Genomic DNA, 228,176 nt, shown 5'->3' on the forward strand with positions numbered 1-228,176 from the left:
TCTATTAGTTTTCCCTGTAAATTCCCTGTTTACAGGGAATTTTGGGCCGAGACTAGCTAGCTACAAACTGCCTGCACAGCCATGATTTTCCCTTAAATCACGCACTGAATATTTGGTCGCCTATTACCGCGTGTTTTCAGCAGGTTATCATCCGGCTATTCCAGCTGAGACCCGAGTTTACGCGCAACAATGGTCGATTTCGGGCCGCAGTCTCAGTTCGCGATTCCGGCGGTACGAGTTTGGTGACTTTGGGAGTGTCTGTAGATCAGAGCACAGCGAACTGCTTATGCTGATCCGACCAGATCGCCGGAAAGCCCGACTTGATCAGGTAATCCGTGGTCAGGCCATCAGGTTGTTCGCCCGCAGCGATGGCATCCAGAATATCAGGCGCCAGCATTGCCAGATCGACGACATCTTGCACCCGGCGTTCTCCGCAAGCTGGGCTCACTCCGCGCCAACCCCAAACTGACATATCTGTGTTTCGGTCGGGGCAATTTGGTTACAGCAAGTTAAACCCTATCTTGGTAGAAAAATGTTGCCACACGTATGGATCGGTGAAATAGCCAGGATGTCCGCCTGCCGGGACCAAGAGGTTCCTCTTTGACTTGCTAACCGGCGCCGGTTCAAGCCCGTTAAGTTCGTCGAGCTTCTCAATATAGGTACCAACAAAGTCATCAGTTCGCCCGATATTGTACCAGTTTATCGGCTTAGCTGCATTGTCGAAGTCACCCGGTTCAATATGAAAACCTCTTGGAAAATACTTGCGATAAAGATGCGTGACCGGTGAACCCATTGTGACCAAAGTAACCACGCAGTCTTTGAACGGATTCTCTTTCTTGGCAAGTAACCGTTTGAGCGCGCGTGTTGCCACCACTGTTCCCTGCGAATGGCAGATTATAGTAACGCGTTTGGGCTTGACTCGACCCATCATGAACTCACAGACACGCTCAAACCGACCTTCTATCTGCTTGCGGGCAGGAAAATTCAGCAGATCATTCTCGGCATCAAACGACGAATCCAATGCCTTGTTGTTCGCGTAAACTACAATGTCCCGAAACACACCCAATCCGCCCGCGACCAGATCGCGCATTTGGTAAACCACCAACGCCAAACCCAACAAAAATACCGGCACAAATGGCAATAAAACTTCGCCGATGACACCATCGCTGATCCAACTGAGATTCCCATCAAAAATCCGAAGCACCAGCATGGTTGCAAACGCCAGAGTTGAAGCCGCAAATACGCCTTGAAAGAGCCCGTTCAACAGCACCCGTCCGACCGACGGTTCGGCGGTTGTGGCCTCGAACAAAACATCCCTGTTCAGCGCACGCTTAACCACAACGTAAATTCCAAAAACAAGCAAAATCAATAGGAAAGCCACCCCAATTGCCATAGTAGGAGTTATCGTATCGACGATTGCCACGAAGGCTTCGGGTAATACCCTATCTGGACCGTAACTGTGGCTTGCGACTGTGATTGTCTCAGGTAGGCCTTCTTCAATGCCTATAAGGTGCCCTGTGTCGAGCGTCTTGGCGCGGAGGTTGTCGGTTGCATGCTGAATGGCCACCCAAAAGGACGAGGCCGCAATCATCCAAAGCAACAATAACGCGGAACAGATTGGGGCATATATTCTGCGTTGCTGAGAGGGCGCAGAGTCCTGTAAATCGCCCTGTAAATCGCCGCAGTCACACGCCCAAGCTACGTAAACAAATAGGCACAGCAACACCGATAGAGCCCAAAGGACTGAAAGTAACAACATCAGACAGCCAATGAAAAAAAGCAACTGGTCTGCTTCGCCGCTAAATTTGTCAGAAGTAATAAGACTGCAAAATGTGCTGTTCTCCGTCGAGCAAATAGAACTAGCCAAAGTAGCCTCGGGCAGAAATGGAACGAAGAACAAGATCAACAAACCCCATGTGCCCGTCCCAACGCTAAATTGACGCCATAGGCTTAGTTCCCATCGCGTATGACCAATTACACGACCAAAAAGTATCGTCAGCATGCCTGTGGCGGCAACGACGGCTTCTGCTGCTGGCAGGATGAACAACCCAATCAACCCAAGCACCATCAGCACGACTGTACAGCGCCCGAACCATTTCCATAAGGGGTCTTCCGCCATTCGCCGATTGCAAATAAATCCGAGCGCCAGGGCCACGACCGCAAACCCGGCAATTGCCAGCGCGAGACCTACCTGAACCCAAGATCCCATGAAGCCTTCTGCCTGGATCTTGTTGAAATCGACCAGCGAGCCTTCAAGCAGAAGCACCAGAACGCCCATCAACAACGCCGCGTTGAGCGCAACGACCCCGCCGATCAGCGCCCACAGAAACCATGCAACGAAACGATAACCGCCGCGAGCTCCGGTATTGGCTGCGTTGTCGAGCGCTAAGTAACCGATCGACATCAAGACCTTGATCAGATCAAAGATTGTTGCAAAAGCACCCTTTGGCTCGGGTGAAATATCGGCCCAGTAGACCTCGGCCATGACCGTTTTTACTTCGCTTGTTTGGGTGCCCTGCTCGCGTATGCGTTTGACGTGCATCGGAAATTTCTTTTGCATCCCTTCACGCCGAGGGTCTTTGCCTTTTGGGCGATCATGAATTGGGGTTTGCACCTTTTGCTTTTTGCCGCCCGGATAGGTGCGTTCTTCCATGACCGACAAACCATCATATTCTGCAAAGTGCGTTTCAAACAGGTTCACGATAGTTTCGTCAGCAATCGCCGGCGGCTTACCATTCCGATTATGCTCTTCCAGAGCACCGCTCAGCACATCGCCGACTGTATCGCCCGGCAGTTGGTTTCCAATCCCATGCACGCAAAAAACCAAATGGTCTGGTGAGGTCTTTTTAGTCGACATGCTTCACCTACTGCCAATTAACTAAATAATTATTCAAATTCTAAACAAAGCAGGCAAATAACTCTACACAAATGTGAAATTAATATTATCTCATTCCAAAAAAATTACGCCAACGCCAAAGCAATTATCATCATTCCAGCCGACTGCAGCCTTCCTCGGTTATCCGATTGCACCCATAATGAAGGCAAACATTCCAAGCATGGTTAGTTTTTTCAATGGAGAAAAACGTGACATCAAGAGACCTAAATCCTTCACCTTGGCCGCAGTAACCCTCACAAGTAGCAAAGTCAGAAACACGTTAGAAAAAAGCAACCAGCTCTCGAAGCCTTTTCGTTTCGACAACTCTTGGCATTGGCCACTTAATACGTTGGGCTGGCGGAATTGCTCCAACCAAACAGAATATTTTGCAGTTCGTGTTCTAAAACCGTCTGCCAGTCTGTCAAATATCCGCACATGGTCCGCCTCTCACACGTTCGACCTTTACGACAACGGAGCGCGCAAAGAGCTCTTCGAGCGGTAGCCGGTCGTCGCCTTGTGAGGCGGATGGCGTAATGAAGTTGGACCGGGTTTTCGCATGTTCTTCATGTGTCGAGAAACGATCGAATTCCAAGCGCCGATCAAACCAGTCCTCGGGTTCTCCTGCTAACATGTCTGAGATTTGGGCAAGGCTCAGGGTGTCTGTTGGGCTGTTGCTGCTCATGATATGAATTCGGTTCTGGACTTCCTTGTCGGAAATCGCATCGATCAGCTTGAGCAGGGTGACTGCCCGGCGGCCTTCGGCCAAAGCCAGGTTCAACTGTTCTTTGGAATGCGTCGGGTTCTTGTCTTTCCAGGTGCGGCTGGCCAGCCCAATGATGTCCAAAGTCAGTTCGGCATCGTCACCGCCCAAGTTATGATCGCCATTGTTTTTCAGGCATTGGCCCAGATGCTTGGCGATGCGGCTGAAATAGGTGTCTTCCTTTTCTGACCCCAGCGCCGGATCTTTGAAATTCGATTTTCGCGCACCAAAGACAAAGGCCATTTTCAGGGGATTATCATCATAAGCTGTGATGTCTTTCGGTTCCGTGAATTTCACTTCATCGGTGAAGAAGGGCAAAATCAGTGTGTCCGGCCAGCCCTTCCCGGCGGGTGCGCCATTGGGCAGGAGAAGGTTGGTTATCCAAGTGCTGGATTGAACCTCTGAGGATGGTGTATTTTTTTGCAGCTCATGCAGGATGGGCAGGACAACCGCTGCCGGGCTGTTTCCCAGCGGTATTTCTTGTTCGATAAGCTGCGCCAGTTTCTCGTTTGACGCTGCAATCCTGGCCACCAGGTCAGTTAGCGCCTCGAGCTCGTCCTGATCGAGCAAGTCCACCTGTAACGGGTTCGGGAATTTAGTCGACGGAGTGAGCGAGCCTGTCCTTGGCCATGTCAGGCGCATGGTATCCGCTATCGACAGTTTTTCGGCAATCACAAGCTTTTCCGCCAGGGACTGTTGAATGCGGCCAAAGGCAGCAATGAAACGAGGGCCATCGAACTCGATTGGGTCGGTCACGGCCAACAACTCTTCCATCTCGTCGCGCGCTTCTGCAATCTCAGGATCCGTATCGGGGGACCATACGGCAGTTGGTGCTCCGCTCAGATTTTCAGCAATTTTCTGAAGGCCCGAGAAAATCTCTTGGCGCACTTCCTCTTCACCCAGCGCATCAAGAACCTTGCCCGCGTGATGGATACGCAAGGTATTGTGATTGGGATCTGTTGCCGTGCAATTCAGCAAGCCATGATCGTCATCCGCGTGGTTAGTGGGGATAACACGGATCACCAGATCCCGAGGCACAACTTGAGCACCTATTTCAGGGAATATCTGCTGTGCCACCACTTGGACGAAGTTTTGTATTCCCTGAGCTACAGTTTTGTCAGTTTCTATATTTTTTTCACGGATGAAGAAGTCGTCTGTCGTGGTGAAAACCAACCTACCGGTCGCCAGCACGCACGGCGGGGACTCAGGGAAGCGAGCCACAAAAACCCGTTGCGATGAACCTCCCAAATTGTCCGCGATCACCAAGACTAGCAGAGCAATGGGAATAACCAGCGCCCAAGCATTGTGCCTGACGACTCTCTCGTTGTTTCTCAGTTCGTTGATTTTAAAGTTAAAATCAGTGGAGTTTGAGTGTCCGGTTGCCGCCGCGCCATACGGGACGGAAAGGAATTTTGTAGCTTCGTCAGCTAAGCGCAAATCCTGTATCCGCTGCTGAATAGGTCCCAATTCGGCTATAGTCTCCGTGGGCTGTGTTTGTGAACTCACTACAGTCTTCGACCCGGCGCTGGCGTCCTTCGGGTTGTTCGGGTCGCTTGAGGTGGTTGGGTTGATCAGGCGTTGGATCTGATGCCAGGTATGGTCGCGCAGTGCTTCCATCTTGTTTCTGCGCGCTGTAAATCCTATCCAAATCGAGGCGACCCAGGTCACCACAAAACTGATGACTAGGATTCCGACCGATTGGTCGTGCAACAGTTCGGTTGTATTGTGGCCCAGAATGATCTTGACCAGAAGCGTAACGCACACTGCCCAGATGAGGGGGTACGGTCTGATAAGCGGATTCCGCTCGATATCCCGCGAAACAAATCGCGATTGCTGTTCAGCCGCATCTCTGTTTCGAGCGCTGCAAAAGTCGCTTTGCAGGTTTTTGAGATTGCCCTTGCTTTGCTTGAGAAAATCACCAAGCCGCTCGCAAAAGGATGCACCGTTTTTGCACAGATCTTCGATCTCTTGTAGGTCGACGTTGTCGCTCTCGTTATTGTCGTCGCCCTCACCAATGTCCGCTTCGGTCTGTATCTGCTCAGCATACCAAGAAAATTCTTGTCTCACCGCAACGACGAGGCTCTGACAGTCCTGCAATTGTTTCTTAGCGCATTGTACCTTTTTTTGCTCTTCCGAAAGTGTCTTTATGTCCGTTTCGGCTTTCCGACTGATCCTGTCATAGTTTCCACGCAGACGATTCACGTAGGTTTGACCGTCCATTTCTTCGGCAACCCGCTTTGCCGTCAGATGGTCAAGCAGCGATTGCATTTCTTCTTCTAATGATTTGCAATTCAGACGAAAGAACAGATCGGCATCTTTGCTCTCTGCCTCTTGAGGCGCTCTTGCCAGACTTCGAACCTGGTCGAGCAAATCATCCGCCTCTTGCAGTGGGAGTTTGGATTTGTTTTCAACGAGAAACGGCGCGCCATCGCCCGGAAAGATGCCGAGGATGATTTTTTCGGACAGGTCGTTCAGCGCGTTTAGCAGGTTCTGGATTTTACCTGTGGCTTTCTGATAGGCAGCCTCGCGGCGTTGTTCCTGCGCATTCAGGCGCGCCTCGGCTTCGTCCAGTTTTTTTTGCGCTGTCGCTCTTTCGAGCTCTGCCTCGCTGATCGTTGCGCTAAGGTCGGTGATGATCCGTCGGCAATCTTTTAATTCGGCCTGAGCCTTATCCAGTCGTTCGGCAAGCGCATCGCGTTCGGTTTCAGCCGCGGATTCCAACTTCTCCCTTTGTTCATTGACGATTTCTTCGAACTGTTGTGCGTCACGTTGTATCCGTGCGCGTTCGTCAGAACTGGCCTGGATGTTCTGTCGCAAGCCTTCGATCTTCGTGCGATGCTCATTAACCTCATCGTTGGTGTTCTTGTATGTTTCATAGTCATGATCAAAATCGTCGACCTCCGGCAGCAGATCTTCGAGAATTTTCTGAACAGCCTTTGCTTGGTGTTTTGTCTGTTGCTCAGGGCTGCCTGCATCGGAATTAGCAACCTGCAAATTGATAATCTTTTCCAGAGTTTTAATAATTCTATCAAATGCTTCACGTAACATATCGAACTCCCCTCTTCCGTTCTTTTACTCCGTCTTGTTCAGGTCTTTCAGAAACTGTCGGGCGCGCTTAAGACCGGCCAAATAAAGATATGTCTTCTCTGGGCCCGACATAACAAAGTTCAACCAATTGGCCTCGCCCGGATCAATGGGCGCGATTTCCACCGGGTATTTACGTTGCTTCAGGTTAAGGTCGCCTTTGTTCTCTTTTCGCTCATCAAACTGATCCTGCAGAGCCGTGTTTTGAAGCCAGATTTCACGGTCCCGCTGTAGTCGGACAGCCGTTGCGCAAGCGATAACATCACCGGCCAGATCAGATAGCTTTCTGCGCTGCGAAACCGTTTGTTTCTCGCCGCTGCTGATCAATGGCACTACGACGGTCGGAACGTCCGGCATCAGTTTGCGAAACGAGTCGCTCGGAAGATTAGAGGTCAATCCACCATCCAGAAAAACGAACTTCTCCAGTTCTGCGAACCTGCGAATCTGAGCTTCCGAAAACAAACCATGAAGTTTAGCTTTTGCGAATGCAGGCCAGGTCTTTCTATCGGGACGCATAACCACCGGTTCGAAAAACGCTGGAATTGACATTGACGTTCGCACCAACCGCGCGGGCGAAGTTTTGCTGTACTCGTCGCTTAGCAAGTTTAGGTCTTGTGGAAATTGCATCTTCAGACCGACTGGCATCGCCGTCGCAACCAATTGAAGCAATTCAATCCCGGGGTGTTCTATTTCGGAACCCACGGCGTTGAGAATTGGACCGTCATCGAACCGACCAGGAAATCTGGCTTCTGCCTCGCGCTGACCCTCAGGGTCCTTTCCAGTGCGTAGTTCCTCAAGGTCGTTCCAAATCTCGTCGAGGGATTGGTACAAATCCTCGATAGATTTGAAGCCGAGATCGTCCAAAACGGACTCCATCCAATTCTCAAACGCTTGCCCTGGGTTCAGACCTCGACGGTCGCGAAGCCTGCGTATGGCGGCGAGCAAACCGTACCAACTGCGGAATTGGTAAATCTTAGGTTGATTGAGCGCTTGCTTGATAAGCTTGCGGATCGGTAGCGGGCCGTCGATGAATTGATCCAATGGGACTGTTTCGGTAAGATTTGCAAGCCTTTCGGCCGTTGGGCGGGTCAGATCGTCGCCGCGTATCGCAGCAATACCCATGGCGATGATCGATCCTGCCGAGGTCCCGGCCAATCCGGCAAAGCGCACCCCCGCAGCCTCTAACCCGGCGACAAACCCGGCATGTGCCAGACCAAGTGTTCCTCCGCCCTGTAAGATCAGATTGCAAAGTCGATAAGATTCTTGGACGTCCGGTGAGGGCTCAGAAAAGATTGAACGAATATTGTGGCCACCAATTTCGGTCTCGTTCTTAGTTGCTCGAAGCCAAAAGAAGCGATCGATACCAAGCAATTTACTGTGGCCGTTCGCCCCTGCTCCGGCCAGAGCTTGCAATTCAAATTCTGACTTGATTTCGATTAGAAGTCTACGGACTTCAGGTTCCATAAGAAGTTGCATATTAACTCATATAAAATAGATCTTCATTGTTGGCCTTCAATTAGTACGATCACATTTTTCCTTTTTTTCATCAAAGTCTTGGCGAAAATAAGTCACCCGGTGAATCTGTATAACTTTCTCTTTCAAACGACATTCAAAACCGAAGATGTTAAAATATAGCTGCCGTGGATTTTCAAGGTATTCCTTGCCTCACAGAAACATCTATTTACGATCGAAACTGATGCCCCTCCCATTGCAAGTGATTGGTGTGACCGCAGTTAGCCGCCATTACTCAAACCAAAAGCGAGGCCACAAATGCGACCAACGCTGGCAGCAGTCGCATTATCAGGATAGTATTCCCACGAGCTCCCGAAACACCAACAGCAGCTGTAATCGAAATTAGAAACAGGATTATACTTTGAGTATAAGTTTGATACGGAGCCGGTAGCCAGAAACTCAAACAAAGCCCCACAGCTATCGATGCATTATAAGACGAAATACTACGTCCCAAAAATGCCGTAGCCTTAATCTCCTCTTCAGAAAAATTTGTGAGCTTCTTGCAAATATCTGGCCAACGGAACCATTGTACATACGCAAAGAAAAAATGCCCTCCAATGACAATTGCTATTGCGATCCAATAAACGTAAATCATATCATCCTCTTAGGTTTATTAAGCTTCTTCGAGGCATCATCTGTCGAAAGAAAACTTGCCCCAAATCGCATCATCGCACGAACGAACTGAGTTCTATTTGAGCAATTTGACTTAAGAAGAATGGATTTGGTTTGTGCGTTTACTGTCGCTACAGAACGACCACGGCGGTCCGCTATTTCGGGATTGGTCAAACCTTGCCCTATTGCGTCGACCAGTGATGTTTCCGCTGATGTCAAACCAAATGCCTGCTGCACCAGGCGTGTATTGCACGAAACAGGGAGCCCCGTATCGGTACTACAGAGTATAAAACCGTCAAATACCTTGGTTCCGATTTCGCCAGATTTGTGGAGTGGTGAAAGCTCGATGCAAAGGGGTTCCAACAAGTGGCTAACGATACTCTCCTTACGTGGTCGAGCGCCGAACTTGCCGTGCTGATCTAGATCGGACATCAGGCTTTCCAAAAACTTTTGCCCAAGACGATCCGTGATGTTCAACTTTCCGTCCGGGCTAATTCGGAATGTGCGATAAGTTTCCTGTTGTCGCTGAAACTCCTGATTTCGCGCCACAATCATACCTCTACCATCAAGAACACAAATGCCTATGTTCAAGCAGTCGATGGCTGAAAGTACACCTTGGTAACGTGCCTGCAGTTGCCGCATAGGAAAACTGAGGTCGAGAGCTTTTGCGATGTGGGGCAGGAGTTGGGCCAAGTATCTCCTCTCTACTTCGTCTAGAGGCTCCCTGTTGGCGTTTAATTGAACCGAAAACAGGGATATCCATGGATTGTCTTTATTCAATATTCCAGCCGCGCGATGGAATATTCCAAGACGCATTAGTTTTTGAACGTGTTCTTGGCTTTTTAGTTCCTTAACCGACGGCGCAAGAAGAGTGTCGTCAAGAAGTTCAATCTCGTCGTGATTTCGGGTTTGTTCCCGTAAAATTTCCTGATCTTTGGCTTCAAGATGTTGGCACTTTACAAGATAGGTGTTCAGTGCAGCACCTGTATAAAAGCCAGAGTGAAACGGTGCGGTCAGAGACAAATCTCCATCGTCTTGAGACCATTCAAATATTATGCTTCCCTGCGCTCCTACGCGATCCACCAGCTGGTCAAGGACGCTCGTCCAAGTCAATGGGTCAGCAATTGTATCATAAATTTCAAGCGTAAGATTTCGAATTTCTTGGGTCACAATAAGTTTCCATTTTTTCAAATATCACAGACCATCTTAACCTCAAAAACGAATTTCAGCATAGCCCATTTGGGTGATGCCCTTTGTTTGATCGGGCGTAGAATCAGTTCTACAAAAAAGCATCTAACCCTGCAAAATTACATCAAGTATGCTAGAGTGTACACTTACAGATGTGCAAAATTTCAAGGATTATACAGCAGTATTTCGGGCTGGAAGTCTGTGGCGGATGGTTTCCGCCAATATTTTTTGAGGAAGGAATTAAGTTATGGGAAATTCAAGAAAGCGAGAAAACGACATCTCAAATCTGCATCCTGCAATTAGGGAAAACGTCCTAGCCATACAGGCTCAACTAAAGAAAGAGAATATTCCATTCGAGGTTTTCGAAGCATTTCGCACCCCAGAGCGCCAAGCAGACCTTTATGCGCAAGGCAGAACGAAGCCAGGCACCAAGGTGACCTGGGTTGGACCGTGGCATTCGATACATCAATACGGGCTCGCCGTCGATTTCGTCCTAAAAGAGAACGGTAAATGGAGTTGGGATACCACTGGTCACAAGGAGGCTTGGTGGGACCGGATGCATGTGCTCGCAAAAGAAAATGGAATGACGCCGATCTACAACTCAAAAGGCAAGCTCATCGAGAAACCACACATTCAGATTCAAGGAGTAAGATCTCGCGATCTGTACAAAGGTGTTTACCCGGTTAGCGGAGACGAAGCCTGGGCGGATCGCCTCAACGAACTGATCGACAATTGGCGTGGACACCTGCCCTCCCCGCCCCGGCCTTCGATCATTCTGGGCGCACCCGCAATCGACACGGATTTGATGGCATCCATGGAGGCTGAGTCACCGGCACCGATTCATTTTTCGACAAATTTGGCCGAAAGAGATCTCCGTTTCCAAAAGCTCCACGAATTCATCAAAGACGCAGAAGGCGGATTCGTAAATAATCAGCACGACAAAGGTGGTGCCACAAACTTTGGCATTACTAAGAGCACTCTGGCGGAGTGGCGCGAAACAAACGTAACGGAAGAAGACGTTGCCGCTATGGGTCAGAAAGAGGCCGAGGATATCCTCTATACAAATTACTACATCAAATGTAAGTGCGATAAATTGCACGATCGCGTTGCAATGGTCGTCTACAACATGGCGGTTCACTCAGGGTCAAAGGTGGCTCAAAGAACTGTGCAACGGGCCTTCAATGAGCTTGGCATGAAGGTCGACGGCACTACGCTGGAAGAAGACGGTATAATCGGTCGGATCACGTTGAGCGCGATCAATCAGACCGATCCGTCCGTGCTTTCCGAGAAATACCTTGAGCTATACGAACAACGCCTGCGCGGTCTCGAGGATTTTGTCATCTTTGGGGCCGGTTGGATAAATCGTGTCAACAAGCTGCGTGTCTTTTTGAATACTTTGCCGGAGGGAGAGGGCAAACGTCCTATCAAAATTATGAAAGTTAAAGAAAGAGACTTGGACATTGACGCTGACGACATCCTGAGAATTGCACTGATGGCTTTGACAGGTGGGAAATCCGTGGCCGTTAAGGCATTGGCCATAGGCATTCTGAAAAAGAGACTCGAGAAAAAAGTCGACGATGGTGATGACAAATTCAATTTACTTAATGCGATTTTAGACGAAAAAATCAACGCCTCGTCGGATGAAAAAGCAACTGCTCAGCCTATTGCAGCTCTCGAAGAACTGACCCCCGTCAACAATGCTCTTGGACCGATGATTGGCAAGTTGCTGGACGGTAAAAAGTCTATTATCGGCATCGTCGGCCTGGTCGCCACTGCCGTGCTTCCGCAACTCGGCTTAAGTTCCTCTCAACCGCAACTGCAACAACTGCTTGCCGATGGCGACAAGTCCACCATGTTTACTCTGTTTTCGCTGTTAACAAGTTGGGGCTTTCTCGGTAAAATTGACAAAAAATTTAGAGATTTAAAGCAGAGCATGTGACCGATAGTACCGGTTTGATCTTGTGTTGGCCACAAGCTCGCCGGAAACAATTCAACATGATCTGGGCCTGAAGTATCGATCCTGGGCTTCTGATGGCTTTCCGGTCAACATTTGACGAAACCATTTCAACACTTCGTTTTGTTGAAACATTTTATTCTGTAGTGCATTTGGATTGCTTGAAACTGCACCAAATTAGCCTTCTCCCCAAAATTGGTTCAAGCCCCAAATAACTCTAAGGTTCACCGATTTAACATAATGGCGCTTACGCGTAGATCAGCTTTGCTTAACTGGTTTCAAATTCCACTCTCTATCTGCTCGAACGAGGCTCGAAACCTGCGACAGGTAGTTGTAGTTTCACTAATAATCTTGGTTTGAGCTGAGTATCAATTTTTTCACCGCAAGCTGAGGATATCGGCAAGTACTTCGACAAATCAGGGGGCGAAAATGGCGGGAGCGAGAAGGCTGACAAGGGCAGAACTCCTAGAAATTGTGTGGAGTCGACCTTTGAAAGATATGCCCGAAGTCGTTGGAGTGTCTTCAACTTCAGTCAGGAATGCTTGCAGGAAGTTCGATATCCCCATTCCCGACAGAGGGCACTGGAACAAAGTCAAAGCCGGAAAATCCGTCAAACGTGTTTCACTGCCCGAACGCGCCCCAGGAATGTCTGACGAAGTGATAATTGGCGGATCAGGCTATGATCGGTACTACGGTTCTAAAGTCGACCTGGAGGCTCCGCTTCCTATACCACCGTCCTTCAACACCCCAATTGAAGACGTCCGGGCTAGGATAGCTAAGAAAATTGGGCGAGTCGCAGTACCGCACGGCAAACACGCATGGCACCATGTTTTGCAACGTCTGTTTTCCGCAGACGATAAAAGACGGGCAAAAATTGCCGAAAGCAAGTGGGCTTACTCCTGGGACAAACCGCTTTTCGACAACCCCTTCGAGCAACGCAGGCTAAGGATCTTGAATGCACTTTTCCTGGGCGTCGCAAAATGCGGCGGCAAACCGAGCATTCAGGGAAAAGAGGCCATCGAAATCTCGATTTCCATTCATCAACAGCATGTACCGTTTAAGCTTCTCGCGACGGCGGATTTGAGGCGGAGCAACTACCATCGGAACCCCGACGACCACAGGCCAGGTAAAGAACCACTAACTCTGATCGTTCCAAACCACTTTCGTGGGCAAGATGTCCGGTTATCTTGGGCGGATAAGCCGGACGCCAAACTTGAAACGCGTCTTACCGAGATTGCAATCGAGCTGGTAGTATTGGCCGAGACCTTTCACCGGGAGCATGCCGAGCGCCAGCATGAGTGGTTGATTGAACGTAAACAAGACCATGAGCGAAGAAAGAAAGAAGCCGAAGCGGCAAGGCTTGAAGCGCTCCGTGTCAGGGACGAAAAATTCGAGAAAGCGAAACGCAGCATGCTACTTGGCCATGCCCGCGACCTCGAAGATGCGAGGATATTGCGCCAGTTGGTCCAGGACGTACTGAAGTTAAGGGGCCACGAAACTAATGATCACACAACTGCTTGGGCAGAATTCGTAAGCGAAGAGGCCGATCGGATTGATCCAATTTCGAACGCTAGGTACCTTGAAATCATGGAGCTAAAGCCTGAGGATTTCACTGAAGACAGCGGCTGAATATGCCCTCTGGGAATCGGGACGATCCCCGGATCATTCTTCTTCCTACTCCCGTCCTCCACCAGTTGAAATTGAGGTGAAATCTGATCTGTGTTCCCTGATGTATCTCTGGGGTTCACTGATGCTTCGTCTGTTTTCCCTGTTGTCCCATCTAGGGAATTCACCCACAAGGCACTGACCTGCTTATATATTTTGAATCCTCAGACATAAAATAGCGCCAAAACGGTGCGTATTCCCTGTAAATTTCCCTGTTTTCAGGGAAATCGGAGTGAGACTGGCTAGCTGGAAACTGTCCGCACAGCCATGATTTTCCGAAAGTACAGCAAAAAAACGGGAAATCCTCCCGTTCCACCTGATGTGTATCCAAGTCTCCCGACAATGGGACGAAAGATCGGTTGCACACTTCCTGTCCCAAAATCGAATATCGTAGCCCACGGTGCAGGCGCGTCGGGTCTTTTCTCTAGCCTCGCGGTCGCTCCTTCTAGTTCATGAAGCGCCTTGTCTATTTGCGTTGATCTGTTGAACGCCTACGGCAGGAAACTGGAACTGAGATCATCGGAACGCTTAGGCGAACTGGCTTGCGGAACAACGATCTGTATTCGAGGAGGTGCGCATTTTTCGGGCGGACGGTATGGTGTATCTTCGCGCGATCCAAAAAGGCTTGGGCATCGGGATCGGCTGGCGTCCGATACTCAATGAGTTTCTTGCGAATGAAACACTGGCTCTTGCCTGCAGCTACGAACACCCAACATCGCGTGGTTATTTTTGCTCGATCACGCCGGAAGGTTCAAGAAAGCCCGGCACCGCGCGGTTCCTGGATTGGATAGGCACAACATAACCTGAACCATGTGACGGCCGAGCGAGCCGCTTCCGATTGGATTTTTTGCTTATTCCATTCTGGCAAAGCAGATTTTGGCAAAATACGAGCGCCTTGCTTCCGGAGTTTGAATTCCAGACTCGCATGTTTACCGGATCATTGATCAACAGGTGACGGCGCGATTTCGTCCAATGCGGACAGAATATCCTCGGCATGGGCCGGATCAGCAAACAAAGTCCGAAACAAAGCCGCAAGGGGGTAGTCAGGCCAGGCTTCCTGCAAAAGCAGGATTGTTGCACCGGCTTGTTCGTGTTCTCCCAACCTTTGATATCCGGCGGCCAGATACCCAATCGAAATTGCGCTTACCGGGTCGCCCAGTCTTATCGCTTCGTTGAACTGGTTCACTGAATACTGAAAATCCCCCAAATGGAAACTCGCAGAGGCCAGGACGCTTCGATATGGGAACCTTCGATTGTTCGGGTCGCTTTCTTGCGCGCGCTTGGCAGAGGCAATTGCGCGTTCGAACGCGCCGCCAAACAACGCAAACAAAGCGTCAAAATTTGTGACATGGATGTCGTCCGGCGCGAGGCTGATCGCCCGCGCGGATTGGTTGAGTGCCGCATCAAAATCGCGATTGGCGAATGAGACCAAAGCAAGCGCAGAGTGGCTCCACCCCTCATCAGGGGCCAGTTCCACAGCCTTGATCGCGCGCACCCTTGCGAGGTTCAGCAGGTCGCGTTTTTCCTCACCGGGCGGAGCGGTGATTGCCAGAATTCCCATGGCTTGGGCCGAGCCTGCGAAACCGCCGAAATATGTCTCATCCAAAGCGATAGCCCGGTCAAACATACCACGTACTGCGTGCAGCCGTTCACGATCAAGAACCGGAAACATCAACGGGCGCGCCTCGGCGGCCAGGTTAACCGCCTGCAACTTTGTGGGGTTGGTGGAAAACAACGCTTCTCTGACCGCTTGCTGTTTCAAGGTGTCATCGGACTGAACAGAGGTGAATTGCGGCATGTCTGCAGCCTTGGAGAAAAAGACGACTGCCCCAACCCCCAGCGCCGCCAGAACGACCATTCCGGGCAGCAGGTATCTCGGCAACGGCCGCTTCCGTTTCTTTCCTCGCCCAGGCTCCAGCAACTCGAACCGGGGCACATACCCACCGGGATCGACATGAATACGTAGGCGCTGTTCTTTCCCGGAGTTCGAGTAGTAACTGGCCAGCCGTCGGCGCATTCGGCCCGCGTCGACACGTACGACCGCCATCGGGTCGCCACCTGCGTCCAGCGATCTGCCATAGACGTCCTCGGCAATTGATTTGGCGCGAATGTCCTCGGCTTGCCCCGTCAATAGCTTTTCGACGACGTAGCTTAGAAAAGACTGCAAACGCTCTGCCCCGTCAAATTCGGGGCTTTCCAGAATCGATGCCAAAGCCTGCCGGATTTCTACATCCGAAAGAGTCGACCCAACCGGATCAGGACCCGGATCTGTCTGCAATTTCGTCAACGACATCGCCTTGGAAGCCTTCAGGTAACCTATAAGCCCCTGAAAAATAACATGTTACGTCGTAACATACGTTAAGATACCTGAATATGTAAATGAATTTCAGCGATATTGGATGGGAAAGGAGGGGGAGCGCGCCTCGTCGCTGGGGCAGAACTTGGGAACATGCGATTTGAGGATCACTATGGACACACTGTCGATGTTGTTTCCGGACCGGGCGAATGAAATCGGACGCCTTCGAAGCGCGGACACTGTGTTCGCCCAAATCTGCGTTGATTATGAAAGCCTGGCTGCCCTGTTACCCTGCGATGCCAGTGATCCGACCTACTCTGATTTAATCGATAGCCTTCGGGGGCTTGAGGACGAAATTCACCTTTACCTCGCGTCCAGATCAAAACCTCCCGAAGGCTAACCAGAACACGGCAAAGGCGATCCAAATGCTGGCAAATCTCTTATTCTACGCGGGTCTCATCGTATCGTTGACGATAGGGTTCATGTATTTCCGCGACCTCGGCGACATCAGCCAGATGGTGTTGAAGGTGAAGCGGAACAACATGATCCGATTTATCCGCAACGAAAACGCCTATCTGGCCGCCGGTATCGGAGCATTGATCCTTATGCTTATTGGCCATTTAATGGGCGGTGGCCCCGGATGGTTGTTTTTCCTGGGCATGCCGGCCGTGACCGTGCTGATCATCTTCCTGTTCGTCTTCCCCTGGGTTTGGGTCCACATCGGCCTGCGCAATCAGCAAAACAGCGCGCAGTATTTCCCGATCTCAGAAGCGCGCGATTACATCAATCCATCGGCAAGCGTTCTGGTGATCGAGAACAATGGCCACGCACGCGCGCATTCCGACGCGCAGTTGATGCGCCCGCATCTGGCCGGGAATGCGAAAGGGCTGGGTGGAGACGACATCGTGATGACCTATTGCGCGATGGCCAATCTGGGTCTGGCCTACAAGCCCTTAGTCGATGGCAAAAGACTGGACCTGGAAGTGCTGGCCCAGCACGGCAACAACCTGATCCTGCGCGACAACACCAGTGGCGAACCGATCCAACAGATCTACGGCCATTTCGACAGCGATGCCTCAGGGCAGTCCGCGATGCAGCCCTGGCCAACCTTCCGGATGAGCTTTCGTGGATTTCAGAAAGCCTACCCGGACGGAGAGGTTTTTCTGAACAAACCGTCATCGAACCCATTTCTAAGGCTGTTCGATATGTTCACAGAAACCGTGTTCTCGTCGGGCATCGCAAAGCAGCATCAGGAATCCGCGCCGGTCATGGACAACATGAGCCACAGCGACGACCGCCTTCCAAACAAGACATACGTTTGGGGCGTGACGGTTGGTGACGATGCCGTGTGCTGGACCGATGATTTCATTGCCGAACATCACGGGCTGATCAACGCCACGGTGGGCGGTCGCGAGGTCGTCGTGTCCTATGACCCGACCTATGAAAGCGTTGGCGTCTGGTACAATGACAGCGGCACGCCAGTGACAGAGATCGATTTCTTCGGAAATGCAAATTGCGGCAGGCTGAACCGGGTCGAAACCCTGCGATCCGGGATGTTCTGGCACGTCTGGGTCGAGTTTTTCCCCGGCACCGACATCAACCGCACAACCGCAGGGCACACCGAGCCCACTCGCCCGCAGTCCGCTGTCGACTCCGCAACCGAACAAACACCGGAGCAGAACCAATGAGGAGCACCGAAATGAAAAAACGGATTGGCCTTTCGGCACTCATCTGTCTCGCTGCAAACGTCGCAACAGCGCAGAACGCACCCATTGTCCACGACGCCGAGTACTACATCCTCGAAGCGCAAAACGCGGAACAATGGGCGGCGGATAATGCCGAGGTCGATCAGCTGCTGGAGGACTTCCGGGCCACAAACGAAGGTAAGCCGCCGAACATCCTAAACATATTGATTGACGATATTGGTTTCGGCGATCTGGGCATTCCCGAACTCAACGCTGTGCGCGGGTATTCCACCCCGAACATCAACGATTTTTCGGATCAGGCGATGCGTATGGTGCGCATGTATACCGAGCCTTCGTGCACACCCACCCGGGTTGCGATGATGACCGGACGGCTGCCGGTGCGGATGGGAATGGGCGACACCACCGTCGACATCGCAGGGTTCGGCCTGCCCGCTGAAGAGGTGACACTGGCCGAGGTCCTGTCAGGTGCGGGGTATGCGACAGCGCATGTCGGCAAATGGCATATGGGCGATATCCCCGAAGCCTGGCCGCATAATCAGGGGTTCGACTGGGCCGGTTTCCCGGTGCACCAGCAGGGGCAGCTTACGATCTTCAATGATGACGCAATCCGGGAACAGGTCTCTGTCGGGATATCGGATTTCGATGATCGCTTTGTTCTGGACAACTTCTTTCGCCCCGACCCGGCGGCCATGGTGACCGGGCTAGAGGCCGAAAAAGGAGGAACCGCGCGCGAAGTTCATATGACCGCGGGTGAACGCTGGACAGCAGAAAAATACGACGACATGAACCAGCGCTATCAGGATCAGACCCTGGAACAACTGCGCAAGCTTGCGGGCGGTGATCAGCCCTTTTTCCTGCAATACTGGCCTCTGATCCCGCTCGATAATACACGCGCAGGCCGCAGCGGGCCGCAATCGCCAAATGGCGGGCTTTATGTCGACAAGATGCAACTGCTTGATGAGTGGCTGGGCGACATCTTTGCCGAATTAGAGGCACTTGGCATCGCCCAAAACACCATCGTCCTCGTCATGGGCGACAACGGTCACTTCACCAAATACGCCCCTCAGTCCGGGTTCACGCCGATGGTTTTCTCGGGCGGCAAAGGCGATGTGTCCGAAGGCGGTATCCGGGTCGACAGCTTCATCCGCTGGCCCGGCATGATCGAGGCAGACGGGATTGTCGGGGATATCGTCCATGTCTCTGATCTGTACACAACACTGGCTCGGTTTGCGGGGGCGGATGCAGGTATCCCCAGGGACCGGTTGGTAGATGGCGTCGATCAATCTGCGCTGTTGCTTTTGGGGGAAACAAAGGGCCGGCGGGATCACCTGATCGTCTATTCGGTCAAAACGCCCAAGGCGATCATCAAGGATCAGTTAAAGCTGCGTATTCCAGGATCCGGTGAAAGCGCAATCCTTGCTGACTTCTTCGATGTTTACCGGGACACGCATGAAAAATACCCGGTCTCTACCGAGGTTGGCGCCTGGGGCGGGCAGGAGTTTGTACGCATTCTCGGACGGCATCTGAAGCGCAAGGAAATGTACCCGGACACCGAACCCGCACGCGGCGTTCCATATGAAGGCATCGACAACCTGCGTCCCGAAACCCAGGCCGCTGTTGAGGCCTTTCTGCTCAAACAATCCTCGGTCAGCAAATGACCAGAGGCGCTGCATTCGTGACGAACGGACTGTCCGCCTGGCCGCGGAGTAGACTAAGGAGATTGAGACATGACCATCAGATCAGCCGCCTGCACCGCAAGCACAATTGCTCTGCCCTGTCTGCTTGCTTTTGGCGCATCTGCACAATCTCTGCCCGCGCCCGGCCAGAATGACAAAGGGTGGCGACATACCCTGGGCTTCTATCTGTTTACGCCACTCAGGACCTCTGGAACGTCAACGGTTGCTGGTGTTTCCGCCGATATTGACCTTGATCTCGGCGATGTGCTGAGCGTTCTGGATTTCGCGGCCGCCGGGCGGTACGAGGCGTGGAACGGCGATCTGGGGATTGTAGTCGACGCCAATTATGTGGGCATCGAAGAGGATGCAACACTTCCCGGCCCACGCGCGACAGCCGTGAACGTGGATGTCAGGCAGAAGTGGTTCGCGATCCTCGGCGCATATCGCATAGCGGACGGAACCTATGGAGCGAACAACCAACGCTACACCGTCGATCTGCAAGGCGGCCTCCGCTATAACTCGATCCGGCAAGAGATCGATTTCACCACAACCGGGCCAGCAAACCCACCCACCCTTGGCGGAGACCAGGACTGGATCGAACCAGTCATAGGGGCCCGCGGCATGTGGCGCCTCAACGAGCGCTGGACGACCATCGCCTCACTAGATCTTGGCGGCTTCGGGGCCGGAGGCAACGACCTTCAGGTCGGGGCCAATATCGGATTTGACTATCAGCCTTGGGAGAATACGGCGATTACGTTTGGCTATCGTTTTTTCAGTGTCGATTACAGCGATACACTCGACACTGGCGACTTTGCCTATGACGTCACACAGCACGGGCCCTATTTCGGGGTTAAGATTTTTCTGAACTAGGCTCTGGACCCAGTGCTTTCAGAGTTTCGGCATGTTTCCCGGTCAAATGTCGAGTGAGGTGTTACCCCGCTCTCATCATATTTCGACAGTGCCGATAGAACTGCATTAGCTCCCAATCCTGCACTGGTGCGCAATATTCTTCTCGAGGTGTTTCCGCTGCTTTCGACAGAAGAAAATCCTCATCGATTTTCAAGGTATCTCGGGCCCATTCGATGTCGTCTGATGCCGCTTCTCTGCATCTGTCTAGTGTCTTACGTTGAAGGGAAAACTTTCTCCCTCCAAACTCACTACAGTAGCTTTGCACGAGCGGTCGATACTTGCTGTAATTGCGACCAGCCCTTTGCCGACAAAGCGGGATTACCCTAGACGCAACTTTAGCTTCAAACAGACTAATAGACGTGTTTCTATTAATTACAGGGATTTCGGCTCCAATAATATCACATTTGCTTAGAAAGTCAGCAACAATGCATCCGCTTTTCAACGCTGACTTGTCAAAAGCACTTATGTGAACGTTTTTTTCGCCAAATAGATCAATGAATTTTTCAAAATTCTCCCGGTACTTTGGGTAGATTTCGATTTCAGAAACCTCATCGATTGTCTGCACCCCTTGTTTAATAATTTGCTGGGAAAAACTATTTGCCCAACTTTCTACACTGCGAGCGTACCCGATTACGCGCACCCTTGATACTCCGAGTTCGCTAAAAAATAGTTTGGCGGCTGCCAACTCCTCATAAGAAAGAGCGCAAAAATCCTCAGCAGAAAGAATAAGCGGGACCATTTGCTCACGCGCCGTGTTCAATTCGTTTTTGATGTGTTCTTTCGCACTCTGCGCCTTCATGAACCGATAGGGGATACCAGAACCAAATTTCAAACTTTTATGGTATGGAACACATGCCGGGTCGGCAAAGGCAGAAGCGACCAAAAAAGAGTGGTTTGGCCGAGAAAATTCGCAATATCGAACGCCACTTAACAGCTTCGCTCGCTCAGCCCCCTGCAGGGAGTTTTGAATAGTAGAAGAGGCCGTTTTGTGCTGCCCTATGTGGAGAATGACTTCAGGCTGGTGGTTGAGCCATCGGAAGAGTCTCCGAAACCTGCTCCCATGCTTCGTTAAGTTGGCAGAAGTCATATTCCCTTATTCTCCGAGTGTTCTGTCGGTTGGTCACACAGTTGCTTTACGCCGTTGCGGAATCAAGCTGGTTTTGTCGAGGAGAGCTGTTTGCTATCGCATAGAAGCCTGAAGCCGGGCGCGACACCTGCGTTTATTCTTCCGTTGGTTTTCTTTTTGTGCTTGGCGCCGCGCACCATCTTCTGATCTGGTCTGCTTGCGAACAACTAAATTTGATCGTTCATAGATGGTTGGGACCATTTCAAAACCGCCACCCGAAGGGAGAAACCCACAGGTGAGCAGGAGAAGGATTTAGACCGGCCCTTGAGGAAGCACGGTGGTTAAAAAACTTTAAGCAAGACTGAATAAAGATAGCATCCTACCGCTTTGAAATGGTGCCCGGGGGCGGAATCGAACCACCGACACGAGGATTTTCAATCCACTGCTCTACCCCTGAGCTACCCGGGCACGGGAACGGTGTTTGCCGTTGGGTGGAGGCGTTCTATGACTTGCGTTCAGCAGTGTCCAGAGGCTTTTTTACATTTTTTCAATGTGGCCGCTGAAGGGCTTCGGGCGGGTCGGAAATGTCGGCCTCGATGTCCTCTTCGCGTTGCGATGGAACCGCGTATGAGCCGTTGAGCCATTTGGCCAGATCAATATCCGCGCAACGCTTCGAGCAGAAAGGGCGGAAGCGGTTCACTGTCTCTTCACCACAGATCGGGCAGCTCATTTCCACACCTCTTTCAAAGGGATACGACCCCTTTTGCGCTGCAGTTCGAAGTGGCCCAGAGGGGTCCAGCCTGCCAGCGTTGTTTCGACGGGGTCGTGCCGGAAGGCGGTGCGCAAGGCTTGTTCGAAGCCGCGGCGGTCCTTCTTGGGCATCGGGGCCAGATCCAGCGTGATCTGTCCGCCTAGGCCCCGCACACGCAAGGCGCGGGCCAATTGTTTCGCACAGGCGAAGTTGGCCTTGGTTCCGGCCGCCAAGGACGTGTCAGAGCCGGTGTTTACGTCCACTGCCACCAGTGCCCGCGTGGGTTCGATGTACAAGAACCCTCCTCCGGTCAAAGGCTCTTTGATACTGCGCGCGGTTTCGAGCGCGTCCAGCACGCCGTGGGTTTCAAACCCGCCGGTCTGAGTGAAAACTTCTGCCGGGTCGGTCCAATCGCGCCATGCAAGCAGATGTGGACCATCCCCTTCGCACAGGGTTTCCGGCTCTGTTCCTGGATCGTTCACCACCCGTTCGGACTGTGCGAGCATGGCACTGATGTCTTCGGCAATCTCGTCAGCATCGGCCCCGGCGCAACAGGAACGCAGGATCAGCCCGTAAGGACTGTCGCCCATCATCTCATGCGCAATTTCAAGCAGCCGGTCCCGCTCATCCTCGTCCCTGATACTGCGCGAGATGTTCAGGCCGGGCGCATCGGGTGTGACAATGGCGTATCGGCTTTTGAACAGAACACGGTCTGTGACGGGCAGCGCCTTGCCGTCTTCTGCGTAGCCCGTGACCTGAACCAGCACCAAGGCACCCGGGGCCAGACCCTTCACCTGCCGCAGAAACGCCGGGCCGTCCGGGGTTGTCAGGAACATGCCCCCCTGCCCCTTGACCGGGCGATCCGCGCGGGCGCGGTAGATCGTACCGGGGGTTGGAGCGTCGCCAGCGATCAGAAAGTCGTCCAGCTTGCCATCCACCATCAAGGCCGCAGCTTCGCGGCCTTCTATGTGATCCAGAACAATGGTGCGGCCCTTCATGGCGTTCCTCGATGTAATGGGTAACCGATCGCTTGCAGCAGCCCCGATGTTTCGGCCAAAGGCAGACCAACGATGCCGGTGAATGAACCGGAAATCCAGGGGATGAAAGCACCTGCCGGACCTTGGATAGCATAGGCTCCAGCCTTGCCTTGCCAGTCCCCTGTTTCAAGGTAGGCGTTGACCTCAGTATCGGACAGACGCTTTACCCGAACTTGCGAAACCACGTCCTTTTGCAGAACACGGTCACCACGGCGTATGGCAACCGAGGTGATGACGCGGTGACGCCGACCGGACAGGGCAAAAAGAAATGCCGCCGCCTCACCTGCATCTTCAGGCTTTCCCAGAATGCGGCGACCCAAAGCAACCGTGGTATCCGCGCACAAAACGATATCCTCGGCATCGGCCTGCACGGCCTGCACTTTTCCGCGCGCGATACGGCTGCAATAGGGAACCGGCAGTTCCCCTTTCAGCGGCGTTTCGTCGATATTCGGGGGTCTGACAGCATCGGGCTGCACGCCAAGCTGAGCCAGCAGGTCCAGCCGCCTTGGGCTGCCCGATCCTAAGATAAACGCCATTGCGGCAGGCGTTACTTGAAGCGGTAGTTGATCCGACCCTTGGTCAGATCATAGGGGGTCATCTCGACCTGAACCTTGTCGCCGGCCAGAACACGGATGCGGTTCTTGCGCATCTTGCCTGCCGTATGTGCGATGATCTCATGGCCGTTTTCCAGCTCGACCCGAAACGTCGCATTAGGCAGGAGTTCCTTCACGACACCGGGAAATTCGAGCGTATCTTCCTTGGCCATGTTGTCTCCATCGTTACGTTGCACCCGCAGAATCTGCGGGGATGTGCGCTTAAATGAGCCTATTTCGGCCTTATTTCAAGGCCAGAATCATCAAAGCTGAGAGATTGTGGCCGATTCGACTCGGGGGAATTGTTCGTCCCAATGGGTTCGGTTCAGAACATGACCATCGGCGCGGACAGTGGCAATCGCGGTCAGATCAATGTCGGCATAGGTCCAGCCGGGCTGGTTCAGGGCACCCTCGGCCAGAACGCCGGTTTGCGGAAATCCCTTGTCGGGCGGGCCAAAGATGCCCCCGGTGCCGGTGTTCATATCAACCGCCTCGGACCAGTCATTGCTGCCGACGAGCGAGGACATCACCGTCACACACTGGTTTTCCAACGCCCGCGACATCGCACCAATCCGAACCCGCCAATAGCCCGAAAGCGCCTCGGTGCAGGACGGAACGAGGACGATATCCGCGTCGCTCAGCGCGCGGCCCAACAGGGGAAATTCACTGTCATAACAGATCAGAACGCCGATCTTGCCCAGCGCCGTATCGAACAGTTTGAGCGGACCGCCAGGGGCGATGTCCCAATCTTCACGCTCGAACCGGGTCATGATTTGCTTGTCCTGATGATCCTGCCGACCGTCCGGCGCATATAGCTCGGCGCGATTCACAGGACGGCCCGGCCCGGTAATCACCGGTGCCGAGGCCCCCAGAATGTACGCACTGTGCTCAGCTGCAAGGCGCTGTTGCAGGGCCTGCGCATCCCCCATCCGATCGGACACCGCCCGGATCGAGCGTTCCAGATCGCCTGCCACCTCGGGCCCGTCCAGTGTCGACAACTCCATCGCACCATATTCGGGGAAGACCAGCAGCTCGGCCCCCTGCCCTACGGCGTCCGAGACCCAGCGGTCCAGCTTGTCCTCATACTGCGCCCAACTGTCGAGCCAGTCGAGATTGTAGGCGGCGGCGGCGACTTTCATTTCAGCGATCCCAGCGTATCGGTCCGCGGGCGAGACTAATCGTCTATGTCCGAGTTTGTATAGTGAGCATGGGCGCGGAAACGCAAAAACCGTCGATTTGCCATTCAACTTTTGGCCGGTGTCAGGTCAATCGGTCCGTTGGCCGCCCGAAGCCAGGCCCCAACTCTCTTCGTACTGCCCCAAAATCCGCGACATATTCAGCAAGGAATCAAACAGTCTGGCGTACACGTCCCGTGACATCATCGGCTTACTGTCATCCAGCACATTCACAAGGTCCACGATGGTTGAGGCGAAACGTTCATAGACCACAGCATCTGCCGCTGTTGGGTCCAATGTCCAAATATCGTGCTCGTCATAATAGCGGGCTGGCTTGGGTTCGTTCTCAATCATTCTGTGACCTCGTTAATTCAAGGCCAACTTGAGGGGAAAACCCGCGCCGACAAGTCTGCTGGCAAGAAGTCACAAGATGTTGGCGGGAAAAAAGGTCCAAGCAACAGCCACTTGGACGATCCGGTCGGCTCCGATTGTCCTAAGGTGTCCCACCTATCAAGAAATGCCTAAAGATTTCTGATCCAGAACTGCAACGGCTTCAGCGTCTCACCGTCTTCCCCAATATCCTTCCACGAAAACTGCGCTATCACACCCGACAGGGGCTCATAGCCACGGGCGCGCCAGAATACGTCCAGCGGGCGGTAGTTCTCGGGTCTCAACGGGTGATCCGTCGGGCGCTGCACACCGCAAAAGGCGCATTTGGTAAAGCCCAAGGCGCGCGCATGAGCTTCACGCAAGTCAAAGAACTTATGCCCGACACCCTGCCCGCGATAGTCAGGCAACAGGACGGATTCCGCACAATAGAAGATCTGCGACAGGTCCAGACCCGTGCCATCGAACGCCACTGCGAAATCGTCAGCGTGATCCATCAACGGCGCGCCTGTTGACGCACCAACCAAACGATCCCCTTCAAACGCTCCCACGACGATGGCCTTGTCGCTATCGCGGTAGGATTGCAGATACGTCCGCTCGTACTCCAGATCGCCGTCGTACAAATACGGCCAGGCCCGAAACACCTCGATCCGCAGGCGCGCCACGTCGTCCAGAGCAGCCTCAAGCGCCGCTCCGGTCAGGGCGCGGACCGCGGTGACCTCAGCCATTCGAGACCTGCTTGGTCCAATCCGCAAGGTTGTAGAAAGTGGTGACGCGAGTGATTTTGCCGTCTTTCAGATCGAAGAACGACCCGGCCGGCAAGCGATAGGTCTGACCATGGGCATCCGGCAACCCTTCGTCGGTTTCCAGATAGGTGCCGTTGACGATGAACTCGGCTGCCGCACGGGTGCCGCCTTCGGCCTCGAACACTACGATGTCGGTCAGGTTCTCGCTATAGCAGCGGTTCATATGGGCGCAGAAAGCCGCGAATTTCTCTTTGCCGACGCGAATCTGGCCTTCGTTCACGTGATGGGCCACGTCATCGGACAAACAGGCCAGCATGCCGTCTAGATCCCCGGCGTTGAAGGCATCGAAATAGGTTTGAACGGTCTGTTTCATGGGTCACTCCGTTGGTTCGCCCCAGCGGTCTTTCAGATGCTTGATGATCTGATCGCGGGTCTGTCGGTAGTGGTGTAGCTTTGTTTCGCGCGTCTCACCCATCCCGGTAGGGTCCATTATTGGCCAATAATCGACATCCAGATGAAAAATCCGGGTCAGCTCCAGCGCTTTGCGCTGACTGGCGGGGGACAGGGCGACGATCAGGTCGAAGGAACTGAGGTCATCGCCCCATTCCTCCATCTCGTCGAATGAGCGTGAACGATGGCGGGACAGCTCAACATCGATCTCGTGGCAGACCGAGATGCAGAACCCGTCAATCTCAAGATCATTATGCACGCCGGCAGACTGCACATAGGTGCCGGTGCCGTAGAACTTTTTCATGATGCCCTCGGCCATCGGAGACCGAACCGAGTTGTGGTCGCAACAGAACAGGATCGACTGCGGCAGAGGCGTCACCCGTTAGCCTCCGAAATGCAGCACGCAGATCAGCGTGAACAGGCGTCGGGCGGTGTCAGTGTCCACATCGGCCTTGCCCTCAAGCCGCTCCTGCAACACCCGACTGCCTTCGTTGTGGATGCCGCGCCGGGCCATGTCGATGGTCTCGATCTGGCTGGGCGGCAGGGTTTTGACCGCGTTGAAATAGCTTTCGCAAATCTGGAAATAGTCTTTGACCACCTGACGGAACGGGCCAAGCGACAGGTGGAACTCAGCCGCTTTTTCCGCAGCTTCGGTGGCAATGTCGAAAACCAGCCGCTTGTCGCGGATCGACAGTTGCAGATGATACGGCCCGTCCGGCACCTGACGCCCGTCCCGCGCTGGCAGGGCAAAGCTGTTGTCTTCCAACAGATCATAGATGGCGACCTTACGCTCCTGCTCGATCTCGGGGGTCGGCGGGGGCAGGTTACGGTCGTCCAGTTCGATATGCGAAATGCGGGTCATCTTAACGGTCACAATCCTTCACGTCTGTTCAGACCTATAACAACGCATTTCATTGGGCAACGCACAGAAGCGCCATATTCCACAGGTCTTTGCGTCACATCAGCCGTTCAGCCGATTCAGACGCGCCGTCACCGACAATCCATGTGCCTCAAGGCTTTCGGATTGCGCAAGTTGCTCGGCTGCCGGACCGATGGCACGCAACGCTTCGGGTGTTATCTGGCTCAGCGTCGTGCGTTTGAGGAAATCCATAACGCTGAGGCCGGACGAAAACCGCGCAGACCGTGCCGTGGGCAGCACGTGGTTGGGGCCGCCCACATAATCGCCAATGGCTTCGGGCGTGTATTGACCCAGAAAGATCGCGCCCGCGTGGATGGTCTTTTCACTCAGCACCACCGGGTCTGCGACACACAGCTCAAGATGTTCAGGGGCAATACGGTTGGACAGCGCAGCGGCTTCCTCAAGATCACACACGGTGATGATCGCGCCAAAATCGCGCCAGCTTGCCCCGGCAATCTCGCGCCGCTGCAGGGTTTCCAGCCGCTTTTCAACGGCCCGCGCCACGGCCTGTCCGAATGCGGCATCATCCGTGATCAGGATCGACTGCGCGCTTTCGTCATGTTCGGCCTGGCTGAGCAGGTCCAGCGCGATCCAGTCCGGGTCATTGTCCTTGTCGGCAATGACCAGAATCTCGGACGGGCCCGCGATCATGTCGATGCCCACTTTGCCGAAAACCCGCCGCTTGGCAGCCGCGACAAAGGCATTGCCCGGACCTGTGATCTTGTCGACCGGCGCAATGGTCTGCGTGCCATGGGCCAGCGCGGCAACAGCCTGCGCGCCGCCGATGCGATAGATCTCGTCCACGCCTGCCAGTTGCGCCGCCAGCAGAACCAATGGATTTACCTGACCGCCCGGCGTCGGCACCACGATGGCCAGCCGTTCCACGCCCGCCACCTTTGCCGGTATGGCGTTCATCAGCACGGATGAGGGGTAAGAGGCCAACCCGCCCGGCACATAAAGCCCCGCCGCCGAAACCGCCGACCAGCGCCAGCCCAGCGTAGCCCCAGCAGCATCCGTCCATTGCTGATCCTGAGGCATCTGTTTTTCGTGATAGTCACGGATACGCGCAGCCGCCAGTTCCAATGCCGCACGGTCGGCCTCTGATACCTGTGCAACCGCTTCCGTCACCTCTTCGGCCGAAAACGCCAGCGTGTCAGGCGTCAGTTCCAGCCGGTCGAATTTGGCGGTCAGCTCGATCACTGCTGCATCGCCGCGTGCCCGGACATCCTCGATGATCCCGGCTACAACTGCATCAACATCCGGGCTGTCCTCGCGCTTGGCGGACAGCAGGGTTTGAAAAGCGGCTTCAAACTCGGGCGATGTGGTATCAAGGAATACGGGCATGATCGGGCACTCCGGAGCGTTTCACGGGGACATATCGCCGGGACCCGCAGGTCTCAACCCTTCTTGGCGGGGTGCAGCGATTTGCGCATGGGAAACTGGGTCATCCCGCGCCAGTCTTCCGGCTCGCCCGCCTGCACCCACCCGTATCTCAGGTAGAAGGCGCGCGCGGTATGCGTGGCATCCAAGGACGCTTGTTCACATTCCTGATCTGCAAGTTCTTGCTCCAGCCGCGCCAAAAGCGCCCGACCGATCCCACGACGGACATAAGACGGATCGACGTATAGCAGAGAAATCTTGGACCCCAGCCGCACGCCGCCGACGGCTGCAATCTGCCCGGCCAGTTCTGCGACCCAGACTTCGGACCCGGATTGAATCCATCCCCGAATGGTCTGCGGATCCTTGTTGGCCGTCCACAGGGACAGAAGATGCGGGTCTTTCCCATGATCCGCAGCACAAAGATGGGTGATCGACCGGATCAACACCTGGCTCATCTGGAACACGTCGAACACGGTGGCGCGGCGCAGCACCACCCCCTCGACAGGGTTGGTGAACGCCTGCGATATGCCGCGTTTATTCCGGATGGTTCGGTGCCTGACCGGACGGGGCCTGATAGGGCCGCGTCACGTCTTTGAGCGTTGCTTCAATGGCCTCAACCGTCAGTCGGATCGCTCCATCTCCGGCGAGCGTCAGCATGATCTGGCCCGCGCCATCTTCACCGGGCTCAAAATCGACCGACAGAAGCGACATGACCATATCCGTGTCGCTGCGATCGACACCCTGACTGGCCACCGACAGCACGGAATCAAAAACCAACACCGATTGCACCCGCTCGAACGGGCGGTCACGGCGCGTGGCTGCGTCCTTGTCCTCCCAGCGGAACCGGTTGAGCAGCAGGCCAAACCGGCGCTGCGAGGGATGCCATGTCATCTCTGTCACCGGAAACACGGCGTCCTGCGCGAGGGTTGAGATTACCTGCAGGTCATCCGCATCCTCGGCCCCCAGATTCAGCGGGGCCTCGCGCCCGTCTTCAAAGCTTGCGTCTGTCATTGGCCCTTGATCCGTTCGATTTTGGCACCCACACCTTCCAGCTTGCGCACCACATGTTCATATCCCCGATCCAGATGATAGACCCGGCTGACCGTAGTCTCACCTTCCGCCGCCAGCCCCGCAAGGATCAGCGAGACCGAGGCGCGCAGGTCGGTCGCCATTACCGGCGCACCTTTCAGACGTTCGACACCCGTCACCGTGGCGGTGCCGCCATGTACCTCGATATTCGCACCCATGCGCACGAGTTCGGGCGCATGCATAAAGCGGTTCTCGAAGATACGCTCTTCCAGTACCGAAGTCCCCTCGGCCGTGCACATCAGCGCCATCATCTGCGCCTGCAGATCGGTCGGGAAACCGGGGAAGGGCTCGGTCACCACGTCCACGGCGCGCACCGGTCCGTTTTTGCGGGTGACTTTCAGGCCTTTCTCGGTCTCTGTCACGCTGACGCCCGCTGCATCCAGCTTGGCCGCAAACGACTCGACGAGAGACAAACGCCCTCCAAGCAACTCCACCTCACCGCCGCAAATCGCCGGGGCCAGCATATAGGTGCCCAGCTCGATCCGGTCGGTCACAACCTGATGCGTTGCACCGTGCAGCCGCTCGACCCCCTGAATTTCGATGGTCGAAGTGCCCTCGCCGGAAATCTGCGCCCCCATCTTGCGCAAGCAGTCGACCAGATCGACAATCTCGGGCTCGCGCGCAGCGTTTTTCAGAACCGTAGTGCCCTTGGCCAGCGTCGCGGCCATGACGATGTTCTCGGTCGCACCCACCGAGGCAAAGCGCATCTCGTGCATCGCACCTTTCAATCCGCCCGGTGCCTTGGCGTGCAAATAGCCGTCTTTCAGCTCAATCTCGGCGCCCAGCGCCTCAAGCCCTTCGACATGCAGGTCCATCGGCCGCGCGCCAATCGCACACCCGCCCGGCAGCGACACAACCGCCTGTCCGAACCGCGCCAGCAACGGTCCCAGCACCAGATTCGAGGCGCGCATCTTGCGCACGATGTCATAATCAGCTGTCTGGCTGGTCAGGCTGTGGCTGGACATCGCGATCACCTGTCCATCCTGCAATGACGACACCTCGGCCCCCAACGACTGCAACAAGGCTGTCATGGTCTTGATGTCACTCAGCCGCGGCGCATTGGTCAGCGTCAGCGGTTCTTCGCTCAACAGCGTTGCAGGCATCAGCGTCAGACACGCGTTCTTGGCCCCCGCAATCGGTATCTGACCGTTTAGCGGCCCGTTGCCCGTCACCAGAATCGAATCCATTTGCTCTTATCCCTCGTCCTTACCGGCCTTGTTGTCGGATGCCGCCCGCGCCCTGGCCTGCGCCTTGCGCCGCGCCATGTTCGCCTTAAGCGCAGCCTTCAAACGCTCTTCCCGCGCATCCCCGGATTTGCCGTGTTTTTTAGGTGTATCTTTGTCTGCCATGGTCTTTCTCTACAGGAGGCGAAAAAAACCGTCCAGACACCCTTGCGCCCCGTTTCGTTTGAGTCTAATCACCCGCCCACAGCGCTGCTGTAGCTCAGAGGTAGAGCACTCCCTTGGTAAGGGAGAGGTCGAGAGTTCAATTCTCTCCAGCAGCACCATGATTCTCCTATATACATCAGAAACTTACGCCAAACCAACGGCTTACGTCGCCAGACTCCTACACAGGAGTCCTACACAGTGACCCTGACAATGCCCTCACCGACCAAAGACAAGTATAGCGGAATTTTCTACCTTCGGGTGCGCGTTCCGGCTGATTTGACACGACTCACCGGGAAAGCCGAGGTGACAAAATCGCTCCGCACCCGAGAACCAGCAGAAGCGAAAGAGCGGTTTGCGGTCGAGTATGCCAAACTTCAAAAGCGATGGGCATCCCTTCGAGCAAGACCAGAACCACTTCCGCTAAAGAACATCGTGGCCCTGTCTGGTCGTGTCTACTTCCGCTTAATGGAAACACTCGAACTAGAACCGGGTGAGCCGGAGGTTTGGCAGCGCCTATTGTCTCTGAGCGAACAAGCCGAAGCCGCCGAGAACGGTTTCGAAAGATGGTATGGAGAAGCAGCCAACGAGGTGCTTGCAGAACAGGGCATTGCATTAGACGCCACATCCCGCACGCGCCTTTTGCGTGAAATTCACAAGGCGTGGATACAGGCAGCCAACCAGCAAATGAAACGAGCGGAAGGCGATTTTGCCCCCGACCCGCAAGCCAATCGCTTCCCCAAATGGGAACACGCAGGTGCCCCTCAAAAGGCGACCCAAGGACCAACGCTGACAAGCCTGTTTGAACGATGGAAGAAAGATCATCTGAGCAATGGCAAAGCCCCAGCAACAGTTGATGACTTTGCCCAAAAGAAAGACGCACTAGTCGCGTATCTAGGGCATGAGGAAGTTAACAAGATCAAGCCTAAAGACATTGCCGATTGGTGCGACTACCTTCGGGACGAAAAAGGGCTGAAACCAAAGACAATCGGTCCAAAATACCTCGCGGCAATCAAAGCTATTCTGCGCTTGGCTCGCTCCAAGTTCCTGATTGAAGTTGACCCCTCTGAAGGCGTGTCTGTGAAAGTTCCGAAGCCAATATCGGCGCGCTCCAAAGGTTTCACCGATGACGAGGCAAAGCGAATACTGCAACGTTCAATCGAAGCTCTAAAGGAAGACACACGAGCGACCAGAAAGAACAAGCTTGCCTGTCGCTGGATACCTTGGATTTGCGCATACACGGGAGCAAGGGCGGGTGAAATCGCCCAGCTGCGCCAGCAGGACTTGAATACTACAGGTTCAATTCAATGGCTCTTGATCACGCCAGATGCAGGGAGTGTCAAAGCGGGTCGCTACAGGACCGTGCCATTGCATCCTCACCTTTTGGAGATTGGCCTAGTGGATTTCATAAAGAGCGCCGGTTCAGGTTACCTTTTCCACGATGGCGGGGAGACCCCAGAAGACGCTTTCAGGTTGTCCCAGAATGCGCGCGACAAGGTCGGCGATTGGGTCAGGAACAAAGTCGGCATCTCAGACCCAAGGATACAACCGAGTCACGCTTGGCGGCATCGGTTCAAGACACAGGCGCGGAATGCAGATGTGGATATTGCGTATCAAAACGCCATTTGCGGTCACGCAACAGGCAGTGTAGGCGACGACTACGGGGATTATCCCGTTGAAACGCTATACCGCGAAATCTGTAAGATACCTCGTATTGAGCTCGACTAGACGCTTAGAGCGACCTACCAGCAACCAAGGCATATTTTGGTCAAAATCGGCAGGCAAAACTCAAGCGAAGCTGGAAGGTCGCTTTAATCCGACCCACAAAAACCATTGAGAAATTTAACGGAGACAATTTTGTGAAGAATTACATTGTCGCAGGACTGTTGTGCCTTGTATTGGCCTTGGCCATCGGAGTTCGGCCAGTGCAAAAGACGGTAAATGAAGCGCTGATCCTCTAGTTCGGGACTTGTGCGATAGCCACGCAAACCTGAGAGTTTGTCAAGTTCTCTGAGATTTTAGCCTAGCCCGCGCCACCATTTGGATCGAAGATCACTACGAAATCCGCAACAATCTTACGCCACTCGAGTTCTTCTTTTTCTCGTCTTCGAGACTGATGACAATCGACCGCTTCACAGCCTCAATTCGGCCCAAGTAGGTCTGGCGATCCAGAGCAACAACACCAACGATTAGGATAGAACAAACAGTCTACAAGAGTTGTGGTTCAATGGTGAAAGTGGATGTATTCCAACAGTGGAACCAAGCAATTTAACGCTTGCAATTGACACCAGTCGCATTCATTTTCTGGTAGTCAAAATACCATTCTTGAATTTTATACTTTGAAAGACTTCAAATAGCATTGGGAGTTGAGAAATGGCATTGGCATCATTGCTTTACGAGTTGCTTGTAGCGGGATCGACTCTGCTAGCAAAAAGCGCTGCGGGAGAATTTGCGAAAAGTGCTGGCAAGGCTGCGTTTGAAAAACTATGCGACAAGCTTTCGTCCGAGCACAATGTTAAAACCCTAGGTCTTCTTGCGGAAGCACCAGAAAAACCGGGATATCAAGCTGCCATAAAGGGCGATCTCTCCGCTCCGGAAATCAGCAACGATGTGCAAGTCTTGGAATTGGCTGAAGAACTTCGTGAAGCAATCGAATCTCTTCCAGAACATACCACCGCCGCTTATGCGATTGACGCCGACACAATTCGTGCGGGTGGTAGTCAGATCTTTAGTGCCATTCAAGGCATTCGGGCTGGGCGCATCGAAGCCGATGAAGATCAAATCTTTGAGGATGTATCAAGCCCGGGAAAGCGACAAGCGACGGACTAAACGCCGAGCCTCCGTCGCATGACATCGGCGTAGCCATTGCAGGCCGAGACCAGCATTTCCACAAGCACAACGACGTGAGAATTGATGTCGAACTCGTCTTGACGTTGGCCGAGGCCAAAGGCTACGTCCCGCCAGAGGAAGTCGACGCTCTCCGAGCAAGTGTCGCCCGCACCGAGCATGATTTATATCTCATGCGGCTTGAACACCCTGATTGGAAGTCAGATATCGACGGAGCAATCGCAGCATTCAACTCGAGCGACCTTGATGGTGCACGTTCTGCCTTCCAGCGCATCGACAATTTGATCTCAAGCCGCCGAAAGGAACTTCAGACTGAAGAGGCGCGATTAAAACATGCTCAAGCAACACTTCTTTATTCCTTTGAAATATCCAAGTCGGCGCCACTGCTTCTTGAGGCTGCGAAGTTGGCCGAAACCCGGTTCGACTATTGGCTAGAGAGCGGGCGTGCTCAGATGACGTTGGGGGACTCTAAACAGTCCATTTATTGCCTAACCGAGGCCTTCAAACTTGCCCGTGATAGCGACGAAGAGGAACAACTGGCTCAGGTTTTATTTGAAGTTGGTGTCTTTGCTATGCAAGGAGGGATGATAGATGGTGCGCAAAAACTATTTGAAATCGCATTTTCCTTTGCAAATGACATCATCAAGGAAAACGGTTCAGCTGGTTTGGCAAAGGGCGGAGTCATAGCGGCGGCGTGTGGAGAGCGGTTGGGAGATATAGCATTCGCTCGCGGAGATTACGAAAAAGCACAAGAATATTATGAAGCCGAACTAACCCTTACTCGAAGATTTTATGAAATAGTTCCAGACGAAATCCAGTTGTTGAACAATTACGTCAGTGCTCAACGCAAGTTAGCAGGCCTGAACAATGCGCAAGGAGAAAGCGCAAAAGCAGAGAATCTTTTGAACAAAGCTGAAAGCCTTGTCAGAGCAAAGTCTAGTGAAATGGGTGAAAACTTGGATTGGAAAAGCCTACACTGCGCCACTTTGCTTGAGCTAGGCCTGACACAAAACCTTATGGAAAAGAACCAACTAGCGCAGGAGACCTTTTCCGAATCTGCGGTTTATGCGCGGGACTTACTGAACCAAGATAAAAATAACGTTTCCTGGATAATGATGGGTGCTGGTGCTTTCGAAGGGTTAGCCGACACTTTCTTGAACGACGAACACTTTTCTGAAGCTAAGGGGTTCTATCAGCAAGCCGGTGGTCTCTATCGTGTGCTTCTTAACTTGAACGCTCGGCAGCGGGAGCCGATTCTTAAATTATCAATGCTATTTATCAAACTTGCAGTTGCAGACGAAGAAAACGAATTGGAGCATGTGACAAATGCTATGAAGATTCTCGAGCTCGCAAAGAAAGACGAAATCCTCGTGCCAAACGATGAAAGTGTATTAGAATTTGTTCAGGAACAATATCGGGCGGTCTCTGAAAGCTCCGATGGGTCTGTCTAGGTAAGTCACTCTTTGAGCAAGATAGCTTGCTGTTTACAATCTATATCTCTGTGAACGGATCGACGGCCGACCGAGGAAGAAGAAGCCTTTGAAGATGGTCGATTGGGAATGCCCCGCCATTGCATCGCTAATGCCATGTAAATTGAGAGTCGAAAAAACTTGCAATTAGCCGAAACGGCTTACTTGCATACTGAAGGAGAGAAACCCGCGTTCTTAACCTTCAACAAAGACCTTTTGACTATAGTTAGCGGATACTCTTCGCCACCAAAGGTCTTCCCCTAATTCCGCGCCGAATGGCCTTACACATTGTCTGTAGACGTCTTATCCACACCGGCTTTGGTCACTACTAGTATCTGCAGTGGCACCTTGGGCACGAGTAGTGGAACGCGCAAACGGGAAGATATTGCAAATGCAAAGGCCTACGGGACAAATTCTGGATGCCCAACTAGGGGAGGTGAACGGGGCGCGTTTAGTAGCGATCAAATTGACCGTGAGACGGCATTTGCGAAGACAACGGTTTTTATTCTGCTTCTCCCACGCCTGTTGCTTTAGCGTTTTGTGCCTTTTTCCACGCTTCCTGTGTTGTCTGCGAACCCACAACTTCCACGAAGTCGTCCGGGGTCTGTGTCGCAAATTGCTTCACGGCATCGCGACCCTTCGCGAAGTAAAGTGTGGTGCCCGTTATAGGTTCGATGCCGGTGTGAACATTGTCTCCCTTGGATTGTGCCCAGAATCCGAGGTGTTCGGCCGCCTTGCGAAGATGCATATGCGACCAAGGGAAATCGTCACCAAAAACAGCCTCAATAGCTGCGCGCATTTCTTGGACGGCATCATAAGGACGTTTAGGATTGCGGGGATCGACGTCCGCAGGCGTCGACAACTGAACGTTGCCGACAAGTTTGTAGGCAGGCGAACCCTCCTCCTGAACAAGCGTTCCGGTGTCAATTAGGTTTAGCTCTGTTGCTGCGCTGGCTGGCAAGTAGAAAGTCATCTCCTTTTCAGTATCAGCGCCACTATTTCGAGGGTCCGCAACGACAACCTGATCGAAACCAATGTCGCGCCCCCGGCTAAGATATGAAAAGATCTCGCTTCTCGTCTTTTCGTCTCGGGAGATTAGGAGTTGCGAAAATTCTTCGCCAGTAATCGGTGCAGTTTGACCTCTTCTACGGGTGTAGACGGTCCCTTTTCTCAGGAAGGGATCGCTTCCTTGACCACCTGCAATATCGCGAATTGCTATTGAAGGTGGCTTCTGAAGTGCCTCGACTATCAAAACACCTAGAAGCCGATCATGTATATCGATGGTGCAAAACTCTGTGATCGGCATCGGCGAGATCGCTTGCGCGATTTGCTCGGACTGTTGACCCTCATCCAATATGTTGCCCCCAATACCCACTAACAATCTGGGATTGTCGGAAACGCCAAATATGATGCAACCACCTGTTTTGTTCGCAAAAGCGGCGATGGTTTTCAGCGATTTCCTAAATGTCGGCAGCGCCATGTCGCGCTTAAACTCAAGGTCCGTGCTTTCTCGGGCAGTCACACGATACTCACCATCATCCTTTGGAACTAGAGTAAGTCTCGCGATCAACTCTTCCACGTTCATCAAAAAAACTTCCCTGCAAATTGATGCTTATAGGATTGCGCAACTCACCACTGGGTTGCAAGCAGCTGAGGAGCTTCGGTCCAAATTTTCACTGGAACAAAAGCAGTTTGAACGCAAAAATCTGGCGACCTGAGATAGAAAAAAAGCCTGTGACTTCCCCCCATGGAGGCACCTCTCGCGCTGAACTAACTCCAATAGCGAAACATTTTTCACTTATGAAATAAAAGCAATGGGTTGACGCCATCTTGGCGTGCGCCCGTGATGCCGCCACATGGTATCTCTGCTTGCGTCGTAAATCCCCAAAAGGACAACATATGATCATCTTCGATATCTGCTTTGGTCGCTTCTCTATTGTCGCTCAAAGAGAGACTGAATGGCACACCTTTAGTGTTGGCTGTGATGGTCTTGGAGAGGTTACTTCTGATCTACTCAATTGCAGCCCAATTCAAAAAAACGATAAGAAGGCAAATAAATACTGTTCACAGGGTATGCTCTAGCGAACAGGTCGTGGGACGCTTGCTGTGGTGTTCACTAGGGTTGACTTTACATTATGAACACCTCATGTCTGTGAACAGAATCCAAATGAACAGGCAGCCCATGACCAAAACATTCCTCTATGTCCGCGTCTCCACCACTGAACAGACCAGCGAACACCAGTTAAAGCAGGCGCAGGACGCTGGCTTTCACATCCTCGCCGAAGATGTAATCACAGACCATGGAACCTCTGGGGTCAGCACGAGGCTGGCCGACAGGGAAGGCGGAAAAGAACTCCTTCACAAGTTGCGCGATGGGGACACTTTGGTTGTTCGCTGGCTAGACCGATTGGGAAGAAACTACCGGGATGTTACCGATACTCTCAGGGAGTTGCTGCGTCGCGGTGTGACCATCAAAACTGTGATCAACCGACAGACGTTTGAAGCGCACCCCAAGAGCGCCACAGACGAAGCTGTGAGAGACGCCCTTATCGGTTTCATGGCGGCACAGGCCGAAGCTCAGGCACAAGCAACCAAGGAAGCTCAGGCTGCGGGTATCGCTCATCACAAAGCTACTTCGCCTGAAAAATTCAGGGGGCGAAAGCCCACGTTCAATCGCGAACAGTTTGAAGAGGTGACGGCACTCGCTGAAGCTGGTCAGGGCCACTCAGCGATTGCGAAGGCAACGGGTCTCAACCGGAACGCCGTCATTCGCATTGCCGCAGACCCTCAGAAAGCAAAATCCATGCTCATCAAATGGGACATGTGGGCTCGGCCACAAGACGCTGCCTAACGCGAAACGTCAGAACCCACATACTAGTCCTAAAAGAGCGGTCCTGAGCGGTCAGCCGGTCAACACGCGGAGATTTTATCCCTGCTTTGGCTAAGCGATGAAGGCCCGCCCCTTTAGCGAAAAGAAAGATGCTCAGTCTTGGTGTCGCTTTCGCGGGACCGTATCGGTTGCCCTTTGGTTGCCACGTCGGGCTTGTGAGAGTGCATGCCTGACCGGGGGTGCTATCGGTGCTTTTCGCATTTTGTAGCAAATCAAGCCGACTGCGCCCCCACGGCTGACACACCCAAAAAAACCTGAAACCCAACGCGCATGTAGAAAGGTAACTATCATGCTCGAACAAACACGCCTTCTCCCAAGAGAAATCTGCTTTGACGACAACCTGAACATTCGTTCCACCGGGATCGACGAGACCCACGTCCGCACCCTTAGGAACCTCTATCGTAATGGCGTTATGGTGGACCCTATCACCGTTCGTAAGGCACCCTCTGAAGCACCGACCGCATATGTGATGGTAGATGGCATGCACCGGCTGGCCGCCTTCGAGGAAGCGTTCCCCGGCACCAATGAGGGCATCCTTTGCGTTGTCATTGAAGGAGACCAAAAGGACGCCTTCATGGCCGCCTTGATGGCAAACCGAAAGGTCTCGAGAAGTCTGACCGCCATGGAGCGTGTGAACGCGGCTTGGAAGATTGTAAGAGAGTTCTCCGAGGTGTCCAAGAAAGACACCGTGGAAGCGACTGGGGTCTCCCGCACAACCGTTGGCACGATGAGATCGAGATGGCGAGAACTCCAAGAAGCGGGCACCACGCACATCTCAGGAAACTGGATAACCGACAAAGGAACCTCCAACTGGGAACCCGAGGACATATCCGAGGAAGAGTTCCGGCAGAGAGCCACAGTCATGAAGCGAAAGCTCCGGCAGGCCGCAGGCAAATCACAACGGCACAACTTCCGACTGTTCTCAACGGCACTCATTGAAGCCTTCACCGCAAGCGATCTGGCTGAAGCAATCAAATGCGTCGCTGATTGGGAAGATGCCATGGAGAACGACGACTTCTGACGAAGACGAACAGACGTTCTACACTCGGCACCCGACGACCTTCAATGAGCCGTCGAGGCACCCTCAATGAACCCCAAGGTGAGCCTGCAAGGGAGCGTGAATGGGCCTCAGGGTGGTCACGTTATATGGTCAATTTGACCACCCACGACGATTTTCGCTCCCTGTCGGCCCATCCGGCAAGGTTTTTCTATGCCCGAAAGGAAAAGCATGACCAAAACTTACACGCGTCCAACTGGCTCAGATGCCACCACAGTCGGCGAGCGCAATCGAACCCGATGGACGAGATACCTACGCAACCGGTTGAAAGATTTGGTTCATCCCATGGCATTCAACAGCGCTGAGGAAAACTCGGTTGTCGATGCGCTACATCAGCAAAGGGCATCTTCGGCCAAATTCCCTTGGCAAGACCGACCAACATGGACGAACGCCCGCATCCGCATAGACCAGATGGCAACGCTTGAACTGCTTCAGAAGCGACACCTCACGGCCACCGGGAAGGAAATCTCAAAGGCTGAGGTCTTGGCAGCTCTTATGGCCTGTGGAATCGAAACGATCATCAAACACGAGGAATTCAGCGGCACGACCAATTGAACCTAAGTCTCTTGGCCAATGGTGAAAGTAAGACTCAATAACTGGCGCGGCGATACTCTCTCGTTCGGTTGCCGCGCTTAGGCGCAATCCGTCAGCGGAGCCTGAGGGTCAATCCTCTTTATTTGCCTTGGTCACCTTTCCTTCAGCCCCAGCCATCGCGCGACAGTATTCAATAAAGAAGCTCCGAACCGGCATTGTTAAGACCGGAACGAATCCTTCTTCAAGGTTGTCCTCCGCTAGTTCTCTGATGGCCGCTCTCGCACTATCAAGGAAAGAATCAATCTCGCTATTCTTTATGTCGGCGGCTTGAGCCCAATCAAATTGAGTTCGTTTGGAGTTAACGTGAGCAACCACGTTATTGCGATATTTTGCGATTTTGCCTCTTAATGCAAAACAGGTTTCACAGTTTCTAATTACGTTTGAAGAGACGTTAAGTTCAGGGTCTTCAACTGCACTATGCAGCGAATAGGTCTTTTTGTTGGTATCAACGAGCGCGTAGCAAGATGTCATGAGACTCACGCTTAATAGGTTTCTCATATTGCAAAAGCCTAGGTAAGCTGGGTGCTGGCGATGCTTCTCTGGAACACCTGAAAAACGCTCATGACCAAGGAGATGTATCTGCCACGACGAGCGCGCATTGCTAGCGACTTCGTCGAGCAGAAGTATCTTTTCTTCAGCAGTCAACATAAGGGAGCCACGAAAACCTAATTCAGATGAGGTATGAACTATCGGGACTACTATTCAGAATGTAGCCGTCGACTCCAGTTCAGAATTTTTTGCAAGAAGACAGCCCTAAGTGACACTGGCTACACCATCGTCCCCAGCAAATCTCGGCAGTGAGGCAGCGCTATCGTTTGGCTGGACAGATAGCTCCCCCACAACGCTGCTACACAGAGATTGCGTCAGGGAAATTTTTATGTAATAAAATCAATACACTGAAGCACTTCGGACTGAGTTCAATTCTCTCCAGCAGCACCATCCCGCTTTTAGTGTTGTGCATTCCTAGCGAAGCCATGATTTCGCTGGCGGCAATGGTCGCTTCGGGCAATCCTTAGGCAAACCTACAGAATATGACCCTAGAACCGGGCGGTAAACTTGTCCTCAGGGTCCAGTTTTTGCACGAATAGCGATCATGTGGCCCTATCAGAAGATCCGCCATCTATTCAGTCGTTTGTCTCAAAACGGTATCATTTCTACCCCAATATGTTAGCGTTTTTGTATTCATTTCATTGAGGAGCACGCCATGCGTTTTGCGACTTTCAACATTGAGAACCTCGACGACGGCACATCAGAAAACAGCACCGCCGCCTTTAATGATCGCGTCAAAATCCTGCAGCCGATGCTGGAAAGACTGCGGGCAGATGTCATCTGTTTTCAGGAAGTTCACGGGCAGGATATGGACAGCGGCCCGCGGCAGCTTCGGGCGCTTGACACGTTGCTGACGGGCACCAGGTACGAGCAATTTACACTCTCTTCTACCACGCTGAAAAACAAACCCGATGTCGAAAGATACCGCAATCTGGTTGTTGCGTCTTCGCCCGACATGACCGTTGAAGAGGTTCGGGAGGTTCAGAACACGCTGGTAAATCCGCCGTCCTATTCGCGGGTCACGGCAACCGGCAATCCGGGTCCTTTGGACGTCAAATGGGAACGTCCGTCCCTTTATGTGCGGTTGAGGAAAGGTCAGGAGGATCCGATCCACATTCTGAACGTCCACTTCAAGTCGAAGATCCCCACTCCGATTCCGGGACAGGGGCCAACAAATTACAAATGGGCCAGCGCGGCGGGTTGGGCCGAAGGGTACTTCATTTCATCCATGAAACGGGTCGGTGCAGCACTGGAGGCGCGTTTGTTTGTCGACGGTATCTTCGAGAACGAGCCGAACGCCAAAATCCTGATCTGCGGCGATTTCAATGCCGAGCCCAACGACGTGCCGATCATGGCCATTCGCGGTACGACCGAGGACACTGGAAACCCCGCGTTGAATGACCGGGTCATGCACCCTGTCGCACTATCCGTTGCGCAAAGCCGCCGCTTTACCCTGTATCACCACGGAAAGCCCAACCTGCTGGACCATATGCTTGTGTCGCGCCGAATGATGGCAAGTTTTGTGAATGCCGAGATTCATAACGAACTTATCCACGACGAAAGCATCGCCTTCGCAACCGACAGCAAATTCCCAGAATCCGACCACGCACCCATGGTCGCCGAGTTTGACGAAAGCTCTTTCGGGATGTGGGCGGGTGATTGATGAAGGGCCGTTTTTGGCGAACTTAGCCGCGATCATCAGCGCCCGATTTCGCGTTTCATATCCAGCATCTGACCTCATCAAGGTTCAAATGTTAATCATTGTGGCAGAAACTAACGCACAAGTGACATGATCTCGCAATAGTTATGCCAATATCGATATATATCGACACCTAAGCCCACCGAACGGTTGACTAGTCAGATTTTTTAACGAGGGGGTATCTCGGCGGGTTCAGGGGGTGAGCACGCGATTGTCCGATTTTCGGATGATTGCTGTGCTCCCCCCGCCTTGCCGTTCTTAGTCTATCTTGTTTCTTTGCGAATGCGGCGTCACACCAAAGCTTGACCGGTACACGCGTGAGAAATGGCCGGGATTTTCAAAGCCACAGGCAATGGCGACCTCGGTGATTGAGGCTTCGGTTTGCAACAACAGCTTCTGTGCCCGCTCCAAACGCATCTCCATCAGGTATTTCTTGGGCGAGGTGTTGAGGTATTTGCCGAACAAACGCTCTAACTGGCGCGTCGAAATACCCAAGGTCTCGGCAATGTCGGATGGCGAGACCGGCGTTTCGATACTGCCCTGCATGATCTGGATTGCCTTGGCCAGATGTGCATTGCGCATCCCGTTGCGCGACTGAAGCGAGACGCGCTGTTTTGCGGTGGCGTTTCGGACGGCGTTATAGACCATCTGATCGGCCACCTCGATGGCCAGTTCCTCTCCGTGGTCGCGTTCGATCAGGTGCAGCATCAGGTCCGCCGTCGCCGTGCCGCCCGAGGCGGTGATGTGCTTTTCGTCAGCCACAAATACGCTGCGCACCAGGTTCACTTCGGGAAACGCCTCCATGAACGCGTCGTGATATTCCCAGTGAATTGCGGCCTGCATCCCGTCCAGAAAACCGGCCTCGGCCAGCAGCCACGCCCCGGAACACAACGCCCCAATTGGCGTCCCCCGCGCCCGTTCGCGCCTAAGAGTGGACAGCAACGGTCGCGTGACGTGATTGCGCATGTGAATGCCCGACAACACGAATAATTGGTCCGTTTTGGTCAGGTCATCCAAACCGCCATGCACCAAAGTCACCAGCTCGTTCGAGCACACCGCACGTTCGCCATCTTCGGACAGCAGGGTCCACTCATATAGCTTTTCATCGCTGACCAGATTGGCAATCCGCAACGGCTCGACCGCGCAGGAAAAGGCGAGGTGCGAAAACTCCTCGACCAGGATGAAGGTGATGTGCCGCGTTTGGCGCATGGTGTTTCCAGTTCAATTGGGCAGTTCGCGCCCGAGTCTTTCAGGAAGTGTCATGCTGCACGATTTTTTTCTGTATACAAGTTGTATTTTTTTCGAATACAGGTGGTGCACGGCGGCCGGATTTGTGATTCGTCCGCGCCAAGCCAGAGGGCCCTGATGAAAGACGATGCCAAGTCCCGCAAAACCGAACTGACCGAGCATCTGAAGGTCGCGATTCTGACGCTGCGCCTGCAACCCGGCACCGATCTGGATGAGGCGCATCTGTCCGATGCATTTGGCCTGTCCCGGACGCCGCTGCGCGAAGTGTTCAGGCAGTTGGCAGGCGAGGGCTATCTGGATCTGCGCGCCAATCGCAGTGCGCGGGTGTCCGAGATGTCTTACACCACATTGCGCGACTTCTTTCTGGCAGCCCCAATGATCTACGGCGCAATCCTGCGGCTAGCGGCGCAAAACGCCACGCACGCGCAGATGGACGCTTTGAAAGACGCCCAACACGCCTTTAAGGCAGCATTGCGGTCGGGGTCTGCCGAGGATCGCGCACTGGCCAACAACCGCTTTCATGACGTGACCGGAGAGATGTCAGGCAATGTCTACTTGCTGCCGTCGTTTAACCGGTTGCTGATCGATCACGCCCGGATCGGGATGACCTTTTACCGGCCTCAGACGGCCAAAATGTCCGAAAACCTGTCAGAAGCCAGCCGTCAGCACGACGCCATCATCGCCGCCATCGAGGCGGGCGATGAGGCGGCTGCTGCGCAGCTGGCTGAGGATCACTGGAACCTGTCACGCGATCAGATCGAGCTGTTCGTTATGCCCGACGCGCTGGATGTCCCGATGGGCGTCCCACTTTCGAAACCTGCATGAGGACGGAATGAACCCGATTTTCAGATTTGAGGGAATCTATACCCCGGTGGTCACGCCCTATCACGACGATGGACGCGTGAATTGGGACGCTCTGGCGCAGGTGATCGAATACCTGATTGAGAATGGCGTGCACGGCCTGATCTCGGGCGGGTCGACCGGTGAGAACTATGCGCAGACTGTCGAGGAACGGCTGGAACTGGCGCGGTTCACGCATGAGCAGTTGAAGGGCCGTCTGCCGTTGGTCGTAGGAACCGGGGCAATGCTGACACCGGATTCGATTGCCCTGGCCTCGGGCGCGCGTGAGATCGGTGCCGATGCCATCCTGCTGGCCAGCCCGCCCTATTCAGTGCCAACCGATCGCGAAAACGCACTGAACGCGCTGGCCATCGACAAAGCCGCTGACTTGCCTGTCATGCTGTATAACTACCCACACCGCACCGGCACGATGATGGGTGAGGAATTCCTCGACCGCGTGGGTCGCAGTCGCAACTTCTGCGGCATCAAGGAAAGCTCGGGGGATATCAACCGGGTGCATCTGCTGGCGCGCGACTATCCGCATATCCAGCTGGGCTGCGGCATGGACGATCAGGCGCTGGAGTTCTTTGCCTGGGGCGCACCGTTCTGGGTCTGCGGCGGGTCGAACTTCCTGCCTGCAGAGCATGTGGCCCTGTATCAGGCCTGCGTGATCGAGGGCAATTTCGCCAAGGGTCGCCGGATCATGTCCGCCATGATGCCGCTGATGCGGGTGCTGGAACAGGGCGGCAAATTCATCCAGACCATCAAACACGGTGTGACCATGAACGGGATCGACGCGGGCGCGATGCGGCCTCCGTTGAAAGGTCTGAACAAGGACGACAAGCGCGCGCTAGAACAGGTGACGCGCGTATTGAAAAAGACAATCGCAGATATCGTGGCGGAGGGCTAAGGCATGGGATTGCTTACTAAGGACGAATACAAATCCATCGCTGCCAATCTGGAACTGCCGACCGGAGCCTTCATTGATGGCGCATTCCGCCCGGCGATCTCGGGTGAGACATTCGGGACGGTGAACCCCGCCACCGGCGAAAAACTGGCCGAAATCGCCGCCTGCGGTGCGGCGGATGTGGATTTTGCTGTCGAAAAGGCGCGTGAGGCATTTGACGATGGCCGCTGGTCGAAACTGCATCCATCCGAGCGCAAGGACGTGCTGATCCGGCTGTGCAAGCTGATGACACGCAACGCGCGCGAACTGGCGGTGATGGAGAGCATCGACAGCGGCAAGACCATCTATGACTGCGAAACCGTGGACGTGCCCGAGACGATTCACTGCCTGAAATGGCACGCCGAGGCGATTGACAAGATTTACGATCAGGTCTCACCCGCCAGCGACGATCACATCGCCATGGTGGTGCGCGAACCCATCGGCGTTGTCGGGCTGGTGCTACCGTGGAACTTCCCCCTGCTGATGCTGGCGTGGAAGATCGGGCCTGCTCTGGCAGCAGGCTGTTCGGTCGTTGTCAAACCGGCAGCGGAAACCACGCTGACTGCTTTGCGTCTGGCCGAACTGGCGATGGAGGCCGGTCTGCCGCGCGGCGTGCTGAATATCGTGCCCGGTGGCGGGGCCGACGTCGGAGAACCGATTGGGCGGCATCCGGATATCGACATGGTGTCCTTCACCGGATCGACCGTCACCGGAAAGCGGTTCCTGACCTACTCTGCTGAAAGCAACGCCAAAGAGGTGGTGCTTGAGATGGGCGGAAAGAACCCCGCCATCGTGATGGAGGACGCCGAAAACCTGGATCGTGTGGCCGCGCATGTGGTGAACGGCGCGTTCTGGAATATGGGCGAGAACTGCTCGGCCTCGTCCCGCCTGATCGTGCATAAGGACGTGAAAGAGGAACTGCTGGAGCGCATCGCGCATCACGCCAAACAGTGGAATATCGGCGACCCGCTTGACCCGGAAACCCGTATGGGCGCGCTGGTCAGCGAAGGGCACTACAACAAAGTGTGCGGCTATCTGGATCAGGCCGAAAACGTGGTCATTGGAGGAAAAGCTGAGAGGGGCTTTGTCGAAGCCACTGTGGTCGAAGTGCCCGGCAATGACGCCACTCTGGCGCGCGAGGAAATCTTCGGCCCCGTTCTGTCGGTGATCGAAGTGTCGGGCTTTGATGAGGCCATCAAGCTTGCCAACGACACCGACTATGGCCTCTGCGCCTCGATCTTCACCGCCAACGCAAAGCGCGCCATTCGCGGCGCGCGGGCGATCCGGGCGGGTACCGTCACAGTCAACAGTTTTGGTGAGGGCGACATCACCACCCCGTTTGGCGGCTACAAGCAATCGGGTTTTGGTGGTCGCGACAACTCGGTCCATGCCCATGACCAGTACACTCAGTTGAAAACCATCTGGATCGATCTGGCCGATGACGCGGACGAGGCCGTGGATTGACACGGTTCAAGGCCAAAAGACTGCCCCGGCAGACCGGCCCGGCGGGATGGAATGCCATCCTGCCATCCCAGACGCCCCTGCCGGTGCTGGAACAGGACCAAAACGCCGACATCACCATTGTCGGTGGCGGGTTTGCCGGGCTCAGCACGGCGCGACGGCTGCACCAACTGGATCCGTCCCTGAAAATCGTTCTGCTGGAGGCGGCCCAATTCGCTGACAGCTCGGCAGGGCGGAACTCGGGGTTCATGATCGACCTGCCGCATGATCTGGCCTCGGACAATTACGCGGGCGAAGGGTTAGAGGCGGATCGCGCCGCCATCGCGCTGAACCGCAAGGCCATCGGTTTTGCGACCGAAGTGGCCGATGAGTGCGACCTGCCGCAGGAGATGTTCGACCCGTGCGGCAAGTACAACGCCGCCGCCACCAAGGCGGGTGACGCGCATAATCACGAATTTGCCGAGCATCTGACCAAACTGGGCGAGCCGCATACGCTTTATGATCAACAGCAGATGCAAGAGATTACGGGCAGCCCGCATTATACCTCGGGTCTTTATGCACCGGGAACGGTGATGATCCAGCCAGCAGCCTATATCCGGGCGCTGTCGGCCCGACTGGCGGAACAGATCGACGTGTTCGAGAACTCTCCGGTCACCGGTTTTGAAAAGCAAGGTGCAGGTTGGGTGGTCAACACCCCCAAGGCCAGGGTCAGCACCGGGCGGATCATTCTGGCCAATAACGGCCATCTTGAAAGCTTTGGGTTCTACCAGCGGCAGTTGATGCATATCTGCCTCTACGCCTCGATCACGGCCCCGCTGACCGAGGCGCAGATCAATACGCTAGGCGGGCAGTCGCGCTGGTCGGCAACGCCGGCCGATCCGATGGGCACCTCGGTCCGGCGCGTGTCGGGCAGCTATGGGGATCGCATCCTGATCCGCACCTGTTCCAGCTTTCACCCGAGCATCGAAACCAGCCCGATGCGGTTGCGCAACGCGGGCTGGGTGCATGACCGGAAGTTCACGGAACGCTTCCCGCATTTGCCTGATGTGAGGATGGAGCATCGCTGGGCCGGAATGCTCTGCCTCAGCCGCAATGGATCAGCCGCCTTTGGACAACTGGAGGACGGCATCTTTTCTGCCTGCTGCCAGAACGGCCTCGGCATCGCCCGCGGGACATTGCAAGGAATGGGCATTGCCGAGCTTGTGCTGCAGGGCGGTTCAGAAATCGCGGATCACTTTCTGGCGCAGCCGGACCTACCGCGCCTGCCGCCCGAGCCCTTCGCCTCGCTCGGGGCAAACAGCTATCTGATCTGGAAGGAATGGCGCTCGGGCAAGGAATAGCGCCGAAGGTCTCAGGGCAGGCTGAGCTTTGCCATTCGCCCACCATCAACGGTGTATATCTGCCCGGTGATGAATGCCGCATCCTCCGAGGCCAGAAACGCGACTAGCGCCGCAACTTCCTCGGGCCGTCCGGTCCGGGCGACAGGGTGGATATTTGCAATATCTCGGCGAAACGCATCGGGATCGGGCATCGCGTTGACGAAATCCTCGTTCAGGTCGGTGTCGATCCACCCCGGCGCGACCGCGTTGCAGCGGACGCCTTCGGCCCCGTGATCCACAGCAACAGCGCGGGTCAGGCTATGCAAACCGGCCTTGGACGCGCAATAGGCCGCGTGACCGGGATTGCTGCCCAAACCTTCGATCGATCCGGTATTTACGATGCAACCCCGCGTTTTGCGCAGATGCGGCAGCGCGGCTTTTATCATCAGGAAGGGCGCTGTCAGATTGACGGTCAGAGTGCGCTGCCAGTCCTCAAGGCTCATATCCTCGACCGAGGATTCCTGCATCATACCTGCGTTGTTGACCAGAACATCCAGACGCCCGGCCTTGGCGATAACGGCATCCACCACCCGCCGGGGACTATCCGGATCGGTAAAGTCCGCCGTGATCCATTCAAGCTCCGGGTCTGCCCCACGCTGCGCCGTAAACACGCGCGCGCCTTCGTGCCGCAGCCGTTCGGCAATGGCCCGACCAATCCCGCTGCGCCCGCCGGTGACAAGCGCGGTTTTGCCTTCAAATCGCGTCATGAGACCGGCTTGCCTCCGTTCACTTCAACCAATGTGCCGCAAACATAACGCGACGCGTCCGAGACAAGGAACATAATGACATCTGCGACATCCTCAGGCTCGGCTATGCGGCCCAGCGGTACGGTCTGGCCCAGCTCGGCCACGGCGGTGTCGGGGTCAAATCCCCGCTTTTCAAAGCCCGAGCGCAACATCGGCGTGTTCACCTCATTCGGGCAAACGGCATTGATGCGGATGCCCTGATGCGCATGATCCATCCCCATGCACTGCGTTAGCGACGCGATGGCCGCCTTGGTCATGCAATAGACCGCGTGGTTCGGCCCCGGACGCAGCCCCCAGCAAGAGGCTGTGTTGACGATGGCTCCACCGCCGCAATCGGCCATGATCGGAATCGCGGCCCGACAAATGCGAAACGGGGCTTCGACATTCACGCCCAATGACAAGGACCAATCGTCATCCGAGGTCTCGGTGACAGACCCGCGCGTAATAACGCCCGCATTGTTGAGAACGATATCCAGACCACCCAAAGCCGAAGCTGCCGCCTTGGGCAAAGCGTCCGCGTAATCGGGGTTCAGAAGATCACCTGGCAAATGCGCCTCGGCCTCGATCCCGTCCACATTGCGATCTGCCACGGCGACACGCGCACCGGCATCGCGCAAACGCTGCACCAGTGCGGTACCGATCCCACCTGCCGCGCCTGTCACAAGGGCTGCTTTTCCGTTCAAATCCATTCTGTCACCCAATCTAAAATGACGCGGCAGGCGCGCCGAACAGGCTTTCGTCAGGCATAACACCCAAGCCCGGCCCGGTTGGCAGGTCGATATGCCCGCCGTTGATCTGAATGCCGTTTTTTGGATCGTAATGCCCATCAATATAAGGCGCTGCGAGCCAGACGCCCTCCAACAAGTCCGGGCGCACAGTTGCCGCGATATGCGTGCAGGCGGCAGCGATGATATCCCCGCCCCAACTGTCATCGCAGGTATGCGGCAGGTTGCGCGCCGCGCAAATGTCACGGAAGGCGCGCATGGGGTGCAAACCGCCGACCCGAGTGAGTTTCATTCCGAACCCGTCCACCAGACCGGTTCCCGCAGCAGTGATAACGGTGTTCAGGCTGGTGCTGTTTTCGTCCATGTAGATCGGATGCTGAACCTGTGGCCGGATTTTCTGTAGATCCTCAATGGTGTTGCAGGGTTGTTCCATGATGAACGGGATCTCGGGGCATTCGCGACTGACCCGCAGCGCATCGCGGGTGGTCCAGCCCCGATTGCCATCGACCGCCAGCCTCATGCCCGAGCCCCGGATCACCTCCCACACTTTGCGGATCGTCTCGATATCCAGCTCGACCGGGCGCCCACCAACCTTGATCTGCAGGCGAGGATAGCCTTCGGCCAGCTTCTCACCCGCCAGCCGCGCGATGTCGTCCGGTGCCCCGACCCCGGTCGCGTAGTAGGAGGGCAATCTGCGGCTCACTGCGCCACCCAACAAATCAGCAACCGAAACGCCCAGCGCTTTGCCCAACAGATCATGCGCCGCAATATCCACCGCCGCCTTGGCGTAGTTATGCCCGTTCAACACCACATCCATCCGGCGATGCAGCGGCACCGGCAGCACCTCGGCCCCGATCAGGCCCGGTGCCATTGTGGCCAATGCGGCGCGGGCACCGGCGGCATGGGCTTCGGCATAGGTCGGACCGACCGGGCAGGTTTCCCCCCACCCCACCAGACCATTCTCGGCCACAAGTTTCACAAGGGTCGTGTCCAGCGCCCAAACTTCGGCATTTGCCATCGTGTAGGGGCCGTTTTTGACCGGCAGTTCGTGGCTGTAGATGTGAATTTCGGCGATCTTCATTTTGGCCTTCGGATCATGAACAAAAAAGGGCCCGCCTGTGCAGGGGCGGGCCAGTACGGGGAGTGTTCTTTAGTAGGTCTGGTTCAACTCATCGGCGGCCGGGATCTCTCGTTCCCGGCGGGCGATGTAGTCCAGCAGCTCTTCGTTCTTGGCGATGTCGAGCGTGGGTTCCTGATACTCGGCCAGCAGTTTGCGGGCGTGGGTCAACGCGCGTTCGGTTATTTCGACCTCACCTTCGGCCACCCATTGTTCGATCGAGTTGTTATCGAACATCTCTGGCATGAAGAACGCGGTTTGGAAATTGTCCTGCGTGTGGGGGTGGCCCAGATAATGCCCGCCAGGCCCGACCTCGGGGACGGCAGAGAGTGCTTCGTCGAAATCGCCCCATTTGGGCCCCTCGGCCATGCGGTAGGCCATCGCGCATTGCTCGGCATCGACAATGAACTTGGCAACCGAACAATGCATTCCGGCCTCGTTCCACCCGGCACTGTGCCAGATGTAGTTCGCCCCGGCATGCATCACCGCACTCAGCGTCGTCGCCGATTCATACCCTGCCTGTGCGTCAAAGGTTTTGGCCCCGCCCAATGTGTTCGAGGTGCGCCAAGGTACATCGTAATACCGCGCCATTTGACCGATCATGAAGTTCATGAGGCTGATCTCGGGCGTACCCGCCATCGGTGCGCCGGATTTCATCGACACTGTCGACAGGTAATGGCCATAGATCGCCGGAGCCCCTTTGCGGATGACCTGCGTATAGGCCAGCGCGCTCAGCGCCTCGGCGTTTAGCTGTGCGACCGTGGCGGGAACAGATGCAGGCGTATTGGCCCCACCCAAAACGAACGGAGAACACAAGACAGGCTGATTGCGGCGGCAAAAGGCCCGCATCGCGCCCAGCATCGTCTCGTCCCAGACCAGCGGTGAGTTTCCATTGCAATTGCCAGTGGTGACCGGGTGATCCTCAAGGAAATCCTCGCCAAACAGGATCGCGCACATCTCCATCACGTCTTCGGCGTTCTTGGGCGAGGTGGTCATGCCCATGAACGTCTTGTCCGAGTGTTTCATCGACGAATAGGTTATGCGCAGATGCCGCTGGCTGATCGGATGGTCATACGGTTCCACGATATGATGCGCCGAGGAATGCAGCGCGGGCATCATGTGGCTGAGTTTGTGAAACATCGCCAGATCGTCCAGCGTGGGGTTCCTGCGCACATCGTCCAGATCGCGCAGGAAGGGCGCGCCGGTCATCGGCACAAAGATCGAGTGTTTACCACCCAAACGTACATTCTTGTTAGGGTCGCGGGCGTGGTATGTGAAGTCAGACGGGATCGTCGCGATCAACTCGCGCACAAGGCCCCGATCCAGATAGACCAACTCACCTTCAACCTTGGCCCCTGCCCTCTTCCAGTCCTCCAGGGCAATCGGGTCACGGAACTGAACGCCGACGTTTTCAAGGATGTCCTTCGAGGCATTGTCGATGCGTTCAACTTGGTTGCCGTCCATAACCTCGCATAGCGGAATGCCCCGGGTCAGACCGGGCAACATGTCAAAATTCGGTGCGGTACGCAGTGCGCGGCGGGCCGAGCGCCCACCGGCGCGCGTTGTCGTACGGATGTTCACTTGGCAATCCTCCATCTTGCGTTTCACTATGGGGGATTCGCCGCGCTGTCACCTCTCTGATTGCGATATGTGCTTGCAGGAAGCGACACGAAAAACGCCGCCCCGTTCGGGCGGCGTTTGTTGTTTTCAAGGGATCGCAAACGGCGCTATTCAGCCGCCTGCGTAGACGAGGCCGCGTGCTTGTCGCGCTGCCCGTCGCGGAACAGGGCCTTGCCCAGCGCGACGCACATCAAGCCCATGACCATCGTGAAGGGCAACGCCCCGATGATCATCGCGTTGCGCAGTGCGTCCATCGGGTTGTTGTCCCCGGCTGCAAGGATCAGCGCGCCAATCACAGCGGTCAGGATAACGCCCCAGATGATGCGATGCTTGACGCCGGTTTCCTGACTGCCGCCCGACATGATGGTGTTCATCACCAGAATGCCCGAGTCCGCTGAGGTCACGAGGAAAGTCATGATCAGGATCACGCACATGACGTTCAGCATGGACAGCAGCCCACCGTCGATCATGTAAGACAGGGTCACGAACAGTTTGTTGGTGTTCGATGCCCCGATGATCGCACCTTCTGCGGCACCTGCCAGTTCCAGATCAATCGCCGTACCACCCAGAACCGTCATCCAGGCAAAGCAGACCAGTGCAGGTGCAAAGACACAGCCCAGAATGAACTCGCGCACCGAACGACCCTTGGAGATACGCGCAAGGAACAGGCCCACGAAGGGCGAGAACGCGATCCACCAGGCCCAGTAGAACGTGGTCCAACCGGCTTGCCATCCGAACTGACGGCCCTGCTCACCAGCAGCGTATGCAGCGGTCAGAGTGGCCTCGTCCAACTCGGCTGCGGCGCCTTCAAGGCCGCCTTTGAAGCCGTCAAAGCTGCCCCAGGCGTTGGTTGCGCCGCCGAACAAGTCGTTGGCGTGGGCCTGCGCCTCGGCAGGCAAGGCCGCTGCGAAAGATTCCGCAGACAACGGGCCATAGGCGCTGAAGCTGAGCGACAGGAAGTTCAGGATGTAATCGACCATCGCCGAACCATAGGTCGTCATGGCAAAGACGAACGACCCGAACACGACGAACGTTCCCAGCAGGATGATCGAAAGCACCAGATTGAGGTTCGACAGGTACTTAACCCCGCGCCCGACGCCCGAAACAGCCGAGATGATCGACAGGCACATGATGACCAGCAGACCTGCAATCAGACCCACTTTGCTGGGGGTTGGCACGTCTCCGCCCAGATCCATGACCCACTGCATGCCGGTGATGGCGTAGACCCCATCGATGAACTGGCTGACACCGTAGCCGATGGTCACCGAGACACCGAGGATCGTAGCCACGACGCCCAGCACATCAACCACATGACCCAGGAAGCCGTTCATCAGCCGACCGAACAAAGGCGTCAGCGCCGAGCGAATGGTAAGGGGCATGTTGCGCGTATAGGCGTAATAGGCCAGCGACAGGCCGGTCACCACGTAGATCGCCCAGGCGTGGAAGCCGTAGTGCAGATAGGTGAACCGGTAGGCCGATTGCAGCGCCTCGGGGCTGTTGCCTTCGACCGAGCCGGACACGACAACAGGGTTCGACCCCCACAGGCCCAGCGGTTCGGCGGTGGCAAACACCATCAGGCCAACGCCCAGACCGGCGCCGAACATCATCGAAAACCACGAGAAATTCGAGAATTCGGGCTTTTCACCCGGCGTGCCCATGATTCGCTTTCCGGTCGAGGGGATGATCGCGACAATCGCCAGAAAGAAAAAGAACAGGCCAACAATAATCACGTAAAAGCCATTGAAGCTTTCAAGCAGCCGACCGTTCCAGCTGCCCAATGTGCTGTTTGCGTTTGCCGGAAACACCAGCGCCCACAGCACCAAGGCCACCATGATGCCCTTGCTGATCAGCGCGATAGGCACGCTGTAATTTTCATAGAAACCGGCATCTGCCGTTTCTATCTCTAGATCCGTGAATGGTTCAGGTACCGACATAATTCTCCTCCGTGCTGTCGATCCGATTATCCGGAGAGCTTTTGCAAGCGCAGTGCCCTCTCATCTTGTTTTCTTCGTTAGTGCGCGTTTCGCGTCCGCATTCCTGTGATTGCGCGGGTGTCCTCGGTGGGCGCCGGTTTTGCGTCTTTTGCCGGGCTTTTCGCTTTTGGTCCTTTGCCTTGGTCAGCCAGCCTGACGGGCGCGGACATCTCGGGCCGGGCCCAAAACGCGTTGCTGACAACGTGTGGGACATGACATTTCTTAGGTCGGCTGTTTAAAGCGCCCTTCGCCACAGCGGCTCACTAAAACCGACCCGTTCGGGGGGGATTGACGACTCCAAATTCGCAAACATCAGAATTTGGCGCATTCTCAATGCATCAAATGCTGGCGTTCAACGATAAAAATTTTCATAGTCGCACGAGCAAGACTAACCCGAAGCCAGCCAGGTCCCTATGTCCCGTCGCCACTACAAACTGCCGCCCCTGACAACCCTGTCGGCTTTTGAGGCGGCCGCCCGCCATCTCAGCTTCAAAAACGCCGCCGAAGAGCTTTCGGTGACACCCGGCGCGGTCAGCCATCAGATCAAGGCGTTGGAGGCCTATCTGGAGGCACCGCTGTTTCAGCGCAAACACCGCAGCGTCGCCCTGACGGATGACGGCAAGGCCCTGTACGAGGCGCTGTCATCATCCTTCGGGCGCATCTCGAAATCACTTTCGACCATCCGGGATCGGTCATATGGCGGTAAGGTCACGGTCGGATCGACCACCTCAGTCGCGGCCTTGTGGCTGTCGCCATCTGTGATCCGGTTCTGGCGTGACATGCCCGAAGTAAGCATCGACCAGATCTCGCAGGATCGCCCGTTCAAGGATCGATCCGATCTGGACTTTTTTATCCGCTACGGGCGCGATGGTGATCCCAACTTGGATCACACGCCGCTGTTTCGGGATCACCTGATGCCGGTCGGCAGCCCCGAACTTGCCGAACAGTTGGCGGGCACCGGGCTAAGAACCCTTGCGCAACAGCGGCTGATACATCTTGATTCCGAAGACAACACTTGGACAACCTGGCCCGACTGGTTTCGTCAACTCGGCCATACAGACCGGATCACAATGGAAACGCGGGTCAACAGCTATTCGGTCGCATTGCAGATGGCCCGCAAGGGGGCGGGTCTGGCCCTGGGGTGGAAACGCTTGATTCAACCGATGCTGCAATCCGGCAAACTGGTGCCGATCGGATCACATTTTCTGGAAGCGCCGAACCAGTTTTACCTTGTCGGACGCCCGGATGAGGAATTGTCCGACGACGCCCGAGCCCTGAAAAATTGGATCATCGATGAGGTGCGCGATGGTTCGGTTTAGTTCAACTCATCCATTGATGAGCTTTTCTGATATTGATGTCCCCCCAACCTGTCCGCCAATAGGAAACTGAAAGGCAATTCCCAACCGCAGGAGAGTTCGATGAACAAGCACAGCCCGCTCTCGTCGGTTCTGACCGATGTGAACACAGCCAATGGTCTGCCGAATGAACATTACGTCGATCCGGCCATGTTCGCGGAAGAACGGAAATCTGTCCTGTACGCGAATTGGTCAGGCATCGGGTTCGGCAAGGACGTGCCTGAAATCGGTGATGCCAAGCCGGTCGATTTTCTGGGAATGCCGCTGCTTATCGTCCGGGATCGCGATGGCGAGGTTGGCGTGTTTCAAAACACCTGCCGCCACCGGGGCATGATCCTTGTGGACGCGCCAAAGAAAATCGGCGGGGCCATCCGCTGCCCCTATCACAGCTGGTGCTACAGCCTGAAGGGTGAGCTGCGTGCGACCCCTCATGTCGGCGGCCCCGGCCAGAACAAGCACGAAGACGTCAAGAACGAAGACCTCGGGCTGGTCCGTATCCGCTCGCATGTCTGGCGCGATGTGATCTTTGTGAATGTCGACGGCAATGCGCCCTCTTTCGAAGACGCCCACGGCGAGCTGCTGGAACGTTGGAAAGAGTTCGAAACCCCGCTGTTTCACGGCGGCGACGAATCCTCCTTCAAGCTGGAGGTGAAAACCAACTGGAAGCTGGCGGTCGAGAATTACTGCGAAAGCTATCACCTGCCCTGGGTGCATCCCGGCCTGAACAGCTATTCCCGGCTGGAGGACCACTACAATATCGAAAAGCGCGGGCATTACTCGGGTCAGGGCACGCTGGTCTACCGGCAACTGACAGATCAAGACGGTGCGACCCTGCCGGATTTCGAAGGCCTTAGCGACAAATGGGATGAGGGCGCGGAATATGTGGCGCTGTATCCCAACGTGCTGTTGGGCGTTCAGCGCGATCACAGCTTTGCCATCGTGCTGGAACCGGTGGATCAGGAAAACACCGTCGAGCATATCGAGCTCTACTATGCCAAAAGCGAGGCTGAGACACCCCAGCATGACGGTCTGCGGGCATCAAACGCGCAGCTTTGGAAAACCGTGTTCGAAGAGGATGTCTTTGTCGTCGAAGGGATGCAAAAGGGGCGTCACGGTATGCTGTTCGACGGTGGCCGCTTTTCACCCGCGATGGACGGCCCCACGCATAATTTCCACCATTGGGTCGCGACACAGATTGAAAATGGACGGTCAGAATAGGCCGTTGGGCATGGACAGGGCCGCGCTTGACGATTTGCTTCTTGCCGCGCACGCCGGCAACGATCACGCGGGCCTTGTCCGATACTACACCATGGCCGCAGATGAACGCGAGGAGGCAGGCGACATTGACGCCGCCTGTTTCTACCTGACCCACGCCTTTGTCTTTGCGCTGGAACACGGCGCACCCGAGGCGGATGAGCTGAACCTGCGACTGGTGCAACACGGGCGGGCCGATCGGCTGAACCTGTGACACGCACACGTGCCAATTGTTCACAGCGCAAGCACCCACTGATTTACTTTTATTCCCGATAACTTGCTTCTCAAAACCACACCCCTTCCTATCTTTGGGTTATCTCCATATGGTTGTGCCGGGAGGCAAGGTTTTGACGCAAAAGACACAGATGCTGATCGTCGGCGCGGGGTTCGCCGGGTTGACCATGGCGCTGGAGGCCCGAAAACGCGGCATTCGCGACATCATCATTCTTGAAAAGGCCGATGACATCGGCGGCACCTGGCGCGAGAACACCTATCCCGGTGTTGCCTGCGATGTGCCCTCGCACCTGTATTCCATGGCAACGCATCCGAATCCGGACTGGAGCCAGTCTTATGCGGGCGGTGCGGAAATACAGGCTTACCTGCAGAACGTCGCGCGGGATGAAGGACTGTACGATCTGTGCCAGTTCAACCAACGCCTGAAATTCGCCAGATGGGACGGGGATCACTGGCATGTCGAAAGCGAAAGCGGCCAGACCTGGACGGCACGGTTTCTGGTGTCCGCAATCGGCGCGCTGCATATTCCAAGCATTCCGGCCATTCCCGGCGCCGACAGCTTCCCCGGTCCCAGCTTCCATTCGGCGGAATGGGACCACGACATTGACATGACCGGCGCGAGCGTAGCTGTTGTCGGAACCGGGGCATCGGCCATTCAGTTTGTGCCCGAAATCGCAAAGACCGCGAAACAGGTGACGGTCTTCCAACGCAGCGCGCCCTATGTCCTGCCGCGCCCGGACGGTCCAATTGCGCCCTGGGTCCGGCGGCTGTACCGGCGCGTCCCCTTGCTGGCCCGGATCAGACGCGGGTTGATTTTCGCCTTTTTCGAGTTTCGCCACCGCGTGTTCCGGGGCGAAAAGCTCATGGTGGCGTATGCGATGAACATGTGGCGCAAATCGCTGCACGGTGCCATATCCGATCCGGCCGAGCGCGAGAAACTGACCCCGGACTATCAGATCGGTTGCAAGCGCATCCTCAGTTCCAACGACTGGTACCCCACCCTGACACGTGACAATGTTCACGTTATCCCGTCGGGCGTGGCATCCATCGACGGCGACAAGATACTTGCGACCGATGGGTCCGAGACGCAGGCCGACATTCTGGTCTGGGGCACCGGCTTTCACGTCACCGACATTGCCGAACGTCTGGACATTACCGGCCTGGACGGGTTGACGCTGAGGCAGGCGTGGTCGGACGGGATGCAGGCCAATCTGGGCACCGCCGTCGCGGGTTTCCCGAATTTCTTCATTCTGCTCGGGCCACATACCGGGCTTGGCCACAACTCGGTCGTGCTGATGATCGAAGCGCAGGTCAGCCATATTGGCGAAGTGCTGAGCGCGATGGCGGATCAAGGGCTGGACGCCATCACGCCGCATGCCGAGAAACAAGAGGCGTTCACCAAAGAAATGCAGGACCGCCACGCAGACGGTGTCTGGAAATCCGGCGGTTGCACGTCCTGGTATCTGGATGCCAAGGGGCGCAACACGACGCTGTGGCCCGGAACCGTCGCAGAATTCCAAAAGCGTATGGCCCGGTCAGGAATGGAACACTACGGGCCCGCGCCTGACGCGGCAGGAGATTGATGAGATGACAATTGTGCTGATCCTAATCGCCCTTTTAGCGGCCGTCCTGCTGGTCATGCACCTCTGGACCCGGCATCTGACCAACGAGGGGTTCAAAACTGTTCCGCAGTTGGGGCAGATCGTTCCTGTCACCGGGGGCAGCATTCACTATGTTGAAAAAGGCAACCCCGAGGCGCAGACCATTGTCATGATCCATGGACTGGCGGGGCAGTTGCAGCATTTCACCTATGCTTTGGTCGACGCGCTGGCCGATGAATATCACGTCATCGCCCTGGATCGCCCCGGATGTGGCTACTCGACCCGCGAAGCGCCCGAGGTCGGGCGGCTGCCGGAACAGGCCCGGATGATCAACGAATTTCTTGAAGTCAAAGGCATATCCGACGCGGTGCTGGTGGGGCATTCCCTGGGCGGCGCGCTGTCACTGGCCATCGCGCTGGATTACCCGAACCGGGTGGCAGCCCTTGCCCTGCTGGCACCCCTGACCCACAAGATGCCCGCACCGCCAGTGATCTTCAAATCGCTGGAAATCCGTTCGGAATGGATACGCAATCTGGTGGGCAACACGCTGGCGGTTCCGATTGCCGCCAAAACGGCCCCCCATTCCCTGCATTTCGCCTTTGACCCGGAACCGGTGCCGGACGATTTTCTAAGCCGCGCAGGCGGCGCATTGGGGTTAAGACCGTCAGCCTTCGTCACCGCCTCGCAGGATCTTGTCGGCGTGGATGACAGCATCGCAGCCCAAAGCGCCCGCTACCCCGAACTGCGAACCCCGGGCGGCGTGTTCTACGGCGCGCAGGACACGATCCTGTCTCCGGCGCTGCACGGACCTCCGATGACGGAGTTTGGGTTGTTCTACGAAGAGGTTGACGGTTTGGGCCACATGACGCCGATCACGGTTCCGGACCAGTGCGCAGATTTCATCCGCAGGGTCATTCAATCCGCTGCGGACACATCGAATTCCGGCAGGGACGAAAACTCGCAAACGATCTGAAAGAATCCGCTGTGATCCGGTCTTTTCCCCCTTGACCCTCCCCAGCGGCTCCCTTAAATCGCCTCTCACTCATGGCGGAGTAGCTCAGTTGGTTAGAGCAGCGGAATCATAATCCGCGTGTCGGGGGTTCAAGTCCCTCCTCCGCTACCAAAATTCCCGACAACAGATGGTTTGAATGTCCCCTTGGCGGGCTCATTGGGCGTTGAGCGCTGGGATTGTTGCTAAAGCCCCGACAGGTCCACCAGTGGCGTGGCGCGGGTGACGTCGAATGTGTGTAGCCCATCAGACCGCTCGACACTGACCTGAAACTTCTGAGTTGCTTCGAACCGATCAAAATAGGCGAATTCGATTGTGTTCAGCGCCTCGATGCTCTGACATTGGATCACGTAATCGGCCTGAAACTCGGACAATTCGGGGGTCTCGGATGGGCTTGTTTCGGTTCCGATCGCCTGAGTTGGCTCGCCTTGCGTATCAGATGTCAGGGCCACATTGGCCGAAGCAGTAAAACACCCGGCTTCTTTCGGAAGTACGAACAACTCCAATGGTTTAGACAGGTCCGAAATTGCCACCGCAACCATGGCGCGGTCCTCATCCGAGGCGGCAGGCCGCTCGAACTCGACAATATCCGCGCTGGGAACTGCCAGAGACAGTGCAAACTCGGCACCCGAAAATTGAATGGCTAACCGTCCGGTCCCACGTTCAGGCTGGCTTTCCAGCTGCGTTGCCTGGGCCGTGACAGCCGCCGGCAAAAGGGACAATGCCAAAACCGCGCATTTCATTAACCAAGTACCACCAAAATAGAATCACACCGATCAGTTTAGCCCGAATCCCCTGTTGCGCAACGCAAGCCCGGCGTTCAGGCCTCGCCAGATATGGGGAATAAGCGGGTGATTGCTACCTTGCCCGGCTTTATTTCCGACTATAAAACTCAGGTTGACAAATCTGACTTATTCACTCAGTTATTGATGCATAACTCCATGTGGCCACTCGCCCACTTAGCCGTTTCTGACAGGAAAGACTGAAACCTCATGACCAGATTATTGACCGCTGCCAGCGCTTTGACACTTTGTGCCGCAACCACCGCTTTGGCCGGTGATGCGCCCGCAAAAGCCGATGTTCTGAACACCTATGCCGACATCGCCGAAGCCAAATATGACGACAGCCTGATCGCGGCAAAATCGCTGCAAGCAGCCGTTAACGCTTTGATCACCGATCCGTCGGATGCCACGCTGAACGCCGCCCGTGCGGCCTGGCTGGCGGCGCGTGTTCCCTATCAGCAGACCGAGGTCTATCGCTTTGGGAATGCCATCGTCGATGACTGGGAAGGCAAGGTGAACGCATGGCCGCTGGACGAGGGGCTGATCGACTATGTTGACGCCTCTTACGGTGGGCCCAGCGACGAAAACGAGTTCGCCGTTCTGAACGTCATCGCCAACCCCAGCTTTGATCTGTCGGGTAGCACTGTTGACGCGTCCCGGATCACGCCGGAGCTGCTGGCCGACACGCTGCACGAGGCCGATGGGGTCGAGGCAAACGTCGCCACCGGCTACCACGCCATCGAGTTCCTTTTGTGGGGTCAGGACCTGAACGGCCACGGCCCGGGCGCGGGCAACCGTCCGGCCACCGACTATGCGCAGGGCGATGACTGCACCAACGGCAACTGCGACCGCCGCGCGCAATATCTGAGCGCTGCCACCGATCTGCTGGTCGGCGATCTGGAATGGATGGCGGCACAGTGGGCCGAAGGTGGAGCAGCCCGCGCCGCTCTGACCCAGAACGAAGACGCTGGCATCAGTGCAATCCTGACCGGCATGGGTTCGCTGTCATATGGGGAAACCGCAGGTGAACGCATGCGATTGGGCGTGATGTTGAACGATCCCGAAGAAGAGCATTCGTGCTTTGCCGACAACACCCATAACGACCACTACTATAACGGAGTTGGCATCCAGAACGTCTATCTGGGCAGCTATACCCGTATCGACGGTACTCCGGTTAACGGCGCGTCGCTGTCGGAACTGGTGATCGCAAGCGACCCTGCGCTGGACGCGGAAATGAAAACCAAGCTGGCAAACACGATGCTGGCGCTTGGCGTGATGAAATCGACCGCCGAGGCCGGATTTGCCTATGACCAGATGCTGGAACGCGGCAATGCCGGTGGCGAGGCGCTGATCACGGGCGGCGTCAACGGCCTGATCGACCAGACCAAGACCATCGAACGCATCGTCACAGCGCTTGAGCTTGAAAACATCGAGTTCGAAGGTTCGGACAGCCTGGACAACCCCGACGCGGTTTTCCACTAAACGGCCCCCTCGGTCGGAAACGGGGTGACACCTCGGTTCCGACCGGTCTGGTTACGAAGACGTATGAAAGCGCGCTGGACCTGAAACAAATAACTTACTATTTAAGTAGGAAATCTAAAGAACCTCGATTCGCCATGATCGTATGCCACTGCACCAACATCTCTGACCACGACATCCGCGCCGCGATTGACTGGATGCGCGCGGCGGATTCGCGGGCCATCATCACTCCGGGTAAAATCTACCACGCCCTGGGAAAGTCGGCGGATTGCGGCGGGTGCATGCCGCTTTTCCTAGACACAATGCGTTCAAGCGATAATCTGGAAGTCCCCATGCAACTCTGCGCGTTACGCAGCGGAGTATCACAGGAGAAAGCTGATGAAGGGCGATCCCAAGGTTATAGAATATCTCAACAAATCCCTGCGGCATGAACTGACCGCGGTCAGCCAGTATTGGCTACACTACAGGCTTCAGGAAGATTGGGGCCTTGGCCATATGGCCAAGAAAAGCCGCGAAGAAAGCATCGAGGAGATGGGGCACGCGGACAAGCTGATTGAACGCATCATTTTTCTGGAAGGTCACCCGAACCTGCAAAAGCTGGACCCGCTGCGGATTGGGCAGAACCCTAAGGAAACGTTGGAGTGTGATCTGGCCGCCGAACTGGACGCTCGCGCCCTTTATGCCGAAGCGCGCGACTATTGTAGGGAAGCCGGGGACTACGTCTCTATGACGCTGTTCGAAGGATTGATCGCAGATGAGGAAGGCCATATCGACTTCCTGGAAACGCAGCTCGACCTGTACGAAAGGATCGGCGAAGCCAATTATGCGCAACTCAACGCATCGAAAATGGACGAAGGCGAATAGTCTTTTTGCCCTGTCAGTGGCCGCCCTGGCGGCCACCCCGGCCCTGCCTGCTGAAACCCAAAACCTTCCCCTGCAGGACCTTCACCTGAACATCACCCCCCGCACCGATGACGAACGCGCCCGCGTTGAGGCGGTCACTGCACCGCCGCAGGACTTCAGCGTGCCGCAGCGGTTCGAAGACCTGCCCGCCGGGGCCGCAACGGTTCGCGTGCGCAACGATGCGGATGCGTTTTCCCAACCCTCGGGCAACCTAAGCTTTGAGCAAGAGCTTGATTTCAAGGTCGGCAACGGGCTGTTCAAGAAAATCTGGGTGTCGTCGCCGTCATCGACGCTGGCATCTGACGGGTTGGGTCCGCTTTACAACGCGCGGTCCTGCCAGCGGTGTCACATCAAGGACGGGCGCGGGCACACGCCGAACGGGCCGGATGACAATGCGGTGTCTATGTTCCTGCGAGTCTCCATACCGGGCGGCCCAAACGACGGCTTTCCCGAGATCGAGGATTATATCGCGACCCTGCCAGAGCCGACATATGGTGGCCAGATGCAAGACTTCGCGCTGGCCGGACACCCGGCGGAATACCAGTTGGACATCACTTACGAAGAGGTCCCGGTCGCGCTGTCGGACGGCGAAATCGTGTCGTTGCGCCGCCCGACCTATCGGGCCGCCGATCTGGGCTATGGTCCGTTGCACCCGGATGCGATGCTCAGCCCCCGCGTCGCGCCGCAGATGATCGGCCTTGGTTTGCTGGAGGCGATCCCGGTCGCTGATCTTCTGGCCAAAGCCGACCCCGAAGATTCGGATGGCGATGGGATCTCGGGCCGGGCGAACATCGTCTGGTCGGCAGAATACGATGTCCCCATGATGGGCCGGTTTGGGCACAAGGCGGGCATGCCAACGATCATGGAGCAGTCAGCGGCGGCCTTTGCCGGGGATATCGGCATCTCAAGCCCACTGTTCCCGGCCCCGCACGGGGATTGTACCGACGCGCAGATCACCTGCACGGACGCGCCGCATGGCGATGATGACACGCGCGGGTTTGAGATCGATCAGATCGGCATGGATCTTGTGGCCTTCTACAGCCGCAATCTGGGCGTGCCCGGCCGCCGCGACGTAGATAACCCTGAGGTTCTGCGCGGCAAAGAGGTGTTCTACACCACGGGCTGCACCGCATGCCACACGCCGTCCCATGTGACACACCGCATGGACGACCGGCCCGAACAGAGTTTTCAGTTGATCTGGCCCTATACCGACCTGCTGCTGCACGACATGGGCGAAGGTCTGGCCGACAACCGCCCCGAAGCCCGCGCAACCGGTCGCGAATGGCGCACGCCTCCGCTGTGGGGCGTTGGCCTGACCGAACGAGTCTCGGGCCACACGCAATTCCTGCATGACGGGCGCGCCCGCAATCTGCTGGAGGCGATCCTGTGGCACGGGGGCGAGGCGCAGGCGGCGCGCCATGCCGTCGTCTCAATGCCCAAGGCCGACCGGGACGCCCTGATCCGTTTCCTTGAGAGCCTTTGACATGCGCATACTGCCCCTCATCGCCGCATCACTGATGCTACCGGTTAGCGCTTTGGCACAGGATCGTTCCGCAATCCTGCTGGATGCGACCCAGTCGCATATCCTGCCCCGGTTCGCCGAACTGGCGGATACCGCCGACGCGCTGGCCGAGACTGCACAGCAGGACTGCGAACCAACCTCACCCGCCCTGCGCGCGGCCTATGGCGCGTCTTTCGACAGCTGGATTTCCCTCAGCCATTTACGCTTTGGACCGACCGAGGTGGATGACCGTGCTTTTGCCATGGCCTTCTGGCCCGACACCAAAGGGTTTACCTCCAAGGCCCTGTCGCAGCATATCACCGCCGAAGACGCGGCCGTTGAAAGCGTTGAGGTCTACGCCGAAACCTCGGTGGCTGGGCGTGGGTTCTTTGCTTTGGAGCGGATGCTGTTTGACCCTGCGTTTGCCGATCAGGGCAGTGCTGCTTACCGCTGCGCCCTGATTCAGGTGATCACAGCGGATATTGACGCCAATGCCCGCGCGATGGCCGATGACTGGCAGACCTACGCCCCCAGCCTGACCCAACCCGGCGTCAACAGTCGCTATGGGACGCAGGATGAGGCACTGCAGGAGTTGTTCAAAGCGCTCTCGACCGGTCTTGAGTTCACCGCAGCAACACGGCTGGGGCGACCGCTCGGAACATTCGACCGCCCGCGCCCCAAACGAGCCGAGGCGCGACGCTCTGAACGATCCTTGCGGCATGTGGAACTGTCGCTGATCGCGCTGCGCGATTTGGCGGCGCGGTTGTCCTCTGATCACCCCGAGGTCGCCGCGGATCTGGACGCCGCCTTCGCCCGCGCGATAGACACTGCACAATCGATTGATGACCCGGCATTGGCCGGCGTGGCGGACCCTGCGGCGCGGTTTCGGATCGAAGCCCTGCAACAATCCATCACCGACATCCGCGCCATCGCCTCAACCGAACTTGGCCCGACACTTGGGATCAGCGCAGGCTTCAACTCATTGGACGGGGACTGAGCCTTGACCAGTCGCAGGCGTTTTCTTGCCGGGTTGGCGGCGGCGAGCATCACCCCGATCCGGGGATGGGCATCCGTTGGCGCGCCAGACTATCTGGCTGCAGGGCTGTTCCCCGACGGTTCATTCCGTCTGGCGGGGTTGACCGCCGAAGGAGATATCCTGTTCGCCCTGCCCCTGCCCGCGCGCGGCCACGCCGCCGCCGCACGTCCGAACAAAGCGCAGGCTGTCGCCTTCGCGCGCCGCCCCGGAACCTTCGCCGTTGTGATCGATTGCGCCAACGGCACGGAACTGGCCCGGCTTGAAGCCCCGGAGGGGCGACATTTCTACGGGCATGGCACGTTTTCGGCCGATGGCATGCACTTCTTTGCCACCGAAAACGACTATGAAGCCGGTACCGGAAAAGTTAGCATCTGGGACGCGGACAGTTTTGAACGTCTGGGTGAGTTCTCGTCTGGCGGCGTTGGCCCCCATGACATGCGACTGATGCCAGACGGGCAGTCGCTGGTGATCGCCAATGGCGGGATCGAAACCCATCCGGACACCGGACGCACCAAACTGAACCTGCCGGTGATGCGCCCGAATCTGAGTTACCTCGATCTGTCCGGAACACTGCTGGAACAGGTGGAACTGCCGCGCGCCATGCACAAGAACTCGATCCGGCATCTGGCCGTACGCGATGACGGGCTTGTCGGTTTTGCGATGCAATGGCAGGGCAGTGCGTCCGAGCATCCTCCGCTGGTGGGTCTGCACCGCCGGGGTGAAGCTGCGACGCTGCTATCGGCCCCCGAAGCGGATCAAAGCCGGTTACAGGGATATGCAGGCAGTATAGCGTTTTCAGCCGATGGGACGGCCATCGCCATCACCTGCCCGCGCGGCAACGCTTTGCACCGGTTCGATGTGCAGACCGCAACCTTCCTAGACGCCTTCGCCTTGAACGATGTCTGCGGTCTTGGGTCTGGTCCGAACGGTTTGGTCTTCACTACAGGAACCGGCCTTGTCGGCACGCTGGACGGGCCGCGGACACAGATCCTGACCCGGTCTGATTGCCAATGGGACAACCATCTGATCCCGATCCGCAGTTTCGCATAAAATTCGGCAATCCCCGTCACATAGTTTACACTTGGAAGAATCAAACTGCTGCCGTATTGGCGGGCGCGAAACCGGCACCCTACGTTAAGGACTGACTTGATTGAAACACACGCCCGACGCACCGCATTCCATCTACGGGGTTGAGAAATGGGGCAAGGGCCTCATCGAGGTGACGGAGGCGGGCGAGATCGGTCTGCGCAATCCGATGGCCCCCGAGGCCGAGGCGATCAGCCTGCCCGGCATCCTGACCGATCTGGACGACCGCGGCATCAAGGCCCCGATGCTGCTGCGCGTGACATCCTATCTGGAACACGAGATCGCGCATCTGAACGAAAGCTTCCGCGATGCGATTGCCCGCACCGGCTACCAAGGGGCGTATCGCGGCGTGTTCCCGATCAAGGTGAACCAGCAGGCGCAGGTGGTCGACCGGATCGTCGAATTCGGCAAGACATACGACTACGGGCTCGAGGCCGGGTCGAAACCCGAACTGGTGATTGCCCTGGCGCATCGGCTGTCGCGCGACGCGCTGATCGTCTGCAACGGCGTCAAGGATGCCGAGTTCATCCAGCTTGCCATCCTCAGCCGCAAGATCGGCTTCAATACGGTGATCGTGCTGGAAAGCCCGAAAGAGGCCGATACCGTGATCGAGGTCTATAACGAGTTGGGCATCGAACCGCTGCTGGGCGCGCGGGTGAAATTGACCAACCAGATCAGCGGCAAATGGGGGGAAAGCTCGGGCGACCGATCCGCCTTTGGCATGAACACCGACCAGTTGGTGGCCACCGTGGACAAGCTGAAAGAGGCCGGGCTGCTGCATTGCCTGAAACTGCAGCACTCGCATCTGGGCTCTCAGGTGCAGGACGTCAACGACGTGCGCCGCGCCGTCGGCGAAGCCTGCCGCTATTACACCGAACTGACCCGCGAGGGCGTGCCGCTGACCCATCTGGACCTCGGCGGCGGCATGGGCGTGGACTATACAGGCGAGAAAAAGGCCGCCGAAAACTCGATCAACTACACGGTCGAGGAATATTGCGCCAACGTCGTCGAAACCGTTGCCTATGCGCTGGACGAGGCCGAGGTGCCCCACCCCACGCTGGTCACCGAAAGCGGCCGCGCGGTGGTTGCGACATCCTCGATGCTGGTGTTCAACGTGCTGGAAAGCACGCTTTATGACGCCCCCAACGGCCCCGAGGTTGAACCCGACGACCATCACATGGTCTCGGACCTTGCCGCCGTGCATGGCTACCTGTCCAGCGACCGGCTGCAGGAATGCTGGAATGACGCCAATTTCTATCGCAATGAACTGCGCGCGCTGTTCAGACGCGGCTATGTCGACCTGCGCCAGATGGCCCGCGCCGAACGCATCTATCTGTCGCTGATGGCCCGCCTCAAGGCGCTGGCGGCAAGCGACGAGCTGGACACGGATGTAGACGACCAGCTTGAGAAAGTGGCCGATATCTACCACTGCAACTTCTCGCTGTTTCAATCCCTGCCTGACGTCTGGGCCATCGATCAGCTGCACCCGATCGTGCCACTGCAAGGGCTGAACGACACCCCCGACCGCCGCGCGGTCCTGTCCGACATCACCTGCGACAGCGACGGCAAGATCGACCGTTTCATTCTGGCCGACGGTGTCTCGCCCAGCCTGCCGGTGCATTCCCTGCCCGAGGATGGCGAATATTGTATGGGCGTCTTCTTTGTCGGCGCCTATCAGGAAACACTGGGCGATCTGCACAACCTGTTCGGCGACACCAATGTCGTCACCATCGACCTGCGCGCCGATGGCGGTTTCGACCTGCTGCACGAACAAGAGGGCGACACCATCAGTCAAGTCCTGTCCTATGTCGAGTTCGACCCGCAGGACTGCGTCGCCGCCTTCCGCAAAATGGTGGACGAGGCGATCTCGACCGGTACTCTGATGGCCAAAGACCGCAAAACCCTGATGGCCGCCTACCGCGACAGCATCAACGGCTACACCTATTACGAATAACCCGAGAGGAGAGGACACCATGGGCAAAACACTGGTTGTCGGCGCAGGCGGCGTATCCCACGCTGCCGTGCACAAGATGGCGATGAATTCGGACATCTTCACCGAAATCACTCTGGTCAGCCGGACGAAATCGAAATGCGACGCCATCGCCGCAGCCGTCAAGGATCGCGTCGGCGTGGAGATCAAAACCGCCGAGCTCGACGCCTACAAGGTCGAGGACACGGTCAAGCTGATCAAGGAAACCGGCGCGGAAATCCTCGTGAACCTCGCCCTGCCCTATCAGGATCTGGTGCTGATGGACGCGTGTCTTGAGGCAGGTATCCACTACCTCGACACAGCGAACTACGAGCCCGAGGATGAGGCCAAGTTTGAATACCACTGGCAATGGGCCTATCAGGAACGGTTCAAAGAGGCTGGCCTGACCGCCATCCTCGGTTCGGGCTTCGATCCGGGCGTGACCTCGGTCTTTGCCAAATGGCTGAAGAAACACAAGCTGGACACCATCCGCCAGATCGACGTTCTGGACGCCAATGGCGGCAGCAACGATCAGGAGTTTGCCACCAATTTCAACCCCGAGATCAACCTGCGCGAAGTGCTGGCCGAAGTGCGCCACTGGGAAAATGGCGAGTGGAAACACTCCCCCGCCATGACCCACAAGGTCGAATTCGACTTCCCCGCCATCGGCCCCAAGAATATGTACCTGATGTATCACGAGGAACTGGAATCGCTCAGCACCCACTTCCCCGAGATCGAGCGCGCCCGCTTCTGGATGACCTTCGGCGACGCCTATATCACCCATGCCAAGGTGCTGGAAAATGTCGGCATGACCCGCATCGACCCGGTAATGCATGACGGCAAGGAAATCATCCCGATCCAGTTCCTGAAAACCCTGCTGCCCGATCCCGGCGATCTGGGCGCGGAAACCAAGGGCAAGGCCTGCATCGGCGACATCGCCACAGGTCAGGCCAAGGACGGCTCGGGCGAGAATACCTACTACATCTACAACATCTGCGACCACGAAGAATGCTATGCCGAGGTCGGCAGTCAGGCCGTCAGCTACACCACCGGCGTCCCCGCAATGATCGGTGCCGCTCAGGTGCTGAAAGGCAACTGGCGCGAACCCGGCGTGTGGAACATGGAACAGCTGGACCCGGACAACTTCATGGACATGCTGAACGAACACGGTCTGCCCTGGCAGGTCCACGAGCTTGACGGCCCGGTCGAATTTTAACTTCACCTTTTCCTAAATACTCCGGGGGGTCCGGGGGGCTGGCCCCCCGGCCTCTCCAATTCAGGAGACGCCGGTTATGTCCGACATGATGACCACACAAGCCGGAGACGCCGGCGCCTTCCGCAATTTCGACCTCGCCCGCGTCCCCACGCCCTGCTTCGTGGTCGATGAAAGGGCGGTCGAACGCAACCTGACCATCCTCGCCGATATCGGCGCACGGTCCGGCGCGCATGTCCTCAGCGCGCTCAAGGCGTTTTCGATGTTCTCGCTGGCCCCGCTGGTGCGTCAGCATCTCGGCGGCACCTGCGCCAGCGGCATATTCGAGGCACGTCTGGGCCGCGAAGAATATGGCGGTGAGGTCGCCACCTTCTGCGCCGGGTACAAAGACGCCGACATGGATGAAATCCTGTCGCTGTCCGACCACATCATCTTCAACAGCCCGGCCCAGAAGGACCGCTTTCTCACCAAAGCCCAAGCCGCCAATGTGCAGGTGGGCCTGCGCATCAACCCGGAACATTCCGAAGGCGAGATCCCCAAATACGACCCCTGCGCCCCCTGCTCGCGCCTTGGGACGCCGGTCAGCCAAATGACCTCTGAGACGCTGCAAGGAGTCGACGGCCTGCATATGCACACCCTCTGCGAACAGGGCTTCGAGCCGTTACAGCGCACATGGGCCGCCGTCGAACCCAAACTCGCCCCGTTCATGGACCAGCTCAAATGGCTGAACTTCGGTGGCGGCCATCATATTACCCGCGATGACTATGACCGCGACGGGCTGGTCGCTTTCATCAAGGCGATCCGGGCAAAACACAACATCGACTTCTATCTCGAACCCGGTGAGGCCGTCGCGCTGGACGCGGGCATACTGGTAGGTGAAATCCTCGACCTGCCCACCAATGGCATGAACCTTGCAATCACCGATATTTCGGCCACATGCCATATGCCCGACGTGATCGAAGCCCCCTATCGCCCCGCCCTGATGGACGAGGCCGAGGCTGGCCATACCTACCGCCTCGGGGGTCCGTCCTGTCTGGCGGGCGACGTGATCGGCGATTACACATGGGACAAACCGCTGGAGATCGGCCAGCGTTTCGCCTTCCTCGATCAGGCGCATTACTCGATGGTCAAAACAAACACCTTCAACGGTGTTCCCCTGCCGACCATCGCCCTATGGAACAGCGAAACGGATGCGCTGAAGATCATCAAACAGTTCGGCTATGACGACTTTAAGGACCGCCTCTCATGAGCATTTTCCTCGACAGTGAACTGACCGCATCCGAGCGCAGCGAAGACGCCCGTTTCCGCGTGATCCCGGTGCCGCTGGAACGCACCGTTTCATACGGCTCGGGCACCGCCAAAGGCCCCGAAGCGATCATCGAGGCCAGCAGCGAGCTGGAACGCATCACCGGCCACGCCGAACCCTGCGTCGAGGGCATCTTTAGCGAAGAGCCCGTCGATTGCGACGCCGCCCTGTCCGAAATCATGGAACGCATCGCCCAGCGCACCGAATCCGCCATTCGTGCAGGCAAAGTGCCGGTGACGCTGGGCGGCGAGCATTCGCTCAGCTACGGCGCGGTGATGGGGGTGGCGCGGGCGCTGAACCAGCCCATCGGCATCGTCCAGATCGACGCCCATGCCGACCTGCGCAACGCCTATCAGGGTGAAAAACATTCCCACGCCTCGGTCATGCATCTATTGGCCGAAGAAGGCATCCGGCTAGCCCAGTTCGGCGTGCGCGCCTTTTCCACCGAAGAGGCGCAAAGCCGCCTGAAAAACCACGTCTTCCACGTGGATGCCGAGGAACTGGTCACCGGCAATATCCATGCCGTGGACCTGCCCGAGGATTTCCCCGAACTGGTCTATGTCAGCTTTGACGTGGATGGGCTGGACCCGTCACAGATGCCCGCAACGGGTACGCCCGTTCCCGGTGGCCTGGGCTATTATCAGGCGCTGCGGCTGGTCGAGCACGCCTTGAAGGGGCGCAAATGCGTGGGCTTCGACGTGGTCGAACTGGCCCCGGACGGCAATGCCGCCTGGGACTTTACCGCCGCACAGATCGTCTATCGCCTGATGGCGGCCTGTTAACCCTCGGCCGTTTCGTTCAGTTCCATGTGCCCTTCGCCCTTGTTCAGGACACGGCGCAGCATGGGTTCAAAGAATTCCAGCGGTTTGGTCGGATAGTCCGGGTCGAACGCTTTCTGATCGTATTCATGGCAGAAATGGCGGCAGTCCTCCCAATAGGGGCTGTCGCGATACCTGTCGCGCGCGTTGCGGTCGCCGCCAAGGTGATGGTTGTAATAGTACCCTTGGAACACGCAATGATGTTTGAGAATCCAATAGGTTTTCTCGCTGACATAGGGCTTCATCATCGCCGCTGACAGCTCTCCGTGGTTGTACGGCGACAGAATATCGCCCGTGTCATGGATCAGCGCGGCAACCACCAGTTCTTCATCCGCCCCATCCTCATAAGCGCGTGTCGCGGCTTGCAGGCTGTGCTGATAACGGTTCACCGGATAGGGCGTCCAGTCCTCGTCCAGCGACCGGATTGCATCCAGGATCCGATCCGGCAGGGCCGCATTATACGCCTCTTCATACTCCATCACGGCGTCCCAGTCGGCTTTGGTCGCCTCTTCGAAACTGGTCCAGGTGGGTTTGTGGCTTTTGTCCAGCATGACATGTCCTTTGGCTTGCGTGTTGGCATCAGAATACTGCACGCTGACCATCCAAAAAAATGAATTGATTTTATCGGATTGATCAAAAAATACTTTCTATATGCAAACCAAAGCTCTGGAAACTTTTCTATGTGTGGCAGAGACCGGCGGATTTCACGCTGCCGCCCGCAAGCTGAACGTCACACAAACCGCCGTCAGCGCCCGGATACGCGCGCTTGAAGAGGCGGCGGGCAAACCCCTGTTCTCGCGCGGGGCCGGAGGGACGGCTTTGACCGAGTATGGCCGTCAGTTCAAACCCTATGCCGAGCAGATGTTGTCCCTGTGGTCCTTTGCAGCCAATGATCTGCCCGATCAGGTTCACAACCGGCTGGCGCTGCGCCTTGGTGCCCAACTCAGCGTGTGGGACCCGTTGCTGGTGGATTTGGCCGTGCGCTTCGAACAGCGGTTCGGGCAATTGCTGCTGACCTTGAACTATGACCACGACCTGAACATGGTCGATGCGGTTGCAACCCATGTTCTGGATGCCGCCCTGACCCACGAAAGACCCGTGGACCGGCGCGTGATCTGTCACGAACTTCCGCCAGAACGCCTGTGTCTGGTTGAAAGCAAGACGAACACGGAATCCGATCAGGTTTTCGTCAACATAGAACTGGGCGAGGCCTATCAGGATCACGTCAGATCCACCGCGCGCCGCGCATCCGGGCAGACGATATTTCTGGGCAATTGCCTGATGGCCCTGCGCTATCTTCTACAGCGCGGCGGCTATGGATATTTCCCCGACTATGTCATCACGCAGCATTTGAACTCGGGCGAGTTATTGCGCGTGACGGGCGCGCGCGATTTGATGCTGCCGGTGTATCTGGTGGTGCGCGCGGACAATGAAGAGGTCGAGAACATCCTGCAATGCCTGTCTGACCTCCGCCAGTGATCTCAGGCTGGCGAGGGCAATGGCGTCCCGTCCCGTGCCCGCTTGCGCAACAAAGGCCTGCCCGCGATCAGCAGGAACAGCGCCGACACGATCACTCCGATAACAGCGGGAACGTAAAGCAGACCCCACAGCCTTGGATCATCGATGACAACTGGTGACACGAAACCTCGAACCCCTTCGAGCAGGACCAGGATAGTAAAGGCGCCCAGAATCTGGGGCCAAAGGCCAAAGCGGGAAAAGCTGCCCAGCATCAGGGTCGAATACCCTGCCAGCGACACCGCTATGCAAATGGCAATCCATGAGAATCGCTGGTGCAACTCTTCGACCAGATGGCCCCGGCTGTGCCGTTCGGCCTCTTCCACCGACTTCATGTCATAAATCAGCTCGGCGGTTGAAATCGCCTCGAGGCTGCGGCGAGTCATGCCACCGGATCGCGTAAGGTCCGAGATGTCGTAGGACGCATCCTGAAACAGAGTCGATGACAGGGTCCGACCCTCTTGGTTCAGGCGCAGTGCGACCCCGTCCACCATGACCAGATGGATGCCCGCGCTGTTGTTGACCAGATAGGCGGTCGCGCTGGAATAGCTGACCGCATTGTCCGGATCGCGCCGGTCCGAGACAAAAACCTCTTTCAGCGTGCCGTCAAGATCGATGCGCCCGATATAGACGGTCACATTCTCGGCCGGATGCAGGAACTCGCCTTCGTTCAGCAACTGAGCGGTCACGTCGCCTGCAACCTCGGCTTGTCTGATCTCAAGCTGTTCGACCGAGGCCGGGCGCAGAAACACACTGATCACCGCCATCATCAAGCCTGTGATCAAGCCGAACAGAACCACCGCCCGCGCCAGCCGCCAGGGGCTGGACCCGGTCGCCAGCATCACCGTCAGCTCGCTTTCCCGGCTCAGACGGTTGGTGACGTACACCGCCGCCGCAAACACCGCCATTGGCATCACGGTGCGGATCAGAGTTGGCAAGGTCAGCGCAGTGAATTCCAGAAACACCATGGCCGACTGCCCGCCGCTGATCACGCTGTCAAACAGGCTGACAGACCGGGTAATCCAGAAGACCCCGACAAGGACCAGAGTGAAAAAGCCGAACAGAATCAGCAATTGCCGCAGGAAATATCCATCGAAACGCGACATGGGCCCTCTTTCCGGTTTCTGTTCTGCCGGGACATTAGGCCATTCATCCGCCAGAGGAAACCGGGTTCCGCGCGATGAACGCCCGCGCCCAAGATACCTGTTTAGGGGAAGTGACAGCGGCAGGCAGCCAATCTGCACGCTTCGGGCTTACCAATAGACTTGTAACATGTAGCAGTAGCCAAGTGGCCGATCTGAGGCTAGCCAACGGCGGCAGCCCTCACTGGCTTGGCTTTCCAACTGTGACGCTGTTTAAACAAAGTTGAATTCTTGGTCAGGTATCTGATTGTCGGCAATGCCATGAAAACGCGGTTCGGTCGCGCGATTGGTGGCAAAATAAGAAGCAGGGCCAAATTTCCACGTGGGAACAAGGTTCAACACATAGCAGAGGGCGACGTGGCAAATCAGGAAGAAGCTAATAAGAAGATAGTCTATTTGCACGTGGGGCACGCCAAAACAGGCACGTCCGCACTTCAGACGTTTTTTGCCCGACACACTGAAGAGCTATCTCAAGCGGGAATCTACTATCCACCTCTGGTCGATTTGACCGATGCTATCAAGGGAAAGGCCACAGGCGGCAACGGTACGCCCCTGGGTTCCGTCCTGGCAAAAGACATCGAAGAAACAAGTATCTTCAAAAGAAAAGAGGCTGTTCGAGAAACGGTAGGCGACTTTGTCGCTCGAAATTTGGCGGTGTTTCAAAGGAATGAGCCGCATGTCCTGATCTCAAGCGAATTCCTGCAGGCTTTTGACAGCAAGCGTTTGAAAGAATTTGCGTTGGAGTTGCAAAACTTGGGCTTTGCAACTCACATCGTGTTTTTTGCCAGAAACTACAGTGAGCTATTATTTTCAAGCTGGCAGCAAGGCATCAAACGCGGTCGATTTACCGGTGACTTTCGTCAGTTTATTGAAGCCGCAGAAGACACTATGGGCGCAACTATGGAAGAGATTTTAGCCGCCCAAAGATTGGGTTTGACCTTTGATGTCTTTAACTACGACGATGCCAAACGCGACATATGCAGCTTCTTCTTGGAAAAGGTTCTGAACCTACCACCTGGGAACTGGCCAACAGTGAGCCCTCTCAGGGTCAATCGATCGTTAACTGAACGCGAAAGTCAGTTTCTTCGAATGATAAACGGCGTATTTGATCATGCAACTTATCCGCTGATTGCGGATCGTCTGATCGAGGCTTCCCCGGAACTCGAATTTAGTCATGGTCCATCACCGGATGACATTGCTATCGTCAATCAGAAATTTGCAAAACAAACGGCACTTATTAATCAACAAATCAAGGGAAGCCCACTCACCGAGCCAACGGCAGAACAGGACAACCAAGAAGACGAAACTCAAACCCTAATGCGAATTATGGCCGTCTTCTTTAGATACGTTGAAAATGAAAAAAGACGTGATTTCCGGGGATTGAACCCAGCTGGCACCAAGCATGCAAGGTTGAGTCGCAAGGAGTTGGAAGAGCGCCTTGAGGTAGAAACAAGAAAGACAAATTTGTTGGAGACAAAGCTTGCCAACCTTCGGCGACATCCATTGAAAAAGTTGTACCACAGAGTCGTCAAACGGCTTTAGAGCGACTTTCTGCAACTCTACTCAGCGAAACCAGTGCCTTACGTGGTTGCAGGTGCTGTTCGCGAAGGTTAGGCCCCCGGCACATCTTGCCCCACCCTTCCCTCAATGCAGGAAAGCAACTCGCCCCATCCGGTGGCAGGCTGCTCGTGGCCTGCGTCCCAACAGCAAGGTTTAGGCAAGGGCTCACCCAGCCTCTCTAGCCTTCGTGTATTTCCTATGTGAATTGGTTCCTTTGTCGGAATGCGGACTCGAGTTAAGATTATTTCAAATATGGCGCGCCTGAACGATACCCAGATATTTCAAGCCCTGGCGCCCACCTCAAATTTCATAGTCCGTTCAATGGAGTAACCCATGCCTAAACTTGATCCTCAAACGCAAAAGAAGGTCAACGCATTCTGAAAAAAGAAAAAGCCGGCAGCCGTGAAACACAGCGCGAAAAAAGCGAAGAAACGTGCCGAAACGGCCCTAGCAAAAGCGAAATGGTCCGTGAAACAAGCGCCAGCACCCGAGAAAAAAGCCTATGCCGAAGTAGAGCAAGCGGTCGTGGAAATGTGCGCTGAAGAAGGGCTGGAGGAAGTGCAAAAAGCAATGTCCGACGCAAAAGTGGAAAAGGCAAAAAAGGAAGTAAAGGCGCGGATCAAACAGAGGGTGGGTCAAATTTAGAAGGCCAAACAGCGTGTCAAAAAAGCCTTGGCCAAACTGCCACCGAAACCGGCGCAGGCCGTCGAAAAAGAACTGGAATCCACTTTCAAGTCCACGCTGAAATTCTGGAAAGACCTTGAGGCTGACGCCAAGAAAGAAGGTCTGGCCGATTAATTTGCTCGGCATTTCGCCGCACCGGCCCTAAATTCGCTCGTCAGGCGCGTTAAGGCAGTTTCCTGTTTGCCGACCTATGGCCTATGTACTACGCCCACCGGGGTATCAGTATTTGCGACCCCAATTGCTGTCGCTGGGTTGGCAAAGTTTGCAACCCCTCTTTCGCTCTAATCAACAGGGACTAACAGCGAGAGCCCAGGATGTTACGCTGACCTACAGACCAAATGGTGATGGCAGTTTCTTTGTCCTTACCGTTGTTGTGGCCCAGCTCTTTCAGCAATGACGTGTACAAACCCCGCATTTTGCTGGGTCCTGCTCGCTGGCCGCAAAGGTTCTCCCTGAAACCTGGCCGACCACCTAATAAGGTGGAAACGATGCCGGGCTTGATTTGAACCCTGCTTCACACGCTCTTTCAAACGCACAAAAAACGCGCCGAGGTCAGTGACGAGCGCGGTGATACAGTTACGTGATTGGTTTGGAAATGGCAGGGGCAGCAGGGTTCGAACCCGCGACCTACGGTTTTGGAGACCGTCGCTCTACCAACTGAGCTATACCCCTATGGTGAGGCCCCAAATAGGCCAGCCGCGCGGCGGACTCAAGAGGCTTTTTTACAATCTCTCATACTTCGCAATCTGACAAACAAGTTGCGCGGGCCGTGCAGTTGGGTAAGACAAGGTCTGGTCAGCAAAAGGAACCCGGTGTGAGCCTCCGCAAGAAGATCGCAGACAGCGAAGCCGTACTGAACTGGACCGCGCGGCGGATTGCCAGCTATATCCGGATGGTCAACCGCAACACGCGCTGGCAGCGCATCGGGTATGAGGAGCTGGACCAGCTGGCCGAACAGGGTGAGCCGGTCATTGTCGTCCTCTGGCACCAGCGGCTGGCCCAATCCCCTTATTTCTTTCCGCTGGATAAAGGGCGCATCTGTTCAATTACGTCCTCGGCGCGGGCAGGCAGCATGGTAGGTCGGGTGCAGAAGCTGTTCGGCATGGACACGATCGCCATGACCAGCAAAAATTCCAACAATATTGCCGTGTCGCGCGAAGTGATCGGAAAGGTGAAGCAGGGCATTTCCATCGGAATCGCCGCGGACGGTCCGCGAGGGCCGGACCGGGTTCTGTCGACCGTGCCTCTGGTATGGGCGCGCACCTCGGGCAAGCGCGTGTTCGGCATCACTTTTTCCGCCAAACACGGGCGCGAGGCGGGAACCTGGGACCGGTTACTGATGCCGCGCCCGTGGCGCAACGAAGGCGTGTTTCTGTGCCGTGAGTGGACGGAAACCGTACCGCGCAAGGCCAGCGAAGACACCCTTGAGACCCTTCGCCTCAGCCTTGAGGCGCATATGAACGACATCACAGCCGAGGCTGACCGTATGGTCGGGCGCGCGCCGTGGACGCCAAAGGGCTAGCCGCCCCGCAACCTCTGCATCAGATAGACTTCGCTGCCTTCCGGGATGGGTTCGGTCAGGCCGGTGGCAATGACGCGCCCGTCGATGGCGATGGACACCCCCGCGTCGATGGGGGCCTGCAATTGCGGGTAGGCGCGCACCAGGGCGCTCAACAGCTCTCCGGTGGTGGTGGCCTCGACCGTCACCACTTGCCTGCCCCCGGTCAGTGACCGGAGGCTAGACCAGAGGTGGACGTCAATCATTGTCCTTCAACGCAGCCAGAATGCGCGGCGGTGACATGGGCAGTTGTTTCATCCGAACCCCTGCCGCGTTCGACACCGCATTGGCGATGGCAGCGAGGGGCGGCACGATGCCTGTCTCGCCGACCCCACGCACACCAAACGGATGGCCGGGGTTCGGAACCTCGACGATCACTGTGTCAATCATCGGCAGGTCGCTGGCGACCGGGATGCGGTAGTCGAGGAAGACCGAGTTTTGCAACCGTCCATCCTCGCCATAGATGTATTCCTCGTTCAGCGCCCAGCCGATGCCTTGTGCAGCCCCGCCCTGATACTGGCCTTCGACATATGCCGGGTGGATCGCCTTGCCTGCGTCCTGAATGACCGTGTAGCGGGTGATCGAGGTTTTGCCGGTTTCCGGATCGACCTCGGCATCGACGATATGGGTGCCGAAGGACACGCCCGCGCCTTCGGGGGTGGCCTCGAAATGCCCCGAGATCGGACCGCCGGTGCGACCCATGTTCGCCGTGATATCGGCCAGCGGTAAGGGATCGAAATCGCCCGCATTGGGCCCGGAAGGAACCGCGCTGCCGTTTTCCCATTTCACCGCGTCCACAGGGATGCCCCATTTGGCCGCCGCGCGTTCGCACAGCTTTTCAACCGCATGTTTCGCCGCCTTGATGGTCGCCAGACCGCTGGCATAGGTCACGCGGCTTCCGTGCGAGACGTCGTTATAACCCAGCGTTGCCGTGTCGGCGATGGTGACGCGGATGTTCTCGTACGGAATGCCCAACACTTCGGCCGCCATCAACGCCATGGACGCGCGCGAGCCGCCGATATCGGGCGTTCCGACCATCAACTGGGCCGAGCCGTCCTCGGACAGCGCCAGCGATACCGAGGTTTCGCCGCCGTGGTTGAACCAGAACCCGCAGGAAATCCCACGCCCCTGCCCCGGTTTCAGTGGGGCCGCGTAATGGGGGTGCGCCTTGGCGGCTTCCAGAGTTTCAACCAGGCCGATGCGTTCGAAGGTTGGGCCGTAGCTGGCCCTTGTGCCCTCATGCGCGGCGTTTTTAAGGCGCACCTCAACCGGGTCAAGGCCCAGCTTGTTGCACAGCTCATCGATCACCGATTCGACGGCGAAAGCGCCCATCGGCGCGCCCGGCGCGCGATAGGCAGCCTGCTTCGGGCGGTTGGCCATGACGTCGTAACCGATCTGCCTGACGTTGGTCAGGTTGTAAGGCGCAAAGGCGCACATGGCCGTCATGTCGCCCGGCGCACCGGGGAAGGCCCCGCCTTGCAGGCGGAACACGCCCTGCGCCGCCGAAATCGTGCCGTCCTTCTTCATCCCGATCTTCACATCCATCGACGCGGACGAGGTCGGACCGGTGGCCCGGAACACCTCGGAGCGTGACATAACGATTTTCACCGGACGGTTCGCCTTGCGGCTCAGCGCCAGTGCGACGGGCTCGATGAAAACGGTGGTCTTGCCGCCGAACCCTCCGCCGATTTCCGACGCGGTTACGCGCAATTGCGAGGTCTCTATGCCCAACAACGCGGCGCAAGTTTTCTGTGCGATCCAGTGGCCTTGGGTGGTGCACCACAGCTCACCCTTGCCGTCATTGCCCAACATACCCAGACAGGCATGCGGTTCGATATAGCCCTGATGGGTCGCCTCGGTCACAAAGCTGTCTTCGATGACCAGATCAGCCTCGGCAAAGCCAGCCTCGACATCGCCATGGCCGCTTTCGTGATAGCGGACAACGTTCGGATGCATGCCTTGCGGCACCGAGTAATCCGCAGCCCCTTCGCGGATCACCGGCGCGTCCGCTGCCATCGCTTTGTCTACATCGGTGACATGGGGCAGAACTTCGTATTCAACCTCGATCAGCTTGAGCGCATCGCGGGCCGCCAAAGCCGAACTTGCGGCGACTGCCGCCACGGCATGACCGTCATACAGCGCCTTTTCACCGGCCATGACGTTTTCCAGCACGTTCCAGAACTCGCCCGCCAGACCGGGGGCAAAGGGCACGTCGGCGAAATCGGCGCGTGTCACGACGGCTTTGACGTCCTTGTGCGCCTCGGCTTTCGAGGTGTCGATCTTCACGATCCGCGCATGGGCATGGGGCGAGCGCAGAACCGCGCCGTGCAACATGCCGGGGGCCGACATATCCGCGCCGAACTTGGCACGGCCCGTGACCTTGTCCAAACCATCGGGGCGGTTCGGGCGGGTGCCAACAAAGGTGAAATCAGATTTGCGATCGTCCAGAGCCATTATGACGCCTCCCGCAGGTCTGCTGCCGTTTCCATCACGGCGCGAATGATCTTGTCGTACCCGGTGCAGCGGCAGAGGTTGCCTGCCAGCCAATACCGCGCCTCTTCCTCGGTCGGGTCCGGGTTCTTTTCCAGCAGCGATTTGGCCGCCACCAGAATGCCGGGCGTGCAGATGCCGCATTGCAGGGCAGCGTGCTCGATGAACTTCTGCTGCAATGGATGCAGTACGTCACCGTCTGCAATCCCCTCGACGGTTTCGATCTGTTTGCCGTCCGCTTCGACCCCCAGCACAAGGCAGGAACAGACCAGACGACCGTCAACGGTCACCGAACAGGCCCCGCAGTCTCCGGTGCCGCAGCCCTCTTTCGCGCCGGTCAGGTTCAGTTTGTCGCGCAGACAGTCCAGCAGTGTTTCGCGCGGGTCGCACAGGTATTCGACCGTGTCCCCATTCACGGATGTGGATACGTGGAGCTTGCTCATACATTTTCTCCCTTCGCACGGGCATAGGCGATTTTCGCGGCGCGCTTGGCCAGAACGCCTGCGACCTCGGTGCGGAATTCAATTGTGCCGCGCTTGTCGTCAATCGGGTTGCAGGCGGCAGAGGCCGCAGCGGCCAGCGCGTCCAGCGCTGCATCGTCCAGCGTGCTGCCAATGATCGCCGTGGCGCAGTCTTCCACCAGCAGAACAGTCGGTGCCACAGCACCCAAAGACACACGCGCTTCGGTGATGGTATCGCCGTCCAGACGCAGACTGACACCGACGCCGACAACCGCAATATCCATCTCGGTCCGCGGAATGAACCGCAGATAGGCGTCGCCTGCGTTGTCACCACGGGCAGGGATGTTAACCGCTGAAACCAACTCTCCCTTCGCCAGCGAGGTTTTGCCCGGTCCGGTCGGAATATCCTCAACCGCGACCTCTCGGGTGCCATCCGGTCCGGTGACCGTGACCGTCACACCCGCAGCCACCATGGCAGGCACCGAGTCCGCCGCAGGCGACCCGTTGCACAGATTGCCGGTCAGCGTCGCGCGCCCCTGAACCTGAGTCGAGCCGATCAAATCCATCGCCTCGACCACGCCGGGCCAGTCGCGGCCGAGTTCGGCATGCTCGCTCATTTCCGCGCCGGTGGTTGCCACGCCCAGCGTCCAACTGCCATCCGCGTTGCGGGTGATGTCATGCACACCGTTGATTTTCTTGACATCGATCAGCGTGTCGGGCGTCACCAGCTCGGCGCGCAACTGCACCAAAACATCGGTGCCGCCTGCCAGAAATCGTGTTATGCCCGTTGCGTTTGCCGCCAGGGCCGATGCTTCGGCAAAGCTGGCAGGACTGTGATAATCCATGAATTTACCTCGCGCCTGTTTGTCAGGGTTCACTGGGGATCGGGGCGACGTTAGAGGAGCCTAATGCCCGCGTCTATGGCTGGAATGGTAAATTTTCGCGGTCCCATTTTGCACGGTCGGGGGAACAGCAAACGCTTGGTCCGCCGAGCGTGCTATGGGCGCTTAGACCTGTGACAGCAACCAACGCCGCATCGCGTCGACCAGTTTGGGCTGGCGCGGCTTCCTCGGGGTCACGATGTAAAACCCCGGATCACCGCTTAGCACCTGTTCGAAGGGTTTGACCAACTGGCCTAAGGTCAGTTCGGACCCGACAAGCGCCGCATCTGCCAGGGCAAACCCCTGCCCCGCCACAGCCGCGTCAATTGCAAGGCTGGTGTGGTTGAACGTCATCATGCGCGGCCTTCCGTCCACCCCGGCATGTTCCAGAAACAGCGGCCAAAGACCATGTGAATCGCTAAGCAACGTCTGCCCCATCAAATCCCGCACATCAGACACGCGCCCGGCCAGATCTGGCGCGCAGACGACAATAAGCTCGGTCGAAAACAAGGGCTCGGCCCGCAGATCGGATGTCAGATGCGATTGACCGTGGCGCACAGCGATGTCGGCACCGTCTTTTTCAAATTCGGCAAGATGTTCCTGCGCATCGATCTGAACCTGAATTTCCGGGTGCTTCGCCGTGAAATCCGACAGCCTGGGCACCAGCCATTTCGACGCAAAACTGGGTGTCACGGATATCGTGATCCGACGCTGGTCTGCCGCCTCTTCCACCGCGTTTTCGATCAGGCGAAACGCGCGTTTTAGAGGCGCGCTGAGTTTGCGGCCCTCTTCCGTCAGGTGCAGACCGCGCGGCATCCGATCGAACAGGGCAATGCCCAAGCGCGCCTCAAGCCCTCGAACCTGCTGCGCCACAGCCCCTTGCGTAACGCCCAGTTCTTCCGCCGCAAGGCGAAAATTCAGATGTCGGGCCGCAGCTTCAAAAGCACGCAAAGCGTTCAGAGGTGGAAGGGCTGGCATATCCGCACACAGTAGATTTTCTACAGGCTTAGAGCAGAAGAACTGATTGGTCAAACGCAGCGCCGCGGCTCATTCTCAGGAAAGATGCAAATTGGAGCGCGAAAATGACAGAAAAAGTTGCCCTGATAATGGCCGGTGGCAGCGGGATGGGCGCCGACGCGGCCCGTCGGCTGGCCGCTGACGGGTTCAAAACCGGTATCCTGTCCTCATCCGGAAAAGGTGAGGCATTGGCCCGGGAACTGGGTGGCGTCGGGATAACCGGGTCCAACCAATCCACCGACGATCTGCAACGGCTGGTGGATGCGGCCATGTCCCATTGGGGACGGATCGACGTTCTGGTCAATTCAGCCGGGCATGGCCCAAAAGGCGCGGTGCTGGATCTGTCGGATGACGACTGGCATCTGGGGATGGAGGTGTATTTTCTAAACGCCGTCCGCCCGACCCGGCTGGTGACCCCGATCATGCAGGCCCAAGGCGGTGGATCAATCATCAATATCTCAACCTTCGCCGCATTCGAACCGGACCCGGCCTTTCCGACCTCGGGCGTGTTTCGCTCTGGCCTCGCGGCTTTCACCAAGCTCTATTCCGACAAATACGCGGCGGACAACATCCGCATGAACAACGTGCTGCCCGGCTTCATCGACAGTCTGCCCGAGAAACAGGACTTCCGCGACAGGATTCCGATGGGCCGCTATGGGCGCAGTCAGGATGAGATCGCGCCGGTGATTTCTCTGCTGGCTTCTGAAGGGGGCGGATACATCACCGGACAAAACATCCGGGTCGATGGTGGTATCACCCGTTCGGTCTGACCTGTCAGAGCCGCGCCTTTATCAGATGCGTCAGCGCCGCGCCGGTTTCGAAATAGGCCCGGCGCAGGCCCGTCCAGCTTTCACGGTGCTCGGATACGACTGGCACCGGCAGGCATGAGAAATCCCCTGTCAAAAGGCTTTCAGCCATCAACCGCCCGAACACAGTGCCGGGCCCGATGCCGCGCCCGGAAAACCCATGGGCGGACAGGGCGTTTGGGCCAAGCTGGGTGATCTTGGGAATATGATCCGATGTCATGGCTATCCGCCCGTGCCAGCCCTTAATCAATGGTTGATCCGATAGGTGCGGAAAAAGTTCGGCCAGTTTGCGCTTGACCCAAGCAACATGAGCCGCCCGGCCAGCATGGCTTAGATCCCCCATCCCGCCAATGATCATGCGTCCGTCCTGATCCAGCCGGAACGATGTCATGATCAGGCCGGTATCCCAGCATCCTTCGCCCTGCGGCAGAATGCTGTTGCGCAGATTGTGGGACAAAGGCGCGGTCGCATGTTGAAAGTAGTAGACCGGCACATAGGCGGGCGCGGTGTCCTCAATACCTTGGTGATAGGCGTTTGTGGCTTGAATGACCGCCCTTGCGCGCACCGATCCGCCGGGGGTTTCCAGAACCCAAACCTCACCTTCCCGGCGCAGGTTGCGAACCGGACTGTTGGTGTAGATCTGCGTGCCGAACTCACGCGCCACTCGCGCCATACCCTGCACATAGGACAGTGGCTGGATAGTACCAGCCCGAGGATCAAACAGCGCCCCATGAAACGCCTCGCTACCGGTTCTTTGCGCTGCGGTCCGGGCCGACAACAGCTCGACCGGAGCGCCCGCCGTGCTAAGCTGCGCGTGGCGGGTTTGCAGATCGCGCAACCCGGCAGGTGAGTGCGCGCAGTGAAGTGTTCCGTTCCGCACCGGCTCGCAATCGATCTGGTGCTTTTCGATCAGGGCAAAGACCTCGGACGGAGCTTGGGACAGAAGGTCAATCAGGCGGTCACCAGTTGCCTGACCCAAGTGCTTGCGAATGTCGTCGGGGGGCAACCATAGGCCCGCATTGACCAACCCGACATTCCGCCCCGAGCCGCCATGGCCGATGTCCTGCGCCTCCAACAGACAGACCGACGCGCCGGATTTCGCAGCGTGCAGCGCAGCGGAACAGCCGGTGTACCCGCCCCCGATTACGGCCAGGTCCACCGTCACATGGGCCGAGAGCATCTCGGCGTTCAGGTCTTCACGGCATGTCTCGCGCCACAGAGAGTGTTCGGGGTTGGTCACGGGTCACCTTTCATCCTTGCCCGCAGCATTAGCGCGCAAGGTGGCAGCAACTCAAGATTAGGAAAGAGGAACGGGGTTGTCAGGGTCGTGTCGGCGCAAATTTCGATGGCAGCGCTGAGTATGACCCTTCGGGCCAGAACAAACCACCCTCTGCAAACTGCCCGGCCCAACCAGCACAGTCGTTTCGACAGAAACGACAAAGATGGGCGGGAGCCCCCTAGACGTCGAGTGACCGCGCGATCAGTTCTTTCATAACTTCGTTGGTGCCGCCATAGATCATCTGCACGCGTGCATCCGCATAAAGACGGGCAATCGGGTATTCCATCATAAACCCGTAACCGCCAAACAGTTGCAGGCATTCGTGCATGATTTCGTTCTGCACCTCGGACCCCCAGTATTTGACCATCGAGGCTGTCGCGGCGTCCAACTCTCCAGCCTCCAGCTTGGCGATACAGTCGTTCACAAAGCTGCGCAGCACTTCGGCCTTGGTCTTGCACTCGGCCAGTTTGAAACGCGTGTTCTGGAAGTCCATGACACGCTGACCGAAGGCCTTACGCTCTTGCACGTATTTCACCGTCTCGGCGATCGCGAAATCGATTGCCCCAAGGGCCATCAGACCGATGGTCAGGCGTTCCCAGGGCAATTGCTTCATCAACTGATAAAACCCCTGCCCCTCATCCGGGCCCAGCAGGTTCGTCAGAGGCACTTTGACATCCTCAAAGAACAGCTCGGCGGTGTCGTTGCCCTTCATGCCCAGCTTTTTGAGGTTGCGACCCCGGCGAAACCCATCCGCGCCTTCGGTTTCGACCGCGATCAGGGAAACGCCTTTTGCCCCAAGGGACTTATCCGTTTTCGCCGCAACAACGATCAGGTCCGCCGACTGACCGTTGGTGATGAAAATCTTGGACCCGTTGAGCTTGTAAGAGTTGCCATCCTTTTCGGCCGTCGTCCGCACGGCCTGAACGTCGGACCCGGTGCCCGGTTCGGTCATCGCAAGCGCACCTACCATTTCGCCTGAGATCAGCTTGGGCAGCCATTTTTGCTTTTGGTCTTCGCTGCCATAGGTTGCGATGTAATGGGTCACGATGGACTGAATCCCATACCCCCAACCCGCATCACCACGCGCGGCCTGCTCGTAGATCGTTACGGCATCGAACCCCATGCCGCCACCAACGCCGCCATATTCTTCGGCGACCGAGCCCGCCATCAGCCCTGCTTCGCCGACCTTGTGCCAAAACGCGCGGTCGACAACGCCGTTGTCGGCCCATGTTTCAACATTCGGGGAAAGTTCATCATCCATGAACCGGCCTGCCATATCGGCAAACATGCGGTGTTCATCTGTAACCCAGGCGGCGGACGAGGTGAAAAGCGACATCTTCAGATCTCCGGATAAGCGTTTGTTATAGGCTACCTAGCCCAGCGCTTCCCGCCAATCCATGTGACGTGGCGTTGGGCCCCTGAACAACGCAACGTTCTTTCCCGGAGGGTTAGGCCAGGGCGGTTTTCAGCAGTAATGCGGCAGCCTCTTTGGCGTCTTCGGCAGGGTCGCCGCTTTTCAACAGCACGGCAGAGACTATTGCACCTTCCTGCAGCAAGACAATCTGTCGTGCCAGCGTTTCAGGTGCAGGGGCGCCCGCCTTTTGTGCAAGGTGCGTGAAATGATCCAGCATCACCTGCTTGTGTCTGGCGGCCTGAACATGGATCGGATGATCGGCTTCCTGATACTCGGCCCCCGCCTTGATGAACATGCAGCCGCGAAACTCGTCCTGTTCGAACCATTCCTTGAGGGCGTCGAAACTGGCCAGGATTTGCCCCGCCGGCGTGTCGGCCCTGTCTGACATACGCCCCAGAACCCACTCGCGAAAGCTTTCGTCCCGCAGGCGCAGGACGGCCAGGATCAACTCTTCCTTGGTGCGGAAATGCTTGTACATCGAGGTTTTCGACACGCCCGTTTCCACCACCAGCTTGTCCATGCCAGTCGCGTGAAACCCGTCGCGATAGAACACCTGCATCGCCTTGCGAACAAGCTCATCTCGTTTGTTTGGGCGCATGATCCCGCTCCTGCATGTACTGACCTGTACATATTAAACTTGGCCGCGCGGTTCAATCCACCTTGCCTACCCCGTTGAAATACATAGCTTTTCGCCCCGTTTCTTAAGGAATTACATCAAGTCGCAAAATAATACTTGAGTTTATTGACAGATCGGTACACTTTAGAGGTATTCTTACCGATCAGTTCACCCAAGGATTTGACCGATGAAACGACACGCCAACCTTGTTCCACCACAATATCTGCCGGTCCTGTTGACCCTGGCGATGATCGCCGCTGCACTCGTCTGAAAGAGCACCCGAAAATGTCCCGACCACCGCTGCCGCCCTTCACCGTCGAAACCGCCACGCAAAAGGTTCGTATGGCAGAAAACGCCTGGAATTCCCGTGATGCAGATGTCGTGACCCCGGCCTATACCGAACACAGCCAATGGCGGAACCGGGCCGAATTTCTGTCCGGCCACGCCGACATCCACGCCTTCCTGACCCGCAAGTGGCGCAAGGAACTGGACTATCGCCTGATAAAAGAGCTTTGGGCCTTTTCCGACAATCGCATTGCGGTGCGCTATGCCTATGAATGGCACAATGACAGCGGTCAGTGGTTCCGGTCTTATGGCAATGAGAATTGGGAATTTGCCGAGGACGGGCGCATGTCGCATCGTCACGCCTCGTTAAACGATTTGCCGATCACCGAGGATGACCGCCTGTTTCACTGGCCGCAGGGCGAACGCCCGGAAGACCATCCGGGGCTGTCAGACTTGGGTCTGTGAAAGGACAAACCATGCCGCGCGCCTTTTCCGAACTGACCTTCACCCCAGCCGTTCGCGCCCATCAGGAACGGATGGGATCGGCAAAAACCTATGCCAAGTTTATCGAAGGTGGCCCACAGCAAGGCCACCTGATCGGCGATGCGGAAAAAGCGTTTATCACAGCGCGGGACGGGTTCTATCAGGCCACCATGTCCGAGACTGGATGGCCTTATGTTCAGTATCGCGGCGGCCCTGTCGGGTTCTTGAAGGTGCTGGGGACACAGACCATCGGCTATGCCGATTTTTCCGGCAACAAACAGTATATCTCGCGCGGGAATCTGGACGGGAACGATCGAATTGCGATGATCCTGATGGATTACGCCAATCAGCGCCGTCTCAAGATTTTGGGGCGTGTGGAGTTTACCGAAGGCGAGGCGGCCACAACCAGCCTGTATCCCGACGGGGCCACCACACGCGCCGAACGCGCCGTGATCATCCGGGTCGAGGCGCTGGCCTGGAATTGCCCCAGCCATATCACGCCCCGTTATACCGAGGCTGAACTGCGCCCGCATCTGAACGCCCTGGGACAGCAACTGGCGCAGTTGCAGGCTGAAAATGAACGGCTGAAACAAGCACTGGCCCAATCGAATTAGGTCGCAGAGACCCTTCAAATCACCTTCGCGGACGGAGGACGGACTACCATGCTACGTTCAACGATGAATATCGCCCTGATCGCGCTTGCAGGTGCCGGTTGCGCCTTTCTTGTTGTCCTCTATGGTTTTTTTGCCTCCCCGAATGCGGTCCGGACACAGCCCGCGACGGGTGAACAGACATTGTTGCTGGACCGTTTGCTGCAAAACTGACGGTGTACCTCGTCAGACGCCCTTCCGAATGCCCCAACTGCATTGACGCCTGATTTCCGCAAAAATCCACGGCGCGCCCCTTGACCTTCCCGTCACTGGAACCCTCATGTGGAGGGCAAAGATAGTTCCGAGACGAGTCGTATGGCACAGCCTCAACCAATACAGATCAAGATCACCGGACTGAACTGCGCCTCTTGCGTTGCGCGGGCCGAAGCTGCGTTGAACGGTGTTACAGGCGTCGAGTCCGCCTCGGTCAACTTTGCAACCCACACTGCGCAGGTCGTAACAACAGGTCCGGTTACGGCGCTGACCACAGCGCTGGACGATGCCGGTTATCCTGCGGCGATTGAACAGACTGTCCTTGCGCTCACCGGGATGAACTGCGCCTCTTGCGTGGCAAAGATCGAACGTGCGCTTGCCGCGACCACTGGTGTTTTGACTGCTGATGTCAATCTGGCGACAGGGGCAGCTCGGGTGACTTATCTTGAGGATGCCACCACGCCCGCGACACTGGCTCGGGTCGCGGCCGATCTTGGTTATCCGGCCCGGATCGAGGGGCAGAATGGCACTGCCCCCGCGACGCAGGATGATGAGGCGCAAAAGCTGAAGCAGACCACGCTGCTGGCCGCGCTGCTTGCGGCACCGGTGTTCATTCTTGAGATGGGCGGCCACATGATCCCCGCCTTCCACCACTGGGTGCACGGCACCATTGGCGCGCAAACCAGTCAGTTGATTCAATTCGCGCTGACAACGGTTTTGCTTATCGGTCCCGGGCGGGTGTTCTATCGAAAAGGCATCCCGTCCCTGCTGCGCGGAACGCCGGATATGAACGCGCTGGTCGCGTTGGGAACCGGTGCCGCCTACCTCTATTCGGTGACCGCGACCTTTGCGCCCGGCGTGCTGCCGCAGGGCACAGCAAATGTGTATTTCGAAGCCGCCGCTGTCATCGTGGTTCTGATCCTTCTGGGCCGCTGGATGGAGGCGCGCGCCAAAGGTAAAACCGGCGCAGCCATTCGCAAGCTGATCGGGCTGCAGCCCAAAACCGCGCGAGTTGAACAGGGCGGCGCTGCTATCGACCGCCCCATTGCCGAAATCACAGTGGGCGACATCCTGCAAATTCGGCCCGGTGAACGCATCGCGGTCGATGGGCAGGTGTTGGAGGGCTCTACGTTTGTGGATGAAAGCATGATCACAGGCGAACCCGTTCCGGTCGGCAAATCACCCGGCGATCCGGTTGTTGGGGGCACCGTAAACGGAACCGGTGCTCTGCGGGTGCAGGCCACGCGTGTCGGGGCCGATACAGTCCTGGCGCAGGTCATTCGATTGGTGGAACAGGCGCAGGGGGCCAAACTGCCAATCCAGGGGCTGGTGGACCGGATCACCTATCGCTTTGTTCCGGCGGTCATCACTGTCGCTGTTCTGACCGCCCTCACGTGGTTGCTATTCGGGCCTGCGCCCTCTTTGCCGCTGGCGCTGGTGGCCGGGGTCTCGGTCCTGATCATCGCCTGCCCTTGCGCCATGGGTCTGGCAACACCGACCTCGATCATGGTGGGCACCGGCCGGGCAGCCGAGCTGGGCGTTCTGTTCCGCAAGGGCGATGCGTTGCAGCAATTGCAACAGGCGACGGTGATCGCACTGGACAAGACCGGTACGTTGACACTGGGCCGTCCCGAATTCGACAACATCACAACGACAACCGGGTTCGATCCGACCGAGGTGCTTCGTTTGGCTGCGGCGCTGGAAGCACGTTCAGAGCATCCGATCGCATCGGCAATCACGCGCGCCGGTCCCGCAGATTTGCCCGATGCGTCCGAGGTTCAATCCCTGACGGGCCTCGGGGTGCAGGGCGTGGTCGAAGGTCGACGCGTTCTGATCGGATCCAAGACCCTGATGCAGCAGCAAGGCCTTGACCTTGACGACCTGCAAGCCGAGTCCGACGACCGCGCCACCGAAGGCGCAACGCCGCTATTCGTGGCGATTGATGGGCGGCTGGCGGCGGCGCTGTATGTTTCCGACCCAATCAAACCCGGCACGCCCGAGGCATTGGCGCGCCTGCGCGAGGCCGGTTTGACGTTGGCGATGGTCACCGGCGACAACACCCGTACGGCGAGGGCATTGGCCAACAGGTTGGGCATCGACCACGTCACAGCCGAAGTCCTGCCGGATGGGAAACGGGACGCGATACAATCCTTGCAGGACCGGTTTGGCACCCTGGCTTTCGTCGGCGACGGCATCAACGACGCCCCTGCCCTTGCTGCGGCCGACATAGGTGTCGCCATAGGCACCGGCACAGACGTAGCGATTGAGACTGCGGACGTCGTTCTGATGTCCGGCGATTTGCGCGGTGTTGCAAATGCGGTTGAAATCAGTCGCCGCACAATGCGTAACATCCGGCAGAACCTGGGCTGGGCCTTTGGATATAACATCCTTCTGATCCCGGTTGCAGCGGGGGTTCTCTATCCGTTTGGGGGTCACTTGCTGTCCCCGGCCTTGGCCGCCGGGGCGATGGCCTTGTCCAGTGTCTTTGTCGTCTCAAACGCGCTGCGCCTGCGGCGGGTACGCGCGGATCTGCCTGATAACGCAAAGGCGACATCCAAGGAGGTCCGCGCATGAATATCGGAGATGTTGCTGCACAAACCGGCCTGCCCGCCAAAACCATCCGCTACTACGAAGAGATTTCTCTGATCAAACCCCTGCGCGACGACAATGGATACCGGGTCTTCCGCCCTCAGGACCTGCACAAGCTGACCTTTCTGGGCCGCGCCCGCGCTTTGGGGTTCACTATCGAAGACTGCCGCACCCTGCTGGCGCTTTACGAAGACGAAACGCGGGCCAGTGCGGATGTCAAACGGGTGGCCCGCGATCATCTGGCGCAGATCGATGCCAAGATCGCGGACCTGAAGGCCATGCGCGACACGCTGAGTCACCTGATCGATGCCTGTGCAGGGGATGATCGCCCCGACTGCCCGATCCTTCAGGATCTGGGCGGCAAGGCGTGACGCGGGGTTGCCCTTTGGGCGCAGCTTTGCTTTGTCTCTGACCAACACTCCGGCCCGCTGAATGATACGGGGCCGGTCAGCAGAGAGGATCACCAAATGGCAAAAGTTGCGTTTCTGGGTTTGGGCGTCATGGGCTATCCAATGGCCGGACATTTGCAGGCGGCGGGTCATGAGGTGACCGTTTTCAATCGGACAGCCGCAAAGGCCGAAGCCTGGGTTGCCCAACATGGCGGCGCGATGGCGATCACCCCGCAAGACGCTGCTAAGGGCGCAGATTTCGTGATGGCCTGCGTCGGCAATGACGACGACCTGCGCATGGTCTGCACCGGCGAGGGCGGCGCCTTTCACGGCATGGCCGAAGGGGCAACATTCGTTGATCACACCACCGTGTCCGCCAAGGTCACACGCGAGCTGTATGCCGCGGCGCAAAGCAAGGGGATTGCCTTTGTGGACGCCCCGATCTCGGGCGGTCAGGCGGGTGCCGAAAATGGCGCATTGTCGATCATGTGCGGCGGCGATCAGGTGGCTTACGATGCGGCAGAGCCGATCATGCAGGTCTATTCCAAGATCTGCCGCAGGATCGGTGACAGCGGCGCGGGGCAAATGACCAAGATGTGCAACCAGATTGCCATTGCCGGTCTGGTTCAGGGCCTGAGCGAAGCGTTGCATTTTGCCGAAAAGGCCGGGCTGGATGGGCGCTCGGTCGTTGAGGTGATCAGCCAGGGTGCTGCGGGCAGCTGGCAGATGGCGAACCGCTATGAAACCATGCTGGACGATCATTTCGATCATGGGTTTGCGGTGGACTGGATGCGCAAGGATTTGGGAATCTGTCTGGAGACGGCGAATGAAACCGGGGCCTCCTTGCCGGTGACGGCTTTGGTCGACCAGTTCTACAAGGATGTGCAAAAGCTGGGTGGCGGTCGGTGGGACACGTCCTCGCTGTTCAAACGTTTGCGCGCGCTGGACTGAGGTCAGGGGGGCTGTCTGCCCCCGCCGCGCCTGAGGGCGCGTCTCCCCCCCGAAGATATTTTCAGCCAGATGAAGGGGATCCTGGTGTCGGACGAACAGGGTATGAGCGATATGACTGTGTTCTGGGCAACTGCGCTGCGGCTGCACTGGGGGCTTGAGGCGCGTTTGACGCGGCTGGATGGTGAGTATGATCTGAACTTTCTGGTGCAGGCGAAAAACGGGCAGGATTACATTCTCAAGGTCATGCGCCCCGGCTGCGCGCGCGGTTTGGTGGATCTGCAGATCAAGGCGTTGGAGCATATTGCCGCGACGGCCCCGGGCCTGCCCTTCCCAAAGGTCTTTGCGGATTTGAATGGCGACGTTTTGCCGGAGATTCAGGACGAAACCGGTGCATCCCGTTTGGTCTGGCTGCTTGAGTGCTTGCCAGGCGAGTGTTACGCGCAAGCCGCGCCCAAAAGCGAGGAATTGATCCTGAGGTTGGGGCGTGTTCTTGGCGCGACGGATCGGGCGTTGGAAGGCTTCGCGCATGACGGGTTGGATCGGGCAGGGTTCAAGTGGGATCTGACGCAGGCCGGTTGGATTGCGGATCAACTGGGTGTCATTCAGGATGAAGACCGGCGCAGATTGCTGGGCGAAATCGTCGCCGGGTTCGACGCAATTTCGGACACGCTTGCGAGCCTGCCGAGACAGGCCATTCACAACGACGCCAACGATTACAATGTTCTGATCGAGGGCGCGCTGGGTCAGGGCCAAACCGTCACGGGCTTGATCGATCTGGGTGATATGTGCGCTGCGCCCCGCGTGTGCGACCTGGCCATTGCCGGTGCCTATATCGTGCTGGATCACCCGAAACCCGAACGTGCGCTGACAGCACTGGTACGCGGCTATCACGCCGCGAACCGCCTGAGCCCGCAGGAGCTTGATCTGATCTGGCCACTTCTGCGGATGCGGTTGGCTGTGTCCGTGGTGAACTCGACCCTGATGGCGGCGGAGAACCCGGTTGATCCCTATGTGACGATTTCACAGGCTCCGGCGTGGCGGTTTCTGGAAAACGCTGCGGTCAATGGCGGCTTGATGCCAGCGCGTCTGCGCGCCGCATGTCACCTGCCGGTCACCGACGGGGCCGAGCGTGTTCACGCTTATCTGGCGGCACATCGCGGTCACTTTGCCCTGATGTTCGGACAAGACCTTGGCGAGGTTCCCATGGGCTCGCTGTCGGTGGAAAACTCGACCTGGCCGCAAAACCCGTTCCACATGCCTTTAGAAGAAGCCGCGCGGGTCGGGGAAGAGTTCGGAGACGGGCTCTGGCTGGGATATTACAACGAACCGCGGCTGATTTATGCGGAACCGGGGTTTCGCAAAGGCCCGTGGAAGGCGTCCGACCGGCGGACAGTGCATCTGGCGGTGGATGTCTTTGCCCCGGCAGGGACCGCATTGCACGCGCCTGTCAGTGGGCGGGTCGAAGTGGTCGAAAACCGGGACAGCCATCTGGATTATGGCGGCGTGGTGATCCTGCGCCATGAAACGCCCCAAGGCGATCCGTTCTACACCCTCTACGGCCATCTGGACCCCGAGGTCTGTGATCGGCTGAAACCGGGCGATCCCGTGGCGCAGGGCGCGGCCTTCGCACAGCTTGGCGATGCCAGCCAGAATGGCGGCTGGGCCCCGCATGTGCATTTCCAATTGGCGCTGACAACGGTTGGGATGGAGGCCGACTGGCCCGGCGTGGGCGACCCGGACGAGATGTTCCTGTGGCACGCGGTCTGCCCGAACCCCGCCGCGTTGTTGAACTTGCCGGATGACAAGGTGCTCTATCAACCGACCGACAAGCAGGCCATTCTGCAAGGCCGCCATGATCATTTCGGCGGCAACCTGTCGCTGACCTATGATGATCCGGTCATGCTGGTGCGCGGGTGGAAGCACCATCTGTTCGACGAATGGGGTCGCCCCTATTTGGACGCGTATAACAACGTCCCCCATGTGGGCCATGCGCATCCTCGCATTCAGGCCGTTGCGGCGGATCAGTTGAAGCGCATGAACTCGAACACGCGGTATCTGCATCCGGCACAGACGGCGTTTGCCGATAAGGTCTTGTCGAAACTGCCCGATCACCTTGAGGTCTGTTTCTTCGTCAATTCCGGCACCGAGGCCAACGAACTGGCCCTGCGGCTGGCCCGCGCCCATACCGGGGCCAAGGGGATCGTGACGCCGGATCATGGTTATCACGGCAATACCAACGCGGCGGTGGCAATCTCGGCCTATAAGTTCAACAAACCCGGCGGGGTTGGTCAGGCGGATTGGGTTGAACTGGTCGAGGTCGCGGATGATTATCGCGGATCGTTCCGGCGCGATGATCCGGACCGCGCCCAGAAGTTCGCCGATTTCGTCGATCCGGCGATCACCGCGTTGCAAAGCAAAGGCCATGGGCTTGCCGGGTTCATCGCAGAAACCTTCCCCTCGGTCGGGGGGCAGATCATTCCGCCCAAGGGCTATCTGCCTGCCGTTTATGAGAAAATTCGCGCTGCTGGGGGTGTTTGCATCGCGGATGAGGTGCAAACCGGGCTGGGTCGTCTGGGTGACTACTATTTCGGTTTTGAGCATCAGGGCGCGTTGCCGGACATCGTGGTGATGGGCAAGCCCATCGGTAACGGCCACCCTCTGGGCGTTGTGGTCACCACCAAAGAGATCGCCCAAAGCTTTGACAACGGGATCGAGTTTTTCTCGACCTTTGGCGGCTCGACCCTGTCTTGCCGGATCGGCAAAGAGGTGCTGGATATCGTCGATGACGAAGGCCTGCAGGAGAATGCGCGCCTGATGGGTGCGCGGCTGATCGACGGGTTGCGCCAGATCGAATCTGATTTCGGATGTGTCGGAGATGTTCGCGGGATGGGGCTGTTTCTGGGGGTGGAGTTGATCAACCCCGACGGCTCGGAAGGCACTGAAATCTGCAAATACGTCAAGAACCGGATGCGCGACCACCGCATCCTGATCGGCAGTGAGGGGCCAAAGGACAATATCCTGAAAATCCGCCCGCCCCTGACCATCGAAGCCGAGGATGTGGATATGATCCTGTTCGCGCTTAGGGATGTGTTGTCAGAGGTCGGTGATTTCACTCCGGCGCAGGTTTGCGATCACGACCACCATCACGCGGGATGTGGCTGCTGCTGACAAAGTAACCCCGGCCGTTAAGCCGGGGTTTACCGCGTCGTTTAGTGCAACACGGTCGAGGGGGTCTGGTGGCCGGTGGTCTGCATCGGAATGGCCGTCATCATGCGCCGCAGGGTCAGGCCCAGTTCCTCGGACAGTGATGCCAGAGCCGGGGCAAAATCCGGACGCACGATCAGGGATGCCATCATCATCGCATCCTCGCGCGCGCCTTCGGCTGCCGCGCCGATCATTTGCGCGAAACAGTTTTCATCCGCGCCCAGGCATCCGCATCCCAACCCATGCCGCACCAGCGGTCGGCGACCGTGATGGGCACAAAGCGAGCACAGCCGATCCAGCGTCAGCATCGCCGCCCGGCCCTGATCCGCGCCCAGCGCAATGTCGAAATCACTTGCTGCATCCGCACGGCCCTTGGGGCCATCGCCCCAAAGCCGCAGATACATAACAGCACCTGCTTCGATCGGGTCGAGGTCGGACAACCGGCCAACGGACGCCCCACCCCGCGACGTCGGCGCGCTCATTTGGTGAGAATCAATTTGCCCGCGCGGGTGATGCGCAGGGTATACATTTGATCGCCCAGCTCGATATGGGCCAGGTTGCCACCCTTTGTCAGCTCTTCGGCTTTGTGCGAAGGCAGCATGGACACAGCATAGGATTGAGTAGGGTTCGGGGTCGGGGTCTGCGCGTTCATCGGTCAACTCCAGAAGTTTTCAGGCAAACGGCCTTGTTTGTTCGCGGTTTATTACTCTGGCTGACCCGAGAATGGGCTGGCTCTCTGTTCCTGCGCTTAATCTGATTATTTTAGTAAGGTATGTCAAGTGCCCTGTTTGCACGCGCGGGAATTTGCCGGTTTGCGACCAGCGCCAAGCCACGATAAGTCTTTGACAAATTCAGCAATTAGGCAGGTATTCAGTGATGGCAGCGGTTGTATTTGACCTCGATGGAACTCTGATCGACAGCCTCGGCGATATCGTGGCAGCCGCAAACCGGACGCTGGACGACGTCGGCCTGCCGCCCCTGCCCCCAGAGGTCATCGGTCGATTCGTCGGAAACGGTCTGCCCAAGCTGGTCGAGCGCGTGATCCGGCACTGTAACCTGCCGATGGACCGCCACAGCGAACTGACCAAAGTGATGCTGGCCCATTACAATGCCGGGGCCAGCAAAACGACTGTGCCCTATGATGGCATTCCCGAGGCGTTGGACGACCTCAGACGCATGGGCTGTACCCTTGGCGTCTGTACCAACAAGCCCGAGGCCCCGGCCCATCACATTCTGGATGCGCTCAACCTGTCACCTTTCTTCGATGCGGTCCTTGGTGGCGACAGCCTGGACACACGAAAACCCGACCCCAGCCACCTGTTCGCCAGCTTTGACGCGCTCAGCGCCCCAGGGCCACGCCTGTTTGTCGGGGACAGCGAAGTGGATGCAGAAACCTCGGACCGGGCGGGGATTCCATTTCTGCTGTTTACCCAAGGCTACCGAAAATCGCCGGTCGCGGAGATTCCGCACACCGTTGCCTATGACAGTGCAACCGAATTACCGGCGTTGGTATCTCGGATGCTGGAAGAGGCACAGTAAACCCACGCCCAAAAATTATTGAGGGGCCGGCCGAGGGGGTAGTGACCAGCCCCTCATCGGGGAAAAACTGTTTGGTCGCGCGCGACCTGTGGTTGGGTTCGTTCTAACGAATCCCTTTTCGCGGCGAAATTGGGGGTTTCCCGTAGAGAAACAAAAAAGTTGCAAAAGGCTGCTTTGGATACCTGCGACGGTCCCGCAGTATCAATCAGGCCGACCTGGCGAACAGGATGCTGTTCACGCTCGTTCCGCGACTTCTGCGAGCCTTAGTCCTATTGTGCGGCAGAGTTCACACCGCGTTGATCCTGATAGTGTTTTACCTTCGACATTTTCCCGATACCCGGATTGAACGAGTTGGTCGGATCGCAGCATGTGTAATGTGCCGCCAGATCGGGCTTGGCCTTATACAGGTGGCCAACATTGTGTTCTGCCGGGTATTCCGCCCCGCGCTGATCGAACAGCTTCAGCATCGCAGCCTTGAGCGCCTTGGGATCTGCCCCCTTCCGGACCACGTAATCCTGATGCATCACGTGGCACATGAAGTGGCCGTAATAGAGTTTGTGGACCAGTTGATCCTCGATCTCGGGGGGCAGTTTTTCCAACCATTCCCTATCGTTGCGGCGCAGGGCGACATCCAGCGCGATGATGTCTTCAACCTCATTGGCATGGATGGCCATATAGCGCACGGCGGCACCCGCGGCGGCAAACCGGTGCAGACCGGCAATCTTGGCCTCGCGCGCGTCGCATTCGAAGAAATCCGCATCACGGTCTTTCAGAAATTCCGGCAACCAACTGGCGGCCTCGGCGATGCCACCCTCTTTCATCTTCAGGATTAGGTGGTGTTCGTACTTGTCCCGGAACTGCGTCATTCGTTTAGGCAGTACGCGGGGCCACAAAGACACCGCCATTTGCATGAACCTGTCGGTAAAACTGCTGAGGAACGGAACGCGGCGCAAACGGGCATCCACGGCCCCCTTCATGGCAAAGAAGAATGGCAGCCGATCTGTGCCCAGCTTGTCGATCATCACCACCGTGTCCTTGCCGTATTTCGCGGTGATGTCGAATACCTCACGCTGCATGTATTCGGCGGATACCGGCAGAGACTGGAACTCGGACAGGATATGTCGACGCAAGTCTGCCAGATCCTCGGGGTCGTTGGTTCCGATATAGAAGACCTGTTCGGCCTTGTTCTTGGGGAAGGTATCAAGACGCACGGCAAACACCGCCAATTTTCCGGCGGATCCGGCGGATTCGAACAGTTTGGCCTTGTCCGCGTTGAACCGCGCAGGTGTTTCGGCATCCACGTCCCGTACGATCTGCGCATAGTCGCTGGCCGAGGCGCGCTTGTTCGTCGCCCCCGGATTGCGCTCGAACTGTCCTGCATCGAGATTGGCAAGGATTTCCTCGGGCGTTTCGCCCAGATCGATGCCCAGATGGTTGACCAGTTCCAACTCGCCCTGTTCGGTGATCCGGGCATAGACGGACAGTTCCGTATAAACCGGCCCGCGTTCAACCAGCGAACCGCCCGAGTTGTTGCAGACGCCACCCACAATCGACGCGCCGATACAGGATGATCCGATCACCGAATGCGGTTCGCGTCCCAGCGGGGCCAGCAGTTTCTCCAACGCAAACAGGGTGGCGCCCGGAAAGCTGACGATCTGCGCGCCATCATTCAGGGGCACCAGAGCATCCATCCGCCGCGTGTTGATCAGCACCACATCGCGATCATAACTGCCCGAAGGGGTCGACCCCTCGGTCAGACCGGTATTGGCCGCCTGCATAATGACGATCTTGTCGGCGGCCACGCAGGCTTGCAGCACTTTCCACTGTTCCAACAAAGAACCGGGTTGAATGACGCACAGCGCCTCCCCCTCGCCCGAGCGGAAGCCGCGCCGGAACCGTTCGGTCGCGCGTTCGCCTGTCAGGACGTGGCGCGATCCGACGATGGAACGGAAATGTTTGATCAGCGCGTCATTGGTCATGGCAGCCTCCGGCCCGTTCTATACGTTGCGAAAACGGATGTTCTCGCGGCTCAGTTGATCGATCCTGGTGACGCCCATCAGTTTCATGTCGCGTTCAATCTCGGCCCGCATCAGGCCGAGGGCGCGTTCGACCCCCGCCTGCCCTGCAGCGGCCAGCGGGTACAGATAGTGCCGTCCGACGCCCACAGCTTTGGCCCCTATCGACAGTGCCTTCAGCACATGCGTGCCACGCTGGATGCCACTGTCCATCATCACGTCCAGCTTGTCACCCACCGCATCGACGATCTCGGCCAGTTGATCGAACGGCGTGCGCGATCCGTCCAGTTGCCGCCCGCCGTGGTTCGACAGGATGATGCCGGTGCAGCCGATCTCAGCCGCGCGTTTGGCGTCCTCGACGGTCATGACGCCCTTGAGGCAGAACTGACCGTCCCAGTCGCGCACCATCTGCGCCACGTCATCCCAGTTCATCGACGGATCCAGCATGTCGGTGAAATACCCACCGATGGAGCTGGCCCCACCGCCCATATCCACATGCTCCTCTAGCTGCGGCAGGCGAAATTTCTCATGCGTGACATAGTTGATCCCCCACATCGGCTTGATTGCGAACTGGATCATGCCGCCCAGCGTCAGGCGGAACGGGATCGAGAACCCGGTGCGCAGGTCGCGTTCGCGGTTGCCGCCGGTGATGCTGTCAACGGTCAGCATCATCACCTCGACACCAGCCTCTTTAGCGCGCTGCATCATGGCCGAGTTCAACCCGCGATCCTTGTGGAAGTAAAACTGATAGACCTGTGGGTTCTTGTGTTTCTGGCGCAGTTCTTCCAGCGACACCGTCCCCAGTGACGAGACCCCGAACATCGTCCCGTATTTCTCAGCCGCCGCCGCCACCGCGCGTTCCCCCTGATGGTGGAACAGGCGCTGCAGGGCGGTGGGTGAGCAATAGACCGGCATATCCAGCTTTTGCCCCATCACCGTCACCGACATATCCACGTCCTTCACGCCGCGCAGGACCGAGGGCAACAGGTCGCAACGGTCGAACGCGTTGGTATTTTCGCGATACGTCACCTCATCATCCGCGCCACCGTCGATGTAGTTGAAGATCGGTCCCGGCAGCCGCTGTTTGGCCAACCGCCGGAAATCGTGGAAGTTATGACATTGGGTCAGGCGCATTGTTGAGGCTCCTTAATAGGCGACCGAGGGCAGCCAGGTGGCCAATGTGGGCCACAGGAAGACCAGCGCCAGACCGGTCAGCTGCAACAGGACAAAGGGGATGATGCCTTTGTAGATGTGGGTCAGCTTGATCTCGGGCGGGCAGACGCCTTTCAGATAGAACAGGGCGAATCCAACCGGCGGTGTCAGGAAGCTGGTTTGCAGCGTCACCGCGACAAGGATGACAAACCACACCAGCGCCGGTTCATCCAGAACGCCAAAACCGGGAATGTCGATGCCCAACCCGTTCACGATGGGGCGCATCAGGGGCAGCACGATCAGCGTGATCTCGATCCAGTCCAGCACAAAGCCCAGGAGGAAGACGATGAACAGGATGAATAGGATCGTGCCGTTGGCACCGAACCCGGTTGATTGGACGACGTGTTCGATCAGCTCGTCCCCACCCAGTTCCCGCAGGACGTAGGAGAAAACGGTCGCGCCAAGGAAGATCGCGAAGATATAGGCGGTGGTGTTGAAGGTCGAGACCAGCACGTTCCACAGTTTCGCGAAGGTCAGCTTGCGATAGCCAAGCGCCAGCAGCGTCGCACCCAACGCACCGATACCTGAGGCCTCGGTTGGAGTGGTCAGACCAGCAAAGATCGACCCCAGAACCGCGAGGATCAGCATCAGCGTCGGGATGACCGCGATCAGCACGTCCTTGACGGCGGCCCAGTCGGGGGCCTTTGCGCCCTCGGGCACCGGGGCTGCGTCGCGTTTCACCAGCGCGAGGATGAAGATATAGGTCAGGTACAGACCACCGATGATCACGCCCGGAAAGACGGCGGCCATGAACAGGTCTCCGACAGACAGGGCCATCTGGTCGGCCATGATCACCAGCATGATCGACGGCGGGATCAGAATGCCCAGCGTGCCCGAGGCTGAAACCACACCCGCCGCTAGTGTCGGCTGGTATTTCTGCTGCATCATCGAAGGCAGCGACAGCACACCCAGCAGAACAACCGACGCACCAATGATGCCGGTCGAGGCAGCCAGAATGATCCCGATCAGGGTCACGGTGATCGCCAGCCCCCCGCGCACCGTCCCGAACAGGCGCTGCATCGAGGACATCAGACGCTCGGCCACACCGGATTCGTCCAGCATCAGGCCCATGAAGATAAACATCGGCAAGGCCACGAGAACCGCGTTGGACATGGTCGCATAAACCCGGTTCACCACCGCGCCGAGGGTCAGGTAATCGAGCCCCGTAAATGTGCTTTCAAGGCCCGTCCACAGCATCAGATCATTGTCGAACAGGTAGGCCAGACCACAGTAGGCCACACCGACACCGGCCAGAACCCAAGCCACCGGGTAGCCGGTAAACAGCAGCGCGATGAAGGTCAGGAACATCGCGATGACCAGCTTTTCCTCGGTCGTCTCAACAAGGAACGTCAGGCCCACGCAAACGGCGGCAAAGACAGCCAGCACCAGCAGGATACGGCGCAGCGGCGCGCCTTCGCGTTCCGAGGACGGTCCGTATAGCAACGCGTGCACATCGTGGATCAACCGCGCCAGCGCCGCCAAAGCCAGCAGGATGAAACTGATCGGAATCACCGCCTTGAACGCCCAACGTGCAGGCAGACCGGTGGGGCTGTCAGACCGTTCATTGACGCGGAAGCTTTCGTAGAAATAGTCATAGCCCTGATCGATCATCAGGTAGATGAACGGGGTCAGCAGGGTCAGGATGCCGATCACTTCGATGATCCGCTGCGCCCGGCGTGACAGCTGCATATGCAAGACGTCCACACGCACATGGCTGTCGGTGATCAGGGCATAGGAAATGCCGATCATCGTGACGATGCCGTAGAAATGCCACTGGATCTCATCCAGCTTGGGATAGTTCTGGCTGAACAGATAGCGCAGCGAGACCTGAGAAAAGATCGCCGCCATCAGCAGGACGTTCGCCCACATGACCACGTGACCTACGGCCTTGACGCTGGTGTCGATGGCAACGGCGATTTTCTGGCGGTCGGTCTCGGGATGTTCCAGGATGCCTTCATAGGCTTCGACCGGATCGTTGAGGTTCTTTTGCGTGGCCATGGTCATTCCTCGCTCAGCAGCCCGGCGCGCGGGCGGTGAAAGGTTAGAAAGTCCGAAATTCAGAAACAAAGAACCGGAGCGACGGTTGCCGCCGCCCCGGTTGCGTCAGTCAGGAAGGTTACTGACGCGGGAGGAAGGCGTTGGTCTTCCACAGGTCATAGCCGTCACGGAATTCGTTCATGTCGGCCAGGACTTTGGCAAAGAAGGCGTCGTTTGCGGCTTCCTCAGCAGCAACCTCTTCCCAGGTCGCGCGGAAGGTATCCAGCATCTCGGGCGACCATTGCTTGATGGTGACACCGTTGTTTTCGACATTGTCGATCAGGGCCGCGTGCTGAATGGCTTCGCCTTCGGCAAAGCTGTCCGCCATCGATGCCTTGCAGGCGTTTTCGATGATTGCCTTGTGCTGATCGCTGGTCTCGTTCCAGACATCCTTGTTGATCATCAGCTCAAACACGGTCGCCTGCTGGTGCCAGCCGGGGAAATAGTTGAACTTGACCAGCTTGTGGAAGCCCAGACGCGCGTCGATCGCGGGCATCGAGAATTCGGTCGCGTCGATGGCGCCTTTTTCCAATGCTGGGAAAATCTCACCACCCGGCAGCAGCGAGGTTGCGACGCCCAGTTTCTGCATGACTTTGCCGCCCAGACCGAAGAAACGCATCTTCAGACCGTTCAGGTCTTCGGGCGAGTTGATCTCGGTCGCAAACCAGCCCGAAGTTTCGGGGGCAATAACCGCGCAAGGGATGACGTGGACGTTGTAGCCGGCCTGATCGTACATCTCCTGATACAGGCTCATGCCGTTACCGTAATACAGCCATGCCATGTATTCGCCTGCCTCGGGACCGAAGGGCACGGCCGAGAACAGCGGCGCAGCGGGGATTTTACCTGCCCAATACCCGGCAGTGGTGTAGCCCGAGTTGATCTTGCCGGTGGACACAGCGTCCAGAATTTCGAACGGCGGAACCAGCTTGCCCGGCTCATACACCTTCATTTTCAGCGTACCGCCCGACATCAGGTCCAACTGCTCGGCCACGCGCGGAATCGGCGAGCCCAAGCCCGGCAATTCGGTCGAGAAGGCAATCGGGGTTTTCAGCAAAAGCTTGTCAGCGGCAATCGCTGGTGCGGCCAGAACGCTGGCAGCAACGGCCAGGCTCGTCAGGGTCTTCTTCATGAAATCTCCTCCAGGGTAGGTCGGGCAAGTGCCTCGATCAGCGGCGCAGGCTCTTCCAGCGCCTCTCCGGTGGTAAATTAACTTTACCATTACAAACCAGTCAACAATTTTGTTTACCAATGGACAAGATCACCAAGGCGATTACAGGAGCTTTCCTAATTTAGTTTGATCGACGATGGGCATTCCCTCAGCGCTCGCCGTGCCAAAAATCGCATTTAAATGAACGCATTGTGCCCAAAAATCAGGCGCATCGTGTTTTCTTGAGTTTTTCCAACAGATGGTTATATTTATTTACCAATAGACCCGTTCTTTACACCCAAAGCGAGGCGACACCCATGTCCACCAAAGCGATTTTCGAACCAGTCGGACACGAATCGCTGGCTGACGCAGTGGTTGCGCAGATCGAGGATCTGATTGCTTCGGGCATCCTGAAACAGGGGCGCAAACTGCCGTCGGAACGCGATCTGGCTGAGATGCTGCGCGTGTCACGCCCGAAACTGCGCGAGGCATTGTCGGTTCTCGAGGAACGCGGCCTTGTGACCACGCAACACGGCGAAGGCACCTTTGTTGCCGCTTTGACCGGCCAAGCGATGCTGCCAGCCCTTTTGGCCCTTTACGAACGGCACGAGCCTGCGTTTTTCGACTATCTGGAATACCGGCGCGAACAGGAAGGCTTTGCCGCCCGTCTCGCCGCGCGTCGTGCGACCAAGGCCGATAAGGAACGTATTGCCGAGATTCTGGCCGAAAACGAACGAGCCTGGCATGAGAATGACGCAAAGGCATCGCGCGAGGCTGATTTTGCGCTGCACGCCGCAATTGTCGATGCCAGCCAGAACGCCACGTTGATCCATATGATGGCCTCGATCTACGAGTTGACCAAACAGGGCGTTTTCTACAACCGCAGCTTTTTGAAATCGATTGATGGTTCGGGCAAGAAGCTGCTCGACCAACATCTGGAACTTGGTCAGTCCGTCATAGATGGGGACGAGCAGCGCGCTGAACAGGCGGCGTTCGATCATATCGATTTCGTGGAAGACTCGTTCCGGCTGGGCATCGAACAACAGCGGCGCGAGGTGATGGCTGAAAAGCGACGGATACTCTCAACGTGACTGAGTGAGACCAAGATCGACTCAACGGTCAAAAAATAAAAATATTTTCCACTATATGAAAAATGCCACCTACCCCCTATGGTTTTGCCGAAACGCGACAAGGGGGCTGGATTGGACACACCGAAACGACCGCGCGGCAGGCCGAAATCCCTGTTCAAGGAAAGCTCGGCCGGGACGCTGCAATCTCTGGACCGCGCCCTGGGCACCCTCAGCGCCGTTGCCCGGCTGGAACGCTGCACCCTGACGGATCTGAGCCGCGAGACCGGCGTGCCGACCGCCACCACCCATCGCATACTGGCCACGCTCGCCAATCGCGGCTTTGTGCGCTTTGACGAAGACCGGCAGGAATGGATGGTCGGGATCGAGGCGTATCGCGCCGGGGCCGCCTTTTTGAAACGCAACAACGTGGTCGAAATCTCGCGACCCATCATGCACAGGCTGATGCAGGAGACCGGCGAGACCGCAAATCTGGCCGTACCAGACGCCGGAGACGTGGTTTTTGTCGGCCAGATCGAGACGAAAAACCCGATCCGCGCCTTTTTCCCGCCGGGTGCGCGGACGCCCATGTACGCCTCGGGCACGGGCAAGGCAATTCTGGCCGCGATGGAGCCCGATGGCGTGCGGAAACTGCTGTCTTCATCAACGCTCGAAGCCTTCACCGAACGCACACACAGCGACGTCGCTTCCCTTGAAGCAGATCTGAAGGTTATCCGGCAGCGCGGCTGGTCTTATGATGTCGAGGAACGCTATCTTGGGATGTCCTGTATCGGTGCGGTGATATTCAACGAACAAAACCTGCCCTGCGCCGGAGTGTCCGTGTCCGGGCCAACCGCGCGGTTTAATTCGGAAACGATTGATCGGTTCGGCGATCTGGTCTCAGCCGCTGCACGTGAAATCACGCGCGCCGTTGGTGGGCGGCCGAAGCACCCTGATTAGATGTCCTGTCCGGGCGGGTCCAATGGCCCACCGGGGGCCAGCAGGGCCCGTTCCGACAACCAGGGATTAAGGTCCAGCGCGTCTTTTAGCGCGGTTCTTGCCTCGTCCAGCCGGTTCAGGCCCAGCAGCGACAAGGCTCGCCCGCTGATCGCCGCAACATGGTTCGGAGACAGTTCAATCGCGATGTCGAGGTCGCGCAGCGCCGATCCGTAATCCTGCCGCAGGTAATTGACAAAGGCCCGCTGATTGTACCCTTCCGCATATTGCGGGCAGTAGTCGACTAGCGCGTTCAACTCGTCCAAAGCCCCGATCAGGTCCCAAGCCTCGCGCCGCGCCATGCCCCGATCCAGCATAGTCTGGGATTTGGCATCGGGCGCATCGGTCCAAAGCTCCCACATCTGGCTGGAGAATACGCGCGCCTCGGTCTCGGACCCGGCCTTTTGGGTCTGCGCAATCAGGTCACTGACGCCGTCGATATGATCTGGCGCGTCCGGGCAAGACTGTGCTGTCGCCGCAGACGCTACCGCACACCCAATGATCGCTGCCTGGAGTAGATGTCGCATAATCCAAGGATGGCGCGGGATGAGGTTCTGTCAAGTTGCGTCCAGTGCGCCCAGCATTCCGGTTTCCTTTACAGCCTCCATCGCGACAAAGGTCGATGTGCTGGCCACATGCGGCAGGGACGAGATCTTTTCGGCCAAAACAGCCCGGTATTCCGACATGGAACCGGTCCTGACCTTCAGCAGATAGTCGAAATTCGACGCAATCATATGCGCCTGTTCAATCTCGGCAATCTTGCGGACCGCCGCATTAAACTCGGCCAGCGCCTTTTCCCGCGTGTCCGTCATGCGCACCTCGACAAAGGCCACGTGATCCAATCCCAGCCGGATCGGATCCAGCATCGCGCGGTAGCCTTTGATGACCCCATCCGCCTCAAGCCGTTTCAACCGCGCCTGCGTCGGAGATTTGGACAACCCGATCCGCCGGGCCAGATCCGCGACCGAGATACGCCCATCCTCGGCCAGGGCTTGCAGGATGGACCGGTCGAACCGATCCAGTTCAGGAAAGTGCATTTGCATCGTTCAAAACCCAAATTTCAGGCGAATGGCCCATGATACATCAACCTTCAAGCGATTGTCCTGATTTTTTACGAATATACTACTAAAAACGCCCGGAGGATTCATGTCACACAGCCTGCGCACCCTAATCGACACTCAAACCTATGCGGACCAGTCATCTGTGCTGCAGTCCCTGATCGACACGGCAAACCTGACCGACGCAGATCGCACCGTCATTTGCGCCGCCGCCGCCCAGCTTGTCCGCGACATCCGGTCAAGCACCTCGCCGGGGATGATGGAGGTGTTTCTGGCCGAATACGGCCTGTCGACCGACGAAGGCGTGGCCCTGATGTGTCTGGCCGAGGCGCTGTTGCGCGTGCCGGATGCAGACACGATCGACGCGCTGATCGAAGACAAGATTGCGCCCTCGGACTGGGGCAAGCATCTGGGTCAGTCCTCATCCTCGCTGGTCAATGCCTCGACCTGGGCTTTGATGCTGACCGGCAAGGTGCTGGATGAGGGCAAGGCGTCCCCCGTCAGCGCCCTGCGCGGGGCGATCAAACGGCTGGGTGAGCCGGTCATTCGCACGGCCGTTGGCCGCGCCATGAAGGAAATGGGCCGGCAGTTCGTTCTGGGAGAGACCATTCAATCCGCCATGGGTCGCGCCAGCGGGATGGAGGCCAAGGGCTACACCTATTCCTATGACATGCTGGGCGAGGCAGCGCGCACCGAGGCAGATGCCGCCCGCTATCACCTATCCTATTCCCGCGCCATCGCCGCCATTGCCGAGGCGTGCACCCATGACGACATCCGCGCAAACCCCGGCATCTCGGTCAAGTTGTCCGCCCTGCACCCGCGCTATGAATTGGCACAGAAAGAGCGTGTCATGGATGAGCTGGTGCCGCGCCTGCGCGCATTGGCCCTTTTGGCCAAAGCCGCTGGCATGGGTTTGAACGTGGATGCCGAAGAGGCCGACCGACTGTCCTTGTCGTTGCAAGTGATCGAAGAGGTCATGGCCGAGCCTGCGCTGGCCGGATGGGATGGGTTCGGCATCGTTGTGCAGGCTTACGGGCCGCGTGCGGGGTTGGTGCTGGACACTCTCTATGACATGGCACAGCGCCATGACCGCAAGCTGATGGTCCGTCTGGTTAAAGGCGCCTATTGGGATACCGAGATCAAGCGTGCGCAGGTCGAAGGGGTCGATGGGTTCCCTGTCTTTACCCACAAGGCCGCAACCGATGTGTCCTATGTCGCCAATGCGCGCAAGTTGCTGGGCATGACCGACCGCATTTATCCGCAATTCGCGACCCACAACGCCCACACCGTCAGCGCCATTCTTCATATCGCCGAGGACCAGCCGTTCGAATTCCAACGCCTGCACGGCATGGGTGAGACACTGCATCAACTGGTCATGGAAAAGCACAAGACCCGCTGCCGCATCTATGCTCCCGTCGGGGCGCATCGTGACCTTCTGGCCTATCTGGTCCGGCGCTTGCTGGAAAACGGTGCGAACTCGTCCTTCGTGAACCAGATCGTGGATGAGGCCGTGCCGCCGGAAGAGGTTGCCGCCGACCCGTTCACCGCTGTTCAGGCGGCCTCGACACCGCTTCCGACCGGGCCGGAGCTGTTTCTGCCGGAACGCCCGAATTCCAAGGGGTTTGACCTGCGGCATACACCGACGCTCGACAAGATCGACGCGGCGCGGGACCGGTTCCGGGCGCATCACTGGTATGCGCAGCCCCTGCTGTCCGAACAGGCCAAACCCGCGGCGGATCAACCTGTGATCAATCCGGCGCACCCTCAGGACAAGCCCGGCGCGGTTGCCCCCGCCAGCACCGCAGATGTCGAACTGGCTTTGGCCTCGGCCAGCCCCTGGCAGGCCCCTGCCGCGCAACGCGCTGAGGTTCTGAACAAGGCCGCTGATCTGTACGAGGCCCATTTCGGTGAGCTGTTCGCCCTTTTGGCCCGCGAGGCCGGGAAATCGCTGCTTGATGCGGTGGCTGAGCTGCGCGAAGCGGTGGATTTCCTGCGCTACTATGCGGCCAACATCCCTGCGGCCAAACCTGCCGGGATTTTCACCTGCATCAGCCCGTGGAACTTCCCGCTGGCGATCTTCACCGGCCAGATTTCCGCAGCGCTGGCAACCGGCAATGCGGTTCTGGCAAAACCCGCGCCGCAAACCCCGCTGATCGCGCATCGCGCAATTCAGCTGCTGCACGAGGCCGGGGTGCCACGTGATGCGCTGCAACTGCTGCCCGGTGGGCCAGAGGTGGGCGCGGCGCTGACCTCGGATGCGCGCATCTCGGGCGTGGCCTTCACGGGATCGACGGCAACGGCGCTGAAAATCCGCTCGGCCATGGCGCAGAACATGCGACCCGGCACGCCGTTGATCGCCGAGACCGGCGGTCTGAATGCGATGATCGTCGATAGCACCGCGCTGCCGGAACAGGCGGTGCAATCGATCATCGAAAGCGCGTTTCAATCCGCTGGTCAGCGCTGTTCCGCCCTGCGTTGCCTGTATCTGCAAGAGGACATTGCCGAGGATGTGTTGACGATGCTGAAAGGCGCGATGGATGCGCTGCGCGTCGGCGACCCGTGGCTGATTTCAACCGATTGCGGCCCGGTGATCGACGAAACCGCGCGTCAGGGCATTGCGGATCATGTCTCCAAAGCGCGGGCCGAAGGTCGCGTTCTCAAGGAACTCGGCACCCCGCCCGAGGGGGTGTTTATCGCCCCGACACTGATCGAAATCAGCGGTATCGCTGATCTTGAGCGTGAAATCTTTGGCCCGGTTCTGCACGTGGCCCGCTTTAAGGCGCAAGAGATCGATCAGGTGATCGCGGACATCAACGCCACAGGGTATGGCCTGACCTTCGGCCTGCACACCCGTATCGACGACCGTGTTCAGCACGTGACCGAGGCGATCCACGCGGGCAACGTCTATGTCAACCGCAACCAGATCGGGGCCATCGTCGGTTCTCAGCCCTTCGGTGGCGAGGGGCTGTCGGGCACCGGGCCCAAGGCGGGGGGCCCCAACTATATGGCCCGGTTCTGCGCACCGGATCGCCAGTCGGCATCTGAGACCTGGAGCGCATCGGCAGAGTTGCCCGCGCCAAAAGGCCAACCTGCACCGGTTCAGACGCAAACCCTGCCCGGACCGACAGGGGAATCGAACCGGTTGTCCGAGTTTGCACGGCCACCGGTCCTATGCCTTGGCCCCGGTTCCACGGCATCACATGCACAGGCCGATGCGGTTCTGGCCTTGGGTGGAACCGCGATTGAGGCTGCCGGAGCGCTTGATCTGCATCGCTTGGAGAACCTGACCGGCATTTCGGGCGTTTTGTGGTGGGGCGATGAGGATACCGCCCGTCAGATCGAACAGCATCTGGCCCGTCGCGACGGTCCGATCCTGCCGCTGATCCCCGGCCTGCCGGACCGCGCCCGCGTGTTGGGCGAACGGCATGTCTGTGTCGATACCACAGCCGCAGGCGGTAACGCCGCGTTGTTGGGCGGTGCGGCATAAGCTGACCTTGACGCTGGGCCCTGAAAAGCCCAGCGTCGCGCCATGTTTCCGATCCGCGACCATAACCCCTCGGGGCGCACGCCCTATGTCGTTTACACGCTGATGGCGGCGAATATCCTGATCTTCCTCAGCTATGTGGGGATCATGGATAACCCGCAATTGATCCAGCGGTTCTATTTCGACTACGCGATCATTCCCGCGCGCATCGCGGATGGCTATGCGTTCGAGACATTCGTGACGTCCATGTTCCTGCATGGCGGCTGGATGCATCTGGCCGGGAACATGCTGTTTCTTTGGATCTTCGGGGACAATCTGGAAGATGAAATGGGCCACCTGCCCTTTCTGCTCTTCTATCTCGTCGCCGGATTAGGGGCCGGGCTGATCCACGTCATTACTGCGCCGGATTCGGTGGTGCCGACAATCGGAGCCTCGGGCGCAATTGCCGGGGTGATGGGCGGCTATCTTTTGCTGTTCCCAAAGGCCCGCGTCGATATTCTGCTGATCCTGATCGTCTATTTCAGGGTCTTTTCGATCCCGGCTTTTGTGATGCTGGGCGTCTGGCTGGTGATGCAGTTCTACGGCAGCCTGAACAGCAACCCCGACGAAGGCGGCGTGGCCTATTGGGCCCATACCGGAGGGTTCGTCGTCGGGCTGATCCTGTGTATCCCGCTATGGCTGAAACGCGGCGGCACAGCGTTCTGGGATCGCACCCATGGCCATCCGCCACACCCCGAGACGAAATACAAACTCTCGCAAACGCGCATCCCGCGCGTGCCGCGCAAGTAGGCGTGCCTTAGCCCCGGATCACTTTGGCAAAACTGTCAAAGATTGGCTCGTTGGCGCAGATAACCTCGCCGTCTTCCAGCACGCTGCCTTCGGGGTTCAAAGGCTGCACAAAGCCACCCGCTTCTTTCACGATGATCATGCCTGCGGCCAGATCCCATGCGTTCAGGCGGCGTTCCCAGAACCCTTCGTAACGGCCAGCCGCCACATAGGCCATGTCCAAGGCGGCAGCGCCCCAGCGACGCACACCGGCGCAGGCGGGCATCAGGCGCGCAAGGTCTTGCAGGGTTGCAGGTAGATCGGAACGGCCACCAAAGGGCAGACCGGTCGAGAAGATCGATTCAATCATGCGGTGACGACCGGACACGCGGATACGCATATCGTTCATCCATGCGCCTTCGCCCTTTTCGGCAAAGAACATCTCGTCCTTGGCAGGGTCGTAGATCACACCGGACACGATCTTACCCTTGTGTTCCAGTGCGATGGACACCGCCCAATGCGGCAAACCGTGCAGGAAGTTGGTGGTGCCGTCCAGCGGATCGACGATCCAGCGGCGGGTCGGGTCCTCGCCGTCAATCGAACCGCCCTCTTCGGCCAGCCAGCCATAGGTCGGGCGCGCACCCAGCAGTTCTTCTTTCAGGATGGCCTCGGCGGCGATATCGGCCTTGGACACAAAGTCGCCCGCGCCCTTCATCGACACCTGCAGGTTCTCGACTTCACGGAAATCCTTGACCAGAGACCGCCCCGCCTTGCGCGCGGCTTTGATCATGATGTTGAGATTTGCACTGCCAACCATTGTGAAAAGGCTCCTGTCCGGTCAAACCGCGCGTATACTGATGCAATGCGCCCTTGCCAAGAGGAATGATGCGCATAGCAGCCCCGCGCAAAACGCCGCTACTGGGCCTGCAGCTTGCGCGCCTCGTCGCGGGCCAGTTTGACCAGTTCCTGCACAAAGGGTTTTTCCAGATCTTCCGAGCGGACGGCGGCATATAGACGGCGCGTGATCCCCTCACTCGTCAGTGGCCGGGTGACGTAATCCGAGTTGTACTTGACCTCGCGCACGACCCAGTCGGGCAGGACCGAAATGCCCCGGTTCGACGCAACCAGCAGCAGGATCACCGCCGTCAGTTCGACCTGCCGGATGGCGGCCGGTTCGACCCGCGCCGGGATCAACAGCTGACTGAAGACATCCAGACGCGTGCGCTCAACCGGATAGGTGATCAGGGTCTGACCACGAAAATCCTCGGCCTCGATATAATCCTTCTCGGCCAGCGGATGGGATGAGGCGGCGACAAACACCGCGTTGTAGTCGAACAGTTCGACAAACTCGACACCCGGCAGATCTTCGGGGTCGGATGAGACGACCAGATCAACTTCTTCCTTCTGCAATGCGGGCAAAGCATCAAAAGCCAGACCGGGGCGAATGTCGACATCCACGTCACCCCAGGACTTCCGGAAGGATTCCAGCACCGGGAACAGCCATTCGAAACAGGCGTGACACTCGATGGCGATATGCATCCGGCCCGTGCGACCGTCACGCAGCGAAGTGAACTCCTGCTGGGCAGCTTCGACCTGCGGCAGAATCTGTTCCGCCAGACGCAACAGGCGCAGTCCGGCGGCGGACAGTTTCATCGGCTTCGACCGGCGCAGGAACAGTTCGACCCCAGCCTGATCCTCAAGCCCTTTGATCTGGTGGCTCAGCGCGGATTGCGTGATGTTCAGCTGATCCGCCGCACGCGCCAGCCCGCCGCATTCATGGATGGCCTTGATGGTTCGCAGGTGCCGGAACTCGATGTGCATATGTCGCGCACCTCATGTTGTTCTTGAAGAATATGAGTTTGTCTCACATCGCCCCACATGGCACAAGAGGCTCAATTGATCCTGTGAGGCCATGATGACCAAACCTGAAATTTCGTTCGAGTTCTTTCCGCCCAAAACGCTTGAGGCCTCATTCCGCCTTTGGGACACGGTGCAAACACTAGCCCCGCTAGAGCCCCGGTTTGTTTCGGTCACCTATGGCGCAGGCGGCACCACGCGCGAGTTGACGCGGGATGCGGTTGCGACGCTGCACAAGTCGTCTGGCCTGCCGGTTGCGGCGCATCTGACCTGCGTCGATGCCTCGCGTCAGGAAACGCTTGAGATCGCTGACAAGTTCGCCCGCGCCGGTGTCGAAAACATCGTTGCCCTGCGTGGCGATCCGCCAAAAGGACAGGACAAGTTCATCCCCCACCCCGACGGCTTTGCGCATTCTGTGGAACTGATCGAGGCACTGGCCGAGACCGAGATGTTCAGCATCCGCGTTGGAGCCTATCCAGACAAACATCCCGAAGCCCGCAATACGCAAGCGGATGTGGACTGGCTGAAAGCCAAGCTGGACGCGGGTGCCGATGAGGCGCTGACCCAGTTCTTCTTCGAGGCCGAGACCTTTTTCCGGTTCCGTGATGCCTGTGAGAAAGCGGGTATCGACAAGCCCATCGTCCCCGGCATTCTGCCGATCGAAAATTGGAAGGGCGCGCGCAGCTTTGCCCAGCGCTGCGGCACCCACGTTCCCGATTGGATCGATCAGGCGTTCGAGAAAGCCATTCGCGATGATCGTGAAGATCTTCTGGCCACGGCGCTGTGCACCGAGTTGTGCTCTGACCTGATCGAAGGCGGCGTGGACAAGCTGCATTTCTACACGCTGAACCGCCCGGAACTGACCCGTGACGTGTGTTTTGCGCTGGGCATCACACCCAAGGCCGAATTGCAGAACGTCGCCTAATTCAACCATTCATTGCGCCTTGCCCGGGTCCAAAACTGGCCCGGGCTTTTTTGTGTTCGCAAACCGCCGGAAAGCTGGTGCTGACACTGCACCCAAAGGTTCGCCCGAAATCAGGAACAATCCGCATTCTGGCTTCGCATTGTCACCCCAGCCCAACTCAATACTCTGTAAAAATTGACAAAAACACGACACTCGGGAAACTGAGGATGTGTGGTTGTAAAGAGTGAAATGAGTATGGAGCACGTCGACGAGTTCAAGGCTCGCAAGGACGCTTTGGCGGATCTGGGACTGGACCCGGACGCCGATTCAGAAGACATCCGAGACGCATGGCGGCGGATCGCCTTTCATGCCCATCCTGATCACACAGGTGGGGATTCAACAAATTTCGCGCGGGCCAAGGCGGCCTATGATTATCTGCGCAAAAAGGGCTACACCGCGAAAGAGGCCGATACCGGACCGCGCAAGCCGAAACGGCCACGCCTGAGAAAGCGCATCATCGAGCTTGCGCCCGAAGATATCGCAACCTGTCAGGCGATGCTGGATCCCGGTCGCGCTCTGCCGCATATGTCGCAGCGGGATGAGTCCAACTATGTCGCGTCCGACCACGTTCCGGATGCGGTTGGATGTTATGGGCGTCATCTGACGTATTTCGTCACAACACCGGTCTGCCAGGGGGCCAATCGGGTCGCTCTGCCGACCTCTGTCCTCAGCGCTTCGCGCAATACCGAGACCGAAGTTCTGAGCTTCCAGTCAAATGACAAAGGGGCCGGAGAGGTCGTGATCCCGGACACAATCTGCGAACGCAAATTTCCGGGGGCGAAAAGTGTGCGCATCCGGTTTGAGGCCGATCAGGCCATTCGCAACGAATACTGGCTGGCGAGTTAACCGCGCGGAAAGCCCGGCTCTTGAGGGGGTGAGAGCCGGGCTGTGGGTCGTGAGTGGCCTTAGTTTGTGATCGGGCCTTCCGAAGTGAACTTCGGAATGACGCTGGTGGAGGCGTCACCCCCTTCGATACCCGGCCAGTTGCCTTCGGCGATGTTGATGTTGCCCGGAACATCTTCTTCCCAGAAACCGACAACAACATCGGTGATGTTCAGGTACAGCTTGTCATCGACGATGCGCCACAGGTTCGGGTTGGCCGGAACCTTACCGCCCTTGGATACGCCATACGCGCAGTGGCCGTCATATTGCGGCGCGTAATAGGCCGGGTTTTCCAGGAACTTGTCGCGGTTTTCTTTTGTCGCGAAGGCCCAGGTGGCACCGTTATATTCGGCGGTGATGTCTGCATTTCCGCGCACACCTTCGGGTTGCGACTGACCAACAGCAACCTGATCCAGGCTGCGATAGGCAACAACGTCATACCCAGAGACAGCAAAACCGGTGCCGTCGACATATTGCGGGCCAGCGAAAGCTGGAACTGCCAGGGCCATGGCCGCGGCAAAGGTCAAAGCAAAGCGTTTCATGTGGTCAATCCTTTTCAAGTCATCTGCCCAAGGGTGCCGTGTTGGCGGGACTGTCGAGACAATATGCTATTTTTTGGGGCTGCGTAGTCCCCCTCGCGCCGCTGTGACCAAGAACGAGAAAACGTGAGAGGTTTGTCTGAATTTATTACAACAACACGGGGTTGGACTCTGGATACTGCAACATTAGCTGTTAGACGATTGGGTGCGCGGACCCCCGGCATTGGACAGAAAGGCACGAGATGAGCGATCAATCCACTTACACCCCTCCGAAAGTCTGGACCTGGGACAGCGAAAGCGGCGGGCGGTTTGCCAATATCAACCGGCCGATTGCAGGTGCCACCCACGACAAGGATCTGCCCGTAGGTCGCCATCCCCTGCAACTGTATTCGCTGGCCACGCCCAATGGCGTCAAGGTCACGATCATGCTGGAAGAGCTGTTGGCCCTGGGCCATGAAGAGGCTGAGTACAATGCCTGGCTGGTCAATATCGGCGAAGGCGACCAGTTCAGTTCCGGCTTTGTCGGTGCCAATCCAAACTCGAAAATTCCTGCGCTGTGGGACCGGTCAGGTGATGAGCCTGTGCGCGTTTTTGAAAGCGCCTCGATCCTGTTCCATCTGGCCGAGAAATTTGACGCCTTCCTGCCCAAATCGGGGCCAGAGCGGACCGAGGTGATGAACTGGGTTTTCTGGCAGATGGGCAGCGCGCCCTATCTGGGCGGCGGGTTCGGTCATTTCTACGCCTATGCACCTGAAAAATGGGAATATCCGATCAACCGCTTTGCCATGGAGGCGAAGCGCCAGTTGGACGTTCTGGATCGGGAGCTGGCCAAGAAAACCTTTATCGCGGGTGAGGATTATTCGATTGCCGATATGGCGATCTGGCCCTGGTACGGTCAGCTTGTGCTGGGTCGTCTGTACGACGCCGCCGAGTTTCTGGATGTCGAATCCTACAAGAACGTCATGCGCTGGGCCAAGGCCATCGACGAACGCCCGGCTGTTCTGCGGGGACGCATGGTCAACCGCCCGTTTGGCGAGCCGCATATGCAGCTTCATGAACGGCACGAGGCCAGCGATTTCGAGACCCGAACGCAGGACAAACTGGAACCTGCTGCCGAATAACCGGCGAAAAAGACGACGCGGCGCTGGTTTGCGCCGCGTTTTCCTTTTGGGCGGGGCCTATTTCAGGATCGGGGGTTTGGCCGGGTCGCTTCCAGGTATGGGCCGGACAGTCTCGGGCATCTCGGGCTGCGGCAGATCGAACCTCAGCCCGGTTTTGGCCAGCAATCCTGCCGCCACGTCGTCCGTGGCAAAAAAGCCCACATCCATCGCCCCGGCCTCGATCCCCGAAAAGGTCAGCGCCTCGGACGCGGCCTTGGCCAGCGCGGGTTCTGCGCCTTCGATCGCCCCGACAAATCCCAGCAAGTGACCTGACACACCGCTTTGCGATCTGGTCGCCACCAAATAGGCCGCCTGTGCCAGCCCCCCGGCGGTGGCCAGCTTGGCGTCCAGCGCGGTCAGCAGCATATCAGGCAGACCCGCAGGTGGCAGGAACTCGGCCAGCTTCTCGTGCACTTCTTCGGGGGCGTGTTGAAGGGTTGTCGCCAACCACCCCAGCGCCTCGGACGAGATCAGCATCGAAGAAGGTGCAACTTCGAGGTTCAGACCCAAGCCAATACCCTGCCCCGCAAGCATGGATGACAGTACCCGACCGGACAGCGCCACATAGGGCACCGGACGGCTCGCAAACTGCGCCAGCCGGTCCTCGCGATCAAAGGCCAGGACGAACTGCCCATCTGCGACGTCGAACACTTCCGGTGAGATGTTCTCGCCCTGTGCTTCTTCGGTCAGCATCAGGAACAGCTCACTATCCGCCAGACGTTCGAAAAACCTCAGCCGGGCGGTGTCGTCCTGCGGGGCGGCCTGCATTGCGGCATGGGCTGTATCCAGCGCGGTTGTCTCAGTCATTCAACACCTCTTGCACCCGCGCGCGCAGAACCGGCAGCAGGTCGGCCTCGAACCACGGGTTTTTCTTCAGCCATGCCGTATTGCGCCACGACGGATGAGGCAAGGCAAAGACGCGCGGGGCGTGGGTTTTCCAGTCTTTGACCGTCTCGGTGACCGAACTGCGAACACCAAGGTGGTATTTATGCGCGTGACCGCCGACCAGAACGGTCAACGGCACCTGCCCCAGGGCCTGCATGACGCGATCATGCCAGGTCTTCCGGCAAAGGGCCGGCGGCGGCAGGTCCGCGTTCTTTTCGTCATAACCCGGAAAGCAAAAGGCCATGGGCACGATGGACAGCCTGGCCCGGTCGTAGAACACGGTCTCATCAATCCCCAGCCAGTCGCGCAGGCGATCCCCGGATGGATCGGTAAACGGCCGCCCCGAGGCATGAACCCGCGCACCCGGCGCCTGCCCCGCGACAAGAATCGGAGTGCCCGGCTGAAACCAGACCACAGGGCGCGGCACATGCGCTGTCGCCGTCTGCGCGAACTGATCGGCGCACAGGCGACACGACTGAATATCCTCCATCAGGCTGGTCATGGAATGTTACGTAAGCCTTCCTGCCGCTGGCGCATATTGATGATTTGTTTCATAATTCGACATAATGTAGCCAACATGGGCCGATAGGGAACACTCTCCCTCATCGCCCGACAAGAGCGACACGAAAACTGGATTGAGCAGCAGGCCACCTATGCTTGAGTTCGAGAATGTCAGCAAGTCCTTTTGGACCGGGACGCGCCGCAAGGTGATCCTGGACAGGGTCTCGTTCCGGGTCGAACTGGGTACATCCCTTGGCATTCTTGCGCCCAATGGCACGGGAAAAACCACGCTTATCAATATGATGGCCGGGCTGGAAAAACCGGATGAAGGCGTCATTCGCCGCGATTGCCGGGTGTCTTTCCCGATGGGTTTCACAGGTGGCGTTTCCAGCAAGATGTCCGCGCTGGAAAACGCGCGCTATATCGCAAAAATCTACGGCATGGATCCTGACTATGTCGAGGCGTATTGCAGCTGGCTGTGCAATCTGGGCGAATATTTCAACCAGCCCCTGTCGACCTATTCTTCCGGCATGCGCTCACGTTTCACCTTCTCGCTGATGCTGGCGCTGGATTTCGACATGTACCTGATTGATGAGGGGATGCCCTCGTCCACGGATGTTGAATTCAACAAGAAGGCCGGTGACATCCTGCGGGAAAGGCTGCGCACGACGACCCTTGTGATCGTGTCGCACAGTCCATCGACGCTGGAAAAATTTGCACAGCAAGCCGCGGTTCTTTTGGACGGGCAGCTTTACATGTTTGAAACCTTGGAAGAGGCAAAACAGTTATATGACTACGAAACCCAAGGTTAGAAAATACAACTTGCGCCGCAAGCAGCCGGTCGAAGGCTCGGCCGAGGCGCGCGCAGATGCGATCTCGCGCATTCGCAGCGCGACCGAAGGACCATCTGCCGCAAACGCCCCGCAGCCCGGAACCGAACTGGATGACATCAAGCGTGAGGGGCTGACCGGTCGGCAGCTACGCATTGCCCGTCGGCTGGCGCAGAAACACGGGCTTGCGGCCTCGTCCGATTATGATGCCGTTCGTCTGTTGCGGAAAAAGGGGATCGACCCGTTCGAGCGGACAAACCTGCTGGACCTTGCCGCCGCCAAAACCTCCCAAGGCAGCACAACGTCGAAAAAGCCCAAGGACAAGGTCAGGATACAGCTGCCGCAAACCGTGCAGCACAAGGAATTCAGCCCGCCGGGCCCCGAGATGAGTCCGGCAGAACGCCGAAACCTTGAAATCGGTCAAATCCAGAAGGACATCGCGCGCAGGCGGCGCGTCAAGCTGTTTGCGCTGTTCGCACGGCTGGCAGCGTTTGTACTGCTGCCCACCTTTGTTGTGGGGTTCTATTTCTATCGAATCGCGACCCCGATGTATGCCAGCAATTCGTCCTTCTCGATCCTGCAGGCAGATAGTGCGGGTGGGGCCGTCGGTGGCCTGCTGTCCGGTACGCAATTTGCCACGGCACAGGATTCGGTCTCGGTTCAGGATTTTCTGGAATCGAAAGAGGCGTTGCTGCTGCTGGACAATGACGCAAGCTTTACCGAAGTCTTTCAACAGGATTGGATTGATCCGATCCAAAGGCTGGCAGCCGACGCTACGCTTGAGGAAGCCTATAAGCTATACAGCCGCATCGTCACGATCGGCTATGACCCCACGGACGGGATCATCCGGATGGAGGTGATTGCCCCTGACCCGCAAACCTCGGCCGAGTTTTCCGATCGCTTGATCTCTTACGCCGAAGGTCGGGTGAACAAACTGTCCGGTGAAAAGCGCGACGACCAGATGCGTGACGCGCTGGAAAGCTTTGAATCCGCGCAACAGGCGCGCCGTCAGGCGCAGGAAGACCTGATCGAGTTGCAGCTTCAGGGCGCGATTCTGGACCCCGAAAATGTGATCGCCGGGCTACGCGGGCGGATCAACGAAATCGAAATTCTGTTGCAGGACAAAAACCTGGAACTGGCGGCCCTTCTTGACAATCTGCGGCCCAACAAGGCCAAGGTCGACGGGGTCACAGCCGATATCGCACGGCTGGAAGTGGTGCTGGACAACCTGAATGCCGAGATGCTGGATGTTTCGGCAGGCGAAAACTCGCTGGCGCGGTTGAGCGTGCGGATTCAGATGGCGCAGGCCGATCTGGTCGCGCGGGACATGATGCTGCAAAACGCTATGCAATACATGGAAACCACGCGCACCGAGGCCAACAGGCAGGTGCGGTATCTGACCGTCTCGGTGAACCCGGTTCCCAGCCAGGATCCGTCCTATCCGCGCAAGTTCGAAAATACGATTTTGGCTTTCCTGTTGTTTGCTGGTATCTACCTGATGATCTCGCTTACCGCGTCGGTCCTTCGTGAACAGGTATCCTCATAAGACCCATGAAACATGTAAAAATCTCCGACATTACCGTCGGCAACGATCTTCCGCTGACCATTATTGCCGGCCCCTGCCAGCTTGAGACAGCGGACCACGCCCAGATGATTGCGGGCACCATGAAAGAAGCCTGCGATGCTGCGGGCGCGCAGTATGTATTCAAAGCCTCGTATGACAAGGCCAACCGCACCTCTCTGTCCGGTAAACGCGGCATGGGAATCGATGCGGGGCTCAAGGTTCTGGACGATATTCGCAAGACCATAGGCGTTCCAGTTCTGACCGACGTGCATACCGAGGCCCAATGCGCCATTGCGGCTGAGGCTGTTGATGTACTGCAAATCCCCGCTTTCCTGTGCCGTCAGACGGATATGCTGTTGGCAGCAGGCAATACAGGGGCCGTCATCAACGTCAAAAAAGGTCAGTTTCTCGCGCCTTGGGAAATGCCGAACATCATCTCGAAAATCGAAAGCACGGGTAATCAGAACATCTTGCTAACCGAACGCGGGACGTCTTTTGGCTATAACACCCTCGTTGCGGATATGCGGTCTCTGCCACAGATGGCGCAGACGGGGTATCCTGTCGTTATGGATGCCACGCATTCCGTACAGCAGCCGGGCGGGCAAGGTGGATCGTCGGGTGGCCAGCGCGAATTCGCACCGGTCATGGCACGCGCTGCGGTTGCCGTTGGGTCGGCTGCGGTCTTCATGGAAACGCATCAGGACCCAGACAATGCACCGTGCGACGGCCCGAACATGATTTACTTGGACCAGATGCCCCAACTTGTTGACACATTGATGCGTTTTGATGCGCTTGCGAAAGCGAATCCTATTCAGATTTAACGATTGAGACTTGTTATGACCAAACCATTCCCCGAGGTGACGCCAAACACCTGGAGCTTTTTGCGTGACGCGATGATCAAGCCCACGGGCTTTCGCGAATATGATGCACGCTGGAAGTACCCTGACGAGATCAACCTGCCCGGCATGACCGCACTTGGTCTGGGTTTGGGCACTCAGATGCGGCGGCGCGGGATTGACCCGGTCATCGCAGTGGGCAACGACTATCGCGACTATTCCCTGTCGATCAAGAACGCCCTGATCCTGGGGCTGATGCAGGCCGGGATTCAGGTCAAGGATATCGGCCCCGCGCTTAGCCCGATGGCCTATTTCGCGCAGTTTCATCTGAACGTTCCCGCCGTGGCGATGGTGACGGCCAGCCATAATCCAAATGGCTGGACCGGAGTGAAAATGGGCTTTGAGCGTCCGCTGACTCACGGCCCGGACGAGATGTCCGAACTGCGCGATATCGTCCTGAACGGCGAAGGCCAGCCGCATCAAGGCGGGTCCTATGAATTCGTCGATGGCGTGAAAGAGGCCTATATCGACGATCTGGTCGGGGATTTCAAAATGTCCCGTCCGTTGAAAGTGGTCTGCGCCACGGGGAACGGTACCGCCTCGGCCTTTGCCCCCGAGATTTTCGAACGGATCGGGGTTGAAGTCGTACCCAGCCACAATCGTCTGGATTACACTTTCCCCAACTACAACCCCAACCCCGAAGCCATGGAAATGCTGCACGACATGTCGGACAGTGTGAAATCCAGCGGCGCGGATCTGGCGCTTGGGTTTGATGGGGATGGCGACCGCTGCGGTGTGGTCGATGATGAGGGCGAGGAGATTTTCGCCGACAAGGTTGGCGTCATCATGGCCCGCGATCTGGCCAAGCTGCACCCGGGCTCGACCTTTGTGGCAGATGTCAAATCAACCGGTCTGTTCGCCAGCGACCCTGAACTGCAAGCCCTCGGCGTCAAAGCGGACTATTGGAAAACCGGTCACAGCCACATGAAGCGGCGCGTGAAGGAAATCGGCGCGCTGGCCGGGTTCGAGAAATCGGGCCACTACTTCCTGGCCGAGCCGGTCGGGCGTGGCTATGACTGCGGGATGCGGGTCGCGGTTGAGATTTGCAAGCTGATGGACCGCAACCCCGGTCAAAGCATGTCCGATCTGCGTAAGGCCCTGCCTAAGACCTGGTCCACCCCGACCATGTCGCCCTACGCGGCTGATACCGAGAAATACGATATCCTCCAGCGACTGGTCGACAAACTGGTGGCCAAGGCGGACGCAGGAGAAAGCTTTGCCGGTCGCGCCATCAAAGAGGTGGTCACTGTCAATGGCGCGCGGGTCATTCTGGACAATGGCAGCTGGGGTCTGGTGCGCGCCTCCTCGAACACGCCGAACCTTGTGGTGGTGTGCGAAAGCAGTGAAAGCGAGGCGGAAATGCGTGCGATCTTTGCCGATATCGACGCCGTTATCCGCACCGAACCGAGTGTTGGCGATTACGACCAGACGATTTGAACCAGGGGGCGTCGCTGGACGCCCCTTTCATCAATCGCCGCCAAACAGTTTCAGCAGACCCTTCTTCGCCTCATCCTCAAGCTTTTTCTTCAGCGCGTCTTCGATTTGATCGCTGTCGGTTATGGTCGTGTCCAACTCATTGCCGACCTTGTCCAGCACCTTCTGCTTGGCGTCATCCTCAAGCTCTTTGACTTTGCCTTCCGCCGCCGCCTCGATGACTTTGGTCAGGTCAGGCGTGATCGACGGGCTGCTCCACGGACCATGGATGCGCACGGGCACCGAAATTCCCTGCCCCGCATTCGCCCGTAGCGCGGTTGGCGTGAACAGATAGTCCAACGTACGCGCACCCAGATTGACCTTGCCCTCACCATCGGCGCGGAAGTTTTTCAGGGACATCAGCAGGTCAGAGTTGGTCAGCACGCCTTTGTCGATCGAGAAGCTTGCGGTCAGGCTGTCAAACACCGTCGTACCGCCCGACCCGGTTCCCCGGCCCATCAGCCGATCCAGATCGAAGCCCGAAATCACCCCGGACCCGACATCCACATTCCCCTTGCCGCTGAGCGAGCGCATGATCTGGTCTTCACTCTGCCCGACGCCAAGAAACTGAAACGCGCCGGATGCGGTGCCGGACAGACGGTCTACATCTGCAAGTGTCGATAACGCCTGCTTCAGGTTGATGCCGCTGGCTTTCAGATCGCCGCCCACCGACAATCCGTTGCGGTTATTCGCAACCACCTGACCGTTGAGCTGGCCGGAGAACAGCGTTGCCGGGTGCATTTCCAGCACCGCACGCGAACGATCCAGACCAAGCGTCAGGTCAGAGGCCCCGAATTGCATCCCCGGAACGGCAATAGACTTGGCCGTCAGGCGGATTTTGCCGTTGGCCAATGACAGCGGCGACGCATCAATCGGTGCCTTGGACCACCCGTCCGCCGCAGATGACGCGGCCCCTGTCCCGCCCCCCGATCCGGGCTCGGCATCGGTCACGCGCGACAGGTCCAGCGCATCGGTATTCAGGCGCGCCACGATCTGAGGGGGATCGGCGATGGTGATGTCGGCCTCTCCGGCCAGCCGATTGTCATCAAGCTGCGCCACCATTTTGCGCAGGGACACACGGCCATCCTTGGTATAGGTCATCTGCCCCGAGATATTTGCCGTCCGGCCCAAACCGTGGGGAACCGCCACACCGCCTTGCCCAAACGCGGTCAACATCATTTCCGTGCTTTGCGTGATGATCTGCATCTTGCCATCCATCTCGCCGGACAGATTGACATTGCCGTTGAACCCGATCTCTCCGCCCGGGGCGGTCAGCGCCACATCCAGCGGCGTCACAGCGCCCGACGAAAAGGCGGGCAAATCGGGCAGTTTCAGGTCCACCTGCACCGCACCGCCCGGCACTGCCATACTGGCCTGCATCACCATGGGCGCGGATACGTCCGGCCAACTGGCGGACAGGGTCACACCCGCAAAATCCATCTGCGTTACGCCGTTTTCGACGTAGATCAGCCGCGCATCCATCAGTTCCAACCGCTCCAGCGTCACGGCACCGGTTTCGCCCGAGGGCGCGCCGCCTGTAGCGCCCGCTGACGGCGTGGTCTCAGCCGCGCCCATGACCCAGTTTCCGCGACCCTCTGACAATTCCAACCGCAGAACCGGGTTTTGCGCAAAGACCCGCTTGATCTTCAGATCGCCCGCCAGCATTGCGGCAGCATCCACACCAACAGCCAGACTGTCCGCGCTTAGCATCGGATCAGGCCCGGCCCATGGCGCGTTGCCGAATGTTACGGGCCCGGTTTCCATGCCCAAAACCGGCCAGAAGGACAGGTTGACGTCCCCCGACAGCGTCAGCTCGCGCCCCGTGTTGGCCTTGACCTGCTCAGACAGGATCGCGGCCAGCTTGTCCCCGGGCATCAGCAGCAACGCCCCAATGACCAGCCCGACCACGGCCACAACAATGAACAGAATGCGTATCAGCCATTTCATCTATCTGCTCTCCGCCTTTTTGGCTTGATTGAAATCATCATCCAAACGCACCGTGACATTTGCAAGGGGAAGCGTTCCCCACTATATGCCGCGCCATGACCACGAACCCGCCAAATCTCCGCCCCGACCTGGCGCCCGCCGCCCGGATGCCCGAGACGTCCCGTGCAAACCAGCCGACCATCGGCATGGTCTCGCTGGGCTGCCCGAAAGCTTTGGTCGATAGTGAGCGTATCCTGACTCGCCTGCGGGCAGAAGGTTACGGCATTTCGCCCGACTATTCCGGGGCCGATGCCGTAATCGTGAACACCTGCGGGTTTCTGGACAGCGCCAAGGCCGAGTCGCTGGATGCAATTGGTGAAGCTCTGGTTGAAAACGGCAAGGTGATCGTGACCGGCTGTCTGGGGGCCGAGCCCGACTACATCCGTGAACACCACCCCCGCATCATGGCGGTGACCGGGCCACACCAATACGAACAGGTCTTGGATGCGGTGCACACAGCGGTGCCACCGGACCCGGACCCGTTTGTCGATCTGCTGCCCGCCAGCAGCGTTCAACTGACCCCGCGCCACTACAGCTACCTGAAAATCTCGGAAGGCTGTAACCACAAGTGCAAGTTCTGCATCATTCCCGATATGCGCGGGAAACTGGCCAGCCGTCCGGCCCATGCAGTTCTGCGCGAGGCCGAAAGGCTGGTCGAAAACGGCGTGCGCGAGTTGCTGGTGATTTCGCAGGATACCTCGGCCTATGGGCTTGACCGGAAATACGATGTGAACCCGTGGAAAGACCGCAAGGTGCGCAGCCACATCACCGATCTGGCGCGCGAGTTGGGGCAGTTGGAGGCCTGGGTGCGCCTGCACTATGTCTACCCCTACCCGCATGTGCGCGATCTGATCCCGTTGATGGCGGATTCCGGGTGCAACATTCTGCCCTATCTCGACATCCCCTTCCAGCACGCGCACCCGGACGTTCTGAAACGCATGGCTCGGCCAGCCGCTGCCGCCAAAACATTGGATGAAATCCGCGCCTGGCGCGCGGTGTGCCCGGACATCACCCTGCGGTCGACCTTCATCGTGGGTTATCCGGGTGAGACCGAGGCCGAATTCCAGACCTTGCTGGACTGGATGGACGAGGCGCAACTGGATCGCGTCGGGTGTTTTCAGTACGAAAACGTCGATGGCGCACGCTCGAACGATCTGCCGGATCATGTGCCCGCCGAGGTCAAGCAAGAGCGTTGGGATCGCTTCATGGAAAAGGCGCAGGCAATTTCCGAGGCGAAGCTGCAGGCCAAAGTCGGACAGACGATTGACGTCATTGTTGACGAAATTGACGATGAGGCCGCCACCTGCCGCACCAAGGCAGACGCGCCCGAGATCGACGGAAACCTGTTCATTGACGAAGGATTCGAGGGGCTTAAACCCGGCGATATCGTCTCGGTCACCGTGGACGAGGCTGGTGATTACGACCTCTGGGGACAGCTTGCCTGACCGCTTCGGGCCGTGTCGGAACACGGCCCATCGGTAAAGCGTGACCCGAGTTTATTGGAGAACAGGCGCCCCCGCTCTCACCTTGAACATGAAGCCAAACGGAGGTTTTCATGTTTCGAGTAACTCATTTTGCCAAACGCAGCATGGTGGTCGCCCTGTCGGCCATGATGCTTTCGACCCCCGCTATCGCTGAGGGTTTTGGCCGGTCGTCGGCTGAAATCGTCTATGTCGGCGGCAAGAAATTCAATTTCCATGTCCGGGGTGTTCACCCGCATCACCGCCCCTATTTTGCGCCCAAATCCGGGCATCACATCAAGAAACACCGCAAAAGGGCGCACAAACCGCATGTCCACGCGGGTCACAAACGCAAGGTTTACAGGTACCAGCCGCATCGATCCTTCCGCGGGCACAGGCATCACGCCTTCAAATACAGGCACGGGTTTCGCTTTAGAAAACACTAAACGCCCGACCTATATGTAATGGTTCGCAGCAACGCGTCCGGCAATCAAAAAAAACCGCCCCTAGGGCGGCATCACATTCTCAAATCTTGGGCAGGCGGTCCCAAATCGGGACCGCCTGCAAAGGGTTTATCCCGCAACCGGGTTACAGACAGTCTCGCCTGCTTCGGTGGTCGCCAGTTCATACCCGGCGGCACAGCTTGGGGTACCGGCTTTGTCATAGCTGGGCGAAATATAAACAGGGGTGGGTTCCGGCTGCGCGCAGGCAGTCAGGATCAGCGCAAAGGCTCCAACAGCAGCGAGTTTGATTTTCATGTCCGTCAATCCTCTATTACTTTTCTGATATTGCCCAGTTTTTCGGGGCCGGGTTCAGGATACGGGTTGATCGGCAATCTGGCAACAGAATCGATCACATCCTTGTGAACGAAGGCGAAACCACGCTTGGGACGCCCTGGATCGCAGCACCGTCAGCGACGCGCGCTACCTTTTTTGGCGCATTGCCCTAAACTCGTGACCTGACATCAGCCAAGAACGGAGAAGCCACATGTCCGACGCCCCCATCATCGCCCAGAAAGAGCCCATGGCGGTCGAAGTTGTCGAAGGAAAGAGTTATTTCTGGTGCGCTTGCGGCCGATCCAAGAAGCAGCCGTTTTGTGATGGGTCGCACAAAGACACCGACTTTGAACCCTTAAAATACACGGCTGAAGCAAGTAAAAAAGTGTTCTTCTGCTGCTGCAAGCACACCGGCAAGGCGCCGTTATGCGACGGATCACACGCGCGAATTTGACGGGCGGCGAAGCCGGTTCAAGGCTTGGGCATTGGCGCAAAACTCGGGGGCAGCATCGGCAAGTTGTTGTTGCTGGGACAACCAGATCGCACATTGCCCACAGCAATTTGACGCCCGGCATCGGGTGACGAGTTCGGCATAGCCTTCGGCGGAAAGTTGCCCCTCGGCCATTGCCTCGGTCAGCGAAATACCCAGGCAACGGGCCACTGAACGCGTCAGCCAAAAGTGTTTTTCGATCTCTCCAAGGGCGACCTGTGGCATCAACCGCCCCCGACCTGAGCGGATTTCAGGGCCGCGAATCGCGCCCGATTCGGGCAGGTTTCAGGCGCATTTGCGATAGCCTGATGCTGATCCAGCCATTCGGGACAGTCCTTTGCCCATGCGCAACCACGACAGAACTGCACCATCTCGGCCCAGTCTTCCTGGCTCAGGTGGCAAGCGTGATGTGCTGCAACGATATCCGCGCCCGTCGCCTGACCCATTCGCAGAACCAGACGCATATGGGTCATGATATCTCCGAGACGTGGCATAGGCCCCTCGCGTTTACGGTCTGAGTTTTTCCAGCAAAGTGTAGTTGCGGCAGTATTCCGGGGCGCGGCTAAGCGCAGACGCTTCTTTCAACAGGGATTGGCAATGTCCGGGGTTCGGGCAATCTGTGCACCGGACCACGGCGTCTGAAATCTGGTCGATTGATACGGCACCCTCGATGGCGGATTCCTGCAAATCGATATCCAGCATCCGCGCCATGTCATCGACCAAACCGGCGTGCAATCGCAAAGTCTCTCGGCTGCGCATGTCCTGTCCTTTCCCTGTCGCGCTTTGGTCAGAGCGTAGTTGGTGGACAGGGGGAATCCTTGATTCAGGTCAAGCAGAGGCCCCAATTTGGTCGAGATAAGCACGCGTTGCGTCCTGAACGCGGCGAAAACGGTCCCCGCCCAGCTTTTTGCCGCCATACCAGCGCGTAACGATGATGACGTGGTTCTCTAACCCCTCACGCTCCATCATGCGAAGGATGACCATGCCCGCCCCGCTTTCTCCATCGTCGGCCTTGAGCGCCCCGGTTGGCAACGTCGCCGCCCAGCTGTTATGCGTGGCCTTTGCATAGGCTTTGTCCGTCTTCAGCTTGGCAAGCACCGCGTCAATCTGATCCCGCGATGTCACAATTGCCCCGGACACCGCGTATTTCGATCCGCGATCGGTCAGAATCACGCCCAGCCGCACCAGTTCAGTCATTCTGTGACACCCAGCTTTCGCGCGGTTTGCTGGACAATGTCGACCCGTTGCGCATTGGGTGGGTGCGATCCCAGGAACTGGTCACCCGGATCGGGAATGCGGGCAAAATACTTGGCACCGATCAGCGGGTTGTATCCGGCATTATAGGTGATGAGCGTTCCCAACTGATCCGCCTCAAGCTCAAAGTCTTTCGCATAGGCTTGCACGGCCACCTTTGCCCCTATCTTCTGTGCCTTTTCAACAGCGGCATCGCTTTTGCCGCGCTGCCGCTCGGCCTCTCCGAACTTGGCCGCGCCAACGCGGGCGTTTTCGCTTTGCCGTCCGATGTGATCCAAAACGTGATGTGCCGCCTCGTGCCCCATCACAAAGGCCAATTCATCCGCATTCCGGGTCGAGCGGATCATGGATCGGGTGAAGATGATCGCGGGCTGTTTCTTGTCATCCAGAGTCTGAAAAGCATTTGCGGGCGCGGTCGGGTTCAGGTCGACCAGAATTCTGAAATCGCAGCTTTGCGGTTTGGAAGACCGCAGGCACTGGGCCCGCGCCTCGCGCCCGACCTCGCGGCTGACCTTGCGAAACGCTGCGGCGCTGGTGGCTTCTTCTGCCGTGAGCCCACGCCAGTCTTCTGCGGGAATCACGCGCAACCTGTCCGTTGCGCAAGCCGACAGAAGCAGGGAAAAAACCAGAAATAAGAGAAGGCGCATCAAAGGTCCTATTAGCCGATCAGGCGTTGATCCCAACATAGCCGGACCAACCGGGCAGTACCACTGCGGTTTCGGCCCGTGACGGGTTGCATTGGCGGGCGGTGGCCTGCACTCTGGCCCCATGTTTTCGATTGAGCATGAATTCGACTCGACAGTCATTACCCTCGTGGATGAAGGCCCCAAGCCTTTGCAAGAGGATGTGGTGATCAACAGCTTCGCCGAGTGCGTGACGCTGGAACAAATGGACCCCCGCACGGATCAGATCCAGAAGATCACCCTGTCGCCCGAACAGGTCCGCGATCTGGCTGCGGCGCTGGATTTGCCAGAAGGTGTCTATCAGATTCGCGAAACGCAGGATCAGGGCTCGTAGGGTTCGAGCTGCGGCGGTTCTGGCCAAGCGACGCGGAGTCCAAAATCCGTGACCAATGGTTTGTTGAGTTTTCGTAAGTCGCCAAGCCCCCCATCCAGTGTCATTGCGCTTGCACCCGGCGTGCCGGAATGAAAATGATCCCCAATATCCAACGGCCCGCCCTTGAATCGCCAGCCGTACCGCCCAAGATACAGATGGCCGATGTAAAGGAAGTTAACATATGTCCCTGAAAAACCCTGCCGCCCTGGAGTTTTTACAGTCGCGCCGGTCCAGACCGGCCAAAACACTGATTGCTCCGGCCCCGACACGGGACGAGCTTTTGCCTTTGCTGACCGCCGCCGCCCGCAGCCCGGATCATGGCAAACTGGAACCCTGGCGGTTTATCGTGATCGAAAAGGGCGCGATGGCGCGTCTTGCTGACCTGACCGAAGTCTGTGGCAAGGCGCTGAACAAATCGCCGGAAGACATTGCCAAGGCCCGCAGCCAGTTCGACATGGGACATCTGGCTGTGGCCGTGATCGAGGTTCAGAAACCGTCGGAAAAGATCCCGGCGATTGAACAAACCTACTCTGCCGGTGCCGTCTGTCTGGCCCTGCTGAACGCGGCCCTCGCCGCCGGATGGGGCGCGAACTGGCTGTCTGGCTGGCAATCGCATGACCGGGATTTCTGCAAATCCGCTTTTGGGTTGGCCGAAAACGAACGACTGGCCGGCGTGATCCATATCGCAACCGAAGGGACCGCCCCGCCAGAACGCCCCCGGCCGGACGTTGCCGCCCTGACTGAATGGCTCACGGAATGATCATCCTGAACGCGTTCTTCGCGGCCCTTGGTCAGATCGGAGACCCCAAGTTCCGCTCAGTCTTGTTTCGCGGCATAGGTCTGACGATCCTGTTGCTGATCCTCGCCTGTGCTGCCGCGATCTGGTTCATCAATGCGCTGTCCGGTGACGAGATTTCACTGCCCTTTGTTGGCACCGTGTCGTGGCTGAACGATGTGCTGAACTATTCCGGCATCCTGCTGGTTCTGGTGTTGCCGGTGTTCCTGATGGTGCCCGTCGCCTCGGCCATCACGTCGATCTTTTTGGAAGAGGTCGCGCAGGCGGTCGAAGACAAAAACTACGCGCACCTGCCCCCGGCCCCAAAAATCCCGCTTGGCGAGTCCATTCAGGATGGTCTCAGCTTTATGGGCGTTCTGATCGTGGCAAACCTGCTGGCGCTGATCCTGTATGCGATCTTCACGCCCCTTGCTCTGTTTATATTCTGGGGCATGAACGGGTTTCTGCTGGGCCGGGAATATTTCACGCTGGCCGCGATGCGCAGGTTGGGGCGTGAGCGTGCGCGCCAGCTGCGTGCGAAACACACGGCAACTATCTGGCTTGCCGGGACGCTGATGGCGATCCCGCTTTCAGTTCCGCTGGTAAATCTGGTGATCCCGATTATCGGTGTCGCCACCTTCACCCATATCTATCACAATGTGTCAGGCCGCGCGGCCTGACACGGCTCAGCGCGGCTCAAGCTGGTTCAACCAGTCGAAATCCCGAACCGAGATCACCCCGGACAGGATAATCCCGGCGATGATGGCCCATAAAACGATCGAAATGCCCGTGGTGATCCACATCTTCTTCTTCATGTGATGCACCTCCGGCGCACCCGCATGGGTGCCCGGAACGATCTCGCCCAGATCGCCCTGCGTCTTGATGCGAATGGGCAGAACGATCAGCAGGGTCAGAAACCAGATGACTGCAAACAGCACCAATGCGGCAGTGATGGTCATTTCGGGCCCTCCGAGCTTGTGGCGTTACACCTGTTCCAGTTCGACGAGGCAGCCGTTGAAATCCTTGGGGTGCAGGAACAGAACGGGCTTGCCATGCGCGCCGATCTTGGGTTCTCCGCTACCCAGCACACGTGCACCACTTTCCTTCAGGTGGTCGCGGGCCGCGATGATGTCTTCGACTTCATAGCACACATGGTGGATGCCACCGGCCGGGTTTTTCTCAAGAAAGCCATTGATCGGGCTGTCATCGCCCAGCGGGTACAGAAGCTCGATCTTCGTGTTGGGCAGTTCGATGAACACCACCGTCACACCATGATCCGGTTCGTCCTGCGGCGCGCCCACTTTGGCGCCCAGCGCGCTGCGATACTGCTCGGATGCGGCCTCAAGATCCGGAACGGCGATGGCGACGTGGTTTAGTCGTCCGATCATAGTAAACTCCTCTGTCCTACGTTGAGTGGGTTATGGGGGCAGTTCCGGCAAAGGACAAGTGCGCCAAATCGCCCGTTAACCCTGTGTTAGCCAGAAGTTCCTAGCGTGAGGCATCTGCTGGATAGGAGATCTGACATGGACGATTCGGTTCCTTTCGCCACAACTATCGCTACGCCCACAGCGACGCGGCCTTTGCTGGGACAGACCATTCTGGTTGTCGAGGACAGCCGCTATGCCTGCGACGCGATCCGCCTGATGTGCCTGCACAGCGGGGCAAGGATCCGACGTGCCGATTGCCTGAAATCCGCGCGGCGTCACCTTCAGATCTATCGCCCCTCGGTCATTCTTGTGGATATGGGTCTGCCGGACGGGTCCGGGGCCGATCTGATTGCTGAACTGACACAGGCCTCGCCCAGGATCAGTGTCATTCTGGCGATGTCCGGTGATACATGCACCGAGTCTGCTGCCCTTGGGGCCGGGGCTGACGGGTTTTTGCCCAAACCCCTAAAATCCATGTCTTATTTTCAAAAAGCCATTCTGGAACGCCTCCCCGAGGACCGTCGGCCCAGCGGGTTGCACGCCGTTCGGGACGAAGTCATTCACCCCGATCCACTGGCCTATCAGGACGATATGGCGCATATCGCGGACGTTCTGGCAGGGCCGACCGATCCGCGCATGCTGGACTATGCTGCCCAGTTTCTTCACGGCGTTGCGCGTGAGGCCAACGATACGGTGTTGGCGGATGCGGCGCGGAAACTGTCACTTTCCCGGGCGCAAGGCAGTCCGATCACCGCTCAGGCCGCGCAGGTTGCCGGGCTAGTTCAAAACCGGCTGGAACAGCGGGAGGCGATCTGACATGGCCACCGCCTATTTTATCACCGCATCCCTGGTGTTCGGGTGGATGTACCGGCAAACCCGGCAGAGCGCCCGATCCATTCGCGTGAACCGGCAAAAGCTGGGCAAAGGGATTGATTGATTCCCTTGACGTTGCGGTTACCGGTCTGCCCTAGGCACAAGTGACAAACGCAAACCGCCCGCGCGTGGCGGGCGGTTCAGTCGTCATACGGTTTACGCCGCGCAATACGTACGCTCATCACCAGACAAGCGGCAGGCCGCGACCGACAGGCTTAATCCTGCGGAATGATCCGCAGACCCAGTTCCATCAACTGATCCGAGGTCGGGTCGGAGGGCGCGTCCATCATCAGGTCCTCGGCGCGCTGGTTCATCGGGAACATCATGACTTCGCGGATATTGGCCTCGTCCGCCAACAGCATCACGATCCGGTCGATGCCCGCAGCACAGCCCCCGTGCGGCGGCGCGCCATAGTGAAAAGCGTTGTACAGGGCACCAAAGCGGGATTTGACCTCATCCGCGCCGTAACCTGCCAGCTCAAAGGCTTTCAGCATGATCTCGGGCTTGTGGTTCCGGATCGCACCCGAGACCAGCTCATACCCGTTACAGGCCAGATCGTACTGATAGCCGCGCACGTCCAGCGGATTGCCCTGCAGCGCCTCCATACCGCCCTGCGGCATCGAGAATGGGTTGTGTTCGAAATCGATCGCGCCGGTTTCCTCGTCCTGTTCATAGATCGGGAAATCCACGATCCAGGCAAAGGCAAAGCGGTCTTTTTCGGTGAGGCCAAGGTCTTCGCCAATCACGTCGCGGGCCTTGCCTGCGACCTTTTCAAAGGCTTTCGGCTTTCCGCCCAGGAAGAACGCCGCATCACCGACACCCAGACCCAGTTGCTGCCGGATTGCCTCGGTGCGTTCGGGGCCGATGTTTTTGGCCAGCGGACCGGCTGCCTCCATCCCCTGCCCCTGATCGCGCCAGAAGATATAGCCCATGCCGGGCAGACCCTCTTTCTGGGCGAATGCATTCATGCGGTCGCAGAACTTGCGGCTGCCGCCGGTCGGCGCAGGGATGGCGCGGATTTCGGTGCCGTCCTGCTCCAACAGCTTCGCGAAAATCGCAAAGCCACTATCGCGGAAGTGGTCGGAGACCACTTGCATTTTGATAGGATTGCGCAGGTCGGGCTTGTCGGTGCCATACCACAAGGCCGCGTCCTTGTAGGAAATCTGCGGCCACTCTTGGTCAACCTTCCGGCCACCTCCGAACTCTTCGAACACGCCGGTCAGAACGGGCTGGATGGTGTCGAACACGTCCTGCTGCTCGACAAACGACATCTCAAGGTCAAGCTGGTAGAAATCGGTGGGCGAGCGGTCGGCGCGCGGGTCTTCGTCGCGGAAGCAGGGTGCAATCTGGAAATACTTGTCAAAGCCCGACACCATGATCAGCTGCTTGAACTGCTGCGGGGCCTGCGGCAGCGCGTAGAACTTGCCCGGATGCAGGCGCGAGGGCACCAGAAAGTCGCGCGCGCCTTCGGGCGAGGATGCCGTGATGATCGGCGTCTGATACTCGCGAAAGCCTTGATCCCACATGCGTTTGCGCATCGAGGCCACAACGTCCGAGCGCAGGGTCATGTTGCGCTGCATCGCCTCGCGGCGCAGGTCCAGATAGCGATAGCGCAGGCGGGTTTCCTCGGGGTATTCCTGATCGCCGAACACCATCAGCGGCAGTTCGTCGGCGGCACCCAGCACTTCCAGTTCACGAACGTAAACCTCGATCTCTCCGGTGGGCAATTTCGGGTTCACCAGATCCGCGTCACGCGCTTTGACGGTTCCGTCGATGCGGATGCACCATTCCGAGCGCACCTTCTCGAGTTCTGCAAAGGCCGCGCTGTCGCCGTCGCACAAAACCTGCGTTACGCCGAAATGGTCGCGCAGATCGATGAACAGCACGCCGCCGTGATCTCGGACCCGATGCACCCAACCGGACAGGCGAACGGTTTCACCGACATTGGCGGCGGTCAGAGCGGCGCAGGTGTGGCTGCGATAGGCGTGCATGGAATATCCCTTCGGGCGCAGAATTCGTCGCGCCGATACACCCTGTCAGGCCCGGAAAGTCAAGGCAGGTCGCGCCGTCAAAACGGCCTTTGCACATTGCCTGAATAGAAATAAACGCCCAGCCCCACGGCAAAGATGATGTTCCCCGCAATCGCGTGCAGCAGAACGGCGTAAAAGAACGAGCCGCGCTTGCGATAGGCCCAGCTGAACAGCAACCCGCCGACAAAGGTCATGATGGCGACAATCCAGCTCCAATACATCAGATGCGCGAAGGCGAAGATGGCCGCGTTCAGCAGGTCGGCCCTGCGCCCGTCCGGCAGGATGGCGTGGTAGCGGCGGAAAAACAGCGGGCGGAATAATAGCTCTTGCGGCAGGGCGGACAGAAGCGGATAGCCGATCCAGATGAAGGCCAGCATCTCGGGCCGGTTTCTCAGCAGAAAAAAGGCCGCATCTGGCCGGGTCAGGTAGATCAGCGCGGTACAGAATGCAGCAGTCACCAGTGTGAATACCGCCAGTTCGCGAAATGACCAGTTTGCCCACTCGTATCTTAGTTCTGCCCACTGAAAGCCGGGCGTAACATGCAGCAGAACGATGCCCAAACCGGTAAAGGCAAACAGCGCCGGGAACATCCAGTTGGGTGGAAAAAGCACCGCGATCACCAGCGGGGCAATGATGAAAAACAGGCCAAACTCAACCCGCAATCGCGCTGCCGCGACCGGAGGGGCGACCATCGTGCTGTCTTTGCTCACAGGTTCACCAACTCCACCGGTATCAGGCCACGTAACGAATTCCCCATGAAAACAGACTGGGCCTCTTTCATATCATTCAAGGTCAGAACCGCCTCGGCAAACTCTTCTTGTTCCAACAATTCCTCGCGCAGGATACCCGGCAATAGCCCGCTGGACAGGGGCGGAGTCAGCCGTTGCCCTTCGCGCGTTTCGATAAACAGGTTGGTGATGGAGCCCTCGCACAGCTCCTCCCGTTCGTTCAGGAACAGTAATTCGTCGATACCCTTAGGCATCGCAGCGCGGGCGGTGTCATAGAGATCACGCCGGGTGGTTTTGTGGCGCAGCCATATGTCGCCAGAGGTCAGGCGGGTCTCGGACACCCCCACCCGCCAGATCGGCGGGTTTTCCGCCAGCGGGGCGGTGGTCAGGTCGAACTGACCCGCAACATCCATGGTCAGACGACAGCGCAAGGGGGCCTCACCAGCCCCTTCGGACAACATCGCCACAGCGGCAGGTCGGTCGAAGGGCAAGCCCAAGGCATTGGCGGTGCGCGCCATTCGGTTCAGATGCCGGTCCTGTCGGACAAACCCCTGCCCGGGCCTGAAGCCCAGCGTTTCGATCAGGCGGAAATCAGGCTCAACTGGCGGGCAAAGCGGGCTTTCCATAGGGCTTCCTCGTATTCAGACGGGGCCGTGCTGTCCCAGACCACCCCACCGCCGACATTCAGCGTTGCAGCGGCACCGTCCACCATCAGCGTGCGGATGGCAACGTTGAACTCGGACCGCCCGTCCGGCGCAGCCCAGCCGATCGTGCCGCAATAGATGTCGCGGGGCCAGGGTTCGAGGTCGGACAGGATTTCCATCGCGCGGATCTTGGGTGCGCCGGTGATGGATCCGCAGGGGAACAAAGCGGTCAGGATATCGGACAACCCGGCCCCGATCTGCAACTGCGCCCGCACCAGCGACACCATCTGATGCACGGTGGCATAGGTTTCGACCTTGAACAGTTCGGGCACATGAACCGATCCGGGCAAGGCCACGCGGCTGATATCGTTGCGCAGCAGATCGACGATCATCAGATTCTCAGCCCGGTTCTTTTCGTCGCTGGACAGAAAATTGCGGCGGCGCGCATCCTCGGCCATATCTTCGCTGCGGGGCTGGGTGCCCTTCATCGGTCGCGTCTCGATACGCCCGGTCTCATCCGTGCGGAAAAACAGTTCGGGCGAGCGACTGAGCAGGTCGGGCAGCCCCTCTTGCTGAATCAAAGCGCCGTGGCCAACGGGTTGCCCAGATGTCAGGGCCGCGTAAAGCGCCGCGCTGTCCCCTTCAACCGTCAGATCGATTGGGAAGGTCAGATTGGCCTGATAAATGTCCCCGGCCCCGATGGCGTCATGCACGGCCCGGAACGCCCGACTGTATCGGGCCTCATCCCAGCGCGGCTGGAACTGGGCAATTCCGCCCGACGCTTTGGGCAGTTCGCTTTGGTCCGGTTGGTCATAGACCCCGAAACACAGCAACGGCAGTGTCCGGTCGCCCGGCAGACGGGACAACAGGCGCGGCTCCAATGCATAACCAAGCTCGTAACAGGCGTACCCCGCTAGCCAACCACCCGCCGCGCGCGCCTCATCCAGTGCCGCCAGCGCCTGGGGCACCTCGTCCGCCGTGTCCGCGCGGATGATGTGGGATGGCCGGTCGAACCGGGTTCCCGGACCGGCTGGCCCCTGATCGAAACGAATACGCAAGTGCATCCTCATAAGCCGTGCTGCGCGATATAGAGAATACGCCGCCAAGGGAAAGAGGGGAAAGCGGCAATTTCGCACCTGTTTCCGATACCTCTTGCACCTTTTCGCGCGGTCCCTATAACGCAGGACAATTTGGGCGCTGGGGCGGTGCCCTGACTCGCGGACAATCGAAGGAACAAGGCCATGCCGAGAAGAACCGACATCCAGTCGATCATGATCATCGGGGCGGGCCCCATTGTCATCGGGCAGGCGTGTGAGTTCGACTATTCCGGCGCTCAGGCCTGCAAGGCGCTGCGCGAGGAAGGTTATCGGGTCATTCTGGTGAACTCGAACCCCGCGACGATCATGACCGATCCCGGTCTGGCGGATGCCACCTATATCGAGCCGATCACGCCCGAGGTTGTCGCCAAGATCATCGAGAAAGAACGCCCCGACGCGCTGCTGCCCACGATGGGCGGACAGACCGGCCTGAACACCTCGCTAGCGCTGGAAGAGATGGGCGTGCTGGAGAAGTTCGGGGTTGAGATGATCGGCGCCAAGCGCGACGCCATCGAGATGGCCGAGGACCGCGCCCTGTTCCGCGAGGCAATGGACCGACTGGGCATCGAAAACCCCAAGGCCGAGATCGTGACCGCTCCCAAGGACGAAGACGGCAAGAAAGACCTGGATGCCGGTGTCGCCTTGGCGCTGGAAACCCTGGAAACGGTGGGTCTGCCCGCCATTATCCGCCCTGCGTTTACCTTGGGCGGCACCGGCGGCGGTGTGGCCTATAACCGCGAGGATTATATCCATATTTGCCGCTCGGGCATGGATGCCAGCCCCGTGGGTCAGATTCTGATCGACGAAAGCCTGCTGGGCTGGAAAGAATACGAGATGGAGGTGGTGCGCGACACCGCCGACAACGCCATCATCGTCTGTTCCATCGAAAACGTCGATCCGATGGGCGTCCACACCGGCGACTCGATCACCGTGGCCCCGGCCCTGACGCTGACCGACAAAGAATACCAGATCATGCGCAATCACTCGATTGCCGTGCTGCGCGAGATCGGCGTCGAAACCGGCGGGTCGAACGTGCAATGGGCGATCAACCCGGTCGATGGCCGCATGGTTGTGATCGAGATGAACCCCCGCGTGTCGCGCTCTTCGGCGCTGGCGTCCAAGGCGACCGGTTTCCCGATTGCCAAGATCGCGGCCAAGCTGGCAGTGGGCTACACGCTGGACGAGCTGGACAACGACATCACCAAGGTCACGCCCGCCTCGTTCGAGCCGACCATCGACTACGTCGTCACCAAGATCCCGAAATTCGCGTTCGAGAAATTCCCGGGCTCGGAACCTTACCTGACCACCGCGATGAAGTCGGTGGGTGAAGCCATGTCCATCGGCCGCACCATCCACGAATCGATGCAAAAGGCGCTGGCTTCGATGGAATCCGGGCTGACCGGTTTTGACGAGGTCGAAATCCCCGGCCTGAATGTCGGTGTCTGGGACGAGGCCACCGACAAGGCCGCAGTGATCAAGGCGATCAGCAAACAAACGCCCGACCGCCTGCGCACCATCGCGCAAGCCATGCGCCACGGTCTGAGTGACGACGAAATCTTCGGTGTCACCAAGTTCGACCCGTGGTTCCTGGCCCGCATCCGCGAGATCATCGATGCGGAACGTCAGGTCCGTAAAGACGGCCTGCCCGTGACCGAGGATGGCATCCGCAAGCTGAAAATGCTGGGCTTCACCGATGCGCGTCTGGGCAATCTGACTGGCCGCGACGAAGACAACGTCCGCCGCGCTCGCCGCAATTTGGGCGTCAATGCTGTCTTCAAACGCATCGACACCTGCGCGGCCGAATTCGAGGCGCAGACGCCCTATATGTACTCGACCTACGAAGCCCCGATGATGGGCGAGGTCGAATGCGAAGCCCGCCCAAGCGACCGCAAAAAGGTCGTCATCCTTGGCGGTGGCCCGAACCGGATCGGTCAGGGCATCGAGTTTGACTATTGCTGCTGCCACGCCTGTTTCGCGCTGACCGAAGCGGGCTATGAGACCATTATGGTCAACTGCAACCCCGAGACAGTCTCGACCGACTATGACACCTCGGACCGGCTGTATTTCGAGCCGCTGACCTTTGAGCACGTCATGGAAATCCTGACGAAAGAGCAGGAAAACGGCACGCTGCATGGTGTGATCGTGCAGTTCGGCGGTCAAACCCCACTGAAACTGGCCAACGCGCTGGAGGCCGAAGGCATCCCGATCCTCGGCACCACGCCCGACGCCATCGACCTGGCCGAAGACCGTGAGCGGTTCCAGGCGCTGGTCAATGATCTGGGTCTGAAACAGCCCAAAAACGGCATCGCCTCGACCGACGCGCAAGCGTTGGAGATTGCCGACGAGATCGGCTTCCCGCTGGTGATCCGCCCCTCTTACGTTCTGGGTGGCCGAGCGATGGAAATCGTGCGCGATATGGATCAGCTGCGGCGCTACATCAACGAGGCCGTGGTGGTCTCGGGCGACAGCCCGGTTCTGCTGGACAGCTATCTGGCCGGTGCGGTGGAACTGGACGTGGATGCGCTGTGTGATGGCACCGATGTTCACGTTGCGGGCATCATGCAGCATATCGAAGAGGCGGGCGTGCACTCGGGCGACTCGGCCTGTTCGCTGCCGCCCTATTCGCTGTCGGATGAGATTCTGGAACAGATCAAGGATCAGGCGTTCAAACTGGCCAAAGCGCTGAACGTCGTCGGCCTGATGAACGTGCAGTTCGCCATCAAGGATGATGAGATCTACCTGATCGAGGTGAACCCGCGCGCCAGCCGCACCGTGCCCTTCGTGGCCAAAGCGACCGACAGCGCGATTGCCTCCATCGCCGCGCGTGTCATGGCGGGTGAGAAGCTGTCGAACTTCCCGATGCGCCCGCCCTATCAGGAAGGTCAGGATACAAAAATTGCCGACCAGATGACGCTGGCCGACCCGAACATGCCGTGGTTCTCGGTGAAAGAGGCGGTCCTGCCCTTTGCCCGCTTCCCCGGCGTCGACACGATCCTGGGCCCGGAAATGCGTTCGACCGGCGAGGTCATGGGCTGGGACCGCGACTTCCCGCGCGCCTTCCTCAAGGCGCAGATGGGCGCGGGTATGGTCCTGCCGTCCTCGGGTCGTGCGTTCATCTCGATCAAAGATGCCGACAAGACCCCCGCGATGCTTGAGGCCGCACAGGTTCTGGCCGCGCAGGGCTTTGTCCTTGTGGCAACCCGTGGCACACAAAGCTGGCTGGCCGAACAAGGCGTTGCCTGCGATCTGGTCAACAAGGTCTACGAAGGCCGCCCGGATGTGGCCGACATGCTGAAAGACGGTCAGGTGCAGCTGGTGATGAACACCACCGAAGGCGCGCAGGCGGTCGAAGACAGCAAGGTCATCCGCTCCATCGCGCTCTATGACAAGATCCCCTACTTCACCACCGCCGCCGCCAGCCACGCCGCCGCGCTGGCCATCAAGGCGCAGGCCGAAGGGGATGTTGAGGTGATGTCGCTGCAGGGGTGATCCTTCACCCCAAAGGGAACAAAGCAAAACCCCCGGTCCGTGACCGGGGGTTTTTCAATTAAACAGCGGATTGCGCGGCCATTTGCCTTGCCTCCTCCCGCCTGAAGAACAGCAGGTAGAACACTGGCGCGGCGACCATGGTCAGGACTGTGGCAAAGGCCAGACCGCCCATGATCGTCACGGCCATCGAGACGAAGAACGCGTCTGTCAGCAGCGGGGCCATCCCAAGGATCGTGGTGATCGCGGCCAGCATGACCGGGCGCAGACGCGAGACCGAGGCTTCGATGATCGACTCTTGCAGGGGTTTACCGGTGGCCCGGACCAGATCGATTTCCTCGACTAGAACAATGCCGTTCTTGATCAACATCCCCGACAGGCTCAGCAGGCCCAGCAGGGCGGTGAAGGTGAACGGCAAGCCGGTTCCCAGCAGGCCAATCACCACACCGTTGACCGACATCGGCACCAGCAGCCAGATGATGATCGGCTGACGGATCGCATTGAACAGCAGGACCGAGATCAGCACCATGATCAGTAAGCTTAGCGGCAATTGCCTGCCCAGACTTTCCTGCGCGTCGCGCGAGTTTTCGAACTCGCCCCCCCACTCCATCTTGTAGCCGGGCGGCAGATCGATTGCCTCAATCGCGGCGCGCACCTCGGTATGGACCTGAGCGGCGGTAAAGCCCGCCGGGATGTCGGCTCCGACCGTGATGGTCAGAACCCGGTCGCGCCGGTGGACCAGCGTGTTCAGGGCCTGGTATTCAAACCCGTCCACCATCTGTTCGATGGGCACGAAACGTTGCGATTGATCCGAATAGACGACCTGATCGACGATTGAATAATCCCCGTCCGCCGGGCGGCGCAGGATGATCGGGATCAGGCGGTCACGCTCGCGCAGGACCCCGCCGGTGATCCCATCGGTCGAGAATTGCAGCGTGGCAGCAATATCTTCGCGGGACACGCCAGCGGTCTGGGCGCGTTCGGTCGCATAGATTGGCTGCACCGCCAGTTCCTTTTCACGCCAGTCGTGATGGACATGCAGCGCGTTGGGCGAGGCGGCGGCCATGCGCTGGACCGCCTCATCCGCCAATCGCCGCAGAACTTCCGGGTCGCTGCCCGAGAACCGAGCCTGGATCGGATCGCCGCCGCCGGGGCCAAAGACCAAGCGCCTGGTGCGGAACTCGCTTTCGGGAAACTGCACCGAGCCGAACGCCTCAAGATCCGCCTGCAAAGCAGGGATATCGTCCAGCGTTTCGGTGCGGATGATCATATGGCCGTAGCTGGGGTTCGGATCTTCGGCGGCATAGGTCAGCATGAAACGGGTGGCCCCCTGCCCCACGAAGGTGGTGACGGACACAACGTCGTCGCGGTCATTCAGCCACTCTTCAAACACGGCCATATCTTGGGCGGTGCGGGCGATGGTGGTGCCCTGAGGCAGCTTGTAATGCACAAAGAACAGGGGCGTGTTCGAGTCCGGGAAGAACTGCTGCTTCATCAGCCCGAAGCCCGCGTAGCAAACCACCGTAACCGCAGCCAGCCCCACAACCACCAGCCAGCGAAACCGCAGCGCGCCGCGCAGAACCGAGCCGTAGATGCGGAACAGAATGCCGCTATAGGCGTCCACTTCGCCTTCCTTGCCCTGTTTGAAGAAATAGTGCCCCAGCATCGGCGTCACCGTGATGGCCAGCACCCAGCTCAGCAGCAGCGAGATGCCGATCACCGCGAACAGCGAGAACAGAAACTCACCAGTTGCATCGGGGCTGAGACCGATGCCCGCAAAGGCCATGATGCCGATCACCGTGGCCCCCAGCAGGGGAATTTGCGTTTTCGAGGCCACATCTTCCGCCGCATCGCGCGAGGATTTGCCGCGCAGCATGGCGATCTGCATCCCCTCGGCCACAACGATGGCATTGTCGACCAGCATCCCCATGGCGATGATCAGCGCGCCAAGCGAGATCCGCTCCATTTCAATCGAAAACATCGCCATGAACAGCAGCGTTCCGACCACCGTCAACAGCAGCGTCGAACCCACGACAACCGCCGCACGCCAGCCCATGAAAAGGCCCAGAACCGCGACCACGATGGCCACGGACATGGCCAGATTGACCAAAAAGTCGGTCGAGGCTTGTTCGACCACCACATGCTGCTGGTAAATCGGCAGGATTTCGACGCCAAAGGGGATCGCGGTGTCCAACTCGTCAAACTTGGCATCCACGCGCTTGCCGACTTCGACAATGTTCTCGCTCGACAATCCGGCGATGCCCAGGGTGAACGCCTCGACCCCGTCAAAGCGGATCATGATGTCCGGGTCGGTCTGGCGCGCGCGGTAGACGTTGGACATATCGAACAGGTTGATCACCTGCCCCTGAGAGCCGACGGAAAGCCCGGCAATGGCGGACACACTATCCGAACCTTCGGCGGTCAGGATTGTGGTCCGGTCGTCCGCAGACCGCAGCGAGCCGGATGAATTCACCGAATCCGCGTTCGAGATCGCCTCGTTAATCGCCTGAATCGGCACGTTCTGATTCACCGAGATGGCAAGGTCGGGCTCGATAAAGATCGCCTCTTGCGGCAGGCCCTGAACCTCGACATCGGCGACGCCACTGACGGTCAGCAGCTCACGCCGAAGAAACGTAGCCAGTTCGTGTTTTTCCGCGTCCGAATAACCCTCGGCCGTCACCGCGTAGAACAGGCCAAAGACGTCACCGAAGCCGTCATTCACGTAAGGCTGGCCGACGCCCGAGGGCAGGCCGCGCGCCGCATCGCGAATCTGGGCGCGTAGGCGGGTCCAGATGGCGGGCAGTTCGTCACCGTCATAGGTGGACTTGATCTCGACCTCGATCAGCGACCGGCCGGGTTGGTTGACCGAGGTGATCGTGTCCACCTCGCCCATTTGCTGGATGGCGGATTCAAGCGGTTCCGAGACCTCAAGCGCCACTTGTTCAGCTGTTGCGCCGGGATATTGGGTGATGATGACGGCGTTCTTGATGGTGAATGCCGGGTCTTCGAGACGACCCAGAGACAGAAAGCCCCAGATACCGCCAAACAGGGCAATCAGGATGATCAACCACGTATATAGTGGCCTGTCGATCGAGGCGCGCGCGATGTTCATATCTCAGCCCCTCAGTTCCCAAAGCCGGAAAACCGGCGCACGGTTTGACCGTCGGCCAAGGCGGCGCCACCTGCGACAACAATCTCTTCCCCGCCAGACAGGCCGGTCAACACCCGAACACCACCCAACTGGGTCGGCTCGATGGTCACGGGGACGCGGCGAACGGTGCCCTCTTCTGCGCCAACCGGTGAATAGATCATGACGCCCAATTCTCCGCTCGCATCTGCGACGATGGCGGTGGTGGGTACGATGATGCCAACGCGCTGGTCCTGAACCTGAACATTCACGGTGACGGATGATCCGGGCAGAATCTGCAGCCCTTCCGGCGGGGTCAGGCCGAACTGGATGCGGAAGGTCTGACCCACGCTGGAGGTTTCAGCATCGAATTCGCGGATTTCCAGCGGAAAAACCTCATCACTGGCGGGAAACTTGGCAGTGATCGTGATGTCGTCCTGCTGGCCGGTGCGTTGGAACAAAATCTCGGGAACATCCACTTCGATCCGCAACTCGGACATATCGTGGATGCGCACAATCGGTGTGCCTGCAGAGACGGTCGTAAACGCCTCGACCGTACGGCTGGAGACCAGCGCATCGAACGGGGCGGTCAGCGTGGCGTGTTCCAGTTCGTATTCGGCATCGCGCACGGCGATAGCGGCCAGTTGCGCCTCGGTCTCGGCGTCGTCGACGGCGACCTGGCTGGCCGTGGTGCCCCGCAGGCGCGACAGTCGGGCCTCGGTCCGGTCTGCCTGTTCCTTTTGCAGGCGCGCCCGGTCCAGGCGCAGCTGGAACGGCTCGGAATCAAGCTGGGCGATCAGCCCGCCTTTGGGAATAACAAAGCCCTCGGTGACAGGCATTTCGACAATCTGGCCTGACACCTGAAACGCCAGATCAACCGTCTGCCGCGCCGCCACACGGCCAAAGAACTGGCGCGAAAACCCCGGCGTGGTTTCCTGCACAAGCATAAGTTTGACCGGCTTTGCAACCTCTTGCGCGGCCATCGGCGATGCCAGAACAGCCAAAACAAGGCCCAGAGAAGTCAGCAGTTTCATTTCTTCAATCCCTCGGGAATTCCCGTTTTCAGAATGGTGTCACGTATCTTACACGCCAGATGCGCGAATTGAGCGGTTTCTTCTTCGTTCAGGCCAGACGCGCGATGAAACAGCGCCCCCGCTTCGGCCACAAGCATATTGCGGGCATCTTCGCCCTGTTGGGTCAGCACCAGCAACCAGGCCCGCCGATCCTGCGGGTCACGTTCGCGTGTCAGATACCCCGCCTTTTCAAGCCCATCCGCCGTCGCTGTAATGGTCGAGGGCACGGTCAGCATGTCCGTGGCCAGCACCCCCATGCGCTTGGGCCGATCCAGTTTGATCAGCATATGGCATTCCGGATGGCTCAGATCGGTCTCCATCGAATCGAAAACTTCTTCGAGTTTCCAATACAGCGCATAGACGCCCATGATCGCCTGTATCTCGGGGCTAAGGCGGCCCAACCTTGTGCCAATGTCGTCCTGCACGGTGCGTCTCCTGCGTGATTGCTGGCCATATACTTCAAAATTTGAAATATTCAAGATATGAAGTTGAAATCGACCCCTCAGAGTGTATTCCCTTAGGTTAACAACTCTTGATCAAATGCCGCTGTGACTGCATTTTAGGCGGATTCGAAACCTTCAGGACCCGTCATGTATACGCCCGCCATCACCGGTACCGGCGTTTTCACGCCAGAAAACGTCATCACAAACGCTGAGCTTGTGGAAGCATTCAACGCCTATGCCGATAAGCAGAATGCCGAAAACGCCGAGGCCATCGCCGCCGGTCAGATGGAACCGATGCAGCATTCCTCGGAAGAGTTCATCGTCAAGGCCTCGGGCATTCAAAACCGCTATGTGATGGACAAGACCGGCGTTCTGGATCCGGACATGATGTACCCCGCCCTGCGCCAGCGCAGCGATGACGAGCCGGGGATCATGACCGAGATGGCAGTGGACGCCTGCAACAAGGCGCTGGCGCAGGCCGGTCGTACGGCCGCGGATGTGGATCTGGTCATCTGTGCCGCGTCGAACCACGAACGCGCCTATCCGGCGATTGCGATCGAGATTCAGCAGGCCCTGGGCATTGACGGGTTCGGGTTTGACATGAATGTGGCCTGTTCCTCGGCCACTTTCGGCATTCAGGCGGCGGCGGACATGGTGCGGTCCGGCTCGGTCCGGGCGGCGCTGGTGGTCAACCCCGAGATCTGCTCGGGCCATTTGGAATGGCGCGACCGCGATTGCCACTTTATCTTCGGCGACGTTGCCACCGCCACGCTGATCGAACGGATCGAAGACGCCCAAGGCCCGCATTTCGAGGTCCTGTCGACCCGTTGCGCCACCGCCTTCTCGAACAATATCCGCAACAATAACGGCTTCCTGCGCCGGTCGCGCCCGGCAGGCATGGTGGACCGTCGCGATATGCAGTTCATGCAGAACGGTCGGAAAGTGTTCAAAGAAGTGCTGCCGATGGTCAGCAAGCATATCGGCGACCACATGGACGCCGAGGGCGTCAGCAGCGATGACCTGAAACGCCTTTGGCTGCATCAGGCCAACAAGACGATGAATGATTTCATTGGCAAGAAAGTGCTGGGCCGCGAGCCGGAAGCCGGTGAGCAGCCGAACATCCTGCAGGATTATGCCAACACCTCATCCGCCGGATCGATCATCGCGTTCTCCAAGTATTCGGATGACTTGCAGGACGGAGACGTCGGGCTGATCTGTTCCTTCGGGGCTGGCTATTCGGTCGGATCGGTGATCGTGAAGCGGCACGTTTGATTGGCCTGACAGCGCGCCGTGTGCCCTTTGCACTCCGGGATGATGCGCTGACGCCAAAGGATCGCTGCGCATCCTCAGGTCAACTTGGCCAACGGCAAGCGCGCGAGACAAGGCGCAGATGAACGCCCGATTGGTTGAGCCTTAGCTGACGCTTTCTTCCTCGAGATGCAGTTTCATCTCGATCAGAACCTGTTGCAGCAGGCTGGTCTCTTTCAGCAAACGCTTGGCTTCGTTCACCGTGATGATGCCGTCTTCAATCGCGGCCTGATATTCTGTCATCAGCATCGCAAAGCGCTGGCTCAGGGCAATGACATCCGAATTCACGCCGCCGGTTCGTGGCTTGTCTGTGTTGCGCCCGTCATAGGACAGGGTGATGTTCTTGAGATCGGCCAAAGCCGAGGTCACATGCGGATAGGCCGCCGCATTCTCTAGCCGGGCCACGGCGTCAACTGGCATGAACCTGTCGGCATGTTCCGCATTGTCAGAATAATACCGGCCCAGAGTCGCCTTTGATTTACCCGTAATCTCGCACGCCGCTTCGATCCCGACGTCTTTGACAAGCGCCTCGGTGTGTTTCTTCAGATAAGCCCCGATCTCTGCCATTGTTTTACCTTTGTTACCTGCACGCGCTGTTCCACCCCTGTTGTTGGGGGAAAGCCTCGGGAAATTTCCCATAACAGAGTCATAATTGAAATGTCATACATTGGCTATCCCTCAGATATGCGAGGGATTTTGTGAGTGAGTGGCGGCAGTTCCTGCCGGTAATGAGTGATCGTGGGGCAGGATTGTTTAGCCTCACACCGTTAAGGCCGCATGTTGGCCGACGGCGTCGCTGTTGTGAGAGTGGTGGTTCCATCCCCAAAGAGCATGTGCTCGGCCTTCGCAACTGCAATGGCGACGTCGATTCTTTTCAGGCATTTTGAACCCTTGTCCGTTTGGCGGATGCGTTTTAGACCCGGCGCATGGCAAAGCTGTATTTCAACTACTCTACTATGAACGCGGGCAAATCGACCGTGTTGCTGCAGGCCTCGCACAATTATCGCGAGCGCGGCATGGACACCTACCTGATGACTGCCGCTGTTGACGGGCGCGCGGGAACAGGTCGCATCGCGTCACGTATCGGCATTTCCGAACAGGCCGACACGTTCCGGCCTGATACAGATGTGTTTTCCATGATCGATACGCGGCTGAAACAAGGCTCTGTCGCCTGCGTTTTTGTCGATGAGGCGCAGTTTCTGTCGGACGATCAGGTCTGGCAATTGGCGCGCGCCGTTGACGACCTGCGCGTCCCGGTTCTGGCCTACGGGCTTCGGGTGGATTTTCAGGGCAAACTGTTCCCCGGATCCGCCGCTTTGCTGGCGCTGGCCGATGAGATGCGCGAAGTCCGCACCATCTGCAAATGCGGGCGCAAAGCCACGATGGTGATTCGTCAGGATGAGAACGGCAGGGCCATCACCGAAGGCGCACAAGTTCAGATCGGCGGGAACGAGACCTATGTTTCACTCTGCCGCAAACACTGGCGCGAAGCCGTCGGCGACTAGACGCGATTGGGCAGGTCCCGGCCCGCAACAAACGCCGCCACGTTATCCAGCGCCATGTGCCCCATGTTGGTCCGAACCTCTTCGGTCGCAGTGCCCAGATGGGGCAACAGGGTGACGTTCTCCATATCGCGCAAGGCCTGAGGGACCGCAGGTTCGAATTCGTAGACGTCCAGCCCCGCCCCGGCGATCTGACCCGCCTGAAGGGCAGCGATCAGGGCGGCTTCGTCCACCACCTCTCCGCGCGCGATGTTCACCAGAATGGCTGCCGGGTTCATGGTCTCGAGCACCGTCGCGTTGATCAGATGGCGGGTTTCGGCCCCACCTGGCACGGCCAGAACCAGAAAATCGACCGACGCGGCCAGCGCAGGCAAATCCGCAAAGTATTCTGCATCGAAATCCAACTGCTTGGCGCTCCGGGACTGGTAGGCAATCTGCATCCCGAACCCGAAATGACACCGTCGGGCAATGGCCTGACCGATGCGCCCCATACCCACGATACCGACGCGCTTGCCGGTAACGTGATGCCCCAGCATCTGAGTGGGATGCCAGCCCTGCCACGCGTCAGACCGGACCAGACGTTCCCCCTCACCCGCGCGGCGTGCGGTGGACAGCAGCAGAGTCATCGCGATGTCTGCGGTGGCATCGGTGACGGCGCCCGGCGTGTTCGTGACCGTGACCCCCGCCGCGTTCGCCGCTTCGACGTCGATATGGTTGTAGCCCACACCGAAATTGGCCAACAGCTTGCAGCGTGGCGCAGGCACATCCGCAAACACGGCGGCAGAGAATTGGTCGCCCAAAGTTGGCACCACCACGTCGTAGTCTTCCAACGCCCGCTTCATCTCATCCTGTGACAGCGGCGAGGTGGAGCTGCGGATGTCGACCTCAAACTCGGCCTTTGCCCGCGCCTCAACTGCTGGCGTCATGGGACGGGTGATCCACAGTTTCATCAGTGCATCCGTCCGCCCAGCGGAACCTTTCCGTCCGGTCCGATCAACACGATCTCGCCGTTTTCGTCGGGCAGGCCCAAGACCAGCACCTCGGACATGAACTTGCCAATCTGGCGCGGAGGGAAGTTGACCACCGCCATGACCTGCTTGCCGACCAGAGTTGCCGGATCGTAATGCGCGGTGATCTGGGCCGAGGTCTTACGCTCGCCAATCTCATCGCCGAAATCGATCCACATCTTGATCGCGGGCTTGCGGGCTTCGGGGTAGGGCTCGGCCCGGATGACCTCGCCAACGCGGATATCGACTTTCATGAAGTCGTCGAAGGAAATCTCACTCACCGGACAGTTCCCTGGATCGGTCGGTCGCAGCCTTGACCGCGCGGTGCAGCAGATCGGGGAACCCTTCCTTCTCGTGCATCAGAACCTCAAGCGCGGCCTGCGTGGTGCCGTTGGGTGATGTCACATTGACCCTCAGTTGCGAAGGGTCCTCTTCCGCCGCCATCGCCAAGGCCCCTGCCCCGGCCACGGTGGATTTGGCCAGTTTCATCGCCAGATCATGCGGCAGGCCCTGCTCCTGACCCGCGGCGGCCAGCGTTTCGATCAGGTGGAAGACATAAGCCGGCCCCGAACCGCTGACGCCGGTCACCGCATCAATCTGCGCTTCGGCCGACAGGCGCACAGTCTCACCGATGGCCGAGAGCAGGTTTTCTGCCAGCGCCACATCATCTTCGGATGCATGGGTGTTGCCGATCATCGCCGTAATACCCTGACGGATCGCGGCAGGCGTGTTTGGCATCGCCCGCACAATCGGGGTGCCTGCACCCAGCACATCCTCGAACGTGGCAATCGATGTACCTGCCGCGACAGACACGAACAGGCTGCCGCCCCCGCCCAGCGCCTGTATGGCGGGCAATGCGTCGCCCATCATCTGCGGCTTGACGGCCACCAGAACCACGGCGGGTGCTTCCGGCAATGTGGTGTTGATATGGACGCCCTGCGCCTTCAGCCATTCTGACGGGTACGGATCGATCACCCAAACGGATGAGGCGGGCAGGCCGTGTTCCAGCCAACCCGCCAACATCGCGGACCCCATCTTTCCGCATCCCAACAGCACCAGGCCGTGTTCGGCCACGCGCGACATGTCCATGATTGCCCCTTCCCTGACGTAACGGTTCGGGGCAAAGCTTTACGCCCGGCCGTAAGCCTCTGCAATGGCAACCTGCATCGCATCTTCCGGGTCGCGATTGCCCCATGTCACCAGCTGGATCGCCGGGTAGTAGCGCTCGGCGCTCATGACAGCGGCGGTGATCATGGTATCGATCTGATCCGGGCTTGCCATCTGGCCACCGGCCAGCACCAATCCGTAGCGATAAACCATCAGCTTCTGGTTCGCCCAATATGTGAACGCCCCCGCCCAGCACTGATCATTCATCCTGTTCAGCAGCTCATAAAGCTCGCTCTCACGCTCGGACGGTGGTTCCATCTCGAACGAGCAGACCATGCGCAGCGTTTCATCATAGTTGGACCACGCCAGAGTAATGGAATATGTCCGCCACTGCCCCTCAACAGCCATGGCGATCTGATCGTCGCCGATGCGGTCAAAATCCCAGTCGTGATGTTCGGCCAGATGTTCAACAATATCGATCGGATGAAGGTCTTCTTCGAGAAACTGCTCGGAAAGGGCCATAATGCCACCTCACTAATCTCTAGCATTTCGGGGCTGGCAGCGCCCCAGCGCTAGTTGCCTGCTCTACAAGCCGGGCTTCCCCCATGGGCCTGTACTAAATATGGTGCGCCGCTGGATGGAATCTGGCAACCCTATTTCTTGGGGATAACAGCAATAAGTTGTGGAAAGTCAGCAACGGCGAACAAAATATTGGCACTTGCGCCAGCTTTGTCTTGATTAATTCCTGCAAGACGGCAAGATACACACCACCGCCCAATCCGGAGTTGGATTGCGCGGCGTTCGCTTTGTCTGAAAAACTTGGATTTGGACGTTACTTGTCCAGTTTCGACTCAAGCGCGGCGATGCGCGCCTCAAGTGCTGCATTCTCTTCCCGGGCCTTCTGGGCCATGGCGCGCACGGCATCAAATTCTTCACGGGTAACAAAGTCGCGGTCGGCCAGCCAGCGGTCGATCATGGACTTCATCGCATTCTCGGCTTCTTCCCGCGCGCCCTGCGCCACACCCATGGCGTTGGTCATCAGCTGGGAAACATCGTCGAGGATCTTGTTGCGGGTCTGCATGGTTATTCTCCGATTGCGGGCTTTTCCCTATATGGGGAATGATTGGCGCAGGCTCAAGGTTGACTTGCCCCGTAAACCCCGGGCAATGAGACGCACATGCAGGCTGTTCTGAATTTCCCCGATCTGTCACCCGAATTGTTCTCGATCTCACTCTTCGGGATAGAGTTCGCCTTAAGATGGTACGCGCTGGCCTATATCGCGGGTATTCTGATTGCCTGGCGGCTGGCCATTGTCGCGCTGCGCCGCCCTGCGCTGTGGCCCAATGACACGCCGCCGATGAAGCCCGAACAGCTGGACGACCTGCTGACATGGATCATTGTCGGTGTCATCCTTGGCGGTCGGCTTGGGTTTGTGCTGTTTTATCAACCGGCTTACTACCTGTCGCACCCGACCGAGATTCTGAAGGTCTGGCAAGGCGGAATGGCCTTCCATGGCGGTTTGCTGGGCGTCATCCTTGCGTCTTATCTATACGGTCGGCGTCACAAAATCCCGATCCTGTCGCTGGGCGATCTGGTCGCCTACACGGTTCCGCCCGGCCTGCTGCTGGGGCGGCTGGCCAATTTCGTCAATGCCGAGCTTTGGGGCCGACCCAGTGAGCTGCCATGGGCCGTGTTCTTCCCCGGCATGGCCGCGCAGGATTGCCCCGGCGTCGTCGCGGGAATGTGCGCTCGCCACCCCTCGCAGCTTTATGAGGCCGCGCTTGAGGGCGTTTTGCTGGGCGCGGTCCTGCTGTGGCTGGTCTACCGTCGCGGGGCCTTTCACGCACCGGGCCGGATCATGGGGGTGTTTCTGGCCGGGTACGGCGCTTCCCGCTTTATCGTTGAGTTCTTTCGGCAACCGGACGCGCAATTTGTCTCGCCCGGCAATCCGCTGGGTCTGGCATGGCATGTCGGCGGCTATGGCCTGACCATGGGGCAGTTGCTGTGCCTGCCCATGATCGCGCTGGGCTTATGGTTCGTCCTGCGCGCGCGGCACTCGGCATGAGTCTGTCGGACCACCTGATCGCGCGCATCCGTCAGGATGGCCCGATGAGCGTGGCTGAATATATGACCGACTGCCTGTTGCATCCCAAGCTGGGCTATTACAGCACCCGAGACCCGCTTGGGGCGCAGGGGGATTTCATCACTGCCCCCGAGATCAGCCAGATGTTTGGCGAGCTGATCGGGTTGTCGCTGGCCCAATGCTGGATCGATCAGGGACGCCCCGCGCCTTTTACCCTTGCCGAACTTGGCCCCGGACGCGGCACGCTGATGGCCGACGCACTGCGCGCCACGCGACAGGTGCCCGGTTTTCACGACGCGGCCGAGGTCTGTCTGCTGGAAGCGTCGCCTGCATTGCGTAAGGTTCAGGCCGAAACGCTGAACCAATTCGAGCCCCGATGGATCGAAAACACTGCCGACCTGCCGGAACAGCCCTTGTTCCTGATCGCCAACGAATTTTTCGACGCCCTTCCGGTTCGTCAGTTCATCCGTGACGGCGACGGCTGGCGCGAACGGCTGATCGGAGAATCGGACGGCGCGCTTGCCTTCGGTCTGGGCCCGAATGCGCCTCAGGTCGCGTTAAAGGACAGGCTAGGCGACACCAAAGACGGTGATCTTGTCGAACTCTGCGCGGCTGCAATCCCGATCATGACGGTCCTCGCCAGTCGTATTGCAACCCATGGTGGGGCCGCTTTGATCATTGACTATGGCGATTGGCATTCACTGGGCGACACCTTGCAGGCGCTAAAGGCGCATGAACAGTCTGATCCGTTAACCGATCCGGGGCAGTGCGATCTGACGGCGCATGTGGATTTTGAACCGCTGGCCATTGCCACACGCGCGGCAGGTTGCGCGCATACGCGGCTGACCCCTCAGGGTGTCTTCCTTGAACGGTTGGGAATCACGGCCCGGGCGCAGGCCTTGACGAAAGCCGTGGACGGTTCAACGCAAGAACAGGTGATTGCTGCACATCGCCGGTTGACGCATCCCGATGAAATGGGAAACCTGTTCAAAGTGCTGGGCCTGTATCCATCACATTCAGCACCACCGCCGGGACTGGAGCCATGACACTGGAAATTCTGACCTCTGAAATGCTCGCCCCCGTGCGCCACGGCTTTTTTACCCGCCGGGGCGGTGCGTCGTCCGGGATCTTTTCGGGGTTGAATTGCGGCCATGGATCGTCGGACCAAACCGAAGTGGTCGCACTGAATCGCAGACGTGTGGCAGAAGCCATGGAGGTGACGCCTGACGAACTGGTTGGCGTTCATCAGGTGCATTCCCCAACCGTCTTGACCATCGATGCCCCGATAAAGGGCGAGAAGCCCAAGGCCGATGCGGTCGTCACGGCAACGCCAAACCTTGCCCTGACGATTCTGACCGCAGATTGCCAACCGGTGCTGTTTGCCGATCCGGACGCCAATGTGATCGGGGCCGCCCATGCCGGGTGGCGCGGCGCGCTGGATGGCGTGCTCGAAGCCACTCTGGAGGCCATGGAATCACTCGGCGCGACACGCGATAACACCCGTGCTGTCATCGGGCCGTCAATCTCGCAGCGCGCCTATGAGGTCGGGCCCGAGTTTCTGGACGATTTTCTGGCCGATTCCCCCGAAAACAGCCGGTTTTTCGCCAATGGTCACGAAGACAGGCTGCAATTCGACCTGCCCGCGTTCGGCCTGCACCGGCTGCGACAGGCCGGTGTCGGGCACGCCGAATGGACCCGTCACTGCACCTATTCCGACCCGGATCGCTTTTATTCCTACCGCCGTGCGACGCATGCAAAAGAAGCCGATTACGGACGTCTGATTTCTGCGATCAGATTGTAGAATTAGCCTCGATTAAGGCAATCCCGCCACCTTTCCGCCACATTCATTGTGTTTACCTGAGGGCAGAATCGTAGCGTAATTTTTTGCCAGTACTCAGATGGTTATCTGACTTTCAGACATGTGAATTCTGGCACCTCAACACGGAGGATCTGTCAAACTTCACCTTCTGTCCTGATATTTTCCCGGATACGTCACATCACTGCCGCAAATCTGCGTCACATATGGGTTACAAAAGGAAAAAGGGGCGTCAGACCCCGCGTCAGAGCAGGATCAGAAATGAAATCGAAGTCTCGTTTTCTCAGCGCGGTTGTTGCGGCCGCGCAGGACCAGAAACTGGAAATGCCGTGGAAACGAGTTTCTAGCAATTCTGTCAGGGTCGCCCGCCGGTTGGCAGCGCGTCGCTGAAAATGAAGCCCTCGGGACCAAGCTGCCGGTCCTTTTGGGAAACGCGTGTCAGGGATGCTCCGACCTGATGTGCGTTCGGTCGCATAACGCTATGCGGCCTTTGGTTCAGGGGTGTGTGTGCGGGCAATTTCAGCCTGCAAAGTACGAGTTTGTCTGGGGGGTCAATGTGTTGACCAATGGAATGCGACGTTTTTCTCGCTGTGCACTGCGATTACGGGTGCCCAAAGGTCTCTCATTCATTTCAAGGCAAAGAACTGTTCCGTCAGGCGGGCCTGCACGGGGGCACGCCCCGTCTGTTCGGAAATTAGAGGGGAAGGAATATTAATGACTATTCCTAATTCACTGGCCCGCGCAGCCAGAAATGCCGTCGAAACGTCGGCTTTACTGCGCGAGGCTCCAAGACCAACCGCCAAACCCAAGGCGCAACTGCGCCGATACGAGGTTTGCACGCTGCTCGATAACGGGGATATCGCGCAGACACGCCACATCGCACCGGCTCTGCCCATGTTCGAAGACGCGTTTTGCGCCTTTTCGCGCGGCTCGCTGGTCGAGACAGAACAAGGACCGATGGCAATCGAAGATCTGTTGCCGGGGGATACGGTCCTGACGCAGGATGGCACATCGGAAACCATCGTTTGGAAAGGGTCAGTTACTCTGATCCCCGGGCGCGAGGATTCGCGGGGGCGCACACGACCTCTGACGCGAATCATGGCCGACACGTTTGGAATGCAAAAGCCGATGTCAGGCGTTATCGCAGGCCCGGCGGCGCGTTTGCTGGGGACACCTGCGCATTTGCGACACCTGCATGGCGACGCGCCGGTTTTGACGCCAGTTGCGGAATTTCAGGATGGGATGAGCGTGATTGAAACAATGCCGCCGACCCCGGTGGAACTGTTTCACATTTGCCTCAGAAAACATTCGGTCATTCGGGTTGATGGTTTACAGTTCGAAACCTATCACCCAGGAGTAAACGCGGTTCGGATGATCAGCCATTCCTTGCGGTCGATTTACCTGAACCTGTTCGCGCATATCGAATCGCTGAGCGATTTTGGCCCGCTGCTGATGCCGCGCGCCGGAGACGGAGAGGTGGACGCGATCACTGCGTAAACGTTAACGATTACTGCATCCTGGGGGCATTATGCAGATATTACTAAGTTGGATTGTATCCTTGGCGGTCGCAGCAATGCTGCCGCCCTGTCAAACACATCAGAATCAGATGCGGTTCACGCCGTCCGGTTCATGCGTTCTTCCAGAACGTCGAATGGCACGCCTGGTTCGTCTTTTGCGCCGCGGATAACAAGCGACGTTTTAACGCTGGCCACGTTCGGCGTGGTCAGCAACTCTCCGGTCAAGAACTGCTGAAAGTTGCTGAGATCGGGGGCCACGCATTTCAGAATGAAATCTACCTCGCCATTCAGCATGTGGCATTCACGGACCAATGGCCATTCACGGCACCGGTCTTCAAAAGCGCGCAGCTCGGCTTCGGCCTGACTGTCCAGACCGACCATTGCAAAAACCTGCACCTCAAACCCCAGTTCGCGCGCGCTGACTTCGGCGTGGTATCCGGTGATATAGCCGGATTCCTCCAGCGTGCGCACACGGCGCAAACAGGGCGGGGCCGAAATCCCGACGCGTTTGGCCAGTTCGACATTGGTCATGCGACCGTCTGCCTGCAACTCTGCCAGAATCTTACGATCAATCTCATCCAGCCGCGTCGTGACCATAAAATGCTCCTGATTTTTTCGGTTCTTATATCAGCACCCACCGAGTGCGCAATAATGTTTCGCAGGGGCGCAATATTATTCGGTGACGGGTCGCGAATTTGCCCGCGCCTGGGAAAATGAGCCCGGACAGGAAAGGGCTTTAAGCCCTGCCCCCGCGTCGCTATATCGGGGCGACGGGCAAACGGCCCAATTCAGGCAGTTCGAGCGGGGGTACAATGGCCGACACACGACACACCAAGGTTCTGATCATCGGATCTGGACCGGCAGGATATACCGCAGGCGTCTATGCCAGCCGGGCGATGCTGGAGCCCATTCTGGTGCAGGGAATCGAGCCCGGCGGGCAGTTGACCACCACGACCGAGGTTGAAAACTGGCCCGGCGATACCGAGGTTCAGGGCCCCGATCTGATGGTGCGCATGCAGGACCACGTCAAGGCGATGGGCTGCGAGGTGATCGGCGATATCATCAACGATCTGGATCTCAGCCAGCGCCCCTTCACCGCCAAGGGTGACAGCGGGACCACATACACGGCCGATGCCGTCATTCTGGCGACAGGCGCGCGCGCCAAGTGGCTGGGCCTGCCGTCGGAAGAGAAATTCAAAGGCTTCGGCGTTTCGGCCTGCGCCACCTGCGACGGGTTCTTCTATCGCGGGCAAGAGATCGTTGTGATCGGCGGCGGCAACACCGCCGTGGAAGAGGCGCTGTTCCTGACCAACTTCGCCAGCAAGGTGACGCTGATCCACCGCCGTGACGAATTGCGGGCCGAAAAGATCCTACAGGATCGCCTGTTAAAGAACGAAAAGATCGAGCCGCTGTGGTTTCACCAACTGGAAGAAGTGGTTGGCACCGATGCACCTTTAGGCGTCGAGGGTGTCCGCGTGAAAAACGTCAAGACCGGCGAGATCACCGAGATCCCCTGCAAAGGCGTCTTCGTCGCCATCGGCCACGCGCCCGCGAACGAGTTGGTCAAGGACACGTTGGACACCCATATGGGCGGCTATGTCGTGACCAAGCCGGGCTCGACCGAAACGTCCGTACCGGGCGTTTTTGCGGCGGGCGACCTGACCGACCACATCTATCGTCAGGCCGTGACCAGCGCCGGAATGGGCTGCATGGCCGCGCTGGATGCGGAACGTTTTCTGGCGGAACAGGAATAAGTCTGGGGCCAGGGGTGTGGCTGAACCCCACACCCTTGGCCGTTTTTCCCGCACCTATGCAGGTCGGCTTGACCCTTGCCGGGCGGCCCCGCACACTCGGCCCTGACGAAGCATTTGCGGGTACTGGCATTGGACAACGCACTCTGGCGCGGCGGGTGGGCAACCCGGCTCAGGATCGGCAGCGGTCTGGTTCTGTTCGTCTTTGCCTTCTTCCACTTCATCAATATCGGTCTGGGCCTGTTTCACACCGACTATCTGCACGGGATGCAGGATGGCCGAAAAGCGGTCACACGGCATGATTTCGTCAGCGTCTTGCTCTATGCGGCGCTGATCGTGCATGCGGGGTTGTCGCTGGCCTCGATCGCCCAGCGCAGAACGCTCAGGATGCCGCTCAGCACCGCGTTGCAGATCGTGCTGGGCCTGCTGATCCCGCTGCAACTGATTTCCCACATCATTCACACGCGCGTCGCCCACGAGATTTACGGCGTCAATGATGAGATGGGCTATATCATCATCCTGATGTGGCCCAGCTCGGCAGTCTGGATGCAAAGCCTGCTGCTGTTGATTGTATGGGTCCATGGCTGCATCGGGTTGCACATGTGGCTGCGCCTGACGTCGTGGTGGTCGAAAACCGTGCCCTACCTGATCGGCGTTGCGGTCTTTGTTCCGTCGTTCGCGCTGGCGGGCGTTCTGACCGAGGGCCGGCGCATCTGGGCCGATTTCGCGGATGAGTTTCTGCGACAACAATATATCGAGCATTACAACTGGCCCTCACCCGAAGCCTTCCAAACCATGTTCACGGTCAAGGATAACGCGGTTCTGGCCTTTCTGATCACTCTGGGCGCTTGCGGGGCCATCTTTGTCGGGCGCAAGCTTTGGCGTCGCAGGCACTCGGTTCGCATCAAATATGCACGTGGGCCCGAGGTCGTCGCAGAAAAGGGCATGACCTTGCTGGAAATCTCACAAGCCAATGGCATTCCCCACACTGCGCTGTGTGGCGGCAAGGGGCGGTGCACCACCTGTCGCGTCATTGTCGAAGAGGGCGGCGCCCAGCTTGAGGCCCCCAGCGATGTCGAGGCCCGCAGTCTGGCAGCGGTCGGGGCCTCTGCGCAAACACGGCTGGCGTGCCAGATTCACCCGACCGAGCCGCTGACCGTCTTTCGCGTGTTTCGCCCCGATGGCGGGCGCAATCGGGGCCATGCAAGCCAAGGGCAGGAACGGCAACTGGCCGTTCTGTTTTTGGACATGCGCGGGTTCACGGCCCGCACGACCGGCCAATTGCCCTATGACATCGTCTTTCTGTTGAACCGGTTTTTCGATGCAATCGTTCCAGCCATTACCGACGCAGGCGGCATTGTCGACAAATACATGGGCGATGGCCTGCTTGCGGTGTTCAACAAGCCCGACGCAACGGCGTCAGCGAAGGCCGGGTTGCGGGCGGCGATAGAGATCAGCCTGGCGCTGGACAGCTTCAATCAACGGCTAGAGGCTGAAGGCAGCCCCGGCATCCGCATCGGCATGGGCTTGCATCTGGGCGATCTGGTGTTGGGTGAGATCGGCGCGGCGGGCCATGCCTCGCAAACGATTATCGGCGATGCGGTCAACGTCGCCAGCCGCCTGGAAAGCGAAACCAAGGCGCTGGGCGTCGAGTTGTTGGTGTCGGACGAGTTGCTGCAAGCCGCTGACCTGACAATCAACCCCGACCGCATCCGCCTGTTCCAATTGCGCGGCGTCAGCCAACCCGTACCGGCGCTGCCGGTCACCCGTGCCGCCGACCTGCGCGAGGCATCGGTGACACAAGAACAGGCATACTCTGGCTGACCCGAAATCGCATTCGGTCCGGAACTGCGGTCGCAATCCGACGTAGCATATGGAAAATCCTTCCATTTCGGAGGAAATCAGCGCATATCGTCCTTTGTTTCACAACCGCTTGTGGACTTCGGGCCAAAGTCGGGGCAAACGCCCCTCAAAAGACCGAGAATCACCGGCAATCCAACACTGCGACAAGAGTATTCTGATGACGATGTTAAGTAATCTGGCCCCGATCCCTGAATTGTATGTGTCCTACGAGTCGGCACAGAAACTGAAGGTCGACGCCGCCGATCTGACCAGCTGGGATCTGAGCCCGCGCCAAATCTGCGATCTGGAACTGCTGATGAATGGCGGGTTCAACCCGCTCAAAGGCTTCCTGTCCGAGGCCGATTACGACAACGTCGTCGAGAATATGCGTCTGGCCGATGGCACCCTGTGGCCGATGCCAATCACGCTGGACGTCAGCGAGGATTTTGCAGACAACATCGAGCTGGGTCAGGATATTGCCCTGCGCGATCAGGAAGGCGTTATTCTGGGCACCATGACCGTGACCGACCGCTGGACGCCGGACAAGGCACGCGAGGCTGAAAAGGTGTTTGGCGCCGATGACGACGCGCACCCTGCGGTGAACTATCTGCACAACGTCGCCGGTAAGGTCTATCTGGGTGGTCCCGTTGTCGGCATCCAGCAACCGGTGCACTATGATTTCCGCGCCCGCCGCGACACCCCGAACGAGCTGCGCGCCTATTTCCGCAAGCTGGGCTGGCGTCGCATCGTTGCGTTCCAAACCCGCAACCCGCTGCACCGTGCACATCAGGAACTGACCTTCCGCGCCGCCAAGGAAGCGCAGGCCAACCTGTTGATTCACCCGGTTGTCGGCATGACCAAACCGGGCGATGTGGACCACTTTACCCGCGTCCGCTGCTATGAGGCGGTGCTGGACAAATACCCCGCGTCCACCACCTCGATGTCGCTGCTGAATCTGGCGATGCGCATGGCTGGCCCGCGCGAGGCGGTCTGGCACGGCCTGATCCGCGCCAACCACGGCTGCACCCATTTCATCGTCGGCCGCGACCATGCTGGCCCCGGCAAGAATTCCGCCGGTGAGGATTTCTATGGTCCCTATGATGCACAGGACCTGTTCCGTCAGTTCCAGGATGAAATCGGCGTCGAAATGGTCGACTTCAAACACATGGTCTATGTGCAGGAACGCGCCCAGTACGAACCGAATGACGAGATCGCCGACAAGGATAACGTCACGATCCTGAACATCTCGGGCACCGAACTGCGCCGCCGTCTGGCTGAAGGTCTGGAAATTCCGGAATGGTTCAGCTTCCCCGAGGTTGTGGCCGAGCTGCGCAAGACCAAGCCGCCGCGCAGCCAGCAGGGCTTTACCGTGTTCTTCACCGGCTTTTCGGGCTCGGGCAAATCCACCATCGCCAACGCGCTTATGGTCAAGCTGATGGAGATGGGTGGCCGTCCGGTCACGCTGCTGGATGGGGACATCGTTCGTAAGAACCTGTCATCCGAGCTTGGTTTCTCGAAAGAGCATCGCGACCTGAACATCCGCCGCATCGGCTATGTCGCGTCCGAGATCACCAAGAACGGTGGTATCGCCATTTGTGCTCCGATCGCGCCCTACGCCACCACCCGTCGCGCGGTGCGCGAAGATGTCGAGCAGTTCGGTGCTTTCTGCGAGGTTCACGTGGCCACCAGCATCGAGGAATGCGAACGGCGCGACCGCAAGGGCCTGTATAAACTGGCGCGTGAGGGCAAGATCAAGGAATTCACCGGCATCTCGGACCCCTACGACGTGCCCCAGAACCCCGAGCTGACGGTCGAGACCGAGAATGTGGATGTGGACAACTGCGCCCATCAGGTTCTGTTGAAGCTGGAAAGCATGGGCCTGATCGCCGCGACCTGATCTAAAGGCAAATTGAATGAAAAGCCCCCGCTTCGCCGGGGGCTTTTTTTGTTTCCAAACTGTCACCGAGCCAAGTTTCGTTTAGCCTTAGCCCAAATCGACCTGTCCGCGCATCAGGATATGACCACAGCCTGCCACCTTGATCCCGGTCATGGCATCACGCGGCCCGACGCGGGTGACCGTCGCCTGCCCGGGACGGCCCATATCGTGGCCCTGCTCGGCAATAAAACTGTCCTTGTCCATCAAGCCGTATTTCCACAGGTAAGCCGCCATCGCGCCGGTTGCTGATCCGGTGAATGGATCCTCGGGCGGGCTGGGCGGTGCCAGCAACAGGCGCGAGAACGTGTCCCCCTCAGATGTCGCGCCTTGCAGCGTCACCAGAAACGGTTCCGCCATGTCCGAGCCCGAATAGCCAGCGGCGGCGGCTACTTCTCGCAATGGCCCTTCATCCAGCCGTGCCGCGCGCAGGGCATCGTGATCGCGCAGGACCGTGATACAGAACGGCAACCCGGTGGAAACCAGTTGCGGCGGCGAGATAATGGCACTTTCCGGCAGGCTGATGGCCGAGGCCACCAATTCCGCTGGAACATGTACGCCGAACTGCGGCGCGACTTGCGTCATTTCGATCTGGTCCCCGATCAACCGGATCGACACAATCCCGGCCCCGGTTTCCAAGGTCAGCGCATCGCCCGAAATCATCCCGCGCGACCGCATCGCGGCAACTGTCGCAATTGTCGGATGCCCGGCAAAGGGAATCTCACGGCTGGCCAGAAAGTACCGGACGCGAATATCGGCCACCTCGGACGGGCCGGTAAAGGTGCATTCTACCAGCGAGGTTTCCCGGACATAGGCCATGCACACATTCTCGGGCAGTTCCGCGCCTTCGTGCACCACGGCACAGCCGTTACCGCCAAAGGCCCGGTCGCTGAACGCGTCTACCCAATCGAAGTCAAACCAGCTCATGCGAAAACTCCCTGACACAGATGATGCGGCGGCGTCCGCCTGTGGTCATGTGTCGCGCGTGTCGCTGGGAATGTCACGCCCTATCCGGTGTGAAGGGGCCGTTCAGTGAACGGCCACCGGGGACAGGTCATGCTGTCGGGCCAGCACAAAGGCCAGCTTGCGGTCGGCCACCAGCGCCAATTGCTGGCCATCCGAGTCGTGTACCGCATAAAGCTGATCCAAATCGCCTGCCTGATCGCGCAGATCACGCGGCAGATCGGCCACCTCGACCGTTTTGACATAAACGATACGGTCGCCTTCGGTGTTGATCTCAATCGGTGTATTCATTGCTCTTACCCCTTCCGTATGTTGATTGTCTGAACCACGGTTTCCGGCACGGCGCGGGTCAGATCCACATGCAGCAGACCGTTTTCCATAATCGCCTCACCGACCTCGACACCGTCCGCCAGCACGAACATGCGCTGAAACTGACGCGCCGCGATGCCACGGTGCAGGAATATGCGCCCCTCGCTGTCGTCGCGTTGACGGCCCCGGATCACCAGCTGGCGATCCTCGATCGTGATCGACAGATCCTCTTCCGCGAACCCGGCCACCGCCAGAGTGATGCGGTACGAAAAGTCCGAGGTCTGTTCGATGTTGTAGGGCGGATACCCTTCATTACCAGCCTTTGCAGACCGTTCCAGAAGGCGTTCCAACTGCTCGAACCCCAAAAGATGCGGGTAAGAGCCAAGAGTAAGTTTTGACACGTTTTCTCGTCCTTTATTGCCAAAGCGACGTGTTGTGCGGCCCCGTTCCGGCAACCGCGCATAATAGAATATGGGAAGAAACCAGGATGTCCACAAGGTCTGGCGCGATAACGTCTGACACACTATCTTGTTGATGACGCACCACAACCAGCCCGAGTCGCCAATGAACGCGCCCACCGACCTTTCGATGAAAACAGATGACGTTCTGCGGGTTGAGCTTGAGGTTTTCCGACGACAGCACCGCGATCTGGACGAAGCTATCGAGGCGCTGCAATCCACCGGAACGGCGGATCAACTGACGATCAAACGGTTGAAAAAGCAGAAATTGCGGCTGAAAGACATTATCCGTCTGATCGAGGATCGCCTTACCCCGGACATCATCGCCTAACGCATTGCCACGAAGGCGGATTTGGATATAGTGCGCGCTCTGCAAACGGGCGGGGATTTAGCGGATGGGTAACGTCAAGGTCGGGATCATCATGGGCAGCCAGTCGGACTGGCCCACGATGAAAGAAGCCGCAGATATTCTGGACGAGTTGGGTGTGGCTTATGAAAAGCGCATCGTGTCGGCCCATCGCACACCGGACCGTCTTTGGGACTATGGCAAAACCGCTGTTGAACGTGGTCTGAGCGTGATTATTGCCGGTGCAGGCGGTGCGGCGCATCTGCCGGGCATGATGGCGTCGAAAACCCGCGTGCCGGTGATCGGAGTTCCGGTGCAGACACGGGCCTTGTCGGGGGTCGATTCGCTTTATTCCATCGTGCAGATGCCCAAGGGGTTTCCTGTTGCTACCATGGCGATCGGATCGGCGGGCGGCGCAAATGCGGGGCTGATGGCTGCCGGTATTCTGGCCCTGCAGGATGACGCTTTGGCCGAACGGCTGGATGCGTGGCGCGCGGCCCTGTCAGCCTCAATCGCTCAAGAGCCCGAGGGATGAGCCGCATCGGCTTTGTCGGAACCGGGCACATCGCAGCGCCGATGGTGCGTTTTCTGGCGGCCAAGGGGCATGACATCTGCGTCACCCAGCGCAACGCCGAGGTGTCCTCGCAACTGAAATCGGAACTCGGCGTGACAGTCACGGACCCGCAAACCGTGATTGACGCCTCTGAGATCGTCTTTCTGTGCCTGCGCCCTCATGTGGCCGCCGACATTCTGACCCCGCTGACGTTCCGCGCCGATCAGCAAATCGTGTCGGTCATGGCTGCAGTCCCTTCGGATCAACTGGCCGAGCTTTGCGCACCTGCGAAGGATTTTGTTCAAACCATTCCTCTGGGCTTTCTGGAAACCGGCGGGTGCCCTCTGGCCGCATTGGGCAATGATCGCCTTCTGGCCGATCTGTTCGAGCCGGAAAACCCCGTGATCAGGGTCGAGAGTGAGGCCGCCCTGAATGCCCATTTCGCGATTTGCGCCATGGTGCCGGGCCTGCTGGATCTGATGGCAACCGGGTCGGAATGGCTGGCCGGGCAGACAGGCGACGCAGACAGTGCGGAATTTTATACAACACAGCTGTTCTCGGGCTTTCTTTCCGCGATGGAAAAAGGCAAAGCGGGGCGACTGGCGGCCGAACGAGATGCGCTGGCCACCGATGGAACGCTGAGCCTGCAAATGACCGAGAGTTTACGTTCGGGCAAAGCACATGACGCGCTGAACGCGGCCCTGGCGGCGATTGGCAAACGGTTGGAGACCTGATGATGACAAAGATGCTCGCCCCCGGCGCAACGATTGGAATTCTGGGCGGTGGTCAATTGGGCCGGATGCTATCGGTTGCGGCGGCACGGCTGGGCTTTGTCAGCCATATCTATGAGCCCGGCGCAAACCCGCCTGCGGGACAGGTCGCAGATCGGGTGACAACGGCGGCCTATGACGATGCCGAGGCGCTGAAAGCCTTCGCGGAATCGGTCGATGTCATCACCTATGAATTCGAAAACATCCCCACCGAGGCGCTGGACATTCTGGAAGCCCACCGCCCCATTCGCCCCGGACGCGAGGCACTGCGGGTCAGTCAGGACCGCCTGACCGAAAAGACATTTCTTCAGGATCTGGGACTGAACACTGCGCCCTTTGCGGACATCACCGATATGGCCAGCCTTGAGGCCGCGATTGACCAAATCGGCGCGCCTGCCATCCTGAAAACCCGCCGCTTTGGCTATGACGGCAAAGGACAGGCGCGCCTGAGCACGCCCGAGGATGCCGAGACGGCTTTGGCCGACATGGCCGGAGCACCTGCGATTCTGGAAGGCTTCGTCAATTTCAGCCACGAGGTATCAATCATCGCGGCGCGCGGTCTGGACGGTCAGGTGGCCTGTTTCGATCCCGGCGAAAATGTCCATCGCGATGGCATTTTGCGTACAACGACCATCCCTGCCCGACTGCGGCCTGCGCAACGCAGCGACGCGATCCTGCTGGCGGCCAATATTCTGAACGCGTTGGACTATGTCGGCGTGATGGGTGTCGAGCTGTTTGTGACGCCAGAGGGCCTGATCGTGAATGAAATCGCCCCGCGCGTCCACAACTCGGGCCACTGGACGCAGAATGGCTGCGCCGTGGATCAGTTCGAACAGCATATCCGGGCAGTAGCTGGCTGGCCTCTGGGTGATGGCCAACGTCATTCGGACGTGGTGATGGAGAACCTGATTGGTGACGACATGGACCGCGTACCTGAATTGGCGCAGGAACGGGATGTCGCCCTGCATCTGTATGGCAAGGCCGAGGTCAAGCCGGGCCGCAAGATGGGTCATTTCAACCGGATCGTTCGGGGCTGAAAATCGCGCTGACGCGCGATGCCTCCGGCGGAGGTATTTTTGAACAGAAGAAGGCGGGCCGGGATCAGGTGATGAACCGGGCCGCGATATCTCCGGACATGTAGCTGACGCGCCCTGCCGCCAGCGTCGCGGCGACACGGTAGGTTTGCGCGTCCAGAATGACCAGATCGGCGCGTTTGCCCGGTTCAAGCGTGCCGCGATCCGTCAGGCCAAGAACACTTGCGGGACCGGACGAGATCAGGCCCCACGCGCCTGCCAAATCCAGAACGCCGGACTTGGCCAGCATCAGCGCGGCACGGCGGGGGCTGGGATAGTGGTAGTCCGACGCCAGAGCGTCGCAAAGGCCCATCGCGACAAGTTCGACCGCGCTTGCATTCCCTTTGTGCGACCCACCGCGCACAACGTTCGGCGACCCGAGTATGACGTGATCACCGGCCAGGCGCGCGGCCTCGGCCGCCTCCAACGTTTCCGGAAACTCGGCGATCAGGGCACCCTGATCCCGCCACCAGGCACGGGTCTCGGCGGTTGCGTCGTCATGGCTGCCCAGACGAACACCCATTTCCGAGAGCTCGGCGCTGAGCGCCTCAACCGCTGCGGGAACGTCACCCCGGCGCGCGTGCATGTCGAGAAGCAATTCGAAATGCGCGTCAGGATTGCGTCCGGCTTTCAACGCCTGCCCGGTCAGGCGCGGCGGCTTTTTGCCCTGGGCCAGCCGGTCATGTGGCAAGTGGTCGTTGAACACCACGTAAGGGACCTGCCAATCGGCGATGCGCCGGGCCATACCAGCGTAATCGTCGAGCATATTGGTCTCGAACCGCAATTGCGGGATCAGATCGGTGACTGTGTCGGTTTTGACGGCCCGGATCGCCTCAAACACCTGCCCCGCGAACTCCGGGCCCCGCACACCGCCTTCCCAGCTGTAGAACTGGGCCAGCACGGCGGTCGTGATCCCGTTTGCGGCCAGTTCGGCCTCGACGGACAGGATGCCTTCGTTCATCTGCTTCATCGCACCACGACGCGGGGCGATGTGGCGTTCGAATCCGTCGCCGTGAAGGTCGATGATCCCCGGCAGAACGAGATAGCCGGACAGGTCAACCTCGCGCCCGACCTGCGTTTCCTGCACCTGCCCGTCGGCGATCGAAAGCGGCGCGCGAGACAGACCCTCTTGCGGCAACAGCACCTCTGCGCCGGTCAGCGTAAGGTTTAGGCGGGTCATCGCGTCGGTTCCGAGTCAGGCTCGGAACAATCTTCGCCGATACAGATTTCTTCGATGACGTCGAGCACGCTGTCGAGCCACGTGATTTGCGGATCAAACTGTCCGAATTCGATGAAATGCAGCGCCTGCGCCATGACGCGTGGGTTGTTCATCATGAAGGTATGCGTGACCGGCAAAACGATGTGATCTGCCATGCCGTCGAGCTTCGTTGTCTCAACCGACACTTTGCCATCATCGGGACCGTCGATCAGCGATGAGAACAAAGGGTTCAGAGAATTCTCGCCCGCGATCACGCCCAGATCGAAATCCACGGCAGGCAGTTTGCGCGGGATGCCTTCCGGACCCGTTCCCAGTTGCAATCCGGCGGGGCCGTTCAGATAGCCGAACACTTCCCACGCACTGAGTTCGTCGACCAGTTGGCTGCCCTGATTGGGCGGGCCCAGCATGACTGCGCGACCCATGTTTTCGGGATGGTTGTCCTGCAACCAATAGCGCAACAGGATGCCGCCCATCGAATGCGCCACAACGTTGGCCTCGTCCTCACCACAGGCCGCAAACGCGTCCGGCAGGGTTTGTTCGGCCAGTTCGGGTATGCCCATGTCGGTCGACGGGTATCCGGGCCGAACGACCGTATAATCATGGGCCTTGAACAGCTGCTCCATCACCGAAAATGACGCCTCGGTCCGTGCCAGCCCATGCAGCAGGATCACGCATTTCGCACTTGCCGCGGCAGGCAGACACAGGAAAATCAGGGCGCACAGAAGTCTCATACCCGCCCAATAGCGCCGATCTGAAGCTGTGGAAAGACCTACCCTCGGGTCCGGCGCAGAACGGCCAGGGCGATTCCGCCCAGAACCAAAGCCGTCCCTGCCACCAGGCGCGGGCCAGCAACCTCGCCCAACAAGACAACACCTCCGACGATGGCGATCACCGGCACGCTGAGTTGAACCACCGCCGCAACCGACGGGGAAAGCTGCGGCAGCACACGGTACCAAAGCGCATAGCCCAGGCCCGATGTCACGCCCCCAGACAACGCGGCCAGCAGATACCCCAAACCGGTCATTTGCCAATTGCCACCCATACCGACCAGCACCAGCCCTGTGATCGGCAAGGCAACCACAAAGTTCGCAGCCGTGCCTGCCAGCGCGTCCGGTTCGGACCGTCCTGCCAAGGAATACACCGCCCAGCCCAACCCGGCCGCAACCATCAGCCCCGCGCCCAGCGCATCGACGTGAACCGAACCGCTGGGCCACAGCACATAGGTCAGACCCGCCAACGCAATCCCGGCCCCTGCGACCTGCCGCATGGTCGGCGTCGCCCCCATGATTGCGCCGACGGCAAACATGGTAATCTGCACAACCGCAAACAGGATCAACGCGCCCAGACCCGCGTCGAGGGTCAAATAGGCCAGCGAAAACCCGATCATATAGAGGGACAACGATCCAGCCCCCACAATCCGCCTGCGCGAACGCAGCGGTAGTGCGACGCCGCGCAGCAGTACCAACGCCCACAGAACCGCCGCACCGGACATCACCCGAAACACTGCGAAGCTGGCCGGGTCACTGGCGCCGCTGTCAATCGCCAGCCGGTTCAGGATCGAGTTCGCCGCAAAGGCGCACATGGTCAGGGCGGTCAGCAGAAGCAATCTCATTCCAACCGCATAGCCGGTTCCGCTGGGTTTGCACACTCACATTGCCTCAGCCGACCCAAATCTTCTTCTATTCAAAAATACCTCCGCCGGAGGCATAGCCGCGCAGCGGCTATTCAAAACGAAACGGGGCCGCCCGAAGGCGACCCCATAACTCAGTCTTCCAAAAAGACGACGTCTTACATCATGCCGCCCATGCCGCCCATGTCGGGCATGCCGCCACCGGGTGCTGCGCCTTCTTTGGCAGGCTTGTCGGCAACCATTGCTTCGGTGGTGACCAGCAGGCCAGCAACCGATGCCGCATCTTCCAGAGCGGTGCGGACAACTTTGGCCGGGTCGATCACGCCGAACGAGAACATGTCGCCATATTCTTCGGTCTGAGCGTTGAAGCCAAATGCAGCGTCCGACGATTCACGGACCTTGCCAGCAACAACCGCACCGTCAACACCTGCGTTTTCAGCGATCTGGCGCAGCGGCGCTTCGATGGCCTTGCGAACGATGTTGATACCCGCGTTCTGGTCAGCGTTTGCACCTTCCAAAGCTTCCAGTGCTTTACCGGCCTGAACCAGCGCAACACCACCGCCCACGACAACGCCTTCCTGCACAGCAGCGCGGGTCGCGTTCAGAGCATCGTCCACACGGTCCTTACGCTCTTTCACTTCGACTTCGGTCATGCCGCCGACGCGGATCACGGCAACACCGCCTGCCAGTTTGGCAACACGCTCTTGCAGCTTCTCACGGTCGTAGTCGCTGGTGGTTTCTTCGATCTGAGTGCGGATCTGGCCAACGCGGGCTTCGATCTCGGCTTTCTCGCCTGCACCGTCAACGATGGTGGTTTCGTCTTTGGTGATTTCGATTTTCTTGGCGGTGCCCAGCATGTCCATGGTGACGGACTCAAGCTTCATGCCCAGATCTTCGCTGATGACCTGACCGCCGGTCAGGATCGCGATGTCCTGCAGCATGGCTTTGCGGCGATCGCCGAAGCCCGGTGCCTTGACAGCAGCAATTTTCAGGCCGCCGCGCAGTTTGTTGACAACCAGAGTTGCCAGCGCTTCGCCTTCAACGTCTTCTGCGATGATCAGCAGCGGCTTCTGCGACTGGATTACCTGCTCCAGCAACGGAACCATCGGCTGCAGCGAGGACAGTTTCTTTTCGTGCAGCAGGATCATGCAGTCGTCGAGCTCTGCGATCATCTTGTCTGCGTTGGTGACGAAGTAGGGCGACAGGTAGCCGCGGTCGAACTGCATACCTTCGACAACATCGGTCTCGGTTTCCAGACCTTTGTTTTCTTCGACGGTGATAACGCCTTCGTTGCCAACCTTCTGCATCGCATCCGCGATCTGCTGGCCAATCTCGGCTTCGCCGTTGGCCGAGATGGTGCCAACCTGAGCAACTTCGGCCGAGTCTTTGACTTCACGCGATGCGTCTTTGATGCCCGCAACAACCTTGGCAGTTGCCAGGTCGATGCCGCGCTTCAGGTCCATCGGGTTCAGGCCAGCTGCAACCTGCTTGAGACCTTCGCGAACGATGGCCTGTGCCAGAACAGTTGCGGTGGTGGTGCCGTCGCCGGCTTCGTCATTGGTGCGGCTGGCGACTTCTTTCACCATCTGCGCGCCCATGTTTTCGAACTTGTCTTCCAGTTCGATTTCCTTGGCAACCGAAACACCGTCTTTGGTGATGCGCGGTGCGCCGAAGGATTTGTCCAGAACCACGTTGCGGCCTTTGGGGCCCAGGGTCACTTTGACAGCGTCGGCCAGGATGTTCACGCCTGCCAGCATGCGGTTACGGGCATCGGTGTCGAACTTGACGTCCTTTGCAGCCATGTCGTTTCTCCTTGAGAAATAAGTTGGAAATGAAGATCAGAGAAAGCGTTTGGGCTTACTCGATGATCCCCATGATGTCGCTTTCTTTCATCATCAGCAGCTCTTCGCCGTCGACCTGAACCTCGGTGCCCGACCATTTGCCGAACAGGATCTTGTCGCCAGCTTTCACAGCCATTGCGATCAGCTCGCCGCTGTCCTTGCGCGCGCCTTCGCCGGTTGCGACGACTTCGCCTTCGCTTGGCTTTTCTTTTGCGCTGTCAGGAATGATCAGGCCGCCTGCGGTTTTCTCTTCGCTTTCTGTACGGCGAACCAGCACACGGTCATGAAGCGGTTTCAATGCCATCTTTGCAGCTCCTTGGGCTCAAAGTTTATCTATCCTCCCCTCACCGGCTGGTGAGGCGTTAGCACTCGGGGTGTGTGAGTGATAACGACGCATAGCTAGGGGGTCTGAAACCCCGAGTCAACAAGCCGATACGGATTTTTTGCCACAAAGGGTCAGTCGGCCTGTTCCCAACTGTAAGCCCAGTGTTTCAGGCCCTTGGACCCTGCATCCGACAATGCATAGATGCCTTTTTCGACCTTGTCGAACCAGCCGTAATGGTTTTCGCGCATCAAACGGGTGGCGGCGGGCACGCCGGTGGCCGATGCGACCGCAGCCCCCTTGGTGGCACCATGTTCAGCCAGATGGGCGGCGCATTTCAGCGCATCCTGCCGATAGGCCGTAACGATCCCATGACGGGTTGCGCCGCCCGCGTTTGGGTCCCCTTCCAACCGGTCAAATTCGCGCAACATCCGCGCGGCCTTGGCTTTGTTCTTGCGCGGCGCATACGGGCCGGGATCGCACTGAACCTCGACAACCCCATCCTTGCGAACAGTGATCAGGCCCAGCCCCAATCTGCGGCACAGGGCCAGATTGTCCCGCAAGGCACGCCGGGCCGTGCGTCCGGTCGGTTTGCTGACCCCCAGATACACCTGATCGCTAATCCGCAGCCGCGCGACAGCCTGATGGAACAAGGCCAGTGAGAACCGCAGTTTCAACTCGACGATCACCGGCTCGGACCCGTCGCGCATGGCGACAATATCGGCTGCGCCGACCTCACCTTTGACGGTATAGCCCTGCCCCTCCAACATTGCCTTGATCGGGGGGTAAAGATCCTGCTCGCGCTCCATGCGCCCATGCTATGCGTTTTGGGCTGAAATGCCAGACGGGTTGCCTTGAATATGCTGCATTTGCATGACTACATCCTTGGTCGTCCCGCCTGACAAATCTCTGAGGTTCATCCATGCGTCTGTTGGCCCTGTTCGGTTTTCTGCTACTCCCCATGACGGCCAACGCCGCGTGTGAGGGGCATGATGTGCGCCCGCTTATGTCCGAAGCGGACCGCTCGGAACTGCATCAGGCACTGGCTGACATCCCCTATCCGGAAGGAAACCACTGGATCGCCCGCAAGGGCGACACCACGCTGCATCTGATCGGCACATTGCACACAAACGACGCGCGCATGGATGCGGTGGTCGAACGGTTGGCGCCAACCTTGAGCCGGGCCGACGCCTTTTATTTCGAGGTCACTCAGGCCGAGATGAACACGTTTGAGCAGGGCTTGGCCAAGGACCTGAGCCCGGTAATGATCACTTCGGGGCCCACATTGATTGAGCTGATGAGTGCCGAGGATTGGGCCGCCCTGTCAGGGTCGCTGACGGAACGGGGCATTCCAAGCTGGATGGCCGCCAAGATGCGGCCCTGGTTTCTGAGCATGATGCTGGGCATTCCGCCCTGCCTGATGCAGAACCCCGACGCGAAATACGGCATGGACGCGCGTCTGACAGATCTGGCCGAGGCCAACGGCATCCCCCAGCACTCGCTGGAACGGATCGAAGACCTGATGACCATGTTCGACGATCTGCCGCTGGATCAGCAGGTGGACTCGTTGGTGCGACTGGCCGGGGCGATGCAAAGCGACGCCAATCATCTGACCACCATGGCCAATGCCTATCTGGAGGAACAGCACGCCCAGATCCTGCAACTGGCGCGGTTGCAGGGGCTTGAGGCCTCGGGCCTGTCGGAAACCGAATACAACGCGGAATGGGACCAGTTCGAACATAAACTGCTGGTGACCCGCAACGCGAATTGGATGAGGCATATTCTGGCCATTCAGGATCAAACCGCCGTCATCGCCGTGGGTGCCGGGCATCTCAGCCATGATTTCGGTCTTCTCGCCTTGCTGGAACAGGAAGGATACGCCCTGACCCGCGCGCCGTTCTGACCCAGGCGCATAGCAGACCAACAGTCGCAGCAGGCCGCAACCGGGTGACAAGCGGTGCCTTGCGCCCTATAAGGCGCGCAAATTTCCAATCCTCAGGATAGCTGACATGACAACCCTCGTATTTGGCCACAAATCTCCCGACACAGACTCGACCGGTTCTCCGATCCTGTGGTCGTGGTACCTGAATGAAGTGAAAGGCGAACAGGCCGAGCCCGTTCTGCTGGGCGAACCCAACACCGAAGCGGCTTATATGCTGCAACGCTGGGACCTGCCCAAGCCGCGTATCATCGACGATGTCGAGGCCGACGCGCCGGTTGTTATCGTGGACACCAACAACCCGGCGGAACTGCCCGCCAGCGTCAACAGCGCCGACATCCGCGCGATCATCGACCACCACAAGCTGGTCGGCGGGCTGGAAACCAAGGGCCCGATCGACATCACCGTGCGCCCGCTGGCCTGCACGGCAACCATCATGGTTGACCTGATGGGCGACTATGCCGCCAAGATGCCCGAAGCCGTCAAAGGCGCGGCGCTGACCTGCATCTTGTCGGACACGCTGGAATTCCGCTCGCCCACCACCACCGCGCATGACCGCGCCGTGGCCGAGAAGCTGGCGGCTGAACTGGGTCTGGACGTCTCGGCCTATGCGGCTGACATGTTTGCAGCGAAGTCGGATGTGTCCTCGTTCTCGGACGCCGAACTGATCCGCATGGACAGCAAGGAATACGAAGTCGACGGCACCAAGTTCCGCGTTTCTGTTCTGGAAACCACCGCGCCGGGCGTTGTGCTGGACCGAAAAGACAGCCTGGCTGCATCCATGGTCGATGTGGCAAAGGAGGACGGTGTTGATCAGGTGCTTCTGTTCGTCGTGGACATCCTGAACGAAGAGGCCACCTTGCTGGTCCCGAACGATCTGGTCAAGACCGTTGCCGAGAAAAGCTTTGGTGCATCGGTTGAGGGCGACGCCGTTGTCCTGCCCGGCATCATGAGCCGCAAGAAACAGATCATCCCGAACCTGAAGGTCTGATCTTCTGCCATACCCGTGTGAAAGGCGCCCGAACCGGGCGCCTTTTTCTTTTTACGAGGCTCTGCCTCGCGCTCCGGGATATTTTTAGCCAGATGAAGAACGGATCCCTTGCTTCATCTGGCCCGAAATATCCCGGGGGAGACGCCCGGCACGGGCGGCGGGGGCAGAGCCCCCTCTGGCAAAACCCGTCAAGCTCTGCCATAGGCTTGGCAGCCGCAGTTCATCGCCGAAAGAGACCCAATGACCCAGATTATCTCCTCTCTGACCGAGATCTCCGACCGTTATAAGGCGCTTTTTGTCGATCTCTGGGGCTGCGTTCACAACGGTATCACCGCCTATCCCGAAGCGGTGGCAGCGTTGCAGGCCTACCGCGCCGCCGGCGGGTTGGTCGTGCTGGTAACAAACTCTCCCAAACCGCGCGCCGGGGTCGCATCGCAGCTGACCCAGTTCAACGTGCCTGCTGATGCCTATGACACGATCGCAACCAGCGGAGATTCCGCGCGGTCCGCCATGTTCCGCGGCGCGGTCGGGCACAAGGTGTATTTCATGGGGGAATGGCAGCGCGATGCGGGGTTCTTTGAGCCGTTGAAGCTGCTGCACCACCCCATCCACATCGAACGTGTTCCGCTGAAAGAGGCTGAGGGCATCGTCTGCTGCGGACCCTTCGATCCAATGGCGGACCCCGATGTGAACCGGCCCGACTTCCTGTATGCCAAGCAGATGGGCATGAAGCTGCTCTGTGCGAATCCTGACATCGTTGTTGACCGGGGCGAGGTGCGTGAGTGGTGCGCGGGGGCTCTGGCAAAGCTTTACACCGAGATGGGTGGCGAGAGCCTGTATTTCGGCAAGCCCCACCCGCCCATCTACGATCTGGCCCGCCGCCGCCTTCAGGAATTGGGCGCAGATGTTGCCGACTCTGACATCCTTGCCATTGGCGATGGCCCCCACACCGACATCCTGGGCGGGATGGGAGAGGGAATCGATACCATGTTCATCTCGGGCGGATTGGCGGCGGCCGAAACAAAAACGTCGCACCATCCACACGCTGAATCCTTAACTGACTATATACAAAGGGAAAAGATCAGCCCGACATATACAATCGGTCGCTTGCGGTAGTCATTTTTGACTTGATTTTCTGCAGTTGCGAAGTAATAAAGTTGCCAACCTAGGCCTGATGGTGGATTTTTCTTTCACGGCCAACTTCGAGTGAGGGCAACATGTTGGACAATCTTCCACGCGGAACGATCTGTATCGAAGACATCGAGATGGGCATGTCCCGCCACCTGCGCAAAGTGGTGACGGATGAGGATATCGAGATGTTCGCGCAGGTTTCGACCGACCGGAACCCGGTGCATCTGGATGACGATTATGCGCGTGACACGATCTTTGAAGGGCGCATCGCCCATGGGATGCTGACGGCGGGTCTGATCTCGGCCGTGATCGGTGAGCAGCTGCCTGGCCATGGCACCGTATACATGGGTCAGTCGCTGAAATTCCTGGCCCCCGTGCGCCCCGGCGACATGGTGTATGCCGAGGTGAAAGTCATCGACATCGACTTTGCCAAACGCCGCGTCAAGCTGGATTGCCATTGCTCGGTCGACGGCAAGAAGGTCCTGATTGGTGAGGCGATGGTTCTGGCTCCGTCGCGCAAGTTCGACTGAGCCTTGATCACATCACGTCACAGCAAAGGCGCCCGGAATGGCGCCTTTTTTGTTGTCACCATGCAAGATCACGGGATCATAGCGGGATAGCTTTTCATCGGGCCGATGGGTCGATTAATGCCCCGCTTCAATTCCTATTTCACCTGCACCAGCCCCCGCAGTGGCAGTTCCCTGCTATGTCGATTGTTACGTGAAACCGGTTGTGCAGGTTGGCCTGACTCTTAATTTCACGCGCCATCCCCGTCGGATTGGCCTAGGTGATGCAAACCCTCGGTCTTGATCCGGATCTGGCGCAGGGCGTCGAAACGCCGACGGCCAAACTCTGGGACGCCACGAACAGGGACTGGGTTCGGCAATACGTGGCTGAGACGCAGCGCAAGCAAGACCAATCAGGTGCTTGAACCCGCCTGACAGTCCAGCTAGGCAAGCCATATGCACATCATCCGGGATTTTCAGTACATCGAGCCTCAGGACCGCGGCGCCAGTGTGGCGATCGGGAATTTTGATGGCGTTCATTTGGGGCACCAGTCGGTGATCGAACTGGCGCGCCGCGCTGCCCCTGATGCGCCTTTGGGTGTTTTGACGTTCGAGCCGCATCCGCGCGAGTACTTCGCCCCGGACGCCCCCCCTTTCCGGTTGATGCGGGGCAACGCGCGGGCGCACCGGCTTGAGAAGCTGGGCGTGCAGATGCTGTACGAACTGCCGTTCAATGCGGCGCTTGCCGGGTTGTCCCCGGAAGAGTTCGCCAGAAACGTCATTTGCGATGGGCTGGGCCTGTCCCATATCGTTGTGGGGGCAGATTTCTGTTTTGGCAAAGGTCGTGTCGGCACCGCGCAGGATATGGTCAACTTTGGCGAGCAGATGGGATTTGGCGTCACCATTGCACCACTGATGGAGCGGTCGGAAAACGTTGTTTCCTCGACCGCCATTCGCACCGCTCTCAGCGACGGGCGTCCGCGTGATGCGGCCGCCATGCTGGGCCATTGGCACCGGATCGAAGGCGTGGTGATCGGGGGCGAGCAGCGCGGGCGCGAGTTGGGCTTTCCAACCGCGAACATGTCCATCGAAGGTCTGCACCCGCCCAAATTCGGGGTGTATGCCGTGCTGGTCGACGTGTTGGACGGACCGCATCAGGGCAGCTATCACGGGGCGGCCTCGATCGGTGTGCGCCCCATGTTCCATGGCGAAGCCCCCAACATCGAAACCTTCCTGTTCGACTTTTCCGGTGATCTTTACGGCTCGACCCTGTCCGTCGGTCTGATCGACTTCCTGCGACCAGAGCTGACATTCGATGGGCTGGACGGCCTGATCGCGCAGATGGATGCCGATTGCGAAAAGGCCCGTGGTATTCTGGCCGCCCTATGACCACCGATCCGATTGAACGCGCGGGCCTGCCGGCCCGGTTCTGGGAACGCAAGCCCTTGCGCAAGATGAGCCAGCGCGAGTGGGAGGCCCTGTGCGACGGCTGTGGCAAATGTTGCCTGAACAAGCTTGAGGATGAGGACACAGGCGAAGTTGCCCTGACCTGCGTTGCCTGCCGCCTGCTGGACGATGAAAGCTGCCGCTGCACGCAATATGACATCCGGCACCAATTCGTGCCCGAATGCATCGTCATGACCCCCGACAATATTGACGACCACGCCTATTGGTTGCCGCAAACCTGTGCGTATCGATTGCTGTGGGAAGGCAAACCTCTTTACGACTGGCATCCTTTGATATCTGGTACGCCGGACAGCGTACACGCGGCGGGCGTCTCGGTTCAGGGCCGCACGGTGTCCGAGTTCGAAACCCCCATGGAAGAGTGGGAAGACCATATTATCGAGGAGCCAACCTGATGTATTTCGCGTCTGACAATTCCGGCCCGGTTCACCCGCAGGTCATGGCCAAGTTGGCCGAGGCCAATCAGGGGTACCAGATGGCCTATGGCGCGGACACGATGATGAACGAGGTGCGCGACCGTATCCGCAGCATCTTCGAGGCACCGGGCGCTGCGGTTTATCTGGTGGCGACGGGGACGGCGGCAAATTCGCTGGCCCTTGCGACGCTGTCCAACCCCTGGGAAACGGTCTTCTGTTCTCCGGTCGCGCATATCCACGAGGATGAGTGCAACGCGCCCGAGTTTTACAGCGGGGCGAAGCTGACACTGGTGCCGGGTGGTGACAAGATGACCCCGGATGCGTTGCGCGGCTCGATCCTTGGGGAAGAAACGCGCGGGGTGCACGGGCCACAGCGCGGGCCTGTGTCGATCACGCAGGTCACCGAGCGCGGGTCGGTTTATTCGTTGGAAGAGTTGCAGGCCCTGTGCCGCGTGGCCAAGGAATACGGCCTGCCCGTCCATCTGGACGGGGCGCGGTTCACCAACGCTCTGGTTGCGCTGAATTGTTCCCCGGCGGATATGACTTGGAAATCAGGTGTGGATGCGGTCAGCTTTGGTGGCACGAAGAACGGCCTGATGGGCGTCGAGGCCGTCGTGTTCTTTGACGAAAGCAAAGCCTGGGAATTCGAGCTGCGCCGCAAACGCGGGGCGCATCTGTTTTCCAAACATCGCTACCTGTCCGCCCAGATGGCGGCTTATCTGGAAGATGATCTTTGGTTGAAAATGGCCCGTCAGGCCAACGACAACTGCGCTCTGCTGGCCAACGGGTTGCGCGCCAAGGGGGCCACGTTCCTGCACGAGCCGCAGGCCAATATGATCTTTGCCTCATTCCCACGCGCCAAGCACAAGCAATTGCACGAGGCCGGGGCGGTCTATCACCTCTGGGGTGCCGAGCTTGAAGGGGACGATGACGACGAAAACCTCGCCTGCCGATTGGTTTGCGACTGGTCGATTGGGGCGGCTGAAATCGACCGGTTCCTCAGCCTGCTGTAACGCCTGTCGCGGGGTTGGCTTTCCAGAACTCCTGAAGCAGCGCGCCTGTCTCATGGGGGTGCGAGATGGGCAGCATATGCCCCGCGCCGCGCACCACCTTATGCCGCGCATTTGGCAGGCGGTGCTGCAATCCTTCGCAGATCACCGGCAGTGTCGGGTCGGTTTCAGACCCGCTCAGCAACAGGGTCGGCATCGTGACGCGTTTGCAGTTCTCCGGGTCCAGCAACCCGGCACGGTCTTCGTACAGCACGGGATGGGAGGCAGGAACAACATGTATCCCCCGCACCATGCTGGCCCGAGTTCGCTCGGGCAGGTCAGGCCATTTCGGGCTGATGCCGGTGCTCCACATCCGGTTGAACAGCCGTGCGGCCAAAGCTGTATCGCCCGCCGCGAAGGCTGCATTGATCGGTTGGGACGCGTGGATGTGCTGGTCGAACAATTGGGGCGCATCCTGTTTTGCCACGGCAAAGAATACGGGTTCGATCAGGGTCAGGCTGCGCACGTATTGCGGGTTTACCATTGCCAGCCGCAGCGCGGCGATCGCCCCAAAGGAATGACCGATCAGATCCATGGGTTCGGTCAACTCCTGCGTCGCCTGCCCAGCCACCGCATCGAAGAAATCGCTCTGCCCGTCCCAATCCGGACTGCGCCCGTGCGACGGCATATCCGGGGCGATCAGAGACGCGCTGCCCTCCAGAACCTTGGCCAAACCGGACCACGCGCCGGAATGCGCAATGGTGCAGTGAAGGGCGAGCAATTTGCGCTCCCCCTTCCCCAAATGCCGGACGAAGGCCGCGTGTGACGCTGCAGCCAAGGCTGTCACCCGTTCATCCCTGCCAGATGCCGATCCAGATCGTCCAGCCGGTCCTGACCCCAGAACCGCTGGCCATCGGGCGTGAGGTAGAACGGCGCGCCAAACACGCCGCGATCCACGGCCTCTTCCAGATTGGCGGCATAGGTCTCGGCCCCGACCAGCAAGCCACTATTGGCCAGATCGGGGTCAAACCCGGCATTCGACAGACAGTCGCGGATCACATCATCCTGTGCCACATCCTTTTCCTCGGCCCAGCAGGCGCGCAGGATGGACTGGCACAGCTTGCCCACATCGCCCGAGCCATCCTTGATCGCGGCGATCACCGCATAGGACGACGGGGCCATATTGGTCGGCCAGTGTGCGGGCTGCAGATTGAACTCCATCCCCAGATCCCTGGATTGCCGCAGCAACTCCTGCGCGCGGTATTCGGTGCGCGAGATATGGCGGTCTTTTGGCGGCGTTCCCCCGGTGCGCGCGAACAAGGCCATGATATCCAGCGGTTTGTAATTGATCGTCGCGCCGTGCTTCGCCGCGATCTCTTCCAGCCGGGAACCGGCCAGATAGGTGTAGGGCGAAATTGTCGCAAAAAAGTAGTCAATCTGGGTCATGTGCACTTTCTCCGCAGCGTTATCTTTGCGGGACGGTAAGGCCATGCTAAGCGGTGTCAACATCACGAATCTGTCACATTGCCAACGCTGCCCGGGGATCTCAGCCAATGCCGACACTCCACGAACCCAAGCTTATTGCTGGGAACGCAAACCTTCCGCTTGCCGAAACCATCGCTCGCCGCATGAGCCTGTATCGCGGCGTTGACCAGGGTCTGGTCGATGCGCGGGTCGAGCGGTTCAATGACGGCGAGATCTTCGTCGAAGTCTTCGAGAACGTGCGCGGCGAGGATATGTTCATCATCCAGCCGACCTCGAACCCGGCCAATGACAATCTGATGGAGCTGCTGATCATCGCCGACGCACTGCGCCGGTCGTCGGCCCAGCGGATCACCGCCGTGATCCCCTATTTCGGCTACGCCCGTCAGGACCGCCGCACCAAGGCCCGCACGCCGATCAGCGCCAAGCTGGTGGCCAACATGCTGACCGGCGCAGGGATCGAGCGGGTTCTGACCATGGACCTGCACGCCGCCCAGATTCAGGGGTTCTTTGATATCCCGGTGGACAACCTTTACGCCTCGCCGATTTTTGCGCTGGATGTGAAGCATCAGTTCAAGGACAATCTGGACGAGATCATGGTGGTCTCGCCCGATGTCGGCGGCGTGGCCCGTGCCCGCGAGTTGGCCAAGCGCATCAACGCCCCCCTGTCGATTGTCGACAAACGCCGCGAAAAAGCAGGCGAAGTGGCTGAAATGACCGTGATCGGCGACGTCAAAGACAAAATCTGCCTGATTGTGGACGACATGTGCGACACCGCCGGCACGCTGTGCAAAGCGGCGCAGGTCCTGCTGGATAACGGCGCGAAAGAGGTTCATTCCTACATCACCCATGGCGTCATGAGCGGCCCTGCAGTCGAGCGTGTGACCAATTCGGTCATGAAGTCTCTGGTCCTGACGGATACGATCCAGCCAACCAAAGAGATCCTGAAGGCCAAGAATATCCGCATCGTGCCGACCGCACCGATCTTCACTCAGGCCATCCTGAACATCTGGAACGGCACCAGCGTTTCATCTCTGTTCGAAGACAAAACGCTGACACCGATCTACGAATCCATGTACCAGATGGACTGAATGTGATGACTGCCAACAAACGTATTGTCCTGTCCAGCGACCACGCAGCGATCGATCTGCGTCAGGCCGTGGCCAACCACATCGCCCAGCAAGGCTGGGAGGTGGTCGATATTGGCCCGACGACCCCGGAAAGCACGCATTACCCCAAACACGGCAAAGCCGCAGCGCAGGCGGTGGCGTCGGGTGACTGTCAGCTGGGCATCATCCTTTGCGGCACCGGGCAAGGGATCATGATGGCGGCAAACAAGGTCCGCGGCATCCGCTGCGGCGTGTGCTCTGACGCCTTCTCGGCCCGGATGATCCGCCAGCACAACGACGCCAACATGCTGTCCATCGGCGCACGCGTCGTTGGCGAAGGTCAGGCACTGGACATCGTGGACGCGTTTCTGTCCGCCGAGTTCGAAGGCGGCCGCCACGCTACACGAGTGGATATGATCGAGGCGCAGGACAGCTAATCCGCGCCCTGCTCCGATCAGGAGATATTCCAATCATCTGCGTGGGCGACTTCACCAATAGCCGTCCATGCAACCCGGATGCGGGCGATACGGGTATCCGACCAGGTGCGGAATACAGCCGTGAACCCCTGGGGCGTCACATCCTGCGCCTTCACCTCTGCCCGTAATGCCGAAGACGTGTCCACGTCCCACAGCGAAATGCCCACCTGTACAACCGGGATCGACCGAAAGGCTTCGCTGAATCGAATCTGAGCCCGACGTTCGCGCGGGCCTTCGCCGGTCCACATATCGCCGCCTTCGGCGAATTCGGAAAACAGCACCTCTTCGCCCTGATCGATGCCGATGGGATGGGTAAGAAATTTCTTCATTCTGTCATCATTATTCTTGAATTCCCGCAACTTATCCCGGCTTTTCGGCAAAAGCACGACAAAAAAACGGCCCCGCAGGTGCGAGGCCGTTCAAATTTTCAGCTGTGATGCCTGTTACAGGCTCATATGCGTTCCAAGCGCTTCCATGTCGGCCAGCAACTTGGCGGCATCATCGACGATGGTCTGGTCGTCACCACCCTTGGCCGCCTCGTGCGAGGCGCGGGCGTCTTCGATCAGCTCGTCCAGATGTGCGCGGGTCACTTCGGCCACCGGGATCGCTTTTTCGGCCAGAACCGAAAGGCTGTCGCCGTTGATCTGGGCAAACCCGCCGGTGACCAGGTATTCGCTGGACCCTTCGGGTGCCTCAACCTTCAGCAGACCGGGGCGCAGCGTGGTGATGGTGGGGGCATGATCGGGCATCGCCGTCATGTCCCCGTCCGCGCCGGGAATCTGGACCGCGGTAGCGCTGAGCGAAGCAAGGCTCCGCTCGGGGCTGACGAGGTCGAATTGCATCGTGTTTGCCATCAGGGATACTCCTTAGGCGGCTTCTGCTGCCATCTTCTCGGCCTTGGCGATCACTTCTTCGATGCCGCCAACCATCAGGAAGGCCGCTTCGGGCAGGTGATCGTATTCGCCAGCCACAACGGCCTTGAACGACGAGATGGTCACGTCCAGAGGAACCTGAACGCCCGGCGAACCGGTAAAAACCTCGGCCACGTCGAACGGCTGCGACAGGAAGCGTTCGATCTTACGGGCACGGGCCACGGTCAGTTTGTCCTCTTCCGACAGTTCGTCCATGCCGAGGATGGCGATGATGTCCTGCAGCGACTTGTAGCGCTGGAGGATCTGCTGAACGTCGGTTGCAACCTTGTAGTGCTCTTCACCAACAATCGCCGGGTCAAGCAGACGCGAGGTCGAGTCGAGCGGGTCAACCGCAGGGTAGATACCCTTTTCCGAGATCGCACGGTTCAGAACGGTGGTCGCATCGAGGTGCGCAAACGAGGTCGCAGGCGCAGGGTCGGTAAGGTCGTCCGCAGGCACGTAGATCGCCTGCACCGAGGTGATCGAGCCCGACTTGGTCGAGGTGATGCGTTCCTGCAGGGCGCCCATGTCGGTGGCCAGTGTCGGCTGGTAGCCCACAGCCGAAGGAATACGACCCAGCAGAGCCGAAACCTCGGAACCCGCCTGCGTGAAGCGGAAGATGTTGTCGACGAAGAACAGAACGTCGGTCCCGGACTGATCACGGAACTGCTCGGCCAGGGTCAGACCGGTCAGAGCAACACGCGCACGCGCACCCGGAGGTTCGTTCATCTGACCGTAAACCAGGGCCACCTGCGATTCCGACAGGTTGTCCGGCTTGATGACGTTCGATTCGATCATCTCGTGATACAGGTCGTTGCCTTCACGGGTCCGTTCACCAACACCCGCGAACACGGAAAAGCCCGAGTGCACTTTTGCGATGTTGTTGATCAGTTCCATGATCAGAACGGTTTTGCCAACGCCCGCGCCGCCGAACAGGCCGATTTTACCGCCTTTGGCGTAGGGGGCCAGCAGGTCAACAACCTTGATGCCGGTGACCAGGATTTCCGACTCGGTCGACTGTTCGTCGAACTCGGGTGCGGGCTGGTGGATCGCGCGGGTCTCGGTTGCGACAACCTCGCCCTTTTCGTCGATCGGCTCGCCGACAACGTTCAGGATGCGGCCCAGGGTGGCGTTACCAACCGGAACCGAGATCGGTGCGCCGGTGTCGGTAACCGCTTCGCCGCGGACCAGACCTTCGGTCGCGTCCATCGCGATAGTACGGACGGTGTTTTCACCCAGGTGCTGAGCAACTTCCAACACCAGGCGCTTGCCGTTGTTGGTGGTTTCCAGCGCGTTCAGAATTTCAGGCAGCTGATCATCGAACTGCACGTCAACGACGGCCCCGATGATCTGTGTGACTTTGCCTTTTGCATTCGCCATGTTTCGTCTCCGGTTTTCTTACAGCGCTTCGGCGCCGGAAATAATTTCAATCAGCTCGTTGGTGATCACGGCCTGACGCGAGCGGTTGAACTGGATCGTCAGCTTGTCGATCATCTCACCCGCGTTGCGTGTCGCGTTGTCCATCGCGGACATCCGTGCACCCTGTTCAGACGCTCCGTTTTCGAGCAAGGCCGAGAAGATCGCGGTGGCAACCCCCTTGGGCAGCAGGTCGGCCAGAATGGCCTCTTCGCTGGGCTCGTAGTCGAAGATGGCACCGCTGTCGTCACCTGCCGCTTCGTTCTCGAACGAGGCGGGGATGATCTGCTGTGCCGTCGGGATCTGAGTCACAACGTTGACGAACTTCGAATAGAAGATCGTGGCAACGTCAAACTCACCCCCGTCAAAGCGGGACAGGATATCCTTGGCGATGTCCTGCGCATTGGTGTAACCCAGACGCTTGACCTCGCTCAGGTCGATATGTCCAACGAACAGATCGCCAAAATCACGTTTGAGCGCGTCGCGGCCTTTCTTGCCGACGGTCAGAACCTTGACCGTCTTGCCTTTGGCACGCAGCTCGTCCGCCTTTTGGCGGGCCAGCTTGGCGATGTTCGAGTTGAAGCCGCCGCACAGGCCGCGTTCAGCTGTCATGACAACCAGCAGATGGACATCATCGCTGCCCGTACCCCGGAGCAGCTTGGGGGCGCTGTCGCTGCCCCCGACCGACGCCGCCAGCCCCGCCATCACGGCATTGAACCGTTCGGCATAGGGGCGCGAGGCTTCGGCAGATTCCTGGGCGCGGCGCAGTTTTGCAGCCGCGACCATCTGCATGGCCTTGGTGATCTTGCGGGTCGATTTGACCGACTCGATCCTGTTTTTAAGGTCCTTAAGATTTGGCATATGCCCGCCTCTCCCTTAAGCGAAGGTTGCGGCGTATTCGTCCAGCGCAGCCTTGATCTTGTCGGAAGCGTCACCCTTGATCTTGGGATCTTCGTCCGTGATCCACTGAAGCAGATCCGCGTGCTTGCCACGCAGGTGCGCCAGCAGGCCAGCTTCGTAACGGCCAACATCGGACACGTCGATCTTGTCGAGGTAACCGTTGGTACCGGCGAAGATCACGCAGACGATTTCAGCGTTGGTCAGCGGCGAGTACTGCGGCTGTTTCATCAGCTCGGTCAGACGCGCACCACGGTTCAGCAGCTGCTGGGTCGCGGCGTCGAGGTCGGAACCAAACTGCGCAAACGCAGCCATTTCGCGGTACTGAGCCAGTTCCAGCTTAACCGGACCGGCGACCGACTTCATCGAGTTGGTCTGAGCCGACGAGCCCACACGCGAAACCGACAGACCGGTGTTCACGGCAGGACGGATGCCCTGGTAGAACAGTTCGGTTTCCAGGAAGATCTGACCGTCGGTGATCGAGATCACGTTGGTCGGAATAAAGGCTGATACGTCACCGCCCTGAGTTTCGATAACCGGCAGAGCGGTCAGCGAGCCTGCGCCGAAATCTTCGTTCAGCTTCGCCGAACGCTCCAGCAGGCGCGAGTGGAGGTAGAAAACGTCGCCCGGATAGGCTTCACGGCCCGGCGGGCGGCGCAGCAGCAGCGACATCTGACGATAGGACACAGCCTGCTTCGACAGGTCATCATAGATGATCAGCGCGTGGCGGCCGTTGTCACGGAAGTATTCGGCCATCGCGGTCGCGGCATATGGTGCCAGGAACTGCATCGGCGCCGGGTCGGACGCGGTTGCGGCCACAACGATCGAGTATTCAATCGCGCCGGATTCTTCCAGCTTCTTCACCAGCTGCGCAACGGTCGAACGCTTTTGACCGATGGCGACGTATACGCAGTACAGTTTCTTCGACTCGTCGTCGCCTGCTGCGTCGTTGTAGGTTTTCTGGTTCAGGATCGCGTCCAGAGCAACGGCGGTTTTGCCGGTCTGACGGTCACCAATGATCAGCTCACGCTGGCCACGGCCGATCGGGATCATCGCGTCAACCGATTTCAGGCCGGTTGCCATCGGCTCGTGCACCGATTTACGCGGGATGATGCCGGGGGCTTTGACGTCTGCAACGCCACGCTTGGTCGCGTTGATCGGGCCTTTGCCGTCCAGCGGGTTGCCCAGACCGTCAACAACACGGCCCAGCAGTTCGTCACCGATCGGAACGTCCACGATCGAGTTGGTGCGCTTGACGGTGTCACCTTCTTTGATGTCACGGTCGGACCCAAAGATAACGACACCCACGTTGTCGCTTTCAAGGTTCAGCGCCATGCCCATGATGCCGCCGGGAAACTCGACCATTTCACCCGCTTGGACATTGTCCAGGCCGTATACACGGGCAATCCCGTCACCGACGCTCAGCACGCGGCCGATCTCGGCCACTTCGGCTTCCTGACCAAAATTCTTGATCTGGTCCTTCAGGATTGCAGAAATCTCTGCAGCTTGGATTCCCATTTATCCGACCTCTTTCATTGCATTCTGTAGGGAGTTCAGCTTCGAACGGATCGAGCTATCGATCATTTTCGAGCCCACTTTAACGACAAGACCGCCGATGAGGCTTTCATCCACGGTCGCATTGATTGTCACGGTCTTGCCCACACGCTCGGACAGCGTCTTGGACAGTTTTTCCAGTTGTGTCTTGGTCAGCGCCTTGGCCGAGGCGACATCGGCGGTCACTTCGCCACGCTCATCCGCCAGCATGTCGCGCAGAACCTGCACCAGCTGCGGCACCACGAACAGGCGGCGTTTCTGCGCCATCAGGCCCAGCGTGTTGCCCAGAATGGTGTTAAGACCCATTTTCGCAGCGATTGCGGTGATTGCGCCTTCTTGTTCAGAGCGGGAAACCAGAGGCGAGGCAATCAGGTCGCGCAATTCGGCGCTGTCGCCCAGTGCTGCTGCCAGATCATTGATGCCGGTTTCCAGACCTGCGAGGTCATTATTCTCTTTCGCGATCTCGAAAATCGCGGTGGCATAGCGCTCGGCGATGCCTGTGGAAATCGAAGCTGGTTCGGACACGTCCACCCTTCCGATATTTTGGGCCCCGAATTCGCGTTGCGGCAGCTACCCCGGGGGCGTGAAGAAACCCCGTCCATAAAGGGCGGGGATCAAAATCACCGGGGATGTAGCAGAGCCGAACCAAGCTAGCAATATATTATCACGGCCAGCGCCTTATCCACAAAACGTTGAATTTCATACACTTACGCAAAGTGCGACCCTTTTGACCGGCTGGCTTGAGATAAAAATGTTACCAAACTGTAGGTTTTTGCGATTCCTGTGGCCGATTTTCATCAATTTCGGGCGGTAAAAACGCCCCGCAGGTTTCGCGGTTACGCGGGCTTGAGCAGCCCGTCCAGTGCCTTGATCGGCCGTTTTGCGGTATCTTTCGTTACACTGCCGCTGGGTGGGCGGATATGTTTGCTGACCTCGACCATCAGAACGCCACCGGCCATGACTGTCGGGATCCGCTGGCCCGTCTTTTCGATCAGACTGCCGGATTTCAGCCAGAAGCGCCGGAATGACGGCGGCAGATAAAGCGCCGAGCAATGGTTTTCACGCTTGAAATGATGCGCCTTCAACTGGTTTTCCAACTGTGTCGCCGAATACGGACGCCCAAAGCCAAAAGGCGTGCGATCGGTTCGGGACCACAGCCCGGCCCGGTTCGGTACGACGAACAGGGCCTTGCCACCCGGCCCCAGAACCCTCCAGCATTCGTCCAGCAACTGGCTTGGGCGTTCCGAGGTTTCCAGCCCGTGCATGACCACCAGCTTGTCGACATGACCGGTTTCGATGGGCCACAGCGTCTCTTCGGTCAGGACCGAAACATTGGGCATGCCCGCAGGCCAGGGCATCACACCCTGCGGACCGGGCATAAGGCCGATCACGCGGCGCGCATCGGCCAGATAGGGGCGCAGCAAAGGCACCGCGAACCCAAATCCCGCAACCGTTTGGCCCTTGGCTTCGGGCCACAGATCGACAAGCCGCCCACGGATCGCCGCCTGCGCCGCACGGCCCAGCGTGCTGCGGTAGTAAAAGTTCCTCAGATCCTGCACATCAAGATGCATTGCGGATACCCGGTCAATCGGCTTAGCTGGGCGCAGTCTAGCAATGAAAGGGCAAAAGGCCATGCCTCTTGAGATCGTAACCATCCCATGTCTCAGCGATAATTACGCATTTCTGGCGCATGATGCCGCAACCGGCCAGACGGCTCTGGTCGATGCGCCCGAACCGGGGCCGATTCTGGCCGAACTGGACCGCCGCGGCTGGAGCCTGAGCCACGTGTTGCTGACCCATCATCACTGGGATCACGTCGATGGCCTGCCCGGCATCCTGGAAAAGCATCCGGCCAAGGTGATCGGGGCTGCTGCAGACGCCCATCGCCTGCCCCCGCTGGACCTGCAAGTGTCCGAAGGCAACAGCTTTGAGATCGGAGGAGAGCCGGTCGAGGTGCTGGACGTTTCGGGCCATACGGTTGGTCATATCGCATTTTATCTGCCCCAAAGCGCCGTGGTCTTTACCGCAGACAGCCTGATGGCCCTGGGTTGTGGTCGCCTGTTCGAAGGCACGCCGGATCAGATGTGGGCCTCGCTCAGCAAGCTGGCGGCGCTGCCCGACGATACTTTGGTGTGTTCAGGCCATGAATATACCCTGTCGAATGCCAAGTTTGCCGTCACGATTGACCCCGATAACGCCGCCTTGCAACAGCGCGTTGCGGATACCAACCGCGCCAACGCCGCCGGAGAACCGACAGTTCCGTCAACTTTGGCCCTTGAGAAAGCAACAAATCCATTCCTGCGGGCCTCTGATCCCGCGATTCAGGCGCATCTTGGCATGGTGGGGGCCGACCCAGCCGCTGTTTTTGCCGAGATCAGGGGTAGAAAAGACCGGTTTTGATGCCTATTTGCCCCCCTTCACGGACACGGTCACAACAAATGTGACTGTCAAGTGAAAGAAAACCCTTGAAGCCGGGCGTCGATCAACCAAACTCTAATAGTATGAGGACATGGTTGGGATGGGGTTCCGGCCGAAAGCCCGCCCCCTTCTGACCCAAGACAGAGGAGCACCCGCGTGCCTTCATTCTCGAGCACATTGGAACAAGCCATCCACGCGGCCCTTGCAGCTGCGAATGAACGGCGACACGAATTTGCAACGTTGGAGCATCTGCTGCTGGCGCTGCTGGAAGAACCCGATGCCATTCGGGTCATGAAGGCCTGCAGCGTCGATCTGGACGAATTGCGCAGCACCTTGGTCGAATTTATCGACGAAGACCTGTCTAATCTGGTCACTGACATAGATGGGTCCGAAGCAGTGCCGACTGCCGCCTTCCAACGTGTTATCCAGCGCGCCGCGATCCATGTTCAAAGCTCGGGCCGGACCGAGGTGACCGGGGCCAATGTGCTGGTCGCCATTTTTGCCGAACGCGAAAGCAATGCGGCCTATTTCCTGCAGGAACAGGACATGACCCGTTACGACGCGGTGAATTTCATCGCCCACGGCGTTGCCAAGGACCCTGCCTATGGCGAAAGCCGCTCGGTCTCGGGCGCGGATCAGGTCGAGGAAGAGGTGCAGTCCAGCGCTGGCGATGGTGAGCAGAAAGAAAGCGCTCTGGGCAAATACTGCGTCGATCTGAACGCGAAATCGCGGGCCGGAGACGTTGACCCGCTGATCGGCCGCGCGGATGAGGTCGAACGCTGCATTCAGGTGCTGTGCCGTCGCCGCAAAAACAACCCGCTGTTGGTGGGGGATCCGGGCGTGGGTAAAACCGCCATTGCCGAGGGTCTGGCCCATAAGATTGTGGGCGGCGAGGCCCCGGATGTGTTGTCTAACACCACCATCTACTCGCTGGATATGGGCGCGTTGCTGGCCGGAACCCGCTATCGTGGGGACTTTGAAGAACGGCTCAAGGCGGTTGTGACCGAATTGGAAGATCACCCCGACGCGGTTCTGTTCATCGACGAGATTCACACCGTAATCGGTGCCGGTGCCACATCAGGCGGGGCGATGGATGCCTCGAACCTGCTGAAACCTGCCTTGCAGGGCGGCAAGCTGCGCACCATGGGCTCGACCACTTACAAGGAATTCCGTCAACATTTCGAAAAGGACCGCGCGCTGAGCCGCCGGTTCCAGAAGATCGACGTGAATGAGCCTTCGGTAGAGGACAGCGTGAAGATTCTGCGCGGTCTGAAACCCTATTTCGAAGAACATCACGAGATCAAATATACCGCAGATGCCATCAAGACAGCCGTCGAACTGTCGGCGCGCTATATCAACGACCGCAAGTTGCCGGACAAGGCCATCGACGTGATCGACGAAGCCGGTGCCGCGCAGCACCTGGTCGCCGAAAGCAAGCGTCGCAAGACCATCGGTGTGAAAGAGATCGAAGCGGTCGTCGCCAAGATCGCCCGCATCCCGCCGAAAAACGTCACCAAGGATGATGCGGCGGTTCTGAAAGACCTCGAAGCCTCGTTGAAACGCGTGGTGTTCGGACAGGACCTAGCCATCGAGGCGCTTGCCAGCGCCATCAAACTGGCCCGTGCCGGTCTGCGTGAACCTGAAAAGCCAATCGGCAACTACCTGTTCGCCGGTCCGACCGGTGTGGGCAAGACCGAGGTGGCGAAACAGCTGGCCGACAATCTGGGCGTGGAATTGCTGCGCTTTGACATGTCGGAATACATGGAGAAACACGCGGTTTCCCGTCTGATCGGTGCCCCTCCGGGCTATGTCGGGTTCGATCAGGGCGGTCTGCTGACCGACGGTGTCGATCAGCATCCGCATTGCGTGCTGCTGCTGGACGAGATCGAAAAGGCCCACCCGGATGTGTTCAACATCTTGTTGCAGGTGATGGACCATGGCGAGTTGACCGACCATAACGGTCGTACGGTGAATTTCCGCAACGTGGTGCTGATCATGACCTCGAACGCGGGCGCGCAGGAACAGGCCAAGGCCGCCATCGGCTTTGCCCGCGACCGCCGCGAGGGCGAGGATACCGCCGCAATCGAACGCATGTTCACGCCGGAATTCCGCAACCGTCTGGACGCCGTGATTTCCTTCGCGCCGTTGCCGAAAGAGGTCATCCTGCAAGTGGTCGAGAAATTCGTCCTGCAGCTTGAGGCGCAATTGCTGGATCGCGGCGTGACCATCGACCTGACCCCCAAAGCCGCCGCGTGGCTGGCCGACAAGGGCTATGACGACAAGATGGGCGCGCGTCCGCTGGGCCGTGTCATTCAGGAGCACATCAAGAAACCTTTGGCCGAGGAATTGCTGTTCGGCAAACTGGCCAAGGGCGGCGTGGTGCGCGTCTCGGTCAAGAAGGGCGAGTTGGATCTTGAAATCCTAGGCCCCGATCAACGCCGCATTCCGGGTGATAAGCCGCCGTTGCTGACTGCCGACTGATCGGTGAAAATACGAATGAGAAAACCCGCCAGTCTTTGGCGGGTTTTTTCGTTTCATAGCATTCTCGCGATGAGAACATACTGGGCAGTACCCAACCAAGTCACCGGTTGCGTGAGCGGAAACTGGTCACGTGGCATGGCACGGGCAAAACCAGTGGCTCTCTGCCCCGCGCTTCCCGATATGCAAGCGCCAAACTGACCGCATAACGCGGCCCATCTACACCCTGAGAAAAGGCAGATAGGACAGCGATACTCAGATCGCGCGCCTTGCGCAGCCTGCCCGCTTTTGTGGGCACAAAATACTCAAAATCGATAAAACGAAGCTGACGACCGTCCCAGCACATATCCCGAAAAGCGGGACGTCCATGCGCCAATCCCATCGCGTGAAGACGCGCCAGCGCGCGCCCAGCAGCCCGGCACGCCCTGAGCTTTTCCGCAACCGTAATGGACCTTTCGGTGCAAAACTTGGTCAGGCTGCGACCCGCATCCTCAACCGCTATGTAACCGCATCCTTCGGCCAGGATTCTGGGGACAGGCGCACCAAGGTTCCAAAGATTGCGATGAGAAGACCGATCCCGTTCAAAAGCCTGTTCGGGATTTCCTTTGACAAGCCAGAGGTGGGGGGCAAACCGTTCGACACGTTTCAGCCAGAACTTGTCGCCTTGCCTGGTCTGACACAGGGCCACGCGCTGATGGGACGCAAGCAGAGCCTCATCGACCGCATTAGCCAGACTTGTCACCCTGCCTTTCAAACACATCCCCTCTCAACCTCTTGAAATAATATAGGAAGCGAAGTGCCGTGTTTCATCGGATCCAGAGGCGAAATTCCCGCCGGGCAGAACGATTTAATCCAAAGTTGACGCCTTACCGCTCGGTCAGTTTCAACTCGATCCGTCGGTTTTGCGCGCGGGCTTCGGGGGTGTCGGCTGGATTGACGGGCTGGAACTCACCAAACCCGTTGGCTGCCAGACGGTTCGGCGGGATGCCCAGCGCATCGACCATGTAGCGCACGACCGACAAGGCGCGACCCTGGCTCAGTTCCCAATTGTCGCGATACCGCCCGGACCCGGCCAGGGGCACATTGTCGGTATGGCCATCGACCCGGATCACCCAATTCAGGCCCTCGGGGATTTCGGCGGCAACGGTGCGCAGGATCGCGGCGACCTTTGCGACCTCCTGCCGGCCTTCGGCGGACAATTCTGCCGAACCTGTGTCAAACAGCACCTCGGATGAGAACACGAACCGGTCGCCCTCGATCCGGACACCTTCCTGATCGCCCAGAACATCGCGCAACCTGCCGAAAAACTCGGACCGATAGCGTTGCAGGTCCTCGGCCTGTGCAGTCAGTTCCTGATTCTGCCCGGCCAGAGCCTCGGCCTCGGCTTCAAGCCGCTGACGTTCGGCCTCTTCCAACAAGCGGCGGCGGCGCTCTTCGGAGGCGGCCCGCGCAAGCGCTGCGTTCAGGTCCTGGCCCAAGGTCTGAATCTGGATGTCGGCGGCAGCATTGCGTTCTTCATAGTCATCCAGCAACGCCTGTAGGGACCCCAACTGCCCCCGCAGGGCCGCAATCTGCTGGTTCAGCAAAGCGGCCTCGCGCTGAGCCTTCGCCGAAATCGCCTGCTCTGCAGAGAGTGTTTCACGCGCGACATCCAATAGCGCCGCGCGCTGTTCCGCCAGCGTTCTTTGCGCATTGGCATCGGTTTCCGCCTGTGTCCGCGCATCCAGGGCAGCCTGCAACTGGGCTTGCAGGTCTTCGTTGTTCAATTCACCGAACTGGCGCTCCAACTCGGCACGGGCCGCTTGCGCGGCGGCCAACAAGGTAAGCGTGTCCTCGGCCTCCTTCCGCTGCGCCTCAAGCGCCAAAGTCATCGCGGTCAGTTCGGCATCGGCATCCTGCAAGCGGTTGCGCAGGTTTTCCGCTGCGGCGGCTTCAGCAAGCCGTGCGGCCTCTTCATCGCTAAGCTGCTCCTGCAATTCCGCGATCTGCGCCGCGCGCTCCTCGCCGCTTTGTTCCAGATCGGCCACCAGTGCTTCCAGCGCCTCGCGCCGGGCAGCGGCAAGGCGAGCGGCCTCGGCCTGCGCGTCGATTTCCGCGCGGCTTTGGGCCAATGCCTGATCCAACGCGTCCCGTTCGCCCAACAGGTCCGCGCGCTGTGTTTCCAAGGCGGCAATGTCGTCCTGCGCGCGCGCCTGATCGGCAAGCAACGTTGCGACCTGAGCCTCAAAATCCGTAATGCGGGTCTGCGCCTGCGCCAGATCGTCCTCGGCCTGCGTCAGGGTGGCGTTCAAGGCCCCCAGCCGGGCCTGCAAGCGGCTGTTTTCACGCTCTTCCAACCCCAGCGCACCGGCCAGCGCCGCGACCTCGTCCGACAGGGCGGTCAGTTCATCCTCCTGCCCGGAAATCGTCTCGCGCAGCACGAACTGCACCACCATGAAGATGGTCAGCACAAAGGTCAGCACCATCAGCAGGCCCGTCATCGCATCCACGAATCCGGGCCAGACCGAGCCCTGGAACCGTTGACCGGTGCGACGGGACAGGGCCATGGGTTACTCTCCTTCGGGCGTCGTACGCACGGCGCCGCGTGGCAGGGTCATGGCCTTGACCAACAACTCGATGTCCTTGCGGAATTCGTTCATGCTTTCCTGACGGCCAGCCGAAATCTCTTCGAGGATGCGCAGCAGTTGGACGTCCATGGATCGCAGGCGCATCCGGCTTTCAGCGTCGATGCCGTCGCCTGCGCCGTGATCGCGCATGTGATCCAGCAAGGCGTCCTGCCCCAAGGCCACACGTTCCAGCGCGGCTGTAATGCCTTCGTTATCCGCCTGACGCTGGTTCATTTGCCCGATGGCATCGACCAGCTGCCCCAGCTTGTTCGACACGTCAGCCCGGTCGGTTTCCTGCGCCACGAACAAGGTTTGCAAGGCGTCCATCTGTTCGGACATCGCATCCAGAACCGGGGTCAGTACAGCAATCTCTGCCCCGCCTTCCTCGCCCGAGGCAAAACCGACGCGGGTGATCGAGGATAACCATTCCTCAAGCTCGCGGTAAAACCGGTTCTGGCCGTGGCCCGCAAACACCTCTAGCAAGCCCACGATCAGCGACCCGGCCAGACCTAAAAGCGACGAGCCAAAGGCCACGCCCATGCCCTGCAACTGCGCCTCAAGCCCGGTCATCAGGCGGTTGAAAACAGCAAGACCTTCCTCACCTTCTTGCGGGTTCAGGCTGCGGATGGTGTCGACGATGGCGGGGACCGTGGTGGCGAGGCCAAAGAACGTGCCCAGCAGGCCCAGATAGATCAGGACGTTGGTGATATAGCGCGTGATCTCACGCTCTTCTTCCACCCGCTCGGCGACCGAATCCAGAATCGACCGGGTCGAGGTCGAACTGATCTGCGACCGTGCGCCCCGTTCCCGCAGCAGCGAGGCCAGCGGGGCCAGCAATTGCGGGGTTCGGGCATCTTCGCGGACAACACCGCCGACAAACGCCTCAATCCAGCGGACCGAGCCGATCAGCTGCGTGACCTGATAGAAACAGGCGAAAACACCGATGATGAACACCATCAGAATGAAGCCGTTCAGGTAGGGGTTGGCGAAGAACACCGGCAGCACGTAGGGCAGCGCCAGAAACACCCCCAGCCCGGACAGACCGATTGCGATCAACATCATCACGATCTGTCGAATGGGATGCGAGAAATGGGGTCTCGCGCCCTGATGTGCCTGCGCCATGCGCGTGGTTCCCGGTCTTTATCTGCTCTGGCCTGAATCTAGCGAAAATCCGCTGGTGACGCCAAGGGTTTATGCGGTGATACTGCGCACCCGTTGCGACAACCACTCAAGATCGGGGTCATGCAGCCCGATCTCGGCCAGATGTTCGGCAGTGTTGTACAGATACTCGGTGTTCGGACCGCGCCCGCCAACCGCATGGGCGATGATCTGGGCCTGTTCTTCCAGCGGGATGCCCCCGCAATACTGCACGTGGCCTTCGTCAATCACATAGGTCACGGCAGTGACGATGTCGCCATTGTCCAGATGCACGTCCAGCATCCGTTCCACGTAAGCGGATGAGATCAGCTCACGCTCGCGCAATTCGTGCAGGGTGCGGTCCTCATGCCCGGCCTCAACGGCCAGCGCCAGCCCCTTGCAGTGGGCATCGGGTTGCTCGTCCAATGCCAGAACAAGGCCGGGTTTCTCTTCGGTGCCGCGATGGTGGATCGAGCTCATGCAGAAGGACCGCGCATATCCTTGCAGCGTCGCAAGCTCGCTTCGGGCCACGGGGAAGCCGGGGTTCCACAGCAGCGATCCATATCCGAAAACCCACATTGTCATTGCACTAGTCCTTGCCTGTTTCGACCTATAAACATCAATTCCGAGGCAGGAAAAAGGGCCGAAGCTCATGCGCCGTCTGATACGAGTGTTCATTTTTGCAGCCATCGCATGGAGCGCCTATTGGTTCATCGCCGGATATGGCCTGCGCAACGCGATCACAGGCTGGTTTGACGCCCAGCAATCCCGCGGGTGGCAGGCCGAGTTTTCGGATGTCGAAACAGCGGGATTTCCTGCGCATCACATCACGCGGCTGAACAGCCCGGCCCTGGCCGATCCTGCCACCGGAACCGCGTGGAGCGCGGACTGGATCGAATTCCAAAGCCCCGCGATCTGGCCGGGGCGGCAGATTCTGCGCTTTGCCGACACACCCCAGCGCCTGTCCTATTTCGACCAGACCGCAACCATTGAGGCGCAGGAGCTTCAGGCCCAGTTACAACTGCAACCCGGTGTCGCGCTGGTGCTTGAGAAGATGGCGCTGACCGCCGGGCCCTGGCTGATCTCGGAAGACGGCGAGGCGCTGGCCGGCGGCGACACCCTTGGCCTTGTGATGGAGCAGACGGCGACCCCCGAAGCCTATGCAATCACGGCGCAGATCGAAGGGTTCGCCCCGGGGGACGATCTGCGGGCTCTGATGCAGTCCGCCACCTCGCTGCCGCAGCGGTTCGAAACGCTGGAACTGGACATGGTAACCACATTCGACAAGCCGTGGGACCGGACCGCGCTGGAAGAAAGCCGCCCTCAGCCCGTGGCCATTGACCTGAACCTGGCCGAGATCAAATGGGGAGAGCTTCGGTTATTTGCCGCAGGTGAGCTGGACGTGGATGCCCAAGGCATTCCAACCGGCGAAATCGCCATCAAGGCCGAGAACTGGCGCGACATGATTGCGATGGCAAACGCGGCGGGGGCCCTGCCCGATCAGGCGGTCGATCCGGTCACCCGTGCGCTCAACTTTCTGGCGGGGCTGGGCGGCAACCCGAATGCGCTGGATCTGCAACTGAATTTCCGCGACGGGTTTGTGGCGCTGGGGCCCCTGCCCTTGGGCCCGGCCCCACGCCTGATCCTGCGTTAACGGCAGAAGGGACCACGGCGATAGCGCGCCGTGTCCAGATGGAAGTGATCACGGTGGTACCGGTCAGAATTCGGCCCCAGAACCGTTCCAAAAGGCCCGCACGCCCCGCGCCAGACCTTTTTAAGTTGTTTCTGCGAAGGGTTCTTGCGCCAGCCATCATAGACGGTGACAACCTCACCATCCGCCATAACGAAACCCGAAATGTCGATGGCGCGGCCTTTGCCATGTTCAGAGATACGCGCGCCTTTGCGATTGTTCCGCGTCCGGCAGGCATAATGGGCAGCGACCTGCAACTGCACCACCGGTCCGCGCCGCTTGAACGTGGGCTTGACCGATTTATCCACCCACTTGTTCAACGCAATCGCCGTTCCGCAATCCATCGTTGATGGACGGCTGAGCGCAACGCCCGACACCGAGGTAATCTGCACCGCATCCTTGATCCCGCAGGCACTGACCTTGCTGCTCACGCGCCCGACGGGTTTGCCCTGAATCGCAATATCCCCACAAACCGAGCCTTTGCGCAGCTTACGTCGCTTGAACAGAATGGCTTGCTCCAGCGACTCGGGCCGCAGGTAAGGCATCAGGGATGTATCCGGGCCCAGCAACGGCAAATCCGACGGGCGCGCGGCGGCTGCAGTAACCTGCGGTGACACGGGGCGCAATTCGGGGCGCATTTTGGGGATGCTCAGCGGGGTTGCCGCGCGGCTGGAGGCCGCGACCAATTCGACGCTGTTCGAAGTGCTATTGGGACGCGCAACGGGAAACAATGACTGTTCCGGGGGCTTTGCCTGCGCGGCAACGGCCCAAAGCGCCGCCATACAGAACAGGATATGCCCCCGGACACGTGTCACGAACTGACCTTTCCCCGGCCAAAGTCCGGCGCGTCCGTGTCCTGACCCGCATCGATAATCCCGCGCCGGATCGCACGTGTGCGGGTGAAATAGTCGAACAGATGATCCCCGTCCCCGGTGCGGATGGCGCGTTGCAGGGCAAACAGTTCCTCGGTGAAGCGCCCAAGGATTTCCAGCGTTGCATCCTTGTTGGTTAGAAAAACATCACGCCACATGGTCGGGTCGGATGCGGCAATCCGGGTGAAATCCCGGAAACCCGCCGCCGAGTATTTGATAACCTCACTATCCGTCACCCGACGCAGATCATCTGCCACACCCACCATCGTATAAGCGATCAGATGTGGCGCATGGGACGTCACGGCCAGCACCAGATCGTGGTGATCAGCGTCCATCTCATCAACGTTGGACCCCATGCCTTCCCATAAGGCCCGCAAACGCGCGATGGCATCGGGGTCCGAGCCCTCGACCGGCACCAGCAAGCACCAACGGTTGTCGTAAAGCTCCGCAAACCCCGCTTCCGGGCCGGAATGCTCGGTCCCGGCCAGCGGGTGGGCGGGGATGAAATGCACGCCTTCGCGAATATGCGGCGACACCGCCTGAATGACGTGGCGCTTGACGGAGCCCACATCCGTCACCGTCGCGCCCGGCTTCAGAACCGGCGCGATATCTTGGGCAACTGCGCCCATAGCCCCAACCGGAACACACAGCACGACCAGATCGGCCCCTTCGACCGCCTCTTGCGCGGTGTCACACACGCGGTCGCACAACCCGATCCGGCGGGCCGTTTCCCGCGTGGCCTCCGAGCGCGCATAGCCCGTCACCTCACCCGCAAGCCCGGCGCGTTTGATCGCCCAGAACATGGATGAGGCGATCAGGCCCAGCCCGATCAGCGCCACACGGTCGTATATCTGGCTCATGCAGCGCCCCCTTTAAACGCAGTGACGGCTGCAACCACGCGGCGGCAGGCCTCTTCATCGCCGACGGTGATCCGCAGCGCGTTGGGCAGGTTGTAGCCTGCAACGCGGCGCACAATCAAACCCTGCGTTTTGAGATAGTCGTCACATGCCTCGGCCTCGGCTTGATCCGCAAAGCGCGCAAGTATGAAATTGGTGCAGGACGGGTCCGAGGGTACGCCGACCTTGGCCAGTTCATCTGCCAGCCAAACCCGAAGCCGCGCGTTCTCGGTCTGGCAGAAGGACAGGAATTCAACATCGTTCACCGCCGCCTTTGCCGCAGCCAGAGCCGTCAGCGACAGGTTGAAGGGCTGGCGCACCCGGTTCAGCACATCGATGATCGGCTGATGGGCATAGCCCCAACCCACGCGCATGCCGCCCAGACCGTACACCTTTGAAAAGGTCCGGGTCATGATCACATTCTCATGGGCGTCCACCAACCCGGCGCCGCCATCGAACCCATCGACAAACTCGGCATAGGCCCCATCGATAACCATCAGGCAGGTTTCGGGCAGTGCGCTGGCCAAACGCTCCAGCTCGGCCTCGGGGATCATGGTCGAGGTCGGATTGCCCGGGTTCGTCACAAACACAATCCGCGTCTGCCCGGTCACTGCGGCCAATATGTTATCGACATCCACATGGCGGTCGCGTTCCGGCACCATAACCGGCGTCGCCCCGGCCATACGCGCAATGATCGGGTACATCGAGAACCCGTGTTCGGTATAGATCACCTCATCCCCCGGCCCCGCATAGGCCTGAGCGATGAATTGCAGCACTTCGTCACTGCCAACACCGCAAATGATCCGCGCCGGGTCCAGCCCGTGCCGCGCGCCAATAGCAAAGCGCAGACTGGCATGATCGGTGCTGGGATAACGATGCAAGGTCGCGGCGCTATCGCGCACAGCTTCAATCGCCTTGGGGCTGGGTCCAAACGGATTTTCGTTGGAACTCAGCTTGATCACATGCTCGACCCCCGCCACATGCGACTGGCCGCCCTGATACAGCGCGATGTCCATGATGCCGGGTTGCGGGGTGATCTTGGTCATTGAGAGGCTCCGTTAACTCGGCCCCTCATACCTGTCTCAACGGATTGAGAAAAGCGGCAATTCCCTCATGCGGCCTTGAAGCGCGCGGTTGCCGGGTCGGCGTTGTAATAGGGCGCAAATTCCGCAGTCCGGCGGGACAGGTCATTGACGCTGTCGATGATGAACCGAACCGTTTCTTCGCTCATGAGGTACGAGAAGTTCAGCCGCACCCAGCCGGGTTTTTTCATTTCCTCTCCCGCAGACAGCGCCGCGTGCAATTCGTCTGACGTCGCCCGGTCGATGCCCAGCAGCCGGTGCGCATAGGGCCCCGCGCAGGCACAGCCACCACGGGCCTGAATACCGTAAATGTCGCTGAGCATACGCGTGAACAGCTGCTGATGCACCGGCTGCCCCGCATTATCCCGCACAAGGAACGAGTAGATCGGTAGACGATGCGCCGACTCTGTCCCAAGCAAAGTCAGGTTTGGATTGTCCTTCCAGCCGTCCAGCGCCATGCGGTTATACAGCGCCTCACGCCGCGCAATTTCATCGGTTCCCACCACGTCCTTTACGATAAAGGCCAAGGCGGCACGGATATCCCCGATCACATTCGGCGTTCCCGCCTCTTCGCGTGTGGCAAGATCGGCGCTGTAGTCATGCCGCCAGGGTGAAACGAAACTGACCGTCCCGCCACCGGGCCAGCTGGGGCTGGTGCGCTGCACCGCCTGCCCGTTCACGATCAACACGCCCGACGCGCCCGGCCCACCCGGAAACTTGTGCGGAGAGACCACAATCGCATCCTTGCGCGCATCCTCTGGCCCCATATCCATCGGCAGATATGGCCCTCCACCAGCGTAATCCCACACTGCCGACGCCCCATGGCGCTTCAGCAACCGCGTGACCGGATCGGGATCCGTGATAATCCCCGTCACATTGGATGCCGCTGAAAACGACCCGATCACAAGATCCGCATCCGCATGGCGCAGCAAAGCGCCTTCCAGCGCACCCATATCAACCCCGCCATCCGCGGCTTCGGGAATCTCAACCACCAATGCCTTGCTTTCACGCCACGGCAGGATGTTCGAGTGATGCTCATACGGCCCGATGAAAACAACCGGCCGGTCTGCCTCCTCCACTCCCAAAAGGCTGACCAGCCGGTTCAAACCCGCAGTGGCTCCGGACCCGGCAAAGATCACCGCGTCGTCTCCCCTCGCACCAACAATGCGGGCAATTTCAGCGCGCGCTTCCTGGCGAAGCCGCGTCATGTAAGACCCACAGAAAGAGGCCTCGGTATGGCTGTTGGCATAGAACGGCAGAACATGCTCGGCCACAAAATCCTCAACCTGCCGCAATGCGCGGCCCGAGGCGACGTAATCCGCATAAACCAGCGATACGTCCCCGTGCAGACCCGGGATCAGAACGTTCTCTCCGATCAGCCCATCGCGCAGCTTGGAATTGCGAGTGGTGGATTGGATTTCTGCGCGAAACTTGGACAAGGTCATTACACCGGCTCCTTTCTGTAATACCAATGTGATTGAGCCGAAACGCGAAATCTTCACCGTTTTTTGCGTACTATTCGCATTTTTTGTGTCATATGATCAGATATGACCGCAAAACTAGATCAAATTGATATTCGCATCCTGCAAGCGCTGCAAAAAGATGCCACCCTGTCCCAGCGCGAACTGGCAGATCAGGTCGGCCTGTCGCAAAACGCCTGCTGGCGGCGGTTGAAGGCGCTGAACGAAGACGGCGTCCTGCTCGGCTCCACCGCCCGGATCGCACGCGAAAAACTGGGGCTCAGCCTGGTGGTATTCGTCATGCTGCGCACGCGCCACCATTCGGCGGATTGGCTACAAGCCTTTCGCCGCCACGTGCTCACCATCCCCGAAGTGGTGGATTTTCACCGCATCGGCGGCGACTACGATTACCAGCTCAAAGTCGTCACGCAGGACATGGCATCCTACGACAAGGTCTACCAACGTCTGATCGAAAAGGTCGAGCTGGACAGTGTAACCTCATATTTCGCGATGGAGGCAATCGCCGAGGCCCGCCCCCTCCCCCTCTGATCCGCTCTTCTTCTGTTTGAAAATACCTCGGGGGAATCGCGGCCTGCCGCGATGGGGGCAGCGCCCCCTTCCAACAAAAAAAGACCGCGCTGAAAGCGCGGCCCTTTGGATCAGGTCTATCGGCGAAGATCAGTTCTTCGCGTAGAATTCAACAACCAGGTTCGGTTCCATGACGACCGGATAGGGCACATCACCCAGACCCGGAGCGCGAACGAAGGTCGCGGTCATTTTCGAATGATCCGCGTCGATGTAGTCAGGCACATCGCGCTCGGCCAGAGCAGCGGCTTCCAGAACAACAGCCAGTTGCTTGGACTTGTCGCGCACTTCGATCACGTCGCCTTCCTTGACGCGGTAGCTGGGGATGTTGACCCGCTTGCCGTTCACTTTGACATGGCCGTGGTTCACGAACTGACGTGCGGCAAACACGGTCGGCACGAACTTGGCGCGATAGACAACGGCGTCCAGACGGCGCTCCAGCAGACCGATCAGGTTTTCACCGGTGTCGCCTTTGACACGCTCGGCTTCGGCGTAGATGCGGCGGAACTGCTTCTCGGTCAGGTCGCCATAGTAGCCTTTCAGCTTCTGCTTGGCGCGCAGCTGCAGACCAAAGTCCGACAGTTTGCCCTTGCGGCGCTGGCCGTGCTGGCCGGGGCCGTATTCACGACGGTTGACCGGGGATTTCGGACGACCCCAGATGTTTTCGCCCATCCGGCGGTCGATTTTGTACTTGGCAGACGTGCGTTTGGTCACGGCTGATCTCCTTTAAAGTGGCATTTCGGCTTGATCCGAAAACCGGTTCCCACTGTTCGGGCCGAAATAGCGTCTCCGCTCGGACCGGACAGTTCCAGTTCAGACCAGGCGTGGTGCCGGGTTATAAAGGGCGTTGTCCTCTTGAGGCTTCCCCCATGACAGGCATCCCCTTGCGGGGGCCACCAACACCAATGAAGTCGCGCTTATATCTGCAGATCAGTCAGAGTCAATAAGCTATTCGGCAAGAAATTCCCGGGAAAAGGGCGCAATTCGAAAGGCCGCAGGTCGCCAAGCCTGGATTGCCGCTGCGCTTAGGTCTTCCGCGTCACAGCGTGCAGTGGAAAGGTAACGACGGTCGCGCCCTGAGGGGGCTCGATAAACGCCTGACCGCCAAAATCCGAAACGTCGCAGATCCAGAAAGACTGATCGCGCGGTGGGCACCCGTCCGAGAACACAAAGGTCGGGTCAATCTCGCCGTCCTGAACAACCAGATCCGCGCTGAACCGTTGCGCGCCATTGGTCAGAACGACCGAGCCAAAAGCCTCACCGGAGATTTCCCGAACAATCGCAAATCGGTCACTGGTCCGAGAGGATACAGCGCCAATACCGCCCGCCCGTTCAACCGCTTGCTCGGCACCATCGCTCAGCAGAACAGCCTGCCCGCGCCAGGACCACGCAGCCCCAACGACAAAAAAAGCCAGAGGCGCCGCCTCAAGCTCATCAAGCTCTGTCTGTTTCCACGATATGGCTATACGACCGCTTTGCCCTGGTCTCATCTGCCCGCTCAAACCTTTCAACATCCCACCACTTACTCACACGTCCATATCAACCCTGAATTCGGCGAAAAAGAGACCGAATTCAAGCAATCCGAAGATTGTTGCAAAACTGATTCAAATGGGCACCGATCAGTTCGCTGCCCTTCACTGTTACAACCGGGTGTCAGACGTCAAATAACAGATAAGTTACCCGCACTTAGAGTGGCCGCAGCTGCGACAGGTCATGCAGCCTTCGATCATGACCATATCGAACTGCCCACAGGATGGGCAGGCCTTGCCGCGCGGGGCGTCCATGTTCACCACCTGCGCCTGTGGGTCGGATTTCAGGCCCATCCCCTCGCCTTCCAGAAAGCCGATGCTGATCATGTGCTGTTCGATCACACCGCCAATCGCCGCCAGGATCGAGGGGATATACTTGCCCTTGACCCAGGCCCCACCACGCGGATCGAACACCGCCTTCAGTTCCTCGACCACAAAGGACACGTCTCCGCCACGACGGAACACAGCCGAGATCATTCGGGTCAGGGCCAGCGTCCAGGCGTAATGCTCCATGTTCTTCGAGTTGATGAACACCTCGAACGGGCGGCGGCGGCCTCCGATGACGATATCGTTGATCGTCAGGTAGATGGCGTGTTCGCTGTCGGGCCATTTCAGCTTGTAGGTCGACCCCTCAAGAGCTTGCGGGCGATCCAGCGGTTCGGACATATACACGACCTCGCCACCATCGACCTCATGCGGCGCATCAGCGCTTTCGCCCGGAGCCTTGTCGTCGCTTTCCGATACCGTCAGGACCGAGCCCGTCACGTCGTTGGGGCGATAGGTGGTGCAACCCTTACAGCCCTGATCCCAGGCCTGCATATAGACATCCTTGAACGCGTCAAAGCTGATGTCTTCGGGGCAGTTGATCGTCTTCGAAATCGAACTGTCGATCCATTTCTGCGCTGCCGCCTGCATCTTGACGTGATCAGACGGGCTCAAAGTCTGCGCGTTGACGAAGTAGTCCGGCAGATCCGCGTCGCCGAACTTGTCGCGCCACATCTGCACGGCGTAATCCACGACCTCTTCTTCGGTGCGCGAGCCGTCCTTCTGCAACACTTTGCGCGTATAGGCATAGGCAAAGACCGGCTCGATCCCCGAAGATACGTTCCCGGCATAAAGCGATATGGTCCCCGTCGGCGCAATCGAGGTCAGCAAAGCGTTGCGGATACCATGTTCGCGGATCGCATCGCGCACGTCGTCGTCCATCTGCTGCATCGTGCCGCTGGCCAGATATTTCTCGGCATCGAACAGCGGGAACGCCCCTTTCTCCTTTGCCAAGTCCACCGACGCCAGATATGCGGCGCGGGCAATCGCGTGCAACCAGCGCTCGGTCTGACGCGCCGCCTCGTCGGACCCATAGCGCAGGCCCAGCATTAGCAGCGCATCGGCCAGACCGGTCACACCCAGCCCGATCCGGCGCTTGGCCTGTGCCTCGGCCGCCTGTTCGGGCAGCGGGAATTTCGAGGCATCCACCACGTTGTCCATCATCCGAACGGCAGTGGCGACCAGCTCCTGCATCGCGGCCTCGTCCAGATGCGCGGCATCTTCGAACGGCTCGGCCACCAGACGTGCCAGGTTGATCGAACCCAGCAGGCAGGCGCCATAAGGCGGCAGAGGTTGCTCTCCGCATGGGTTCGTCGCTGCGATGGTTTCAACATAGCTGAGGTTGTTGGCCTTGTTGATCCGGTCGATGAAAATCACACCCGGCTCGGCATAGTCATAGGTCGCCTGCATGATCTTGTTCCACAGATCGCGGGCCTGAACGGTGTGATAGACTTTGTCGCCGAACACCAGCTCCCACGGGCCGTCGGCCTTGACGGCCTCCATGAAGGCATCGGTCACCAGCACGGACATGTTGAACATGCGCAGGCGGGCCGGGTCGGATTTGGCTGTGATGAACTGTTCGATATCCGGGTGATCGCAGCGCATGGTCGCCATCATCGCCCCGCGACGAGAACCCGCCGACATGATCGTCCGGCACATCGCGTCCCACACATCCATGAATGACAGCGGGCCAGAGGCATCCGCCGCCACCCCATGCACATCCGCACCGCGCGGGCGGATGGTCGAGAAATCGTAACCGATGCCCCCGCCCTGTTGCATCGTCAGCGCCGCCTCTTTAAGCATGTCGAAAATACCGCCCATGCTGTCCGGTACGGTGCCCATGACGAAACAGTTGAACAGAGTCACCTGCCGCGCAGTACCTGCCCCTGCGGTGATCCGTCCAGCGGGCAGGTATTTGAAATCCTCCAGCGCCGCAAAGAACTTATCCTCCCAATGCGCCGGATCTTTCTCGACCCGTGCCAGATCACGGGCGATGCGCCGCCAGCTGTCCTCGACCGTCTGGTCGATGGGCGTGCCATCCGCCTGTTTGAAACGGTATTTCATGTCCCAGATCTGCTCGGCGATGGGGGCGGCAAAGCGGCTCATTGGTGCTCCGATATCAAAAAATTAGGTTGGACGCGGCGGCGGGACTTGAACCCGCATCCTCCTCGCCGTAGCCTATTTGGCACCACACCAAGACCACTCGAAAGCGAGGCGCTCTATCCTTTGAGCTACGCCACGTTTTACGTCGATTCGTCGACGGACCCTCACAATACAGCAGCGACCTACGCCGCTACAACAGGTTGATGATAGAACATCTCGGACTACAATATAATGGCTAGGCTTGGGACGACTCTGTGGGAAAGCTGTGGATAACTACGTAAACCTCATAAAACTCTCGGTCGGCTCGGAAAGCGTCGAGACCCTGCAGGCGTGGCAGGACAGCCGCAAGCCGTTGTACGAGGACGGCTGCCCGCGCCATGTCACCCGCATGTGGCCCAAGCGCGAGGCCGAGATTCTGAATGGCGGGTCAATCTATTGGGTGATCAAGGGCGTCATCCAATGCCGCCAGCGCATCCTGCGTCTGGACGAGGTCCGCGGCGACGACGGCATCCGCCGCTGCGCCATCGTGCTGGACCCCGAGGTGCATCGCACCCAAACCGCCCTGAAACGCCCGTTTCAAGGCTGGCGTTACCTCAAGCCCGAGGACACCCCTGCCGACCTGCCGAAAACCCGCGAACAGGACGACGCCCTGCCCGACGATCTAAACCGCGCGCTGGCGGAAATCGGGGTGCTGTAAAAACCAACGTCAACTCGTCCTCAGGTCTGCGCGTTGTGGATGCGCCAAAAAACACGTAAAGTGCCCATTTAATTTATTAAGTTAACGAGGGCACTTTATGATGAATGGACAAATCCGGACAATTTTATTGGCGGCTGTTTGTGTGGCAGGTGGAACGAGCGTTCTTGCTGCCCCAAAGGACGGAAAATACAGCCTGACAGTACCTTCAAAAAACCCCTTTCCAGTGACGGTCACCATTGCCAGCGGCAACATTGCAGGTATCACATCCTCCACGCTGCAAAACATCAACGGCGCCAGCGTTTCGGGGAACAGCAAAAAGCAATCCATCAGTTTCAGCTTCGACAGCGCGAACTGCGGAGGCGGCAACACCGGCACTATGACATTCGACCTGAGAAAGAATGTCGTTTTCAAAAAATGGAAGGGGACGTGCGGGTCAAAACGTTTTGACGTCAGCAAATCTGTGACCGCTGCCCCTGATTAGGTTTTGCTCACCCGGTCCATCACTTCTGCAAGCACCCGCTTGTCATCAGGCGAATAACTGGCCACCCGGCTGCGCCACAGGGTCGCCTGTGACTGCAACACAAGCCCGTCCGTCAGGATTTTCAGGTGATTGGCGCGCAGTGTTTCGCCGCTGGATGTAATGTCCGCAATCGCCTCGGCGGTTTCGTTCATCACCGTGCCCTCGGTCGCGCCCTGACTGTCGACCAGCGTGTAATCGGCCACGCCTGCGTCCGTTAGAAACTCCCGCACCAAACGGTGATATTTGGTGGCAATCCGCAGCCGGTGGCCGTGAGCCTTGCGGAACGCCGCCGCTGCCGCATCCAGATCGTCCAGCGTATCCACATCCACCCAGCAGGCGGGCGTGGCGATGATCAGGTCGGCCTTGCCGAACCCAAGCCGCGAGACTTCTTCGACCTGCTGTTCCCAACGTGGCAGTTTTTCCTGCACCAGATCGATGCCGGTTACACCCAGATGAATACGCCCCGCCGCAAGTTCGCGGGGGATTTCCCCGGCGGACAACAGGATCAGGGAGACGCCATCAATGCCTTCGACCTTACCGGCATATTCCCGGTCCGAGCCGCTGCGCGACAGGGTGATGCCGCGCTTTTCGAACCACGAAAAGGTCTTGTCCATCAACCGGCCCTTCGAGGGCACGCCCAGTTTCAGGCTCATTGCGCGTCCTCCTCAACCTCAAGCATCAGGTCCGGGCGCAGTACGCCGCCCACGGCGGGGATTTCCGCGCCGTTGCCCAATTGCCGCGTCAGCGCGTCATAGCGCCCGCCGGTGGCAATCGGTGGCAGGTCGGGGCGGCCCTCGGCGTAGAAGCCAAAGACAAACCCGTCATAATATTCCATCGACGTGCGGCCATAGGCGGCCTCGAAATCCAGCCGTTCGACATCGACGCCACGCGCCTGAAGCGAGGCCACCCGCGCCTCGAGCCGGTCCAGCGCCGGGGTGATCTGCGGCAGGTCGACGACCACGTCGCGCAGTTGCTCCAGCGCGAAAGGCATGGTTTCGCGCACGTTCAGCAGCGTTTCCAGCCCGACCAGCTCATTGTCGGAAATCGGCGGTGTGTCACGATCCTCGCGCAAGGCTTCAATCCGCGCCTCGATCTCGGATGCGCGGCGTTTGCCGATCATCGGGGCGTCGATGGCCAGAGGGTCGGCAGCATCCAACAGCGTATCGCGCCCTTCGGGGCCAGCCTTACGTCCGGCGAACCGGTCCAGCAGAGTGCGGAACCGGCGCGGGCGCCACAGATGCCGCATCAGCGCATCCTTGCGTCTGTCGGTCGTCCGCAAACCCTGAACGGCGGCCGTCAGAATACCGATATCCCCTGTTGCAGCACGCAGAGGCAGCCCGCGCAATTGCAACGCAAACAGCGAGAATACCTCGGCATCCGCGCCGGCGGGGTCATTGCGGTCAAAGACCTCGTACCCCACCTGAATGTATTCGTTGGACCGGTCCGGGTCGTGTTCCTGCCGCCGAAACACCTCGCCGGAATAGGTATAGCGCGCGGGCTCGGCCCCATCGTTCATATGCATCTGCACCACGGGCAGCGTGAAATCCGGGCGCAACATCTGTTCACCGCGCAGCGCGTCCGAGGTGACATAGGCGCGGGCGCGGATGTCTTCGCCATAGAGGTCCAGCAGCGTGTCCGCCGGTTGCAGCAGCGGCGTGTCCACCACTTGCGCCCCGGCGGCCTCGAACCGCACCCGCATCATCGCGGCGCGGGCCTGTATCTGGGAACGGTTGGGCATGGGTCAGTCCTGACTGTCCAGAATTTCGCGGACCTTGGCGACCAGATCGCCGCGCGGCACTTCGAACTGGCTGGGGCGTTCTTTCCATTCCTCCAGCGTGGCGCTTTCGGCGATCTTGGCGCCAAGGATCAGGTCCTTGATCTGCACGATCCCCCCCGCCTTTTCGTCACCACCTTCGATCACCGCAATCGGAGAGTTTCGCTTGTCCGCATATTTCAGCTGATTGCCAAAGTTCTTGGGATTGCCCAGATAAACCTCAGCCCGGATGCCCGCATTGCGCAGTTCCGCGACCATCGCCTGATAATCGGCCATGCGGTCACGGTCCATCACGGTGACAACCACGGGGCCGGTGGCCTGCGCGGCGATCCGGCCCTTTTCCCGCAGAGCGGCCAGCAGGCGGTCAACGCCGATGGACACGCCGGTTGCGGGAACCTCCTGCCCGGTAAAGCGTTTGACCAGATCGTCGTAGCGACCACCGCCCGAGACCGAGCCGAACTGCCGCTTGCGGCCTTTCTCGTCGAAAATCTCGAAGGTCAGTTCGGCCTCATAGACCGGCCCAGTGTAGTAGCCGAGCCCCCGCACGACCGAGGGGTCAATCTCGATCCGGTCCGCACCGTATCCGCCTGCATCCAGCAGCGCGCCGATCTGTTCCAATTCGGCAATGCCGTCTGCACCGATCTTGCTGTCGCCCACGGCGGCGCGCAGGTTGGCCAGCGTTCCGGCAGTATCAGCGGCCTTTGACGTCAGGAAGGCAATCACCGGCTCGGCCTGATCATCGCTGAGACCCACACCGTCGATGAACGCACCCGAGGCATCCAGGCGACCCTTGGTCAGCAACTCGCGTACCCCGGCCTCACCCACCTTATCGAACTTGTCGATGGTGCGCAGAACGTTGTCGCGGGCAGCGGCGTCTTCGCCAAGCCCCATCGCCTCAAGCACACCATTCAGAACCTTGCGGTTATTGACCCGCACCAGATAGTCGCCGCGCGGGATGCCGACGGTTTCCAGCGTGTCCGACAGCATCGCGCAAATCTCGGCATCCGCAGCCATCGAGACCGTGCCCACCGTATCCGCGTCACACTGATAAAACTGGCGATAGCGCCCCGGCCCCGGCTTTTCATTCCGCCAGACCGGTCCCATCGCATAGCGGCGATAGGGCGTCGGCAGATCGTTACGGTGCTGCGCATAGACACGAGCCAAAGGCGCGGTCAGGTCATAGCGCAGGGCCATCCAGTCGCCCTTATCGTTTTCGTCCACTTCCTGCCATGCAAAGACACCCTCGTTCGGGCGATCCACGTCGGGCAGGAACTTGCCCAGCGCCTCGACGGTCTCAACCGCGCTGCTTTCCAAGGCGTCGAACCCGTAACGATGATAGACATCCGCAATAGCCCGCAGCATCTCGGTGCGCTGCGTGACTTCCTGGCCGAAATAGTCGCGGAACCCTTTCGGCGTGATGGCCTTGGGGCGGGGCTGTTTCTTGGGCTTGGCCATGTGGGGCGTCCTTGGGCGTTTAGTGTTCCGCGCGCGGTCTATCCCATGGCCCGCATCGGGGCAAGGCGCGCTTTGGCTGGCCTTGGCCCCAAAGGCCCGCTATGACCGTCGCGGAAGGAGCCCGCAATGCAGCATTTGGAAGAACAGATCGCCCATCTGACCCGCATGGTGGAAGAGCTGAACACGATCGTCACCGCGCAACAGGATGAAATCGACCGCCTGACCCGCCGGGTCGCGATGCTGTATCAACGCGAGGCCGAGCGGGCGCAGGAAGGATCAGGCGGCATCGTCTATGGCGACGAACGCCCGCCGCATTACTGAGGGGTCACAACCCCAGCGTGGATTTCACCGCGTTATCGACCACACCGCCCAAAAGGGCATTCTTATCAGCCGCGCAACCCTCGGACAGCGCCGCGATGAAGGCTTCGCGCAGTTGGGCTTTTTCCGCGTCCGTGGTTGCGTGATCTTCGATATTGATCTGACGATTATAAAGCGACAGGGCCGTCATCTTTTCGACAACGGCGACAACAAAGGCTTCGTCGCCATCCGCCTCTTCGGCGATCGAGGCGCAGGTATAATGCATCACGGGTAATGCATCCTGCACCATCTGCTCTGCTGCGTCGTCAGCGAACGCGCCGCCCGGCAGTGACAGGCAAAGCCCGGCAGCGGCGATTTTGGACTGGGTCATACGCATCACGTTCATTTCCAGTTATGTCCGATAATCGCACCGGCCACGCCGCCGATCGCTGCGCCCTTGCCGTCGCCGATCAAAGCGCCGACACCCGCTCCGATCAATGCGCCTTCGATTGTTTTCTTTTTCTTCTTGTCGTCCGCCAAAGCAGATGTCGCCAGCGCCACAGACGCCACGGTTGCAAGTGCTAACGCCCGGAAACTTAAGCTCGTGTTCGTCATAAGGGTACCCTCCCTGACAGTCCCTTTGGTTCAGCCTAGCGGCGCACTGACTCTGTGGCAACCGAGACGGTTCGCGGTCAGACCTCCTCGACCGACACAACGCCATCCAGCGATTTGATCGCGCCCTTGATCTGCGGGTTGATCGGGAACTCCTGCCCCAGATCCATCTCGACATCGCCCGGCAAGGTCGGGTCCATCAAACAGACCTGAATTGGCCCCTTCGACGCCCCCTTGGCGACGCTCGCCGCGTCCGCCAGCACCGTGGCGACGGTGGACAGGACCTGCGGTTGCTCCACAAAGATGCGCAGGCCGGTTGCCTCGGCCTCGGCAACAACCGAATCCGCCGGACCAACCGAGCGGCCCAGCAGTTTCAACTGATCGGCCTCCATGGTTGCCTCGGCCGTCAGGACCACCTGCGCGCCGGTTTCCAGAAACTCGCGGCATTTCTCCAACGTGTCCGAGAACAGCGTAACCTCATATGCCCCCGTCGGGTCCGAGAGCTGAGCAAAGGCGAACCGATTGCCGCGCGCGGATTTCCGTTCCTGCCGCCCGGCCACGACACCGGCCATTTTGGCGATCAACGGGCCCGAGCGCGCCTTTTCCGTCACCTCATCCAGCGTCAGAACCTGTTTGCGTTTCAGCGCAGGCATATAGTCGTCCAGCGGGTGACCAGACAGGTAAAAGCCGATGGCCTTGAACTCTTCGCTCAGCCGTTCGGCAGGCAGCCAGTCGGGAGTGGGCAACAGGCGGGGTTCGGGCAGGTCGTCCCCTGCCTCACCAAACAGCGACACCTGGTTCGAGTTCTTCTGTTCTTGGATCGCCGCCGAATACTGCACCAGCGGATCAAGGCTTTCGAACACCCGGCGGCGGTTCTTGTCGAGCTGATCAAAGGCCCCGGCCCGCGCCATCATTTCCAGCGGGCGCTTGCCGACCTTTTTCAGGTCAACACGGCGGGCAAAGTCGAACAGGTTGACAAACGGCTTGTCGGCATTTTCGTCCTGCGCGCCTGCGGCGCGACGCCCCTCGACCACAAGGTTCATCGCCTCGACGCCCACGTTTTTCAACGCGCCCAGCGCATAGACCAGATGCCCTTCGACCACATCAAACGTCGCCAGCGAGCGGTTCACGCAGGGCGGCACATAGGGCAGTTCCAACCCCTTACGCACCTCTTCGAAATAAACAGCCAGCTTGTCAGTCAGGTGGATATCGCAGTTCATGACGCCCGCCATGAACTCGACCGGATGGTTCGCCTTCAGCCAACCGGTCTGATAGCTGACCACCGCATAGGCCGCGGCGTGGGACTTGTTGAAGCCGTAGTTGGCGAATTTCTCGAGCAGGTCGAAAACTTCGGACGCCTTCTTGGCGTCCACCCCATTCTCACCGGCACCCTTTTCAAACTTGGGCCGCTCGGCATCCATCGCCTCTTTGATCTTTTTACCCATCGCGCGGCGCAGCAGGTCGGCCCCGCCAAGGCTGTACCCCGCCATCACCTGAGCGATCTGCATCACCTGTTCCTGATAAACGATGATGCCCTGCGTTTCTTCAAGGATATGGTCGATCAGAGGGTGAACGGATTCGATTTTCCGCAGCCCGTTTTTGACCTCGCAATAGGTCGGGATATTCTCCATCGGGCCGGGACGATAGAGCGCCACCAGCGCCACGATATCCTCGATACAGGTGGGTTTCATACGCTTGAGCGCATCCATCATCCCGGTGGATTCCACCTGGAACACCGCCACCGTCTTGGCCGCTGAATAAAGCTTGTATGTCGCCTCATCATCCAGCGGGATGGCATTGATCTGGTTCTCGGCCCCGTCGGCGGGTTCATAAAGCTCCGTGCCATCCGCCGCCACATGCAAGGGCCGCCCGGATTTGAAGATCAGGTCCATCGCATTCTGGATCACGGTCAGCGTTTTCAGACCCAGAAAGTCGAATTTTACCAACCCGGCCTGTTCCACCCATTTCATGTTGAACTGGGTCGCAGGCATGTCGGATCGCGGATCCTGATACAGCGGCACCAGCGCGTCCAGAGGCCGGTCGCCGATCACGACCCCGGCGGCGTGGGTCGAGGCATTTCGCAGCAACCCTTCGACCTGCTGACCATAATTCAGCAGGCGTTCCACAACCTCTTCGTTGCGCGCCTCTTCGCGCAGGCGGGGTTCGTCTTTCAGCGCCTTTTCAATAGATACAGGTTTGACGCCCTCCACTGGTATCATTTTGGACAGGCGGTCCACCTGCCCATAGGGCATCTGCAGCACCCGCCCGATATCGCGCACGGCGGCCTTGGACAGCAAGGCACCAAAGGTGATGATCTGCCCCACCTTGTCACGCCCGTATTTCTGCTGCACATAACGGATCACCTCTTCGCGGCGATCCATGCAAAAGTCGATATCGAAATCGGGCATCGAGACCCGTTCCGGGTTCAGGAACCGTTCAAACAGCAGCGAATAGCGCAGCGGATCAAGGTCGGTGATCGTCAGCGCATAGGCCACCAGCGAGCCCGCGCCCGAGCCCCGCCCCGGCCCCACCGGGATATCGTGATCCTTGGCCCATTGGATAAAATCCGCAACGATCAGGAAGTAGCCCGGAAAGCCCATGCCTTCGATGATGCCGAGCTCGAAGTCCAGCCGCTCCTGATATTCATCCGCGCTCACCGCATGGGGGATCACCGCCAAACGTTTCTGCAAGCCTTCGTTGGCGATGCGGCGCAGTTCCGCGACTTCGTCATCGGCAAATTTCGGCAGGATGGGATCGCGGCGATAAGCCATGAAGGCGCAACGCCGCGCGATCTCGACCGTGTTTTCTATCGCCTCGGGCAGATCGGCGAACAGCGTCACCATCTCCTGCTGCGACTTGAAATAATGCTGCGCAGTCAGACGGCGGCGGCCCTCCTGCTGGTCGACATAGGCCCCTTCCGAGATACAGATCAGCGCGTCATGCGCCTCATACATATCCGAGGTCGGGAAATAGACGTCATTGGTGGCAACCAGCGGCAGGTTCTTGGCATAGGCCATCTCGACGTGGCCCTGCTCGGTCAGACGCTCGGCCTCGGGCTGGCCACCTTCACCCGGATGGCGCTGCAACTCGATATACAGCCGATCCGGGAACATCCCCGCCAGCCGGTCTACCAAAGCCTCAGCCGCCGGGCGCTGCCCCTGCTGCAACAGCATTCCCACCGGCCCGTCCGGCCCGCCGGACAGGCAGATCAGACCATCCGACCGTTCCGCCAACTCGTCCAGCGTGACCTGTGGCAACTGCCCGCCCTTGTCCACATACAGGCAGGAACTCAGCTTCATCAGGTTCTCATACCCCACCTCGGACTGCGCCAGCAGCACCAGCGGCGCGGGCGCTTTGGGCTTTTCACCGGGCTGCGCCTGCACATAGGTCAGATCGACCTGACAGCCCATGATCGGCTGTACCCCGGCCCCGCTGGCAGTGACGGAAAATTCCAGTGCCGAGAACATCGAATTGGTGTCGGTCACCGCAACGGCGGGCATCTCGGCCTTCTCACAAAGCGCGGGCAGCTTTTTCAGCCGCACGGCGCCTTCCAGCAGGGAATATTCGGTGTGAACGCGGAGGTGAATGAATCGTGGGGAACTGCTCATGACCCCTACGCTATCCCAGCCAGAGGCGCGGCAAAAGCGGGAACCGACGCTTTGGGATGCCTAAAAAATCGGCGCTGATTATTCGTCTTTTTCAGAAGGTGCTTCGGGGGGCGCGGCTAGGCCGCTGCAAAAAACGCTTTAATTTCAATCGCCTGAACATTACTGAAAACCCGCACCTTCGCGCCGACTGGGGGTAATGGTACATCACATAGGCAGTTTTTCTTGCCAGAGAACCTGCCCTGTTTCTAACATCACACGGCAAGCACTCCGCCCGCCACTCTTTCTACGTCGCATCGAAGGAGGGCACCCAAGGGCGCAACCGGGTAACGCGACGGGTTTCTCGTATGACGATCACGTTTCTTCTGAACGGAGAGACAGTGGAACTGGCGGATGTCGATCCGACAGCCACCCTGCTGGACTGGCTGCGCGAGGATCGCGGCCTGACCGGCACCAAGGAAGGTTGCAACGAAGGCGACTGCGGCGCCTGCACCGTCATGGTGACGGATGCGGATGGCCACAAGGCGCTCAATTCCTGCATTCTGTTCCTGCCCCAGTTACACGGCAAAGCGGTCCGCACCGTCGAAGGGGCCAGCGGTCCAAACGGCGAAGCCCACCCGGTGCAACAGGCCATGGTCGACCTGCATGGCTCGCAATGCGGCTTCTGCACCCCGGGCTTCGTGATGTCGATGGTCGCAAGCCACGCCACCGGTGCCACCGATCACGACACGCAACTGGCCGGAAACCTCTGCCGCTGCACCGGCTACGCCCCGATCATCCGCGCCGCCCAAGCCGCCGAACCAAAACCGACACCGGACTGGATCACCAACGACCAGTCCTTCTCTTGTTCAAAAATACCTCGGGGGGAGGCCGCAGGCCGGGGGGCAGAGCCCCCCTTCCTCCCCAACAACTCCGACGAACTGGCAGCTCTTTACGCTGAACACCCAAGCGCCACCCTGATCGCCGGGGCCACCGATGTCGGGCTTTGGGTTACCAAGCAGCTGCGCGATCTGGACCCGGTGATTTTCCTCAGCCGCTGCGACGACCTGAAACAGATCAGCATCACCGATGACGAAATCCGCTTTGGCGCGATGGTCGATATGAACCGCATGGGCGCGGCGCTGGCCGATCTGCACCCTTCCTACGCCGAAATGATCCGCCGTTACGCCAGCGTTCAGGTGCGCCACGCGGCCACCGTGGGCGGCAACATCGCCAACGGCTCGCCCATCGGGGACAACCCGCCCGCCCTGATCGCGCTGAACGCCACGCTGCACCTGCGCAAAGGCGACACCCGCCGGGCCCTGCCGCTTGAGCAGTTCTTTATCGACTACGGCAAACAGGACCGCACCCCCGGTGAGTTCGTCGAGGCCGTCAGCTTTCCGCGTCAACCCGACCGGCTGAAGGCGTATAAACTCAGCAAACGGTTCGATCAGGATATCTCGGCCGTCTGCGGCTGTTTCAACATCACCGTCTCGGACGGCACCATCACCCAGGCGCGCATCGCGTTTGGCGGCATGGCAGCCATCCCGAAACGGGCAACTCAGGTCGAGGCTGCTTTGATCGGCAAATCCTGGACCCGCGACACCATTCAGGCCGCGCGTTCCGCCTTTGCCGACGATTTCACACCACTCACGGACATGCGCGCCTCGGCCACCTATCGACTGGAAACCGCCAAAGCGATGCTGGAAAGGTACTTCCTCGAAGATCAGGGCGAGGTGACAAACGTGCTGGAGGTATCGGCATGAGCGTGACCAAACCCCTGCCGCATGACGCGGCCCCGCTGCATGTCTCGGGCACCGCGCGCTATGTGGACGACATCCCGACCCCCAAAGGATCGCTGCATCTGGCCTTTGGTCTCAGCCCGATCGCCAAGGGCAGGATCACCGCGATGGACCTGTCTGCGGCGAAGGTCGCCGACGGGGTCGTCGCGGTCCTGACCGCGGACGACCTGCCCTTTGCCAACGACGTCTCGCCCTCGATCCACGATGAGCCGCTACTGTCGGACGGCACCGTTCACTATATCGGCCAGCCGGTATTTCTGGTTATCGCCACCAGCCATCTGGCCGCCCGCAAAGCCGCGCGTCTGGGGCAGATCGATTATGCCGAAGGCACCCCGATCCTGACGGTCGAAGAGGCTCTGGCCGCCGACAGCCGGTTCGAAGACGGCCCGCGCATCTACGCCAAAGGCGACGCCGACGCGGCCATCGCGGGTGCGGCCCATGTGATCGAAGGCACGTTCGAGATCGGCGGGCAGGAGCATTTCTACCTCGAAGGGCAGGCCGCGCTGGCCGTGCCGAACGAGGGCGGCGACATGCTGGTCCACAGCTCGACCCAGCACCCGACCGAGATTCAGCACAAGGTGGCGGACGCCCTGGGCGTGCCCATGCACGCGGTCCGGGTTGAGACCCGGCGAATGGGCGGAGGCTTTGGCGGCAAGGAAAGTCAGGGCAACGCTCTGGCCGTTGCCTGCGCCGTGGCGGCGCGGGCAACCGGCAAAGCCTGCAAGATGCGCTATGACCGCGACGATGACATGACCATCACCGGCAAGCGCCACGCGTTCCGGATTTCTTACAAGGCCGGGTTCGATGACAATGGTCACATTCAGGGCGTCTCGTTCCTGCAATATGCGATCTGTGGCTGGGCGCAGGACCTGTCCCTGCCTGTCGCCGACCGCGCCATGCTGCATTCGGACAATGCCTATCTGCTGCCCAACGCGCGCATCGAAAGCCACCGGCTGAAAACCAACACCCAATCCGCCACCGCCTATCGCGGGTTCGGAGGTCCTCAGGGCATGGTCGGGATCGAGCGCGTGATGGATCACGCCGCGCATGAACTGGGACTGGACCCGGTCGAACTGCGGCGGCGGAACTACTACGAGCCTGCGCATGTTGTTGCTGACCCTGTTCTCACGGAAAAACCGCTCGGTCACCCCGACCCGCACGAAGACCTGACCAGCCGCGGCGCGGTTGAGACCGGCAACGCCCCAGTGCGCCCCCTGCCCGCAGGCGGCAACACCACCCCCTACGGCATGGAGGTCAGCGATTTCGAACTGCACGGCATGACCGAGGCGTTGCTGAAATCCAGCGACTATACCGCGCGCAAGGCCGCTATCGAGAAATGGAACGCCGAAAACGCTGTTATCAAGAAGGGCATCGCCTTCTCTCCGGTCAAGTTCGGTATCTCCTTCACGCTGACCCACCTGAATCAGGCGGGGGCGCTGGTGCATGTCTATCAGGACGGCTCGGTCCACCTGAACCATGGCGGCACGGAAATGGGTCAGGGCCTGTTCCAGAAGGTGGCGCAGGTCGCAGCCTCGCGCTTTGATATCCCGCTTGAGATGGTGAAGATCACCGCCACCGATACCGCCAAGGTGCCCAATACCTCGGCCACGGCGGCATCCTCGGGCAGTGACCTGAACGGCATGGCGGTCAAGGCCGCCTGCGACACGATCCGCGACCGGATGGCTGACTATCTGGCCGAACGGCATCAGGCCGATCCGTCGACCGTGACCTTCTCGGACGGGCATGTGTCGGTCGGTGAGGAACGCTATACCTTCGCCGAGGCTGCTGCGCTGGTCTATCAGGGCCGGGTCAGCCTGTCGGCGACCGGTTTCTACAAGACGCCCAAGATCGAATGGGATCGGATCAAGGGCCGGGGTCGCCCGTTCTTCTACTTCGCCTATGGGGCCTCGGTGACCGAAGTTGCCGTAGATACTCTGACCGGCGAAAACCGCATTCTGCGCACGGATATTCTGCATGACGCAGGGGCCTCGCTGAACCCCGCGCTGGATATCGGACAGGTCGAAGGTGGCTATGTGCAAGGCGCGGGCTGGCTAACGACCGAGGAACTGGTCTGGGACCACAAGGGCAATCTGCGCACCCATGCGCCCTCGACCTATAAAATCCCCGCCTGTTCCGACCGGCCCGACATCTTCAACGTCGCGTTGTGGGACGGTGAAAACCGCGAGGATACGATCTATCGCTCGAAAGCGGTGGGAGAGCCGCCCTTCATGCTGGGCATCTCGGCCTGGCTGGCGCTGTCGAATGCAGTGGCGGCCTGCGGGGATGGATACCCGGCATTGGATGCCCCCGCCACGGCCGAGGAAGTCTGGCGAGGTGTCCAAAGGATGAAGGGAGGCATCTGATGGGATTTGATCTGGAGGCTTTGAGGGAGGCGGTCAAAACCCACGGAAAAGTGGTCCGGTTGGTCATAGCCGGGATTAAAGGGTCGTCCCCGCGCGAGGTCGGTGCCGCGATGCTGGTCTGGGAGGGCGGGCAATCGGGCACCATCGGCGGCGGTACGTTGGAGTATCAGGCGGCGCAAGCCGCGCGCCATCAGACCGATCGGGTACGGCTGAGCCAACAAGCGCTTGGCCCGGATATGGGCCAGTGCTGCGGCGGGGCGGTATCGCTGCTGAGCGAGGTTTATGACCTTGATGCGGTCAACACTCTGGATGACAAGTTCATCGCTCGCCCGGTTTCGGGTGGCGAAATGCCCCTGTCCGTCAAACGGCTGCTGGCGCGGGCGCGGGGTCAGGGCATCGAGCCAGACCCGCAACTGATTGACGGATGGATGATCGAACCGGTTCACCAACCGGCTCGCAATCTCTGGATATGGGGCGCTGGCCATGTGGGCCGGGCGTTGGTTGATGTCCTGTCACCCCTGCCCGATCTGGCGATCACATGGGTTGATACCGGGCCAGAGCGCTTCCCCGAAACCGTGCCGCGCGGCGTTACCGTCGTCCCGGCGGCAAAACCGGCGGAACTGGTGCGCCATGCGCCCCGTGATGCCGAACACCTTGTGCTGACATATTCACACACTCTGGACTTGGAACTGTGCAACCGGCTGCTTTTGCACGATTTCCGCTTTGCTGGGCTGATTGGCTCGGCTACGAAATGGGCGCGATTCCGGTCGCGGTTGGCGGCCCTTGGGCATTCGCCCGAGCGGATCAGCCGGATCACCTGTCCAATCGGGGACCCCGGCCTGGGCAAACACCCGCAGATGATCGCCGTTGGCGTCGCGGCACAGCTGCTGCGCCCGGCCCGGCGGAACGAATTGAAGAAGGACCTGAGCGCGTGACCACTCCACTTCTAAGCTTGCAAGGGCTGACCAAAGCCTATCCCGGCGTCGTGGCCAATGATCAGGTGTCTTTTGACATTGGCGAAGGCGAGGTTCACGCCCTGCTGGGCGAAAACGGCGCGGGGAAATCCACGCTGGTCAAGATGATCTACGGGCTGGTGAAGCCTGACAGCGGCACAATGCTGCTGCGCGGCCAACCCTTTGCCCCACCTGAGCCCCGCGCGGCGCGGGCAGACGGCATTGCGATGGTGTTCCAGCATTTCTCGCTGTTTGACGCGCTGAATGTGGCCGAGAACATCGCTTTGGGGATGGAGAACCCGCCCCCGATGGGCGATCTGGCCTCGCGTATTCGGCAAGTGTCCGAGACCTATGGCCTGCCGCTGGACCCGTACCGCACGGTCGGTGATCTGTCTGCGGGTGAACGCCAGCGGGTCGAGATCATTCGGTGTCTGCTGCAAGATCCCAAGCTGTTGATCATGGACGAACCGACCAGCGTGCTGACCCCGCAGGAGGTCGAAATCCTGTTCGAGACGCTGAACAAGCTGCGGTCCGAGGGCACCTCGATCCTGTATATCTCGCACAAGCTGGAGGAAATCCGCACGCTGTGTGACCACGCCACGATCCTGCGTCTGGGCAAAAATGTGGGTGAATGCGTGCCGTCCGAGACCTCGGCGCGGGATATGGCCGAAATGATGGTGGGCTCGACCCTGCAGACGCCGGAACGGTCCGGTCGCGCGTTCGGCGAGGTTGCGCTGGATGTCAGCGGCTTGTCGGTGCCGTCGCCATCGGAATTCGGGACGGCGTTGAAGAACGTACATATGACCGTCCGCAAGGGTGAGGTTCTGGGCATTGGTGGCGTTGCCGGGAACGGACAAGATGAATTGCTGGGGGTTCTGTCGGGTGAAATCACGACAGCCGCTGATGCAATCAAGTTCAACGGACAGCCGGTTGGCAAACTTGGACCGAGCGCGCGCCGGAAGCTGGGCGTGCTGACAGCACCCGAGGAACGGCTGGGCCATGCGGCGGCACCGGACATGAGCCTGACTGAGAATGCCCTGCTGACCGGATCTGTCCGCGAAGGGCTGGAGAGCAACGGTTTTCTGAAATGGGCAGAGACCAAGGGTTTCGCCGAGAAGATCATCAAGGCGTTCGACGTGCGCACGCCGGGGCCGGAAAATGCGGCGCGGTCGCTGTCAGGCGGCAATCTGCAGAAATTCGTGATCGGACGCGAAGTGCTGCAGGACCCGGACGTTCTGGTGGTGAACCAGCCGACCTGGGGTGTGGACGCGGCGGCTGCGGCCTCGATCCGTCAGGCGATTCTGGATTTGGCGGCCAAGGGGACAGCGGTTGTCTGTATCTCGCAGGATCTGGATGAGTTGATGGAAATCTCGGACAGCTTTGCCGCCTTGAACGAAGGACGACTGAGCGCGCCACGCCCGACGACGGGTCTGACCGTGGACGAGATCGGCCTGATGATGGGCGGCGCGCATGGCATGGAGGTGGCGCATGTGTGATCTGTTGAGCCGCCTCCGGCGGGAGTATTTACAAAAAGATGAAGAACTTGGGGGGATGAGCAGGTGATTGTGTTGGAGAAGCGGCCGCAGCCGTCGAAGGCGTGGTCTTATGCGACCCCCTTGGTGGCGGTGCTGGCGACCATGGTGTTTGGTGGCATTCTATTCGCCATTTTGGGCAAGAACCCGGTCGAGGCCATTGGCACCATTTTCTGGGATCCTCTGTTCGGTGAGTTCGCCTTTTACTATCGCCCGCAATTGCTGGTGAAAGGCGCGCCGTTGGTTTTGATCGCCATTGGTCTGTCGCTTGGCTTTCGCGCGGGCATCTGGAATATCGGGGCCGAGGGGCAGTATATCATGGGCGCCATTTTCGGCGCGGGCGCTGGTCTGGCGTTTTATCCGCTAGAGGCGTTCTATATCTTTCCGATCATGGTGGTTGCCGGGGCCTTTGGCGGTTGGCTCTGGGCGATGATCCCGGCCTTTCTGAAAGTGCGGTTCGGCACCAACGAAATCCTTGTGTCGCTGATGCTGGTCTATGTGGCCGAGCAGATGCTGGCCTCGGTCTCGCTGGGGCTGTTGAAAAACCCCGAAGGGTTCGGCTTTCCTGGCTCGCGCAACCTGCAATCTTATGACAGCGCGCATAATGCTGAGCTGATCGCCGGTTCGGGGATGCATTGGGGCGTCGTGACCGCGCTGATCGCGGTGATCTTTGCCTATGTGCTGTTGAACCGGCACATGCTGGGCTTCCACATCCGCCTGACCGGCGAGGCCCCAAGGGCCGCGAAATTCGCAGGCGTGAACCCGGCGCGGCTGATCCTGTTCTGTCTGGGCCTGTCCGGCGCGCTGGCAGGGCTTGCCGGGATGTTCGAAGTGTCCGGTCCCTCGGGCGTGGTCAGCATCGACTTTAACGTGGGCTATGGCTTTACCGCGATCATCGTGGCCTTTCTGGGCCGGTTGCATCCGGTGGGTATCCTGCTGGCCGGTGGCCTGATGGCGCTGACCTATATCGGCGGCGAGATTGCGCAATCCCAACTGGGCCTGCCCGCCGCCGCCATTCAGGTATTCCAGGGGATGCTGCTGTTCTTCCTGCTGGCTTTCGATCTTTTGACCAACTACCGCATCCGTGCGGCCCGTAGCGAGGTAGCGTAATGGATCTTGGTGAGATTAACCCCGTCCTTCTGGTCGCCTCGCTGATGGTGGCCGCAACCCCCCTGCTGCTGGCCGCGATCGGAGAGCTGGTCGTCGAAAAGGCTGGCGTTCTGAACCTTGGCGTCGAGGGCATGATGATCGTGGGCGCGATCAGCGGCTTTGCGATCTCGGTCGAGACCGGCTCACCCTGGCTGGGCTTTATTGCTGCCGCGATTGGCGGCGCCGTGCTGTCCCTGCTGTTTGTGCTGCTGACGCAGGTGGCACTGGCCAATCAGGTGGCAAGTGGTTTGGCGCTGACGCTGTTTGGACTGGGGTTCAGTGCGCTGATGGGTCAAAGCTATGTCGGGGTCAAACCCCCCAGCATGGGCGACATCCATATTCCCTTGATCAGTGATATCCCGGTGATTGGGCCGATCCTGTTCCAGCATGATCCGATCCTGTATGTCGGCATTGCGTTGACCGCCGCTGTTTGGGCCACGCTGAAATACACGCGCGTCGGTCTGATCCTGCGTGCAGTGGGCGAAAACCACGACGCGGCACATGCCCTGGGCTACAAGGTCATCAAGATCCGCATTCTGGCGATCCTGTTCGGCGGGGCCTGCGCGGGCCTGGGCGGGGCTTACATCAGCCTGATCCGCGTGCCGCAATGGACCGAGGGCATGACGGCTGGCGTGGGATGGATCGCCTTGGCGCTGGTGGTGTTTGCCAGCTGGAAACCCTGGCGCGCCTTGCTGGGCGCCTATTTGTTCGGCGGAATCACAGTGTTGCAGCTTAATTTGCAGGCAGCGGGCGTTGCCATCCCTGTCGAGTATCTGGCAATGTCGCCCTATATCATCACGATCCTTGTGCTTGTGATCCTTTCGGCCGACAAGAGCAGCGCACCTGCCTCACTGGGCCGGATCTTCCATGCCTCACACTAGGGGCCAACTGAACCAACTTGGGGAGTAACACATGAAATTCACATCACTTCTGGCAAGCGCCGCCATGGCGCTGGGTCTGGCCTCGGGGGCCATGGCCGAAGACAAAACCAAGGTCGGCTTTGTATATGTCGGCCCCGTGGGCGACGGCGGCTGGACCTATGAACACAACAAGGGCCGTCTGGCCGTGGAAGAACACTTTGGCGACAAGGTTGAAACCGTGTTCGTCGAGTCCGTTCCCGAAGGCCCCGACGCCGAGCGTGTGATGACCCAGATGGCGCTGGAAGGCGCGGATCTGATCTTTACAACCTCGTTCGGTTACATGGACCCGACCATCAACGTGGCCAAGAAGTTTCCGGATGTAAAATTCGAACACGCCACCGGGTATAAGACTGCCGACAACGTTTCCGTGTACTCGGCCCGGTTTTACGAAGGTCGCGCGGTTCAGGGCCATATCGCCGGAAACATGACGGAATCGAACATCATCGGTTATATCGGCTCGTACCCGATCCCCGAAGTGATCCGTGGCATCAACTCGGCCTATATCCACGCCAAGAAGGTGAACCCGGATGTCGAGTTCAAGATCGTCTGGGCCTACACTTGGTTCGACCCGGCGAAAGAAGCTGACGCCGCCACCGTTCTGATCGAACAGGGCGCGGACGTGATCCTGCAACACACCGACTCGACCGCGCCGCAAGCGGCAGCGCAAGAGGCAGGCAACGTGGTCACCTTTGGTCAGGCCTCGGACATGAGCGAATACGCGCCATTCCCGCGCGTGTCGTCGATCATCGATGATTGGGCACCATATTACATTGCACGGACCCAGGCCGTCATGGATGGCACATGGGAAAGCGCCAACACCTGGGATGGTATCCGCGAAGGCATGGTCGCAATCGGTGAAATCACTGACGCCGTTCCGGCTGATGTCAAAGAAGAGGCGCTGGCGCTGAAAGCCGCCATGGCTGCGGGTGAATACCACCCCTTCACCGGCCCGCTGAAGAAGCAGGACGGCAGTGACTGGCTGGCCGAGGGCGAAACCGCTGATGACGGTACGCTGGCTGGCATGAACTTCTATGTCGAGGGGCTGGAAGGCGAAATTCCGCAGTAAGTCCTAAGTCAAGCAAACAGAGAAAGCCCGCACCGACGTGCGGGCTTTTTTTGTTTCGGTCTAAACCCGCTTAGAACAGGCCAAGGAACTTTGAATTCTTTCGGGTGCTTCCGTCTTCAAAGGAATAGCCAAACAGCTCGATGTCACGCGCATAGGCCTGCGCAACCACATCCCGGCTGTCGTCATCGAAATAGTCACGGTAGTCCGAACGGGCCGTCTTTTTCCTGTGGCGTACCGTCGACCTTCGAAGGCCAAGCTGTTTCATCACCACTTTGAGATCGTCATCAAAGCGTTCGAACCGGCCGATGAAATCAATCGGCATTTCGCCCGAGCGTGTCGTCAGAAAGTAGCTCTGCGGTATGAAATACCGGATCTTGAGGAAGCGGTCCGGGTCACGCGCAAATGTCGCCATGAACTCGTCAAACGACCCGCAATCGCTGACTTCTGTCAAATCCGGGCGCCGCTGGCACACATAGTGATAGGCCGAGACAAAGCGATCCCACGGGTTTCTGACGAACGCGAACTTGTAGTAGTCATCGGCCTCATCCCCCACCAGTTTCAGCAGCCCGGAAATGGTCGCGCGTTCTTCATCCTGTGGATGGCGTTCGTTCACACGACGACTCAACAGATGGTCGCGCTTCAGCAAAGTGGTCACAGTCGACCCGCCGGTTTTCGGGATATGCACAAAAACAGTGCGAAGATTTGTGTATACAGGCATCCGGCGTCCTTAACAGTGCCACGTGTCGGCGTGGTACGGCTTTGGTGATCGGTTGGTTCAGCGGTCAAAAGCGTGTACCGCCACTTCGGCGCGGTCGCAATCAGAACCGATATGCGACACGCGCGGTTATGGTGCTCAGATCAAAGTCACTGTCGTTGGAAGCTTCATCAAACTGGCCCGAGACGTCGCGATAGGTGTAATCAGCGGCAACGAACCAGCGATCCGTGACGTTGTATTCGACGCCCACGCCGATATTGAAACCATCCAGCGTCGTTTGACTTTCCCGAGACTCAAAAGCTGCGCTTGGATGAACGCGCAGGCGCGACCAGGACCAACCCACGGCACCATAAAGCAGAAAATCACCGCGGATATATCCGACGCGCCCGCGTACATCTGCGAAATCCATGACCTCACGGTTTTCCGGTGCGGGTGCTCCGCGTTCAAGCACGTAAGACAGGTTGGAATACCGCGCTTCGGCGCCGTACAATATATTGCCGCGTTGCAGGTTGTAGCCAACCAAGACACCAAAACTGCGTCCGTTATCCGGATCGAAAGAGGCATCTAAGGTTCCACCGGACAAGACAGGGTAATCCGTGTCACCGCTTGCCGTGGCAGCGCCAATTTCCAACCCGGCATAGAGGCCATGAAAGGCCCCGTCAGCCCCTGTCAGCCCATCTTGCGCCTGCGCGGTTTCTGGAATGAACAGCGCAAGCTGTGCTAGCACAATACCTGCTACCGCATTTCGCATCTTCGACATACGTAACACCTCAATCGTTCCTTTTTTCGCCGCCTTACAGCGCCCGATACACAAAATCTAGCAGCACCTTCTGAAAAGCCAAAAACGACTTATTCTTTTCGCGCGCCTGCGGGACATACCCGCAACAGTCGCTAAAATAATGGGCATCTTCCAAGTTGTGCCTGATCAAATCGGCCCGTTCGTAACTCACTGTCTCATCTTGAGAATACCACGGGCAAGCGCATTCCTAAATCCCTTATCGTCCTGAACACTCGGGACATGTTCGCCGCATGGCGCTAAAGCCACATTGCACCCGTTGAGTGATCGGATGCTCTGACCAAATCATCGCAACGATCTGCGCGTGTTCTCAAAATCCAGCAAGAAATTGCCTAAACCCCAAAAGGAAGGGAACTTTCTGGGCACTGGCAGAACGCGTCAAGCCCGCCCAAACCGGTCCAGAACATTGCGGGTGATCTGCTCGACCTGCCAATCGCGGCGTGTCAGGCCCATGACCCACTCGCAGGTGGCGGCGGTAAAGACTTCGCCTTGCCCACGCTCCCAATGCACAATAACTCCGTTTCCGCGCGTGCTGCGGTCAAGCGTTTCCTGGGTCAGTTCGCCGAACAGTGTCTGTGCTTTGAAAGCAGCGTCGGCGCTGCCGATATACATCGTCTCACCCCAAATTCCGTGATCCGGCTCTAGGTTTGTTGCCAGACCCATGGCCAGAATAGTGATTTTGGGGTCGGCTCCATCGGTCCCCGTCGGAAACGGCAGGCCATCCTCCATTCTGTAATCCAGCCCGTCGACCTCATACCCGTAAATGCGCGAGCTGCTTCCCAGTTGGTCGCCATAGCCCAATTGCGTTCTGGCAAGCGCCCAGTGATCGGGGCGGTAGACCGTGAAACCGCTGTTCTGCCCCGCGCACCTGCCCAAGCCCGCGTAGATACCCTTAAGCCCGTTCACCCCGAATGTCTGGGCACCCGGCCAGTTTACCGGATCAACCTCCCACGCTGCTGTCACCAGATGCTGCTGATCCGTTCCGGCCAGCGGATCGAGCTCTGCCGTGTATTTGTAGCAGATCTGGGTCTGCCCTTCGTCTTCGATCCGGGTCTGCCACAGAAAATTCCCTGCAAACCGGGCGACCCGACCGCCGTTGGTGACAAAGCGATTCACGGCCTTGCGCATATTCGCCGACCAATACTCGTCATGCCCGACAAAAACCGCGCATCTGTGGCGTTCCAACAGGTCGGGATCAGCCTCCAGATCATGTTGGGTGGCAAAGTCGAATTCATAACCCTGCTCTTCGGCCCACCTTGCAAAATGCCGTTCATAGCTGGCCCACCCGGCCGAGGCATATTTCTTCGAATACCCATAGGCGTAGGCCCATTCCATATAGGGGTAACGTACCATCTCACCAGCAGTATGAGCCCTGTCAGGCACCGCCCGAGGGGCCCCGGCTGGCAGTTTGCAAAACCCCCGCGTCCAGGGGCGTTGGGTTGAAACAACAGGTGAAAAGGCATTCTGGTCCGGGCCGGTGATACCCTCATAATGGTTGGACCCGCCCCAGCAATTATACGCCAGCCATGTGCCCGTGGCGCAAACCAACAGATAGGGCGCAGCCGGTTTGTCCTTTGCGCGGCGCAGCAGAAACAGATGGTGTTCTTCGACGCGATCCCCGTCTCGCTCGGCCCTGAACGTCACCAGATACCCGCCTGCGGGCCAGTCGGCAGGAATGGTGAATTCGTAAGACACCTCCCAACCGCACCCGGAAACCGAACAGTCGAAGGGCGTATCCTGATGCACCCCCTTCAACCCGCTTTCCCGAAGCACGGGCTGGTAGGAGACCCCATCCCGGCCAATCTCCAGATCCCATTTCTGCGCGGTTGTCGAAACGCGCAGCGCCACGCGTTCACCCGGGGCGTAGGTCATGCGGTCGGTGTAACCCCAGATCTCCAGCACATCGGCGTCACGGGACGGGCCAATGTAATAGTTGTCCAGAATATGCCGCGCCTTGGCGCGGGTTCGTGGCGTGATGGCCGGTTCGCTGGATTCTGAACGTGTCATTGGCGGATCGGCTTCGATGGGTCGAGTTCAGGCTTTGGTCGCATCTTCGGACCGGCTTGGCTCATAGGCGGCCAGAAACGCCTTAAGCCGCGTATTGTGGGTTTTGACCGCAACTGCGGCTGTTTGCGAAAACTGTGCCCAAGGCCATTGAGTGCCGTCAACCTGCGAGGACAACCGGTCGAATAAGGGGTTATCGGCACCCTCGGGCCCCGCCTTATGCAACGCCACGCGGTAATCACCTGGGGCATCCGCTTCGTTATAAAAGCGCAGCGAGGCAAGGTTCAGGTCGCCATCCATAAGAACCGCCGCCCCTCCGATCAGGGGTTGCGGGTCGGGGTTGTCGACCACCCAGCCGCCGCTGTTGACGGCGGTGAAACGGGGGGCAGTGAAATCTTCGATCTCCATCACTTTCTCAAATG

General features: G+C 58.7%; 220 protein-coding genes and 5 tRNA genes (1 of these 225 running past the window's edge). 105 read left to right on the forward strand and 120 right to left on the reverse strand.

Features of this window, described 5'->3' with window-relative positions; all coding sequences use genetic code 11:
- Positions 1–265 precede the first annotated feature (265 nt).
- From ACR0KJ_RS06930 to ACR0KJ_RS06955, 6 genes are all read right to left on the reverse strand, one after another.
- Positions 266–421, reverse strand: a complete 156-nt coding sequence (locus tag ACR0KJ_RS06930; protein WP_170452363.1) for a hypothetical protein — start codon at positions 419–421, stop codon at positions 266–268.
- 78 nt (positions 422–499) lie between these two features.
- A complete protein-coding gene (locus ACR0KJ_RS06935; protein ID WP_480626286.1) occupies positions 500–2,857 on the reverse strand; it encodes a hypothetical protein in 2,358 nt (785 codons plus the stop codon).
- A gap of 439 nt (positions 2,858–3,296) precedes the next feature.
- Positions 3,297–6,683: a hypothetical protein gene (locus ACR0KJ_RS06940; protein WP_170525089.1), complete on the reverse strand. Its 3,387-nt coding sequence runs from the start codon at positions 6,681–6,683 to the stop codon at positions 3,297–3,299.
- A gap of 24 nt (positions 6,684–6,707) precedes the next feature.
- The gene (locus tag ACR0KJ_RS06945; RefSeq protein ID WP_170452371.1) at positions 6,708–8,195 is read right to left on the reverse strand and encodes a patatin-like phospholipase family protein; all 1,488 of its coding nucleotides are present in this window, start codon (positions 8,193–8,195) and stop codon (positions 6,708–6,710) included.
- A gap of 271 nt (positions 8,196–8,466) precedes the next feature.
- Positions 8,467–8,826, reverse strand: a complete 360-nt coding sequence (locus ACR0KJ_RS06950; protein WP_170452374.1) for a DUF1304 family protein — start codon at positions 8,824–8,826, stop codon at positions 8,467–8,469.
- Positions 8,823–10,013, reverse strand: coding sequence for a helix-turn-helix domain-containing protein (locus ACR0KJ_RS06955; RefSeq protein WP_170452376.1), 1,191 nt, complete (start codon positions 10,011–10,013; stop codon positions 8,823–8,825). The genes ACR0KJ_RS06950 and ACR0KJ_RS06955 overlap by 4 nt, the downstream gene beginning before the upstream one ends.
- 265 nt (positions 10,014–10,278) lie before the next feature.
- On the opposite strand from ACR0KJ_RS06955, the gene ACR0KJ_RS06960 reads away from it, so the two are divergent.
- The 3 genes from ACR0KJ_RS06960 to ACR0KJ_RS06970 all read left to right on the forward strand — a co-directional run bounded on the left by ACR0KJ_RS06960 (position 10,279) and on the right by ACR0KJ_RS06970 (position 14,452).
- Entirely contained in the window at positions 10,279–11,970 is a 1,692-nt protein-coding gene (locus ACR0KJ_RS06960; RefSeq protein ID WP_480626287.1) for a glycosyl hydrolase 108 family protein, read from the forward strand.
- Between the two features lie 504 nt (positions 11,971–12,474).
- The gene (locus ACR0KJ_RS06965) at positions 12,475–13,614 is read left to right on the forward strand and encodes a hypothetical protein (RefSeq protein WP_480626288.1); all 1,140 of its coding nucleotides are present in this window, start codon (positions 12,475–12,477) and stop codon (positions 13,612–13,614) included.
- A 631-nt stretch (positions 13,615–14,245) separates the two neighbouring features.
- A complete protein-coding gene (locus ACR0KJ_RS06970) occupies positions 14,246–14,452 on the forward strand; it encodes a type 2 periplasmic-binding domain-containing protein (RefSeq protein WP_170452383.1) in 207 nt (68 codons plus the stop codon).
- Between the two features lie 135 nt (positions 14,453–14,587).
- On the opposite strand, the gene ACR0KJ_RS06975 is transcribed toward ACR0KJ_RS06970, so the two are convergent.
- Positions 14,588–15,937 (reverse strand): tetratricopeptide repeat protein, encoded by a 1,350-nt coding sequence (locus ACR0KJ_RS06975; protein WP_480626289.1) that lies wholly within the window; start codon positions 15,935–15,937, stop codon positions 14,588–14,590.
- Positions 15,938–16,371: 434 nt separating this feature from the next.
- Between ACR0KJ_RS06975 and ACR0KJ_RS06980 the strand changes: the two genes are divergently transcribed.
- The 3 genes from ACR0KJ_RS06980 to ACR0KJ_RS06990 all read left to right on the forward strand — a co-directional run bounded on the left by ACR0KJ_RS06980 (position 16,372) and on the right by ACR0KJ_RS06990 (position 20,198).
- On the forward strand, positions 16,372–17,634 hold the full coding sequence (locus tag ACR0KJ_RS06980) for a DUF3179 domain-containing (seleno)protein (protein ID WP_170452387.1): 1,263 nt from the start codon (positions 16,372–16,374) through the stop codon (positions 17,632–17,634).
- 11 nt (positions 17,635–17,645) lie between these two features.
- Entirely contained in the window at positions 17,646–19,310 is a 1,665-nt protein-coding gene (locus tag ACR0KJ_RS06985) for a sulfatase-like hydrolase/transferase (protein ID WP_480626290.1), read from the forward strand.
- 69 nt (positions 19,311–19,379) lie between these two features.
- Entirely contained in the window at positions 19,380–20,198 is an 819-nt protein-coding gene (locus tag ACR0KJ_RS06990; RefSeq protein ID WP_480626291.1) for a hypothetical protein, read from the forward strand.
- Positions 20,199–20,259: 61 nt separating this feature from the next.
- On the opposite strand, the gene ACR0KJ_RS06995 is transcribed toward ACR0KJ_RS06990, so the two are convergent.
- The 17 genes from ACR0KJ_RS06995 to ACR0KJ_RS07075 all read right to left on the reverse strand — a co-directional run bounded on the left by ACR0KJ_RS06995 (position 20,260) and on the right by ACR0KJ_RS07075 (position 31,179).
- On the reverse strand, positions 20,260–21,324 hold the full coding sequence (locus ACR0KJ_RS06995; protein WP_170622999.1) for a hypothetical protein: 1,065 nt from the start codon (positions 21,322–21,324) through the stop codon (positions 20,260–20,262).
- 372 nt (positions 21,325–21,696) lie between these two features.
- A tRNA-Phe gene (locus ACR0KJ_RS07000) sits at positions 21,697–21,771 on the reverse strand.
- 79 nt (positions 21,772–21,850) lie between these two features.
- Positions 21,851–22,033 carry a DNA gyrase inhibitor YacG gene (locus tag ACR0KJ_RS07005; RefSeq protein ID WP_480626292.1) on the reverse strand — a complete coding sequence of 61 codons (183 nt, stop codon included), beginning with the start codon at positions 22,031–22,033 and terminating at the stop codon, positions 21,851–21,853.
- The gene (locus ACR0KJ_RS07010) at positions 22,030–23,052 is read right to left on the reverse strand and encodes a ribonuclease E/G (protein ID WP_480626293.1); all 1,023 of its coding nucleotides are present in this window, start codon (positions 23,050–23,052) and stop codon (positions 22,030–22,032) included. Before ACR0KJ_RS07010 ends, ACR0KJ_RS07005 begins: the two co-directional genes overlap by 4 nt.
- Complete coding sequence (locus ACR0KJ_RS07015; protein WP_480626294.1) at positions 23,049–23,627, reverse strand: Maf family protein; 579 nt, start codon at positions 23,625–23,627, stop codon at positions 23,049–23,051. The genes ACR0KJ_RS07010 and ACR0KJ_RS07015 overlap by 4 nt, the downstream gene beginning before the upstream one ends.
- Positions 23,628–23,638: 11 nt before the next feature.
- Positions 23,639–23,857 (reverse strand): translation initiation factor IF-1, encoded by a 219-nt coding sequence (gene infA / locus ACR0KJ_RS07020; RefSeq protein ID WP_005978431.1) that lies wholly within the window; start codon positions 23,855–23,857, stop codon positions 23,639–23,641.
- 90 nt (positions 23,858–23,947) lie between these two features.
- A complete protein-coding gene (locus tag ACR0KJ_RS07025) occupies positions 23,948–24,823 on the reverse strand; it encodes a carbon-nitrogen hydrolase family protein (protein ID WP_480626295.1) in 876 nt (291 codons plus the stop codon).
- 126 nt (positions 24,824–24,949) lie between these two features.
- Positions 24,950–25,213: a hypothetical protein gene (locus tag ACR0KJ_RS07030; protein ID WP_170452405.1), complete on the reverse strand. Its 264-nt coding sequence runs from the start codon at positions 25,211–25,213 to the stop codon at positions 24,950–24,952.
- A gap of 167 nt (positions 25,214–25,380) precedes the next feature.
- A complete protein-coding gene (locus ACR0KJ_RS07035; protein WP_170452407.1) occupies positions 25,381–25,974 on the reverse strand; it encodes a GNAT family N-acetyltransferase in 594 nt (197 codons plus the stop codon).
- The gene (locus ACR0KJ_RS07040) at positions 25,967–26,365 is read right to left on the reverse strand and encodes a ketosteroid isomerase-related protein (protein ID WP_170452409.1); all 399 of its coding nucleotides are present in this window, start codon (positions 26,363–26,365) and stop codon (positions 25,967–25,969) included. The genes ACR0KJ_RS07035 and ACR0KJ_RS07040 overlap by 8 nt, the downstream gene beginning before the upstream one ends.
- 3 nt (positions 26,366–26,368) lie before the next feature.
- Positions 26,369–26,821 carry an arsenate-mycothiol transferase ArsC gene (locus tag ACR0KJ_RS07045; protein ID WP_170452411.1) on the reverse strand — a complete coding sequence of 151 codons (453 nt, stop codon included), beginning with the start codon at positions 26,819–26,821 and terminating at the stop codon, positions 26,369–26,371.
- 3 nt (positions 26,822–26,824) lie between these two features.
- Complete coding sequence (locus ACR0KJ_RS07050) at positions 26,825–27,304, reverse strand: UPF0262 family protein (RefSeq protein WP_170452413.1); 480 nt, start codon at positions 27,302–27,304, stop codon at positions 26,825–26,827.
- 99 nt (positions 27,305–27,403) lie between these two features.
- Positions 27,404–28,705, reverse strand: coding sequence for a histidinol dehydrogenase (gene hisD, locus ACR0KJ_RS07055; protein WP_480626296.1), 1,302 nt, complete (start codon positions 28,703–28,705; stop codon positions 27,404–27,406).
- 53 nt (positions 28,706–28,758) lie between these two features.
- Positions 28,759–29,232, reverse strand: coding sequence for a GNAT family N-acetyltransferase (locus ACR0KJ_RS07060; protein ID WP_480582473.1), 474 nt, complete (start codon positions 29,230–29,232; stop codon positions 28,759–28,761).
- A 43-nt stretch (positions 29,233–29,275) separates the two neighbouring features.
- Positions 29,276–29,752 carry a DUF2948 family protein gene (locus ACR0KJ_RS07065; RefSeq protein WP_170452417.1) on the reverse strand — a complete coding sequence of 159 codons (477 nt, stop codon included), beginning with the start codon at positions 29,750–29,752 and terminating at the stop codon, positions 29,276–29,278.
- Complete coding sequence (murA, locus tag ACR0KJ_RS07070; RefSeq protein WP_170452419.1) at positions 29,749–31,017, reverse strand: UDP-N-acetylglucosamine 1-carboxyvinyltransferase; 1,269 nt, start codon at positions 31,015–31,017, stop codon at positions 29,749–29,751. The genes ACR0KJ_RS07065 and murA overlap by 4 nt, the downstream gene beginning before the upstream one ends.
- A 6-nt stretch (positions 31,018–31,023) precedes the next feature.
- On the reverse strand, positions 31,024–31,179 hold the full coding sequence (locus ACR0KJ_RS07075) for a hypothetical protein (RefSeq protein ID WP_170452420.1): 156 nt from the start codon (positions 31,177–31,179) through the stop codon (positions 31,024–31,026).
- Between the two features lie 83 nt (positions 31,180–31,262).
- On the opposite strand from ACR0KJ_RS07075, the gene ACR0KJ_RS07080 reads away from it, so the two are divergent.
- The 4 genes from ACR0KJ_RS07080 (at position 31,263) to ACR0KJ_RS07095 (ending at position 35,513) form a co-directional block, all read left to right on the forward strand.
- Positions 31,263–31,337: transfer RNA gene (locus tag ACR0KJ_RS07080), tRNA-Thr, on the forward strand.
- 79 nt (positions 31,338–31,416) lie between these two features.
- The gene (locus tag ACR0KJ_RS07085; protein WP_480626297.1) at positions 31,417–32,943 is read left to right on the forward strand and encodes a DUF6538 domain-containing protein; all 1,527 of its coding nucleotides are present in this window, start codon (positions 31,417–31,419) and stop codon (positions 32,941–32,943) included.
- A gap of 645 nt (positions 32,944–33,588) precedes the next feature.
- The gene (locus tag ACR0KJ_RS07090) at positions 33,589–34,044 is read left to right on the forward strand and encodes a hypothetical protein (RefSeq protein ID WP_480626298.1); all 456 of its coding nucleotides are present in this window, start codon (positions 33,589–33,591) and stop codon (positions 34,042–34,044) included.
- Between the two features lie 74 nt (positions 34,045–34,118).
- Complete coding sequence (locus tag ACR0KJ_RS07095) at positions 34,119–35,513, forward strand: hypothetical protein (RefSeq protein ID WP_480626299.1); 1,395 nt, start codon at positions 34,119–34,121, stop codon at positions 35,511–35,513.
- A 520-nt stretch (positions 35,514–36,033) separates the two neighbouring features.
- On the opposite strand, the gene ACR0KJ_RS07100 is transcribed toward ACR0KJ_RS07095, so the two are convergent.
- Positions 36,034–37,116: an ATP-binding protein gene (locus tag ACR0KJ_RS07100; RefSeq protein ID WP_480626300.1), complete on the reverse strand. Its 1,083-nt coding sequence runs from the start codon at positions 37,114–37,116 to the stop codon at positions 36,034–36,036.
- A 597-nt stretch (positions 37,117–37,713) separates the two neighbouring features.
- On the opposite strand from ACR0KJ_RS07100, the gene ACR0KJ_RS07105 reads away from it, so the two are divergent.
- The 3 genes from ACR0KJ_RS07105 to ACR0KJ_RS07115 all read left to right on the forward strand — a co-directional run bounded on the left by ACR0KJ_RS07105 (position 37,714) and on the right by ACR0KJ_RS07115 (position 40,033).
- Entirely contained in the window at positions 37,714–38,382 is a 669-nt protein-coding gene (locus ACR0KJ_RS07105) for a recombinase family protein (RefSeq protein WP_480626301.1), read from the forward strand.
- Positions 38,383–38,710: 328 nt separating this feature from the next.
- Complete coding sequence (locus ACR0KJ_RS07110) at positions 38,711–39,442, forward strand: hypothetical protein (RefSeq protein WP_480626302.1); 732 nt, start codon at positions 38,711–38,713, stop codon at positions 39,440–39,442.
- A gap of 207 nt (positions 39,443–39,649) precedes the next feature.
- The gene (locus ACR0KJ_RS07115; protein ID WP_480626303.1) at positions 39,650–40,033 is read left to right on the forward strand and encodes a hypothetical protein; all 384 of its coding nucleotides are present in this window, start codon (positions 39,650–39,652) and stop codon (positions 40,031–40,033) included.
- A 108-nt stretch (positions 40,034–40,141) separates the two neighbouring features.
- Here the strand turns inward: ACR0KJ_RS07115 and ACR0KJ_RS07120 are convergent, their stop codons facing one another.
- Positions 40,142–40,720 (reverse strand): hypothetical protein, encoded by a 579-nt coding sequence (locus ACR0KJ_RS07120; protein ID WP_480626304.1) that lies wholly within the window; start codon positions 40,718–40,720, stop codon positions 40,142–40,144.
- A gap of 556 nt (positions 40,721–41,276) precedes the next feature.
- Between ACR0KJ_RS07120 and ACR0KJ_RS07125 the strand changes: the two genes are divergently transcribed.
- Positions 41,277–42,284: an endonuclease/exonuclease/phosphatase family protein gene (locus ACR0KJ_RS07125; RefSeq protein ID WP_170452441.1), complete on the forward strand. Its 1,008-nt coding sequence runs from the start codon at positions 41,277–41,279 to the stop codon at positions 42,282–42,284.
- Between the two features lie 294 nt (positions 42,285–42,578).
- Here ACR0KJ_RS07125 and ACR0KJ_RS07130 read toward each other — a convergent pair whose 3' ends face one another.
- The gene (locus ACR0KJ_RS07130) at positions 42,579–43,529 is read right to left on the reverse strand and encodes a GlxA family transcriptional regulator (RefSeq protein ID WP_170452443.1); all 951 of its coding nucleotides are present in this window, start codon (positions 43,527–43,529) and stop codon (positions 42,579–42,581) included.
- 156 nt (positions 43,530–43,685) lie between these two features.
- Between ACR0KJ_RS07130 and ACR0KJ_RS07135 the strand changes: the two genes are divergently transcribed.
- The 4 genes from ACR0KJ_RS07135 to ACR0KJ_RS07150 are packed head-to-tail and all read left to right on the forward strand — an operon-like array spanning position 43,686 to position 48,155.
- Positions 43,686–44,393 (forward strand): GntR family transcriptional regulator, encoded by a 708-nt coding sequence (locus tag ACR0KJ_RS07135; protein ID WP_480626305.1) that lies wholly within the window; start codon positions 43,686–43,688, stop codon positions 44,391–44,393.
- 7 nt (positions 44,394–44,400) lie between these two features.
- Positions 44,401–45,318 (forward strand): dihydrodipicolinate synthase family protein, encoded by a 918-nt coding sequence (locus tag ACR0KJ_RS07140; RefSeq protein ID WP_170622983.1) that lies wholly within the window; start codon positions 44,401–44,403, stop codon positions 45,316–45,318.
- A 3-nt stretch (positions 45,319–45,321) separates the two neighbouring features.
- Entirely contained in the window at positions 45,322–46,818 is a 1,497-nt protein-coding gene (locus ACR0KJ_RS07145) for an aldehyde dehydrogenase (protein ID WP_480626306.1), read from the forward strand.
- On the forward strand, positions 46,815–48,155 hold the full coding sequence (locus ACR0KJ_RS07150; protein WP_170452450.1) for an NAD(P)/FAD-dependent oxidoreductase: 1,341 nt from the start codon (positions 46,815–46,817) through the stop codon (positions 48,153–48,155). Before ACR0KJ_RS07145 ends, ACR0KJ_RS07150 begins: the two co-directional genes overlap by 4 nt.
- 11 nt (positions 48,156–48,166) lie before the next feature.
- Here the strand turns inward: ACR0KJ_RS07150 and ACR0KJ_RS07155 are convergent, their stop codons facing one another.
- From ACR0KJ_RS07155 to ACR0KJ_RS07175, 5 genes are all read right to left on the reverse strand, one after another.
- Entirely contained in the window at positions 48,167–48,901 is a 735-nt protein-coding gene (locus ACR0KJ_RS07155) for an SDR family NAD(P)-dependent oxidoreductase (RefSeq protein ID WP_480626307.1), read from the reverse strand.
- Positions 48,898–49,629 (reverse strand): SDR family oxidoreductase, encoded by a 732-nt coding sequence (locus ACR0KJ_RS07160; RefSeq protein ID WP_170452454.1) that lies wholly within the window; start codon positions 49,627–49,629, stop codon positions 48,898–48,900. Before ACR0KJ_RS07160 ends, ACR0KJ_RS07155 begins: the two co-directional genes overlap by 4 nt.
- 13 nt (positions 49,630–49,642) lie before the next feature.
- Positions 49,643–50,746, reverse strand: a complete 1,104-nt coding sequence (locus ACR0KJ_RS07165) for a mandelate racemase/muconate lactonizing enzyme family protein (RefSeq protein ID WP_170452456.1) — start codon at positions 50,744–50,746, stop codon at positions 49,643–49,645.
- Between the two features lie 69 nt (positions 50,747–50,815).
- Positions 50,816–52,363: a trimethylamine methyltransferase family protein gene (locus ACR0KJ_RS07170; protein WP_480626308.1), complete on the reverse strand. Its 1,548-nt coding sequence runs from the start codon at positions 52,361–52,363 to the stop codon at positions 50,816–50,818.
- A 146-nt stretch (positions 52,364–52,509) separates the two neighbouring features.
- The gene (locus tag ACR0KJ_RS07175) at positions 52,510–54,336 is read right to left on the reverse strand and encodes a BCCT family transporter (RefSeq protein ID WP_480626309.1); all 1,827 of its coding nucleotides are present in this window, start codon (positions 54,334–54,336) and stop codon (positions 52,510–52,512) included.
- 452 nt (positions 54,337–54,788) lie between these two features.
- Between ACR0KJ_RS07175 and ACR0KJ_RS07180 the strand changes: the two genes are divergently transcribed.
- The 6 genes from ACR0KJ_RS07180 to ACR0KJ_RS07205 all read left to right on the forward strand — a co-directional run bounded on the left by ACR0KJ_RS07180 (position 54,789) and on the right by ACR0KJ_RS07205 (position 59,942).
- Positions 54,789–55,694: a LysR substrate-binding domain-containing protein gene (locus ACR0KJ_RS07180; RefSeq protein ID WP_480626310.1), complete on the forward strand. Its 906-nt coding sequence runs from the start codon at positions 54,789–54,791 to the stop codon at positions 55,692–55,694.
- A gap of 99 nt (positions 55,695–55,793) precedes the next feature.
- Complete coding sequence (locus tag ACR0KJ_RS07185) at positions 55,794–56,948, forward strand: aromatic ring-hydroxylating oxygenase subunit alpha (protein WP_170452462.1); 1,155 nt, start codon at positions 55,794–55,796, stop codon at positions 56,946–56,948.
- Between the two features lie 10 nt (positions 56,949–56,958).
- On the forward strand, positions 56,959–57,198 hold the full coding sequence (locus ACR0KJ_RS07190; RefSeq protein WP_170632158.1) for a hypothetical protein: 240 nt from the start codon (positions 56,959–56,961) through the stop codon (positions 57,196–57,198).
- A 133-nt stretch (positions 57,199–57,331) separates the two neighbouring features.
- A complete protein-coding gene (locus tag ACR0KJ_RS07195; RefSeq protein WP_170452464.1) occupies positions 57,332–58,801 on the forward strand; it encodes a flavin-containing monooxygenase in 1,470 nt (489 codons plus the stop codon).
- A gap of 4 nt (positions 58,802–58,805) precedes the next feature.
- Entirely contained in the window at positions 58,806–59,792 is a 987-nt protein-coding gene (locus ACR0KJ_RS07200; protein ID WP_480626311.1) for an alpha/beta fold hydrolase, read from the forward strand.
- Positions 59,793–59,865: 73 nt separating this feature from the next.
- Positions 59,866–59,942, forward strand: a tRNA-Met gene (locus tag ACR0KJ_RS07205).
- A 71-nt stretch (positions 59,943–60,013) separates the two neighbouring features.
- On the opposite strand, the gene ACR0KJ_RS07210 is transcribed toward ACR0KJ_RS07205, so the two are convergent.
- On the reverse strand, positions 60,014–60,550 hold the full coding sequence (locus ACR0KJ_RS07210; RefSeq protein WP_480626312.1) for a ZrgA family zinc uptake protein: 537 nt from the start codon (positions 60,548–60,550) through the stop codon (positions 60,014–60,016).
- Positions 60,551–60,820: 270 nt separating this feature from the next.
- Between ACR0KJ_RS07210 and ACR0KJ_RS07215 the strand changes: the two genes are divergently transcribed.
- The 10 genes from ACR0KJ_RS07215 to speB all read left to right on the forward strand — a co-directional run bounded on the left by ACR0KJ_RS07215 (position 60,821) and on the right by speB (position 71,885).
- Positions 60,821–62,092, forward strand: coding sequence for an imelysin family protein (locus tag ACR0KJ_RS07215; RefSeq protein WP_480626313.1), 1,272 nt, complete (start codon positions 60,821–60,823; stop codon positions 62,090–62,092).
- Between the two features lie 134 nt (positions 62,093–62,226).
- Entirely contained in the window at positions 62,227–62,520 is a 294-nt protein-coding gene (locus ACR0KJ_RS07220) for a (2Fe-2S)-binding protein (RefSeq protein WP_480626314.1), read from the forward strand.
- Positions 62,468–62,953 carry a bacterioferritin gene (bfr, locus tag ACR0KJ_RS07225; RefSeq protein WP_170452473.1) on the forward strand — a complete coding sequence of 162 codons (486 nt, stop codon included), beginning with the start codon at positions 62,468–62,470 and terminating at the stop codon, positions 62,951–62,953. Before ACR0KJ_RS07220 ends, bfr begins: the two co-directional genes overlap by 53 nt.
- Positions 62,913–64,475: a di-heme oxidoredictase family protein gene (locus ACR0KJ_RS07230; protein WP_170622961.1), complete on the forward strand. Its 1,563-nt coding sequence runs from the start codon at positions 62,913–62,915 to the stop codon at positions 64,473–64,475. The genes bfr and ACR0KJ_RS07230 overlap by 41 nt, the downstream gene beginning before the upstream one ends.
- Before the next feature lies 1 nt (position 64,476).
- Complete coding sequence (locus ACR0KJ_RS07235; RefSeq protein WP_480626315.1) at positions 64,477–65,490, forward strand: imelysin family protein; 1,014 nt, start codon at positions 64,477–64,479, stop codon at positions 65,488–65,490.
- A gap of 3 nt (positions 65,491–65,493) precedes the next feature.
- Complete coding sequence (locus ACR0KJ_RS07240) at positions 65,494–66,579, forward strand: DUF1513 domain-containing protein (protein WP_480626316.1); 1,086 nt, start codon at positions 65,494–65,496, stop codon at positions 66,577–66,579.
- Positions 66,580–66,679: 100 nt separating this feature from the next.
- On the forward strand, positions 66,680–68,569 hold the full coding sequence (gene speA, locus ACR0KJ_RS07245; RefSeq protein WP_480626317.1) for a biosynthetic arginine decarboxylase: 1,890 nt from the start codon (positions 66,680–66,682) through the stop codon (positions 68,567–68,569).
- A 19-nt stretch (positions 68,570–68,588) separates the two neighbouring features.
- Positions 68,589–69,800 carry a saccharopine dehydrogenase family protein gene (locus ACR0KJ_RS07250; protein WP_480626318.1) on the forward strand — a complete coding sequence of 404 codons (1,212 nt, stop codon included), beginning with the start codon at positions 68,589–68,591 and terminating at the stop codon, positions 69,798–69,800.
- Between the two features lie 76 nt (positions 69,801–69,876).
- Positions 69,877–71,046 (forward strand): carboxynorspermidine decarboxylase, encoded by a 1,170-nt coding sequence (nspC, locus tag ACR0KJ_RS07255; RefSeq protein ID WP_480626319.1) that lies wholly within the window; start codon positions 69,877–69,879, stop codon positions 71,044–71,046.
- Complete coding sequence (speB, locus tag ACR0KJ_RS07260) at positions 71,043–71,885, forward strand: agmatinase (protein WP_480626320.1); 843 nt, start codon at positions 71,043–71,045, stop codon at positions 71,883–71,885. The genes nspC and speB overlap by 4 nt, the downstream gene beginning before the upstream one ends.
- On the opposite strand, the gene ACR0KJ_RS07265 is transcribed toward speB, so the two are convergent.
- Positions 71,882–72,472, reverse strand: a complete 591-nt coding sequence (locus tag ACR0KJ_RS07265; protein WP_170453136.1) for an HD domain-containing protein — start codon at positions 72,470–72,472, stop codon at positions 71,882–71,884. The two genes, speB and ACR0KJ_RS07265, sit on opposite strands and share 4 nt — an antisense overlap.
- A 100-nt stretch (positions 72,473–72,572) precedes the next feature.
- On the opposite strand from ACR0KJ_RS07265, the gene ACR0KJ_RS07270 reads away from it, so the two are divergent.
- Complete coding sequence (locus tag ACR0KJ_RS07270; protein WP_170736377.1) at positions 72,573–73,400, forward strand: LysR family transcriptional regulator; 828 nt, start codon at positions 72,573–72,575, stop codon at positions 73,398–73,400.
- Between the two features lie 2 nt (positions 73,401–73,402).
- Here ACR0KJ_RS07270 and lptF read toward each other — a convergent pair whose 3' ends face one another.
- Positions 73,403–74,542 (reverse strand): LPS export ABC transporter permease LptF, encoded by a 1,140-nt coding sequence (gene lptF, locus ACR0KJ_RS07275; protein WP_480626321.1) that lies wholly within the window; start codon positions 74,540–74,542, stop codon positions 73,403–73,405.
- Between the two features lie 393 nt (positions 74,543–74,935).
- On the opposite strand from lptF, the gene ACR0KJ_RS07280 reads away from it, so the two are divergent.
- The 3 genes from ACR0KJ_RS07280 to ACR0KJ_RS07290 all read left to right on the forward strand — a co-directional run bounded on the left by ACR0KJ_RS07280 (position 74,936) and on the right by ACR0KJ_RS07290 (position 76,936).
- Entirely contained in the window at positions 74,936–76,120 is a 1,185-nt protein-coding gene (locus ACR0KJ_RS07280; protein WP_480582521.1) for a hypothetical protein, read from the forward strand.
- A gap of 420 nt (positions 76,121–76,540) precedes the next feature.
- Positions 76,541–76,783 (forward strand): hypothetical protein, encoded by a 243-nt coding sequence (locus tag ACR0KJ_RS07285; protein ID WP_480626322.1) that lies wholly within the window; start codon positions 76,541–76,543, stop codon positions 76,781–76,783.
- Between the two features lie 27 nt (positions 76,784–76,810).
- The gene (locus tag ACR0KJ_RS07290; protein ID WP_480626323.1) at positions 76,811–76,936 is read left to right on the forward strand and encodes a hypothetical protein; all 126 of its coding nucleotides are present in this window, start codon (positions 76,811–76,813) and stop codon (positions 76,934–76,936) included.
- 482 nt (positions 76,937–77,418) lie between these two features.
- On the opposite strand, the gene ACR0KJ_RS07295 is transcribed toward ACR0KJ_RS07290, so the two are convergent.
- Positions 77,419–77,494: transfer RNA gene (locus ACR0KJ_RS07295), tRNA-Trp, on the reverse strand.
- 142 nt (positions 77,495–77,636) lie between these two features.
- On the opposite strand from ACR0KJ_RS07295, the gene ACR0KJ_RS07300 reads away from it, so the two are divergent.
- Positions 77,637–78,344 (forward strand): lysophospholipid acyltransferase family protein, encoded by a 708-nt coding sequence (locus tag ACR0KJ_RS07300; protein WP_480626324.1) that lies wholly within the window; start codon positions 77,637–77,639, stop codon positions 78,342–78,344.
- Here ACR0KJ_RS07300 and ACR0KJ_RS07305 read toward each other — a convergent pair.
- The 5 genes from ACR0KJ_RS07305 to ACR0KJ_RS07325 all read right to left on the reverse strand — a co-directional run bounded on the left by ACR0KJ_RS07305 (position 78,341) and on the right by ACR0KJ_RS07325 (position 83,190).
- Positions 78,341–78,586 carry a MoaD/ThiS family protein gene (locus ACR0KJ_RS07305; RefSeq protein ID WP_170521810.1) on the reverse strand — a complete coding sequence of 82 codons (246 nt, stop codon included), beginning with the start codon at positions 78,584–78,586 and terminating at the stop codon, positions 78,341–78,343. The two genes, ACR0KJ_RS07300 and ACR0KJ_RS07305, sit on opposite strands and share 4 nt — an antisense overlap.
- Positions 78,579–80,834 carry a xanthine dehydrogenase family protein molybdopterin-binding subunit gene (locus ACR0KJ_RS07310; RefSeq protein WP_480626325.1) on the reverse strand — a complete coding sequence of 752 codons (2,256 nt, stop codon included), beginning with the start codon at positions 80,832–80,834 and terminating at the stop codon, positions 78,579–78,581. Before ACR0KJ_RS07310 ends, ACR0KJ_RS07305 begins: the two co-directional genes overlap by 8 nt.
- A complete protein-coding gene (locus tag ACR0KJ_RS07315; protein ID WP_170622937.1) occupies positions 80,834–81,313 on the reverse strand; it encodes a (2Fe-2S)-binding protein in 480 nt (159 codons plus the stop codon). Before ACR0KJ_RS07315 ends, ACR0KJ_RS07310 begins: the two co-directional genes overlap by 1 nt.
- Positions 81,310–82,176 (reverse strand): FAD binding domain-containing protein, encoded by an 867-nt coding sequence (locus ACR0KJ_RS07320; protein ID WP_170622934.1) that lies wholly within the window; start codon positions 82,174–82,176, stop codon positions 81,310–81,312. The genes ACR0KJ_RS07315 and ACR0KJ_RS07320 overlap by 4 nt, the downstream gene beginning before the upstream one ends.
- A 162-nt stretch (positions 82,177–82,338) precedes the next feature.
- Positions 82,339–83,190: a LysR substrate-binding domain-containing protein gene (locus tag ACR0KJ_RS07325; RefSeq protein ID WP_480626326.1), complete on the reverse strand. Its 852-nt coding sequence runs from the start codon at positions 83,188–83,190 to the stop codon at positions 82,339–82,341.
- A gap of 104 nt (positions 83,191–83,294) precedes the next feature.
- Here ACR0KJ_RS07325 and ACR0KJ_RS07330 point away from each other — a divergent pair, with 104 nt between their 5' ends.
- Positions 83,295–83,999 (forward strand): SDR family oxidoreductase, encoded by a 705-nt coding sequence (locus ACR0KJ_RS07330; RefSeq protein ID WP_170736388.1) that lies wholly within the window; start codon positions 83,295–83,297, stop codon positions 83,997–83,999.
- A gap of 4 nt (positions 84,000–84,003) precedes the next feature.
- Here the strand turns inward: ACR0KJ_RS07330 and ACR0KJ_RS07335 are convergent, their stop codons facing one another.
- The 3 genes from ACR0KJ_RS07335 to ACR0KJ_RS07345 form a co-directional block, all read right to left on the reverse strand.
- Positions 84,004–85,275 carry an NAD(P)/FAD-dependent oxidoreductase gene (locus tag ACR0KJ_RS07335; protein ID WP_480626327.1) on the reverse strand — a complete coding sequence of 424 codons (1,272 nt, stop codon included), beginning with the start codon at positions 85,273–85,275 and terminating at the stop codon, positions 84,004–84,006.
- Between the two features lie 217 nt (positions 85,276–85,492).
- Positions 85,493–86,650 (reverse strand): acyl-CoA dehydrogenase family protein, encoded by a 1,158-nt coding sequence (locus ACR0KJ_RS07340; RefSeq protein ID WP_170452523.1) that lies wholly within the window; start codon positions 86,648–86,650, stop codon positions 85,493–85,495.
- A 112-nt stretch (positions 86,651–86,762) separates the two neighbouring features.
- The gene (locus ACR0KJ_RS07345) at positions 86,763–87,326 is read right to left on the reverse strand and encodes a TetR family transcriptional regulator (protein WP_170452525.1); all 564 of its coding nucleotides are present in this window, start codon (positions 87,324–87,326) and stop codon (positions 86,763–86,765) included.
- Between the two features lie 303 nt (positions 87,327–87,629).
- Between ACR0KJ_RS07345 and ACR0KJ_RS07350 the strand changes: the two genes are divergently transcribed.
- The 7 genes from ACR0KJ_RS07350 (at position 87,630) to ACR0KJ_RS07380 (ending at position 96,072) form a co-directional block, all read left to right on the forward strand.
- Positions 87,630–88,094: a nuclear transport factor 2 family protein gene (locus ACR0KJ_RS07350; protein WP_480626328.1), complete on the forward strand. Its 465-nt coding sequence runs from the start codon at positions 87,630–87,632 to the stop codon at positions 88,092–88,094.
- An 11-nt stretch (positions 88,095–88,105) separates the two neighbouring features.
- Entirely contained in the window at positions 88,106–88,726 is a 621-nt protein-coding gene (locus ACR0KJ_RS07355) for a pyridoxamine 5'-phosphate oxidase family protein (protein ID WP_480626329.1), read from the forward strand.
- Positions 88,727–88,774: 48 nt separating this feature from the next.
- A complete protein-coding gene (locus ACR0KJ_RS07360; RefSeq protein ID WP_170452532.1) occupies positions 88,775–88,936 on the forward strand; it encodes a hypothetical protein in 162 nt (53 codons plus the stop codon).
- A 141-nt stretch (positions 88,937–89,077) separates the two neighbouring features.
- Positions 89,078–91,549, forward strand: coding sequence for a heavy metal translocating P-type ATPase (locus tag ACR0KJ_RS07365; protein ID WP_480626330.1), 2,472 nt, complete (start codon positions 89,078–89,080; stop codon positions 91,547–91,549).
- On the forward strand, positions 91,546–91,935 hold the full coding sequence (gene cueR, locus ACR0KJ_RS07370) for a Cu(I)-responsive transcriptional regulator (protein ID WP_480626331.1): 390 nt from the start codon (positions 91,546–91,548) through the stop codon (positions 91,933–91,935). The genes ACR0KJ_RS07365 and cueR overlap by 4 nt, the downstream gene beginning before the upstream one ends.
- A 96-nt stretch (positions 91,936–92,031) precedes the next feature.
- Positions 92,032–92,904, forward strand: a complete 873-nt coding sequence (locus tag ACR0KJ_RS07375) for an NAD(P)-dependent oxidoreductase (protein ID WP_170452538.1) — start codon at positions 92,032–92,034, stop codon at positions 92,902–92,904.
- Positions 92,905–92,973: 69 nt separating this feature from the next.
- Positions 92,974–96,072, forward strand: coding sequence for an aminotransferase class III-fold pyridoxal phosphate-dependent enzyme (locus ACR0KJ_RS07380; protein ID WP_480626332.1), 3,099 nt, complete (start codon positions 92,974–92,976; stop codon positions 96,070–96,072).
- A 41-nt stretch (positions 96,073–96,113) separates the two neighbouring features.
- Here ACR0KJ_RS07380 and ACR0KJ_RS07385 read toward each other — a convergent pair whose 3' ends face one another.
- The gene (locus tag ACR0KJ_RS07385) at positions 96,114–96,590 is read right to left on the reverse strand and encodes a hypothetical protein (RefSeq protein WP_170452540.1); all 477 of its coding nucleotides are present in this window, start codon (positions 96,588–96,590) and stop codon (positions 96,114–96,116) included.
- The gene (gene hemP, locus ACR0KJ_RS07390) at positions 96,587–96,760 is read right to left on the reverse strand and encodes a hemin uptake protein HemP (RefSeq protein WP_170452542.1); all 174 of its coding nucleotides are present in this window, start codon (positions 96,758–96,760) and stop codon (positions 96,587–96,589) included. The genes ACR0KJ_RS07385 and hemP overlap by 4 nt, the downstream gene beginning before the upstream one ends.
- 224 nt (positions 96,761–96,984) lie before the next feature.
- Between hemP and gph the strand changes: the two genes are divergently transcribed.
- Complete coding sequence (gph, locus tag ACR0KJ_RS07395) at positions 96,985–97,647, forward strand: phosphoglycolate phosphatase (RefSeq protein ID WP_480626333.1); 663 nt, start codon at positions 96,985–96,987, stop codon at positions 97,645–97,647.
- A 269-nt stretch (positions 97,648–97,916) separates the two neighbouring features.
- On the opposite strand, the gene dld is transcribed toward gph, so the two are convergent.
- The 4 genes from dld to ACR0KJ_RS07415 all read right to left on the reverse strand — a co-directional run bounded on the left by dld (position 97,917) and on the right by ACR0KJ_RS07415 (position 104,040).
- Complete coding sequence (gene dld, locus ACR0KJ_RS07400) at positions 97,917–99,626, reverse strand: D-lactate dehydrogenase (RefSeq protein ID WP_480626334.1); 1,710 nt, start codon at positions 99,624–99,626, stop codon at positions 97,917–97,919.
- A gap of 18 nt (positions 99,627–99,644) precedes the next feature.
- Positions 99,645–100,796, reverse strand: a complete 1,152-nt coding sequence (locus tag ACR0KJ_RS07405) for an alpha-hydroxy acid oxidase (protein ID WP_170521778.1) — start codon at positions 100,794–100,796, stop codon at positions 99,645–99,647.
- Positions 100,797–100,808: 12 nt separating this feature from the next.
- Entirely contained in the window at positions 100,809–102,872 is a 2,064-nt protein-coding gene (locus tag ACR0KJ_RS07410) for a TRAP transporter large permease subunit (protein WP_480626335.1), read from the reverse strand.
- A 118-nt stretch (positions 102,873–102,990) separates the two neighbouring features.
- Complete coding sequence (locus ACR0KJ_RS07415; protein WP_170521774.1) at positions 102,991–104,040, reverse strand: TRAP transporter substrate-binding protein; 1,050 nt, start codon at positions 104,038–104,040, stop codon at positions 102,991–102,993.
- Between the two features lie 335 nt (positions 104,041–104,375).
- Here ACR0KJ_RS07415 and ACR0KJ_RS07420 point away from each other — a divergent pair, with 335 nt between their 5' ends.
- Both ACR0KJ_RS07420 and ACR0KJ_RS07425 read left to right on the forward strand, forming a co-directional pair.
- Positions 104,376–105,149 carry a FadR/GntR family transcriptional regulator gene (locus ACR0KJ_RS07420; protein WP_170622919.1) on the forward strand — a complete coding sequence of 258 codons (774 nt, stop codon included), beginning with the start codon at positions 104,376–104,378 and terminating at the stop codon, positions 105,147–105,149.
- 111 nt (positions 105,150–105,260) lie between these two features.
- Entirely contained in the window at positions 105,261–106,085 is an 825-nt protein-coding gene (locus ACR0KJ_RS07425; protein ID WP_480626336.1) for an IclR family transcriptional regulator, read from the forward strand.
- Here the strand turns inward: ACR0KJ_RS07425 and ACR0KJ_RS07430 are convergent.
- Positions 106,082–106,648, reverse strand: coding sequence for a tetratricopeptide repeat protein (locus ACR0KJ_RS07430; protein WP_170452557.1), 567 nt, complete (start codon positions 106,646–106,648; stop codon positions 106,082–106,084). The two genes, ACR0KJ_RS07425 and ACR0KJ_RS07430, sit on opposite strands and share 4 nt — an antisense overlap.
- Positions 106,649–106,678: 30 nt before the next feature.
- The gene (locus ACR0KJ_RS07435) at positions 106,679–107,164 is read right to left on the reverse strand and encodes a winged helix-turn-helix transcriptional regulator (RefSeq protein WP_170622915.1); all 486 of its coding nucleotides are present in this window, start codon (positions 107,162–107,164) and stop codon (positions 106,679–106,681) included.
- 103 nt (positions 107,165–107,267) lie between these two features.
- Between ACR0KJ_RS07435 and putA the strand changes: the two genes are divergently transcribed.
- Positions 107,268–110,666, forward strand: a complete 3,399-nt coding sequence (gene putA, locus ACR0KJ_RS07440; protein WP_480626337.1) for a bifunctional proline dehydrogenase/L-glutamate gamma-semialdehyde dehydrogenase PutA — start codon at positions 107,268–107,270, stop codon at positions 110,664–110,666.
- A gap of 42 nt (positions 110,667–110,708) precedes the next feature.
- Positions 110,709–111,452 (forward strand): rhomboid family intramembrane serine protease, encoded by a 744-nt coding sequence (locus tag ACR0KJ_RS07445; protein WP_170521763.1) that lies wholly within the window; start codon positions 110,709–110,711, stop codon positions 111,450–111,452.
- Between the two features lie 7 nt (positions 111,453–111,459).
- On the opposite strand, the gene ACR0KJ_RS07450 is transcribed toward ACR0KJ_RS07445, so the two are convergent.
- Together ACR0KJ_RS07450 and ACR0KJ_RS07455 are read right to left on the reverse strand one after the other, a co-directional pair.
- Positions 111,460–112,245 (reverse strand): inositol monophosphatase family protein, encoded by a 786-nt coding sequence (locus ACR0KJ_RS07450; protein ID WP_170622909.1) that lies wholly within the window; start codon positions 112,243–112,245, stop codon positions 111,460–111,462.
- A gap of 98 nt (positions 112,246–112,343) precedes the next feature.
- Complete coding sequence (locus ACR0KJ_RS07455; protein ID WP_170452567.1) at positions 112,344–113,249, reverse strand: LysR family transcriptional regulator; 906 nt, start codon at positions 113,247–113,249, stop codon at positions 112,344–112,346.
- A 94-nt stretch (positions 113,250–113,343) separates the two neighbouring features.
- Between ACR0KJ_RS07455 and metF the strand changes: the two genes are divergently transcribed.
- A complete protein-coding gene (gene metF / locus ACR0KJ_RS07460; RefSeq protein ID WP_170622907.1) occupies positions 113,344–114,210 on the forward strand; it encodes a methylenetetrahydrofolate reductase [NAD(P)H] in 867 nt (288 codons plus the stop codon).
- A gap of 234 nt (positions 114,211–114,444) precedes the next feature.
- A complete protein-coding gene (locus ACR0KJ_RS07465) occupies positions 114,445–115,095 on the forward strand; it encodes a J domain-containing protein (RefSeq protein ID WP_170453140.1) in 651 nt (216 codons plus the stop codon).
- Between the two features lie 59 nt (positions 115,096–115,154).
- Here ACR0KJ_RS07465 and ACR0KJ_RS07470 read toward each other — a convergent pair whose 3' ends face one another.
- Positions 115,155–115,673, reverse strand: a complete 519-nt coding sequence (locus ACR0KJ_RS07470; protein WP_480626338.1) for a YHS domain-containing (seleno)protein — start codon at positions 115,671–115,673, stop codon at positions 115,155–115,157.
- A 239-nt stretch (positions 115,674–115,912) separates the two neighbouring features.
- On the opposite strand from ACR0KJ_RS07470, the gene yghU reads away from it, so the two are divergent.
- A complete protein-coding gene (gene yghU / locus ACR0KJ_RS07475; RefSeq protein ID WP_170452572.1) occupies positions 115,913–116,791 on the forward strand; it encodes a glutathione-dependent disulfide-bond oxidoreductase in 879 nt (292 codons plus the stop codon).
- A 57-nt stretch (positions 116,792–116,848) separates the two neighbouring features.
- Here the strand turns inward: yghU and ACR0KJ_RS07480 are convergent, their stop codons facing one another.
- Positions 116,849–117,637 carry an SseB family protein gene (locus tag ACR0KJ_RS07480; RefSeq protein WP_480626339.1) on the reverse strand — a complete coding sequence of 263 codons (789 nt, stop codon included), beginning with the start codon at positions 117,635–117,637 and terminating at the stop codon, positions 116,849–116,851.
- Complete coding sequence (locus tag ACR0KJ_RS07485) at positions 117,630–118,217, reverse strand: uracil-DNA glycosylase family protein (protein WP_480626340.1); 588 nt, start codon at positions 118,215–118,217, stop codon at positions 117,630–117,632. The genes ACR0KJ_RS07480 and ACR0KJ_RS07485 overlap by 8 nt, the downstream gene beginning before the upstream one ends.
- Before the next feature lie 151 nt (positions 118,218–118,368).
- Here ACR0KJ_RS07485 and ACR0KJ_RS07490 point away from each other — a divergent pair, with 151 nt between their 5' ends.
- The 4 genes from ACR0KJ_RS07490 to ACR0KJ_RS07505 are packed head-to-tail and all read left to right on the forward strand — an operon-like array spanning position 118,369 to position 122,943.
- Complete coding sequence (locus tag ACR0KJ_RS07490; RefSeq protein ID WP_170452578.1) at positions 118,369–119,028, forward strand: ATP-binding cassette domain-containing protein; 660 nt, start codon at positions 118,369–118,371, stop codon at positions 119,026–119,028.
- A complete protein-coding gene (locus ACR0KJ_RS07495; protein WP_170521756.1) occupies positions 119,006–120,592 on the forward strand; it encodes a capsule biosynthesis protein in 1,587 nt (528 codons plus the stop codon). The genes ACR0KJ_RS07490 and ACR0KJ_RS07495 overlap by 23 nt, the downstream gene beginning before the upstream one ends.
- Before the next feature lie 5 nt (positions 120,593–120,597).
- The gene (gene kdsA / locus ACR0KJ_RS07500; RefSeq protein ID WP_170622901.1) at positions 120,598–121,431 is read left to right on the forward strand and encodes a 3-deoxy-8-phosphooctulonate synthase; all 834 of its coding nucleotides are present in this window, start codon (positions 120,598–120,600) and stop codon (positions 121,429–121,431) included.
- Positions 121,432–121,446: 15 nt separating this feature from the next.
- Positions 121,447–122,943, forward strand: a complete 1,497-nt coding sequence (locus ACR0KJ_RS07505; RefSeq protein WP_480626341.1) for a phosphomannomutase/phosphoglucomutase — start codon at positions 121,447–121,449, stop codon at positions 122,941–122,943.
- A 30-nt stretch (positions 122,944–122,973) separates the two neighbouring features.
- Here the strand turns inward: ACR0KJ_RS07505 and ACR0KJ_RS07510 are convergent, their stop codons facing one another.
- Positions 122,974–124,926, reverse strand: a complete 1,953-nt coding sequence (locus ACR0KJ_RS07510; RefSeq protein WP_480626342.1) for an AsmA family protein — start codon at positions 124,924–124,926, stop codon at positions 122,974–122,976.
- A gap of 95 nt (positions 124,927–125,021) precedes the next feature.
- On the opposite strand from ACR0KJ_RS07510, the gene rimO reads away from it, so the two are divergent.
- Complete coding sequence (gene rimO / locus ACR0KJ_RS07515) at positions 125,022–126,410, forward strand: 30S ribosomal protein S12 methylthiotransferase RimO (protein ID WP_480626343.1); 1,389 nt, start codon at positions 125,022–125,024, stop codon at positions 126,408–126,410.
- Positions 126,411–126,520: 110 nt separating this feature from the next.
- Positions 126,521–126,871, forward strand: coding sequence for a hypothetical protein (locus ACR0KJ_RS07520; RefSeq protein ID WP_170622894.1), 351 nt, complete (start codon positions 126,521–126,523; stop codon positions 126,869–126,871).
- A gap of 126 nt (positions 126,872–126,997) precedes the next feature.
- On the opposite strand, the gene ACR0KJ_RS07525 is transcribed toward ACR0KJ_RS07520, so the two are convergent.
- Positions 126,998–127,183, reverse strand: a complete 186-nt coding sequence (locus tag ACR0KJ_RS07525) for a hypothetical protein (RefSeq protein WP_170452593.1) — start codon at positions 127,181–127,183, stop codon at positions 126,998–127,000.
- A 229-nt stretch (positions 127,184–127,412) separates the two neighbouring features.
- On the opposite strand from ACR0KJ_RS07525, the gene ACR0KJ_RS07530 reads away from it, so the two are divergent.
- Entirely contained in the window at positions 127,413–127,655 is a 243-nt protein-coding gene (locus ACR0KJ_RS07530) for a CDGSH iron-sulfur domain-containing protein (RefSeq protein WP_170622891.1), read from the forward strand.
- Here the strand turns inward: ACR0KJ_RS07530 and ACR0KJ_RS07535 are convergent.
- From ACR0KJ_RS07535 to ACR0KJ_RS07555, 5 genes are all read right to left on the reverse strand, one after another.
- Positions 127,638–127,916, reverse strand: coding sequence for a DUF6455 family protein (locus ACR0KJ_RS07535; RefSeq protein WP_170521744.1), 279 nt, complete (start codon positions 127,914–127,916; stop codon positions 127,638–127,640). The genes ACR0KJ_RS07530 and ACR0KJ_RS07535 overlap by 18 nt on opposite strands.
- Complete coding sequence (locus ACR0KJ_RS07540; RefSeq protein ID WP_480582581.1) at positions 127,916–128,185, reverse strand: DUF6455 family protein; 270 nt, start codon at positions 128,183–128,185, stop codon at positions 127,916–127,918. The genes ACR0KJ_RS07535 and ACR0KJ_RS07540 overlap by 1 nt, the downstream gene beginning before the upstream one ends.
- Before the next feature lie 13 nt (positions 128,186–128,198).
- Positions 128,199–128,450, reverse strand: a complete 252-nt coding sequence (locus ACR0KJ_RS07545; RefSeq protein ID WP_480626344.1) for a DUF6455 family protein — start codon at positions 128,448–128,450, stop codon at positions 128,199–128,201.
- 69 nt (positions 128,451–128,519) lie between these two features.
- Positions 128,520–128,888, reverse strand: coding sequence for a YigZ family protein (locus ACR0KJ_RS07550; protein WP_170452603.1), 369 nt, complete (start codon positions 128,886–128,888; stop codon positions 128,520–128,522).
- Positions 128,885–129,592: a M48 family metallopeptidase gene (locus ACR0KJ_RS07555; RefSeq protein WP_480626345.1), complete on the reverse strand. Its 708-nt coding sequence runs from the start codon at positions 129,590–129,592 to the stop codon at positions 128,885–128,887. Before ACR0KJ_RS07555 ends, ACR0KJ_RS07550 begins: the two co-directional genes overlap by 4 nt.
- A 121-nt stretch (positions 129,593–129,713) precedes the next feature.
- Between ACR0KJ_RS07555 and ACR0KJ_RS07560 the strand changes: the two genes are divergently transcribed.
- The 3 genes from ACR0KJ_RS07560 to ACR0KJ_RS07570 all read left to right on the forward strand — a co-directional run bounded on the left by ACR0KJ_RS07560 (position 129,714) and on the right by ACR0KJ_RS07570 (position 131,456).
- The gene (locus ACR0KJ_RS07560; protein WP_170452608.1) at positions 129,714–129,962 is read left to right on the forward strand and encodes a hypothetical protein; all 249 of its coding nucleotides are present in this window, start codon (positions 129,714–129,716) and stop codon (positions 129,960–129,962) included.
- 220 nt (positions 129,963–130,182) lie between these two features.
- A complete protein-coding gene (locus tag ACR0KJ_RS07565) occupies positions 130,183–130,761 on the forward strand; it encodes a nitroreductase family protein (protein ID WP_170452610.1) in 579 nt (192 codons plus the stop codon).
- Positions 130,758–131,456 (forward strand): EI24 domain-containing protein, encoded by a 699-nt coding sequence (locus tag ACR0KJ_RS07570; RefSeq protein ID WP_170453141.1) that lies wholly within the window; start codon positions 130,758–130,760, stop codon positions 131,454–131,456. Before ACR0KJ_RS07565 ends, ACR0KJ_RS07570 begins: the two co-directional genes overlap by 4 nt.
- A gap of 6 nt (positions 131,457–131,462) precedes the next feature.
- Here the strand turns inward: ACR0KJ_RS07570 and ACR0KJ_RS07575 are convergent, their stop codons facing one another.
- Together ACR0KJ_RS07575 and mce are read right to left on the reverse strand one after the other, a co-directional pair.
- A complete protein-coding gene (locus ACR0KJ_RS07575) occupies positions 131,463–131,735 on the reverse strand; it encodes a DUF1467 family protein (protein WP_170452611.1) in 273 nt (90 codons plus the stop codon).
- A 24-nt stretch (positions 131,736–131,759) separates the two neighbouring features.
- The gene (gene mce, locus ACR0KJ_RS07580) at positions 131,760–132,164 is read right to left on the reverse strand and encodes a methylmalonyl-CoA epimerase (protein ID WP_170452613.1); all 405 of its coding nucleotides are present in this window, start codon (positions 132,162–132,164) and stop codon (positions 131,760–131,762) included.
- A 135-nt stretch (positions 132,165–132,299) separates the two neighbouring features.
- Here mce and ACR0KJ_RS07585 point away from each other — a divergent pair, with 135 nt between their 5' ends.
- Positions 132,300–133,019, forward strand: coding sequence for a response regulator (locus tag ACR0KJ_RS07585; protein WP_170452615.1), 720 nt, complete (start codon positions 132,300–132,302; stop codon positions 133,017–133,019).
- Between the two features lie 272 nt (positions 133,020–133,291).
- On the opposite strand, the gene aspS is transcribed toward ACR0KJ_RS07585, so the two are convergent.
- From aspS to ACR0KJ_RS07605, 4 genes are all read right to left on the reverse strand, one after another.
- On the reverse strand, positions 133,292–135,067 hold the full coding sequence (aspS, locus tag ACR0KJ_RS07590; protein WP_480626346.1) for an aspartate--tRNA ligase: 1,776 nt from the start codon (positions 135,065–135,067) through the stop codon (positions 133,292–133,294).
- A 77-nt stretch (positions 135,068–135,144) separates the two neighbouring features.
- The gene (locus tag ACR0KJ_RS07595; protein ID WP_480626347.1) at positions 135,145–135,816 is read right to left on the reverse strand and encodes a CPBP family intramembrane glutamic endopeptidase; all 672 of its coding nucleotides are present in this window, start codon (positions 135,814–135,816) and stop codon (positions 135,145–135,147) included.
- Positions 135,813–136,460 carry an aminotransferase class IV family protein gene (locus tag ACR0KJ_RS07600; protein ID WP_170521727.1) on the reverse strand — a complete coding sequence of 216 codons (648 nt, stop codon included), beginning with the start codon at positions 136,458–136,460 and terminating at the stop codon, positions 135,813–135,815. Before ACR0KJ_RS07600 ends, ACR0KJ_RS07595 begins: the two co-directional genes overlap by 4 nt.
- Complete coding sequence (locus ACR0KJ_RS07605) at positions 136,415–137,542, reverse strand: aminodeoxychorismate synthase component I (protein WP_480626446.1); 1,128 nt, start codon at positions 137,540–137,542, stop codon at positions 136,415–136,417. Before ACR0KJ_RS07605 ends, ACR0KJ_RS07600 begins: the two co-directional genes overlap by 46 nt.
- Before the next feature lie 177 nt (positions 137,543–137,719).
- Here ACR0KJ_RS07605 and carB point away from each other — a divergent pair, with 177 nt between their 5' ends.
- Positions 137,720–141,064: a carbamoyl-phosphate synthase large subunit gene (carB, locus tag ACR0KJ_RS07610; protein WP_170452629.1), complete on the forward strand. Its 3,345-nt coding sequence runs from the start codon at positions 137,720–137,722 to the stop codon at positions 141,062–141,064.
- Positions 141,065–141,122: 58 nt separating this feature from the next.
- Here the strand turns inward: carB and ACR0KJ_RS07615 are convergent, their stop codons facing one another.
- From ACR0KJ_RS07615 to ACR0KJ_RS07625, 3 genes are read right to left on the reverse strand one after another with little or no spacing between them, the layout of a single operon-like run.
- Positions 141,123–144,173, reverse strand: coding sequence for an efflux RND transporter permease subunit (locus tag ACR0KJ_RS07615; RefSeq protein WP_170452631.1), 3,051 nt, complete (start codon positions 144,171–144,173; stop codon positions 141,123–141,125).
- 11 nt (positions 144,174–144,184) lie between these two features.
- A complete protein-coding gene (locus ACR0KJ_RS07620) occupies positions 144,185–145,222 on the reverse strand; it encodes an efflux RND transporter periplasmic adaptor subunit (RefSeq protein ID WP_480626348.1) in 1,038 nt (345 codons plus the stop codon).
- The gene (locus ACR0KJ_RS07625; protein ID WP_480582606.1) at positions 145,219–145,686 is read right to left on the reverse strand and encodes a MarR family winged helix-turn-helix transcriptional regulator; all 468 of its coding nucleotides are present in this window, start codon (positions 145,684–145,686) and stop codon (positions 145,219–145,221) included. Before ACR0KJ_RS07625 ends, ACR0KJ_RS07620 begins: the two co-directional genes overlap by 4 nt.
- Positions 145,687–145,851: 165 nt before the next feature.
- On the opposite strand from ACR0KJ_RS07625, the gene ACR0KJ_RS07630 reads away from it, so the two are divergent.
- Positions 145,852–146,976 (forward strand): beta-ketoacyl-ACP synthase III, encoded by a 1,125-nt coding sequence (locus ACR0KJ_RS07630; RefSeq protein ID WP_170736454.1) that lies wholly within the window; start codon positions 145,852–145,854, stop codon positions 146,974–146,976.
- A gap of 141 nt (positions 146,977–147,117) precedes the next feature.
- Here the strand turns inward: ACR0KJ_RS07630 and ACR0KJ_RS07635 are convergent, their stop codons facing one another.
- Positions 147,118–147,579, reverse strand: coding sequence for a hypothetical protein (locus tag ACR0KJ_RS07635; RefSeq protein ID WP_170452637.1), 462 nt, complete (start codon positions 147,577–147,579; stop codon positions 147,118–147,120).
- Between the two features lie 359 nt (positions 147,580–147,938).
- On the opposite strand from ACR0KJ_RS07635, the gene ACR0KJ_RS07640 reads away from it, so the two are divergent.
- Positions 147,939–148,517: a thymidine kinase gene (locus ACR0KJ_RS07640; protein WP_170622878.1), complete on the forward strand. Its 579-nt coding sequence runs from the start codon at positions 147,939–147,941 to the stop codon at positions 148,515–148,517.
- Here the strand turns inward: ACR0KJ_RS07640 and ACR0KJ_RS07645 are convergent.
- From ACR0KJ_RS07645 to ACR0KJ_RS07665, 5 genes are all read right to left on the reverse strand, one after another.
- A complete protein-coding gene (locus ACR0KJ_RS07645) occupies positions 148,514–149,464 on the reverse strand; it encodes a 2-hydroxyacid dehydrogenase (protein ID WP_480626349.1) in 951 nt (316 codons plus the stop codon). The two genes, ACR0KJ_RS07640 and ACR0KJ_RS07645, sit on opposite strands and share 4 nt — an antisense overlap.
- Complete coding sequence (locus tag ACR0KJ_RS07650; RefSeq protein WP_170521714.1) at positions 149,464–149,802, reverse strand: tRNA-binding protein; 339 nt, start codon at positions 149,800–149,802, stop codon at positions 149,464–149,466. Before ACR0KJ_RS07650 ends, ACR0KJ_RS07645 begins: the two co-directional genes overlap by 1 nt.
- Positions 149,795–150,610, reverse strand: a complete 816-nt coding sequence (gene proC / locus ACR0KJ_RS07655) for a pyrroline-5-carboxylate reductase (RefSeq protein WP_480626350.1) — start codon at positions 150,608–150,610, stop codon at positions 149,795–149,797. Before proC ends, ACR0KJ_RS07650 begins: the two co-directional genes overlap by 8 nt.
- A gap of 39 nt (positions 150,611–150,649) precedes the next feature.
- Positions 150,650–151,150 (reverse strand): YbjN domain-containing protein, encoded by a 501-nt coding sequence (locus ACR0KJ_RS07660; protein WP_170452647.1) that lies wholly within the window; start codon positions 151,148–151,150, stop codon positions 150,650–150,652.
- A 310-nt stretch (positions 151,151–151,460) separates the two neighbouring features.
- The gene (locus ACR0KJ_RS07665; RefSeq protein WP_480626351.1) at positions 151,461–151,709 is read right to left on the reverse strand and encodes an accessory factor UbiK family protein; all 249 of its coding nucleotides are present in this window, start codon (positions 151,707–151,709) and stop codon (positions 151,461–151,463) included.
- Positions 151,710–151,805: 96 nt separating this feature from the next.
- Here ACR0KJ_RS07665 and lgt point away from each other — a divergent pair, with 96 nt between their 5' ends.
- The 4 genes from lgt (at position 151,806) to ACR0KJ_RS07685 (ending at position 156,024) form a co-directional block, all read left to right on the forward strand.
- A complete protein-coding gene (gene lgt / locus ACR0KJ_RS07670; RefSeq protein WP_480626352.1) occupies positions 151,806–152,693 on the forward strand; it encodes a prolipoprotein diacylglyceryl transferase in 888 nt (295 codons plus the stop codon).
- Positions 152,690–153,757, forward strand: coding sequence for a class I SAM-dependent methyltransferase (locus ACR0KJ_RS07675; RefSeq protein WP_480626353.1), 1,068 nt, complete (start codon positions 152,690–152,692; stop codon positions 153,755–153,757). Before lgt ends, ACR0KJ_RS07675 begins: the two co-directional genes overlap by 4 nt.
- Entirely contained in the window at positions 153,754–154,512 is a 759-nt protein-coding gene (pgeF, locus tag ACR0KJ_RS07680) for a peptidoglycan editing factor PgeF (protein ID WP_480626354.1), read from the forward strand. The genes ACR0KJ_RS07675 and pgeF overlap by 4 nt, the downstream gene beginning before the upstream one ends.
- Before the next feature lie 729 nt (positions 154,513–155,241).
- A complete protein-coding gene (locus ACR0KJ_RS07685; protein ID WP_170521706.1) occupies positions 155,242–156,024 on the forward strand; it encodes a Hint domain-containing protein in 783 nt (260 codons plus the stop codon).
- Between the two features lie 116 nt (positions 156,025–156,140).
- Here ACR0KJ_RS07685 and ACR0KJ_RS07690 read toward each other — a convergent pair whose 3' ends face one another.
- Entirely contained in the window at positions 156,141–156,641 is a 501-nt protein-coding gene (locus ACR0KJ_RS07690; protein ID WP_170452655.1) for an Lrp/AsnC family transcriptional regulator, read from the reverse strand.
- A 215-nt stretch (positions 156,642–156,856) separates the two neighbouring features.
- On the opposite strand from ACR0KJ_RS07690, the gene trxB reads away from it, so the two are divergent.
- The 3 genes from trxB to ACR0KJ_RS07705 all read left to right on the forward strand — a co-directional run bounded on the left by trxB (position 156,857) and on the right by ACR0KJ_RS07705 (position 161,534).
- A complete protein-coding gene (trxB, locus tag ACR0KJ_RS07695) occupies positions 156,857–157,798 on the forward strand; it encodes a thioredoxin-disulfide reductase (RefSeq protein WP_170452657.1) in 942 nt (313 codons plus the stop codon).
- A gap of 129 nt (positions 157,799–157,927) precedes the next feature.
- Positions 157,928–159,619, forward strand: a complete 1,692-nt coding sequence (locus ACR0KJ_RS07700) for an adenylate/guanylate cyclase domain-containing protein (protein WP_480626355.1) — start codon at positions 157,928–157,930, stop codon at positions 159,617–159,619.
- A gap of 196 nt (positions 159,620–159,815) precedes the next feature.
- Positions 159,816–161,534, forward strand: coding sequence for a bifunctional sulfate adenylyltransferase/adenylylsulfate kinase (locus ACR0KJ_RS07705; RefSeq protein ID WP_170452661.1), 1,719 nt, complete (start codon positions 159,816–159,818; stop codon positions 161,532–161,534).
- A gap of 87 nt (positions 161,535–161,621) precedes the next feature.
- Here the strand turns inward: ACR0KJ_RS07705 and ACR0KJ_RS07710 are convergent, their stop codons facing one another.
- From ACR0KJ_RS07710 to ACR0KJ_RS07720, 3 genes are all read right to left on the reverse strand, one after another.
- A complete protein-coding gene (locus ACR0KJ_RS07710; RefSeq protein WP_480626356.1) occupies positions 161,622–162,497 on the reverse strand; it encodes a PhzF family phenazine biosynthesis protein in 876 nt (291 codons plus the stop codon).
- 102 nt (positions 162,498–162,599) lie between these two features.
- Complete coding sequence (locus tag ACR0KJ_RS07715) at positions 162,600–162,824, reverse strand: DUF1150 family protein (RefSeq protein WP_050604806.1); 225 nt, start codon at positions 162,822–162,824, stop codon at positions 162,600–162,602.
- A gap of 5 nt (positions 162,825–162,829) precedes the next feature.
- A complete protein-coding gene (locus tag ACR0KJ_RS07720) occupies positions 162,830–163,243 on the reverse strand; it encodes an Hsp20 family protein (protein ID WP_058275530.1) in 414 nt (137 codons plus the stop codon).
- Positions 163,244–163,406: 163 nt separating this feature from the next.
- Here ACR0KJ_RS07720 and ACR0KJ_RS07725 point away from each other — a divergent pair, with 163 nt between their 5' ends.
- From ACR0KJ_RS07725 to ACR0KJ_RS07740, 4 genes are all read left to right on the forward strand, one after another.
- Positions 163,407–163,631, forward strand: coding sequence for a DUF465 domain-containing protein (locus ACR0KJ_RS07725; protein ID WP_170453145.1), 225 nt, complete (start codon positions 163,407–163,409; stop codon positions 163,629–163,631).
- A gap of 64 nt (positions 163,632–163,695) precedes the next feature.
- Positions 163,696–164,181: a 5-(carboxyamino)imidazole ribonucleotide mutase gene (gene purE / locus ACR0KJ_RS07730; RefSeq protein WP_170452665.1), complete on the forward strand. Its 486-nt coding sequence runs from the start codon at positions 163,696–163,698 to the stop codon at positions 164,179–164,181.
- Positions 164,178–164,933: an NAD(P)-binding domain-containing protein gene (locus ACR0KJ_RS07735; protein WP_170622863.1), complete on the forward strand. Its 756-nt coding sequence runs from the start codon at positions 164,178–164,180 to the stop codon at positions 164,931–164,933. Before purE ends, ACR0KJ_RS07735 begins: the two co-directional genes overlap by 4 nt.
- 2 nt (positions 164,934–164,935) lie before the next feature.
- Positions 164,936–166,006: a 5-(carboxyamino)imidazole ribonucleotide synthase gene (locus ACR0KJ_RS07740; RefSeq protein ID WP_170736465.1), complete on the forward strand. Its 1,071-nt coding sequence runs from the start codon at positions 164,936–164,938 to the stop codon at positions 166,004–166,006.
- Between the two features lie 64 nt (positions 166,007–166,070).
- Here ACR0KJ_RS07740 and ACR0KJ_RS07745 read toward each other — a convergent pair whose 3' ends face one another.
- From ACR0KJ_RS07745 to ACR0KJ_RS07770, 6 genes are all read right to left on the reverse strand, one after another.
- A complete protein-coding gene (locus ACR0KJ_RS07745) occupies positions 166,071–167,222 on the reverse strand; it encodes an alpha-D-ribose 1-methylphosphonate 5-triphosphate diphosphatase (RefSeq protein WP_170452670.1) in 1,152 nt (383 codons plus the stop codon).
- Positions 167,219–167,992, reverse strand: coding sequence for an alpha/beta fold hydrolase (locus ACR0KJ_RS07750; RefSeq protein ID WP_480626357.1), 774 nt, complete (start codon positions 167,990–167,992; stop codon positions 167,219–167,221). Before ACR0KJ_RS07750 ends, ACR0KJ_RS07745 begins: the two co-directional genes overlap by 4 nt.
- 38 nt (positions 167,993–168,030) lie before the next feature.
- Entirely contained in the window at positions 168,031–168,873 is an 843-nt protein-coding gene (locus ACR0KJ_RS07755; protein ID WP_170452674.1) for a DMT family transporter, read from the reverse strand.
- A 176-nt stretch (positions 168,874–169,049) separates the two neighbouring features.
- Positions 169,050–170,693: a chaperonin GroEL gene (gene groL / locus ACR0KJ_RS07760; protein ID WP_170452676.1), complete on the reverse strand. Its 1,644-nt coding sequence runs from the start codon at positions 170,691–170,693 to the stop codon at positions 169,050–169,052.
- A gap of 55 nt (positions 170,694–170,748) precedes the next feature.
- Positions 170,749–171,036 carry a co-chaperone GroES gene (gene groES, locus ACR0KJ_RS07765; RefSeq protein WP_170352338.1) on the reverse strand — a complete coding sequence of 96 codons (288 nt, stop codon included), beginning with the start codon at positions 171,034–171,036 and terminating at the stop codon, positions 170,749–170,751.
- Between the two features lie 152 nt (positions 171,037–171,188).
- Positions 171,189–171,863, reverse strand: coding sequence for a DUF2161 domain-containing phosphodiesterase (locus ACR0KJ_RS07770; protein ID WP_480626358.1), 675 nt, complete (start codon positions 171,861–171,863; stop codon positions 171,189–171,191).
- Between the two features lie 113 nt (positions 171,864–171,976).
- Between ACR0KJ_RS07770 and ACR0KJ_RS07775 the strand changes: the two genes are divergently transcribed.
- The 9 genes from ACR0KJ_RS07775 to ACR0KJ_RS07815 all read left to right on the forward strand — a co-directional run bounded on the left by ACR0KJ_RS07775 (position 171,977) and on the right by ACR0KJ_RS07815 (position 178,514).
- Positions 171,977–172,957: a TraB/GumN family protein gene (locus ACR0KJ_RS07775; RefSeq protein WP_480626359.1), complete on the forward strand. Its 981-nt coding sequence runs from the start codon at positions 171,977–171,979 to the stop codon at positions 172,955–172,957.
- 106 nt (positions 172,958–173,063) lie between these two features.
- Positions 173,064–173,984 (forward strand): manganese-dependent inorganic pyrophosphatase, encoded by a 921-nt coding sequence (locus ACR0KJ_RS07780; RefSeq protein WP_480626360.1) that lies wholly within the window; start codon positions 173,064–173,066, stop codon positions 173,982–173,984.
- 240 nt (positions 173,985–174,224) lie between these two features.
- The gene (locus tag ACR0KJ_RS07785; RefSeq protein ID WP_480626361.1) at positions 174,225–175,100 is read left to right on the forward strand and encodes a TIGR01459 family HAD-type hydrolase; all 876 of its coding nucleotides are present in this window, start codon (positions 174,225–174,227) and stop codon (positions 175,098–175,100) included.
- A 101-nt stretch (positions 175,101–175,201) separates the two neighbouring features.
- Positions 175,202–175,645, forward strand: a complete 444-nt coding sequence (locus ACR0KJ_RS07790; RefSeq protein ID WP_170452686.1) for a MaoC family dehydratase — start codon at positions 175,202–175,204, stop codon at positions 175,643–175,645.
- 117 nt (positions 175,646–175,762) lie between these two features.
- On the forward strand, positions 175,763–175,870 hold the full coding sequence (locus ACR0KJ_RS07795) for a Stf0 family sulfotransferase (protein WP_170452688.1): 108 nt from the start codon (positions 175,763–175,765) through the stop codon (positions 175,868–175,870).
- Between the two features lie 35 nt (positions 175,871–175,905).
- The gene (locus ACR0KJ_RS07800) at positions 175,906–176,046 is read left to right on the forward strand and encodes a sulfotransferase family protein (protein ID WP_170452689.1); all 141 of its coding nucleotides are present in this window, start codon (positions 175,906–175,908) and stop codon (positions 176,044–176,046) included.
- A gap of 31 nt (positions 176,047–176,077) precedes the next feature.
- Entirely contained in the window at positions 176,078–177,010 is a 933-nt protein-coding gene (locus ACR0KJ_RS07805) for a bifunctional riboflavin kinase/FAD synthetase (RefSeq protein ID WP_170452691.1), read from the forward strand.
- Complete coding sequence (locus ACR0KJ_RS07810; RefSeq protein ID WP_480626362.1) at positions 177,007–177,480, forward strand: YcgN family cysteine cluster protein; 474 nt, start codon at positions 177,007–177,009, stop codon at positions 177,478–177,480. The genes ACR0KJ_RS07805 and ACR0KJ_RS07810 overlap by 4 nt, the downstream gene beginning before the upstream one ends.
- A complete protein-coding gene (locus tag ACR0KJ_RS07815; protein WP_480626363.1) occupies positions 177,480–178,514 on the forward strand; it encodes a threonine aldolase family protein in 1,035 nt (344 codons plus the stop codon). The genes ACR0KJ_RS07810 and ACR0KJ_RS07815 overlap by 1 nt, the downstream gene beginning before the upstream one ends.
- Here ACR0KJ_RS07815 and ACR0KJ_RS07820 read toward each other — a convergent pair.
- A complete protein-coding gene (locus ACR0KJ_RS07820) occupies positions 178,501–179,271 on the reverse strand; it encodes an alpha/beta fold hydrolase (protein WP_480626364.1) in 771 nt (256 codons plus the stop codon). The two genes, ACR0KJ_RS07815 and ACR0KJ_RS07820, sit on opposite strands and share 14 nt — an antisense overlap.
- Before the next feature lie 62 nt (positions 179,272–179,333).
- A complete protein-coding gene (locus ACR0KJ_RS07825) occupies positions 179,334–179,936 on the reverse strand; it encodes a 2-hydroxychromene-2-carboxylate isomerase (protein WP_170452697.1) in 603 nt (200 codons plus the stop codon).
- Positions 179,937–180,043: 107 nt separating this feature from the next.
- On the opposite strand from ACR0KJ_RS07825, the gene ACR0KJ_RS07830 reads away from it, so the two are divergent.
- Entirely contained in the window at positions 180,044–181,063 is a 1,020-nt protein-coding gene (locus ACR0KJ_RS07830; protein ID WP_170452698.1) for a ribose-phosphate pyrophosphokinase, read from the forward strand.
- A 5-nt stretch (positions 181,064–181,068) separates the two neighbouring features.
- Positions 181,069–181,518 carry a ribose 5-phosphate isomerase B gene (gene rpiB, locus ACR0KJ_RS07835; protein WP_480626365.1) on the forward strand — a complete coding sequence of 150 codons (450 nt, stop codon included), beginning with the start codon at positions 181,069–181,071 and terminating at the stop codon, positions 181,516–181,518.
- Positions 181,519–181,535: 17 nt separating this feature from the next.
- On the opposite strand, the gene ACR0KJ_RS07840 is transcribed toward rpiB, so the two are convergent.
- From ACR0KJ_RS07840 to ACR0KJ_RS07870, 7 genes are all read right to left on the reverse strand, one after another.
- The gene (locus tag ACR0KJ_RS07840; RefSeq protein WP_170452701.1) at positions 181,536–181,886 is read right to left on the reverse strand and encodes an H-type lectin domain-containing protein; all 351 of its coding nucleotides are present in this window, start codon (positions 181,884–181,886) and stop codon (positions 181,536–181,538) included.
- Positions 181,887–182,000: 114 nt separating this feature from the next.
- Complete coding sequence (locus ACR0KJ_RS07845; RefSeq protein WP_050604827.1) at positions 182,001–182,411, reverse strand: F0F1 ATP synthase subunit epsilon; 411 nt, start codon at positions 182,409–182,411, stop codon at positions 182,001–182,003.
- Between the two features lie 12 nt (positions 182,412–182,423).
- Positions 182,424–183,848 (reverse strand): F0F1 ATP synthase subunit beta, encoded by a 1,425-nt coding sequence (gene atpD / locus ACR0KJ_RS07850; protein ID WP_170521672.1) that lies wholly within the window; start codon positions 183,846–183,848, stop codon positions 182,424–182,426.
- An 18-nt stretch (positions 183,849–183,866) separates the two neighbouring features.
- Positions 183,867–184,745 carry a F0F1 ATP synthase subunit gamma gene (locus ACR0KJ_RS07855; protein WP_480626366.1) on the reverse strand — a complete coding sequence of 293 codons (879 nt, stop codon included), beginning with the start codon at positions 184,743–184,745 and terminating at the stop codon, positions 183,867–183,869.
- Positions 184,746–184,760: 15 nt separating this feature from the next.
- Positions 184,761–186,299, reverse strand: a complete 1,539-nt coding sequence (atpA, locus tag ACR0KJ_RS07860) for a F0F1 ATP synthase subunit alpha (protein ID WP_152459013.1) — start codon at positions 186,297–186,299, stop codon at positions 184,761–184,763.
- The gene (locus ACR0KJ_RS07865) at positions 186,300–186,860 is read right to left on the reverse strand and encodes a F0F1 ATP synthase subunit delta (RefSeq protein ID WP_170521667.1); all 561 of its coding nucleotides are present in this window, start codon (positions 186,858–186,860) and stop codon (positions 186,300–186,302) included.
- A 311-nt stretch (positions 186,861–187,171) separates the two neighbouring features.
- A complete protein-coding gene (locus tag ACR0KJ_RS07870; protein WP_170622838.1) occupies positions 187,172–187,906 on the reverse strand; it encodes a methyltransferase domain-containing protein in 735 nt (244 codons plus the stop codon).
- 61 nt (positions 187,907–187,967) lie between these two features.
- Between ACR0KJ_RS07870 and gloB the strand changes: the two genes are divergently transcribed.
- A complete protein-coding gene (gloB, locus tag ACR0KJ_RS07875) occupies positions 187,968–188,735 on the forward strand; it encodes a hydroxyacylglutathione hydrolase (protein ID WP_480626367.1) in 768 nt (255 codons plus the stop codon).
- Positions 188,736–188,909: 174 nt separating this feature from the next.
- Positions 188,910–191,234, forward strand: a complete 2,325-nt coding sequence (gene clpA / locus ACR0KJ_RS07880; RefSeq protein WP_170452709.1) for an ATP-dependent Clp protease ATP-binding subunit ClpA — start codon at positions 188,910–188,912, stop codon at positions 191,232–191,234.
- 100 nt (positions 191,235–191,334) lie between these two features.
- Here clpA and ACR0KJ_RS07885 read toward each other — a convergent pair whose 3' ends face one another.
- The 4 genes from ACR0KJ_RS07885 to ACR0KJ_RS07900 all read right to left on the reverse strand — a co-directional run bounded on the left by ACR0KJ_RS07885 (position 191,335) and on the right by ACR0KJ_RS07900 (position 195,559).
- Positions 191,335–191,991, reverse strand: coding sequence for a phosphotransferase (locus tag ACR0KJ_RS07885; protein WP_480626368.1), 657 nt, complete (start codon positions 191,989–191,991; stop codon positions 191,335–191,337).
- 106 nt (positions 191,992–192,097) lie between these two features.
- Positions 192,098–193,777 (reverse strand): peptidoglycan -binding protein, encoded by a 1,680-nt coding sequence (locus ACR0KJ_RS07890; RefSeq protein WP_170452712.1) that lies wholly within the window; start codon positions 193,775–193,777, stop codon positions 192,098–192,100.
- Positions 193,778–193,780: 3 nt separating this feature from the next.
- Positions 193,781–194,959 (reverse strand): biopolymer transporter ExbB, encoded by a 1,179-nt coding sequence (locus ACR0KJ_RS07895; RefSeq protein WP_170452715.1) that lies wholly within the window; start codon positions 194,957–194,959, stop codon positions 193,781–193,783.
- 69 nt (positions 194,960–195,028) lie between these two features.
- The gene (locus ACR0KJ_RS07900) at positions 195,029–195,559 is read right to left on the reverse strand and encodes a gamma-glutamylcyclotransferase (RefSeq protein ID WP_170622830.1); all 531 of its coding nucleotides are present in this window, start codon (positions 195,557–195,559) and stop codon (positions 195,029–195,031) included.
- Positions 195,560–195,626: 67 nt separating this feature from the next.
- On the opposite strand from ACR0KJ_RS07900, the gene ACR0KJ_RS07905 reads away from it, so the two are divergent.
- The gene (locus ACR0KJ_RS07905) at positions 195,627–196,628 is read left to right on the forward strand and encodes a DUF2125 domain-containing protein (protein ID WP_170452719.1); all 1,002 of its coding nucleotides are present in this window, start codon (positions 195,627–195,629) and stop codon (positions 196,626–196,628) included.
- Here ACR0KJ_RS07905 and ACR0KJ_RS07910 read toward each other — a convergent pair.
- From ACR0KJ_RS07910 to ACR0KJ_RS07925, 4 genes are all read right to left on the reverse strand, one after another.
- The gene (locus ACR0KJ_RS07910) at positions 196,625–197,446 is read right to left on the reverse strand and encodes an extensin family protein (RefSeq protein ID WP_170453147.1); all 822 of its coding nucleotides are present in this window, start codon (positions 197,444–197,446) and stop codon (positions 196,625–196,627) included. The genes ACR0KJ_RS07905 and ACR0KJ_RS07910 overlap by 4 nt on opposite strands.
- Before the next feature lie 29 nt (positions 197,447–197,475).
- On the reverse strand, positions 197,476–198,396 hold the full coding sequence (locus ACR0KJ_RS07915; protein ID WP_480626369.1) for a prephenate/arogenate dehydrogenase family protein: 921 nt from the start codon (positions 198,394–198,396) through the stop codon (positions 197,476–197,478).
- Positions 198,393–199,478: a histidinol-phosphate transaminase gene (gene hisC / locus ACR0KJ_RS07920; RefSeq protein WP_480626370.1), complete on the reverse strand. Its 1,086-nt coding sequence runs from the start codon at positions 199,476–199,478 to the stop codon at positions 198,393–198,395. The genes ACR0KJ_RS07915 and hisC overlap by 4 nt, the downstream gene beginning before the upstream one ends.
- A gap of 65 nt (positions 199,479–199,543) precedes the next feature.
- Entirely contained in the window at positions 199,544–200,959 is a 1,416-nt protein-coding gene (locus ACR0KJ_RS07925; protein WP_480626371.1) for an aminotransferase class V-fold PLP-dependent enzyme, read from the reverse strand.
- Between the two features lie 102 nt (positions 200,960–201,061).
- Here ACR0KJ_RS07925 and ACR0KJ_RS07930 point away from each other — a divergent pair, with 102 nt between their 5' ends.
- Entirely contained in the window at positions 201,062–201,523 is a 462-nt protein-coding gene (locus ACR0KJ_RS07930; protein WP_170631936.1) for an Lrp/AsnC family transcriptional regulator, read from the forward strand.
- Positions 201,524–201,652: 129 nt separating this feature from the next.
- On the opposite strand, the gene rpsD is transcribed toward ACR0KJ_RS07930, so the two are convergent.
- The 4 genes from rpsD to ACR0KJ_RS07950 form a co-directional block, all read right to left on the reverse strand.
- Entirely contained in the window at positions 201,653–202,273 is a 621-nt protein-coding gene (rpsD, locus tag ACR0KJ_RS07935; protein WP_039537647.1) for a 30S ribosomal protein S4, read from the reverse strand.
- 311 nt (positions 202,274–202,584) lie between these two features.
- Positions 202,585–203,049, reverse strand: a complete 465-nt coding sequence (locus ACR0KJ_RS07940; RefSeq protein ID WP_480626372.1) for a hypothetical protein — start codon at positions 203,047–203,049, stop codon at positions 202,585–202,587.
- 186 nt (positions 203,050–203,235) lie between these two features.
- Positions 203,236–205,518 (reverse strand): adenosylcobalamin-dependent ribonucleoside-diphosphate reductase, encoded by a 2,283-nt coding sequence (locus tag ACR0KJ_RS07945; protein ID WP_170521645.1) that lies wholly within the window; start codon positions 205,516–205,518, stop codon positions 203,236–203,238.
- 27 nt (positions 205,519–205,545) lie between these two features.
- Positions 205,546–205,653 (reverse strand) — tRNA-OTHER (locus tag ACR0KJ_RS07950).
- Between the two features lie 127 nt (positions 205,654–205,780).
- Here ACR0KJ_RS07950 and ACR0KJ_RS07955 point away from each other — a divergent pair.
- Together ACR0KJ_RS07955 and ACR0KJ_RS07960 are read left to right on the forward strand one after the other, a co-directional pair.
- The gene (locus tag ACR0KJ_RS07955; RefSeq protein ID WP_170631930.1) at positions 205,781–206,212 is read left to right on the forward strand and encodes a DUF1489 domain-containing protein; all 432 of its coding nucleotides are present in this window, start codon (positions 205,781–205,783) and stop codon (positions 206,210–206,212) included.
- A gap of 97 nt (positions 206,213–206,309) precedes the next feature.
- Positions 206,310–206,693 carry a hypothetical protein gene (locus ACR0KJ_RS07960; RefSeq protein ID WP_480582684.1) on the forward strand — a complete coding sequence of 128 codons (384 nt, stop codon included), beginning with the start codon at positions 206,310–206,312 and terminating at the stop codon, positions 206,691–206,693.
- On the opposite strand, the gene hisG is transcribed toward ACR0KJ_RS07960, so the two are convergent.
- Genes hisG through hisS form a run of 3 tightly spaced genes read right to left on the reverse strand, consistent with a single transcriptional unit; the run spans position 206,690 to position 209,961 of the window.
- Positions 206,690–207,385 (reverse strand): ATP phosphoribosyltransferase, encoded by a 696-nt coding sequence (hisG, locus tag ACR0KJ_RS07965; protein ID WP_170521640.1) that lies wholly within the window; start codon positions 207,383–207,385, stop codon positions 206,690–206,692. The genes ACR0KJ_RS07960 and hisG overlap by 4 nt on opposite strands.
- Positions 207,382–208,470: an ATP phosphoribosyltransferase regulatory subunit gene (locus ACR0KJ_RS07970; protein ID WP_480626373.1), complete on the reverse strand. Its 1,089-nt coding sequence runs from the start codon at positions 208,468–208,470 to the stop codon at positions 207,382–207,384. The genes hisG and ACR0KJ_RS07970 overlap by 4 nt, the downstream gene beginning before the upstream one ends.
- A gap of 3 nt (positions 208,471–208,473) precedes the next feature.
- A complete protein-coding gene (hisS, locus tag ACR0KJ_RS07975) occupies positions 208,474–209,961 on the reverse strand; it encodes a histidine--tRNA ligase (RefSeq protein WP_480626374.1) in 1,488 nt (495 codons plus the stop codon).
- Positions 209,962–210,087: 126 nt separating this feature from the next.
- Between hisS and ACR0KJ_RS07980 the strand changes: the two genes are divergently transcribed.
- Complete coding sequence (locus tag ACR0KJ_RS07980; protein WP_480626375.1) at positions 210,088–210,282, forward strand: SlyX family protein; 195 nt, start codon at positions 210,088–210,090, stop codon at positions 210,280–210,282.
- A 4-nt stretch (positions 210,283–210,286) separates the two neighbouring features.
- On the opposite strand, the gene ACR0KJ_RS07985 is transcribed toward ACR0KJ_RS07980, so the two are convergent.
- The 3 genes from ACR0KJ_RS07985 to dnaE form a co-directional block, all read right to left on the reverse strand.
- A complete protein-coding gene (locus ACR0KJ_RS07985) occupies positions 210,287–210,655 on the reverse strand; it encodes a hypothetical protein (RefSeq protein ID WP_480626447.1) in 369 nt (122 codons plus the stop codon).
- A gap of 5 nt (positions 210,656–210,660) precedes the next feature.
- The gene (locus tag ACR0KJ_RS07990) at positions 210,661–210,873 is read right to left on the reverse strand and encodes a YMGG-like glycine zipper-containing protein (RefSeq protein ID WP_170631923.1); all 213 of its coding nucleotides are present in this window, start codon (positions 210,871–210,873) and stop codon (positions 210,661–210,663) included.
- 77 nt (positions 210,874–210,950) lie between these two features.
- Positions 210,951–214,478 carry a DNA polymerase III subunit alpha gene (dnaE, locus tag ACR0KJ_RS07995; protein WP_480626376.1) on the reverse strand — a complete coding sequence of 1,176 codons (3,528 nt, stop codon included), beginning with the start codon at positions 214,476–214,478 and terminating at the stop codon, positions 210,951–210,953.
- 344 nt (positions 214,479–214,822) lie between these two features.
- Here dnaE and xdhA point away from each other — a divergent pair, with 344 nt between their 5' ends.
- The 7 genes from xdhA (at position 214,823) to ACR0KJ_RS08030 (ending at position 224,239) form a co-directional block, all read left to right on the forward strand.
- On the forward strand, positions 214,823–216,220 hold the full coding sequence (xdhA, locus tag ACR0KJ_RS08000) for a xanthine dehydrogenase small subunit (RefSeq protein ID WP_480626377.1): 1,398 nt from the start codon (positions 214,823–214,825) through the stop codon (positions 216,218–216,220).
- The gene (gene xdhB, locus ACR0KJ_RS08005) at positions 216,217–218,619 is read left to right on the forward strand and encodes a xanthine dehydrogenase molybdopterin binding subunit (protein WP_480626378.1); all 2,403 of its coding nucleotides are present in this window, start codon (positions 216,217–216,219) and stop codon (positions 218,617–218,619) included. Before xdhA ends, xdhB begins: the two co-directional genes overlap by 4 nt.
- A complete protein-coding gene (gene xdhC, locus ACR0KJ_RS08010; protein ID WP_480626379.1) occupies positions 218,619–219,554 on the forward strand; it encodes a xanthine dehydrogenase accessory protein XdhC in 936 nt (311 codons plus the stop codon). The genes xdhB and xdhC overlap by 1 nt, the downstream gene beginning before the upstream one ends.
- Positions 219,551–221,068: an ABC transporter ATP-binding protein gene (locus tag ACR0KJ_RS08015; RefSeq protein WP_170452752.1), complete on the forward strand. Its 1,518-nt coding sequence runs from the start codon at positions 219,551–219,553 to the stop codon at positions 221,066–221,068. Before xdhC ends, ACR0KJ_RS08015 begins: the two co-directional genes overlap by 4 nt.
- 63 nt (positions 221,069–221,131) lie before the next feature.
- Positions 221,132–222,214, forward strand: coding sequence for an ABC transporter permease (locus tag ACR0KJ_RS08020; RefSeq protein ID WP_170452754.1), 1,083 nt, complete (start codon positions 221,132–221,134; stop codon positions 222,212–222,214).
- Entirely contained in the window at positions 222,214–223,134 is a 921-nt protein-coding gene (locus tag ACR0KJ_RS08025) for an ABC transporter permease (protein ID WP_170452756.1), read from the forward strand. Before ACR0KJ_RS08020 ends, ACR0KJ_RS08025 begins: the two co-directional genes overlap by 1 nt.
- 31 nt (positions 223,135–223,165) lie before the next feature.
- The gene (locus ACR0KJ_RS08030; RefSeq protein WP_170452758.1) at positions 223,166–224,239 is read left to right on the forward strand and encodes a BMP family ABC transporter substrate-binding protein; all 1,074 of its coding nucleotides are present in this window, start codon (positions 223,166–223,168) and stop codon (positions 224,237–224,239) included.
- 70 nt (positions 224,240–224,309) lie between these two features.
- On the opposite strand, the gene ACR0KJ_RS08035 is transcribed toward ACR0KJ_RS08030, so the two are convergent.
- The 4 genes from ACR0KJ_RS08035 to ACR0KJ_RS08050 form a co-directional block, all read right to left on the reverse strand.
- Entirely contained in the window at positions 224,310–224,957 is a 648-nt protein-coding gene (locus tag ACR0KJ_RS08035; RefSeq protein ID WP_480626380.1) for a sulfotransferase family 2 domain-containing protein, read from the reverse strand.
- 100 nt (positions 224,958–225,057) lie between these two features.
- On the reverse strand, positions 225,058–225,714 hold the full coding sequence (locus tag ACR0KJ_RS08040) for an outer membrane beta-barrel protein (protein WP_170452763.1): 657 nt from the start codon (positions 225,712–225,714) through the stop codon (positions 225,058–225,060).
- 414 nt (positions 225,715–226,128) lie between these two features.
- Positions 226,129–227,757 (reverse strand): N,N-dimethylformamidase beta subunit family domain-containing protein, encoded by a 1,629-nt coding sequence (locus tag ACR0KJ_RS08045; RefSeq protein WP_480626381.1) that lies wholly within the window; start codon positions 227,755–227,757, stop codon positions 226,129–226,131.
- Between the two features lie 27 nt (positions 227,758–227,784).
- Positions 227,785–228,176, reverse strand: the 3' end of a protein-coding gene (locus ACR0KJ_RS08050; protein WP_480626382.1) for a metallophosphoesterase family protein. Its footprint extends 1,051 nt past the window's final position; the window shows 392 of its 1,443 coding nt (coding positions 1,052–1,443); the start codon falls outside the window, past its right edge; the stop codon is at positions 227,785–227,787.

It is taken from the genome of Ruegeria sp. AD6, from assembly GCF_056542325.1.

Coding starts and splice junctions, on each gene's coding strand:
- ACR0KJ_RS07715 (WP_050604806.1), bottom strand. CDS start 162,824: ATGAATACACCGATTGAGATCAACACCGAAGGCGACCGTATCGTTTAT.
- ACR0KJ_RS07810 (WP_480626362.1), top strand. CDS start 177,007: ATGACCACCGATCCGATTGAACGCGCGGGCCTGCCGGCCCGGTTCTGG.
- ACR0KJ_RS07520 (WP_170622894.1), top strand. CDS start 126,521: ATGTTTCGAGTAACTCATTTTGCCAAACGCAGCATGGTGGTCGCCCTG.
- ACR0KJ_RS07120 (WP_480626304.1), bottom strand. CDS start 40,720: ATGTTGACTGCTGAAGAAAAGATACTTCTGCTCGACGAAGTCGCTAGC.
- lgt (WP_480626352.1), top strand. CDS start 151,806: ATGCAGGCTGTTCTGAATTTCCCCGATCTGTCACCCGAATTGTTCTCG.
- ACR0KJ_RS07110 (WP_480626302.1), top strand. CDS start 38,711: ATGCTCGAACAAACACGCCTTCTCCCAAGAGAAATCTGCTTTGACGAC.
- ACR0KJ_RS07525 (WP_170452593.1), bottom strand. CDS start 127,183: ATGAAAATCAAACTCGCTGCTGTTGGAGCCTTTGCGCTGATCCTGACT.
- ACR0KJ_RS07030 (WP_170452405.1), bottom strand. CDS start 25,213: ATGATTGAGAACGAACCCAAGCCAGCCCGCTATTATGACGAGCACGAT.
- ACR0KJ_RS07960 (WP_480582684.1), top strand. CDS start 206,310: ATGATGAATGGACAAATCCGGACAATTTTATTGGCGGCTGTTTGTGTG.
- ACR0KJ_RS07830 (WP_170452698.1), top strand. CDS start 180,044: ATGCCGACACTCCACGAACCCAAGCTTATTGCTGGGAACGCAAACCTT.
- ACR0KJ_RS07305 (WP_170521810.1), bottom strand. CDS start 78,586: ATGATTGACGTCCACCTCTGGTCTAGCCTCCGGTCACTGACCGGGGGC.
- ACR0KJ_RS07235 (WP_480626315.1), top strand. CDS start 64,477: ATGCGCATACTGCCCCTCATCGCCGCATCACTGATGCTACCGGTTAGC.
- ACR0KJ_RS08030 (WP_170452758.1), top strand. CDS start 223,166: ATGAAATTCACATCACTTCTGGCAAGCGCCGCCATGGCGCTGGGTCTG.
- ACR0KJ_RS07550 (WP_170452603.1), bottom strand. CDS start 128,888: ATGACTGAACTGGTGCGGCTGGGCGTGATTCTGACCGATCGCGGATCG.
- ACR0KJ_RS07115 (WP_480626303.1), top strand. CDS start 39,650: ATGACCAAAACTTACACGCGTCCAACTGGCTCAGATGCCACCACAGTC.
- ACR0KJ_RS07340 (WP_170452523.1), bottom strand. CDS start 86,650: ATGTCGCTTTTCACCTCGTCCGCCGCCTGGGTTACAGATGAACACCGC.
- ACR0KJ_RS07535 (WP_170521744.1), bottom strand. CDS start 127,916: ATGCCACAGGTCGCCCTTGGAGAGATCGAAAAACACTTTTGGCTGACG.
- ACR0KJ_RS07675 (WP_480626353.1), top strand. CDS start 152,690: ATGAGTCTGTCGGACCACCTGATCGCGCGCATCCGTCAGGATGGCCCG.
- ACR0KJ_RS07980 (WP_480626375.1), top strand. CDS start 210,088: ATGCAGCATTTGGAAGAACAGATCGCCCATCTGACCCGCATGGTGGAA.
- ACR0KJ_RS07660 (WP_170452647.1), bottom strand. CDS start 151,150: ATGGCCCTTTCCGAGCAGTTTCTCGAAGAAGACCTTCATCCGATCGAT.
- ACR0KJ_RS07125 (WP_170452441.1), top strand. CDS start 41,277: ATGCGTTTTGCGACTTTCAACATTGAGAACCTCGACGACGGCACATCA.
- ACR0KJ_RS07485 (WP_480626340.1), bottom strand. CDS start 118,217: ATGACCAGCCTGATGGAGGATATTCAGTCGTGTCGCCTGTGCGCCGAT.
- ACR0KJ_RS07620 (WP_480626348.1), bottom strand. CDS start 145,222: ATGAAACTGCTGACTTCTCTGGGCCTTGTTTTGGCTGTTCTGGCATCG.
- ACR0KJ_RS07540 (WP_480582581.1), bottom strand. CDS start 128,185: ATGCCACGTCTCGGAGATATCATGACCCATATGCGTCTGGTTCTGCGA.
- ACR0KJ_RS07075 (WP_170452420.1), bottom strand. CDS start 31,179: ATGGCAGACAAAGATACACCTAAAAAACACGGCAAATCCGGGGATGCG.
- ACR0KJ_RS07165 (WP_170452456.1), bottom strand. CDS start 50,746: ATGAAGATCGCCGAAATTCACATCTACAGCCACGAACTGCCGGTCAAA.
- ACR0KJ_RS07780 (WP_480626360.1), top strand. CDS start 173,064: ATGACAACCCTCGTATTTGGCCACAAATCTCCCGACACAGACTCGACC.
- ACR0KJ_RS07265 (WP_170453136.1), bottom strand. CDS start 72,472: ATGCTGGACAAAAGCCACAAACCCACCTGGACCAGTTTCGAAGAGGCG.
- ACR0KJ_RS07890 (WP_170452712.1), bottom strand. CDS start 193,777: ATGGCCCTGTCCCGTCGCACCGGTCAACGGTTCCAGGGCTCGGTCTGG.
- ACR0KJ_RS07605 (WP_480626446.1), bottom strand. CDS start 137,542: ATGCACTTGCGTATTCGTTTCGATCAGGGGCCAGCCGGTCCGGGAACC.
- ACR0KJ_RS06940 (WP_170525089.1), bottom strand. CDS start 6,683: ATGTTACGTGAAGCATTTGATAGAATTATTAAAACTCTGGAAAAGATT.
- ACR0KJ_RS07905 (WP_170452719.1), top strand. CDS start 195,627: ATGCGCCGTCTGATACGAGTGTTCATTTTTGCAGCCATCGCATGGAGC.
- hisS (WP_480626374.1), bottom strand. CDS start 209,961: ATGGCCAAGCCCAAGAAACAGCCCCGCCCCAAGGCCATCACGCCGAAA.
- ACR0KJ_RS07220 (WP_480626314.1), top strand. CDS start 62,227: ATGATCGTATGCCACTGCACCAACATCTCTGACCACGACATCCGCGCC.
- murA (WP_170452419.1), bottom strand. CDS start 31,017: ATGGATTCGATTCTGGTGACGGGCAACGGGCCGCTAAACGGTCAGATA.
- ACR0KJ_RS07930 (WP_170631936.1), top strand. CDS start 201,062: ATGACCGCAAAACTAGATCAAATTGATATTCGCATCCTGCAAGCGCTG.
- ACR0KJ_RS07495 (WP_170521756.1), top strand. CDS start 119,006: ATGACTACGAAACCCAAGGTTAGAAAATACAACTTGCGCCGCAAGCAG.
- ACR0KJ_RS07755 (WP_170452674.1), bottom strand. CDS start 168,873: ATGAGATTGCTTCTGCTGACCGCCCTGACCATGTGCGCCTTTGCGGCG.
- proC (WP_480626350.1), bottom strand. CDS start 150,610: ATGGACATGTCGCGCGTGGCCGAACACGGCCTGGTGCTGTTGGGATGC.
- ACR0KJ_RS07420 (WP_170622919.1), top strand. CDS start 104,376: ATGTCCACCAAAGCGATTTTCGAACCAGTCGGACACGAATCGCTGGCT.
- yghU (WP_170452572.1), top strand. CDS start 115,913: ATGAGCGATCAATCCACTTACACCCCTCCGAAAGTCTGGACCTGGGAC.
- trxB (WP_170452657.1), top strand. CDS start 156,857: ATGGCCGACACACGACACACCAAGGTTCTGATCATCGGATCTGGACCG.
- ACR0KJ_RS07870 (WP_170622838.1), bottom strand. CDS start 187,906: ATGCATCTTGATGTGCAGGATCTGAGGAACTTTTACTACCGCAGCACG.
- ACR0KJ_RS07065 (WP_170452417.1), bottom strand. CDS start 29,752: ATGACAGACGCAAGCTTTGAAGACGGGCGCGAGGCCCCGCTGAATCTG.
- ACR0KJ_RS07575 (WP_170452611.1), bottom strand. CDS start 131,735: ATGACCATCACTGCCGCATTGGTGCTGTTTGCAGTCATCTGGTTTCTG.
- ACR0KJ_RS06960 (WP_480626287.1), top strand. CDS start 10,279: ATGGGAAATTCAAGAAAGCGAGAAAACGACATCTCAAATCTGCATCCT.
- hisG (WP_170521640.1), bottom strand. CDS start 207,385: ATGAGCCTGAAACTGGGCGTGCCCTCGAAGGGCCGGTTGATGGACAAG.
- ACR0KJ_RS06970 (WP_170452383.1), top strand. CDS start 14,246: ATGGTGTATCTTCGCGCGATCCAAAAAGGCTTGGGCATCGGGATCGGC.
- ACR0KJ_RS07745 (WP_170452670.1), bottom strand. CDS start 167,222: ATGACCCGCCTAAACCTTACGCTGACCGGCGCAGAGGTGCTGTTGCCG.
- ACR0KJ_RS07840 (WP_170452701.1), bottom strand. CDS start 181,886: ATGAAGAAATTTCTTACCCATCCCATCGGCATCGATCAGGGCGAAGAG.
- ACR0KJ_RS08045 (WP_480626381.1), bottom strand. CDS start 227,757: ATGACACGTTCAGAATCCAGCGAACCGGCCATCACGCCACGAACCCGC.
- ACR0KJ_RS07630 (WP_170736454.1), top strand. CDS start 145,852: ATGTATACGCCCGCCATCACCGGTACCGGCGTTTTCACGCCAGAAAAC.
- ACR0KJ_RS07530 (WP_170622891.1), top strand. CDS start 127,413: ATGTCCGACGCCCCCATCATCGCCCAGAAAGAGCCCATGGCGGTCGAA.
- ACR0KJ_RS07415 (WP_170521774.1), bottom strand. CDS start 104,040: ATGAAGAAGACCCTGACGAGCCTGGCCGTTGCTGCCAGCGTTCTGGCC.
- ACR0KJ_RS07815 (WP_480626363.1), top strand. CDS start 177,480: ATGTATTTCGCGTCTGACAATTCCGGCCCGGTTCACCCGCAGGTCATG.
- ACR0KJ_RS07645 (WP_480626349.1), bottom strand. CDS start 149,464: ATGAAACTGTGGATCACCCGTCCCATGACGCCAGCAGTTGAGGCGCGG.
- ACR0KJ_RS07970 (WP_480626373.1), bottom strand. CDS start 208,470: ATGCCCAACCGTTCCCAGATACAGGCCCGCGCCGCGATGATGCGGGTG.
- ACR0KJ_RS07450 (WP_170622909.1), bottom strand. CDS start 112,245: ATGGTTGGCAGTGCAAATCTCAACATCATGATCAAAGCCGCGCGCAAG.
- ACR0KJ_RS07910 (WP_170453147.1), bottom strand. CDS start 197,446: ATGGCGGCGCTTTGGGCCGTTGCCGCGCAGGCAAAGCCCCCGGAACAG.
- ACR0KJ_RS07790 (WP_170452686.1), top strand. CDS start 175,202: ATGTTGGACAATCTTCCACGCGGAACGATCTGTATCGAAGACATCGAG.
- ACR0KJ_RS07360 (WP_170452532.1), top strand. CDS start 88,775: ATGCTACGTTCAACGATGAATATCGCCCTGATCGCGCTTGCAGGTGCC.
- xdhB (WP_480626378.1), top strand. CDS start 216,217: ATGAGCGTGACCAAACCCCTGCCGCATGACGCGGCCCCGCTGCATGTC.
- ACR0KJ_RS08035 (WP_480626380.1), bottom strand. CDS start 224,957: ATGCCTGTATACACAAATCTTCGCACTGTTTTTGTGCATATCCCGAAA.
- ACR0KJ_RS07050 (WP_170452413.1), bottom strand. CDS start 27,304: ATGACCCGCATTTCGCATATCGAACTGGACGACCGTAACCTGCCCCCG.
- groL (WP_170452676.1), bottom strand. CDS start 170,693: ATGGCTGCAAAGGACGTCAAGTTCGACACCGATGCCCGTAACCGCATG.
- infA (WP_005978431.1), bottom strand. CDS start 23,857: ATGGCCAAGGAAGATACGCTCGAATTTCCCGGTGTCGTGAAGGAACTC.
- ACR0KJ_RS07470 (WP_480626338.1), bottom strand. CDS start 115,673: ATGAAACGCTTTGCTTTGACCTTTGCCGCGGCCATGGCCCTGGCAGTT.
- ACR0KJ_RS07410 (WP_480626335.1), bottom strand. CDS start 102,872: ATGGCCACGCAAAAGAACCTCAACGATCCGGTCGAAGCCTATGAAGGC.
- ACR0KJ_RS07175 (WP_480626309.1), bottom strand. CDS start 54,336: ATGTCGGTACCTGAACCATTCACGGATCTAGAGATAGAAACGGCAGAT.
- ACR0KJ_RS07990 (WP_170631923.1), bottom strand. CDS start 210,873: ATGACGAACACGAGCTTAAGTTTCCGGGCGTTAGCACTTGCAACCGTG.
- dld (WP_480626334.1), bottom strand. CDS start 99,626: ATGACCAATGACGCGCTGATCAAACATTTCCGTTCCATCGTCGGATCG.
- ACR0KJ_RS07180 (WP_480626310.1), top strand. CDS start 54,789: ATGTCCCGTCGCCACTACAAACTGCCGCCCCTGACAACCCTGTCGGCT.
- ACR0KJ_RS07640 (WP_170622878.1), top strand. CDS start 147,939: ATGGCAAAGCTGTATTTCAACTACTCTACTATGAACGCGGGCAAATCG.
- ACR0KJ_RS07900 (WP_170622830.1), bottom strand. CDS start 195,559: ATGACAATGTGGGTTTTCGGATATGGATCGCTGCTGTGGAACCCCGGC.
- ACR0KJ_RS07230 (WP_170622961.1), top strand. CDS start 62,913: ATGCGCAACTCAACGCATCGAAAATGGACGAAGGCGAATAGTCTTTTT.
- ACR0KJ_RS07315 (WP_170622937.1), bottom strand. CDS start 81,313: ATGAGCAAGCTCCACGTATCCACATCCGTGAATGGGGACACGGTCGAA.
- mce (WP_170452613.1), bottom strand. CDS start 132,164: ATGATCGGACGACTAAACCACGTCGCCATCGCCGTTCCGGATCTTGAG.
- atpA (WP_152459013.1), bottom strand. CDS start 186,299: ATGGGAATCCAAGCTGCAGAGATTTCTGCAATCCTGAAGGACCAGATC.
- xdhA (WP_480626377.1), top strand. CDS start 214,823: ATGACGATCACGTTTCTTCTGAACGGAGAGACAGTGGAACTGGCGGAT.
- ACR0KJ_RS07405 (WP_170521778.1), bottom strand. CDS start 100,796: ATGCGCCTGACCCAATGTCATAACTTCCACGATTTCCGGCGGTTGGCC.
- ACR0KJ_RS07130 (WP_170452443.1), bottom strand. CDS start 43,529: ATGCGCCAAACGCGGCACATCACCTTCATCCTGGTCGAGGAGTTTTCG.
- ACR0KJ_RS07555 (WP_480626345.1), bottom strand. CDS start 129,592: ATGCGCCTTCTCTTATTTCTGGTTTTTTCCCTGCTTCTGTCGGCTTGC.
- dnaE (WP_480626376.1), bottom strand. CDS start 214,478: ATGAGCAGTTCCCCACGATTCATTCACCTCCGCGTTCACACCGAATAT.
- ACR0KJ_RS07435 (WP_170622915.1), bottom strand. CDS start 107,164: ATGCAAATGCACTTTCCTGAACTGGATCGGTTCGACCGGTCCATCCTG.
- rpiB (WP_480626365.1), top strand. CDS start 181,069: ATGACTGCCAACAAACGTATTGTCCTGTCCAGCGACCACGCAGCGATC.
- ACR0KJ_RS06950 (WP_170452374.1), bottom strand. CDS start 8,826: ATGATTTACGTTTATTGGATCGCAATAGCAATTGTCATTGGAGGGCAT.
- ACR0KJ_RS07025 (WP_480626295.1), bottom strand. CDS start 24,823: ATGAAAGTCGCCGCCGCCGCCTACAATCTCGACTGGCTCGACAGTTGG.
- ACR0KJ_RS07365 (WP_480626330.1), top strand. CDS start 89,078: ATGGCACAGCCTCAACCAATACAGATCAAGATCACCGGACTGAACTGC.
- ACR0KJ_RS07805 (WP_170452691.1), top strand. CDS start 176,078: ATGCACATCATCCGGGATTTTCAGTACATCGAGCCTCAGGACCGCGGC.
- ACR0KJ_RS07325 (WP_480626326.1), bottom strand. CDS start 83,190: ATGCCAGCCCTTCCACCTCTGAACGCTTTGCGTGCTTTTGAAGCTGCG.
- ACR0KJ_RS07795 (WP_170452688.1), top strand. CDS start 175,763: ATGCCCCGCTTCAATTCCTATTTCACCTGCACCAGCCCCCGCAGTGGC.
- carB (WP_170452629.1), top strand. CDS start 137,720: ATGCCGAGAAGAACCGACATCCAGTCGATCATGATCATCGGGGCGGGC.
- ACR0KJ_RS07750 (WP_480626357.1), bottom strand. CDS start 167,992: ATGAGACTTCTGTGCGCCCTGATTTTCCTGTGTCTGCCTGCCGCGGCA.
- ACR0KJ_RS07710 (WP_480626356.1), bottom strand. CDS start 162,497: ATGAGCTGGTTTGACTTCGATTGGGTAGACGCGTTCAGCGACCGGGCC.
- ACR0KJ_RS07100 (WP_480626300.1), bottom strand. CDS start 37,116: ATGAACGTGGAAGAGTTGATCGCGAGACTTACTCTAGTTCCAAAGGAT.
- ACR0KJ_RS07200 (WP_480626311.1), top strand. CDS start 58,806: ATGACAATTGTGCTGATCCTAATCGCCCTTTTAGCGGCCGTCCTGCTG.
- ACR0KJ_RS07090 (WP_480626298.1), top strand. CDS start 33,589: ATGGCATTGGCATCATTGCTTTACGAGTTGCTTGTAGCGGGATCGACT.
- putA (WP_480626337.1), top strand. CDS start 107,268: ATGTCACACAGCCTGCGCACCCTAATCGACACTCAAACCTATGCGGAC.
- ACR0KJ_RS07775 (WP_480626359.1), top strand. CDS start 171,977: ATGCGTCTGTTGGCCCTGTTCGGTTTTCTGCTACTCCCCATGACGGCC.
- ACR0KJ_RS07510 (WP_480626342.1), bottom strand. CDS start 124,926: ATGAAATGGCTGATACGCATTCTGTTCATTGTTGTGGCCGTGGTCGGG.
- ACR0KJ_RS07770 (WP_480626358.1), bottom strand. CDS start 171,863: ATGGAGCGCGAGCAGGATCTTTACCCCCCGATCAAGGCAATGTTGGAG.
- ACR0KJ_RS07040 (WP_170452409.1), bottom strand. CDS start 26,365: ATGAAACAGACCGTTCAAACCTATTTCGATGCCTTCAACGCCGGGGAT.
- ACR0KJ_RS07685 (WP_170521706.1), top strand. CDS start 155,242: ATGACTATTCCTAATTCACTGGCCCGCGCAGCCAGAAATGCCGTCGAA.
- ACR0KJ_RS07895 (WP_170452715.1), bottom strand. CDS start 194,959: ATGGCGCAGGCACATCAGGGCGCGAGACCCCATTTCTCGCATCCCATT.
- ACR0KJ_RS07585 (WP_170452615.1), top strand. CDS start 132,300: ATGGACGATTCGGTTCCTTTCGCCACAACTATCGCTACGCCCACAGCG.
- ACR0KJ_RS07560 (WP_170452608.1), top strand. CDS start 129,714: ATGTTTTCGATTGAGCATGAATTCGACTCGACAGTCATTACCCTCGTG.
- ACR0KJ_RS07565 (WP_170452610.1), top strand. CDS start 130,183: ATGTCCCTGAAAAACCCTGCCGCCCTGGAGTTTTTACAGTCGCGCCGG.
- rimO (WP_480626343.1), top strand. CDS start 125,022: ATGACCACGAACCCGCCAAATCTCCGCCCCGACCTGGCGCCCGCCGCC.
- ACR0KJ_RS07350 (WP_480626328.1), top strand. CDS start 87,630: ATGTCCCGACCACCGCTGCCGCCCTTCACCGTCGAAACCGCCACGCAA.
- purE (WP_170452665.1), top strand. CDS start 163,696: ATGGGTAACGTCAAGGTCGGGATCATCATGGGCAGCCAGTCGGACTGG.
- ACR0KJ_RS07320 (WP_170622934.1), bottom strand. CDS start 82,176: ATGGATTATCACAGTCCTGCCAGCTTTGCCGAAGCATCGGCCCTGGCG.
- ACR0KJ_RS07215 (WP_480626313.1), top strand. CDS start 60,821: ATGACCAGATTATTGACCGCTGCCAGCGCTTTGACACTTTGTGCCGCA.
- ACR0KJ_RS07330 (WP_170736388.1), top strand. CDS start 83,295: ATGACAGAAAAAGTTGCCCTGATAATGGCCGGTGGCAGCGGGATGGGC.
- ACR0KJ_RS07735 (WP_170622863.1), top strand. CDS start 164,178: ATGAGCCGCATCGGCTTTGTCGGAACCGGGCACATCGCAGCGCCGATG.
- ACR0KJ_RS06985 (WP_480626290.1), top strand. CDS start 17,646: ATGAAAAAACGGATTGGCCTTTCGGCACTCATCTGTCTCGCTGCAAAC.
- ACR0KJ_RS07915 (WP_480626369.1), bottom strand. CDS start 198,396: ATGAGCCAGATATACGACCGTGTGGCGCTGATCGGGCTGGGCCTGATC.
- ACR0KJ_RS06945 (WP_170452371.1), bottom strand. CDS start 8,195: ATGCAACTTCTTATGGAACCTGAAGTCCGTAGACTTCTAATCGAAATC.
- hemP (WP_170452542.1), bottom strand. CDS start 96,760: ATGAACGCGCAGACCCCGACCCCGAACCCTACTCAATCCTATGCTGTG.
- bfr (WP_170452473.1), top strand. CDS start 62,468: ATGAAGGGCGATCCCAAGGTTATAGAATATCTCAACAAATCCCTGCGG.
- ACR0KJ_RS07155 (WP_480626307.1), bottom strand. CDS start 48,901: ATGACGCGATTTGAAGGCAAAACCGCGCTTGTCACCGGCGGGCGCAGC.
- ACR0KJ_RS07945 (WP_170521645.1), bottom strand. CDS start 205,518: ATGAGCCGCTTTGCCGCCCCCATCGCCGAGCAGATCTGGGACATGAAA.
- ACR0KJ_RS07140 (WP_170622983.1), top strand. CDS start 44,401: ATGAACCCGATTTTCAGATTTGAGGGAATCTATACCCCGGTGGTCACG.
- ACR0KJ_RS07355 (WP_480626329.1), top strand. CDS start 88,106: ATGCCGCGCGCCTTTTCCGAACTGACCTTCACCCCAGCCGTTCGCGCC.
- ACR0KJ_RS07015 (WP_480626294.1), bottom strand. CDS start 23,627: ATGGCGTTTATCTTAGGATCGGGCAGCCCAAGGCGGCTGGACCTGCTG.
- ACR0KJ_RS07160 (WP_170452454.1), bottom strand. CDS start 49,629: ATGGATTTGAACGGAAAAGCAGCCCTTGTGACAGGCGCGGCAGGTGGG.
- ACR0KJ_RS07885 (WP_480626368.1), bottom strand. CDS start 191,991: ATGTGTTTGAAAGGCAGGGTGACAAGTCTGGCTAATGCGGTCGATGAG.
- ACR0KJ_RS07505 (WP_480626341.1), top strand. CDS start 121,447: ATGACCAAACCATTCCCCGAGGTGACGCCAAACACCTGGAGCTTTTTG.
- ACR0KJ_RS07725 (WP_170453145.1), top strand. CDS start 163,407: ATGAACGCGCCCACCGACCTTTCGATGAAAACAGATGACGTTCTGCGG.
- hisC (WP_480626370.1), bottom strand. CDS start 199,478: ATGACCAAGATCACCCCGCAACCCGGCATCATGGACATCGCGCTGTAT.
- ACR0KJ_RS07185 (WP_170452462.1), top strand. CDS start 55,794: ATGAACAAGCACAGCCCGCTCTCGTCGGTTCTGACCGATGTGAACACA.
- pgeF (WP_480626354.1), top strand. CDS start 153,754: ATGACACTGGAAATTCTGACCTCTGAAATGCTCGCCCCCGTGCGCCAC.
- ACR0KJ_RS07380 (WP_480626332.1), top strand. CDS start 92,974: ATGAAGGGGATCCTGGTGTCGGACGAACAGGGTATGAGCGATATGACT.
- ACR0KJ_RS07005 (WP_480626292.1), bottom strand. CDS start 22,033: ATGAGCTGCCCGATCTGTGGTGAAGAGACAGTGAACCGCTTCCGCCCT.
- gloB (WP_480626367.1), top strand. CDS start 187,968: ATGCCTCTTGAGATCGTAACCATCCCATGTCTCAGCGATAATTACGCA.
- hisD (WP_480626296.1), bottom strand. CDS start 28,705: ATGCCCGTATTCCTTGATACCACATCGCCCGAGTTTGAAGCCGCTTTT.
- ACR0KJ_RS07455 (WP_170452567.1), bottom strand. CDS start 113,249: ATGCACATCGAGTTCCGGCACCTGCGAACCATCAAGGCCATCCATGAA.
- ACR0KJ_RS07035 (WP_170452407.1), bottom strand. CDS start 25,974: ATGGCTGAGGTCACCGCGGTCCGCGCCCTGACCGGAGCGGCGCTTGAG.
- atpD (WP_170521672.1), bottom strand. CDS start 183,848: ATGGCGAATGCAAAAGGCAAAGTCACACAGATCATCGGGGCCGTCGTT.
- ACR0KJ_RS07855 (WP_480626366.1), bottom strand. CDS start 184,745: ATGCCAAATCTTAAGGACCTTAAAAACAGGATCGAGTCGGTCAAATCG.
- ACR0KJ_RS07135 (WP_480626305.1), top strand. CDS start 43,686: ATGAAAGACGATGCCAAGTCCCGCAAAACCGAACTGACCGAGCATCTG.
- speB (WP_480626320.1), top strand. CDS start 71,043: ATGAGCATTTTCCTCGACAGTGAACTGACCGCATCCGAGCGCAGCGAA.
- cueR (WP_480626331.1), top strand. CDS start 91,546: ATGAATATCGGAGATGTTGCTGCACAAACCGGCCTGCCCGCCAAAACC.
- ACR0KJ_RS07345 (WP_170452525.1), bottom strand. CDS start 87,326: ATGCGCCCAAACAAACGAGATGAGCTTGTTCGCAAGGCGATGCAGGTG.
- ACR0KJ_RS06980 (WP_170452387.1), top strand. CDS start 16,372: ATGCTGGCAAATCTCTTATTCTACGCGGGTCTCATCGTATCGTTGACG.
- ACR0KJ_RS07615 (WP_170452631.1), bottom strand. CDS start 144,173: ATGAACATCGCGCGCGCCTCGATCGACAGGCCACTATATACGTGGTTG.
- ACR0KJ_RS07800 (WP_170452689.1), top strand. CDS start 175,906: ATGCAAACCCTCGGTCTTGATCCGGATCTGGCGCAGGGCGTCGAAACG.
- ACR0KJ_RS07250 (WP_480626318.1), top strand. CDS start 68,589: ATGGGCAAAACACTGGTTGTCGGCGCAGGCGGCGTATCCCACGCTGCC.
- ACR0KJ_RS07465 (WP_170453140.1), top strand. CDS start 114,445: ATGGAGCACGTCGACGAGTTCAAGGCTCGCAAGGACGCTTTGGCGGAT.
- ACR0KJ_RS07635 (WP_170452637.1), bottom strand. CDS start 147,579: ATGGCAGAGATCGGGGCTTATCTGAAGAAACACACCGAGGCGCTTGTC.
- ACR0KJ_RS07010 (WP_480626293.1), bottom strand. CDS start 23,052: ATGAAGGGCCGCACCATTGTTCTGGATCACATAGAAGGCCGCGAAGCT.
- ACR0KJ_RS07690 (WP_170452655.1), bottom strand. CDS start 156,641: ATGGTCACGACGCGGCTGGATGAGATTGATCGTAAGATTCTGGCAGAG.
- ACR0KJ_RS07270 (WP_170736377.1), top strand. CDS start 72,573: ATGCAAACCAAAGCTCTGGAAACTTTTCTATGTGTGGCAGAGACCGGC.
- ACR0KJ_RS08040 (WP_170452763.1), bottom strand. CDS start 225,714: ATGTCGAAGATGCGAAATGCGGTAGCAGGTATTGTGCTAGCACAGCTT.
- aspS (WP_480626346.1), bottom strand. CDS start 135,067: ATGCACGCCTATCGCAGCCACACCTGCGCCGCTCTGACCGCCGCCAAT.
- ACR0KJ_RS07375 (WP_170452538.1), top strand. CDS start 92,032: ATGGCAAAAGTTGCGTTTCTGGGTTTGGGCGTCATGGGCTATCCAATG.
- ACR0KJ_RS07600 (WP_170521727.1), bottom strand. CDS start 136,460: ATGGAAAGCCCGCTTTGCCCGCCAGTTGAGCCTGATTTCCGCCTGATC.
- nspC (WP_480626319.1), top strand. CDS start 69,877: ATGTCCGACATGATGACCACACAAGCCGGAGACGCCGGCGCCTTCCGC.
- ACR0KJ_RS07190 (WP_170632158.1), top strand. CDS start 56,959: ATGGACAGGGCCGCGCTTGACGATTTGCTTCTTGCCGCGCACGCCGGC.
- ACR0KJ_RS07105 (WP_480626301.1), top strand. CDS start 37,714: ATGACCAAAACATTCCTCTATGTCCGCGTCTCCACCACTGAACAGACC.
- ACR0KJ_RS08025 (WP_170452756.1), top strand. CDS start 222,214: ATGGATCTTGGTGAGATTAACCCCGTCCTTCTGGTCGCCTCGCTGATG.
- ACR0KJ_RS06990 (WP_480626291.1), top strand. CDS start 19,380: ATGACCATCAGATCAGCCGCCTGCACCGCAAGCACAATTGCTCTGCCC.
- ACR0KJ_RS07490 (WP_170452578.1), top strand. CDS start 118,369: ATGCTTGAGTTCGAGAATGTCAGCAAGTCCTTTTGGACCGGGACGCGC.
- gph (WP_480626333.1), top strand. CDS start 96,985: ATGGCAGCGGTTGTATTTGACCTCGATGGAACTCTGATCGACAGCCTC.
- ACR0KJ_RS06995 (WP_170622999.1), bottom strand. CDS start 21,324: ATGACTTCTGCCAACTTAACGAAGCATGGGAGCAGGTTTCGGAGACTC.
- ACR0KJ_RS07430 (WP_170452557.1), bottom strand. CDS start 106,648: ATGCGACATCTACTCCAGGCAGCGATCATTGGGTGTGCGGTAGCGTCT.
- lptF (WP_480626321.1), bottom strand. CDS start 74,542: ATGTCGCGTTTCGATGGATATTTCCTGCGGCAATTGCTGATTCTGTTC.
- ACR0KJ_RS07310 (WP_480626325.1), bottom strand. CDS start 80,834: ATGGCTCTGGACGATCGCAAATCTGATTTCACCTTTGTTGGCACCCGC.
- ACR0KJ_RS07845 (WP_050604827.1), bottom strand. CDS start 182,411: ATGGCAAACACGATGCAATTCGACCTCGTCAGCCCCGAGCGGAGCCTT.
- ACR0KJ_RS07445 (WP_170521763.1), top strand. CDS start 110,709: ATGTTTCCGATCCGCGACCATAACCCCTCGGGGCGCACGCCCTATGTC.
- ACR0KJ_RS07940 (WP_480626372.1), bottom strand. CDS start 203,049: ATGAGACCAGGGCAAAGCGGTCGTATAGCCATATCGTGGAAACAGACA.
- ACR0KJ_RS07665 (WP_480626351.1), bottom strand. CDS start 151,709: ATGCAGACCCGCAACAAGATCCTCGACGATGTTTCCCAGCTGATGACC.
- ACR0KJ_RS07740 (WP_170736465.1), top strand. CDS start 164,936: ATGACAAAGATGCTCGCCCCCGGCGCAACGATTGGAATTCTGGGCGGT.
- ACR0KJ_RS07985 (WP_480626447.1), bottom strand. CDS start 210,655: ATGCGTATGACCCAGTCCAAAATCGCCGCTGCCGGGCTTTGCCTGTCA.
- groES (WP_170352338.1), bottom strand. CDS start 171,036: ATGGCATTGAAACCGCTTCATGACCGTGTGCTGGTTCGCCGTACAGAA.
- ACR0KJ_RS07145 (WP_480626306.1), top strand. CDS start 45,322: ATGGGATTGCTTACTAAGGACGAATACAAATCCATCGCTGCCAATCTG.
- xdhC (WP_480626379.1), top strand. CDS start 218,619: ATGGGATTTGATCTGGAGGCTTTGAGGGAGGCGGTCAAAACCCACGGA.
- ACR0KJ_RS07570 (WP_170453141.1), top strand. CDS start 130,758: ATGATCATCCTGAACGCGTTCTTCGCGGCCCTTGGTCAGATCGGAGAC.
- ACR0KJ_RS07705 (WP_170452661.1), top strand. CDS start 159,816: ATGACGATGTTAAGTAATCTGGCCCCGATCCCTGAATTGTATGTGTCC.
- ACR0KJ_RS07480 (WP_480626339.1), bottom strand. CDS start 117,637: ATGACTGAGACAACCGCGCTGGATACAGCCCATGCCGCAATGCAGGCC.
- kdsA (WP_170622901.1), top strand. CDS start 120,598: ATGAAACATGTAAAAATCTCCGACATTACCGTCGGCAACGATCTTCCG.
- metF (WP_170622907.1), top strand. CDS start 113,344: ATGACCAAACCTGAAATTTCGTTCGAGTTCTTTCCGCCCAAAACGCTT.
- ACR0KJ_RS07785 (WP_480626361.1), top strand. CDS start 174,225: ATGACCCAGATTATCTCCTCTCTGACCGAGATCTCCGACCGTTATAAG.
- ACR0KJ_RS07385 (WP_170452540.1), bottom strand. CDS start 96,590: ATGAGCGCGCCGACGTCGCGGGGTGGGGCGTCCGTTGGCCGGTTGTCC.
- ACR0KJ_RS06935 (WP_480626286.1), bottom strand. CDS start 2,857: ATGTCGACTAAAAAGACCTCACCAGACCATTTGGTTTTTTGCGTGCAT.
- ACR0KJ_RS07925 (WP_480626371.1), bottom strand. CDS start 200,959: ATGACCTTGTCCAAGTTTCGCGCAGAAATCCAATCCACCACTCGCAAT.
- ACR0KJ_RS07545 (WP_480626344.1), bottom strand. CDS start 128,450: ATGCGCAGCCGAGAGACTTTGCGATTGCACGCCGGTTTGGTCGATGAC.
- ACR0KJ_RS07825 (WP_170452697.1), bottom strand. CDS start 179,936: ATGACCCAGATTGACTACTTTTTTGCGACAATTTCGCCCTACACCTAT.